This window comes from Microbispora sp. NPDC004025, assembly GCF_053604425.1.
Genome location: NZ_JBSGHN010000009.1, coordinates 1 through 230015 on the forward strand (window position 1 = coordinate 1; position 230015 = coordinate 230015).

190 protein-coding genes, 3 pseudogenes and 1 riboswitch (1 of these 194 running past the window's edge) are annotated in these 230015 nt (G+C 72.8%); of the genes and pseudogenes, 101 read left to right on the forward strand and 92 right to left on the reverse strand.

Annotation, left to right across the window (positions count from 1 at the left end):
* A partial coding sequence (locus ACWEQG_RS22220) for a beta-ketoacyl synthase N-terminal-like domain-containing protein (protein WP_452287294.1) occupies positions 1-4790 on the reverse strand: 4790 nt, incomplete at its 3' end.
* Positions 4791-5257: 467 nt separating this feature from the next.
* On the opposite strand from ACWEQG_RS22220, the gene ACWEQG_RS22225 reads away from it, so the two are divergent.
* The 3 genes and pseudogenes from ACWEQG_RS22225 to ACWEQG_RS22235 all read left to right on the forward strand — a co-directional run.
* A complete protein-coding gene (locus ACWEQG_RS22225; protein ID WP_452287296.1) occupies positions 5258-6685 on the forward strand; it encodes an acyl-CoA carboxylase subunit beta in 1428 nt (475 codons plus the stop codon).
* Positions 6686-7056: 371 nt separating this feature from the next.
* Positions 7057-9732, forward strand: coding sequence for a glycoside hydrolase family 3 N-terminal domain-containing protein (locus tag ACWEQG_RS22230; RefSeq protein ID WP_452287298.1), 2676 nt, complete (start codon positions 7057-7059; stop codon positions 9730-9732).
* 103 nt (positions 9733-9835) lie between these two features.
* Positions 9836-11074 (forward strand): annotated as a pseudogene (locus ACWEQG_RS22235) (acyltransferase family protein); the annotation flags it as partial.
* 129 nt (positions 11075-11203) lie between these two features.
* Here the strand turns inward: ACWEQG_RS22235 and ACWEQG_RS22240 are convergent.
* On the reverse strand, positions 11204-12388 hold the full coding sequence (locus ACWEQG_RS22240) for an MFS transporter (protein WP_452287300.1): 1185 nt from the start codon (positions 12386-12388) through the stop codon (positions 11204-11206).
* Positions 12389-12408: 20 nt separating this feature from the next.
* Positions 12409-13599 (reverse strand): monooxygenase, encoded by a 1191-nt coding sequence (locus tag ACWEQG_RS22245; RefSeq protein WP_452287302.1) that lies wholly within the window; start codon positions 13597-13599, stop codon positions 12409-12411.
* A gap of 245 nt (positions 13600-13844) precedes the next feature.
* Between ACWEQG_RS22245 and ACWEQG_RS22250 the strand changes: the two genes are divergently transcribed.
* Positions 13845-15560: a DEAD/DEAH box helicase gene (locus tag ACWEQG_RS22250; protein WP_452287303.1), complete on the forward strand. Its 1716-nt coding sequence runs from the start codon at positions 13845-13847 to the stop codon at positions 15558-15560.
* A 42-nt stretch (positions 15561-15602) separates the two neighbouring features.
* Here the strand turns inward: ACWEQG_RS22250 and ACWEQG_RS22255 are convergent, their stop codons facing one another.
* Entirely contained in the window at positions 15603-17246 is a 1644-nt protein-coding gene (locus ACWEQG_RS22255) for a GH39 family glycosyl hydrolase (protein ID WP_452287305.1), read from the reverse strand.
* Between the two features lie 212 nt (positions 17247-17458).
* On the opposite strand from ACWEQG_RS22255, the gene ACWEQG_RS22260 reads away from it, so the two are divergent.
* Complete coding sequence (locus tag ACWEQG_RS22260) at positions 17459-18469, forward strand: LacI family DNA-binding transcriptional regulator (protein WP_452287307.1); 1011 nt, start codon at positions 17459-17461, stop codon at positions 18467-18469.
* Here ACWEQG_RS22260 and ACWEQG_RS22265 read toward each other — a convergent pair.
* Complete coding sequence (locus ACWEQG_RS22265) at positions 18429-20330, reverse strand: cytochrome c oxidase assembly protein (RefSeq protein ID WP_452287309.1); 1902 nt, start codon at positions 20328-20330, stop codon at positions 18429-18431. The genes ACWEQG_RS22260 and ACWEQG_RS22265 overlap by 41 nt on opposite strands.
* 994 nt (positions 20331-21324) lie before the next feature.
* Here ACWEQG_RS22265 and ACWEQG_RS22270 point away from each other — a divergent pair.
* The 5 genes from ACWEQG_RS22270 to ACWEQG_RS22290 all read left to right on the forward strand — a co-directional run bounded on the left by ACWEQG_RS22270 (position 21325) and on the right by ACWEQG_RS22290 (position 27608).
* On the forward strand, positions 21325-23088 hold the full coding sequence (locus ACWEQG_RS22270) for a glycoside hydrolase family 27 protein (RefSeq protein ID WP_452287310.1): 1764 nt from the start codon (positions 21325-21327) through the stop codon (positions 23086-23088).
* 67 nt (positions 23089-23155) lie between these two features.
* Positions 23156-23302 carry a hypothetical protein gene (locus ACWEQG_RS22275; RefSeq protein ID WP_452287312.1) on the forward strand — a complete coding sequence of 49 codons (147 nt, stop codon included), beginning with the start codon at positions 23156-23158 and terminating at the stop codon, positions 23300-23302.
* 15 nt (positions 23303-23317) lie between these two features.
* On the forward strand, positions 23318-23911 hold the full coding sequence (locus ACWEQG_RS22280) for an MFS transporter (protein ID WP_452287314.1): 594 nt from the start codon (positions 23318-23320) through the stop codon (positions 23909-23911).
* 102 nt (positions 23912-24013) lie between these two features.
* Positions 24014-24742 (forward strand): YcnI family copper-binding membrane protein, encoded by a 729-nt coding sequence (locus ACWEQG_RS22285; RefSeq protein ID WP_452287316.1) that lies wholly within the window; start codon positions 24014-24016, stop codon positions 24740-24742.
* A gap of 463 nt (positions 24743-25205) precedes the next feature.
* A complete protein-coding gene (locus ACWEQG_RS22290) occupies positions 25206-27608 on the forward strand; it encodes a DUF222 domain-containing protein (RefSeq protein ID WP_452287318.1) in 2403 nt (800 codons plus the stop codon).
* A gap of 63 nt (positions 27609-27671) precedes the next feature.
* On the opposite strand, the gene ACWEQG_RS22295 is transcribed toward ACWEQG_RS22290, so the two are convergent.
* The 4 genes from ACWEQG_RS22295 to ACWEQG_RS22310 all read right to left on the reverse strand — a co-directional run bounded on the left by ACWEQG_RS22295 (position 27672) and on the right by ACWEQG_RS22310 (position 31251).
* On the reverse strand, positions 27672-28871 hold the full coding sequence (locus tag ACWEQG_RS22295) for a Dyp-type peroxidase (protein ID WP_452287320.1): 1200 nt from the start codon (positions 28869-28871) through the stop codon (positions 27672-27674).
* Entirely contained in the window at positions 28864-29400 is a 537-nt protein-coding gene (locus ACWEQG_RS22300) for a copper chaperone PCu(A)C (RefSeq protein WP_452287322.1), read from the reverse strand. The genes ACWEQG_RS22295 and ACWEQG_RS22300 overlap by 8 nt, the downstream gene beginning before the upstream one ends.
* Before the next feature lie 176 nt (positions 29401-29576).
* Positions 29577-30155 carry an MFS transporter gene (locus ACWEQG_RS22305; protein WP_452287324.1) on the reverse strand — a complete coding sequence of 193 codons (579 nt, stop codon included), beginning with the start codon at positions 30153-30155 and terminating at the stop codon, positions 29577-29579.
* A 139-nt stretch (positions 30156-30294) separates the two neighbouring features.
* Positions 30295-31251, reverse strand: a complete 957-nt coding sequence (locus ACWEQG_RS22310) for an AraC family transcriptional regulator (protein ID WP_452287326.1) — start codon at positions 31249-31251, stop codon at positions 30295-30297.
* A 98-nt stretch (positions 31252-31349) separates the two neighbouring features.
* On the opposite strand from ACWEQG_RS22310, the gene ACWEQG_RS22315 reads away from it, so the two are divergent.
* The 10 genes from ACWEQG_RS22315 to ACWEQG_RS22360 all read left to right on the forward strand — a co-directional run bounded on the left by ACWEQG_RS22315 (position 31350) and on the right by ACWEQG_RS22360 (position 42348).
* Positions 31350-32300, forward strand: coding sequence for an SDR family NAD(P)-dependent oxidoreductase (locus ACWEQG_RS22315; protein ID WP_452287328.1), 951 nt, complete (start codon positions 31350-31352; stop codon positions 32298-32300).
* A 221-nt stretch (positions 32301-32521) separates the two neighbouring features.
* Positions 32522-32746 (forward strand): hypothetical protein, encoded by a 225-nt coding sequence (locus ACWEQG_RS22320; protein ID WP_363463088.1) that lies wholly within the window; start codon positions 32522-32524, stop codon positions 32744-32746.
* An 85-nt stretch (positions 32747-32831) separates the two neighbouring features.
* Positions 32832-33836 (forward strand): N-acetylglucosamine kinase, encoded by a 1005-nt coding sequence (locus tag ACWEQG_RS22325; protein ID WP_452287330.1) that lies wholly within the window; start codon positions 32832-32834, stop codon positions 33834-33836.
* A 166-nt stretch (positions 33837-34002) separates the two neighbouring features.
* Positions 34003-35472 carry a glycoside hydrolase family 3 protein gene (locus ACWEQG_RS22330; protein ID WP_452287332.1) on the forward strand — a complete coding sequence of 490 codons (1470 nt, stop codon included), beginning with the start codon at positions 34003-34005 and terminating at the stop codon, positions 35470-35472.
* A gap of 161 nt (positions 35473-35633) precedes the next feature.
* A complete protein-coding gene (locus tag ACWEQG_RS22335; RefSeq protein WP_363463091.1) occupies positions 35634-37454 on the forward strand; it encodes an ABC transporter substrate-binding protein in 1821 nt (606 codons plus the stop codon).
* A complete protein-coding gene (locus tag ACWEQG_RS22340; RefSeq protein WP_169988355.1) occupies positions 37451-38485 on the forward strand; it encodes an ABC transporter permease in 1035 nt (344 codons plus the stop codon). Before ACWEQG_RS22335 ends, ACWEQG_RS22340 begins: the two co-directional genes overlap by 4 nt.
* Complete coding sequence (locus ACWEQG_RS22345; RefSeq protein WP_363463092.1) at positions 38482-39414, forward strand: ABC transporter permease; 933 nt, start codon at positions 38482-38484, stop codon at positions 39412-39414. Before ACWEQG_RS22340 ends, ACWEQG_RS22345 begins: the two co-directional genes overlap by 4 nt.
* Before the next feature lie 5 nt (positions 39415-39419).
* Entirely contained in the window at positions 39420-40448 is a 1029-nt protein-coding gene (locus ACWEQG_RS22350; protein ID WP_452287334.1) for an ABC transporter ATP-binding protein, read from the forward strand.
* Entirely contained in the window at positions 40445-41464 is a 1020-nt protein-coding gene (locus ACWEQG_RS22355; protein WP_363463094.1) for an ABC transporter ATP-binding protein, read from the forward strand. The genes ACWEQG_RS22350 and ACWEQG_RS22355 overlap by 4 nt, the downstream gene beginning before the upstream one ends.
* Positions 41461-42348: a GNAT family N-acetyltransferase gene (locus ACWEQG_RS22360; RefSeq protein WP_452287336.1), complete on the forward strand. Its 888-nt coding sequence runs from the start codon at positions 41461-41463 to the stop codon at positions 42346-42348. The genes ACWEQG_RS22355 and ACWEQG_RS22360 overlap by 4 nt, the downstream gene beginning before the upstream one ends.
* Before the next feature lie 2 nt (positions 42349-42350).
* Here ACWEQG_RS22360 and ACWEQG_RS22365 read toward each other — a convergent pair whose 3' ends face one another.
* Positions 42351-43457, reverse strand: a complete 1107-nt coding sequence (locus ACWEQG_RS22365; protein WP_452287338.1) for an exo-beta-N-acetylmuramidase NamZ family protein — start codon at positions 43455-43457, stop codon at positions 42351-42353.
* A 29-nt stretch (positions 43458-43486) separates the two neighbouring features.
* Between ACWEQG_RS22365 and murQ the strand changes: the two genes are divergently transcribed.
* From murQ to ACWEQG_RS22380, 3 genes are all read left to right on the forward strand, one after another.
* Positions 43487-44389: an N-acetylmuramic acid 6-phosphate etherase gene (gene murQ / locus ACWEQG_RS22370; RefSeq protein WP_452287340.1), complete on the forward strand. Its 903-nt coding sequence runs from the start codon at positions 43487-43489 to the stop codon at positions 44387-44389.
* 29 nt (positions 44390-44418) lie between these two features.
* A complete protein-coding gene (locus tag ACWEQG_RS22375) occupies positions 44419-45438 on the forward strand; it encodes a serine hydrolase domain-containing protein (RefSeq protein WP_452287342.1) in 1020 nt (339 codons plus the stop codon).
* Between the two features lie 78 nt (positions 45439-45516).
* Complete coding sequence (locus ACWEQG_RS22380; protein ID WP_452287344.1) at positions 45517-46329, forward strand: DUF1206 domain-containing protein; 813 nt, start codon at positions 45517-45519, stop codon at positions 46327-46329.
* Between the two features lie 22 nt (positions 46330-46351).
* On the opposite strand, the gene ACWEQG_RS22385 is transcribed toward ACWEQG_RS22380, so the two are convergent.
* Positions 46352-46939 carry a TetR/AcrR family transcriptional regulator gene (locus ACWEQG_RS22385; protein WP_452287346.1) on the reverse strand — a complete coding sequence of 196 codons (588 nt, stop codon included), beginning with the start codon at positions 46937-46939 and terminating at the stop codon, positions 46352-46354.
* 156 nt (positions 46940-47095) lie between these two features.
* Here ACWEQG_RS22385 and ACWEQG_RS22390 point away from each other — a divergent pair, with 156 nt between their 5' ends.
* The 4 genes from ACWEQG_RS22390 (at position 47096) to ACWEQG_RS22405 (ending at position 51856) form a co-directional block, all read left to right on the forward strand.
* Positions 47096-48040, forward strand: a complete 945-nt coding sequence (locus tag ACWEQG_RS22390) for an SDR family NAD(P)-dependent oxidoreductase (protein ID WP_452287348.1) — start codon at positions 47096-47098, stop codon at positions 48038-48040.
* 130 nt (positions 48041-48170) lie between these two features.
* Positions 48171-48719, forward strand: a complete 549-nt coding sequence (locus ACWEQG_RS22395) for a TetR/AcrR family transcriptional regulator (protein ID WP_452287350.1) — start codon at positions 48171-48173, stop codon at positions 48717-48719.
* A 23-nt stretch (positions 48720-48742) separates the two neighbouring features.
* Positions 48743-50905: an MMPL family transporter gene (locus ACWEQG_RS22400; protein ID WP_452287352.1), complete on the forward strand. Its 2163-nt coding sequence runs from the start codon at positions 48743-48745 to the stop codon at positions 50903-50905.
* 96 nt (positions 50906-51001) lie between these two features.
* Entirely contained in the window at positions 51002-51856 is an 855-nt protein-coding gene (locus ACWEQG_RS22405) for a universal stress protein (protein ID WP_452287354.1), read from the forward strand.
* Positions 51857-51929: 73 nt separating this feature from the next.
* On the opposite strand, the gene ACWEQG_RS22410 is transcribed toward ACWEQG_RS22405, so the two are convergent.
* The 5 genes from ACWEQG_RS22410 to ACWEQG_RS22430 form a co-directional block, all read right to left on the reverse strand.
* A complete protein-coding gene (locus ACWEQG_RS22410) occupies positions 51930-52274 on the reverse strand; it encodes an RNA polymerase-binding protein RbpA (protein WP_030509898.1) in 345 nt (114 codons plus the stop codon).
* 125 nt (positions 52275-52399) lie between these two features.
* Positions 52400-53749, reverse strand: coding sequence for an MFS transporter (locus ACWEQG_RS22415; RefSeq protein ID WP_452287355.1), 1350 nt, complete (start codon positions 53747-53749; stop codon positions 52400-52402).
* A 129-nt stretch (positions 53750-53878) separates the two neighbouring features.
* The gene (locus tag ACWEQG_RS22420) at positions 53879-54676 is read right to left on the reverse strand and encodes a glycerophosphodiester phosphodiesterase (RefSeq protein WP_452287357.1); all 798 of its coding nucleotides are present in this window, start codon (positions 54674-54676) and stop codon (positions 53879-53881) included.
* A 114-nt stretch (positions 54677-54790) separates the two neighbouring features.
* Positions 54791-55051 carry an acyl carrier protein gene (locus tag ACWEQG_RS22425; RefSeq protein ID WP_452287359.1) on the reverse strand — a complete coding sequence of 87 codons (261 nt, stop codon included), beginning with the start codon at positions 55049-55051 and terminating at the stop codon, positions 54791-54793.
* A complete protein-coding gene (locus ACWEQG_RS22430; protein ID WP_452287361.1) occupies positions 55048-55239 on the reverse strand; it encodes a hypothetical protein in 192 nt (63 codons plus the stop codon). The genes ACWEQG_RS22425 and ACWEQG_RS22430 overlap by 4 nt, the downstream gene beginning before the upstream one ends.
* A 179-nt stretch (positions 55240-55418) precedes the next feature.
* Between ACWEQG_RS22430 and ACWEQG_RS22435 the strand changes: the two genes are divergently transcribed.
* Positions 55419-55583, forward strand: a complete 165-nt coding sequence (locus ACWEQG_RS22435; protein WP_452287363.1) for a hypothetical protein — start codon at positions 55419-55421, stop codon at positions 55581-55583.
* A 13-nt stretch (positions 55584-55596) separates the two neighbouring features.
* Here ACWEQG_RS22435 and ACWEQG_RS22440 read toward each other — a convergent pair whose 3' ends face one another.
* Both ACWEQG_RS22440 and ACWEQG_RS22445 read right to left on the reverse strand, forming a co-directional pair.
* Positions 55597-56148: a TrmH family RNA methyltransferase gene (locus ACWEQG_RS22440; protein WP_452287365.1), complete on the reverse strand. Its 552-nt coding sequence runs from the start codon at positions 56146-56148 to the stop codon at positions 55597-55599.
* Positions 56149-56168: 20 nt separating this feature from the next.
* On the reverse strand, positions 56169-56813 hold the full coding sequence (locus ACWEQG_RS22445; protein ID WP_452287367.1) for a class I SAM-dependent methyltransferase: 645 nt from the start codon (positions 56811-56813) through the stop codon (positions 56169-56171).
* Positions 56814-56939: 126 nt separating this feature from the next.
* On the opposite strand from ACWEQG_RS22445, the gene ACWEQG_RS22450 reads away from it, so the two are divergent.
* From ACWEQG_RS22450 to ACWEQG_RS22465, 4 genes are all read left to right on the forward strand, one after another.
* Positions 56940-57500 carry an RNA polymerase sigma factor gene (locus ACWEQG_RS22450; RefSeq protein ID WP_452287369.1) on the forward strand — a complete coding sequence of 187 codons (561 nt, stop codon included), beginning with the start codon at positions 56940-56942 and terminating at the stop codon, positions 57498-57500.
* Positions 57500-58372 (forward strand): hypothetical protein, encoded by an 873-nt coding sequence (locus tag ACWEQG_RS22455; protein ID WP_452287371.1) that lies wholly within the window; start codon positions 57500-57502, stop codon positions 58370-58372. The genes ACWEQG_RS22450 and ACWEQG_RS22455 overlap by 1 nt, the downstream gene beginning before the upstream one ends.
* A gap of 326 nt (positions 58373-58698) precedes the next feature.
* Positions 58699-60210, forward strand: coding sequence for a hypothetical protein (locus ACWEQG_RS22460; RefSeq protein ID WP_452287373.1), 1512 nt, complete (start codon positions 58699-58701; stop codon positions 60208-60210).
* Between the two features lie 326 nt (positions 60211-60536).
* Positions 60537-62033 (forward strand): M28 family peptidase, encoded by a 1497-nt coding sequence (locus ACWEQG_RS22465; RefSeq protein WP_452287375.1) that lies wholly within the window; start codon positions 60537-60539, stop codon positions 62031-62033.
* A 57-nt stretch (positions 62034-62090) separates the two neighbouring features.
* On the opposite strand, the gene ACWEQG_RS22470 is transcribed toward ACWEQG_RS22465, so the two are convergent.
* The 3 genes from ACWEQG_RS22470 to ACWEQG_RS22480 are packed head-to-tail and all read right to left on the reverse strand — an operon-like array spanning position 62091 to position 64995.
* Positions 62091-63038 (reverse strand): VWA domain-containing protein, encoded by a 948-nt coding sequence (locus ACWEQG_RS22470; protein ID WP_452287377.1) that lies wholly within the window; start codon positions 63036-63038, stop codon positions 62091-62093.
* Entirely contained in the window at positions 63035-63955 is a 921-nt protein-coding gene (locus ACWEQG_RS22475; protein ID WP_452287379.1) for a DUF58 domain-containing protein, read from the reverse strand. The genes ACWEQG_RS22470 and ACWEQG_RS22475 overlap by 4 nt, the downstream gene beginning before the upstream one ends.
* A complete protein-coding gene (locus tag ACWEQG_RS22480; protein ID WP_452287381.1) occupies positions 63952-64995 on the reverse strand; it encodes an AAA family ATPase in 1044 nt (347 codons plus the stop codon). Before ACWEQG_RS22480 ends, ACWEQG_RS22475 begins: the two co-directional genes overlap by 4 nt.
* 106 nt (positions 64996-65101) lie before the next feature.
* Between ACWEQG_RS22480 and ACWEQG_RS22485 the strand changes: the two genes are divergently transcribed.
* Positions 65102-65902 (forward strand): hypothetical protein, encoded by an 801-nt coding sequence (locus ACWEQG_RS22485; RefSeq protein ID WP_452287383.1) that lies wholly within the window; start codon positions 65102-65104, stop codon positions 65900-65902.
* A gap of 33 nt (positions 65903-65935) precedes the next feature.
* Here ACWEQG_RS22485 and ACWEQG_RS22490 read toward each other — a convergent pair whose 3' ends face one another.
* The 3 genes from ACWEQG_RS22490 to ACWEQG_RS22500 all read right to left on the reverse strand — a co-directional run bounded on the left by ACWEQG_RS22490 (position 65936) and on the right by ACWEQG_RS22500 (position 69712).
* Positions 65936-67159 (reverse strand): beta-ketoacyl-[acyl-carrier-protein] synthase family protein, encoded by a 1224-nt coding sequence (locus ACWEQG_RS22490; RefSeq protein WP_452287773.1) that lies wholly within the window; start codon positions 67157-67159, stop codon positions 65936-65938.
* 885 nt (positions 67160-68044) lie between these two features.
* Complete coding sequence (locus tag ACWEQG_RS22495) at positions 68045-68686, reverse strand: response regulator (RefSeq protein WP_452287385.1); 642 nt, start codon at positions 68684-68686, stop codon at positions 68045-68047.
* A 363-nt stretch (positions 68687-69049) separates the two neighbouring features.
* Positions 69050-69712: a hypothetical protein gene (locus tag ACWEQG_RS22500; protein ID WP_452287387.1), complete on the reverse strand. Its 663-nt coding sequence runs from the start codon at positions 69710-69712 to the stop codon at positions 69050-69052.
* 185 nt (positions 69713-69897) lie between these two features.
* Between ACWEQG_RS22500 and ACWEQG_RS22505 the strand changes: the two genes are divergently transcribed.
* Complete coding sequence (locus tag ACWEQG_RS22505) at positions 69898-72000, forward strand: sensor histidine kinase (RefSeq protein ID WP_452287389.1); 2103 nt, start codon at positions 69898-69900, stop codon at positions 71998-72000.
* Positions 71990-72646 (forward strand): response regulator, encoded by a 657-nt coding sequence (locus ACWEQG_RS22510; RefSeq protein WP_452287391.1) that lies wholly within the window; start codon positions 71990-71992, stop codon positions 72644-72646. Before ACWEQG_RS22505 ends, ACWEQG_RS22510 begins: the two co-directional genes overlap by 11 nt.
* Positions 72647-72668: 22 nt before the next feature.
* Here ACWEQG_RS22510 and ACWEQG_RS22515 read toward each other — a convergent pair whose 3' ends face one another.
* Genes ACWEQG_RS22515 through ACWEQG_RS22525 form a run of 3 tightly spaced genes read right to left on the reverse strand, consistent with a single transcriptional unit; the run spans position 72669 to position 76515 of the window.
* Positions 72669-74072 (reverse strand): sensor histidine kinase, encoded by a 1404-nt coding sequence (locus tag ACWEQG_RS22515; protein WP_452287393.1) that lies wholly within the window; start codon positions 74070-74072, stop codon positions 72669-72671.
* Between the two features lie 43 nt (positions 74073-74115).
* The gene (locus ACWEQG_RS22520) at positions 74116-75465 is read right to left on the reverse strand and encodes an alpha-amylase family protein (protein ID WP_452287395.1); all 1350 of its coding nucleotides are present in this window, start codon (positions 75463-75465) and stop codon (positions 74116-74118) included.
* Between the two features lie 27 nt (positions 75466-75492).
* Positions 75493-76515 (reverse strand): hypothetical protein, encoded by a 1023-nt coding sequence (locus tag ACWEQG_RS22525; protein WP_452287397.1) that lies wholly within the window; start codon positions 76513-76515, stop codon positions 75493-75495.
* Positions 76516-76632: 117 nt separating this feature from the next.
* Here ACWEQG_RS22525 and ACWEQG_RS22530 point away from each other — a divergent pair, with 117 nt between their 5' ends.
* Both ACWEQG_RS22530 and ACWEQG_RS22535 read left to right on the forward strand, forming a co-directional pair.
* Positions 76633-77517, forward strand: coding sequence for a DUF2268 domain-containing protein (locus ACWEQG_RS22530; protein WP_452287399.1), 885 nt, complete (start codon positions 76633-76635; stop codon positions 77515-77517).
* A 49-nt stretch (positions 77518-77566) separates the two neighbouring features.
* Positions 77567-78334 (forward strand): TSUP family transporter, encoded by a 768-nt coding sequence (locus tag ACWEQG_RS22535; RefSeq protein ID WP_452287401.1) that lies wholly within the window; start codon positions 77567-77569, stop codon positions 78332-78334.
* A 1-nt stretch (position 78335) separates the two neighbouring features.
* Here ACWEQG_RS22535 and ACWEQG_RS22540 read toward each other — a convergent pair whose 3' ends face one another.
* From ACWEQG_RS22540 to ACWEQG_RS22560, 5 genes are all read right to left on the reverse strand, one after another.
* Positions 78336-79967 (reverse strand): hypothetical protein, encoded by a 1632-nt coding sequence (locus tag ACWEQG_RS22540; RefSeq protein WP_452287403.1) that lies wholly within the window; start codon positions 79965-79967, stop codon positions 78336-78338.
* 228 nt (positions 79968-80195) lie between these two features.
* Positions 80196-81230: a zinc-dependent alcohol dehydrogenase gene (locus tag ACWEQG_RS22545; RefSeq protein WP_452287405.1), complete on the reverse strand. Its 1035-nt coding sequence runs from the start codon at positions 81228-81230 to the stop codon at positions 80196-80198.
* A 125-nt stretch (positions 81231-81355) separates the two neighbouring features.
* A complete protein-coding gene (locus ACWEQG_RS22550) occupies positions 81356-82072 on the reverse strand; it encodes a DUF3618 domain-containing protein (protein WP_452287407.1) in 717 nt (238 codons plus the stop codon).
* Positions 82048-82446: a phage holin family protein gene (locus ACWEQG_RS22555; RefSeq protein ID WP_363469481.1), complete on the reverse strand. Its 399-nt coding sequence runs from the start codon at positions 82444-82446 to the stop codon at positions 82048-82050. The genes ACWEQG_RS22550 and ACWEQG_RS22555 overlap by 25 nt, the downstream gene beginning before the upstream one ends.
* The gene (locus tag ACWEQG_RS22560) at positions 82443-83489 is read right to left on the reverse strand and encodes a hypothetical protein (RefSeq protein ID WP_452287409.1); all 1047 of its coding nucleotides are present in this window, start codon (positions 83487-83489) and stop codon (positions 82443-82445) included. Before ACWEQG_RS22560 ends, ACWEQG_RS22555 begins: the two co-directional genes overlap by 4 nt.
* 583 nt (positions 83490-84072) lie before the next feature.
* Between ACWEQG_RS22560 and ACWEQG_RS22565 the strand changes: the two genes are divergently transcribed.
* From ACWEQG_RS22565 to ACWEQG_RS22580, 4 genes are all read left to right on the forward strand, one after another.
* Positions 84073-85392 (forward strand): ABC transporter substrate-binding protein, encoded by a 1320-nt coding sequence (locus ACWEQG_RS22565; RefSeq protein ID WP_452287411.1) that lies wholly within the window; start codon positions 84073-84075, stop codon positions 85390-85392.
* A gap of 194 nt (positions 85393-85586) precedes the next feature.
* A complete protein-coding gene (locus tag ACWEQG_RS22570; RefSeq protein WP_452287413.1) occupies positions 85587-86594 on the forward strand; it encodes a carbohydrate ABC transporter permease in 1008 nt (335 codons plus the stop codon).
* Positions 86587-87426, forward strand: coding sequence for a carbohydrate ABC transporter permease (locus ACWEQG_RS22575; protein WP_363473264.1), 840 nt, complete (start codon positions 86587-86589; stop codon positions 87424-87426). Before ACWEQG_RS22570 ends, ACWEQG_RS22575 begins: the two co-directional genes overlap by 8 nt.
* 41 nt (positions 87427-87467) lie before the next feature.
* Positions 87468-88838 (forward strand): GH1 family beta-glucosidase, encoded by a 1371-nt coding sequence (locus ACWEQG_RS22580; RefSeq protein ID WP_452287415.1) that lies wholly within the window; start codon positions 87468-87470, stop codon positions 88836-88838.
* 22 nt (positions 88839-88860) lie between these two features.
* Here the strand turns inward: ACWEQG_RS22580 and ACWEQG_RS22585 are convergent, their stop codons facing one another.
* Complete coding sequence (locus ACWEQG_RS22585; RefSeq protein ID WP_363473260.1) at positions 88861-89910, reverse strand: LacI family DNA-binding transcriptional regulator; 1050 nt, start codon at positions 89908-89910, stop codon at positions 88861-88863.
* Between the two features lie 90 nt (positions 89911-90000).
* Between ACWEQG_RS22585 and ACWEQG_RS22590 the strand changes: the two genes are divergently transcribed.
* Entirely contained in the window at positions 90001-90531 is a 531-nt protein-coding gene (locus tag ACWEQG_RS22590; RefSeq protein WP_452287417.1) for a GNAT family N-acetyltransferase, read from the forward strand.
* Positions 90532-90562: 31 nt separating this feature from the next.
* Here ACWEQG_RS22590 and ACWEQG_RS22595 read toward each other — a convergent pair whose 3' ends face one another.
* Positions 90563-91345 (reverse strand): type 1 glutamine amidotransferase, encoded by a 783-nt coding sequence (locus ACWEQG_RS22595; RefSeq protein ID WP_452287419.1) that lies wholly within the window; start codon positions 91343-91345, stop codon positions 90563-90565.
* A gap of 113 nt (positions 91346-91458) precedes the next feature.
* On the opposite strand from ACWEQG_RS22595, the gene ACWEQG_RS22600 reads away from it, so the two are divergent.
* Positions 91459-91902 carry a protein-tyrosine phosphatase family protein gene (locus ACWEQG_RS22600; protein ID WP_452287421.1) on the forward strand — a complete coding sequence of 148 codons (444 nt, stop codon included), beginning with the start codon at positions 91459-91461 and terminating at the stop codon, positions 91900-91902.
* A gap of 201 nt (positions 91903-92103) precedes the next feature.
* A complete protein-coding gene (locus ACWEQG_RS22605; RefSeq protein WP_452287423.1) occupies positions 92104-92853 on the forward strand; it encodes a sulfite exporter TauE/SafE family protein in 750 nt (249 codons plus the stop codon).
* Positions 92854-92859: 6 nt separating this feature from the next.
* On the opposite strand, the gene ACWEQG_RS22610 is transcribed toward ACWEQG_RS22605, so the two are convergent.
* A complete protein-coding gene (locus ACWEQG_RS22610; RefSeq protein ID WP_452287779.1) occupies positions 92860-93042 on the reverse strand; it encodes a hypothetical protein in 183 nt (60 codons plus the stop codon).
* A 17-nt stretch (positions 93043-93059) separates the two neighbouring features.
* On the opposite strand from ACWEQG_RS22610, the gene ACWEQG_RS22615 reads away from it, so the two are divergent.
* Positions 93060-93743, forward strand: a complete 684-nt coding sequence (locus tag ACWEQG_RS22615; RefSeq protein ID WP_452287425.1) for a hypothetical protein — start codon at positions 93060-93062, stop codon at positions 93741-93743.
* 166 nt (positions 93744-93909) lie between these two features.
* Entirely contained in the window at positions 93910-94119 is a 210-nt protein-coding gene (locus tag ACWEQG_RS22620; protein ID WP_169988874.1) for a hypothetical protein, read from the forward strand.
* Between the two features lie 4 nt (positions 94120-94123).
* Here the strand turns inward: ACWEQG_RS22620 and ACWEQG_RS22625 are convergent, their stop codons facing one another.
* From ACWEQG_RS22625 to ACWEQG_RS22635, 3 genes are read right to left on the reverse strand one after another with little or no spacing between them, the layout of a single operon-like run.
* The gene (locus tag ACWEQG_RS22625; RefSeq protein WP_452287427.1) at positions 94124-96070 is read right to left on the reverse strand and encodes a prolyl oligopeptidase family serine peptidase; all 1947 of its coding nucleotides are present in this window, start codon (positions 96068-96070) and stop codon (positions 94124-94126) included.
* A complete protein-coding gene (locus ACWEQG_RS22630; RefSeq protein WP_452287429.1) occupies positions 96070-97851 on the reverse strand; it encodes an N-acetylglutaminylglutamine amidotransferase in 1782 nt (593 codons plus the stop codon). The genes ACWEQG_RS22625 and ACWEQG_RS22630 overlap by 1 nt, the downstream gene beginning before the upstream one ends.
* A 6-nt stretch (positions 97852-97857) precedes the next feature.
* Positions 97858-98997 carry a carboxylate-amine ligase gene (locus ACWEQG_RS22635; RefSeq protein WP_452287431.1) on the reverse strand — a complete coding sequence of 380 codons (1140 nt, stop codon included), beginning with the start codon at positions 98995-98997 and terminating at the stop codon, positions 97858-97860.
* A gap of 224 nt (positions 98998-99221) precedes the next feature.
* On the opposite strand from ACWEQG_RS22635, the gene ACWEQG_RS22640 reads away from it, so the two are divergent.
* The 4 genes from ACWEQG_RS22640 (at position 99222) to ACWEQG_RS22655 (ending at position 102625) form a co-directional block, all read left to right on the forward strand.
* Positions 99222-100610 (forward strand): cellulose binding domain-containing protein, encoded by a 1389-nt coding sequence (locus tag ACWEQG_RS22640; protein WP_452287433.1) that lies wholly within the window; start codon positions 99222-99224, stop codon positions 100608-100610.
* Positions 100611-100789: 179 nt separating this feature from the next.
* Entirely contained in the window at positions 100790-101647 is an 858-nt protein-coding gene (locus ACWEQG_RS22645) for a universal stress protein (RefSeq protein WP_452287435.1), read from the forward strand.
* Between the two features lie 133 nt (positions 101648-101780).
* Positions 101781-102266 (forward strand): DUF6194 family protein, encoded by a 486-nt coding sequence (locus tag ACWEQG_RS22650; RefSeq protein WP_452287437.1) that lies wholly within the window; start codon positions 101781-101783, stop codon positions 102264-102266.
* Positions 102267-102316: 50 nt separating this feature from the next.
* A complete protein-coding gene (locus ACWEQG_RS22655; protein ID WP_452287439.1) occupies positions 102317-102625 on the forward strand; it encodes a thiamine-binding protein in 309 nt (102 codons plus the stop codon).
* A 42-nt stretch (positions 102626-102667) separates the two neighbouring features.
* Here the strand turns inward: ACWEQG_RS22655 and ACWEQG_RS22660 are convergent, their stop codons facing one another.
* The 5 genes from ACWEQG_RS22660 to ACWEQG_RS22680 all read right to left on the reverse strand — a co-directional run bounded on the left by ACWEQG_RS22660 (position 102668) and on the right by ACWEQG_RS22680 (position 109353).
* Complete coding sequence (locus ACWEQG_RS22660; RefSeq protein ID WP_452287441.1) at positions 102668-103351, reverse strand: endonuclease V; 684 nt, start codon at positions 103349-103351, stop codon at positions 102668-102670.
* A gap of 184 nt (positions 103352-103535) precedes the next feature.
* Positions 103536-105677, reverse strand: a complete 2142-nt coding sequence (locus ACWEQG_RS22665; RefSeq protein WP_452287442.1) for an MFS transporter — start codon at positions 105675-105677, stop codon at positions 103536-103538.
* Positions 105678-105838: 161 nt separating this feature from the next.
* The gene (locus tag ACWEQG_RS22670; protein ID WP_452287444.1) at positions 105839-106744 is read right to left on the reverse strand and encodes a D-isomer specific 2-hydroxyacid dehydrogenase family protein; all 906 of its coding nucleotides are present in this window, start codon (positions 106742-106744) and stop codon (positions 105839-105841) included.
* A 118-nt stretch (positions 106745-106862) separates the two neighbouring features.
* Positions 106863-108014, reverse strand: coding sequence for a glutathione-independent formaldehyde dehydrogenase (locus ACWEQG_RS22675; protein ID WP_452287446.1), 1152 nt, complete (start codon positions 108012-108014; stop codon positions 106863-106865).
* A 211-nt stretch (positions 108015-108225) separates the two neighbouring features.
* The gene (locus ACWEQG_RS22680; protein ID WP_452287448.1) at positions 108226-109353 is read right to left on the reverse strand and encodes a sensor histidine kinase; all 1128 of its coding nucleotides are present in this window, start codon (positions 109351-109353) and stop codon (positions 108226-108228) included.
* Positions 109354-109468: 115 nt separating this feature from the next.
* Here ACWEQG_RS22680 and ACWEQG_RS22685 point away from each other — a divergent pair, with 115 nt between their 5' ends.
* From ACWEQG_RS22685 to ACWEQG_RS22695, 3 genes are read left to right on the forward strand one after another with little or no spacing between them, the layout of a single operon-like run.
* Complete coding sequence (locus ACWEQG_RS22685) at positions 109469-110089, forward strand: helix-turn-helix domain-containing protein (protein ID WP_363474235.1); 621 nt, start codon at positions 109469-109471, stop codon at positions 110087-110089.
* Positions 110086-110286: a ferredoxin gene (locus ACWEQG_RS22690; protein ID WP_363474237.1), complete on the forward strand. Its 201-nt coding sequence runs from the start codon at positions 110086-110088 to the stop codon at positions 110284-110286. The genes ACWEQG_RS22685 and ACWEQG_RS22690 overlap by 4 nt, the downstream gene beginning before the upstream one ends.
* Before the next feature lies 1 nt (position 110287).
* Positions 110288-111550 (forward strand): cytochrome P450, encoded by a 1263-nt coding sequence (locus tag ACWEQG_RS22695; RefSeq protein ID WP_452287450.1) that lies wholly within the window; start codon positions 110288-110290, stop codon positions 111548-111550.
* A 16-nt stretch (positions 111551-111566) separates the two neighbouring features.
* Here ACWEQG_RS22695 and ACWEQG_RS22700 read toward each other — a convergent pair whose 3' ends face one another.
* Entirely contained in the window at positions 111567-112856 is a 1290-nt protein-coding gene (locus ACWEQG_RS22700) for a glycosyltransferase family 4 protein (protein WP_452287452.1), read from the reverse strand.
* A 101-nt stretch (positions 112857-112957) separates the two neighbouring features.
* Between ACWEQG_RS22700 and ACWEQG_RS22705 the strand changes: the two genes are divergently transcribed.
* The gene (locus ACWEQG_RS22705; RefSeq protein WP_452287454.1) at positions 112958-113815 is read left to right on the forward strand and encodes an AraC family transcriptional regulator; all 858 of its coding nucleotides are present in this window, start codon (positions 112958-112960) and stop codon (positions 113813-113815) included.
* Here the strand turns inward: ACWEQG_RS22705 and ACWEQG_RS22710 are convergent.
* Both ACWEQG_RS22710 and ACWEQG_RS22715 read right to left on the reverse strand, forming a co-directional pair.
* Positions 113808-114689, reverse strand: a complete 882-nt coding sequence (locus ACWEQG_RS22710; RefSeq protein ID WP_452287456.1) for an aldo/keto reductase — start codon at positions 114687-114689, stop codon at positions 113808-113810. The two genes, ACWEQG_RS22705 and ACWEQG_RS22710, sit on opposite strands and share 8 nt — an antisense overlap.
* A gap of 214 nt (positions 114690-114903) precedes the next feature.
* Entirely contained in the window at positions 114904-115911 is a 1008-nt protein-coding gene (locus ACWEQG_RS22715; RefSeq protein ID WP_452287458.1) for a hypothetical protein, read from the reverse strand.
* A gap of 78 nt (positions 115912-115989) precedes the next feature.
* On the opposite strand from ACWEQG_RS22715, the gene ACWEQG_RS22720 reads away from it, so the two are divergent.
* A complete protein-coding gene (locus tag ACWEQG_RS22720; protein WP_452287460.1) occupies positions 115990-116580 on the forward strand; it encodes a TetR/AcrR family transcriptional regulator in 591 nt (196 codons plus the stop codon).
* A gap of 147 nt (positions 116581-116727) precedes the next feature.
* Here the strand turns inward: ACWEQG_RS22720 and ACWEQG_RS22725 are convergent, their stop codons facing one another.
* The gene (locus tag ACWEQG_RS22725; protein ID WP_452287462.1) at positions 116728-117483 is read right to left on the reverse strand and encodes an SDR family NAD(P)-dependent oxidoreductase; all 756 of its coding nucleotides are present in this window, start codon (positions 117481-117483) and stop codon (positions 116728-116730) included.
* Positions 117480-118385, reverse strand: coding sequence for an NAD(P)-dependent oxidoreductase (locus ACWEQG_RS22730; RefSeq protein ID WP_452287464.1), 906 nt, complete (start codon positions 118383-118385; stop codon positions 117480-117482). Before ACWEQG_RS22730 ends, ACWEQG_RS22725 begins: the two co-directional genes overlap by 4 nt.
* Positions 118386-118589: 204 nt before the next feature.
* Between ACWEQG_RS22730 and ACWEQG_RS22735 the strand changes: the two genes are divergently transcribed.
* On the forward strand, positions 118590-120182 hold the full coding sequence (locus ACWEQG_RS22735) for an alkaline phosphatase D family protein (RefSeq protein WP_452287466.1): 1593 nt from the start codon (positions 118590-118592) through the stop codon (positions 120180-120182).
* A 71-nt stretch (positions 120183-120253) separates the two neighbouring features.
* Here ACWEQG_RS22735 and ACWEQG_RS22740 read toward each other — a convergent pair whose 3' ends face one another.
* The 5 genes from ACWEQG_RS22740 to ACWEQG_RS22760 all read right to left on the reverse strand — a co-directional run bounded on the left by ACWEQG_RS22740 (position 120254) and on the right by ACWEQG_RS22760 (position 125677).
* Positions 120254-122020 (reverse strand): thiamine pyrophosphate-dependent enzyme, encoded by a 1767-nt coding sequence (locus ACWEQG_RS22740; protein ID WP_452287468.1) that lies wholly within the window; start codon positions 122018-122020, stop codon positions 120254-120256.
* Positions 122021-122073: 53 nt separating this feature from the next.
* Complete coding sequence (locus tag ACWEQG_RS22745) at positions 122074-122298, reverse strand: hypothetical protein (protein WP_452287470.1); 225 nt, start codon at positions 122296-122298, stop codon at positions 122074-122076.
* A 104-nt stretch (positions 122299-122402) separates the two neighbouring features.
* On the reverse strand, positions 122403-123443 hold the full coding sequence (locus ACWEQG_RS22750; RefSeq protein ID WP_452287472.1) for a PP2C family protein-serine/threonine phosphatase: 1041 nt from the start codon (positions 123441-123443) through the stop codon (positions 122403-122405).
* A gap of 229 nt (positions 123444-123672) precedes the next feature.
* The gene (locus ACWEQG_RS22755) at positions 123673-124326 is read right to left on the reverse strand and encodes a potassium channel family protein (RefSeq protein ID WP_363469223.1); all 654 of its coding nucleotides are present in this window, start codon (positions 124324-124326) and stop codon (positions 123673-123675) included.
* A gap of 1 nt (position 124327) precedes the next feature.
* Positions 124328-125677, reverse strand: coding sequence for a TrkH family potassium uptake protein (locus ACWEQG_RS22760; RefSeq protein WP_452287474.1), 1350 nt, complete (start codon positions 125675-125677; stop codon positions 124328-124330).
* A gap of 251 nt (positions 125678-125928) precedes the next feature.
* Between ACWEQG_RS22760 and ACWEQG_RS22765 the strand changes: the two genes are divergently transcribed.
* Together ACWEQG_RS22765 and ACWEQG_RS22770 are read left to right on the forward strand one after the other, a co-directional pair.
* A complete protein-coding gene (locus tag ACWEQG_RS22765) occupies positions 125929-126270 on the forward strand; it encodes a PadR family transcriptional regulator (RefSeq protein WP_310742108.1) in 342 nt (113 codons plus the stop codon).
* Between the two features lie 149 nt (positions 126271-126419).
* Positions 126420-127511: a hypothetical protein gene (locus ACWEQG_RS22770; RefSeq protein WP_452287476.1), complete on the forward strand. Its 1092-nt coding sequence runs from the start codon at positions 126420-126422 to the stop codon at positions 127509-127511.
* A gap of 126 nt (positions 127512-127637) precedes the next feature.
* Here the strand turns inward: ACWEQG_RS22770 and ACWEQG_RS22775 are convergent, their stop codons facing one another.
* The 8 genes from ACWEQG_RS22775 to ACWEQG_RS22810 all read right to left on the reverse strand — a co-directional run bounded on the left by ACWEQG_RS22775 (position 127638) and on the right by ACWEQG_RS22810 (position 145764).
* Positions 127638-128084, reverse strand: coding sequence for a DUF1801 domain-containing protein (locus ACWEQG_RS22775; RefSeq protein ID WP_452287478.1), 447 nt, complete (start codon positions 128082-128084; stop codon positions 127638-127640).
* A 93-nt stretch (positions 128085-128177) separates the two neighbouring features.
* Positions 128178-130481, reverse strand: coding sequence for an N-acetylmuramoyl-L-alanine amidase (locus tag ACWEQG_RS22780; protein WP_452287480.1), 2304 nt, complete (start codon positions 130479-130481; stop codon positions 128178-128180).
* Between the two features lie 164 nt (positions 130482-130645).
* Positions 130646-131059 carry a hypothetical protein gene (locus ACWEQG_RS22785; protein ID WP_452287482.1) on the reverse strand — a complete coding sequence of 138 codons (414 nt, stop codon included), beginning with the start codon at positions 131057-131059 and terminating at the stop codon, positions 130646-130648.
* Positions 131060-131181: 122 nt separating this feature from the next.
* Positions 131182-136545: an amino acid adenylation domain-containing protein gene (locus ACWEQG_RS22790; protein WP_452287484.1), complete on the reverse strand. Its 5364-nt coding sequence runs from the start codon at positions 136543-136545 to the stop codon at positions 131182-131184.
* Positions 136542-141479 carry an amino acid adenylation domain-containing protein gene (locus tag ACWEQG_RS22795; RefSeq protein WP_452287486.1) on the reverse strand — a complete coding sequence of 1646 codons (4938 nt, stop codon included), beginning with the start codon at positions 141477-141479 and terminating at the stop codon, positions 136542-136544. The genes ACWEQG_RS22790 and ACWEQG_RS22795 overlap by 4 nt, the downstream gene beginning before the upstream one ends.
* 222 nt (positions 141480-141701) lie before the next feature.
* Positions 141702-143261 carry an alpha-L-arabinofuranosidase B gene (locus ACWEQG_RS22800; RefSeq protein WP_452287488.1) on the reverse strand — a complete coding sequence of 520 codons (1560 nt, stop codon included), beginning with the start codon at positions 143259-143261 and terminating at the stop codon, positions 141702-141704.
* Positions 143262-143515: 254 nt separating this feature from the next.
* Complete coding sequence (locus tag ACWEQG_RS22805) at positions 143516-144958, reverse strand: family 43 glycosylhydrolase (protein ID WP_452287490.1); 1443 nt, start codon at positions 144956-144958, stop codon at positions 143516-143518.
* Between the two features lie 284 nt (positions 144959-145242).
* Positions 145243-145764: a P-loop NTPase family protein gene (locus ACWEQG_RS22810; protein ID WP_363473182.1), complete on the reverse strand. Its 522-nt coding sequence runs from the start codon at positions 145762-145764 to the stop codon at positions 145243-145245.
* A gap of 385 nt (positions 145765-146149) precedes the next feature.
* Here ACWEQG_RS22810 and ACWEQG_RS22815 point away from each other — a divergent pair, with 385 nt between their 5' ends.
* Positions 146150-147157, forward strand: a complete 1008-nt coding sequence (locus ACWEQG_RS22815; RefSeq protein WP_452287491.1) for a glycoside hydrolase family 11 protein — start codon at positions 146150-146152, stop codon at positions 147155-147157.
* A 273-nt stretch (positions 147158-147430) separates the two neighbouring features.
* A complete protein-coding gene (locus ACWEQG_RS22820; RefSeq protein WP_452287493.1) occupies positions 147431-147829 on the forward strand; it encodes an ACT domain-containing protein in 399 nt (132 codons plus the stop codon).
* 234 nt (positions 147830-148063) lie between these two features.
* On the opposite strand, the gene ACWEQG_RS22825 is transcribed toward ACWEQG_RS22820, so the two are convergent.
* The gene (locus tag ACWEQG_RS22825) at positions 148064-150229 is read right to left on the reverse strand and encodes a choice-of-anchor P family protein (protein ID WP_452287495.1); all 2166 of its coding nucleotides are present in this window, start codon (positions 150227-150229) and stop codon (positions 148064-148066) included.
* Between the two features lie 802 nt (positions 150230-151031).
* On the opposite strand from ACWEQG_RS22825, the gene ACWEQG_RS22830 reads away from it, so the two are divergent.
* The 4 genes and pseudogenes from ACWEQG_RS22830 to ACWEQG_RS22845 all read left to right on the forward strand — a co-directional run bounded on the left by ACWEQG_RS22830 (position 151032) and on the right by ACWEQG_RS22845 (position 152957).
* Complete coding sequence (locus ACWEQG_RS22830; protein ID WP_452287497.1) at positions 151032-151634, forward strand: hypothetical protein; 603 nt, start codon at positions 151032-151034, stop codon at positions 151632-151634.
* Between the two features lie 230 nt (positions 151635-151864).
* A pseudogene (locus ACWEQG_RS22835) lies at positions 151865-152053 on the forward strand (IS701 family transposase); the annotation flags it as partial.
* Positions 152054-152446: 393 nt separating this feature from the next.
* Positions 152447-152650, forward strand: coding sequence for a cold-shock protein (locus tag ACWEQG_RS22840; protein WP_182907409.1), 204 nt, complete (start codon positions 152447-152449; stop codon positions 152648-152650).
* Positions 152651-152726: 76 nt separating this feature from the next.
* On the forward strand, positions 152727-152957 hold the full coding sequence (locus ACWEQG_RS22845; RefSeq protein ID WP_452287499.1) for a hypothetical protein: 231 nt from the start codon (positions 152727-152729) through the stop codon (positions 152955-152957).
* 349 nt (positions 152958-153306) lie between these two features.
* Here ACWEQG_RS22845 and ACWEQG_RS22850 read toward each other — a convergent pair whose 3' ends face one another.
* On the reverse strand, positions 153307-153813 hold the full coding sequence (locus tag ACWEQG_RS22850; RefSeq protein WP_452287501.1) for a hypothetical protein: 507 nt from the start codon (positions 153811-153813) through the stop codon (positions 153307-153309).
* 237 nt (positions 153814-154050) lie between these two features.
* Between ACWEQG_RS22850 and ACWEQG_RS22855 the strand changes: the two genes are divergently transcribed.
* Positions 154051-154809 (forward strand): neutral zinc metallopeptidase, encoded by a 759-nt coding sequence (locus tag ACWEQG_RS22855; RefSeq protein ID WP_452287503.1) that lies wholly within the window; start codon positions 154051-154053, stop codon positions 154807-154809.
* 90 nt (positions 154810-154899) lie between these two features.
* Here ACWEQG_RS22855 and ACWEQG_RS22860 read toward each other — a convergent pair whose 3' ends face one another.
* From ACWEQG_RS22860 to ACWEQG_RS22870, 3 genes are all read right to left on the reverse strand, one after another.
* Positions 154900-155361, reverse strand: a complete 462-nt coding sequence (locus ACWEQG_RS22860) for a MerR family transcriptional regulator (protein WP_452287505.1) — start codon at positions 155359-155361, stop codon at positions 154900-154902.
* The gene (locus tag ACWEQG_RS22865; protein ID WP_452287507.1) at positions 155358-155717 is read right to left on the reverse strand and encodes a hypothetical protein; all 360 of its coding nucleotides are present in this window, start codon (positions 155715-155717) and stop codon (positions 155358-155360) included. Before ACWEQG_RS22865 ends, ACWEQG_RS22860 begins: the two co-directional genes overlap by 4 nt.
* Positions 155718-155778: 61 nt before the next feature.
* Positions 155779-156795 (reverse strand): LacI family DNA-binding transcriptional regulator, encoded by a 1017-nt coding sequence (locus ACWEQG_RS22870; protein ID WP_452287509.1) that lies wholly within the window; start codon positions 156793-156795, stop codon positions 155779-155781.
* Positions 156796-157014: 219 nt separating this feature from the next.
* Here ACWEQG_RS22870 and ACWEQG_RS22875 point away from each other — a divergent pair, with 219 nt between their 5' ends.
* From ACWEQG_RS22875 to ACWEQG_RS22945, 15 genes are all read left to right on the forward strand, one after another.
* Positions 157015-158964: a glycoside hydrolase family 127 protein gene (locus ACWEQG_RS22875; protein ID WP_452287511.1), complete on the forward strand. Its 1950-nt coding sequence runs from the start codon at positions 157015-157017 to the stop codon at positions 158962-158964.
* Between the two features lie 145 nt (positions 158965-159109).
* The gene (locus ACWEQG_RS22880; protein ID WP_452287513.1) at positions 159110-160816 is read left to right on the forward strand and encodes a CBM35 domain-containing protein; all 1707 of its coding nucleotides are present in this window, start codon (positions 159110-159112) and stop codon (positions 160814-160816) included.
* Positions 160817-160846: 30 nt separating this feature from the next.
* Positions 160847-162124, forward strand: coding sequence for a sugar ABC transporter substrate-binding protein (locus tag ACWEQG_RS22885; protein ID WP_452287515.1), 1278 nt, complete (start codon positions 160847-160849; stop codon positions 162122-162124).
* A gap of 99 nt (positions 162125-162223) precedes the next feature.
* Entirely contained in the window at positions 162224-163213 is a 990-nt protein-coding gene (locus tag ACWEQG_RS22890) for a carbohydrate ABC transporter permease (RefSeq protein WP_452287517.1), read from the forward strand.
* Entirely contained in the window at positions 163210-164031 is an 822-nt protein-coding gene (locus ACWEQG_RS22895) for a carbohydrate ABC transporter permease (RefSeq protein ID WP_363471989.1), read from the forward strand. The genes ACWEQG_RS22890 and ACWEQG_RS22895 overlap by 4 nt, the downstream gene beginning before the upstream one ends.
* Positions 164032-164141: 110 nt before the next feature.
* The gene (locus ACWEQG_RS22900) at positions 164142-164957 is read left to right on the forward strand and encodes an NAD(P)H-binding protein (RefSeq protein WP_452287519.1); all 816 of its coding nucleotides are present in this window, start codon (positions 164142-164144) and stop codon (positions 164955-164957) included.
* Positions 164958-165015: 58 nt separating this feature from the next.
* Positions 165016-165873: a haloalkane dehalogenase gene (locus ACWEQG_RS22905; protein ID WP_452287521.1), complete on the forward strand. Its 858-nt coding sequence runs from the start codon at positions 165016-165018 to the stop codon at positions 165871-165873.
* A gap of 229 nt (positions 165874-166102) precedes the next feature.
* Positions 166103-167647 carry a TIGR02677 family protein gene (locus ACWEQG_RS22910; protein ID WP_363473770.1) on the forward strand — a complete coding sequence of 515 codons (1545 nt, stop codon included), beginning with the start codon at positions 166103-166105 and terminating at the stop codon, positions 167645-167647.
* Positions 167644-169080 (forward strand): DUF2398 family protein, encoded by a 1437-nt coding sequence (locus ACWEQG_RS22915; protein ID WP_452287523.1) that lies wholly within the window; start codon positions 167644-167646, stop codon positions 169078-169080. The genes ACWEQG_RS22910 and ACWEQG_RS22915 overlap by 4 nt, the downstream gene beginning before the upstream one ends.
* On the forward strand, positions 169077-173453 hold the full coding sequence (locus ACWEQG_RS22920; protein ID WP_452287525.1) for a TIGR02680 family protein: 4377 nt from the start codon (positions 169077-169079) through the stop codon (positions 173451-173453). The genes ACWEQG_RS22915 and ACWEQG_RS22920 overlap by 4 nt, the downstream gene beginning before the upstream one ends.
* A 145-nt stretch (positions 173454-173598) precedes the next feature.
* Positions 173599-174342, forward strand: a complete 744-nt coding sequence (locus ACWEQG_RS22925) for a hypothetical protein (protein WP_452287527.1) — start codon at positions 173599-173601, stop codon at positions 174340-174342.
* A gap of 221 nt (positions 174343-174563) precedes the next feature.
* Positions 174564-175025, forward strand: a complete 462-nt coding sequence (locus ACWEQG_RS22930; RefSeq protein ID WP_452287529.1) for a hypothetical protein — start codon at positions 174564-174566, stop codon at positions 175023-175025.
* Between the two features lie 211 nt (positions 175026-175236).
* A complete protein-coding gene (locus ACWEQG_RS22935; RefSeq protein WP_452287775.1) occupies positions 175237-175632 on the forward strand; it encodes a DUF7662 domain-containing protein in 396 nt (131 codons plus the stop codon).
* A gap of 42 nt (positions 175633-175674) precedes the next feature.
* On the forward strand, positions 175675-177369 hold the full coding sequence (locus tag ACWEQG_RS22940) for an AMP-binding protein (RefSeq protein WP_452287531.1): 1695 nt from the start codon (positions 175675-175677) through the stop codon (positions 177367-177369).
* A gap of 85 nt (positions 177370-177454) precedes the next feature.
* Complete coding sequence (locus ACWEQG_RS22945) at positions 177455-178990, forward strand: serine/threonine-protein kinase (protein ID WP_452287533.1); 1536 nt, start codon at positions 177455-177457, stop codon at positions 178988-178990.
* On the opposite strand, the gene ACWEQG_RS22950 is transcribed toward ACWEQG_RS22945, so the two are convergent.
* Positions 178965-179444, reverse strand: coding sequence for an Lrp/AsnC family transcriptional regulator (locus tag ACWEQG_RS22950; protein WP_363467471.1), 480 nt, complete (start codon positions 179442-179444; stop codon positions 178965-178967). The two genes, ACWEQG_RS22945 and ACWEQG_RS22950, sit on opposite strands and share 26 nt — an antisense overlap.
* Positions 179445-179606: 162 nt before the next feature.
* Between ACWEQG_RS22950 and ACWEQG_RS22955 the strand changes: the two genes are divergently transcribed.
* The 3 genes from ACWEQG_RS22955 to ACWEQG_RS22965 all read left to right on the forward strand — a co-directional run bounded on the left by ACWEQG_RS22955 (position 179607) and on the right by ACWEQG_RS22965 (position 185798).
* Entirely contained in the window at positions 179607-183071 is a 3465-nt protein-coding gene (locus ACWEQG_RS22955) for an indolepyruvate ferredoxin oxidoreductase family protein (protein ID WP_452287535.1), read from the forward strand.
* Entirely contained in the window at positions 183068-184207 is a 1140-nt protein-coding gene (locus ACWEQG_RS22960) for an acyl-CoA dehydrogenase family protein (protein ID WP_452287537.1), read from the forward strand. The genes ACWEQG_RS22955 and ACWEQG_RS22960 overlap by 4 nt, the downstream gene beginning before the upstream one ends.
* A 307-nt stretch (positions 184208-184514) precedes the next feature.
* Positions 184515-185798: an MFS transporter gene (locus ACWEQG_RS22965; protein WP_452287540.1), complete on the forward strand. Its 1284-nt coding sequence runs from the start codon at positions 184515-184517 to the stop codon at positions 185796-185798.
* Positions 185799-186182: 384 nt separating this feature from the next.
* Here the strand turns inward: ACWEQG_RS22965 and ACWEQG_RS22970 are convergent, their stop codons facing one another.
* Both ACWEQG_RS22970 and ACWEQG_RS22975 read right to left on the reverse strand, forming a co-directional pair.
* Positions 186183-187010 carry an SCO6745 family protein gene (locus ACWEQG_RS22970; RefSeq protein ID WP_452287542.1) on the reverse strand — a complete coding sequence of 276 codons (828 nt, stop codon included), beginning with the start codon at positions 187008-187010 and terminating at the stop codon, positions 186183-186185.
* 69 nt (positions 187011-187079) lie between these two features.
* The gene (locus tag ACWEQG_RS22975; protein WP_452287544.1) at positions 187080-187244 is read right to left on the reverse strand and encodes a hypothetical protein; all 165 of its coding nucleotides are present in this window, start codon (positions 187242-187244) and stop codon (positions 187080-187082) included.
* Positions 187245-187557: 313 nt separating this feature from the next.
* Here ACWEQG_RS22975 and ACWEQG_RS22980 point away from each other — a divergent pair, with 313 nt between their 5' ends.
* Both ACWEQG_RS22980 and ACWEQG_RS22985 read left to right on the forward strand, forming a co-directional pair.
* Entirely contained in the window at positions 187558-187683 is a 126-nt protein-coding gene (locus tag ACWEQG_RS22980) for a hypothetical protein (protein ID WP_452287546.1), read from the forward strand.
* 257 nt (positions 187684-187940) lie between these two features.
* Complete coding sequence (locus ACWEQG_RS22985) at positions 187941-188516, forward strand: NADPH-dependent FMN reductase (protein ID WP_452287548.1); 576 nt, start codon at positions 187941-187943, stop codon at positions 188514-188516.
* Between the two features lie 3 nt (positions 188517-188519).
* Here ACWEQG_RS22985 and ACWEQG_RS22990 read toward each other — a convergent pair whose 3' ends face one another.
* The 12 genes from ACWEQG_RS22990 to ACWEQG_RS23045 all read right to left on the reverse strand — a co-directional run bounded on the left by ACWEQG_RS22990 (position 188520) and on the right by ACWEQG_RS23045 (position 199700).
* Entirely contained in the window at positions 188520-189245 is a 726-nt protein-coding gene (locus ACWEQG_RS22990; protein ID WP_452287550.1) for a VOC family protein, read from the reverse strand.
* Positions 189245-189871, reverse strand: a complete 627-nt coding sequence (locus ACWEQG_RS22995; RefSeq protein WP_452287552.1) for an HAD-IA family hydrolase — start codon at positions 189869-189871, stop codon at positions 189245-189247. The genes ACWEQG_RS22990 and ACWEQG_RS22995 overlap by 1 nt, the downstream gene beginning before the upstream one ends.
* Before the next feature lie 9 nt (positions 189872-189880).
* Positions 189881-190963, reverse strand: a complete 1083-nt coding sequence (locus ACWEQG_RS23000) for an MSMEG_0565 family glycosyltransferase (RefSeq protein WP_452287554.1) — start codon at positions 190961-190963, stop codon at positions 189881-189883.
* Entirely contained in the window at positions 190960-191796 is an 837-nt protein-coding gene (locus ACWEQG_RS23005; RefSeq protein WP_363467452.1) for a carbon-nitrogen hydrolase family protein, read from the reverse strand. Before ACWEQG_RS23005 ends, ACWEQG_RS23000 begins: the two co-directional genes overlap by 4 nt.
* Positions 191793-192632, reverse strand: coding sequence for a carbon-nitrogen hydrolase family protein (locus ACWEQG_RS23010; RefSeq protein WP_452287556.1), 840 nt, complete (start codon positions 192630-192632; stop codon positions 191793-191795). The genes ACWEQG_RS23005 and ACWEQG_RS23010 overlap by 4 nt, the downstream gene beginning before the upstream one ends.
* Positions 192629-194080 carry an MSMEG_0567/sll0787 family protein gene (locus ACWEQG_RS23015; protein WP_452287558.1) on the reverse strand — a complete coding sequence of 484 codons (1452 nt, stop codon included), beginning with the start codon at positions 194078-194080 and terminating at the stop codon, positions 192629-192631. Before ACWEQG_RS23015 ends, ACWEQG_RS23010 begins: the two co-directional genes overlap by 4 nt.
* Positions 194081-194087: 7 nt before the next feature.
* Positions 194088-195152 (reverse strand): MSMEG_0568 family radical SAM protein, encoded by a 1065-nt coding sequence (locus ACWEQG_RS23020; protein ID WP_452287560.1) that lies wholly within the window; start codon positions 195150-195152, stop codon positions 194088-194090.
* A gap of 4 nt (positions 195153-195156) precedes the next feature.
* A complete protein-coding gene (locus ACWEQG_RS23025) occupies positions 195157-195672 on the reverse strand; it encodes an MSMEG_0572/Sll0783 family nitrogen starvation response protein (protein WP_346229950.1) in 516 nt (171 codons plus the stop codon).
* Between the two features lie 26 nt (positions 195673-195698).
* Complete coding sequence (locus ACWEQG_RS23030) at positions 195699-196526, reverse strand: amidohydrolase family protein (protein WP_452287562.1); 828 nt, start codon at positions 196524-196526, stop codon at positions 195699-195701.
* Between the two features lie 5 nt (positions 196527-196531).
* The gene (locus ACWEQG_RS23035) at positions 196532-197863 is read right to left on the reverse strand and encodes an MSMEG_0569 family flavin-dependent oxidoreductase (RefSeq protein ID WP_452287564.1); all 1332 of its coding nucleotides are present in this window, start codon (positions 197861-197863) and stop codon (positions 196532-196534) included.
* A 95-nt stretch (positions 197864-197958) separates the two neighbouring features.
* On the reverse strand, positions 197959-199110 hold the full coding sequence (locus tag ACWEQG_RS23040; RefSeq protein ID WP_452287566.1) for an FAD-dependent monooxygenase: 1152 nt from the start codon (positions 199108-199110) through the stop codon (positions 197959-197961).
* Positions 199107-199700 (reverse strand): TetR/AcrR family transcriptional regulator, encoded by a 594-nt coding sequence (locus ACWEQG_RS23045; protein ID WP_452287568.1) that lies wholly within the window; start codon positions 199698-199700, stop codon positions 199107-199109. Before ACWEQG_RS23045 ends, ACWEQG_RS23040 begins: the two co-directional genes overlap by 4 nt.
* 93 nt (positions 199701-199793) lie before the next feature.
* Here ACWEQG_RS23045 and ACWEQG_RS23050 point away from each other — a divergent pair, with 93 nt between their 5' ends.
* Positions 199794-200768 (forward strand): DMT family transporter, encoded by a 975-nt coding sequence (locus ACWEQG_RS23050; protein WP_452287570.1) that lies wholly within the window; start codon positions 199794-199796, stop codon positions 200766-200768.
* 189 nt (positions 200769-200957) lie between these two features.
* Positions 200958-201629 carry a lytic polysaccharide monooxygenase auxiliary activity family 9 protein gene (locus ACWEQG_RS23055; RefSeq protein WP_452287571.1) on the forward strand — a complete coding sequence of 224 codons (672 nt, stop codon included), beginning with the start codon at positions 200958-200960 and terminating at the stop codon, positions 201627-201629.
* Positions 201630-201701: 72 nt separating this feature from the next.
* Here the strand turns inward: ACWEQG_RS23055 and ACWEQG_RS23060 are convergent, their stop codons facing one another.
* On the reverse strand, positions 201702-203270 hold the full coding sequence (locus tag ACWEQG_RS23060; RefSeq protein ID WP_452287573.1) for a M28 family metallopeptidase: 1569 nt from the start codon (positions 203268-203270) through the stop codon (positions 201702-201704).
* 174 nt (positions 203271-203444) lie between these two features.
* Positions 203445-204308: a D-alanyl-D-alanine carboxypeptidase family protein gene (locus ACWEQG_RS23065; RefSeq protein ID WP_452287575.1), complete on the reverse strand. Its 864-nt coding sequence runs from the start codon at positions 204306-204308 to the stop codon at positions 203445-203447.
* A gap of 250 nt (positions 204309-204558) precedes the next feature.
* Here ACWEQG_RS23065 and ACWEQG_RS23070 point away from each other — a divergent pair, with 250 nt between their 5' ends.
* Complete coding sequence (locus ACWEQG_RS23070; protein WP_452287577.1) at positions 204559-205701, forward strand: steroid 3-ketoacyl-CoA thiolase; 1143 nt, start codon at positions 204559-204561, stop codon at positions 205699-205701.
* Positions 205702-205722: 21 nt separating this feature from the next.
* Here the strand turns inward: ACWEQG_RS23070 and ACWEQG_RS23075 are convergent, their stop codons facing one another.
* A complete protein-coding gene (locus tag ACWEQG_RS23075; protein ID WP_452287579.1) occupies positions 205723-206034 on the reverse strand; it encodes a hypothetical protein in 312 nt (103 codons plus the stop codon).
* A gap of 133 nt (positions 206035-206167) precedes the next feature.
* On the opposite strand from ACWEQG_RS23075, the pseudogene ACWEQG_RS23080 reads away from it, so the two are divergent.
* Positions 206168-206614 (forward strand): annotated as a pseudogene (locus ACWEQG_RS23080) (RDD family protein); the annotation flags it as partial.
* 27 nt (positions 206615-206641) lie between these two features.
* On the opposite strand, the gene ACWEQG_RS23085 reads toward ACWEQG_RS23080, so the two are convergent.
* Positions 206642-207715 carry an acyl-CoA dehydrogenase family protein gene (locus ACWEQG_RS23085; protein ID WP_452287580.1) on the reverse strand — a complete coding sequence of 358 codons (1074 nt, stop codon included), beginning with the start codon at positions 207713-207715 and terminating at the stop codon, positions 206642-206644.
* A 38-nt stretch (positions 207716-207753) separates the two neighbouring features.
* Between ACWEQG_RS23085 and ACWEQG_RS23090 the strand changes: the two genes are divergently transcribed.
* The 3 genes from ACWEQG_RS23090 to ACWEQG_RS23100 all read left to right on the forward strand — a co-directional run bounded on the left by ACWEQG_RS23090 (position 207754) and on the right by ACWEQG_RS23100 (position 210905).
* The gene (locus tag ACWEQG_RS23090; RefSeq protein WP_452287582.1) at positions 207754-208911 is read left to right on the forward strand and encodes an acyl-CoA dehydrogenase family protein; all 1158 of its coding nucleotides are present in this window, start codon (positions 207754-207756) and stop codon (positions 208909-208911) included.
* An 80-nt stretch (positions 208912-208991) separates the two neighbouring features.
* A complete protein-coding gene (locus ACWEQG_RS23095) occupies positions 208992-210287 on the forward strand; it encodes a C39 family peptidase (protein WP_452287584.1) in 1296 nt (431 codons plus the stop codon).
* A 27-nt stretch (positions 210288-210314) separates the two neighbouring features.
* Positions 210315-210905 (forward strand): TetR/AcrR family transcriptional regulator, encoded by a 591-nt coding sequence (locus ACWEQG_RS23100; protein ID WP_452287586.1) that lies wholly within the window; start codon positions 210315-210317, stop codon positions 210903-210905.
* Here ACWEQG_RS23100 and ACWEQG_RS23105 read toward each other — a convergent pair.
* On the reverse strand, positions 210891-212588 hold the full coding sequence (locus ACWEQG_RS23105; protein ID WP_452287588.1) for an alpha/beta hydrolase: 1698 nt from the start codon (positions 212586-212588) through the stop codon (positions 210891-210893). The two genes, ACWEQG_RS23100 and ACWEQG_RS23105, sit on opposite strands and share 15 nt — an antisense overlap.
* 133 nt (positions 212589-212721) lie before the next feature.
* On the reverse strand, positions 212722-213648 hold the full coding sequence (locus ACWEQG_RS23110) for an aminoglycoside phosphotransferase family protein (RefSeq protein WP_452287590.1): 927 nt from the start codon (positions 213646-213648) through the stop codon (positions 212722-212724).
* Between the two features lie 381 nt (positions 213649-214029).
* Here ACWEQG_RS23110 and ACWEQG_RS23115 point away from each other — a divergent pair, with 381 nt between their 5' ends.
* On the forward strand, positions 214030-214917 hold the full coding sequence (locus ACWEQG_RS23115) for an IclR family transcriptional regulator (protein WP_452287592.1): 888 nt from the start codon (positions 214030-214032) through the stop codon (positions 214915-214917).
* A 20-nt stretch (positions 214918-214937) separates the two neighbouring features.
* Here the strand turns inward: ACWEQG_RS23115 and ACWEQG_RS23120 are convergent, their stop codons facing one another.
* Both ACWEQG_RS23120 and ACWEQG_RS23125 read right to left on the reverse strand, forming a co-directional pair.
* Positions 214938-217025 (reverse strand): DUF222 domain-containing protein, encoded by a 2088-nt coding sequence (locus ACWEQG_RS23120; RefSeq protein WP_452287594.1) that lies wholly within the window; start codon positions 217023-217025, stop codon positions 214938-214940.
* A 306-nt stretch (positions 217026-217331) separates the two neighbouring features.
* The gene (locus ACWEQG_RS23125; protein ID WP_452287596.1) at positions 217332-217907 is read right to left on the reverse strand and encodes a flavin reductase family protein; all 576 of its coding nucleotides are present in this window, start codon (positions 217905-217907) and stop codon (positions 217332-217334) included.
* 228 nt (positions 217908-218135) lie between these two features.
* Between ACWEQG_RS23125 and ACWEQG_RS23130 the strand changes: the two genes are divergently transcribed.
* The 7 genes from ACWEQG_RS23130 (at position 218136) to ACWEQG_RS23160 (ending at position 225789) form a co-directional block, all read left to right on the forward strand.
* On the forward strand, positions 218136-219002 hold the full coding sequence (locus ACWEQG_RS23130) for an alpha/beta fold hydrolase (protein ID WP_452287598.1): 867 nt from the start codon (positions 218136-218138) through the stop codon (positions 219000-219002).
* Entirely contained in the window at positions 218999-220693 is a 1695-nt protein-coding gene (locus tag ACWEQG_RS23135) for an FAD-binding protein (RefSeq protein ID WP_452287600.1), read from the forward strand. Before ACWEQG_RS23130 ends, ACWEQG_RS23135 begins: the two co-directional genes overlap by 4 nt.
* 13 nt (positions 220694-220706) lie before the next feature.
* Entirely contained in the window at positions 220707-221741 is a 1035-nt protein-coding gene (locus ACWEQG_RS23140) for a 2Fe-2S iron-sulfur cluster-binding protein (RefSeq protein WP_452287602.1), read from the forward strand.
* A 103-nt stretch (positions 221742-221844) separates the two neighbouring features.
* Complete coding sequence (locus ACWEQG_RS23145; RefSeq protein WP_452287604.1) at positions 221845-222633, forward strand: 2-keto-4-pentenoate hydratase; 789 nt, start codon at positions 221845-221847, stop codon at positions 222631-222633.
* A gap of 19 nt (positions 222634-222652) precedes the next feature.
* Entirely contained in the window at positions 222653-223561 is a 909-nt protein-coding gene (locus ACWEQG_RS23150; protein ID WP_452287606.1) for an acetaldehyde dehydrogenase (acetylating), read from the forward strand.
* Positions 223562-223573: 12 nt separating this feature from the next.
* Positions 223574-224596 (forward strand): 4-hydroxy-2-oxovalerate aldolase, encoded by a 1023-nt coding sequence (gene dmpG / locus ACWEQG_RS23155; protein ID WP_452287608.1) that lies wholly within the window; start codon positions 223574-223576, stop codon positions 224594-224596.
* An 8-nt stretch (positions 224597-224604) separates the two neighbouring features.
* Positions 224605-225789, forward strand: coding sequence for an acyl-CoA dehydrogenase family protein (locus ACWEQG_RS23160; protein ID WP_452287610.1), 1185 nt, complete (start codon positions 224605-224607; stop codon positions 225787-225789).
* 46 nt (positions 225790-225835) lie between these two features.
* Here ACWEQG_RS23160 and ACWEQG_RS23165 read toward each other — a convergent pair whose 3' ends face one another.
* Positions 225836-227281 carry an oxygenase MpaB family protein gene (locus ACWEQG_RS23165; RefSeq protein ID WP_452287612.1) on the reverse strand — a complete coding sequence of 482 codons (1446 nt, stop codon included), beginning with the start codon at positions 227279-227281 and terminating at the stop codon, positions 225836-225838.
* Positions 227278-227994, reverse strand: coding sequence for a polyprenyl diphosphate synthase (gene uppS / locus ACWEQG_RS23170; RefSeq protein ID WP_452287614.1), 717 nt, complete (start codon positions 227992-227994; stop codon positions 227278-227280). The genes ACWEQG_RS23165 and uppS overlap by 4 nt, the downstream gene beginning before the upstream one ends.
* 318 nt (positions 227995-228312) lie before the next feature.
* Positions 228313-228456, forward strand: a riboswitch (cyclic di-AMP (ydaO/yuaA leader).
* A 12-nt stretch (positions 228457-228468) separates the two neighbouring features.
* Here uppS and ACWEQG_RS23175 point away from each other — a divergent pair.
* The gene (locus tag ACWEQG_RS23175; protein ID WP_452287616.1) at positions 228469-229191 is read left to right on the forward strand and encodes a glycoside hydrolase family 25 protein; all 723 of its coding nucleotides are present in this window, start codon (positions 228469-228471) and stop codon (positions 229189-229191) included.
* 74 nt (positions 229192-229265) lie between these two features.
* Here the strand turns inward: ACWEQG_RS23175 and secD are convergent, their stop codons facing one another.
* A protein-coding gene (gene secD / locus ACWEQG_RS23180; RefSeq protein WP_452287618.1) for a protein translocase subunit SecD crosses the window boundary here: on the reverse strand, positions 229266-230015 show its final stretch. It continues 1497 nt past the right edge of the window; 750 of the gene's 2247 nt are visible here — the last part of the coding sequence; the start codon falls outside the window, past its right edge; its stop codon occupies positions 229266-229268.

The following is a 230015-nucleotide window of genomic DNA, read 5'->3' on the forward strand; positions in this document are numbered from 1 at the left end:
CGGTGGTCGAAGCGGGCGCGGGTGGTGGCCAGGGAGTAGCCGACGTCGGCCGCCTCCAGGCCGGGATGACGGTCCAGGTGGTCGGCCAGCCGGGCGGCCTGGGCGTGCAGCGCCTCCCGCGACCGGGCCGAGACGACCCACGCCGTCACCGGCGGCGAACCCACTCCGCCCTCCACGGCAGACCCCGCCTCGACGGGCGATGCCTCGCGCGAACCGACCGGCGCCCTCTCCGCAGCCGAAGGCTCTGGTGAACCGGCCGGCACCAGCTCCGCTGCCGGGTCCTGTCGCGACTCTCCCGTCGTGCCCGGGTCCTGTCGCGATCCCTCCGCCCTACCGGGCTTCTGCCGGATCTCCTGCTCGGCAACCTCCGGCGCCTGTTCGATGATGACATGGGCGTTGGTGCCGCTGATCCCGAAGGACGACACCCCTGCCCGTCTCGGGCGTCCGGTCTCCGGCCAGGGCACGGGCTCGGTCAGCAGTGACAGGCCCGCTGACCAGTCGACGTATGGCGACGCCTCGTCCGCGTGCAGGGTCTTCGGCAGCACACCGTGCCGCGTCGCCAGCACCATCTTCATGACCCCGGCGACACCCGCCGCCGCCTGCGCGTGCCCGATGTTGGACTTGAGGGAACCCACCCACAGGGGGCGGCCGGGCGCCCGGCCCTGGCCGTACGTGGCCAGCAGCGCCTGCGCCTCGATGGGGTCGCCGAGCGTCGTGCCGGTGCCGTGCGCCTCGACCGCGTCCACATCCGCAGGACCGAGTCCGGCGTCCTCCAGGGCCTGCCGGATCACCCGCTGCTGCGACAGCCCGTTGGGCGCGGTGAGGCCGTTGGAGGCGCCGTCCTGGTTGACGGCGGTGCCGCGGATGACGGCCAGCACCGGGTGGCCGCGGCGGCGGGCGTCCGACAGGCGCTCGACCAGGAGCAGGCCGGCACCTTCGGCCCAGCCGGTGCCGTCCGCCGACGACGAGAACGCCTTGCACCGCCCGTCCGGGGCGAGCCCGCCCTGCCGGGAGAACTCCGTGAACATGCCGGGCGACGACATCACCGTCACTCCGCCCGCCAGGGCCAGGTCCGACTCGCCCGACCGCAGCGACCGTACGGCCAGGTGCAGCGCGACCAGCGACGACGAGCAGGCCGTGTCCACCGTCACGGCGGGCCCTTCGAGCCCGAAGGTGTAGGCGACGCGCCCGGAGGCGACGCTGGCCGCCGTGCCGGTGAGGGCGTACCCCTCCGATCCCTCGGCCGTCTCGTGCAGCCGGGGGCCGTAGTCCTGGGGCATCATGCCCACGAACACGCCGGTCCGCGTCCCGGCCAGCGACCGCGGCACGATGCCGGCCCGTTCGAAGGTCTCCCACGCCACTTCCAGCAGGAGACGCTGCTGGGGGTCCATGGCCGCCGCCTCGCGGGGGCTGATGCCGAAGAACTCCGCGTCGAAGCGGTCGGCGTCGTGCAGGAAGCCGCCCTCACCGGTGACGGACGTGCCGGGCCGCGCCGCGGCGGGGTCGTACAGGGCCTCCACGTCCCAGCCCCGGTTGGCGGGGAAGGCGGTGACGGCGTCGGCGCCGTCCCGCACGAGCTCCCAGAGTTTCTCCGGGCTGTCGGCTCCTCCCGGCCAGCGCCCGGCCATCGCGACCACGGCGACCGGTTCGTCCGCCTCCGCCGTCCGTTCCGCCGTCCGTTCCGGCGAGTCGGGCGTCGGCTCGGTCGTGGCGCCTCCCGACAGGGCGTGCAGGTGCCGGGCCAGGGCGAGGGGCGAGGGGTGGTCGTACGTGACGGTCGCGGAGATCGTCAGGTCCGTCGCGTCGGCCAGCGCGTCCCGCAACTCCACCGCGCCCAGCGAGTCGAGCCCCAGCTCCTTGAACGTGAGCTCGGCCGCGACGCCGCCCGCGTCCGCGTGCCCCAGGACGGCCGCCGTGGCGGACCGCACGAGTTCGAGCAGCGCGGGCTCGCCGTGTGCCGCCCGCTCGTTCTGCCCGGTCCGCTCGCCGTACGCAGCCTGGTCCGCGCCGGCCGCCGGGGGCGGATCGTCCGCGGACGTGACCGCGGGAGCGACCGGCGAGGCGGCCGCCTCCTCCTCGGCGGGCGGCGTGTCGATCCAGTACCGCCGGCGCTGGAAGGGGTAGGTGGGCAGCGGGACGCGCCGCGCGCCGGACCGTACGGCACGGCGCCAGTCGACGCTGCCGCCGTTGACATGGAGCACGCCGAGGGCCCGGAGGAACTCGCCCAGGTCCCCTCTGTCGCGGCGCAGCGTGCCCGTGACCACGCCGTCGCCGCCGACGGCGTCGAGGATCTCCCTGATGCCCGGCGTCAGGATCGGGTGCGGGCTGGCCTCCACGAACACGGTGTGGCCGTCGCGCAGCGCGGCCCCGACGGCCTGGTCGAACCGCACGGTGTGGCGCAGGTTGCGGTACCAGTAGTCCGCGTCCAGCTCGGCGGTGTCGAGCCGCCCGCCGGTCAGGCCCGAGTAGAAGGCCACCTCGCTGCGCCGGGCCGCGTGCGCCGGGAGGGAGGCCAGCAGGCGGTCCCGTACGGCCTCCGCGTGCGCCGAGTGCGACGCGTAGTCGATCAGCACCCGGCGTACGGGCACACCCTCGGCGTCGTACCGGGCGATCAGTTCGGTCAGCGCGTCCGCGTCTCCGGAGACGACGGTGGAGGAGGGGCCGTTGACCGCGCCGACCTCCAGCCGCCCGGCCCAGCCGGACAGCCGGGCCTCGACCACGGCACGCGGCAGGGGGACCGAGGCCATCCCGCCGCGGCCCGAGATCGCGGCGAGCGCCTGGCTGCGCAGGACCACGATCGCGGCGGCGTCCTCCAGCGACAGGGCGCCCGCGACATGCGCCGCGGCGATCTCTCCCTGGGAGTGCCCGACGACGGCGCCGGGGCGGACCCCGAAGTGCTCCCAGAGCCGGGCCAGCGCCACCATCACGGCGAACAACGCGGGCTGCACGACATCCACCCGGTCGAACGGCGCCGCGCCCGGCAGATGCCACAGCACGTCGCGGGGCGACCAGTCCACGTGGGGGCGCAGGGCCTCGGCGGCCTCGGCCAGGTGCCGGGCGAAGACGGGCGAGGCGTCGGCCAGGGCCCGGCCCATGCCCGCCCACTGACTGCCCTGGCCGGGAAAGACCAGCACGGTGCCGCCCTGGTCGCGCGCCCTGCCCTGGACCACTCCAGCCGTCAGGTCGCCCGCGCCGAACGCGCGCAGTCGTTCCCGCAGGTCCTGGTGGTCCGTGCCCACGACGACCGCCCGCTGTTCGAACGCGGTGCGCCCGGTGGCCAGCGAGAGCGCAACGTCGGACGGATCGGCGTCCAGGGCGGCCGAGCCGCTCAGCCGGGCGGCCTGTTCCCGCAGCGCGGCCGGGTCGCGGGCGGACAGGACGAGAGGGACGGCCGCCGGGCCGCTCCCGCCGGATCCGGCGGCCTCGCCGTCCCCGCCCGCCCCGGCATCGGCCGCGACATCCTCGCGATCCGCCCGCGGTGCTCCCGCCGCCGACGGGGCCGCCTGCTCCCGCGGCGGCTCGGCGAGGACGACGTGGCAGTTCACGCCGCCCACGCCGAACGAGCTGACCCCGGCGACGAGCGGCGCGCCGGGCCGCGGCCAGGGGGAGCGCTCGGTGGCGACGCGCAGGTTGAGGGCGGCGAGGTCGATGCCGGGGTTCGGCGTCTCGTGGTTGAGGCTGGCCGGAACCTCCCGGTGGTGGATGCTGAGCACCGCCTTGAGCAGCCCGGCGATGCCGGCCGCCCCTTCGAGGTGACCGATGTTCGTCTTGACCGACCCCACCAGGAGCGGCCGGGTCGCGGGCCGGGCCGCGCCGAGCGCCGCGCCGAGGGCCGCCGCCTCGATCGGGTCGCCGACCCTGGTGCCGGTGCCGTGCAGTTCGACGACCTGTACGTCCCCGGGGCCGACCCCGGCCCTGTCCACGGCCAGCCGGACGACCTGCTCCTGGGCGGCCGCGTCGGGAACGGTGAGACCGGGGGTCGCGCCGTCGTTGTTGACCGCGCTGCCGAGGATGACCGCGTAGACGTGGTCCCCGTCGGCCAGCGCCTGCCGCAGCGGCTTGAGCACGACGATCCCGCCGCCCTCCCCGCGTACGTAGCCGTTGGCGCGGGCGTCGAAGGTGTAGCACCGTCCGTCGGGGGACAGTCCGCCGAACCGCTCGGCGGTCGCCGTGCTCTCGGGGACCAGGTTGAGGTTCACCCCGCCCGCGAGCGCGACGGCCGCCTCGCCCGAGCGCAGGCTCTCGCACGCCAGATGCACCGCCACCAGGGCGGACGACTGCGCGGTGTCGACGGTGAGGCTCGGTCCCCGCAGGTCCAGCGCGTACGAGACGCGGTTGGCCAGGATGCCGCGGGTGAGCCCGGCGAGCGTGTGGCGGGTGATGGCGGGCTCACCCCGCTGGTACACGAGCGTGGCGTAGTCGGCGGCCATCGCCCCGATGACCACGCCCGCCGGCGTGCCGGCGAGGTCAGCCGGCCGGATGCCGGCGTCCTCCAGCGCCTCCCACGCGAGTTCCAGCGTCAGCCGCTGCTGGGGGTCCATCGCCGCCGCCTCCTTCGGCGAGACGCCGAAGAAGCCCGCGTCGAATCCGTCGACCCGGTCGAGGAATCCGCCCCGCAGGCCGGCGAGCCGCGGCTCGCCGGTCAGGCGGCTGCCCGGAGGCGCGCCGATCGCGTCGCGCCCGGCGCGTAGCAGCGCCCACAGGTCGCGGGGGTGCGGCGCGCCCGGCAGCCGGCAGGCGAGCCCGACCACCGCGATCGCGCCCTCGCCGTAGGTGACCGCTTCGTCCATGCTGAGCATCCGCCCCCTCGTCGTGCCCTGTGCCATTCGCCTGCCGTTTGCCGCCGTTTCGCCCCGGCGGCATTCCTTCGCATACGCGCGCCGCCGGCCGAATTCGCCGCATGAGCGCGGCGTCGGCACGGGCCGGGCCGGTCCACTCCACGGCCGAATCGGAAAAGGAACCGGCCCGGCCCGTCCGTGTGGCGGCCTTTCCGAGAATGCGCCTGATCAGCGGCGGCGCGGTTTCGCCGCGTCCGCGCTTCCCGTGCCGGAGCGGTCGCCCCGGCCGGCCGGCCCAATCGACATTTGCACGAATTTCGTGAAATAGTCAACTGTGATGGCCATCACGGATTTGTGGTCGCTTTCATAAGGATTCCTTTATCGGTTTTCATCGGAAAACGTAATTGGACCCGGCGAAGGTGATCCGCCTACCGTTTCCGGAGAAAAGCCCGTGTATGCACAACAATGGGGGTGGGTCCATGACCGTTGCCGAGGCGGTGGCGGCGGAGGAGCGCCGTGACGTCCGCAAGCCCGTCGCCAGGCTGGGGCGCCTGCTCGACGCGGGCTCGATGACGCCGCTGCACGCCGAGGACGCGAGCGGCGTGCTCGCGGTCGCCGGGCGGATCGACGGCCTGCCGGTGGTCGCCTTCTGCACCGACGCGACGGTCATGGGCGGTGCGCTGGGCCTGGCCGGGGCGCTGCACATCGTCGCCGCCGTGGACGAGGCGCTGCGGCGCGAGGTGCCCGTGATCGGCGTGTGGCATTGCGGAGGAGCCCGGCTCGCGGACGGGGTCGAGTCAATGCACGGGGCGGGCCTGGTCTTCGCCGCCAACATCCGCGCCTCCGGCCGGGTGCCCCAGATCTCCGTCGTCGTGGGCCCGGCGGCGGGCGCGGCGGCCTACGGACCGGCTCTCACCGACCTCATCGTCCTGTCCGGCGAGGGACGCGTCTTCGTCACCGGTCCCGACGTGGTCCGCAGTGTGACCGGTGAGGACATCGACATGGAGCGGCTCGGCGGCGCGGACGCGCACGGCCGGCGTTCCGGGGTGGTGCACGTGACCGCCGACGACGAGGACGACGCCTACCGGCGCACCCGCGCGATCACCGGCCTGCTCGCGGACACCGGCCGGTACGCCCTGGACCGCCTCGCCGACCGCCGTGACCCCGCCGCCCTGCTGCCCGAGTCGGCCCGCCGCGCCTACGACATCAGACCGGTGATCCGCGCGCTGCTCGACGACGGCGAGGACGGCCCCGGGTTCCTGGAGATCCAGGCTCGCTGGGCGCCGAACATCGTGGTCGGGCTCGGCCGCCTCGCCGGGCACACGGTCGGCGTCGTGGCCAACAACCCGCTCCGCAAGGGCGGCTGCCTCGACGCCCTGTCAGCCGAGAAGGCGGCCCGGTTCGTCCGGATGTGCGATGCGCACGGCGTGCCGCTCGTCGTGCTGGCCGACGTCCCCGGCTATCTGCCCGGCGTCGACCAGGAGTGGGGCGGCGTGGTCCGCCGCGGGGCGAAGCTGCTGCACGCCTTCGCCGAGGCGACCGTGCCCCGGGTGACGGTGGTCGTCCGCAAGTCCTACGGCGGCGCCTACATCGCGATGAACTCCCGCTCGCTCGGCGCGACGAAGGTCTTCGCCTGGCCGGGCGCGGAGGTGGCGGTCATGGGGGCCGAGGCGGCGGTCGGGATCCTGCACCGCCGGCGCCTCGCGGCCGCGCCGGAGGAGGATAGGGAGCGGCTGCGCGCCGAGCTCGTGCGGGACCACGAGGAGCGGTCCGGCGGCGTCCGGCGGGCGCTCGATCTCGAGGTGGTGGACGAGGTGATCGACCCGCGGACGACCCGGCGGCGGCTCGCCGAGGCCCTCGCGGCGGCTCCGGCCAAGCGGGGAACGCACAACAACATCCCGCTCTGACGCGCCGATGTCCGGATCCCGCGCCGGCGATCGAGAGCGGCCGCCGGGTCTGTGTACCACGATCCCGAGGACCCGCGGGAAGAGCGGCTTCGCTGGCGGCGGCTCGGCATGTGGTGGTTACGCAACGCTCCGGACGCCGACGAGGAGACCCGTCCTCCTCCGGTCGTCAGGGACCGGGGACGCCGGTTCATGGTCGTACCACTGAGCACCTACGCCCGCACCGTCCTGCTCGCCTGCCTGGCCGGGACGATCTATCTCCTCCGAGGATGGGAGAGCGCTCTCTTGACCGATGGGCCTTACGGGGTGACGATCTGCGCAACACGCCCGTACCACCCGAACCGGTCCTCGTGGCCCATCGAGAACGGACGTCCATGCGCAGAGTCATCACCCGATCGCCCCGGCGCGTCCTCGCGGCCCTGGCCGGCCTCGCCCTGCTGCCGGGCGCCGTGGCGGCGGCGCCCCCCGGCGAGCCGTCCGGGAAGCCGCCCGGAAGCGCACAGGGCAAGCCCCCGGCCCGGCCGGTGGTCGGCACGCCGGACATGGACCACGGCTGCGCCCGGATCGACAGGCGCCTGCCCACGTTGCCCGACTGGCCGGTCGTCAGGAGCGAGATCAAGCGGAACCCGGCCGACGAGAAGCGCATCGCGAAGATCGTCGCGGGGATGACCCTGGCCGAGAAAGTGGGCCAGATGACCCAGCCGGAGATCGCCGCGATCACCCCCGAGGAGGTCGGCCGGTACGGCATCGGCTCGGTGCTCAACGGCGGCGGATCATGGCCGGGCCGGGACAAGCACGCCTCCCCGCAGGACTGGCTGGCCCTCGCCGACGCCTACTGGCAGGCGTCGGTGAACACCCGCACCAAGATCCCGGTGATCTGGGGCATCGACGCCGTGCACGGCAACAACAACGTCTACGGCGCGACGCTCTTCCCGCACAACATCGGCCTCGGCGCCGCGCACGACCCCTGCCTGCTGCGCGACATCGGCGCCGCCACCGCCGCGCAGGTCCGCGCGACCGGGCAGGACTGGGCCTTCGCGCCGACCCTCGCCGTCGTCAGGGACGACCGCTGGGGCCGCACGTACGAGGGCTTCTCCGAGGACCCGCGCATCACCCGCGCGTACGGCTACGAGGTCGTACGCGGCCTGCAGGACGGCGGCTCCCGAGGACTGGGCCGCCGGGGCGTCATCGCCACGGCCAAGCACTTCATCGGCGACGGCGGCACGCTCAAGGGGCAGGACCAGGGGGTCAATCCCTCGTCCGAGGCCGAAATGATCAACATTCACGGCCAGGGCTACTACGGCGCTCTCGCCGCCGGAGCGCAGACCGTCATGGCGTCCTTCAACAGCTGGACCAACGAGGATCTCGGCATCACCGAGGGCAAGGCGCACGGCAGCAGGAAGCTGCTCACCGAGGTGCTCAAGCAGAAGATGGGCTTCGACGGCGTCGTCGTCTCCGACTGGAACGGCATCGGCCAGGTCGCCGGCTGCACCAACTCGAACTGCGCCCGGGCGATCAACGCCGGCATCGACGTCGTCATGGTGCCCAACGACTGGAAGGCGTTCATCTCCACCACGATCGCGCAGGTCGAGGCGGGGGAGATCCCCATGTCCCGCATCGACGACGCCGTGACCCGCATCCTCCGGGTGAAGCTGCGCGCGGGCCTGTTCGAGGCGCCCAAGCCCTCCGCGCGCCCCGGCGCGGGCGCGCAGAAGGCCCTCCAGGCGCGGGCACTGGCGAGGAAGGCCGTGCGGGAGTCGCAGGTCCTGCTGAAGAACAACCGCAAGGTCCTCCCGCTCTCCCCCCGGTCCAAGGTCCTGGTGGTGGGCAAGAGCGCCGACAGCATGCCGAACCAGACCGGCGGCTGGAGCCTCACCTGGCAGGGCACCGGCAACACCAACGCCGACTTCCCGAACGGCACGACCATCCTCGGCGGACTGCGGGAGGTGCTCGGCGCGGCGAACGTGACCTTCAGCGAGACCGCCGACGGCGTCGACCCGAAGGCGTACGACGCCGTGGTCGCGGTCATCGGCGAGACGCCGTACGCCGAGGGCGTGGGCGACCTCGGGCGGCGCTCGCTGGAGGCCGCCAAGCTCTACCCCGGCGACCTCGCGGTGCTCGACAAGGTCTCCGGCAAGGGCACGCCGGTCGTCACCGTCTACGTCACCGGCCGCCCGCTGCACGTGAACAAGGAGCTCAACCGGTCCGACGCGTTCGTGGTCGCCTGGTTGCCCGGCACCGAGGGCGGCGGCGTGGCCGACCTGCTGGTCAGGAGCCGCGACAGCGGCCACGGCTACACCGGCACGTTGTCGTACTCGTGGCCGAGGAGCGCCTGCCAGACGCCGCTGAACCCCGGGCAGGAGGGTTACGACCCGCTCTTCCCCGCCGGGTACGGCCTGCGCTACGGGCAGACCGGGTCGGTCGGCACGCTCGACGAGACCTCACCCGAGTTCGGCTGCGGCGGCACGGGCGGCGGCGGCACCGCGACCGAGGACCTGGAGATCTTCGACCGGCAGGACGTCGCGCCGTACAAGAGCTTCATCGGCTCGGCCGAGAACTGGAGCGGCACGGAGATCGGCGTGGACGGCGAGGCGGCGCACACGGAGATCGCCGTCGTCCCGTCGGACGTGAACGTCCAGGGCGACGGGCTGAAGGCGACCTGGAACGGCGCCGGGGCGGCGCAGTTGTACATGCAGGACCCGGCGGGAGGCGGCGACCTGCGCGGCTACCTGAACGCCGACGCCGCGCTGGTCTTCGACACGATCGTCCACCAGCCGCCCGCGGCCCGCACGGTCGTCAGCGCGCACTGCGTCTACCCGTGCTTCGCCGAGGTCGTGGCGACGTCGCTGTTCCAGCGGCTGCCCGTGGGCGCGAAGGCGACCGTCAAGATCCCGGTGTCCTGCTTCGCGCCCAACCTGGACTTCGAGAACGTCAACACGCCGTTCCTCGTGTACACGGACGGCGCGTTCTCCGCGTCGTTCGCGAACGTCCGGTGGGTGCCGGGCGCGGCCAAGGACGCCGACGCGCGCGCCTGCGCGGACCTGACGTAGCGGCACGACCGGAAGCGCTCATCGGGGGCGGCCCGCCGTCCCTGATGAGCGTTGTTCGGCGGACACCCACGATTCTCCAAGACTGACACACTAGCCTGACCGGATGTCCGTCGATGTTGTGGAAACGCGCCGGAGCGAGGTCAGGCAGGAGGCCACGCCCGGACGGCCGCGGCCGCCGGCCCCGGCGCCGGGGCCGCGGCAGGGATGGCTGGACGCGCTGCGCGGCATGGCCGCGCTCGTCGTGGTGTTCGAGCACTGCCTGGACGCGTTGTTCCCGGAGGTGCGCGCGGGCGTCAGCCCGTGGTTCAACTTCGGCCAGTACGGCGTGCTGGTGTTCTTCCTCGTCAGCGGATACGTGGTGCCGGTCTCGCTGGAACGGCGCGGCAGCGTCGGCGGGTTCTGGATCAACCGGGTCTTCCGCCTGTATCCCCTGTGGTTCGTCGCGGCGGCGGCCGGGACGGTGTTCGGCGCCCAGGGCGTGTACTCCCCGTTGCCGCGTCAGCTGGCGGACGACCCGGGCACCGCGGTCCTGGCGCACCTGACGATGCTGCAGGACCTTCTCCAGGTGCCCGGCGTCGTCAACGTGTTCTGGACGCTGTCGTACGAGATGGTCTTCTACCTGCTCGTGACGGCGATGTTCGTGGCCGGTGTGCATCGTGCGGGCACGGCCGGTCTTCATCGTGCGAGCGCGACCGGCATGCTCGCCTTCGCCGTGGCGGCCGTCACCGTGGGCGGCCTGCTTCCGGCGGGCGCGCTGTCGCGCGGCGCCGGCACCGCCCAGGTCGTGGTGATCACGGCGGTCGTGCTGCTCGCGGCGGCCGCGTCGCTGGCGTCCCGCGGGCGGTGGCGTGTGTGCGGCACCGCGGCCGCGGCCGTGCTGGCTCTCGTGCTGCTCGGCGCCAACAGCCGGATCGGGGCCTGGCAGAGTCTGGCCATCGTCGCCACGATGTTCGCCGGCACCGTGCTCTACCGGCTCGACCGGGGACAACTGCGCTGGAGGACGAGCGGGTGGGCGCTGGCGTGCGTGCCGGTCGCGTCCGTGGGCGCCGCATGGGCCTTCGGTCCCGGCTGGGGCATGCCCGGTGACCAGGCGCTGGCGTTCACCCGGGGCTGGTCCACCGCGGTCGCCGCGGCGTGGGCGACCTTCCTGGCCGCCCGTCTCCTGCGGCGCCGGCAGATGCCCGGCGCCCTCGTGTGGCTCGGCCTGATCAGCTACTCCGTCTACCTGCTGCATCCGCTCGCCGTGCAGGTGCTCCGGCGCCTGACCATGGACCCGGGCCGGTTCGCCCTCGCCGAACGCCTGGCCATGGCCGTCCTGCTGCTGGCGGTGGTGCTCGCCTGCTCCGCGCTGACCCACCGGTTCGTCGAACGCCCGGCCCAGGTCCTGGGCCGCCGGCTGTCCCGGCGACCACGCTCCACCGCCCCCGCGACGGACCCGGGGCGGTCGGCCGCGCCTGCCGCCGGCACGGCGCTACTGCCCGCGCGGGGCCGGCCGGAGGTCCCGGCGCGCCTGCCCGGCCGAGGGCGCGAGCCTGCCCGCGCCCAGCAGGACCGCCAGCAGCAGGGCGGTGACCAGCGCGAACGAGGCGGGCAGTCCGGTCAGCGAGGCGATCCCGCCGATCGCGCTCGGCGCGACGAAGCCCGACGCGTAGCTGACCGTGGCCGCTCCCGCGACGCCCTCGCTCGGTGAGGCCGTGGCGTTGCCGGCCGCCGCGAACACCAGCGGGATGACCACCGCGATCCCCACACCGATCAGCATGAACCCGGCGGTCGCGGGCGCCGGGGTGCGGGAGACGACGACGAGCAGCCCGCCGAGCGTCGCCAGCGCCGCGCCGCCGCGCACGGTCGCCACCGGCCCCAGCCGCCGCACCACCGCGTCACCGCACAACCGTCCCGCCGCCATCATGCAGGCGAAGGCCGTGTACGCCGCGGCGCCCACCGCCTGGGACGCGCCGGCGACCTGGCGGAGATAGACCGCGCACCAGTCCTGGGCGGCGGCCTCGCCGAACACCGAGCAGAAGCCCACCAGCCCGATGAGCAGCACTCCACGCGGTGGCAGCACGAAGTGGGGCGGGGCGGGCTCGTCCTCGGCCGCCCGCACGTCGAGCAGCGGCGGCCCCACGGCCAGGGCCACGAGGAACAGCACGACCGCCGCCCCGGCGAGATGGAGGCGGGCGTCGACGTCCGCGCTCGCGGCCAGCGTGCCCACCGCGCCGCCCGCCAGCGTGCCGACGCTCCACATCCCGTGTAAGCCGGACATGATCGACCGGCCGAGCCGCTGCTCGACCTCCACCCCCTGGGCGTTCATCGCGACGTCGGCCATGCCGGCCACCGCGCCGTACAGCAGGAGCGCCGCGCACAGCAGGGGGAGATTCGGGGCCAGCGGGGGCAGGACGAGGGCCAGGCACCACAGGGCGATCGACACGCGGGTGACGGCCCGCCCGCCGAAGCGGTGCGTGATGCGGCCCGCGGTCGGCATCGCGAGGACGGAGCCGGCCGCGGGCGCGAGCAGGGCGAGACCGAGGGCGCCGGGCCCGGCCCCGACGTGATCCTGGATCCAGGGGATGCGGGAGGCGAAGCCGCCGGTCACCGCCCCGTGCAGGGCGAAGACGGCCGACACCGCGAACCTGGCGCGTCTCAGCTCCCGAAGATCCACGATCACACGTTATGCCTCGTTCACGCCTTCGGCGACCACACCAGCAGCCCCAGGCACATCTCGTCGCTGGTGCCCTCGCCCCAGACCACGTACCGGGGCGCCTGCCCGCGCAGCGCGGGCAGCATGGCGCGCAGCCCCGCGTCGTGGGTGCAGGTCACCCGGAGCGTGTCGCCCGCCTTGATCTCCAGCGGCCGGGCCAGCGGGCGGATCGCCTGGTCGTCGAAGTTGTACGCGGGGATGTCGAGGAGGGTCTTCTCGTCCGGTTTGCCCGGGTTGAGGGCGACCTTGATGGAGCGGCCCAGCAGGTGCATGTGCCCGGCGGTGGCGTACAGCGTCGTGTCCTTCCTCACGGGCATGTCGCAGTGCTGTGTCGGGCCGGGCCGCGGGGGCTCGCCCTGCCCGCACATCCGGGTCAGGCCGTCGACCATCCGGCGCGCCTGCTCGCCGAACCGGTGGGCCACGTTCTCGACGGCCGCCTCACGATCGCACAACGGCCCCGACTCCTCGGCCGTGCAGGGCAGTTCGATCGGCCCCGCGATCAGTCCCGTCTCCAGAGGGGCCAGGCCGCTCGCGCCGTCGGCGAGCCGGAGCCGGATGCCGGACCTGTCCGCGCCGTCGGCGCCGCCCAGCAGGTTGTAGTGGATCTGCAGCACCATCTGGCTGCCCGCGGGGAGGGGGTAGCCGACCTTCTGCCGCAGCAGCGTCTCGTCGACCCCGGGAGCCCAGGAGCCGACCCACGCGCCGTTCTCGATCCCGGCGTCGCCGAAGCAGGTCCAGCCCTCGCCCGGCGTCGCGGCGTCCGCCTTACGCGCCGTCTCCGCCTCCTTGGGCCCGACCCGGAAGACGATCGCGTGGTGCACGATGTCGGTGTTCTGCGGCAGGAACCGGCTGCCCGTCAGGAACGCGGACTCCGTGAGCCCGGGATCGACCAGGAAGCAGCGGTACTCGTCGGTGCCGCCCGCGGGCGCCGAGGGCCGGTAGGGCTGCGGGAGCGTCAGCGTCACGAACCGCTCGCCCGCCCGCAGCGGCGCCGCCGCGGCGGCCGGCTTGGCCGTGCCGTGACCGGCGTGGCCGCTGTGCGCGGCGGCTGCGGTGGAGGCGCCGGGAGCGCCCCCGGGCGCCGCGTCGCCGCACGACGCGACGAGAAGGGCGGCGGCGAGCGCGACTGCGGCGCCGCCCGCCCACCGTGTGAACCGTGCCTTTCCTTGCATGGATCGCCTCCTGGCTGTCGGGGGACCCTTCCAGGCTTCCTTGCCGGGGCGGTCACGTCGACCGACTTCGGATGTAAACCTCTCCTACGACCTCGGCAGTAGGGACGTACGCCGGAAGGGCCAGAGGGAGGAGCGCGCCGAGTGCCGGAGGCGGCGTTCGGGGTAAGGGCGGAAAGACCGTAAGGTCGTCCAGTGCACAGTCGCCCCGCCAGGAGCGAAACCAGGAGCAGGACCAGGAGCAGGACATGGCCGTGAACGAGATCGACGAGGGACCCGGATTCGCCGATTTGGCACTGATTCCCGAGCTCCTCAAGGCCCTGTCCGGCCTCGGCTACGAGGAGCCGACGCCGATCCAGCGGGAGGCGATCCCGCCCTTGCTGGAGGGCCGCGACCTGCTCGGCCAGGCCGCGACCGGCACGGGCAAGACGGCCGCGTTCGCCCTGCCCATGCTCCAGCGGCTGCACGGCGCCCACCCGCTGGGCATGGAGGACGGTGGCCGGGAGCCCGGCGGGCTCGTGCTCGTGCCGACCCGTGAGCTGGCCGTCCAAGTGTCGGAGGCCATGCACCGCTACGGCCGCGACCTCGGGACGCGGGTGCTGCCCATCTACGGCGGCCAGCCGATCGGGCGGCAGCTGCGGGCGCTGGAGCGCGGCGTGGACGTCGTCGTCGCCACGCCGGGGCGGGCGCTCGACCACATCGGCAGGGGCACCCTGCCGCTGAAGGGCCTGCGGATGATCGTCCTCGACGAGGCCGACGAGATGCTCGACATGGGCTTCGCCGACGACATCGAGGCGATCCTCCAGGAGACCCCGGAGGACCGGCAGACCGTCCTGTTCTCCGCGACCATGCCGCCGCGTATCGACGGGATCGCCCGCCGCCACCTGCGCACTCCGGTGCGGATCAGGATCGAGCGGGAGGCGCCCGCCGCCGGCGAGGCGCCGCTCATCCGGCAGAGCGCCTACATCGTGTCCCGGGCCTACAAGCCGGCGGCGCTGGGCCGGGTGCTCGACGTGGAGGCCCCCACCGCGGCGATCGTCTTCTGCCGCACCCGTGAGGAGGTCGACCAGCTCACCGAGACCATGAACGGCCGGGGTTACCGCGCCGAGGCCCTGCACGGCGGCATGGGGCAGGAGCAGCGCGACCGGGTCATGAGCCGGCTGCGCAGCGGGACCGCCGACCTGCTCGTCGCGACCGACGTGGCCGCCCGCGGCCTCGACATCGAGCAGCTCACCCACGTCATCAACTACGACGTGCCGTCCGCCCCCGAGTCGTACGTGCACCGCATCGGCCGGGTGGGCCGGGCCGGGCGCGAGGGCGTCGCGATCACGCTCGCCGAGCCGCGCGAGCACCGCATGCTCAAGACCATCGAGCGCGTCACCCGCAGCAGGATCGCGGTCGAGAAGGTGCCGACGGTCGCCGACCTGCGCGCCCGGCGCCTGGAGCTGACCCGGGCCGCGCTGCAGGAGAGCCTGATGGAGGACGGCGACCTCGACCGCTTCCGCGTGGTGGTCGAGACGCTCGCCGACGAGTTCGACCTGGTCGCCATCGCGCTCGCGGCGGTCAAGCTCGCGCACGAGTCCACCGGCGCCGCCGCCGACGAGGAGGAGATCCCCGAGGTCACGCCGCGCACCCAGCGGCCCGAGCGCGGGCCGCGCGACGACAGGCACGGCCGCGACGACCGGCGCGGGCGGCGCGCCGGCGGCGCGATGAGCCGCGTCTTCGTCGGCGCGGGCCGCAGCGCGGGCGTGCGCCCCCAGGACATCGTCGGCGCGATCACCGGGGAGACCCGGGTCAGCGGGCGTGAGATCGGGGCGATCGAGATCGCCGACCGCTTCACCCTGGTCGAGATCCCGGACGGCGCCGTGGACGAGGTGGTGTCGGCGCTGCGCCGCACCACGATCAAGGGCAAGAAGCCGATCGTGCGCAGGGATCGCGACGACGCCCCGCGCGGCCGTCGCTGACCTGCTCCGAAGGGCGCCGCCTGACCCGGGCGACGGCCGTCCTCACCGGACGGCCGTCTGCCGCAGCGACATCACCGCCCACGGCGCGAGTTCGACGTCGAGGTCGAGCACGCCGGTGCCGGGCACGGTCAGCGTGAACCTGAGGAGCGAGTCGGCGACCCCGCGCAGGTGCTCGGTCTCGGCCCGGGACGGGTTGAGGGGGGACCCGAGCCGATACCAGGCCTCGGCGGCGTTCCCGTGCTCCCAGTCCACGATCTCGACGAGGAACGTGGCGCCGGGCTTCAGGCCGGCGATCGAGTGGTGGATCCTGCGGCTCGGCCCCACCTCGGCCAGCGCGCGTGCGGCCTCGTACGAGCTCTGCGCCCGGACGCCTCGCAGGGCCATGTCCTCGGGGTAGTTGAAGAACACCGCCGACACGGCCGAGGTCCGGCTGTCACGGGTCACAACGCCGTCGGGCGTCGCGCGGAGCAGCCGGTCGCCGAGTCGCGCGAGCATCGTGAACGCGTGGAAGGCGGGCTTGTGGACGCCCCACTCGTTCACCAGGCCGAACCCGCCGTGAAACGGTCCGATGCCGGCGCCTCCCTCCTCGAACACGTCCGTGAAGGTCCAGTAGGAGATGGAGTCGGCGAGGGTGGCGCACCGCAGGTACGCCCGGGTGATGTAGGTCGCCGCGAACGGCGTGTCGTGGACGAAGTCACGCGATGACGGCGACGTCGACCACTCCGTGATGTGGATCTCCGCGTCGGGGTACGCGCTGTTGCCGACGAGCTCGCGGAGCAGGGTGAGGTCGTCGAACGTCGCGTCGGCGTACCGGGTGATCTGCACCGCCTCGCCGTCGGCGGAGAAGGCGAAGTCGGTGGGGTAGGTGTGGGTCGAGACGAAGTCGACCGGGAGGTCGCGCTTGGCGCACCAGGCGAGGAAGTCCTCGATCCACACCGGGCGCCAGTCGAGCGCGTCCACGTCGGCCGCCGCGGCCGTCGCGTGCGTCGCTGAGCGGTCCTCGACCTCGCCCCTGTAGCGGTCGTCGGGCACGAAGACGCTCGTCGCGGGCCCGCCCACCTTCAACGCGGGGTCGATCCTCTTGATCGCCGTCACGGTCTGCTCGTAAAGCTCGAAGTACTCGGTCTTCGTCCCGGTCCAGAAGTGGGGAACCAGGTTCGGCTCGTTCCACACCTCGAACCGCCACTGGCGCACCTCGTCGAGGCCGTATCGGTCGATCCAGTGCTCGACCGTCCGCGTGACCAGCTCGACCCAGCGCGCCATGTCCTTGGGCGGGCTGCAGTGGGCGCCCCACCAGAACACCGTGTCCGTCACCGTCGCGAGCTCGCGCGGCATGAAGCCCAGCTCGACGAACGGACGGACACCGTGGTCGACGATGAAGTCGAACACCTTGTCCACGTAGCTGAACGTGTACACGGGTGCGGCGAGGGGCGCGTCAGGACCGAAACCGCCGCCGTAGCTCTCCCGGTACACGAACATGTCGTCGTGAAAGACGCCGTGGAAGCGGACGTACCGGAACCCGCACGCGGCGACGACCTCGGCGAACTGCTGCCGCCAGTCCGCCCGCAGCGCCTCGTTCGCCCGTCCGGCGCCGACGCACCTGGCCCAGACGTGCGGGAACGCACTCTCGTCGCACGGTTCTCCGTCGATCCGCAACCGGTGGCCGGACCCGCCGTCGTTCGTCATGGTCTCACTTCCGGGTTCACGCATTGCGAAAGGGTTTCGCAATATATTCGACCTGCTCGGGACATTAGGAGGGTACGTGCACAGTGTCAACGGGTGGGCATGGGCGAATACGGCGAAGCGGCCGGCGAAATTTACCCATGGTAAATTCGAAACAATTTCGAAGCCCGGAAGGAGCCCTGATGGTACGGCGAGGTCGTTCCGAGCGAGCCACCTTGGCGGATGTCGCCCGACTTGCCGGCGTCTCGCCGACGACCGCGTCGAAGGTCCTCAACGGGCGCAGCGACGTCGGGCCGAGCACGCGTGAGCGTGTCCTCGCGGTGATGGCGGAGATCGGCTACAAGCCGACGGCGGCGCGTCACGAGCGGGCACGGGACCGGGCCCTCGTCACCATGCTCGACTTCGTCGAGTCCCGTTACGCCGGCATGGTGCTCCAGGGGATACTCGTGGCCGCGACCTCCGCTCAGGCCGAGCTCCTCCTCCGGCTGCCGCCCGGCGAGCCCATCAGCACGAGCTCCGCGGCGGCCCGTGCCTGGATCGAGGAGCAGAAGGAGTCCGGCGTCGCCGGTCTCATCGCGCTCGCCGTCGCCGTGCCCGACGCGGTGCTCCTCGCCGCGGAGGATCTCGAGGTGCCCGTGGTGACGATCGACCCGATCGACACGACGGAATCACGTGTCGTCAGCATCGGCTCCACCAACTGGGCGGGCGGTCGCTCGGCGACCGAGCACGTGATCAAGCTCGGCCATCGCAGGATCGCCTGGATCGGCGGCCCGCCGGGCTCCGCTCCGTCGGTGGAACGCTTCCACGGGTACCAGGCCGCGCTCGACTCGGCCGGCCTCACGCCGGATCGCGCGCTGATCCGCCACGAGGCGTTCTCCGTCGAGGCGGGCCTGCGGCACGGCCGTGACATCCTCGCGCTCGACGATCGGCCGACCGCGATCGTCGCGGGCAACGACGAGATCGCCGTCGGCGTCCTCGCCGCGGCCAAGGAACTGCACATCACCGTCCCGGGGGAGCTGTCGGTCACCGGGTTCGACGACACCCCGCAGACCGAGTGGACCACGCCCCGGCTCACCTCCGTCCGGCAGCCGCTCGTCGGCATGGGCCGGATGGCCGTCGAGACCGTCATCGGCATGGCGGACGGCGTCCAGCCCGCCTCCCGGCACCTCCAGCTGGCGACGACCCTCAGCGTCCGCGACTCGACGGGTCCTGCCCCTTCGTCCTGATCCGCCCGGGCCCGGACACCGCGTCGTGCCGCGCCGCGCGCCCGCGGACGAGCAGCAGCGCGAGCAGGCCCGCGAGGACGGCGACGGTCGCGCCCGTGCCGAGCAACGCCCCCAGCTGCTGGTCGGCCGCCCGGTCCGGCGCCCACGGCAGTTCCAGCGCCGCGTACCATTCCGGCGCCTGCGGCGGCCCCGCGAGCACCGCCAGCCCCGTCCACGCGCGTACGGCGATCGCCCCCATGAGCATCCAGAGGCGGACCTGCGGCCGGATCGCGCGCGGAAGTGGGTCCACCCCGGCCGCCACCGCGAGGAAGAGCACCGCGGTGACCGTGACCACCGCCTGCGCGGCCAGTCGCAGGGCGAGGCTCGGCTGGGCGTCCTCGAACAGGCCCGCCAGGTACAGCACCGGGTACGGCAGCGCGTACAGGGCCAGGGCCGTCCCCGGATGGGACAGCGCGCGGCCCGCCGGGCCGGAGAAGGGCTCGGATCCCGGGTGGGACCGCCGCCACAGGGTCACCGGGGCTCCGAAGACGAGCAGGACGGGCCCCACGGCACCGAGCAGCGCGTACTGCGCCGCGTGCGCGGAGAAGACCGCGGGCGCGTAGGCCGCCACTCCTCCCGACGTGGCGTAGCCGAGCACCACCAGGCCGGCGACCCAGGACGCGGTGCGTCCGGCCGGCCACCTCTCGCCGTTCCCCGGCGATGCGGCGCGCGACAATCGCCGCACGCAGGACAGGTACGCGGCAAGGGCCGCGGCCAGCAGGAGCAGCGCGATCGGGTCGGGCCGCACCTCGGTGGCGAGCGTGCCCGGGGTGAGGGCGGGCAGGGCGTATCCCAGCGCGTCGTGCTGGTGCGCGGCCGTCTCCACGGGCGGCGGGGGCGTGCGGCCCAGCGCCACGGCCAGGCCCAGAGTGCCGGCCATCACCGCGATCTCGCCGCAGGCGAGACGGAGGAACGGCGCGCGGACTCCGCCGGTCTCCATCGCCCCGATGGTCGCGCGCCGGTGCCGCCACCCGAACCAGCCGAGCACGCCCAGCGCGGCGACCTTGGCCAGCACGAGCAGGCCGTACCTCGACTGCCAGAGCAGGGGCAGCGAGCCGAGCCTGACCCAGGCGTTGAGCGCGCCGGACGCCCCGACGGCGGCGAAGCAGCCCAGCGCGAGCGTGCTGAAGCGGCGCACGGCGACGGTGAGCCCGGGCGCGGCGCGCAGGTGGGCCACGAGGGCGTACAGGCCGCCGATCCACAGCGCGACGGCCCCGACGTGCGCCATCAGGCTGAGGACGGCGAGGTTGTGGTCGGCGGCCGAGGCCGAGTGGCCCACGTACGCCGGGGGCAGCACCGCGAGGACCGCCACCGCGAGCAGCACGGGCCGCAGCAGTGTGGACCAGTGCCGGGGGCCGTGTGGCAGGAGCGACCCGGCGGCGACCGCCAGGGCCGCGACCGTCACCGTCAGGAACGCCTGTCCCTGCGGGACGTGGAAGAGGAAGGCGGACAGCGCGCCGGAGCGCAGCGCGTCGCCCGGGGGCAGCCCGAGGAAGTCCGACAGCGTCAGGACCTCGGTGACCGCCGCGCTCGCCGCCCAGCCGAGCGCCCAGGCCCCGGCCGTCCGTACGACGGCCCTGCCGCTCGCGGGGGCGAGGACGACGGCGGCCAGCAGGACCCCGACCGTAGCGACGGCACAGACGTCGTGCACGAGGCGCACGACCGGCAGACCCCAGGTGGTCAGGGCGCCGGGGGAGGGGAGTCCTTTGATCGCCGGTTGCGGCCTGCCGCCGCCGAACCACAGGGCGAGCGCCAGCACGGCGAACGCCGTCGCGGCGACGGCGGGAACGACCACACCGCGACGGCGCGGGGGAGATTTCATCGTCGGCGTTCCTCGGCTCGGCACCGTTGATCGGTAGCGAGTATGACCCAAAGGCTCTCCGTGCGGGAGGGCCGGGTACCGCTTCGGCGTCCGGGCGACGTCCGGCGGTCCGGGCGGCGGCGGACACCGGTGCGGACGGCACGGGTCGGGGGAGGCCGGGCGTGAGGCGACGCGTTCCGGCGGTCGAGCAGGGGCGCGTCAGCGGTGACGTCTGGGCATGCTCTCGTTCCTCTCGTCGGTGTGAGCCCGTAGGCGAGAAGCCTGGGTGATGTGCGCGGTCTCGCGGGGTCGGACGCGAGACGCTGCGCTGATCGGAAAGGGCCGGTCTTCCTCGTACGTCCGCCGCTGGGTTGTCAGCGGGTTGTTAGCGTTAACAAATCGACTGCAGAGGTGTGCTCCTCTCCCTGAGGCGACCGAAGGCGCTGGTGCAGCGGAGCAAATACGACACGGCGAGCGCCGTCAAGGGGCCACGCCCGGGGGTGCGCGTGCGCTTCCGCCGCGCAGGGCGCTCGACCGCTCCCACCAGGGCGGGATCGCCCGCCTCGTCGCCGGCGGAGCCCGCTGAAAGTTTCATCGGCCGGAGCGCGGGTGAGGGCCCGATTCACCGGGGTCCCTGAGCCGCACGACACGGGGCGTCCGTGCGAATCGATTCGCCAATGGTCTTGACACTGCTCGTGGAGGTTTCCACACTGAGTGCGCGTTCGGCTTCCTCCTGCCGGGGTCGGTGATGAGCGGCAGGGGCCGGCGGCGACGCCGGTCGCGACAGGCGTTCGGCCGCACTGGATCTCCCGGGTGCCTCCGGTCTCCTCCTCGTCGTACAGCCGTGCCGGGCTGCCATGTCGTCCTGTGTCGGCCTGTGTCGGCCTGTGTTGTCCTGTGTCGGCCTGCGTCGCGTTCGGGCTCGGGCGGGTGGTTCTCCGCCGCCTGCTTCCCCGAGGACCGGCCGCGCCGGGCATCCCACCAGAGCGAGCATCCCCACCAGAAGGAGAAACGCATGCGATTACGCGGATCCGCCCGGCGACGGTCCTCCGGGCACACTCCGGATGACCGTCCCCCCCGCGTCCGGCGGCTACGGCGGCTGGTCGTCGCCGTGCACCTCGCGATCGCGACGATGGTGCCGGCGGGGTGGGCGGCCGCGGACGGCGCCGCGGCCACCACGACGGGAACGGCCGCCGGGGCCGCCGCGGCCGTGGCGGCCGTGGCGACGGTGACGACACCGCCGATGGGCTGGGCGTCGTGGAACACCTTCGCGGCCCAGATCAACTACAACGTGATCAAAGCCCAGGTGGACGCCATGGTGTCCTCGGGGATGAAGGACGCCGGCTACGAGTACGTCAACATCGACGAGGGCTGGTGGCAGGGGACCCGCGACGCGTCCGGCAACATCACGGTCGACACGGCGGAATGGCCGGGCGGGATGAAGGCGATCGCCGACTACATCCACAGCAAGGGGCTGAAGGCGGGCATCTACACCGACGCCGGGCGCAACGGCTGCGGCTACTACTACCCGACCGGCCGCCCGGCCGCGCCGAACACCGGCAGCGAGGGCCACTACGACCAGGACTTCCTGCAGTTCTCCCAGTGGGGCTTCGACTTCGTGAAGGTCGACTGGTGCGGCGGACAGGCCGAGGGGCTCAACGCCCGCACCGCCTACCAAGCGATCAGCGCCGCGATCGACCGCGCCACCGCGCAGACGGGACGGCCGATGGTCCTGTCGGTCTGCAACTGGGGCGCCCAGAACCCGTGGGACTGGGCGCCGGGCATCTCCACGATGTGGCGCACCAGCGGCGACATCATCTACTGGGGGCAGGCCGCGTCGATGGACCGGGTGCTGGCCAACTTCGACTCCGCCCAGCACCCGAACGCGCAGAGCCCCGGCCACTACAACGATCCCGACATGCTCATCGTCGGCATGAACGGCTTCTCGGCCGCGCAGAACCGTACGCACATGGGCCTGTGGGCGATCTCGGGGGCGCCGCTGCTGGCAGGCAACAACCTCGCCACGATGAGCGCCGAGACCAGGGCGATCCTGACCAACCGGGAGGTGCTCGCGGTCGACCAGGACCCGCTCGGGCGGCAGGGGGTGAAGGTCGCCGAGGACCAGAGCGGACGCCAGGTCTACAGCAAGGTGCTGTCCGGCACCGGCCGGAGGGCGGTGCTCCTGCTCAACCGGACCACCTCCTCCGCGTCCGTCACCGCCCGCTGGTCCGACCTCGGTCTCAGCGGACCCGCGACCGTACGGAACCTGTGGACCGGGACCGACGCCGGGACGTTCGACGGCGGCTACACCACGACCGTGCCCGCTCGCGAAGCGGTCCTCCTCACCGTCACAGGAAGCGGCGCCACTCCCAGTCCGTCGCCCACTCCCACCGGAACGGGCGCGATCAAGGGGGTGGGGTCGGGCCGGTGCCTCGACGTCGCGGGTGTCTCGCAGGCCAACGGCGCGCAGGCGCAGCTCTGGGACTGCAACGGCCAGGCCAACCAGCGGTGGACGCCGACCGGCTCGGGTGAGCTGCGGGTCTACGGCAACAAGTGCCTGGACGTGTCCAACCGGGGCACCGCGGACGGCAGCAACGTCGTCATCTGGGACTGCAACGGCCAGAGCAACCAGCAGTGGCGGTTCAACGCGGACGGCACCATCACCGCCGTAGGCGCGGGCAAGTGCCTGGACGCCTACAACCAGGGGACGGCCAACGGCACCAAGGTCATCATCTGGACCTGCAACGGCCAGGCCAACCAGCGCTGGACCCGCCCCTGACCTCTCGCCGCACGCCTGCGCCGGGACGGCGTCGTCCGTTCCGGCGCAGGCCGCGCTCCTCACGGGCGTGGTCGTGGTCGTGGTCATGGTCGTGCTCGTGGTCGCGGCGGGCGTGGCCGTCGCGGCGGGCTTCTCGCGGCGGGCTTCTCGCGGTGTGCTTCTCGCGGTGTGCGGAAGATCGCAGATGGGACCGGCCGAGGTCGCCGGTGTGTGAGACAATCCCGGCGACATGCGCGCCTCACTCTCCTTCCGGCTCGCGCGGTCGGCCGCCTTCTCGGCCGTCTGCGTGCTCCTCGCCGTCGGCGCGCACCGGTTCGCCGGCGGAGGCGGGCCGACGCCGGCCGCGCTCCTCACGGGCGTGCTCGTGGTCACGGCGGGCGCGGCCGTCGCCGCGGGCCGGGAACGGTCGCCCCAGGCGATCGTCGGCCTGCTGCTCGGCGCCCAGGCGTTCCTGCACTTCCTCCTCGAGATCACGGCCTCCGCCGCCGAGGCGGGGCATCCCACGTGGCACGGCGGCTTGAGCGCACAGACCGGAATGCTCACCGCGCACCTCACCGCGGCGCTGCTCACCGGATGGTGGCTGGCGCGCGGGGAGGAAGCCCTGTGGTCCGTGTTGAGGGGGATCGGCGCAAAGGCGGCGCGCTGCCTGCGGGCGGTGGCCGCACTGGTGACCGCGCTGTCGGCTCTGCTGGGCACGGATCTCGCGGCCGCCCGGCGTCCTCGCCGGCGCCCGGCGCCCGGTGCCGGCCACCCCCCGCGCATCGCGGGCGTGCTGCGGCACGCGGTCGTCCGCCGCGGGCCCCCGGTTCTTCCCGTCTTCTGAGCTTCACGCGCGGGCGGCGCGTATCTCCCAGGGGATCGGTCTCTCCCCCTCTGGGGCATGCTCGCGCGCCTCCGTACCATCGCAGACGACTGGAGAACCCCCATGACCTCGTACGTCCGTCGCGCGGCCGCAGTCACCGCCGGTGCCCTCGCGCTCACCCTCGGCCTCGCCGTTCCCGCCCTCGCCCACGTCACCGTCAACCCCGGCACCGCCGTTCAGGGCGGCTGGACCAAGATCGCATTCCGCGTTCCCAACGAGCGTGACAACGCCTCGACCACCAAGGTGGAGGTCGAGTTCCCCACCGATCACCCGCTGCCGTTCGTCTCGGTCCGGCCGGTTCCGGGATGGGACGTCAAGCTCACCCGCGGCAAGCTCCCCAAGCCCGTCGTGTCGGACGCCGGTGACACGATCACCGAGTCGGTACTGAAGATCACCTGGTCCGGCGGGAAGATCGAGTCCGGCCAGTTCCAGGAGTTCGAGGCCTCGGTCGGGCCGCTGCCGAAGAACGTGGACGCGCTCACCTTCCCCACGGTGCAGACCTACTCCAATGGTGAGGAGGTCAAGTGGGCGGAGGCGCCGAAGGCCGACGGCTCCGAGCCCGAACACCCCGCGCCGGTGCTCAAGCTGGTCGCCGCCGAGGAGGGGGAGGACGACCATGACGACGCCGCCTCCGCCTCGCCTGCCGCCGCCCCCACAGTCGCGGCCGCCGCGGACGATGACGACGAGGGCGGGGACACCACCCCGGCCCTGGTGCTCGGCGGCATCGGCCTGGTCGCCGGCCTGGTCGGAGCAGGCGCCGGCATTACCGCCCTGCGCCGCTCGCGCGGCTGAGCGGCGGCTCGGGCACCACTGAGCGGCTCAGATGCGACTGAGCGGCTTGGATGAGATTGAGCGGCTCAGATGCGACTGAGCGCCGGGTGCCATGGGAGCCCCTTCCGGGTCACGCGCCCGGGAGGGGTCTCTCTTTCTCCAGGTGGGCGGGGTGAACCCGTCGCGGCGGCAGCCGATGCCGGGGTGAGTCGCACCTTCGACGAATCGGGTGTTCCGCCAGTGGTGCAGCTTTGATGCGTCTCCCCGCGTGGTTGGTTGTGATTCCACGTTTTGGGAGGTGGCGGCTTGGTTCGATAGTGCGTTCGAGATAGGGTGAGGGCAGCCGTTCAAGGTGAGCCTAGTGGGCGGGCCGTCGGTGGCCGTACGCCGTGTGTTGAGCCGAGTCTGCGTGAAGGAAGTCCCGATCCGGGCGGTCGGGAACCGGTCAGTCGCCTTCGTCTCCGCTCCCCGGGGGTCATCCGCCGTGTCCGCGCCGCCGCCGCCGTCGCCGTCCGCTGTCGCGGGGCATGGGGCTGCGTTCCCGCCTGACGCGTGCGGCGCGCCGGCGGCGATCCCCGAGGGGCTGGCGGTGATCCCTCCGGGCGCCGAGCTCGCCCAGATGCTGGCGGGCATCGATGTGGAGCGGGTGTCGGGGTTCGACACCGTGGAGGTGCTCAAGGCCGCCTACCGCCAGTCCTGCCATGAGCGGGCCCGGTTCCTGCGGACGCTGCTGGAGGTCGGGCTGCGCGAGCAGTTGTCCGGCGACAGCGTGGTCCGGTTGGAGGTCCCCGACGAGTTCGCCCCCGACGAGGTGCGGGCAGCGCTGGTGTGGTCGCGCCGCCGGGCGGATTCGGCCTTCGAACTGGCGTGGAACCTGCACCGCCGCCTTCCCGTGCTGGGAGCGGCCATGCTGGCCGGACAGTTGGACGAACCGCGGGCGGTGGCCTTCATCCGCTGGACGAGCGGTTTGACCGACGCGCAGGCGGGCTGGGTCTGTGAGCACCTGATCGGCCGGGCCGCGACCTGGACCGTGGGCGAGCTCATCGAGCAGATCCAGCGTCTGGTGCTGGCCATCGACCCCGATTGGGCGGAGAAACGCTATCGGGAGGCGGTGCGCAGGCGCCGGGTGGTCGGCATGCGCAACGACGACGGCACCGCGACGGTGTCTGGGCTGGATCTGCCGCTGGAGCGGGCGGTGGCCGGATGCGAGCGCATCGACGAACTGGCCCGCGCCTGCAAACGCGCCGGAGACCACCGTCCCGTCGACCACATCCGCGCCGACCTGTTCCTGGGCAGCTTGGACGGCAGTTTCGAGGGCCTGTCCGACGCCGGGATCATCGCCCACGTCCGCACCCGTCCCTTCCTCGACCCCTGCGACCCCACGGCGGGCTCCCCCGACATCCCGCCAACCGACCACACCACCGACCAGCCCGCCGATCACGCCGACCGGCCCGCTGATCACACCGACCGGGCCACCGATGAGGCCACCGGCGCGCCTCATAAAGCCGCTGCGTCGACCGGCGATGCGACCGATGACGAGAACGGCGGCAGGACCGGTCACACCGGAGAGGGGCGCCAGGACCCGTCAATGCAGACGCGGTCGACGCAAGCCACGTCAACGCAGCCCTTCTCAACGCAGGCTCCGGCGGTGCAGGCCTGCTCGGGGCAAGCGTGGTCGGTTCGGGAGATACGGGTGGGGTTGACCACCCTGCTCGGCCTCGACGAGCACCCGGCCCATCTGCCCGGCTGGGGCATGGTCCACGCCGCGCAGGCCCGCCGGATCGTCGCCTCCATGGTCAGCGGGGAGTGGCGGTATGCCATCTGTACCGACGACGGGCATCTGCTGCTGACCGGCATCACCGGCCGGCGCCCCTGCCCGCGCGAGAAACGGCCCCCACGCGATGCGCGACGCGGCGGCATCGTCGAGCTCCAGGTCACCCTCACCCGGCTTCACGAACTCGCCGCCACACCCGACGCCACCGGAGCCTGGGCGCGGCTCATCGCCGACCTGGCCCGCCATGCCTCTGCCCAGCTCATCAAGAACGGCCAGCCGGACAAGGGCCGGTCCGGCACTGATCGAGGCGATGGAGACCGGTTGGACGCTGGCCGCTACAGCTCGGGTCGAGGCGATGGAGAGCGACCGGAATCGGCCACAGACCAGAGCGCCGACACCTCCGTCTTGACCACATCGACAGGGTCGACCACCGCAACCACCTCGACCACTTCGACCACCTCAACCAAGTCGGCCTACCGGCCGGGCCTAGACGACTCAGGCGACTCAGGCGATCTAAGCGACGCGGCGAAACAGGCCGATCGACGGCATGCCGACGCGGCCTTACGCCGCTATGTCCAAGTACGGGGCCGGGTCTGCTCCTGGCCGGGCTGCCGCATGCCCGCCACACGGACCGACCAGGACCACATCCAGGCATGGGCGGACAACGGCACCACCACCGCCGGCAACCTGCACCTGGCCTGCCGCCACGACCACCGCGCCAAGCACCTGGGCGGCTGGCGGGTCACCTCCGCTGGTCCCCACCTCATCGTGTGGACCAGCCCGCTCGGACACTCCTACCTCAGCCCACTCCCGAAGATCATCTATCCGGCTCCCGAACCCTGGCCCCGCGACTGGCCCGACGCCCCGCCCGAACGCCTGCCCAGCGACCTCCCCGGGGCACCCGGCACGATCATGGCTCCCTCATGTCCGAGCCCGGCCACCACCGGGGGAAGCCGCCGTCCGACCAGCGGCCAGGCCAACGGTGACGCGGACGGCGACGCCGGCCGCGGCCGCGGCCGCGCCCGCGGGTCCGGAGGGCAGGTCGATGGGACGTCAGACAACACATCAGACGGCAGCTCCTTCTGGAGCGACCGCGAGGTGCCGCCGTTTTGAACACCCATCTCGGCGACCCGGGACCGGACTCCCCGGGAGGCGAGGCGGGTCAGGACAGCGAGTTCAGGACAGCAGGGTCTCGCCGATCCAGCCGTCCGGGGAGCATCCGGGTGGTACGGCGAAGACGGCCGACCCGATGGGGGTCGTCCACTGGTTCAGCAGATCCATCTCCGCCAGGCGCGCCTGGATCGGGACGAACTGCCGTGCCACGTCGGCCTGGTAGGACGCGAACAGCAGGCCGGTGTCCGGTCGTCCCTCCGGGCTGAGGCCGTCCTCGTAGTTGTAGGCCCGGCGCATGATGCGCATGGCGGGGTCGGCCGTCCGGGCGCGGCGGATGTGCGCGAACTCGGAAATCACCGGCAGGCCCGACGGGCCGAGCGCGGCGAAGTCGGGCTCGTCGGTCTCGGTCCGGCCGGTGAGCGGCGCCCCGTTGTCCAGCCGCCGCCCGACGCTGAACTCCTTGGCCGCCCGGTCCGCGGCGTCCCACTTCTCCAGGTCCATCCGGATGCGCCGCAGCACCAGCGTGGTTCCGCCACGCAGCCACCCGTCGCGCACCCATACGGCCCGCTCGAAGTCCGCGGAGCCCGGCTTGGGGTTGACGGTGCCGTCGAGCTGGCCCATCAGATTGCGCTGGGTGGTGCCAGGTGCCCGGACCTGCGGGCTCTGTCGGAAGCCGTGCTGGGTCCAGCGTACGGTCGCGAAGGAACGGGCGTCCCTGACGAGCACGCGCAGCGCGTGCGCCAGCGTGACGCGGTCGTCCGCGCACACCTGAACCAGCAGGTCGCCGCCGCTCCAACGGGGCTGCAGGGCGTCGACCTTGAAGGCCGGCAGCGGCCGTGGCGCCAGGTGCCCGGCCCCCGCCGCCTCGAACAGCCCGGCGCCGAACCCGAAGGTGACGGTGAGTCGCGCGGGCAGCAGCGCCAGTTCGGCGTCGGTGTCGGCGAGGGCGGGCTCGCCCCGGGTGAGCCGTCGCGCGTCGTCGGTCAGCAGCCGCATCAGGCGCGCCAGCGCCACGCGACCGGTTCCGGGCCGCAGGTCGAGCCCGGCGAACACCGCGAACGTCTGCGGGAAGGTCGCGACGCCCGCCTGGTGCACGCCGTGGAAGGGCTCGACGGCGTCACCGCCGGGAAGGGGCGCGGACCCGGCCGCCGCGCGTCCGGCCACGTCAGGTACGGCGCAGGCCGCTACGGCGGCGACGGCCCCTCCTGCGAGCAGGCCGCGCCGGGTCAGCCGCCGTCCCGCCCGGGACTCGCGCTCACTCATGGGGAGCGTAGGACTCGTTGGCACCGGCGAAGTCCTTGGCCACCGCGGTGAAGGACACGGACCTGCCGTCCTTCAGGGTGAGCGTGAAGGGCACCTCGGCCCCGGGCTCGACCGCCGTGCGGACGTCCATGAGCATGATGTGGTCGCCGCCGGGCCGGAGCACGTGCCGTCCGCCGGCGGGGATCACGAACCCGCCCTGCTTGCGGCGCATGGTTGTGGCGCCGGCGTCCCCGGCGACCTCGTGCAGTTCCACGGACGGGGAGACGGGAGTGCTCGCCCCGACGACGGTGACCGCCTCGCGGGTGGTGTTGACGAGCGTGCCGAAGGCGGCGCTCATGCCGGAGCGGGCCGTCTTCACCCACGGATCGATGACCGACAGCGGGGCGGCGGTCGTGGCGGACGCGGAGGCGGGGGCCTGCGCCGCCGCCGGGGATGCGGTGGTGGTGCCGGCCGGAGTGGCGCAGGCGGCCGCGGCGAGGAGGGCGGCGAGCGCCGCCGGGAGGACGCGGTGAACGGTCGTGCTGGTCATGCGGAAGCCTTCTCTCGGTCGTCCGGCGGGCACGCCGCGGGCATGCGGCGGGTCCCCGTGGGCCGGGCCGCGGCACGGCTGAGGAACGGGGCATGCGCGTGGGCGTGCTCCGCCGGAAAAGATCATGATCACGTCCCGGGCCGTACACGGCCGGAGACGAGGTGAGGAGCGTCGTCTCAGACGGACGGCTGGAGAAGGCGGGGCGGGCCGCGCCGGGTGACGCTGTGACGCGGGGCGACGGAACGGGGGACACGCGGCTCGTCCGGATGCGGCGACGCCAGGGTCGTGAACACGGGTGGCGCCGGATCGGCCGCGATCCGCGTCAGGCGTACGGCGAGCCGCCGTAGCAGCGCCCACAGGGCTGCCTCGCCCCTGGCGAGCCACAGCGACGTCAGCACCACCGCCCAGCCGTGGGCGATGAGCATCCCCACGCCGGGTCCGGCGTGCGCGTGCCCGATCGCGACGTGCCCGGCCAGGACGTGCCCGGTCGCGACGTCTGCGATGGACGGGGACGACAGGGCGAACATCACGTGCAACGCGGCCTGCAGAGCCGCGAGCAAGGGCAGGATCGTGCGCAGCGTCCGCTCCCCGCCGGACAGGGGCAGCGCGGCGGCGAACACCGCCGGCAGCCCCAGTGCGAGCGCGGCGGGGGCCACCTCGCCGCCGCTGAACAGGTGCGCCAGCACGCCCAGACCGAGGCACACCGCGCTGAAGGCGGCGGCTCGGGCGAGACGGAGAGGCGATGTCACCGGCATGGCACTGCCAATATCGCATGCCTGGCGCCCGGTCCCCGTTCCGGGACGCCGTGTCGCTCGCGGGATGCCCTCGCTCGCGGGATGTCCTCGCTCGCGGGTGCCCGGGCCATGGGCCGCCCCGCTCGCGGGTGACGCCGGTTCAGCCGGCCCGCGACGCCCGGCTCGGGGACGGCTGAGGGAGCCGGTCACCCGCACTTCGCCGGCGATACTCGCGCGGCGAGCTGCCGGTGATCCGCTTGAACGCGGTGCTGAGGGCGCTTTCCGAGCCGTAGCCGACGGCGTGGGCGATCGTGGCGAGTGTGTCGCCGCCGTCGCGTAGGCGCCGGGAGGCGAGCTCGATCCGCCACCGGGTGAGGTAGTCCAGGGGGCCGAGACCGACCGTGTCCTTGAACCGCGCGGCGAGGGTGGACCGGGACACCGCTCCGGTCCGGGCCAGCTCCGCGACGGTCCACGGGTGGGCGGGCCGCGCGTGCATGGACCGCAGTGCCGCCGCGACCACGGGGTCGGCGAGACCGGCGAGCCAGCCCGACACCGCGCGGGGCTCCCGGGCCAGGTGCAGACGCAGGACGTGGATGAGCATGACCACGGCGAGGTGCTCGGCCGCGAGCGTCGAGCCGATGGCGCGCCCCCGCAGCTCGGCGTCGATCTGGCCGAGGGCCCACCGCACCGTGCTCGCCTCGCCGGTTGCGGCGGGCACGTGGATGATCGGCGGCAGCCCGTCGAGCAGGAGCGAGCGTGCCCGGTCGCCGAACGAGAAGCCGCCGCCGACGAGGAGCGTGTCCGCGCCGTCGCCGACGTGCGGGAGGCCGTCCCGGGCCGCCGTCCACAACGGCCCGGCGTCGACCGGGACCGCATGGGGGTCGCTGAAGAGCGTGAAGACGAGCGGATGCGTGAGCAGGAAACAGTCGCCCTCCGCCAGGGAGATCGGCGCGTCGAGGCCCTCGACGTCCAGGAAGCACCGGCCGCGCCGGACGGCGTTGAACTTCACGCCGTCCGGCGGCTCGAAACGCACCGCCCAGCTGCCGCCCGCCGACATCCCCGTGGACAGGTGAGCCTTGGTGCCCAGCAGCGCGAGCACGTCTTCGAGCGGATCCATCGGCTTCTCCGGCGAGCGGGATCGGGAGTGGACGATTGATAAAGTATGCCGGATTTTTCGCTATAGATAGTCCGTATCCGACGCTCTAGCGTGGCGGCATGAACAGCGAACAGACTCGTCTCACCACTCCCTTCCACTCCCACGCCACCGCTACCGAGGTCGTCGAAGGAGTGGATCTGTCCGGGCGGCGTGTCGTCGTCACGGGCGGCGCCTCCGGGATCGGCGCGGAGACCGTCCGCGTCCTGGCAAAGGCCGGGGCGGAGGTCGCCATCGCCACCCGCGACCCGGCCACGGCGGCGCCGATCCTCGCGAGCCTCGCTGGCGCGCCGGGAACCGTCCGGTCCGCCGCGCTCGACCTGGCCGATCTGTCGTCGGTCGCGGCGTTCGTACGGGACTGGCGAGGCCCGCTCGATGTGCTGGTCGCCAACGCCGGGGTCATGGCGCTCCCGGCGCGGGAGGTCACCGCTCAGGGGTGGGAGATGCAGCTCGCGACGAACTATCTCGGACATTTCGCCCTCGCCGTGGGCCTGTACGGCAATCTGCGGGCGGCGGGCCGGGCGCGGATCGTCGTCGTCAGCTCCGGCGCCCATGTCGGCGCGCCGTTCGACTTCGACGACCCGCAGTTCGAGCGCCGGCCGTACCACCCCTGGACGGCCTACGGGCAGTCCAAGACGGCGGACGTCCTGCTGGCGGTGGGCGCGCGCCGGTGGGCGGCCGACGGAATCACGGCGAACGCGCTCAACCCCGGCTGGATATTGACGAACCTCCAGCGTCACATGGACGACGCGACCATGCGCGAGATGGGCGCGATCGACGAGAACGGCGAGATCATCCCTCAGCCCTACCTCAAGACGGTCGCCCAGGGCGCGGCGGCATCGGTGCTGCTGGCGGCCTCGCCTCTGGTGGAAGGCGTGACCGGCCGCTATTTCGAGGACAACCAGGAGGCCCCGCCCGCCGCCCCCGGGATCGCCGGAGGAGTGGCGGCCCACGCGCTCGACAGGGACGCGGCGGACCGCCTGTGGGACTACGCAAGCGCCGCGCTCGGCTGAGGAGCCGGGCGGCCCTTAGGGCGATCGGTGTCACAGACGCGGGGCGCGCCCGGTCCTAAGTGCCGAGGGCGACGCCGAACTCGGCCCCACGCGGTTCGCCTGCTGGCTCAAGGAGCACACGGCGGAGTAGGGCCGTCCGGCGGGAGATCCACGAGCGGCATAGGAATTGGGCTGTTTGGGCACTTCAAGAGGTATCGGGGGTGTGTTCGATGGGGGGAACCATGGCTGTATCGGCGGACCTGGCGAAGCTGCTCGACCGTGAGTACGAGGACAAGACCCTGGACGAGCTCCTCAAGGCGCCGGTGGAGGCGCTGGCCGGGGTGAGCGCGGAGGACGCGGAGCTGCTGAAGAAGGCCTTCCACATCAAGACCGTGGGAGACCTCGGCCGCAACAAGTTCTTCCGGGCGGCCACCGCGCTCGTCGATCTCACCGACAGCCGGAAATAATCGGGTCTCCCGCCTTACCGGCGGCCGTTGTAGAAGATTTCCATCGCCTTATAGGTTGATGGAAAGTGCCTACAAGGGAGCGGCCGTGGGGGCTCTGTTCGTCGGCGTGGACGGGGGAGGCACCAGTACGCGCTGCGTGGTAGTCACGGAATCGGGCGAGATCGCCGGGCGTGGACGGGCCGGCGGCGCCAACGCGATCTCGGTCCCCGATCCGGCAGCCAACCTGCGCGCCGCGCTGCTCGGCGCACTGGAGGGCCTGGACCGCGCGCGGGTCGCCGGCGGCGTGTTCGGCCTGGCCGGGGCGGCCCGCGCGGCGGAGCCGGCGGAGCGGGCCTGGCGGGAGGCCGGGCTCGCCGGGCGGCCGGCGGTGGTCGCGGACGTGCTCGTCGCCTTCACCGGCGCCACCGACGAGCCGGACGGCGCCGTCCTGGTGGCCGGCACCGGCGCGATCGGCGCGCGGGTCCGCGACCGCCGAATTGTGCGGCGGGCCGACGGCCTCGGCTGGCTCCTGGGCGACGAGGGTTCGGGCGTGTGGCTGGGCCGCCGTGCCGCCGCCGCGGCGCTGAACGCGATCGACGGCCGGGGCGCGCCCACCGTGCTGGTCGCCCGGGTGGCCGAGGCCGTCCTGGGCGCCGGGGCGGCCGGCGAGGACGACGGGCCCGCGCTCGCCCAGGCCCTGGTCGCGGCCGTGTACGCGCGGGTCGCCGAGCTGGGCCCCGCCTGGCTCGGCACGCTCGCGCCCGTGGTGGACGCCGCGTCCCGCCAGGGCGACGAGGTGGCCCGCGGCGTCGTCGCCGAGGCGGCCCGCAGGCTGTGCCGTACGGCCCGGGTCGTCACCGGGGACGCCGCCCACGACAGAGGAGCACGGGCGGCGGGAGACGGAGGGCCGCTGGTGCTCGCGGGGTCGCTGCTGACCGAGCCGACCGAGCTCGCCCACCTGGTCAGGGCCGAGCTGGGCAGGCGGGCCACGCTGGTGCGCGCCCGGGACGCCGCGGCGGGCGCCGCCGCGCTCGCGGTGCGGGCGGCCCTGCCCGGCGACCCCCGTGCCGCCGAGGCGCACCGCGCGCTGATCCGGCAGGGGGGTGCATGAGCGAGCGAATCAGTGAGCACCGTGCGATTCGGGAGGTGCCGTCCTGCGCGCCGCCGGCACGATCTGATGCCGCGCCTCCGGCACGAGCTGATGCCGCGCCTCCGGCACGATTTGACGCCGCGCCTCCGGCACGAGCTGCCGCCGCGCCGCCGGGCGAGGAGGCGGCATGAGTGAGGGCGAGCTGGACCGGATGGCGCTGGCGGTGCTCCAGCCCGGGTTCGAGGGCACGGAGCCGCCCGCGTGGCTGCGGCGGGCGCTCGCGGAGGGCCTCGGCGGCGTGGTCCTGTTCGCCCGCAACGTCGCCGGCCTGGAGGGGACGGCCGCCCTGGCCGCGGAGCTGCGCCGGGAGCGGCCGGACGTGATCGTCGCCGTGGACGAGGAGGGCGGTTCCGTCACCCGGCTGGAGGCCGCCGGCGGCAGCTCGTGGCCGGGCAACATGGCGCTGGGCGTCGCCGGCGACGAGGAGCTGACCCGCCGGGTGGCGCGCCAGATCGGCCGGATGGTCGCCGCCGCAGGCGCCACCCTCGACTACGCCCCCGTGGTGGACGTCAACGCCGACCCCCGCAACCCCGTCATCGGCGTTCGTTCCTTCGGCTCCGACCCCGAGGAGGTCGGCCGCCACGGCGCCGCCTGGATCGAGGGGCTGCAGAGTGCCGGGGTGGCCGCCTGCGCCAAGCACTTCCCCGGTCACGGCGACACCGTGACCGACTCCCACCTGGCACTGCCCGCCGTACGGGCCTCCCGTGAGGTGATAGAACGGCGCGACCTGCCGCCGTTCCGGGCCGCCATCGCGGCGGGGGTGCGCGCCGTGATGTGCGGGCACCTGCTCGTCCCCGCCGTCGACGCGCTCCCTGCGACGCTGAGCCGGGCGGTGCAGACCGGTCTGCTGCGGGAGGAACTGGGGTTCGAGGGGCTCGTGGTGACCGACGCGATCGAGATGCGTGCGGTCGCCGCTCTCCACCCGCCCGGCGAGATCGCGGTCCGCGCGCTGGCCGCCGGGGCCGACGCGATCTGCGTCGGGGTGTCCTCGGCCAGGGGGGAGAGCGTGTACGCGCTGCGCGACGCGATCACCGGCGCGGTCCGCGAGGGCCGGCTGGCGGAGGAGCGCCTGGCCGAGGCGGCGGGCCGGGTGCGGGACCTGGCCGCTTGGTACGACGGGCAGGCGGAGGCCAGGAAGGCGGTGGCCCGCGACGCCGACGAGGGCCTCGGCCTCGCGGCGGCGACGGCGGCGCTGCGCGCGACCCCCGCGGAGCCTCCGGGCCCGCTCACGCGGGCGCCGCTGGTGGTGCACATGGCGGCGCGCCCCAGTCAGGCCGTCGGCCGCGCGACCCCTCTCACCCTGGGGGAGGCGCTCGGCGAGGTCCTGCCCGGGACGGTGACGACTCAGATATACGACGACGGGCGGCTGCCGGATCTGCGCGACACCGGGCGCCCTCTCGTGGTCGCCGTCCACGACGCCGTACGGCACGCCTGGATGCGGCGGCTCCTGGAGGAGGCGCTGCGGGCCCGCCCGGACGCGATCGTCGTGGAGACCGGGGTGCCGGGCCCGCCCGCCGGTCGGGTGTACCTCACCACCCACGGCGCCTCCACGGCCTCCGCGCGGGCGGCGGCCCGCTGGCTCGCCGGAGCCGTCTGACCCGCCTGCCGACCCCCTGCCGACCCCATCGAAAGGGGAGTATTCCCAGCTAGCAGGCTTGGGTAAAAATTAACTCCACCGAGGCGTCTGTCCGTGGAAAAAATTGACGGCGTCGCGAGAGCGCCCGTATTGTCCAGGCAATCGGGAACCAGGAGCAGCCCATGAAGCGACTCGCAGCGATCATGGCGGTGGCGTCCATCGTCACCGTGACCGCCTGCGGCACTACCGGGACGACGGACACCGCCCAGCAGGGCGGCGGCGTGTACACGACGATCGACGGCAGCAAGCAGATCAACGCCAGCGCGCCGATCAACCCGTTCAACCCCGTCGGATCGGTCTTCTCGGGATACAACGGCATGGCGCTGGCGTGGCCCAAGAACGACCCCACCGATCCCAACCAGTTCTACCCGGCCATCGCCAGGAGCTGGAGCATGTCCCCGGACCGGTCGGAGGTCGTCATCCACCTGCAGCCGGACGCCAGGTGGTCCGACGGCAAGCCGGTGACCAGCGAGGACGTGCGCGTCTCGATCGGTCTCGCCTACACCCAGGGCGGCACGGCGTACGCGCTCGACCCGAAGGCGGCGGGCGCCGCCGCCGACATCCAGGTCGTCGACCCCAAGACGATCCGGGTGACCCAGGGCGCCAACCGCAGCTCGACGTTCCTCGCCAACCTGCTGTCGACCGTGGTCGTGCCCGCGCACGTGTTCGGGAAGCTGCTGCCGGCCGACTTCTGGCAGACGCTCAAGGTCGCCCAGCACGGCCAGGGCGCGGCGGCCGAGAAGGCGAAGAACCAGATCACCGGCCTGGCGGAGAAGGTCATCGCCTTCGACCCCGGCCGCGACGTGTCGGCCGGGCCGTTCGTGCTCGAGCGGGTGAACCCGGGCGCGGCGCTGCTCAAGCGCAACCCCTACTTCTACGCCCGGCAGAACATCGCGCCGGCCAAGGTGAAGATCCTGAACTACACCGGCAACGAGCAGATCTGGAACTACCTGATCGCCGGCCGGCTGGACAACGCTCCCTTCACCTCCGTGCCCACCGCCGTCATGGACCGGATCCGCGACGCGCGGGGCAGCAAGGTGGTCAAGGGCTACTCGCCGGTGGCGGTCTCCCTCGCGTTCAACCAGTCGCACAAGCCGTACGACAACGTGCACGTGCGGCGGGCGATGGCCTACCTCATCGACCGCGCCCAGGTCACGAAGATCGCCTCGCCGGAGGGCGGCACTCCCGCCGCCACCACCTCGGGCATCCACGCCAAGGCGGCCCGCGCCTGGCTCGGCGACGCGTTCGACACCCTGGAGCAGTACCGGGTCGACGCCGCCAAGGCCGACGCCGAGCTCAAGGCGGCGGGCATGACCAAGCGGGCCGGCCGGTGGGCCATGCCGGACGGCAGCCCGTGGAAGGTCCGCATCCACGTGCCCGCGTCGTTCTCCGACTGGGTCGCCGCGGGCAAGTCGATCAGCAGCCAGCTCAGCGACCACGGCATCGACGCGGCCGTTGTCACCGCCGCCGACTACACGCTCTATCTTGGAGAGCTGGCCGAAGGCAAGTACGACCTCGGGTTCTGGCTCATCGGCCTCGGCCCCTCGCCGTACAACATCTTCCAGCGGCTGTTCGGACAGGCGAACGGCTGGCAGATGTTCGGCGGCCGGCTGCGGCACGTCGCGCCGGGCACCGAGGGCAACTGGATGGGCGGGCCGGAGAAGGTCGACGCCGGCGCCGCCGGCACGGTCGACCCGGGCGACCTGACCAGCAGGCTGAACTTCGCGTCCCAGGACGAGCAGAAGCGCATCGTCGGCGTCCTGGCCAAGGTCGCCAACGAGCAGCTCCCCGTCGTCCAGCTGTGGGACTACGTGAACACCCAGTTCGTGAACACCTCCCGGTACACGGCGTATCCGCCCGACGACGACGAGTCCCTGCGGCTGTCGTCCGGCGTGTGGATGCAGCTCGGGATGATCAGGAAAGCGGAGAAGGGGCAGGCATGACGCACGCGGTCCCGGGGCGTCCCCGGGTGGGCGCCATCGCCAGGAAGGTCGGCGGCCATCTGGTCCGCGGCCTGGCGATGATCTGGGTCGTCGCCACGATCAGCTTCGTCATCATCCGGGAGATCCCCGGCAACCCCGTGCTGGGGCAGTACGAGAGCCTGATCCAGAAGGGCATGTCGCCCGAGCAGGCCGAGCGGGCCACCGCCGTCCTGTACGGCTTCCTGCCCACCGGCAACCTGTGGGAGCAGTACGTCGGCTACATGGGGTCGCTGCTCCACCTCGACCTCGGGCGTTCGCTCAGCACGCCCGGCGTGGAGGTGACCACGCTCATCGGCCACGCGGCGCGGTGGACCGTGCTGCCGGTCCTCGCCGGCACGCTGCTGAGCTTCCTGCTCGGCGTCACCATGGGCGTCTACGCCGCGATCAAGCGGTCCGGCAAGCTCGGCGACATGCTCGCGCTGTCCGGCTCGCTGCTGCACGGCGTGCCCGTGTACGTCATCGGCCTGCTGCTCACCGCGATCTTCGCCACGCTGTGGCCGATCATGCCGTCGGGCGGGCCGGTGGACGTCGAGTTCGTCCCCGGCTTCAACGCCGGCTACATCGGCTCGCTGGTCCACCACGCCGTGCTGCCGGTCGTCACGTACACGCTGGCCAGCTACGGCGGGTGGATCCTCGCGATGAAGTCCAACGTGGTCGCCGTGCTCGGCGACGACTTCATCCTCGCGGCCGAACTGCGCGGACTGCGGCGCGGCTTCGTGTTCCGGTACCTCGCGCGCAACGCGATCCTGCCGCTGTTCACGATCCTCGCTCTGTCGATCGGCATGCTGTTCGGCGGCTCGATCTTCATCGAGCAGATCTTCAACTACCCGGGACTCGGCCTGCTGCTCGTCAACAGCATCAGCAGCCGCGACTACGCCCTGATGGGCGGCACGTTCCTGGTGATCACGGTGGGCATCGTCGTCGCCAACATCGCCGCCGACCTGCTGTACACGGTGATCGACCCGCGGGTCAGGAGCGGAGGCGCGGCATGACCGTCATCGTCAGCCCCGAAGGGGCGATGAGTCCCGGAGCCGCGCCCCCCGGGACCACGCGGGCCACGCTGCGGCGCAACTTCTGGCGCGGGGTGTGGCGCGTGCTGCGGCGCAAGCCCAGCCGCATGGCGGGTGTGGTCATCGTCGCCCTGTTCGCGCTCATGGGCGTGGCCGGGCCGCTGCTCTACCCCGCCCAGCTGCCGCGCGACGACGACGCGCTGTACGCGCCGCCCAGCCTGGCCCACCCCTTCGGCACCGACTTCGAGGGCACCGACGTGCTCGCGCTGGTCGTCACCGGCGCGCGCTACGTGCTGCTGACCGGCCTGGCCACGGCCGTCATCACGGTCGCGCTCGGCACGCTCATCGGGCTGGTCGCGGGCTTCCACCGCGGCCGGTGGGACACGCTGCTCATGCGGCTGACCGACATGAATCTCGCGATCCCCGGCCTGCCGCTGCTGCTCGTGCTGTCCACGGTGTGGAAGTTCGAGAGCCCGCTGGAGATGGGCCTGGTGCTAGGGGTGCTCGGCTGGGGCGGCATCGCCCGCGCCGTGCGCTCGCAGACGCTGTCGCTGCGCGAGCGCGGCTTCATCGAGGCGGCCCGCGGCCTCGGCCTGCCGACGCGGCACATCATCGGCCGCGAACTGCTGCCGAGCATGGCGCCGTACATCGCGATGAACATGCTCATCGCCGTCACCGGCGCGGTGTACGCCCAGGTGGGCCTGTTCTTCCTCGGCGTGCTGCCGTTCGAGTCGAACAACTGGGGCGTGATGCTCAACCTCGCGGTCTTCAACGGCGGGGCGCTCACCACCCCGGCCGCGCTGCCGTACCTGATGGCCCCGCTGATCGCGATCCTGCTGCTCACCCTGGGCATCGTGCTGATCGTGGACGCGATGGACGAGATCTTCAACCCCCGGCTGCGGGAGGAATAGCCCCTATGACCGCTCACACGGCCGCCCCTCATACAGCAGCACCGGGGGTCCGGATCCGGGACCTCACGGTCGTCTACAAGACGCCGTCGGGCGAGTTGCCCGCCGTCCGCGGCGTCGACCTCGCCCTCGCCCCCGGCACGATCACCGGCGTCGTCGGCGAGTCGGGCTCGGGCAAGTCCACGCTCGCCCTCTCCCTGCTCAACGCCGTTCAGCCGCCCGGCAGGATCGCGGCGGGCAGCGTCGAGATCGACGGCCTCGGCGACGTGCTGACGCTGCGGGGTGAGGACCTGCGCCGCGCCCGCGGCCGCCAGGTCGGGTACGTCTTCCAGGCCGCGCAGAACTCGCTGAACCCGCTCAAGACCATCGGCAAGCAGCTGCTCGACCTCGGCCGCTCCCACGACGTGGAGGACCTGCGGGCGCTGGTGCGCGACGCCAAGGACCTGCTCGCCCGCATGGGCATGGACGGCGCCCGGGTGCTCGACTCCTACCAGCACGAGCTGTCGGGCGGCATGCGCCAGCGGGTCGGCATCATGCTCGCGCTCGTCCTGAACGCCAAAGTCGTCGTTCTGGACGAGCCGACCACCGCCCTCGACATGATCACGCAGGCCACGATCCTGCGGATCATCCGCGAGGTCCACGAGGAGCGCGCGCTCACCACGCTGGTGATCACCCATGACGTGGGCGCCGTCGCCGAGGTCGCCGACAGCCTCGCCGTCATGTACGGCGGACGCGTGGTCGAGCACGGCCCGGTGACCGAGGTGCTCGGCGACGCCCGGCACCCGTACACGCAGGGGCTGATCAGGGCGATCCCGCGCCTGACGGGCGACCTGTCGCTGGCCCGGGCGCTGCCCGGCCGCCCGCCGACGCTCGGGACGCTGCCCAAGCAGGGCTGCGTGTTCCGCGAGCGCTGCGAGCGGCGCATGGAGGTGTGCGAGACCGACGAGCCGATGTCCGTCAACCGGGACGGCCGCACCGTCGCCTGCCACGCCACCGACCGCCACCTCACGCTGGTCAAGCGGAAGGAGTTCGTGTGATCACGGGAACCGGGATCACCAAGATCTTCAAGCAGCGCGGCGGGGTGCTCGGCGCCCGCGAGGTGCCCGCGCTGCGCGGCGTGGACTTCGCCATCGCCAAGGGCGGCGCCGTTTCGTTCATCGGCGAGTCGGGCAGTGGCAAGACCACGCTCGGCCGGATCATCGCCGGGCTGGAGACCCACGACGCCGGCGAGATCGTCATCGACGGCGTGCCGATGTCGTCGCTGAGCCACCGCGCGCGGCAGCCGTACTTCCGCCGGGTCCAGCTCATCCACCAGGACCCCTACTCGGCGCTCAACCCCACCCGGACGATCCACCAGACGCTGGAGGCGCCGCTGCGGCTGCGTGCCAAGCAGACGGGCCGGCCGGCGTCGTGGGCCGACGGGCGGGCCGAGGAACTGCTGGCGATGGTCGGCATCGACCCCGGCTACGTGCTGCCGCGCTACCCCCACCAGCTGTCGGGCGGCATGCGCCAGCGCGTGGTGATCGCCCGCGCGCTCACCATGGACCCCGAGGTCCTCGTCGCCGACGAGGCCGTTTCCATGATCGACGTGTCGCTGCGCCTGGGCATCCTCGCGCTGCTGAAGGACCTGCGCGAGCGGCTCGGCGTGGGCGTGCTGTTCATCACCCACGACATCGCCACCGCCCGCTACATCGGCGACGACGGCGAGCTGTACGTGCTCTACCGCGGCCAGGTCGTCGAGCGGGGCGCCACCGAGAAGATCATCGCCGACCCGGTCCACCCGTACACGCAGTCGCTGCTGTCGGCGATCCCGGTGCTGCACGGTCTGGAACGGCCGGGCGCCGAGCGGGTCGTGCCGCGGGAGATGCAGCGGGAGGGGCTGTCCGACGGCGGGTGCCTGTTCGCGCGGCGCTGCCCGTTCAGCACCGAACGCTGCGAGAGCGAGATGCCCGTGCTGGGCCGCGACGGCGGACCCGGTACGGAGACCGAGCAGGAGCACGCCTGCTTCCATCCCCGGCGGCGCAGCGTGATCCCGGTGGGGGTGGGCGAGTGACGGACATCGCCCCCGTCGCCGTCGACGGCCGCGTGGCGGACGTCGCGGCCGCCGCTCTCTGGGCGGACGCCGCGGACGCCCCGCTGGTCGTCCGGCGGCTGGCCGCCCCGCCGCCGGGGCGCCGGTGGACCGTCCTGTCCACTCCCGGCCGTGAGGGCGTCGTGTTCGCCTCGCTCGGCGCGGACGGCGCGGGCCACGTCACGGGGCACGTCGACCTGATCGCCGTGGATCCCGCCGCGCAGGGCCGGGGGATCGGGCGGGCGCTGGTCGGCGCGGCCGAGGAGTGGATGCGGGCGCACGGCGCCGCGGAGTCGAGGTTCGCCGGCAACCCGCCCTGCTACGCCTGGCCCGGCATCGACGTGCGCTACACCCCGGCGGCCTGCCTGGCCGAGCGCCTGGGGTACGAGCAGTACCGCGTCGCCTGGAACATGACGGCCGGCCTGCCGGCCCGCTACGACGAGGCCGAGCACGAGGCCGACCTGGTGAAGCTCGCCGCCGCCGGGGTCACGGTCGCGGCCGCCGCCGACCGCGCGAGGATCGTGGCGTTCGTGCGCGAGCAGTGGAACGACAAGTGGGCCTGGGAGGCCGAGCAGGCGAGCGGCCTGCACTATGCCTCGCGCGACGGGGGCGAGCGCGACGGGGAGATCCTCGGCTTCGCCGCCTGGGGCGCCCGGCCGCTGTGGTTCGGGCCGATGGGCACGGCCGAGGCCGCCCGCGGTCTCGGCGTGGGTCGGGTGCTGCTGCGCCGCTGCCTCGCCGAGCAGGCCGCCGCGGGGCAGACGTCCACGCAGATCGGCTGGGTCGGCCCGCTCCGCTTCTACTCCCGGGCGGTCGGCGCCCGCGCCGAGCGGGTCTTCTGGCTCTACCGCCGCCCGCTGGACTGATGTCAGCCGTACAGCAGTTCGCCCCGGGGCGGGTCAGGCGGGGGGCACAGCTCCCGGGGGTCGCGGCCCGCCTCCAGGTGCTCGCGCAGCGACGCGGAGCCCCACAGCAGGTCGAGGAACGGCTCGCAGCCGAACTCGCCCGGATAGAGGGTGCGCAGCGCGTGCAGGACGGACACGCCCGTGAGCACCGGCAGGAAGGCCTGCCGGTCGGTCACGTGCAGCTGCGCGCCGCGCACCACGACGCCCGCGTGCCTGCCGAACGTCGGGGTGAACCACGTGTCGCGGAAGCGCACGCCGGGCAGGCCGAGATCGTTCAGCGCGGCGGCGAACCGGCCGTCCGCGTACGGCGCGCCGACCAGCTCGAACGGCCGGGTCGTGCCGCGGCCCTCGGCGGCGTTCACGCCCTCCAGCAGCCCGGTGCCGGGGTAGACCAGGGCGGTGTCGAGGGTCGGCATGTTGGCCGACGGCATCACCCAGGGCAGCCCGGTGCGGTCGAAATGCCACTCCCTGCGCCAGCCCTCCATCGGCACGACCTCCAGCTCGGCGCCGATCGCGCGGTTGACGGTCGACGCGATCTCGCCCGGCGTGAGACCGTGCCGTACGGGCAGGGCGGCGCGGCCGACGAAGCTCGCGAAGGCCGGGTCGAGCGCCGGGCCCTCGGCCACCGCGCCGCCGATCGGGTTGGGCCGGTCCAGCACGGTGAAGCGCAGCCCGAGCCGGGCCGCCGAGCCCATCAGGTCGTACATCGTCCAGACGTAGGTGTAGAAACGCGAGCCCACGTCGCACACGTCGAAGACCAGCGTCTCCACCCCGGACGACGCGACCAGGGCGTCCAGGTCGCCGTCCGACCGCTGGTAGGTGTCGAGCACGGGCAGGCCGGTGACCGGGTCGACGGTGTCGCCCTCGCCGCCGCCCGCCTGGGCCGTGCCGCGCAGGCCGTGCTCGGGGCTGAACAGCGTGGTCACGCGCACTCCGGCGGCCAGCAGGGCCGGTGCGGCGGCGGTCAGATCGGGCAGGACTCCGGTGGGGTTGGTGACGAGCCCGACCCGTCCCCAGCCGGCCTTCGGCGCGCTCACCAGCAGCTCAAGCCCTGTACGCACGCGATCCATAAGCACTCCGAAGCCGAGGAACCACGACCATGACGCATTCACTCGCCGCTCTCGCCACCGAACAGAGCGATCCCCGCTTCAGCGAAATCGACACGTTGCCGACGGAGGAGATCGCGCGGCTCATGAACGCCGCCGACGCCGCCGTCCCCGCCGCGGTGGGCCGGGCCGTCCCGGCGATCTCCGCGGCCGTCGACGCGATCGCGGCGCGGATGGCCGACGGGGGCAGGCTCCTCTACGTGGGCGCGGGCACCTCCGGGCGGCTCGCGGTGCTCGACGCCTCCGAGTGCCCGCCGACCTTCGGCACGCACCCCGACCTCGTCCAGGGCATCATCGCGGGCGGCGAGGCCGCGCTGGTGCGGTCCGTCGAGGGCGCCGAGGACGACGCCGAGGCGGGCGCCGCCGTGATCCGCGGCAAGCACGTCGGCCCGCTCGACTCCGTCGTGGGCATCTCCGCCAGCGGACGCGCGCCGTACGTCGTCGCGGCGGTCGAGCAGGCCCGGCGGCTCGGCGCGCTGACCGTGGGCCTGGCCTGCAACACCGGCACCCCGCTCGCGCGGGCCGCCGACCACGCCGTCGAGGTCATCGTGGGCCCCGAGGTGGTCACCGGCTCGACGCGGCTGAAGGCCGGCACGGCCCAGAAGCTGGTCCTCAACATGATCTCCACGATCACGATGATCAAGTCGGGCCGGACGTACGGGAACTACATGGTCGACGTCGTGGCCAGCAACTCCAAGCTGGTCGACCGGGCGGCCCGCATCGTCTCCGACATCACCGGCACGCGGGTGCCGGACGCCCGCGAGGTCCTGGAGAACGCCGGGCGGGACGTGAAGACGGCCGTCGTGATGATCGAGCGCGGCGTGGGCGCCGACGACGCCCGGGCGCTGCTCGCGGCGCACGGCAACCGCCTCGGCCCGGCGCTGCGCGATGCGTGACAACGTGGCGCCTGACGGGGCCTGAGCACATGCTGGAGGACGTTCTGCGGGCCGCGGTGCCCGAGGTCGCCTCGGCGGCGGTCGCGATGATCGCCGTCGACGGGCGCACGGTCGCCGGGGCCGCCGTGGGGGAGGCCGTGCGGTACGCCGACGCGTCCGGGGGGCTGCTGCCGGAGCGGCCGCCCGTGGCGATGGACGCGCTGTTCGACATCGCCTCCCTGACCAAGATGTTCACCGCCGCGGTGCTGGTCTCGCTGGCTCAGGAGGGCGCGCTCGACCTCGGCGAGCCGGTGGCCGCCCGGCTGCCCCGGTTCTACGGGCACCGGCCCGGGATCACCGTCCGGCACCTGCTGACGCATTCGGCGGGCCTGCCCGCGAGCCGCCGGGTGGAGAAGGAACCGCAGGAGACCCGCTGGGATCTCGTGCTGTCCACCCCGGTTCAGGGGCCGCCGGGCACGCACCTGTACTCGGACGTCGGCATGATCACGGCCGGGCGGGTGGCGGAGGCCGCGGGCGGGGCGCCGCTGGACGTGCTCGTGCGCGAGCGGATCACCCGGCCGCTCGGGCTCGGCGCCACGACGTACGGGCCGGTCGATCAGGGCCGCGCCGTGGCCACGGAGTTCAAGCGCGGCACGTGCGTCAGGGGAGAGGTGCACGACGAGACCGCCCACGCGCTGGGCGGTGTGGCCGGGCACGCCGGGCTGTTCTCCACCGCCGCCGACCTCGTGCGCTTCGGCGAGGCGCTGCGCACCGGCGGCGGCCCGGTCCTTTCCCCCCGGTGGACCGCCGAGATGCTGCGCGACCAGGGGGTGCCGGGCGCCGCCTTCCGCCAGGGGCTCGGCGTGCGGATCGACGATCCCGCCATCGTGGGGCCGCTCGCGGGCGCGTTCGGCCACTCGGGCTTCACCGGCACGTCGCTGGTCGTCGACCCCGCCCGCCGGCTGACGGTCGTGCTGCTCACCAACAACGTGCACCCCCTCCGGGGGCGGCCCGGCATCCGCGACCTGCGGCACGCCGTCGCGGCGGAGGCGCTGCGCCTGGCCGGCTGATGTTTGATCGTCCTCGTCCGGGTCAGTAGGGAGACGGTTCAGGCAGACCGATCCGTCCCCCCAAGGAGAGGAGCCGTGATGACGACCGCGCATCAGGCGGGCCGGCGGCTGGAAGGCACGGCCCGGAGAGCGGCCGACCATCCTGTCCTGGAGAAGCTCGCCAAGGTCGGGTTCGCCGCTCGAGGCGTCCTGTACGCCATCATCGGCCTGGTCGCCCTCCAGATCGCCTTCGGCGGGGGAGGGGAGGCCGACAAGAGCAGCGCGATCCAGATCGTCCGCGACGCGCCCCTGGGCGACACGCTGCTGTGGATCATGGCCGTCGGCCTGGCCGCGCTGGCGATCTGGCAGGTCTCCGAGGCCGTCTGGGGCCGTCCCGAGGCCAAGGACCGTGTGGAGGCCGTGTCCAGGGCCGTCGTCTACGCCGCCCTCGTGTTCTCGATGGTGGCGCTGCTCACCCGGAACAAGGCCGCCTCTTCGTCCGACAGCCAGTCGCAGGACGCCACCAAGGCGCTGTTCGAGCTGCCGGGCGGCCAGTTCCTGGTCGGCCTGATGGCGCTCGGCGTGATCGCTCTCGGCGTGTACTGGATCTACGAGGGCTGGACCGAGAAGTTCATGAAGGACATGCACGTGACCGAGCCCCGCGCCCGTGGCGTCGTGGTCAAGCTCGGCAAGGCCGGCTACATCGCCCGCGGCGTCATCGCGCTGGCCGCCGGCGCCCTGATCGGCAAGGCCGCACTCACCTACGACCCCGACAAGGCGGCCGGCATCGACGGCGCGCTCAAGGCGCTCGCCGACACCCCGGCCGGTCCGTGGCTGCTCGCCGTGGTCGCGGTCGGCCTGGTGCTGTTCGCCGTCTACTGCTTCGCGGAGGCCCGCTGGCACCGCGTGTGACCGGATCCGCCGGGGCGACGTCTCAGGCCGTCGCCCCGGCTTCCGCGTGTCGTAGACCGTCCATGAGCAGGTCGAGCAGCCGCCCGGCCTGCTCACGCTGTGCGGGCTCCCCGGCGGCGAGGCAGAAGCCGTTCATCCCCACCAGCAGGTCCTCCGCCGTCACGTCCCCGCGGAGGGTCCCGGCCTCGGCCCCCGCGCCGAGCAGCGTGCCGATCGCCCCCAGCAGCAGATCACGACTGTTCTCGTACGGATTCGCACCGGCGGCGATCACCGCGCGCAGCGCGTCGGCCATGCCCCGCTTGGTCGCCAGGTAGTCGACGAAACGGTCCATCCAGGCGCGCAGCGCCACGTCGGGCGGCATCTCCTCCAGCAGCCCGGCCGCCGCGCCGCACAGCTTCACCAGCTCGTTGCGGTAGGCCGCCTCGATGAGCGCCTCCCTCGTGGGGAAGTGGCGGTAGAGCGTCCCGATGCCGACGCCCGCCTCCTTCGCGATGGCGTCGAGCGTGACGTCCGGCCCGTCGTGCGAGAACGCCCGTACGGCGACGTCGAGCAGCCGCTCGCGGTTGCGCCGGGCGTCGGCGCGCAACGGCTTGGGTCCGGGGGTGGACACGGCTCCTCCATACAGTGCGGGTCGCTGACCGGGTTGCTAACCGGAGGATTCTCCGATTAGAGTCGCAGACGTACCGGAGGTTCCTCCGGTTTTCCTCATTGTAGCGGCCGGGATCCTCCTCGGGCCCGCGCCGCAGTGACGGGACGGGGACGGGACATGAGTCAGACCACGCGCATCACCACGCCGTTCGGCGGGCAGTCCGCCGCGGCCGAGGTCCTGGAAGGGGTCGACCTCGGCGGGCGTCGTGCGGTCGTGACCGGCGGGGCGTCGGGGATCGGGGTCGAGACCGCGCGGGCGCTGGCCGCCGCGGGGGCGGAGGTGACGATCGCGGTCCGCGACCTCGACGCGGGCAAGCGGACCGCGCAGGACATCGCCGCCACCACCGCGGGCGTGCCCGTCCTCGTCGCGCCGCTGGACCTCGCCGACCGAGCGTCGGTCGCGTCGTTCGCCGCCGCCTGGGAGGGGCTGCTGGACATCCTGGTCAACAACGCCGGAGTGATGGCGTGCCCGGAGACGCGGACGCCCGAGGGCTGGGAACTGCAGTTCGCCACCAACCACCTCGGTCACTTCGCGCTGACCACGCACCTGCGCCCGGCGCTCGCGGCGGCCGGCGGCGCCCGCGTCGTGTCGGTCAGCTCCAGCGCCCACCTGCGCTCGCCGGTCGTCTTCGACGACATCCACTTCCGGGAGCGCCCCTACGACCCGTGGCTGGCGTACGGGCAGTCGAAGACGGCCAACGTGCTGTTCGCGGTCGAGGCCGCCAGGCTGTGGGCCGGCGACGGCATCGCGGTCAACGCGCTCATGCCCGGCGGCATCCCCACCGGCCTTCAGCGGCACCTGGACCCGGATTACATCGAGCGCCGCCGCGCGCTGGGCGACTCCACCGGCGTGACCTGGAAGAACACCGAGCAGGGTGCGGCCACCTCCGTGCTGCTCGCCGCGTCGCCGCTGGTCGAGGGCGTCAGCGGCCGCTACTTCGAGGACAACCAGGAGGCGGAGGTCGCCCCGCCGGGCGCGGCCCGGGGCGTCGCGGCGTACGCGCTCGACCCGGAGGCGGCCACCCTCCTCTGGCAGGTGTCCGTGGACCTGCTCGACCTGTGATGTCCCCCACGGTCCGCTCGCGGTGAGACCCGGCCTCACCTGGGCGGATCCCTCAGATCTCGGTCTTCCCCCACACGGTCACTGGCCGATCGGTCAGATCCTGTCCGATCGGTCAGCTAGGGTGTCTCCCATGGCGCGTTCCGTACCCACCCTGCGCGCGGACATCCTCGACTCGGCGGTACGGCTGTTCGCCGCCCACGGCTTCCGCGGCACCTCCCTCCAGGAGATCGCCACGGACGCCGGCTGCTCCAAGGCGTCCCTGCTCTACCACTTCACGAACAAGGACGCGATCCTGACCGAGCTGCTGGCGCCCGTCGGGGCGCAGGTCGCCGAACTCGAGGCGCGGCTCGCCGGGCTGGACGGCGAGACGGCCGCCCGTGCCGCCGTCGCCGCGCTCGTCGACCTGTCCCTGCGCTTCCGGCTGCAGGTGAAGATCCTCCTGCAGGACGTCGACGCGCTGATCAACCGGCCGGAACTGCCGGACGTGGACGGCTTCATCGAACGGCTGACGGACGCCCTGTCCGGCCGTTCGGCCGCCCCCCAGGCCCGGGTCTGGGCCTGGATGGCGATGCTGGGGATCATCCTGACCAGCGCCGGCGAGCTCACGATCCCGGAGGAGACGCTGCGCGCGGAACTGACCCGCGGGGCGTTGCGGACGCTCGGTCTGCAGGCCGACTGACCTTCAGAAGAAAGAGATCTGTTTTGGCAACCCTGCTGTACCGGCTGGGCCGGTTCTCCTTCCGCAGGCGCGGGCGCGTGGCCGCCGTGTGGCTGCTGCTGCTCGTGGTCCTGGGCCTGGCCGCGGCCGCCTTCCACGGCCCGACCGGCGACAAGTTCGCCATGCCCGGCACCGAGTCGCAGCGGGCGCTGGACGCCCTGGCCAAGGAGTTTCCGCAGGCCAGCGGGGCCACCGGCACCATCGTCGTGGCCGCCCCGCAGGGCGGCAAGCTCGACCCCGCCGCGGTCGCGCCGGTGGTCCAGGAGGCCGCCGCCGTCCCCGGCGTCGTCGCCGCCCTCGACCCGTTCAAGACCGGCGCCGTCTCCGCCGACGGCCGCCACGCCCTGATCCAGGTGCAGTTCGACCGCGAGGCGCAGGACGTGACCGCCGCGCAGCGCGCGGCGTACCTGAAGGCCGGCTCCTCGGCGCAGGGGCTGCGGGTCGAGCACGGCGGCGAGATCCTGAACGGCGCGCCGGAGGTCGGCGGGTCGGAGGGGATCGGCGTGTTGATCGCCGCGGTGGTCCTGATCATCACCTTCGGCTCGCTGGTGGCCGCCGGCATGACCCTGCTGAACGCGCTGATCGGAGTGGGGGCCGGCATGGGCGGCCTGTTCGCGCTCAGCGGCGTCGTCGAGCTGACCTCCGTAACGCCGGTGCTGGCGCTGATGCTGGGCCTGGCCGTCGGCATCGACTACTCACTGTTCATCACCTCCCGCTACCGCCAGTTCCTGGCCGAGGGCGTGACGCCGGAGGAGGCCGCGGGCCGCGCGGTCGGCACCGCCGGATCGGCGGTCGTGTTCGCCGGGGCCACCGTGGTCATCGCGCTCGCCGGCCTGTCGGTGGTCGGCATCCCGTTCCTGAGCGTGATGGGCCTGGCCGCCGCCGGCACCGTGGCCGTCGCCGTCCTGGTCGCCCTCACGCTGCTGCCCGCCTTCCTGTCGTACGCCGGTGCCCGCGTGCTGCCCCGCAAGCAGCGCACCGGTCAGAACACGGGCGCGGGCGCCGAGGGCTTCGGCTACACGTGGGGACGGGCCGTCACCCGGCTGCGCGTGCCGATCCTGCTGGCCGGCGTGATCGGCCTCGGCGCGCTCACGCTGCCGGCCCAGGACCTGCGCCTGGCCCTGCCCGACGCCGGCACCGCCGCCCCCGGCACCCCGGCCCGCGAGGCCTACGACCTGACCAGCGAGGGCTTCGGCGAGGGCTTCAACGCCCGCCTGATCGCCGTGGTCTCCGCCGCGGACCCGGCGGCCACGACCGCCGCCGCCGGTGAGGCCGCCAAGATGATCCAGCAGACCCCCGGCGTGCTGGCGGTGGCCCCGCCGCAGCCCAACGCCGCGGGCACCACCGCGCTGCTGACCATCATCCCGAAGGCCGGGCCCACCGACGCGGCCACCGAGGACGCCGTCCACGCCATCCGCGCCAAGGTCGCCTCCATCCGCGGCGCCGAGATCGCCGTCACCGGGGCGACGGCCGTGGGCATCGACGTCTCCGACAAGCTCGCCGACGCCATGCCGGTGTACCTGCTGCTGGTGGTCGGCTTGTCGGTGCTGCTGCTCATGCTCGTCTTCCGCTCGATCCTGGTGCCGGTCAAGGCCGCGCTGGGCTTCCTGCTCACCGTCGGCTCGACCTTCGGCATCACGGTGGCGATCTTCCAGGAGGGCCACCTGGCCGGCCTGCTGGGCGTGGACGTGCCGGGCCCGCTGGTCAGCTTCCTGCCGATCCTGCTCATCGGCATCCTGTTCGGCCTGGCCATGGACTACGAGGTGTTCCTGGTCTCGCGGATGCGCGAGGACTACGTGCACGGCGACACCCCCCGCCAGGCCACGATCAACGGCATGGGACACAACGCGCGGGTCGTCACCGCCGCGGCGCTGATCATGACGGCCGTCTTCGGCGGGTTCGTGTTCATGGACGACCCGATCATCAAGTCGATGGGCTTCGCGCTGGCCGTCGGCGTGCTCATCGACGCCTTCGTCGTCCGCATGACGCTCGTCCCCGCCGTGATGTCCATGCTCGGCCGCGCCGCCTGGTGGCTGCCCCGCGCCCTGGACCGGGTGCTGCCCGATCTGGACGTCGAGGGCGAACGCCTGCGCCACCACCTCACCGCCGACGCCGCCACATCCCCGGAGCGGGCCGGCGTGATGTGACCCGGGGGCCGGAGGTCCCGTCCCGGCGGGACCTTCGGCGCTCGCACCCTCCGGCGCCTGCGCGGTTCGATGGAAGGACCGGAGAAGGAGGGCCTCATGATCGTCGTGGGTGTCGACGGTTCGCACGCCGGCATGGCGGCGGTGGCCTGGGCGGCCCGGGAGGCCGGACTGCGCGGCGTCCCCCTGCGGATCGCGAACGCCATCCCCGCATGGGCGTGCTCGACCGCCCGGCAGGGGCGCTACACGAGCGTCGCCGCGTGGATGCGCGACGGCGCCGCCGACGTGCTCGGCGCCGCCACGGGGCGGGCGTACGCGGAGGCGCCCGGGGTGGCGGTCGACACCGCGATCCTGGCCGGCGATCCGCGCCCGGCGCTCATCGAGGCCGCCGAGGACGCCGATCTCCTGGTGCTCGGCAACCACGGGCTCGGCGGCTTCCGCGGCCTGCTGCTCGGCTCGGTCGCGTACGGCGTGGCGGGTCGCGCCCCGTGCGACGTGGTCGTCGTGCGGGAGGTGCCCTCGGCGCCGCGCCCGGAGATCGTGGTGGGCGTCGACGGATCGTCCGCCTGCGCGAAGGTGCTCGACTTCGCCTTCGCCGAGGCGGAACTGCGCGGTGTGGGCCTGCGGGCCATGCACGCCTACAGTCCGCTGGAGGCGGGCGGCGGCTTCGCACCGCTGCCGGACGACTTCGACGACGAGAAGGCCGAGGTGCGGATGGTCAGGGAGGCTCTCGCCGGGCGCCGCGAGCAGTACCCCGGCGTCAAGGTCGTCGAGGAGGTCGTCCGGGGTCATCCCGTGGACGTGCTGCGGCACGCGTCGGTGGGCGCGGACCTGCTCGTCATCGGCTCCCGGGGGCACGGCCAGTTCACCGGCCTGGTCCTCGGCTCGGTCTGCCAGGCCATGCTGCACTACGCGAGGTGCCCCATGGTCGTCGTCCGCGCGCCGGCGGGCTGACCGACCTGATCACACATGCGAAACGCCCCCGGCGGCCCGGTTGGTCCGGGCCGCCGGGGGCGTCGTCGGCGTCCTACGCGCTCTTGCGCCGCTGCTCGCGCAGAATGGCGAGGCGCTCGTTCAGCACCTCTTCGAGGTCCTCGATCGAGCGGCGCTCCAGCAGCATGTCCCAGTGGGTCCGCGGGGGCTTCGCCTTCTTCTGCTGGGGCTGCTCCGCGTCCACCCGCAGCGCGGGGCTGCCGCAGTGACGGCACTCCCACGTCGTGGGAATCTCGGCCTCGACGGCGAGCGGAACGGTGGTGAGATGGCCCTTCGGGCACGTGTAGGACACCTCCTGGCGCGGGGCCAGGTCGGTGTTGCGGTCGTTCTCGTAGCTGGTCGCGCCGAGCCGGGTACCGCGAAGTGCACGCTCGCCCATGTCTTTAAGCCTCCTGAGGTCCCCGCCTTCGAGGGGTTCGTTCGCCACCGCGTACAACGCCTGATACCGTGTGTGGATTCCCAGCCGAGACCTGATCCAATCGCGCTTTTTCCGTCCCAGTGGTCTCAGATGTGCTGGGGCACCTCGTTCCCCGCCTCACGGATGGCCCGGGGCAGGTTGACAAGGGTCAGCAGCACGAATCCGATGACGAAGAACACCACCAGCGAGACGATCGCGGTGCGGTAGCTGTCGGTGAGCTGGAGCGCCAGCGTGAGCACCAGTGAGCCGAGGAACGCCGACCCCTTGTCGCTGATCTGGTAGAGGCTGAAGTACTCCGCCTCCCGGCCGGGCGGGATCACCAGGGAGTACAACGAGCGTGACAGCGCCTGCGTGCCGCCCATGACGATCGCGATGGCGAAGGCGATCGCGTAGAACTGGACCGCCGAGCCCTTCTGCAGGAAGTAGGCCACGCCCACCACGACCGTCCACACGACCAGGCTGGCCAGGACCGTGCGCTTGGTCCCGAATCTCACCGCGAGCCGCGCGAGCCCGAGCGCGCCGCCGACGGCGATGAACTGCACCATGAGGATCGCGCCGATCTGGTGCGTCTGGCTCAGCCCCAGCTCCTGGTCGGCGTAGGTGGCGGAGAAGCCGATCACCGTCTGCACGCCGTCGTTGTAGACCAGGTAGGCCGCGAGGAACAGCAGCGTGCGGGGGTAGCGCCGCAGGTCGGCGATCGTACGGCCGAGCTGGCGGACGCTGCCCGTCACGGCCCGGGCCGCGGTCGACTCGTGGACGGGCACCCGCCGGTTGCGCAGGCGCAGCATCGGGATCAGGGCGAACGCGCCCCACCACAGGCCGGCCGAGGCCAGGCTGATCCGCACCGCGAGGCCTGTCTCGATGTCGGCGAACAGGTAGATCACCAGGTTGAGCGCGAGCAGCAGGCCGCCGCCGAGGTAGCCGAAGCCCCAGCCCCTGCTGGAGATCGCGTCGCGTTCCTCCGCGCCGGCGATCTGTGGCAGGAAGGAGTCGTAGACCACGCGCGCCGCGCCGAAGGTCACGTTGGCGACCAGGAACAGCGCGCCGCCGAGCAAGTAGGCGTCACCGGACACGAAGTAGAAGCCGAGCGTGGCCACCACGCCCAGGTAGGCGAAGACCCCCAGGATCTGCTTCTTGCGGCCGGTGTGGTCGGCCAGGGCGCCGACCACCGGCATGATCACGATCTGCAGCAGCACTGAGATCGTCACCATGGTGGTGAAGTACGCCTTGGGCCGCAGGTCCAGGCCGAGGAAGGCGACGAAGCCGCCCTCGCCGCCCGCCGCGGCCGTGGCGACGGAGGTCAGGTACGGCCCGAGGAAGACGGTCAGGACGGTCGTCTGGAACGCCGAGTCCGCCCAGTCGTACCAGTACCAGCCGCGTTGTTCGCGCCGCCGCGCCTCGGGAAGCTCCTCGTGGACGACCTGGGGGGCGGTCATGTTCTCTCCTCGCCGGGGGTGGGCGGTCGTACGAATCGGTCAGGGGACGGCAGGGGCTGGGCGGCAGGGGGTGGACGGGCAGGGCTTCGGCGTGGCGGGGGTTCGAGGGGCGGAGTCAGCGGGCGGCCGTCACGGCGCGGCCGGGCGGGGGTGCCACTGCCCGCGTGACTTGAGCACGTCGCGCAGGCCGCTGATGTTGTCCGTCATGATCCCGTCGACGCCGAGATCGAGCAGGTGGGCCATCGTCACCGGGTCGTTCACCGTCCACACGTGCACCTGCATGCCGATCGCGTGCGCGGTGCGCACGAGGGCGCGGGTGGTCACCCGCAGGCCGCGGAACCCGATGGGCGCCTGCGCGCACGGCACCCCCGCGCGGGCCAGCCCGGCCAGCAGCCTGCCGTACCCGCCGCCCATCGCGGCCGTGCGCAGGGCGGCCAGGCCGCGCGGGCCGAGCGAGAAGCAGACCTCCCGGTCGATCGCGCGCCGGGCGCGGGCCAGCCGCGCGTCGGAGAACGAGGTCAGGCACACCCGGTCGTAGGCGCGGGTGCGGTGGATGGCCCGGGCGAGCGGCGCGATCGCGGCGCTCTCCTTGACGTCGATGTTGAACCGCACGTCCGGCCAGGTGCCGAGCAGGTCCTCCATCAGCGGGATCTCGTGCCGGCCGCCGATCCTGGCCTCGCGTACCTCACGGTAGGGCAGTCGAGAGATGCGGCCGGTGCGGTCGGTGACGCGGTCGAGGCTGTGGTCGTGGAACGCGAGCAGGACGCCGTCGGCGGTCGCGTGCGCGTCGGTCTCCAGGTAGGTGTACCCGAGCTCGACCGCGCGGGAGAACGCCTCCATGGTGTTCTCGCGGGCTTCCGCCGCCCCGCCTCGGTGCGCGAAGGCGAGCGGGCCGGGGTGGTCGAGGAACGCGAAACGGCGGTGCACGGAAGGAGTATGCCGGGTCCCGGCCGTACAGTCAGCGCACGTAGGTGAACATTTGCGTCACAAGAGTCCCTTGTCATGCCCGGGGATCGATGGGGCGCTTCCGCGTGCCGCGGTTCACTCCAGGCCCTCCGCCGGCTCTCGCCGGGGCGGATCCCGCGACAGGAGGCCGGTCAGGTGTGCGGCGATGTCGTCGATCGTGGGGTGATCCCAGGCCAGGGTCGGCTCGACCAGCAGGCCGACGGCCTCCTCCACGTCGACGCACAGGCTGAGCGCATGGATCGAGTCCAGGCCGTACGTGCGGAGCTTCACCGCCGGGTCGATCTCCGCGAGCCATCGGCGCAGGTCAACGGGGGACATCGGGTCGGAGGCGTTCATGCGATGGTCTCCAGCAGGTCGGTGACCGCGGGTTCGAGTTCGGCGTGCAGCGGGGTGAGGCGTCCGCTGCGGAACAGCTTCCGCATATGCCGGCGGCGTAGCTTGCCGCCGGTGGTCTGCCGCACCGCGCCACGAGGCACCAGCATCGGGCTCAGCGGGATGCCGAACTCCCGCGTCACCTGATCCATGACCCGGTCGGCCGTCTCGCCGAGGGCCCCGACGCTCCCCGGCGCACCTCCTGGACGAGGACGACGTGTTCCCCGCCGTCGTCGCGCCGGACGCCGAAGGCGGCGCTGCGCCCCGCGGCCGGGTGGACCGAGTACCTGCGGATGGCCGCGAGCGCCTTCCGTATGTCGGAGGCTTCCGTATGTCGGAGGCGAACGCCGTCGCCGCGTTCGCGCGTCTCGACCTCGACGGCAACGGCTCACTGAGCCGGCAGGAGTCGCACGTGGCCAACGAGCAGTTCTTCCGCAGCCCGGACGCGGAGTGCCACGGCAACTGGCTGTTCGGCCCGCTTCCCGCGCGGGGCTGAACCGCCGTACGGCCTACCCGGCGGCCGGTGCCCATTCCTGCCGCCGGGTCTCCGCCATCGCGATGGCGGCGGCGACCGCCACGTTGACCGACCCGACCCTGCCGACCTGGGGGATGTAGGCCACCGAGTCGGCCGCCTCCAGGCCGGCGGGGGAGCAGCCGTGGTCCTCGCTGCCGAGCACCAGGCAGACGTCGCCGTCGAGCTTGGCCTCGTGCAGCGGCACGGCGTCGCCGGTCAGCTCGACCGCGACCACCCGGTAGCCCTCCTCCCGCGCGGCGCGCACGGCCTCGGCCACCGGGACGGGCTCGTGCCACTCGACAAGCCGGTCGGTGCCCAGTGCGGTCTTCTGCGCCTTGGGGTTGGTGGGCGGGGTGGCGTTGCCGGCCAGCCAGATCGTCTGCACACCGAAGGCGGCGGCCGTACGGAAGATCGATCCGATGTTGAAGGGGCTGGTCACCGATTCGAGGATCAGCGCGAGACGGCCCTCGGTGTTGCGGCGCCAGGTGCGGTTGAGCCGCTTGACGTCGGTCGGCTTGAGCTGCCTGCGCGGGTTGGGAGTGCTCATCGGGCGCTCATCGCTCCTGCTCATCGTTCCTGCTCATCGTTCCTGCTCATCGTTCCGGGTCTCGATGCGGCGGGACGGGCGTCGACCCGCAGGACGCGGTAGGCCGACCGCGAGGCCAGCCGTGAGGTGGGCCAGCCCCGGTCGCCCAGCCAGCGCTGCAGGGAGTCGGAGCCGAGGTGCTTCTGCACGACCAGGTAGGCGCTGCCGTCGGGGGTGAGCCGGTCGAGCCATCGGGTGAGCATCTCGTGGAGCGCGGCCTTGCCGATCCGGATCGCGGGGTTGGACCAGATGGCCCGGAACCGGACGTCGTCCGGCACCTCGTCGGCATGCACCGACCTTACTTTGTCAAGGCCGGCGCTCTTGGCGTTCCGCTCGCACAACTCCACCGAGCGCCGGTTCACGTCGACGGCCCAGACCGTCGCGCCGGGCGCCCGCGACGCCATCGTCAGCGCGATGGGCCCGTAGCCGCAGCCCAGGTCGAGCAGGTCGCCCTCGGCCGGGGGCGGCGGGACGGTCTCCAGCAGCACCCGGGTCCCCGCGTCGACGCGTTCGGGGGAGAACACCCCCCGGTCGGTCTCCAACCGCAGGTGCAGGTCGGGGAGGACCAGGGTGACCGAGCCCGGCCGGCTCGCCGCCTGGGGGCTCTCCTCGAAGTAATGGGCCACGTGCCCAAACGTACCAACGTCGCGGACCCCTGATCTCCGCGCCCGCAAGGAGCGGGAGGGCTGAAACACTTCCGGCGTTCCGGACACGTACGAGATGGCGGATAAAACGGTGAAGGGGGAGTATCCGTGGCCGGCTCGGACATGAGGCGTCGCTTCGAGGAGATCTACATGGCGCACTACGCGGATCTCCTCGGATACCTGCGGCGCCGCACGGACACTCCCGAGGACGCCGCAGACGCCCTCGCCGAGACCTTCGCCACGGCGTGGCGGCGCATCGGCGACGTGCCGGCCGGGTCGTCCGCCCGATTATGGCTGTACGGCGTGGCCCGGCGGGTGCTGGCCAACGGCCGCAGGGCCGAGACCCGCAGGAGCGCGCTCGTCGAGAGACTCGGCGCGGAGCTCGCCCAACGGGATGAGCATGATCGGCTGCCGGACCACGAGGACCTCGACACCGTACGCGCGGCGTTCCGGCGTCTCGGCCCCGATGACCGCGAGGTGCTGGCGCTGGCGAGCTGGGAGGGGCTGGCGTCGGCGGAGATCGCCATGGTGATGGGCTGCTCGCGCGGAGCCGCCCGCCTGCGGCTGCACCGGGCGCGCAAGCGCCTCGCCAAGGAGTTGAGCTCCGCGGGAGTGGACGTGGCCCGGTTCGGCGCGCGGCTGCCGGCGCTGGCGGGAGGGGAGGCGTGATGACGCACGACCGTGATGACCTGCACCGGCTCATCGCCCGGATCGCCCCGGACCCGGGCCCGGGAATGACGCCGGCCGCCCTGGACCTGCTGGAGGAGATTGTCTCCGGCCCGGCTCCGGCGACCCGCCGCCGATGGGTGACGGAGGCGGTCACCGGGGCCGCCCGGACCGTCCTGCGCAGCCCCCGGCTGGTGCCGGCGATCGTCTCGCTCACCGCCGTCCTGCTCGCCGTGGGCTGGCTCGTGCCCGGGGCGGGCCTCGGTCCCGCACCCGCCTCCGCCGCGCTCGACATCAGGAGGGAGGGCGACCACTACGTCGTCATGGTCCGCGACCTGTTCGCCGCTTCCGGCATGTACCAGCGGGAACTGCGCCAGCGTGGCCTGGATGTGGACGTGCGGATCGTCCCGGTCTCGTCCGCCTCGGTAGGACAAGTGATGTACTTCGACGGCACCCGGGACTACAGCGCGATCACGGCGATCAAGGCACCCGGCGAGTGCACGCGCTTCGGCGGCTGCGCGATCGGCTTCCGCATCCCGGTGGGGTTCCACGGGCGTGCGACCGTGGTCCTCGGCCGTGCCGCACGGCCGGGGGAGCGCTACGGCATCCTGGAGGCCATCGACATGGAGGGCCAGCCTTTCCACTGCGTTGACTACGTCAACAAGACCGTCGCCGAGGTCCTGCCCCTGCTGTGGGAACGCGGTGTGCGGGCGGAGTTCACCTCCTACGCCACCAAGGGCGCCAAGCCGTCCGCCCCGGCCTCCTGGTACGTCTACGAAGGGGTGATGGTCGCCGACGGACAGGCGCTGATGCTGGTCAGCTCCACCCCGAATCCTCAGCCGCGTCCCAAGGACGCCTTCTGCGCGCGTCCCTGAGAGCCCTGCGTCCCTGAGAGCCCTGCGTCCCTAGACCTCCGCGACGCTGAGCACGGCCAGACGGTCCGTGCCCCAGTCTCGGAGCGGTCCGTGCCCCACTCTCGGTGCGGTCCGCACTCCGCTCGCGGTGCGGATCGCGACCTGCTCGCGGCGTGGAGCGCGTAAGGCGCCCCTCCGCACCACGCTGTGGCGACGCGGCGCCCGGATCCTCACCCTGCCCTCGCCGACCGGCCGTTCAGTGCTGACACCGGCATGCCCACGGTCATGCCCGGCTGCCGCGCGCGTGTGCCGCCCCGCCGGGTTCCCCCTCAACGAATGGATTCGTCATGCCCGCATACGCTCGTGCCCTGCTCCGGGTGCTCGCCGGGATGAGGCGCCACCGGCTCTTCGCGATCGCGCTCACCGCCGCGGCCGTGCTCAGGGTGGTCACGATGCTCGGCTACCCGCCCGCCCGGCTCTACTGGTACGACTCGTTCAGCTACCTGCACAACGCCGTACATCTGCGGCCCGAGCAGGGGTTCCACCCGATCGGATACCCCCTGCTGCTGCGCGTCCTGCTGCCCTTCCACAGCGTCGAGCTGGTCGTCGCGCTGCAGCACGCGATGGGATTGGCGACGGGCGTCATCGTCTACGCCGCGCTGCGCGGCAGGGGACTGCCCGCCTGGGGCGCCGCGGCCGCCTCGGTCCCGGTGCTGTTCGACGCGTCGTTCCTCCGGCTCGAGCACGCGGTGCTGTCCGACTCGCTGTTCATCCTGCTGGTCGTCGCCGCCACGGCGGTGCTGGTCCGCCGGCCGGTGCCGTCCGTGCGCGCCGCCGCGACCGCCGGTCTGCTGCTCGCGGGCGCCACCCTCACCCGCACGGTCGCGTTGCCGCTGATCCTGCTGGTCCTGGTGATGCTCGCCGTCCGCCGCGTGCCCTGGCGCCGGACGGCCGCGCTCGCCCTGGCCGGTCTGCTGCCGGTCGCCGCGTACGCGACGTGGTACGGCGGGCTCCACGGCAGGTTGGGCGTCAGCGGCACGGACGGAGTGGCGTTGTGGGCCCGTTCGATGACCTTCGCGGACTGCGCGGTCATCCAGCCTCCGCCGGACCTCGCGCCGCTGTGCCCGAACGGGACCGTCCTCGACGCCGCGGGGGAGTACGTGTGGGCCGAGGAGTCCTCCCTCAACCGGCTCCCCGGCGGACACATCGCGCTGAACGACCGGGCGCGCGCCTTCGCGCTGCGCGCCGTCGCCGCCCAGCCCCTGGACTACCTGCGCGACGTGGTGGCGGACACCGCGCTCGCGTTCGCCTGGACCCCCGTCGCCCATCCGGCCCGCACCGTCCCCGCGTTCGGCTTCGCGCACGGAACCTGGCCGCTCCCCGCCGGTCAGCCGCTCGTCGAGCAGGCCAGACGGGAGTACGACCCCGATCTCACCGGCATGCGGTCCGTCCGGCCGTACGCCGACCTGCTCATCGTCTACCAGCACCCGGCCTACCTGCGCGGGCCGTCGCTGGCCGTCATCCTGATGCTGGGCGCCGCCGGCACTGTGGGCAGGGTAGGCAGGGTAGGCAGGGTAGGCAGGGCGGGCAGGGGCAGGGCGGGCACTGTGCGGCGGCCGACGGCCGCGCTGCCGTGGGCGGTCGCCGTGACGCTGCTGGTCGCGCCGGTGGCGGTGCTCGACTTCGATCACCGCTACGTGCTTCCCGTCGTGCCCGTGGCGTGCCTGGCGGCAGGGCTGGCATTCGCCCGGCCCTCGCGCGGAACGGCGGGCATCGGCCGTGACGGCGGGCACTCGCACGGCGGGCACTCGGGCAGCCGGCGCGAGGCGTCGCACCGCGAGGCGACCGCGGACGCGTGACCCCGGAGACGTGATCCCGCAGACGTGGTCATGGGAAGCGGGGCGGCCTGTCTGACACCATCGCGGCCTCCGCGCGAAAATCCGTCAGATCGGGTCTAGGCGAACGAGTCAGAACGGGTTAACTTCCGCAAAGGTAGCGATTCAAGAATTGCTCCCCAATTCCGACGGAGGCGCCACCCGGCACTGGCCTACCCCGCGGCCTCACTGCCGCATCCCTGCCGCACCCACCTTGCCGCACACCCCGTGGACGCCCCGTCCCCGGCCGGTGACGCCACACCCCGGCGGACCCGGCCCGCCCACCCCCCTCTCACCCCCCGAGGACCGGCATGAGACCACGTCTGCTCACGCTGGCCGCCATCCTGGTGGCCGCCCTGCTGCCCGCCGCGCCGGCGCACGCCTCCGGCGCCTCGGCGCTCGCCGCGCCGAACATCTCGCTGGCGAACGTCAAGGCCCATCTGTCCCAGCTGCAGAGCATCGCCACCGCCAACGGCGGCAACCGGGCCCACGGCCGTCCCGGCTACCTGGCCTCGGCCAACTACGTCAAGGGCAGGCTCGACGCGGCGGGCTTCACCACGACCCTCCAGTCGTTCAGCTACAACGGCGCGACGGGCTACAACGTGATCGCCGACTGGCCGGGCGGCGACCCCGACGACGTCCTCATGGTCGGCGCCCACCTCGACAGCGTGACCGCCGGGCCCGGCATCAACGACAACGGCTCCGGCAGCGCCGCGATCCTGGAGACGGCCCTGGAGGTCTCCCGGCAGGGGCTGGCCCCCGCCAAGCACCTGCGGTTCGCCTGGTGGGGCGCGGAGGAGCTCGGCCTGCGCGGCTCGTCGTACTACGTGACGAACCTGTCCACCACCGACCGGTCGAAGATCAAGGGATACCTGAACTTCGACATGGTCGGCTCGCCGAACCCCGGCTACTTCGTCTACGACGGCGACAACTCCGACGGCGTCGGCTCGGGCCCCGGCCCCGCGGGCTCGGCCCAGCTGGAGCGGGTCCTCCAGGACTACTTCACCTCGATCGGCGTGCAGACCCGCGGCACCGACTTCGACGGACGCTCCGACTACGGGCCGTTCATCTCGCGCGGCATCCCGGCCGGCGGCACCTTCACCGGCGCCGAGGGCGTCAAGACCAGCGCCCAGGCGTCCCTGTGGGGAGGCACGGCGGGCCAGGCGTTCGACTCCTGCTACCACCGGTCCTGCGACACGACGAGCAACGTCAACGACACCGCGCTCGACCGCAACGCCGACGCCATCGCCTACGCCGTGTGGACCCTCGCCACCGCGACCCCGCCCGTCGCGGTCTGGTCGGACGACTTCGAGACCGACAAGGGCTGGACCGTCGTCCCCGGCACCGCGACCGTCGGCACCTGGGAGCGCGGCGACCCCGAGGCCACGTCGTCCAGCGGCGCCAAGCAGCTCGGCACCACCGTCAGCGGCACCAACGACCTGGTCACGGGCAGACTCGCCGGCTCCTCGGCCGGCGACTACGACGTCGATGGCGGGACCACCTCGATCCAGTCGCCGCCGATCACCCTGCCGACCGGCTCGCTGACCCTGTCGCTGTCGTGGTACCTGGCCCACGGCAGCAACGCCGGCAGCGCCGACTTCTTCCGCGTGCGGATCGTCGGCGGCACCACCGCCACCGTGGTCCAGCAGCTCGGCGCCGCGTCCGACCGCGACGGCGCGTGGAGCACGGCCACCGCCGACATCTCCGCCTTCGCCGGGCAGACCGTGCGCGTGGTGATCGAAGCCGGGGACGAGTCGACCGCCAGCCTGGTCGAGGCCGGCGTGGACGACGTACGGATCACTCGCTAGCGACCGGGCGCATCCGGGGTCGTGCCCGTTCCCCTGGGACGGGCACGACCGCGCGGGTCAGGGGATGCGGGCGCCGAGGAGGATCGCGGCGGCCGCCGCCAGCAGTCCCGCGACGATCGCGGCGACGAGGAACCGCTGTGTGATCTCCTGGTGCACGACCTTGTATCCGAGCGAGGTGCCGATCTGCGTGTACACGTCGCGCAGCTCACTGCCCGACTCGGCGGTGTACGCCCGCCCCCCGGTGCCGTCCGACAGCGACTTCAGCGTGGTCTTGTTGACCGGGACCTGCACCGCCCGATTGTCGATCGTCACCGTGCCCTCCGGCGTGCCGTACGCGATCGTGGACACCGGCACCTTCGCGCCGACCGACGCCTCGATGGCCTCGTTGACCGATCGCCCGGAGGTGTTGTCGCCGTCCGACAGCAGCACGATCGCCGACGGGGGCGGGTCGGTGACCGCCCGCTGGTCGAACGACCTGATCGAGTCGAGCGAGTTGAACACGGCCTCGCCGATCGCCGTGCCGGGCCGGGTGGTCAGGCTGGAGATCGCGGTGTTCACGGCCGCGTGGTCGGTGGTGGGGGAGATGACCACGGCGGCCGACCTCGCGAAGGCCACCACCCCGACGTTGAACCGCTCGGGCAGGTCGTTGACGAACTGCTGGGCGGCCTGCTTGGCCGCGACGAGCCGGGTGGGCGCGACGTCCGCCGACTCCATCGACAGCGACACGTCCACGGCGACCATGATGGTGGCGCGGTCGCGGGGCACCTTCACCGCGCCGGCAGGCCGGGCCGCGCCGAGGACCAGCAGGCTCATCATGACGAGGAACAGCACGGCCGGCACGTGCCGCCGCCAGGTCGGCCGCTCGGGTGCCACCAGTGACAGCAGCGCGAGGTTCGTGAAGCGCACCGTGTAGCGGCGGCGCGCGAACTGCGCCCAGATGTACGCCGCGACCATCGCGGCGACCAGGACGAACAGCCACAGCCAGCCGGGGGCGAGGAACGTCATGCGCCCGCCTTCCCGCCGGCGGCCCGGCGCAGCAGATGAGAGGCCCGCCGCTGCCGCAGCACGAACTCGGCGATGTCGAACACCCAGTCGCGGTCGGTGCGCAGCACGAGATGGGCCGCCCCGGCCCGGCGCAGCGCCGCCCGGATCCACCCGCGCTGCTCGGCCGCCGCCTCGGCGTACCGCTCCCTGAGCGCGCGTGACAGCCGGACCCCGCGCGAGTGCCCGGTCTCGGGGTCGGCGAGGGTGACGAACCCGACGTCGGGCAGCTCCAGCTCGCGGGGATCGACGATCTCCACGGCGAGCACCTGGTGCCGCGCGGCCAGGCGGCGCAGCGGCGGCTCCCAGGAGTCCGGCGAGTCGAGGAAGTCGGAGACGACGACCCGCAGCCCGCGCTTGCGGTGCGCCGGCGCCAGCATCTCCAGAGCCTCCCCGAGGTCCACCGCGCCCTGCGCGGGCGGCGCGCTGAGCAGCGAGTGCAGCAGAGCGTACAGCCGGGGGCGGCCGGACTTGGCCGGATAGCGGTGCACGTCGTCGCCGTACAGGATGTAGGCGCCGAACCGGTCGCCGACCCGGCTCGCGAGGATCCCGATCGCCCCGACGGCGCTGATGGCCAGGTCGCGTTTGGACATGCTCGCCGTGCCGAACTCCATGCTGGCCGACAGGTCGGCCACCACCCACGTCTCCAGCTCCCGGTCGGCGATGAGGTCCCGCACGTGCGGGACCGTCGTGCGCGCGGTCACCGCCCAGTCCATGCGGCGCACGTCGTCCTCGCCGGGCACGTAGACGCGGCTGTCGCCGTGCTCGCTGCCGGGTCCGGGGATCAGTCCCTGGTGGCGGCCCTGCAGCAGCCCGTCCAGCCGCCGCACCACCGTCAGCTCCAGCCGCCGCAGCGCCTGGTCGGGGTTGGCCCCGCTCATCGCATGCCCTGGTTCCACACCACGAGCGGCGGCGGCACCGCCTGCAGCACCCGGCGTACGACGTCGTCGGGGTCCACCTCGTCGGCCAGCGCGTCGAAGGTGAGCATCAGCCGGTGCGACATGACGTCGATCGCCACGTCGCGGACGTCGTCGGGCAGCAGGTAGTCGCGGCCGCGCAGCAGGGCCAGGGCCCGTCCGGCGGAGATCAGGCCCAGCGTCGCCCGGGGGCTCACCCCGATCTCGATCGTGTCCCGCAGGTCGGCCAGGCCGTAGTCCTCGGGGGTGCGCGTCGCCATGACGAGCCGTACGACGTAGTCGGCCACGAGCTGGTGGACCGAGACCTCCTCGGCCATGTCCTGCAGCCGCACCAGCGTGGCGGGGTCGAGCACCGGCTTGGGCACGGGCGGGCGCACGCTCATCCGCTGCAGGATCTCCAGCTCCTCGTGCGCGCTCGGGTGGGACACGCGCACCTTGAACAGGAACCGGTCGCGCTGCACCTCCGGCAGCGGGTAGACGCCCTCCGACTCGATCGGGTTCTGCGTGGCCAGCACGACGAACGGCCGGGGCAGCGGGTGGGTGCGCCCCGCGAGCGTCACCTGCCGCTCGGCCATCACCTCCAGCAGGGCCGACTGCACCTTCGCCGGAGCGCGGTTGATCTCGTCGGCCAGCAGGAAGTTGACGAACACCGGCCCGAGCTCGACGTCGAACCGCTCGGAGCTCGGGTGGTAGACGCGGGTGCCGACGATGTCGCTGGGCACCAGGTCGGGGGTGAACTGGATGCGGGCGAACGTCCCGCCCACCACGGTGGCCAGCGTCGAGGCGGCCAGCGTCTTGGCGACCCCCGGGACGCCTTCGAGCAGGCAGTGTCCCCGGGCGAGCAGTGCCACCAGCAGCCGCTCGACCATGTGATCCTGCCCGACGATCACCCGCCGGACCTCGCTCAGCGCCTCCCGCAGGGTGTCCAGCCGGGCCTCGCCCTCCTCCTGCTCCGTCACGCCCTCGCCGGGCTCGGGGTCACTGCGTTCATCGGCAACGGTCATGCTCGTTATTCAATCGTGACTCGGCTGGAGAATCCATTTCTCTCCCATTTGCCCGTCCCGGCGCGCGCCACACCCCCCGCCGCGCCCGTGTGTTTTCATGTGGGGGATGGTGACTCCGCTGCAGTACGGCGACCCGCCCCACGTGGGGCCGTTCGCGCTGCAGGCGCGTCTGCGGACGGCCCCGGCCGGGCTCGTCTACCTGGGGCAGGCGCCGGACGGCCGGGTGGTGTCGGTGGCCGTCCTGTCCAGCGGCGCCGCCCTCGACGCCGCCGCCAGGGACCGCTTCGTCACCGCGATCAGGGACGCACAAAGCAACGCGATCAGAGAAACACAAAGCGACGCGATCAGAGGAACACAGGGAAGGGCGGGCGTGCGCGCGTGGGGCGCCTCGCTGGTGGACCGGGTGCGTGGCAGGGTGGCCCCCGACACGCCTCCCGTCCTGGCGATGCAGGACGGGCCCGCGCCCTGGGTGGCCGTGCCGTACGTGGCGAACGGTCCCGGGGCCGAGCGGTTCCTCGATCCGGTGCCGGTGTCCGGGACGTTGACGGGGCGGCGGCACGGGCCCGACTTCGTGCACTACTGGCTGGGCGACCGCACCCCAGCGTTGCCCGCCCCGCCCGCGCCGCCCCCGCCGCCGGTGGCCACCCGGCGCTCGGTCGTGCTCGCCTCCACGCTGCTGGCCACGCTGGTGCTGGCGCTGCTGCTGGTCGTCTCGATGCTGCTGTTCCGCGGCGAGGACGAGCAGGAGCCGTCCCGGCCGCTGCCGAACACGCAGTTCGTGCCCACCCCGCCGCCCGAGCCCGCCTCGCCCGAGCCGCAGCAGCCCACGCCCGGCCCGTCCGGCAGCGGCGAGGGCGACGAGAGCCGCTGGCCCGACGACGTCTTCGGCGGACGCGGCCCGATCTGACGCGGATCAGGCGGATCGGGTGGATCAGGCGGATCAGGCGGTGGTGAAGACCAGCGAGGCGTTGTGGCCGCCGAAGCCGAAGGAGTTCACCAGGCCGGCCGTCCACCGTCCCCGGCGCGGCGCGCCGGCCACGACGTCCAGCTTGACCTCCGGGTCCGGGTCGTCGAGGTTGCGGACGGCGGGGATCACCCCGTCGCGCAGGCCGAGGACGGTGGCGATGGCGCCCAGCGACCCGGCCGCCCCGCACAGGTGACCGGTCATCGACTTGATCGCGGTGACCGCGGGATGCGTCCCGATCGCCTCGGCGACCGACTCGTTCTCGGTCAGGTCACCCGTGGGGGTCGAGGTGGCGTGGGCGTTCACGTAGCCCACGTCGAGAGCGTCGAGCCCGGCGTCGGCCAGGGCGAGCCGCATCGCCCGCGCCTGCCCGGCCGCGTCGGCCGCGGTGATGTGGTGGGCGTCGGAGGTGGTTCCCGCGCCGGCCAGGGTGGCGTGCACCCGGGCGCCGCGGGCGGCGGCGAACTCCGCGCGTTCCAGCACGACCAGTGCCGCTCCCTCGCCCAGCACGAAACCGTCGCGCCCCGCGTCGAAGGGCCGGGACGCCTCCTGCGGCGCGTCGTTGCGCGTGGAGACCGCCTTGGCCTGGGCGAACCCGGCCAAGGTCAGCGGATGCACGCACGCCTCCGCCCCGCCCGCGATCACCACGTCCGCGCGGCCCAGGCGGATGAGGTCCAGGCCCATAGCGATCGCCTCGGCGCCGGTGGCGCACGCGCTCACCGGCGTGTGCGCGCCCGCCCGCGCGCCGAACTCGATGCTGACCGCCGCCGCGGGCCCGTTCGGCATGAGCATGGGCACGGTGTACGGCGAGACCCTGCGCGGCCCGGACCTTTCGAGGATCTCGTTCTGTGTGAGCGTGGTCAGGACGCCGCCGACCCCCGTGCCGATCACCACGGCGAGGCGCTCGGGTTCGACGCCGGGCGCTCCCGCGTCGGCCCACGCCTCCCGCGCCGCGATCAGCGCGGCCTGCTGGCAGCGGTCGAGCCGCCGCGCCGTCACCCGGCCCAGCACCTCGGCGGGGTCCACGGGGAGCCGGCCGGCGATGCGTACGGGCAGGGTCTCGGCCCAGTCCTCCTCGATCAGGCGGATGCCGGACCGCCCTTCCAGCAGGCCCGCCCAGGTGGTGGCCACGTCGCCGCCCAGCGGTGTGACGGCGCCCAGCCCGGTGACCGGCACGCCCGCCCTGATCCCGTCTCCCATCGACGACCCCCTGATCTGTCCTGGCCGCACCGATCCATCCTTGATGGCGGTGCGCTTTCCGGTCCTCACGCTGCCAAAGCGCCCTTGCTTCGGGCAGGTGTGACGATCAACCAAAAAGCCGCCGCAGATTTGTCGGCGCCGCGCTGCCCGCCGCTCGTCACCGCACCGTGTTTGCCTGCCCCAGAGGGTTGTGCGAACCTCGTGTGCGTCTTTCTGAAAGGGCTGATCATGACGCTCGGAATGGTCCTCGGCGACGCCTGCTCTCGCGCTTCGAGGCGGGAGCGGTAACCCTTCCTGCTCTGTCACTCACGCTCGTGCCGCAGCACGGGCGTGTCCGCCGTGCTCCTCGTCGAAGTGCTCTTCGTGCCCATCCGCACGTCGACCACGAGGAGTACGTCGTGTCCACGATCCACTGGACCGAAGGCCGCACCGCCCGATCCGCCCACTGGCACTCCGAGAGCGCGGCTCCGCCGCCCCGGCGGATCGTCGTCGCGGACGACCACATGAAAGCCGGCACCGCCTACCGGCTCGCCCGCGAGGGGACGGCGCTGCTGTGGCGAGGTGACTACCACAACGGACGTCAGCTCCTGCGGGCGATGAGCCGCCGCATCGACCGGAGACCTCTTCCTCCGGGTGACGACGCCTGTGCGGCCTTCCGCACTCACCGCCGGGCCCACCGGCTGGGCCTCGCCGCTCGCGTCGACGTGACCGGTCCCTGTCTCTTTCCCGGCGGACGAACCGACCTCGTCGTCTGCAACCCGCCCTGGATCCCGGCCCGTCCGGCCTCGGCCCTGGAGCAGGGCGTCTACGGTCCGGGCAGCGGCATGCTCCACGGCTTCCTGGACGGGCTCGCCGCCCACCTGCGCCCGGGCGGAGAAGGCTGGCTCAGCGGGGAGAGACGAAGCCCGACTCGTAGGCGGCGACCACCGCCTGCGTGCGGTCGCGGGCGCCAAGTTTGGCCAGGACGTTGCCCACGTGGGTCTTGACCGTCTCCGTGCTTACGACGAGCTCGGCGGCGATCTCCGCGTTCGACAGGCCGCGGGCCATCAGCCGCAGCACGTCCCCCTCACGCGTGGTGAGCCGTCCGACGCCGGGAACGGCGCGGGCGGCGCCGCGGGCCGCGACGAGCGACCGGATGGCGGCCGGGAACAGCAGTGACTCACCCGCCGCCACCACCCGGATCGCCTGGACGAGCTCGTCCGCCCTCGCCCGCTTGAGCAGGAAGCCGCTCGCGCCGGCGCGCAGCGCCTCGTAGACGTAGTCGTCGTTCTCGAACGTCGTCACCACGATCACCTTGGGCGCGCTTCCCGCAGCGGCGAGGGCCTGCGTCGCCTGGATGCCGTCCGCCGCGGGCATGCGTACGTCCATGAGCACCACGTCGGGCTTCGTCGTGCGGACGACCGACACGGCCTCGGCGCCGTCCGACGCCTCGCCCACGACGCTGAGGCCGGGCTCGGACTCGACGATGATCCGCAGGCCGGTGCGGATCAGGTCCTCGTCGTCGGCGATCACCACGCGCAGCGTCATGGCTCAACCCTAGAGAGCCGCCGGTGGCGCCGCCCGGCCGGTCGCCCCCGGCGGCGTACTCCTGCCCGCCCAGATCGGCGTACGGCTCGCCACGCCACAGCGCGAGGGCCCCGGCCGCCGCCCGCTCCACGACGCGGGGATCGGCGGCGTGCCCGGCCTCGGAGACCAGAGCAAGGGAGCGGGTGGTGTCGATCCGCTCGCGATCGACGGTGCGGCGGTATCCGGCGTGGTCGACAGTGAGCACCCGGCTCGGGGGCGTGGGAGGCGTCCGAGCTCGCGGGTCCGCCGTCGGCGGGCCGTCGTGACCGTCGTGGCCGGCGGCATCAGCTCAGCCATGAGGACCTCCTGTCACCGGGGGGCGGGTCAGCGGCCGTTGTCGTCGTCCGCGACCGCGAGCTCGGGACGCCGGGCGAGCAGCAGCCCGAGCAGCGCGTAGCCGACGACGAGGTGGCAGCCGCCGACCCAGTTCGCCAGGGGGTCGCCGAATACGAGATAGGTGGGGACGGTCGCCACCGCCCAGGTCTCGGCGACGAGCGGCCACCAGCGCAGCACTCCCCGCCACCTCGCGGCGATCGCGAGCTTGACACCGATCACGAACATGCCGAACATCGACAGCGGCCAGAACACGTCCATGAACCCCAGCCAGGCCGGGTCCCGCAGGTCGTCGGGCAGGACCCCGTGCAGCAGCGACCAGACGCTCGCCACGCCGAGCAGCACCGCCTCGACCCGGAGCCCGATCACGCCGCCCCGCGAGACGCCGAGCGCCCGTGTTCGCGTCTGCACCCACAGCAGGCAGAACACGCCGAGCTGAAAGGCCAGGCCGGTGAGGTCGTGGATGCGTCCGCCCATCCCCTGCGCGTCGGTGCCGTAGACGAAGATGCTGGCGGCCCAGGCCAGCGTGCCGATCGTGAGCGCGGCTCCCGCCAGGCGGAAGGAGCCGAGTCGGGAGGCGCCGGGGGAGGGGGCCTCGGGCGGGGTGAGATCCGTGCGTGCCTTGGCGGCTTGCCGGGTGACGTGCGTGTCCATGATTGTCCTTCCGTGCGTGCGGCGCCGGTGCGCCGTGCGGATCCACCATCCGCGCCCGCCGCCCCGGCTCCACAGGGCCGCCGGTCCCGGATCCGGCCCCTGCCGCCGGGCACCCGCCCCGGGACGGCGGTCCCGGGACTCCCGTCCCGGGACAGCGGGACGGCGAGCAGGGGACAATGCCTGTCGTGGTGGATGTGGATGCGTCCGGGCGGCCGGCGACGGACCGGACGGCCGCGTGGACGGCGCCGGTGGCGGCCGCCGTCGCGCTCGCGCTCGTGGCCGCCACGGTGATCGTGGACATGTGCAACAGCGGAGTGGCGGCCTCGCCCGGCGCCGACCTCGCCATCGCCAACTGGCCGTCGGCCATGGCCGGCCTGGCGCAGGCACTGCCCGGCGCCCTGCTGCTGCGCCGGCTGCCGCGGCATCCCGTCGCCTGGGTGTTGATCGTCTCCGGACTGGAATGGGCGCTGAACGGTTTCCTCGGCGCCTGGTCGCTATACGCGATCTACACCTCGCCGGGCGCGCCGGGCGCCTCGGCCGTCTACTGGTTGTTCGCACGTTTCGGGTCGGCGTTGCTGATGGGGCTGCCGCTGCTGATCCTGTTGTTTCCCGACGGACGGCTGCCGGCGGCCGGAGCATGGCGGTGGTTGTCCGTCGCCAGCCTCGTGCTGACCGCCTTGCTGCCGGCGTTGCTGCTGGTCGTGCCGATGGACGTGATGGCGCGGTACAACGCCACCCCGATCCCCGCGGAGATCTCCCGTCTCGCGCTGGATCCCGTGAGCATCCCCCTGCCGTACGACGTGTGGGCACCCGTGCTGGCCGTCGCGTACGCCGCCGTGCCGGTGAGCCTGGTGGTGCCGTTCGCGGTCATGCTGCACCGCTACCGCGTCGCCGGCGCCGATCGGCGTGCCCAGATCCGCTGGCTGACCTGGTCGGCGCTCGTGAGCATGTTCGTGCTGCTGCTCCAGTTCGTGGCGCCCGTCGAGGTCACGGCGATGCTCTTCTGCTTCGCGGTCGCGCTCACCTCCGCCGCCGTGCTGGTCGCGGTCACCAAATACCGGCTGTACGACATCGACCGGCTGCTGCCCGCGACCGTTCTGTACGGCCTGCTCGCCCTGTCGGTGGTCGTCATCGACGTCGCCGTCTTCACCGTCGCGGGAAGCACGCTGGGGGAGCGTGACTCGGCCCTGGCCGCGATCGCGATCGTCGCGGTGGTCTACGCGCCCCTGCGGGGCTGGCTGTGGCGGGCGGTACGCCGGCTGCTGCGCGGAGGGCGCGACGATCCGTACGGCATGGTCTCGACACTCGCCGAGCGGCTCGAACTGGCCACCGATCCGGACGACCAGTTGCTCGCGCTGGCCCGGACGGTGGCCGGCGCCTTCCGTCTCCCCTACGTCAGGGTGGAGATCGAGCGGGCCGGCGGCGCCCGATCGATCGTGGAGCACGGCTCCCCGCACGGGCCGTCGCTGTCGCTGCCGGTGGCCTACCGGGGAGAGGTGGTGGGCCGCCTCATGCTGTGCCGTGCCGACCTGACCGAACGCGACCAGCGGCTCCTCGGCGATCTCGTACGGCAGGCCGCGGCGGCGGCCCGGGCGAGCGAGCTCAGCGCCGACCTGCAGCGCATTCGCGTGCAGCTCGTCGGCACGCGGGAAGAGGAACGCAGGCGGCTGCGGCGCGACCTGCACGACGGGCTCGGTCCGAGCCTCGGCGCCGTGGCGCTGCGCATCGAGACCGCGCGGAACCTGGCCCGCAGCGCTCCCGAGCAGTCCGACCGAATGCTGGAGCAGGCGGCCGCAGACGTCGCCGCCGTCCTGGCGGACGTCCGGCGGCTGGTGCACGACCTGCGCCCGCCGGCTCTCGACGAGCTCGGCCTGCGCCGCGCCGTCGAGCAACAGGCGGAGCGCGTCAGGTCGGGCCGGCTCAAGGTCGCCGTGACCTCCGAGGGAGATCTCGGTTCGCTGCCCGCCGCGGTCGAGGTGGCGGCGTACCGCATCGTGTCGGAGGCGCTGGCGAACGTGGTCCGGCATTCGGGCGCGGCGCACTGCGACATCACCATAGGTGTGCGGGAACGAGCGCTGGAGGTGACGGTGCGGGACGACGGCTCGGGCATCGGGGCCGACGTGACGGCCGGGGTGGGGATGCTCTCGCTGCGGGAGCGCGCGGCCGAGCTCGGCGGCGGCTGCGAGGTCGTCTGCCCGCCCGGCGGCGGGACGCTGGTCCGGGCGCTGTTGCCCCTTCAGGAGGCGACCGGCACGACGGAGAAGACGGAGGTGGCGGGTGTCCGATGATTCGATCCGGGTGCTGCTCGCCGACGACCACCCGGTCTACCGCGAAGGGCTCGCCATGCTGCTGGCCTCGATCCCCGGCATCGAGGTGGTCGGCACGGCCGCGAACGGCCGGGAAGCGGTCGAGCGCGCCGCGGAGCTGCAGCCGGACATCGTGGTGATGGACGTCACGATGCCGGAGCTGGACGGGATCGAGGCGACCAGGCGCGTCGTCGAGGACAGCCCGCACATCGGGGTGGTCGTGCTGACGATGTCGGAGGAGGACAGCACGCTGTTCGCCGCCATGCGGGCCGGAGCCCGCGGCTACCTGCTGAAGGGCGCCAACCAGGCCGAGATCACCCGGGCCATCGTGGCGGTCGCCCACGGGGAGGCGATCTTCGGCCCGGCGGTCGCGCTCCGCGTGGCCGAGTTCTTCGCCGGCCCGTCGCCGGCGTCCGAACTCACCGCGTTCCCGCAGCTCACGCCGCGCGAACGCGACATCCTCTCACTGGTCGCCGCGGGACGGTCGAACGCGCAGATCGCGAGCACGCTGTTCCTGTCGCAGAAGACCGTGCGCAACAACGTCTCGAACATCTTCGCCAAGCTGCACGTCGCCGACCGCGCCGAGGCCATCGTTCGCGCGCGCGACGCCGGACTCGGTCGCACCTGATCCGGCAGGGGCCCGGGGAAGATCACCCGGGCCGGGGACGCGGGTGCCCTGGCCGGTCGGCGGCGTCACCGCCCGGCAGGGGGATGCGGGCGTGGAACCGCCACGTCCGGTCGTCGCCGCCCGCCTCCATCCGGCCCCCGAGCAGCGTCACCCGCTCGCGGATGCCGTCCAGCCCGTGACCGGTGGTCCCGCCGCCGGGGGCGGTGCCGGTCGCGCCGCCCGCCATGTCGCCCGTCATGTCGCCCGCAACGTCGCCCGTCCTGCCGGTGGCCCCGCCGGCCGGGCCTCGCACACCCGCCCCGGGACGGCCACGCCCGCGGAACGCCCCCGTACGGACCGTGTCACCGACCGCGTTGCGGACCGACACCTCCAGCACGCGGCCGGACACCCCGGCGTCGACCTCGATCGGGCCGGTGCCGTACCGGATCGCGTTGGTCAACGCCTCCTGCACGACGCGGTATGCCTCCCGGGAGATCACGGAAGGGATCACCGACAGCTCGCCCAGCCGCCGGGTGACCGGCCTGTCCGCGGGAACCGCGGCGTCGAGCAACGCGGGCAGGTCGTCGAGGGACGGTTCCGGCGAGGCCCGCCCTCCGCCCTCCCGCAGCACGCCGATCACGTGGTCGAGCTCGTCCAGCGCGCTCCGGGCGGAGGTCTCGATCGCCTCCAGCGCGGCCCGGGCGGCGGCGGGATCCCGGTCGAGCACCCGTCCGGCCGCGGCGGCCTGCACGGTCACCACGCTGAGGGCGTGACCCACCGAATCGTGCAACTCCCTGGCGAGCCGGTTGCGCACCGCGAGCCGGCGCGCGGCCTGCCGCGCCGACGCGAGCCGGTCGGCCGCGGACGGCCCAAGGAACACGGGGGCCAGGCGGGCGAGCAGCGCCCCGGCGCCGGCCGCGAGGAAGAGCAGGCAGACGAGGACGGCCAGCCCCGCGGGCGGACCCCACATCGTGACCCAGCCGGTGCGCAGCCCGGGGTCCACCAGCCCGAGGTGATCCCCGGCCAGCGGGAGGACCGCCAGCCAGACCGCGAACGGCACCATGGCCAGGGTCACCCCGCTCACCAGGCCGCCGAGGGCCAGGTGCAGGGTGAACCACGCCGCGGTCCGGCGCCGTTCGGACCAGGTCCGCCGTACGGAGGACGGCGGGGTCTCGACGGCCGCGCCCAGCAACGTGCGGGCGGCGGCGACCTCGAAGGCACGGACCGGCAGGAACAGCCCCGAGGCGGCCACCACCGGGAGCACCCCGATGAAGATCAACGGCTGAACCGACAGCAACGGATCGCCGGCCTGCGGCGCCGGGCGCCACAGCGCCGTCGCGACCTCCCCGGCCATCATGTAGGGCATGAGCAGCGCCCCGCCGACGATCAGGCAGGCCCACCTGCGGTAGGTGACCCTGTCGAGGAGCGGGGCGAGGACCTGGTTCACGGTTCGATGGTCCCGCAATGACGGCGCGTGCCGTGCCGTCCGGTCACGGCCTGGGGACGAGCACCCGCCACCCGTGCGCGGGCACGAGAGCGGGATCTCCATAGACGTCATCCGCTCCGGCGGAGCCCTCCACCCCGGCACAGCTCTCCGCCCCGGCACAGCTCTCCGCGACGGCGAGCCGGGAGACGTCCACGGGGAAGCGGTAGGCGTCCTCGCCGATGTTGAGCAGCGTGACGACCTCTCCCGCCGGTCCCTCACTGCGCAGCGCGAGGGCCGTGTTGGCGACGTGCTCGGCCTTCGTGCGCGCCCGGGCCAGCCAGGGATGGCGGCGGCGCAGCCCGATCAGCCGCCGGTGGAGCCGGTAGACCGGCAGGCCGTGCGGCGCGAGGTCGCCCGGGCCGTCCGGGAAGGCGGGCCGGATCGCGTCGTCGCCCCCGGCGCGGTCCTCCTTGATCCCGGCGAACGCCTGCTCGTCGCCGTAGTAGACGCTCGGCACCCCGCCCACGGTCAGCAGGACGGCCAGCGCGTGCCCCAGGTGCCGCGGATCGGTGAGCCTGCTGGCCAGGCGGGTCACGTCGTGGTTGCCGACGAACGTCATCGGCGCGAACACCTCCAGCAGCCGGTCGTGCCGGTCGAGCGCCCAGGCGAGTTCGAAGAAGTTGCCGTCGTTGAGCGAGCTCCAGACGGCCTTCCACAGCTCGTACTGCGTCACCGAGTCGAGGCCGCCCTCGGTCACGTACGCCGCGTAGTCGCCGTGGATCACCTCGCCGGCGAACCAGGCGTCCGGATGCTCCCGCCGCACCCGTGTGACGGCCTCACGCCAGAAGGGGAGCGGCACGGCGTACGCCGCGTCCAGCCGCCAGCCGGACGCACCCCGGCCGAGCCAGTGGCTCATCACCCGTACGACGTGGTCGAGCACGGCGGGTTCCGCGTGGTTCAGCGCCACCAACCGGTCGTGGCCCTCGAACACGGCGAAGCCACCGGCGCCGTCACCCGGCCGGAACCAGCGCGCGGCGGGGGAGTCCGGCCCCTCCGCGAGCGCCCGGGCGAAGACCGGAAACCCCCTGCCCACGTGGTTGAACACCCCGTCGAGCAGCACCCGGAGCCCGCGCCGCCGCGCCTGCGCCACCAGGCGGTCGAAGTCGTCGTCGTCCCCGAGGCGGGGATCGACCCGGAAATGGTCCACCGTGTCGTACCCGTGCGTCTGCGACGCGAAGATCGGGCCCAGTTGGAGACCCGAACAGCCGAGGTCGACGGCGTAGTCGAGCCAGCTCTCCAGACGCCGCAGGCGGTGCCGGACCGGCGCTCCCTCGGGCGGCGCCGTCAGCGGGGCGCCGGTGAAGCCCAGAGGGTAGACATGCCACCAGATCGCGTGGTCGCTCCATGACGTCACAGCCGCTCCTCATCGTCGCCCGTCCGGTCACAGTGTCGTCGTCCCTGCCCCCTTCCGTGCCGCCGGCCCCCCTGTCCCCTTCCGTGCCGCCGGCACCCCTGCCCCTTTCCGTGCCGCAGGCACCCCGGCGCCGGTGTCCCGCGCGAAGGCGGGACGCCCCCGGCCGCAGGCGCGGCAGACGCCACGCGTGCGGTAGTGGTAGCCGGCGGCCGCCGTGCCCATCGCCAGCCCCCAGGCGAGGAACCAGGGATAGATGACGTCGAACACCCAGGGGGAGACCCCCTCAAGGGACGGCTGCGCGAGGCCGAGGGCGACCGCGACCCTCAGCCCCGTGCCGAGGACGCCGACCGGGACCAGCATCACGCTCCCCACGACGGCGGCGGTCAGCGGCATCCACCGCGGCATGCGCAGCGGCGGCCGCCAGGTCCGGGCGAATCCCAGCCCGAGCGCCATGCCGATCAGCGCCAGCACCCCGGTGTCGCCCAGCCCCGGCGTCCACAGGTGCACGTCCCCGAACGCGCGGGGATCGGTGAGGCCGACCGTGCCCCCGAGGCCCCACTGCACCTTCAGCGCGCCGTATCCCGCCGCGAGCAGCACGGTCAGGTATCCGGCGCGGACGCTCAGCCTCTGCCACGTCTCCCGGCCCCCGCCGGCGGGAGAGGCGTGGCCCGCGTCGTCGCGTCCCTCGTGACCCGCCGTGCCGTGGTCCGCCGTGCCGTGGTCCGCCGTGCCGTGGTCCGGCCGCCGGCCGCAGCGCGCGCAGGCGCCGCGCGCGCGGCGGCGACGCCGTACGGCGGTGACGAGGAGCGTGGTGCCGGCGGCGAGCGCGGCGGCGCGGGCGGCGGCCATCGGCGGGTCGAAGCCCAGGTCGACGACGCCGCTCTCCCCGGTGACCGCCGCGATCCCCGCCATGATCCCGCCCACGATGTCGAAGGCGATCCCGCTCGCCCCGGCGCCGGCCAGCGCGAGACCGGCCACCGCAGCGGCGGCGGTGGTGAGCGCGCCGGTGCGCGCGGGTGGGGACTCCCGGTGAAGATGTGCCGTTTCCATGCCTTCCAGGCTCGTGGCCGCATCCTCGCCGTGCCTCCCCAGACAGCGGGACCGGCATCCCCCGCGCGGGGGAAATCCCTTGAGCCTCACGTAGCGTCAGCTTTTAGCGTCGGCGGTATGGAGATCATCGTTCACGACACGGCCACCGCGATGGCCGGCCTGCTGGCCGCCCCCCTCGCGGAACGGCCCGCCGCGCTCACCGGCATGCTCCGCCCGATGTGGGACGCCGTGCCATGGATGCCCGTCGACGACGTCGTCGGCATGCACCACAAGGGGTTCGGTTTCCGCGTCGACCGCGACGACGAGCGGTACCTGCCCGCCTTGCGGCGGATGCGCGAGGCGGGAGTGTGGGAGCAGGTCCGCGACGCGCTCACCGGCGCGTGGAAGCACCAGCGCGAGGCCGTGCCCGGCATCCGGCATCCCGAGACGCTGCAGGTCTACATCGTCCTTGGGGACCCCGACGCGGAGCACCTGGTGCGGCGCAACCACGGCTACCTCGGCATGAGCGGCAGGGGCCTGGTCTACCTCCTCGTCTGGCCGACGGAGGACAACCTCGGCCGCCTCGGGCACTGCGCCGTCCACGAGCTCAACCACAACATCCGATACTCGAACGTCGTCTGGGACCCCCCGACCGTCACCCTCGGCGAGCAGATCGTCTCCGAAGGGCTCGCCGACGCGTTCGTCCGCGAGCTGTACGGGCCGGAGGGGCTCGGCCCCTGGAGCACCTCCCTGGACGGGCCCGCGCTCGACGCCGCGTACGCCACGATCACCGAGGCCGTGAACCTGACCGGCATGCACAACTTCGCCGCGTACGTGCACGGGGACGCCACGGCTGAGCAGATGGGGCAGCCGCCCGTGGGCCTGCCCGACCACGCGGGCTACCCGGTCGGCCTGCGGATCGTCGACGCGCACCTCGCCGCCTCGGGTCTGACCGCCGCCGAGAGCACGACGCTGTCCCGTCAGGAGATCCTGGCCAACGCCGGGCTGTCCGCCGCCCGCTAGGCTCGCTCGTCGAGCCATGGTCAAACCGGCGCAAAGGGGGACGGAGCCGATGGGTGCGGAACAGGTCGTGCTTCTGCTCCTCGCGGCCCTGGCCGCCGGATGGGTGGACGCCGTCGTCGGCGGGGGAGGGCTGCTGCAGTTGCCGGTGCTGCTCCTGGCCGGTCTCACGCCGGTCCAGGCGCTGGCGACGAACAAGTGCGCCGCCATCTTCGGCACGGGGTCGGCCGCCGTCGCCTACGCGAGGAGGACGAAGCTCGACCGGGCGGTGGCCGTGCCGGCCGCGGCACTGGCGGTCGCCTTCGCCGGACTCGGGGCCGCCTCGGCGGCCCTGCTCGACGCGGATGTGCTGAAGCCGCTGGTGATGGTCGTGCTGCTGGGGGTGGGGGCGTTCGTGACCCTGCGGCCGGGGTTCGGCCGCCTGCCCCAGCCGCACCTGCGTACGCGGGCGCGGGCGATCACGGGAGTCGCGGTGGCGGGCATCGGCATCGCCTATTACGACGGCATCGTCGGGCCCGGCACCGGCACCTTCCTGCTCATCGCGTTCACCTCGATCCTCGGCATGGACTTCGTCCACGCCTCCGCCACGGCGAAGGTCGTCAACACGGGCACCAACCTCGGCGCCCTCGTCGTCTTCGCCGTGCAGGGCCACGTGGTGTGGGCGCTCGGCCTGGCCATGGCGGTCTGCAACATCGCCGGAGCGCAGATCGGCGCGCGGATGGCGCTCAACCGCGGCGCGGGGTTCGTCCGCGTCGTCCTGTTGTGCGTGGTGGCAGCCCTGGTCGCCAAGCTCGGGTACGACCAGTTCCTCAGCCGATGAGTCAGTCGATGAGGTCGCACAGGCCGGGTCCGAGATCGTCGTCCACCATGCGCAGCGCGGTCTCCGCCCTCGACGCGAGCGCGAGCGGGGGCACCCCGGCCACGAGGTGGGAGTGCGCGATGCGGTCGAGGGCGGCGCCGACCAGCGGCGCCGTGACCCGGAGGGCGGCGGGAAGCGCGACGCCGCCGGTGGAACCGCCGTGGAGCACGATGTTGCGGCACCGGTACAACCGCCGCAGCGACACCTCCAGGTAGCCGCGCACCCGCCCCAGCACCTGTCGCCGATCGGCGAGCAGCGCCTTCATCCGGAAGACCGACGCCACGTCGCTGCCGGTCCGCCAGGACCGCACCAGCGGGAGCCCGTCCCGGCTCTCCAGCTCGGCGGCGACGAGTGTGGAACGTTCCCGATTGGACGCGCAGGCCGCCAGCTTGTCCACAAGAGCGTCACCGGGCACCTCACGTATCCGGTAGGAGAGCGCCGTGAGTTCGGCACGCGGCCAGGAACAGGCGACGAGCGCGGCGGCGCGGGAGGCGGCCACCACCTTCTCCCGCTCGTCGGGATCCCTGGCCTCGGTCAGCAGGGACTCCAGCGCCGCCCAGCCTCCCGCGATGGCGGGCGCGAGCGGCCCCTGGTTGAGCCCGGAGGCGATCTCCAGGGCCTCGTCGACCGTGCTCCTGGCCTGCTCGCCGAACCGCTGCACGTCCTGGCCGACCACGTACAACTGCCGCTCGGCGGCCAGCGAGAGCACCTGCGCGCCGCGCGACGGCAGCAGGAGGGGGAGCGGCCGATCCTCGCCCCCGATGTACGCCTCGCCCAGCGGGACGACCGCCCCGGCGGCAGTGAAGCGCGCCCGCGCCTGGAGTCGTTCGACGAGGTCGGAGACGATCTCCACGGCGCGCTCGGCGTCCCTGGCCTCGACCGAGTAGCCGAGCCCGCCCACCACCTCCCGGTGTCGTTCGGCGCTCGCGCCCGCCATCAGGGGCCGCGTCTGCTCGGCCGTCAGCCAGTTGGGCAGCCAGCCGGCCAGCTCCTCGTGCCGGCTCAGCGCGCGGAAGGGGACGACGACCCGCCACTGGCGCGGCGGCCGGGCCAGCAGGGCGGACGCCTCGGCGATCAGGTCCGTCGCCGACAGATTCAGATGGCCGTCACGGAGCCAGCGCTGCACACCCGCCAGGCTGTGCCCGCTGTCGAGCAGGTGCGCGGCGACGGCCCGGGCCACCCGTTCGGCCCGGGGCGGCTCCTGCGCCGCGGCACAGGACGACCAGCGGCCGAGGTAGCCGGGCCGCCCCATGTCGATGAGGTGGCGCAGTTTGCGGCGGCCGTCGCTGGCCAGGGTGAGGGTGGTGCACAGGACCTCGCGCAGCTCACGGCGGTAGGCCGCGGTGCCCAGGGCGGGATCGTCGCCGAGCAGGCGTTCCAGCGCGTGGCGCTGCCAGTCCACCGCCGCCTGCGACAGCACGCGCCGATCGACCCACACCCCGGCCTCGTACAGCTCCTCCAGGGCGAGGAAGGAGCTTACAGTCCACAATCGGCGCGCCCACGGGGTGGCGGCGCTGGTGAAGTCGAGCAGCCGGGTGGTGACGTGCCGGGAGTAGGAGGACCGGGGGTCACGACCGGCGGGAATCGCATGCATGCTGACGCAACCTCGGGGGGTGGGCGGGACATCGGGGGAAATAAAGAGGGCGCGGCCCAGAAAGACCGCGCCCTCGGGGGCGACTGCCCCGGATTAGCCTGTGCTCGCTTGCGCGATGCTCAGAAGATACCCCGTGCCGCGCCCGCCGCACCGGGATTTCGCGAGAACTTTGACGCGTGTCGTGGCGTCCCTGTCGGCACGGCTGTCAATTCGACCGTGTCTGCCCGTTTATGGCGCATCTGGCCCTCGGCGGTGGGGTTCCACCACGACCTTGAGCCCGCGCCGGGACTCGGCGGCGGCGAAGGCGTCCGCCGTGGCCTCGAGCGGGAAGCGCTCGGTGACCAGCGATGCCACGTCCACCGAGCCGTCGGCGACGAGGCGGATCGCCCGGGGATAGGTGAGGTTCATCCGCCGGACGAGCGCGAGCGTGAGGCCCTTGCGCCGGGCAAGCGACGCGGGGAACGAAGTGCGGTCGTCGTCGGGGATACCGGCCAGTACGACCCGGCCACCGGGACGTACGGCGGTCATGGCGACGCGCACCGCGTCGTCGACGCCCGCCACCTCGAAGGCCACCCGTACGCCGAGGCCGTCCAGCCCGTCGATCCCGGCCCACGCCGCCGGTCCCGCCTCCTCGGGGGAGAGGGCGTGGCCGGCGCCGAACCGCAGGGCGGCGGCGCGGCGGTGCGGCAGGGGGTCGACGGCGACGACCACCGAGGCGCCGGCGAGCCGGGCGAGCCGGACCACCAGCAGGCCGATCGGCCCGCAGCCGACGACGGCGACGGGCGACCCGAGGCTCACATGTCCCAGGTCCACGGTGTGGAGCGCCACACCGAGCGGTTCGAGCATGGCCCCGTCGCTGTCGGAGAGCGCGTCGGGCAGCGGGTGCAGCAACTCGTCGGGCCAGGTGAGGAACTCGCGGAGGCCGCCGTCGAGCGTGCCGTGCCCGGCGAAGCGGACGTCCGGGCACAGGTTGCCGTATCCCGTCGCGCAGACCGCGCAGCGGCCACATGGGATGGCGGGGTCCACCGCGACCCGGGTGCCGTGCCGGGGACCGCCCTCGATGACTCCGGCGATCTCGTGTCCCACGACGAGCGGCTCGTCCAGCACCGCGTCGCCGATGCCGCCCTCCGAGTACCAGTGCAGGTCGGAGCCGCACAGGCCGACGGCCGTGACGCGCACCAGGCTCTCTGCCGGTCCCGGGACGGGCCGCGGCTCGTCGGCCAGCCGGACTTCGCCCGCCTTCCGCAGCCGGGCGGCCCTCACGCCACCGTCCCCCGCGTCATCGCCGCCCCCTCGAATCGGTCCTTCACCTTGATCGTATCCCGGCGTACGCCGAGGGCCGGGCCCGCACTGCGAGCCCGGCCCTCGGAACGTTCCCACGGCCTCCGCTACGACCGGGTCTGACCGGTCATCTGCCGTGCCTGGTCACGGGTCTGCTCGGTGACCTGCCGCGCCTGGTCGCGGGCCTCCTCGCCGGTGGTCCTGGTCGCCTCGGCGGCCGTCTCGCGCACCTGCTGGACCGCCTCCTTGGCGTCCTCGCCCACACGCTGGGCGGTCTCCTGGACGGCCTGCTTGACCGGCTCGACCATCTCCTCGGCCCGGTCCTTGACCTGCAGGGCCGCCCGCTCCTCCGCGGAGGTCTTGGGCAGCAGGCTCGCGGCCAGCAGCCCCGCGCCGAAGGCGATCAGCCCCGCGGCGAGCGGGTTGCCCTGCGTGCTCCGCATCGCCTGGCGCGGCGCCTCGCGCACGGTCTGGGCGGCCTGCTGCGCGCCGTGCCTGACCATCTCGCCGGCCTCCGCCGCGGTCCCGCGCACCGTCTCGCCCGCCTGCGCCGCGGCGTCGCGGACCGTCTCGCCGGCGTGCGCCGCTGCGTCGCGCATCGTCCCCGCGGCGTCACCGGCCTGGTCGCGTACCGTGTGGGTGGCGTGTGCCGGCACTCCCATCACCTTCTCCTTCACCGAGTGCGCCATCTCGCGCATGCTGTCCGTACGGCGCCGCACGATGCGCGCCGGGCTCGTCCGGTCGGCGAGCCGGTCCACGTCGGCGGCGAGTTCCGCCCGCGTGACCTCGATCTCGGCCCTTATCTCCTCTGGGCTCGCGCCCATTGCACGTCCTCCTTCAGCGTCTCGATGGTCTGCTCGGGCGTGGGGTTCACCTCGCGCATGCGCTCCCTGCCGCGCGCGAACAGGACCCCGCCGATCACCGCCCACACGACCGCGACGATGAGCGCGGCCCAGGCCAGGTCCATGACATTGCCGAGTCCGAACATCACGGCCAGCGTGACGAGAAGCGCCACCATGTATCCGGCGAAACCGGCCCCGCCGAGCATCCCGGCCGCCTTGCCGGCCTTCGCGGCCTCCTGCCGGATCTCGGCCTTCGCGAGCTCCACCTCCTGGCGGAACAGCTTGGACAGGTCCTCACCGATCTCCCCGACCAGCTTGCCCAGTGAGGGCTCGGCGGGCGGGACGGGGTAGCTCATCGCGGCTCACCTCCGGCGCCCGGCGCGCCGGGGAACCCGTCCGAGTCGCCCCGCCCGTCGGCGCGGCTGTCCCGGATCTCCTCCGACGGGTAGCGGGCGCCGGTGGTGTAGCCGGTCCCGGTGCCGTTCCGCGTCCCGTCGCCGGTACGGTATCCGTCGCCGGTCCCGTTGCCGTCACCGGTGCCGTACGACGGGGAGGCGGTCACGCCGGTCCCCGGGCCGTCGGTGCCGGTGCTTTCGCTGACCGGGGTGTGCCGGGTGCCCGTGCCGTACGTGGTGACCGGGCGGGTGCCGTACGGAGCGGACGAGGGCGACCCGGAACCGTACGCGGCGCCGCTCCCGTCGCCGGAGGCGGAGTCGTATCCAGAGCGGTATCCGGAGTCGTAGGCGGCGCCGGAGCCGGACCACCTGGCGTCATCGTCCAGGGTGCCGTTCGCCGGGCCGTTCGCCGGGCCGCTCGCGTGCGGATCCTCGGCCGAGGCGACGGCCTTGACGGCCCGCCCGACGAGGAATCCCGCGACCACGGCGCCGGCGAGGAACAGCCCCGGACGGCGCCGCGCGAAGTCCTGCACGTCGCGCACCGCGCCCTGAACGCCCTCGGTCTCCAGGTAGTCGGCGGCGCGGTGACCCCGCTCCGCGACCTGCTGGACCACTCCCCGCATCGGGGAGTCGGGCTTGGCGTTGTCGCCGATGGCCTCCAGTTCGCCGGTCCACTGCCGGATCGTGTCGGCGGCGCGCCTGCTCTGGTGCCGGGCCTGCTCGTCGGTGTGCCTGCGCAGCTGGTGGAGAACGTGCCGCGTCTGCTCCCTGGCCTCGTGGGCCACCGTCCGCGCCTGGTCCTTGGCGGTCAGCGCCACCTCGCCGGCGGCCGACTTGGCCTCGTGGGCCGTCTCCTGCGCGGCCTGCCGCACCTGCTGCGCGGTACCCGGCTGCGTGGTGCCCGCCTGTGTGGTGCCCTGCTGTCCGGCCTGCTGACGGCCGGCGTCCTGCGGCAGCTCGCTTCCCCCGGCGTATGTTCGCGTCTCGGTATGGAAGTCGCTCACTGAAGCCTCCTTGGGTCGAAATCGTCCCTGGAGCGGCGAGCTACCCCCGAAGTTCGAACGGACGCACAAATCGCCAAAAAAAGTAAAGAGCGCGTATTGACACGGTAAACGCGGCCGGGGCGGGGGCGACGCGGGACCGGCCTGTGAGGGCGTCCGGGACGTGCCCGGCATATGGCTGGGAAGTGACGACCTCTCTCGTGCCGAGGGGAACAGTGGGTGGGAGAGCGCTTTCCCAGAGCGTGGTCTCCGTCGGCCGTCCTGTCAAGGCGGGACCGCGTCATCGCCGAAACGCCCAGTTCATGCCGGTGAGACCGGCGATCGGCGGCCGGGCGGGGCAGGCAGCCGAAGGGCCGCCTCTTGACACGTCCGGCCTTCCGCGACAGTCTCCTGCTTGGAGAGCGCTCTCCAAGCCGTGGCGGCGAGGAGAGCCCGTGCGCGCGAGGCACGCCCCGGAACAAGGGGCGGCTTTCGCGCAGGCGGGGGCCGTCCGCGCCCCGCTGTCGCAGGACATGGACTGTTCACCCCCCAGGCCCCCGCCCTCGCGGGCGGGCGGTCGCACCCCGCAAGAGTGAGGACAACACCCGTGCGCAGACGCAAGCCATATCTCCTCGCCGTCGCCGGAGCCCTCGTGCTCGCCGCGACGGCCTGCGGCGCCGGCGACTCGCCGTCCACGGCCGGATCGGCCGGCGGGAGCGCGCCCCAGACGATCACCTACTGGGCGTCCAACCAGGGCACGAGCCTGGAGAACGACAAGGAGGTGCTGAGGCCCGAACTGGACAGGTTCACCAAGGAGACCGGGATCACGGTGAACCTGGAGGTCGTCCCCTGGGCCGACCTGCTCAACCGGATCCTCGCCGCGACCACGTCGGGCAAGGGCCCTGACGTGGTCAACATCGGCAACACCTGGTCGGCCTCGCTGCAGGCGACCGGGGCGTTCGTGCCGTGGGACGACGCGCTGCTCAAGACGCTCGGCGGCAAGGAGCGCTTCCTCGGCCCCAGCCTCGCCGCGACCGGCGCCCCCGGCCAGCCGCCCACCGCCGTGCCGATCTACGGCATGACGTACGGCCTCTTCTACAACAAGAAGATGTTCAAGGAGGCCGGCATCGACAAGCCGCCGGCCACGTGGGACGAGCTGATCGCGGACGGCAAGAAGCTGACCAAGGACGGCAAATGGGGGCTCGCCGTCGAGGGCGCGAGCGTCAGCGAGAACGCCCACCACGCCTTCATCTTCGGCCGGCAGCACGGCGCCGAGCTGTTCGACGCCTCCGGCAAGCCGCACTTCGACTCCGACCAGGAGACCAGGGCCATCAAGCAGTACCTCGACCTGATGGCCGTCCACAAGATCGTCAATCCGAGCAACGCGGAGTACGCCAACGGCACCGAGGCGGTGCAGGACTTCGTCTCCGGCAAGGCGGGCATGCTCATGTGGCAGTCGATCGCCACGCAGCTCAAGCAGGCCGGCTGGTCCGAGGACGACTACGGCCTGGCCCCGATCCCGCTGCCCGACCCGTCGCAGGGCGGCGAGCAGGTCAACGCCATGGTCGCCGGCATCAACCTCGCCGTGTTCAAGACGGCCGCCAACAAGGACGGGGCGCTGAAGTTCGCCCAGTTCATGACGGCCAAGCAGACCCAGCAGAACCTCAACAAGGCGTACGGCTCGCTGCCTACCGTCACGGACGCCTACGACGACCCGGCGTTCGAGAGCGAGACGATCAAGACGTTCCAGCAGATCCTCTCCACCACGGCCGCGCCGCTGCCGCAGGTGGCCCAGGAGAGCCAGTTCGAGACGCTCGTGGGCAACGCCATGAACCAGTTGTTCGCGGACGTCGCGAGCGGCAAGCCGGTCACCGAGGAGGCCGTCAAGGCCAAGCTGACCGAGGCCAACCAGCAGATGGGCGGCTGAGCGGCCCACCCACCCCCGGCGCCGGGCGGCGGCCCCGCCCGGCGCCCGCGTGCCTCCCGCCGCATGGGAAGTGCCCGGAACCCGTCGCCCTCCGGGCGCTTCCCGCCCGTTCCCGCCCCCAGCCGGGGGCTCCGTGTGCCTTTCGACGCCCCTCCGGGGGCCGCCTGCCTGATACCGAGAGGAAGTCCATGGTCGTGTCCACCACGTCCCGGCCCGGCGCGGGACGGAGACCCGCGTCTCCAGGTGGCCCTCCGCCTCCGGGCGGCCTGCGGCGCGGGATCGCCGACCGCGTCCCGGCGCGGCTGCGCCGCGTCGCCCTGCCGTACCTGCTGATCCTTCCGGCCGTGCTGCTCGAACTGCTCGTCCACCTGGTGCCCATGGTGATCGGCATCGGCATGAGCTTCCTCAAGCTCACCCAGTTCTTCCTGCGCAACTGGTCGGCCGCGCCCTTCGCGGGGCTGGACAACTACCGCGTCGCCGTCGACTTCGACGGCGCGGTCGGCCGCTCGCTGCTGCACTCGTTCCTCGTCACCGTCGCGTTCACCGTGCTCACCGTCGGGCTGTCGTGGCTGCTCGGCATCTGCGGCGCGGTGCTCATGCAGGGCTCGTTCCGGGGCCGGGCCGTGCTGCGCGCGCTGTTCCTCGTGCCGTACGCCCTGCCGGTCTACGCCGGGGTGATCACCTGGAGCTTCCTGCTCCAGCGCGACTCGGGGCTGGTCAACCACGTGCTGGTGGACCAGCTGCACCTGTTCGGCGAACGGCCGTTCTGGCTGATCGGCTCCAACAGCTTCGTGTCCCTCATCGTGGTCTGCGTGTGGCGGTCGTGGCCGTTCGCCTTCCTCGTGCTGATGGCCGGGCTGCAGAACATCTCCGGCGACCTGTACGAGGCGGCGGCGATCGACGGCGCGGGCTGGGGCCGGCGGCTGCGCGCGGTCACGCTGCCCATGCTGCGCCCCGTCAACCAGGTGCTCGTCCTGGTGCTGTTCCTGTGGACGTTCAACGACTTCAACACGCCGTACGTGCTGTTCGGCAAGTCGGCGCCGCACGAGGCGGACCTGATCTCGATCCACATCTACCAGAGCTCGTTCGTCACCTGGAACTTCGGCTCGGGCTCGGCCATGTCGGTGCTGCTCCTGCTGTTCCTGCTGCTGGTGACGGCCGTGTACCTGATCGCGACGTCCCGGAGGAGGAGCGATGCGTGAGCCCCGCTGGCTGCCGTGGGCGCGGTGGATCGGCCTCGGCCTGCTCGGCCTGTTCACCCTGACCCCGCTGTACGTGATGCTGACCTCGGCGATCAAGCCGCTGCGGGACGTGCAGGGGGACTTCCAGTGGATCCCCACGACGATCACCCTGCGCCCGTTCGCCGACATGTGGCGGACGGTCCCGCTGGCCCGCTACTTCGCCAACAGCATCGTCGTGGCGTCGGTGGCCGCGCTGGTCTCGGTGCTCATCGCGATCTTCGCGGCGTACGCGATCAGCCGCTTCCGCTTCCCCGGACGCCGGATCTTCTCGGTCACCGTGCTGTCGACGCAGATGTTCCCCGGCATCCTCTTCCTGCTCCCGCTGTTCATGATCTACGTGAACCTCGGGACCGCGCTCGGGGTCGAGCTGTACGCCAGCCGCACCGGGCTGATCATCACGTACCTGACCTTCTCGCTGCCGTTCTCGATCTGGATGCTGGCCGGCTACTTCGACTCGATCCCGACGGCCCTGGACGAGGCCGCCCAGGTCGACGGCAGCGGCCCCGTCGGGGCGCTGCTGCGCGTCGTGCTCCCCGCCGCCACCCCCGGTATCGTGGCCGTCGCGATCTACGCGTTCATGACCGCGTGGGGGGAGGTGCTGTTCGCCTCGGTCATGACCGACGAGACGAGCCGCACCCTCGCCGTCGGCCTGCAGGGGTACGCCACCGAGAACGACGTCTACTGGAACCAGATCATGGCGGCCTCCCTGGTCGTCAGCGTCCCCGTGGTGGCGGGGTTCCTGCTGCTGCAGCGCTATCTCGTGCAGGGCCTCACCGCGGGCGCCGTGAAGTGAACGCCCACCATCACCACCATCGAACCAAGGAGAACCAGCGAATGGAGCCGCAGCGCGGCCACGCCCCCGATGTAACCGCTTTCGACGACTTCGTCTGGGGCGTCGCCACCTCGGCCTACCAGATCGAGGGCGCGGCCCTCGAGGACGGCAGGCTGCCCTCGATCTGGGACACCTTCTGCAAGGTGCCCGGCGCGATCGACGGCGGCGACACCGGAGACGTGGCCTGCGACCACTACCATCGGTGGCGCGAGGACGTCGGCCTGCTCCAGCGACTCGGCGTGGACGCCTACCGCTTCTCGGTGGCCTGGCCCCGTGTGGTGCCCGACGGCACCGGGCCGGTGAACCCGCGCGGGCTGGCCTTCTACGACCGCCTCGTGGACGCCCTGCTCGACGCCGGCATCCGGCCGTTCGTGACCCTCTACCACTGGGACCTGCCGCAGGCGCTGCAGGACCGCGGCGGCTGGCCCGAGCGCGACACCGCGCAGCGCTTCGCCGAGTACGCCGCCGTCGTGGCCGAACGGCTCGGCGACCGCGTCGCCGACTGGACGACGATCAACGAGCCGCTGTGCTGCTCCTGGCACGGGCACCTGGAGGGCTCCATGGCCCCCGGGGTGCGGAACCTGGAGGCGGCCGTGCGCACCTCCTACCACCTCCACCTCGGGCACGGCCTCGCCGTGCAGGCCGTACGGGCCGCCGCGCGGCTGACGCCGTCGATCGGGATCGTCAACAACCTCAGCCCGATCGACCCCGCGACCGACAGCGAGGAGGACCACGCCGCCGCGCGGCGCCTCGACGGGCACGTCAACCGGTGGTGGCTCGACCCGGTGACCGGCCGCGGCTACCCGGAGGACATGCTCGCGGTGTACGGCGTCGACCTGCCGATCCGGCCGGGCGACCTGGAGACGATCGCGACGCCGCTCGACTACCTGGGCGTGAACTACTACTTCCGGCAGGTCGTGACGGCCGACCCCGGGGGGCCCGTGCCGTACGCGCGGCAGCTGGAGGTGCCGGGGGCGACGACCACGGCCATGGGCTGGGAGGTCGACGCGACCGGCCTGGAGCGCCTGCTGGTCCGCCTCACCCGGGAGTACGCCGCGCCCCGCCTGTACGTCACCGAGAACGGGTCGGCCTGGCCCGACACCGTCGGCGCGGACGGCGCGGTCGACGACCCGGAGCGCCTGGCCTACCTGGAGGACCACATCGCGGCCTGCGGCCGGGCGATCGAGCAGGGGGCGCCGGTGGCGGGCTACTTCGCGTGGTCGCTGCTGGACAACTTCGAGTGGGCCTACGGCTACGACAAGCGGTTCGGCCTGGTGCACGTCGACTACGAGACCCAGGCGCGGACCGTCAAGGCGAGCGGCCGCCGCTACGCCGAGATCATCGCGGCGGGCAAGCGGCTGCGGGTGGCCTGACCGACGCGGCGCCGGTGGTCCGTCAGGCCGACTCGCGGACCACCAGCGCCGGCTGCACGATGACCGAGGTGACCCGGAAGTCCGGGTCCGCGACGTGCGCGAGCAGCAGGCGGGCCATCTCGGCGGCCATGTCCTCCATCGGCTGGCGCACGGTCGTCAGCGGCGGGCGGCAGGCGGCCGCGGCGCTGTCGTCGAAGCCGACCACCGCGACGTCCTCGGGCACCCGGCGCCCGAGGTCGCGCAGGGCGAGCAGCGCGCCCTGCGCCATCAGGTCGTTGGCGACGAAGACGCCGTCGATGTCCGGGTGCTCCTTCATGAGCCGGTGCATGCCGGCCTCCCCGCTCGCGGGCATGAAGTCGCCCTCCACGGCCGGCACGTACGGGTGGCCGTGACCGGCCATGGCCTCCTGGAATCCCGACAGCCGGTCCTGCGCCGCGGGGACGTCGAAGGGGCCGCTGATCGTGGCGACCCGCCGGCAGCCGCGCGCCACCAGGTGGTCGGCCGCCAGCGCCGCGCCGGCCCGGTGGGCGAGGTCGACGTAGCTGATCGGAATCGGCCGGGCGGGCCGCGCCCACAGCACGGCGGGCACCCCGGCGTCCACCAGCAGCTTCGGCAGCGGGTCCTCGCCGTGCGTCGAGACGACCAGGGCGCCGTCGGCGCTGCCCTGCCGGAGGAAGGACACGACGTCCTCGCGGGTCTGCGCCGAGTCCGCCAGCATCAGCACCGGATGGATGCCCCGCGGCCGCAGATATCCCACCACCCCGCTGGCCACCCGCCCGAAGAACGCGTCGGCGAAGACGCGGGACTCGAACGGCTCGCCGCCCTTCGCGTCGCCCGCGCCGGAGACGACCAGCGCCACCGCTCCCGTACGGCGGGTGACGAGGGACCGGGCGGCCCGGTTCGGCACGTACCCGGTCGTCGCTATGGCCCGGTGCACGGCCTCCTGGATCTCGGGCGCCACATTGCGGATACCGTTGATCACGCGCGAGACGGTCGCCCGGGACACCCCCGCCACGCGGGCCACGTCCTCGAGTGTGGGAGTTCCCGAGAGCGGCGGAAGTTCGCTGGTCATGCAGCCATTTATAGCACGGAGGGGGAGAGCGCTCTCCGGTGCCGACCGGCCGTCCCGCACCCGCCCGACATGTGAGGAGGAGCGACGCGAATGCCCGGCCTACTGGTCCTTCGACCCGTCACGGAAGCCGATCTGGACGCCTTCGACGCGGCCTTCCAGAGCGAGAGCGGGGCGACGCCGTACCAATGGTTCGGCTTCACCCCGACCGCGGGGCTGCGCGAGGCCCTGCGCACCCGCGGGCTGCTGGCGGGAGCCGACAACATGCTCGCCGTGACGGTGGACGGCGAGCTCGCCGGGCGGGTGGAGTGGCTGGAGCGGCGCTGGGGCCGTCGCGACACGTCGCTGTGCTGGGAGATCGCCGTCGGCCTGCTGCCGGACTGGCGCGGCCGGGGCGTCGGGACCCGAGCCCAGTGGGAGCTCGTCCGCTATCTCTTCACGCACACCCGGGTGGAACGCGTCCAGGCGACCACCGATCCGGAGAACAGGGCCGAGATCAGATGCTTGGAGAAGATCGGATTCCGCCTGGAGGGCGTCGTACGGCGTGCGCAGTGGCGCGGCGGGCGCTGGCACGACCAGCTCCTCTACTCCGTCCTCAGGGACGAGTTCGAGCCGGTGGGCTGACCCTGGCGGTGCCGGCTCACCATGGGGGCGGTCACCGCGCCGGAAGGACTCTCCGGTCCTCATGCCCCTCGGCTCGGCTTCCCGGTCCGGTGGAGGTCCGCGCGCGTCCTTCCTTGACCACGGTGGCGAAACGGGAGGCCACCTCACCCCAGGAGGCCCGCGAGAGCGGGTCGTCGGCCACGGCGGCGGCGTACAGCTCGTCGAGGTCGAGACCGCGCCGGCGGGTGTACTCGACGTCCCACTGCCGGATGCGTCCGGGCCGCACCTCCGGGTGGAACTGCACGCCCCAGGCGCGGTCGCCCAGCCGGAAGGCCTGGTAGGGGCAGCGCTCCGTCTCGGCCAGCCAGACCGCGCCCGGCGGCAGGACCGTGATGGCGTCGATGTGGTTCTCGATCGCCGGGACGACGGCGGGCAGCCCGCCGAAGACCGGGTCGTCCGCCGCCTCGGCGCGCATGGTGATCGACGTGCTGCCGTGCTCGGGCGCCCCGGCGTCGCCCTGGACCGTCCCGCCGCCGATCGAGGCCAGCATCTGGCCGCCGAGGCAGATGCCGAAGAACGGCACCGGCCCGGCGAGGGCCTGCTCGACGAGGGCGCGGGTGGCCGGCAGCCAGGGCGCCCTGTCGTCGTCGTCCGGGAGGTAACCGCCGCCGAGCACGAGCAGGCCGTCGTGCTCCAGCCGCGGCGGGAGGGCGGACCCGTCGAAGGCGGTGACCACGTCGACGGCGACCCCGGCGGCGGCCAGCCACTCTCCGAACCGCCCGGGACCCCCGTTCGGTCCGTTCTGTACGGCGAGCACACGCGGCGTCTCCGGCATGAGGCCCGACTCTACCGCCCCCGTCCGCGCGCCCATTTCGCTTCTCCCACGGCGCAACCACGGCTTCCCCGTATTCAGGTGATCTTGCCGCCATGGCGGAGGCACAATGGGGCATGCCCACGACTCGTCTCACCGGCGCGATCCGCCTTCCCGACGGCACCTGGGTCCGCGGACGCGGGCTGTGGCGCCCCGCCCCGGCGGGCGAGCCGCCCGAGTACGGCCTCTACCTCGGCGGCCCGCGGCTCAGGCGCAAGCACGATCAGGCCCTCCTGTGGACGCACGAGTGGATCGACTGGCCCGACTTCCTGCTGCCCCGCGACCGGGAGCAGGCGATCGGCCGCATCCGCGAGCTGCACGAGCACGCCCGGGCGGGCCGCCGGGCGGAGGTCGCCTGCGGCGGGGGAGTGGGACGCACCGGCACCGTCATCGCGTGCCTGGCCGTCCTGTCGGGCCTGCCCGCCGACCAGGCCGTCGCCTGGGCGCGGGCCGAGTATCACCCGAAGGCCGTCGAGACGCCCTGGCAGCGCCGCTGGGTGCTGCGGTTCCCCGGCTCCTGACGAAGACGGCGCCGCCCGCGAGGCGGACAGCGCCCGGAGCGCCGTGAGGGTCACCACGGCGCCGCGCGCGAAGAGCACGGACGTGAAGGGGAGCGGGCGAGGCGTGGCCGGGCCCGGTCCCCCGAGCGCGATGCGGGTGTGTTGCGCGCCGACCGGGAGGCCGGTTTCGGCTGTCCGAAATCCGTATGGTTGGGTTCCCTTGTGCTTGTCGACGTGCTCGGGTTGGCCGGGATCGGCCTGGTCGCCGGGATCGTCAGCACGGTCGTGAGCCTGGCTTCGATCGTGTCGTACCCCGCGCTGCTGGCCTTCGGCCTGCCGCCGCTCACCGCGAACGTCACCAACACGGTCGCGCTGATGTTCACCGGAGTGGGGGCGGCGGCCGGGTCGCGGCCGGAACTGGCGGGGCAGGGGCGTCTTCTCGCCCGGCTCGGCCTCGCCACCGCGCTGGGCGGGGCGACGGGCGCGGCGCTGCTGCTGGTCACGCCGTCGCGGACGTTCGAGGCGGTCGCCCCATGGTTGATCGCGGGCGCCTCGCTGCTGCTGTTGCTGCGCCCGCCCCGCGCGGGACGGGTGCACCTCGGCGGGGAGAAGGGCCTGGCCCTGCGCGTGGGCGCCTTCTGCGTCGCCGTCTACACCGGCTACTTCGGCGCGGCCGGCGGCATCATGATGTTCGCCGTGCTCGCCGCGGCGCTCGACCGCCCCGCGGCCGGGGTCAACGCGGTCAAGAACGTCGTGGGAGCGTTCGCGAACGCCGTCGCGGCCGTCTGGTTCGCCCTGTTCGGTCCGGTCGACTGGGCGGCGGTCGGACCCCTGGCGGCGGGGTTCCTCGTGGGCGGGTGGCTGGGCCCGGCGGTCGCCCGCCGCCTGCCCGGCGACACGCTGCGCCTCACCGCGGCCCTGTGCGGTCTCGCGGTCGCGGTCAAGCTCGGCGTCGACGTGTACGGCGGCTGAGCGGGTTCACCGAGAGGGCGTGCCGGGGGACGCGTCCGCCGCGACGGCCTCGGCGTGCCGGGCGCGCAGGCGATCCCGGATCTCCTCCGGCGTGTACGCGCGCCTGCGGCGCTCGGCCCGGGCGATCACCACACCGGTCGCCGCGACACCCGTGAAGGCCGCCAGACCGAGTATCTTCCACCACCGCATGTGCCTAGGCTACTGCCGTGGCTCATACGCGCATAAGCCTCGACAAGGCACTCGAACTGGCCCGTACCGGTGACGTCTGGGTGTTCCGAGGACGCAGCGTCCCGGACCGCGCCATCCAGGTCACCACCAACAGCCCGGTCAACCACGTGGGCATGGCGGTGGTCATCGAGGATCTGCCGCCGCTCATGTGGCACGCCGAACTCGGCCGGTCGCTGCCCGACATGTGGTCGGGCACCCACCAGCGCGGCGTCCAGCTGCACGACATGCGCGACGCGGTCTGCGTCTGGGCCGCGAGGTACGGCCAGCGTGCCTGGCTGCGCCAGCTGGAGCCGGGCGCGAGCAGGGAGATGGAGGACGCCGTCCTGCGGACGATCGCGCGGCTGGACGGCACGCCGTTCCCGTCCACGGCCCGCCTGGCGGGACGCTGGCTCCGCGGGCGGCTCCCCGCGCTCCGGCCCGCGGCGTGGCGCGGGCTCCGGAACGCGGAGCGGCGGACCGCCCGCGACAGGGCACTGGAGACCGCCTACTGCGCGGAGGTCGTCGCCGTGACCTACGAGGCGATGGGCCTGCTGCCCGAGGGCCGCCGCCCGAACTGGTACGACCCCGGCAGGTTCTGGAGCGGCGACAACCTCGTTCTCGGCGAGGGGCACCGGCTGGGCGGCGAGATCGCGGTCGACGTTCCCGGCGGCGAGGCGCCCTGACCGCCCGGCGCGGTGTCCCCGGCGGTGCGGGCGCCCGCACCGTGCGTCTCGATAACGCCCCGGCGAAGATTTTGCCGGGGCCGTCAACCTCCGGTGCCGCAGGCGCGTCAGGTGTAGGCACCGTTCGTCCAGACCCGGAGGGCAGAGCCCCATGCCTACTCCTGAGATGAGACGCGAGGATCTCGCCGGGACCACCGACCGAGAGCGGCGGGCGCGTCTCGCGCTCGACGCGATACGCCGCCAGGGCCCAGAGGCGGTGCAGGAGGAGACGCTGCGCCTGAAGTCCGAGCTGTTCCGGCAGTACGGGTGGGAGGGGTACCAGCGGGTCATCGCCAAGATGGAGAGCGACCTGGCGCGGCTGCACGAGTCGCGCTGACCGTTCAGGCGGCCGACGGGCAGGTGAGGTGGCGTCCGAGCCACTCGGTGACCCGCCGCACGAACGTGACGCGGTTGACCCGCCGCCGGATCTCGTGCCCCTCGTCCTCGAACAGCAGCAGCTCGCAGGGCACCCCGCGGGCCCGGGCCGCGCCGACGACCTGTTCGGCCTCGTACACCGGGACGTTGGTGTCCCGCGCGCCGTGCACCACCAGCAGGGGAGCGGCCAGGCGGTCGAAGGCGTGCAAGGGCGACAGCGCGTGCAGCAGATCGCGGTCGGCCTCCGGATGGCCGTACTCGCTCACGGCGGCCGCGGCGATCCACGGCTCGGTGCGCTCGTAGAAGGTGGCGAAGTCGGCCATGCCGCACACGTCCACCCCGGCCCGGAAGAGCCCGGGGTAGGTGACGAGCGCGGCCAGCGTGAGATAGCCGCCGTACGACCAGCCCATGCAGGCCATCCGGACGGGGTCGGCGAGGCCGGTCCGCACCAGGAACGCGGCGCAGTCGGCCACGTCGTCGATGGCGCGGAACCGCAGCGCGTGGTTGTCGGCCTCGCGGAAGGCCCGGCCGAACCCGGCCGAGCCGCGCACGTTCGGCGCGAAGACGCCGATCCCGGCGGCCACCAGGCACTGGTACAGCGGGGTGAACGCGGGCCGCTCCTGGTCCTCCGGCCCGCCGTGCAGGAAGAGCGCGTACGGCGCCGGGCCTCGCGCGCCGGGCGGGCGGTAGAGCCACCCGCAGATCTCCAGCCCGTCGCGGGCCGGAACGCGCACGAGCTCGGCGTCAACGGCCCCGGCGACGCGTCCCGCCCCGGCGAGCGTCCGATACCGGCCCGTGTCGAGGTCGCACGACACCACCTGTGCGGGCTGGGCCGGCCCTTCCACCGCCAGCACGGCGATCCGGTCGTCCAGCGACACCCTGATCGAGGTCACCAGCTCACCCGGCGGAGGGGGCAGCGGGCGCCGCATCGGGCTGCCGGCGGCGTCGGCGGCGGCCCCGCCGGTGACGAGGGCGGTGTCGGCGACGCCCCCGGCGTGCCCCCAGCCGTGACCGCCGTCGCCCGGCTCCAGCACCTCCAGCTCCGAGCGGCCCGCGACGTTCCACACCAGCACCAGACGGCGGCCGTCCGCGCCGAGCGCGAAGCGGTCCAGCTCGGCGTCCGGGCGCTCGGCCAGCACCACCGGGCCGCCGCCCCGGCTCACCGCCACCAGCGCGGCGCGGTCCCGGCCCGCGTCGGACAGCAGGTAGGCGGTCTCGCCGTCGGGGGACAGGACGCCGTAGTCGGTCGAGCCGGGCAGGTCCGCCAGCAGCGGCTGCTCCGTGCCGCCCAGGGTCAGGTCCCTGAGGTACATGCGCCGCATTCCCCTCGGGCCGCGGCGCAGCAGCACCCGCGCGTGGTCGCGGCTCACCGACTCCGGATGCACGAGCGGCCCGGCCGCGACGGTCTCCCGGCTCCCGGTGCCCGCGTCGACCAGCAGGGCCTCGGCCGGCCCGGCCGCCGAGACCTCGGCCGCCAGCAGCAGGTCGCCCCGGCCGGTCCACCGGACGAACCAGGCGGACCCGCCCTCGGGCGCGGCCAGCGGCCGCAGGTCGCCGCCGTCCGGCCGGACCGTCCAGACCTGGGTGTGCTCACCGCCGCCGGGCACCACGAGCACGGCCAGCCGCTCGCCGGTCGGCGACCAGCTCACCTCGGCCACCGGCTCGGGCCCGGTGTCGACGGCCCGCGCCCCCGCGCCGGGCCGCGTCGGCTGGACCCAGACCCGCGGCGTGCCGTCCCGGTCGCTGACGTACGCGACGGCGCCGCGGTCCGGGGCCAGGGCCGGCGTCCGGCAGTCCCACGCCCTCAGGAAGGCGGCTCCCGGGAACACGGCCTCCGGGAACGCGGCCTCCGGGAACGCGGTGTCGTGGGACACGGCGTCGGGGAGTTCGGTGCCGAGGAGGTAGTCCGCCATCAGATTCCCTGCGACTGCAGCCACATCTCCAGCAGCCCGAGCTGCCACAGCGTGTTGACCCCCGTCGTGGCGCGGTCGGCCCCCGGGTCGTCCAGCAGTCTCGCGACGTACGCCGGATCGAACAGGCCCCGGGAGCGGGCGGCGGGCGCGGTGAGCGCGTCGCGCACCAGGTCGAGGAAGGGCCCGTCGATGTGCCGGATCGCGGGCACCGGGAAGTAGCCCTTCGGCCGGTCGACGATCTCGCGCGGCAGCAGCGCCCGCGAGGCCTCCTTGAGGATGCCCTTGCCACCTCCGGCGAGCTTCAGCTCGGGCGGGCACGCCGCCGCCAGTTCGACCAGCTCGTGGTCGAGGAACGGCGTGCGGGCCTCCAGACCGTGGGCCATCGTCATGTTGTCCACCCGCTTGACCGGGTCGTCGGCGAGCATCAGCCGGGTCTCCAGCCGCAGGACGGCGTCGATCGCGGTCCCGGCGCCCGGCCGGTCGAGGTGGTCGCGGACGACGCGGGCGCTCTCGTCCTCCCCGGCCAGGTGGGCGGGCGCGACGATGCCGGCCAGGTCCTCGTGCGGCCGGTCGAAGAACGCCCTGGCGTACGCGGCGAAGGCGCCCTCGCGGGGCACGGCGGCCACGGGAGGGAACCAGCGGTACCCGGCGAACACCTCGTCGGCGCCCTGCCCGGACTGCGCCACCTTGACGTGCCCGGCCACCTCCCCGGACAGCAGGTGGAAGGCGACGCAGTCGTGGCTGACCATCGGCTCGCTCATCGCCCGCACCGCCTCCGGCAGGCCGGACAGCAGCCGGGAGTCCTCGATGAGGATGCGGTGGTGGGCGGTGCCGAAGCGCTCGGCGACCAGGTCGGAGTAGCGGAACTCGTCGCCCGCGTCGCCGCCGGCCGCGTGGAACCCGATGCTGAACGTCGACAGGTCCCGCTGACCCTCCTCGGCCAGCAGCGCCACGATGACGCTGGAGTCCAGGCCGCCCGACAGCAGCACGCCCACGGGCACGTCCGCGACCATCCGCCTGCGGACGGCGGCGCGCAGCCGGTCGAGCACGGCCTCACGCCAGTCGTGCGCGTCCATCCCCTCGTACTGCCGCAGCCGGGTGAAGGGCGGGTCCCAGTAGACCGTGTCGCGGGACGTCCCGTCGGCCTCGACCGTGCGCACGGTCGCCGGCGGCAGCTTGCGCACGCCGGTGAGGATCGTGCGCTCGCCGGGCACCAGCGAGTGGAAGGTCATGTAGTGGTGCAGCGCGACCGGGTCGATGTCGGTGCTCACCTCGCCCGCGGCGAGCAGCGCGGGCAGGGTGGAGGCGAAGCGCAGCCGCCGCCCGTCCCCGGACACGTACAACGGCTTGATGCCGAGGCGGTCGCGGGCGAGCGTCAGCCGGCCCGTGGCCGGTTCGAAGACGGCGAAGGCGAACATCCCCGCGAAGCGGCGCACGCAGTCGGGTCCCCAGTGGTGGAACGCCTTGACCAGGACCTCGGTGTCGGAGCCGGAGAAGAAGTGGTATCCCTCGTCCCGCAGTTCCTCGCGCAGCTCCCGGTAGTTGTAGAGGCAGCCGTTGAAGACCGCGGCCAGGCCGAGGGAGGGGTCGGCCATCGGCTGGGCCGCCTTGTCCGACAGGTCGATGATTTTCAGGCGCCGGTGGCCGAGGGCGACCGGGCCCTCCGACCACAGGCCCGAGCCGTCCGGGCCGCGATCGTGCATCGCGTCGGTCATCCTGCCCACCGCGCCGATGTCGGCGCGCCGCCCGTCGAACCGGATCTCGCCGCTCAGTCCGCACATGTCGTCCTACCTCCCGGCCCCAGCGAGCCGGCGGTCTCCGGACCTCGTCTCGGCGAGGAGGAGGTCCACGACGTCGGTCAGGCGGCCGCCGCGCCGGAACGCCTCACGCTGCCGCGCGGCCGAGCCGCCGTCCGCCAGGGCCCGCTCCGCGAGGGACGAGACCAGCGCCCAGTCGCCGGACTCCTCGAGTTGTGGCCGCAGCCCTGTCAGCATCCGGCCGATCACCTCGCGGGCCGGCCCCGGCACGCCCTCGACCGGGTCGACCAGCTCGCCGTCCAGTCCCGAACGCGCGGCCCGCCAGGAGGCGGCCCGCACCAGTTCCGTACGCACGGACTCCTCGGCCGCGGCGGGCGAACCGCCGGCGGCGAGGGCGTCCAGCTCCCGCGCGACCAGCGCGCGGAACAGCCCGGCGATCAGCACGATGTCGTCCACCCGGGGGCAGGCGTCGCACACCCGCAGCTCGACCGTGGGCACGTGCGCCGACGGCCGGACGTCGAAGTAGAGCATGCCGGGATCGCTGATCACCCCCGACCGCACCAGTTCGTCCACCATCGCGTCGTACTCCTCGGCCGACTCGAACCGCGCCGCCGGCCCGGCGGTGGGCCACCGCTGCCACACCATCGACCGGAAGCTCGCGTATCCGGTGTCGGCGCCCATCCAGTACGGCGAGCTGCAGCTCAGGGCCAGCAGCGGCGGCAGCCAGGGAGCCAGCCGGTGCGTCACGGCCACCGCCAGGTCGCGGTCGCGCACCTCCGCGTGCACCTGCGTGCCGCAGATGAGCTGCTCGCGGGCGAGCGCCTGGTAGTCGGCCAGCATCTGCTCGTAACGCGGATCGGGGGAGATCTTCATCGTCTCGGGGTCGACCAGCGGGACCGTCCCCGCGGCGACGATGCCCAGGCCCAGGCCGTCCGCCGCCGCGACCACGTCGGCCCGCAGCCCGGTCAGCTCCCGCGACAGGTCCTCCAGCCTGGTGACCGGGCGCGTGTTGGCCTCCACGACCGAGCGTTGCAGCTCCTGGGTGAACCGGTCGGGGGGCAACTGCTGGAGGAGCAGACCGGCGCGCGGGACGGGCTGTCGTGTTGCCAGGTCCACGACGTGGAACTCCTCTTCGACGCCGACCGCCATGTCCCGCGCGAAATCCGTCATATGACCGCTCCCCAGGCTGATGAGTGCTTTCGTGTCCTCTGCCCCGAAAGTCGGCTTACGCACTTCTCTGGTTTGGCATGGTGATGAAAGTTACAGGTCCTCACCGGAGGGTCGCCCAGCTCACCGCGCCCACCGATGGGGCCGCCCGGCCGAGACCTTGACGCGAAGGGGCCACCCGGCCACGATCGCCGCGTTCCGAGCCGACCGCGAGCGCAGGGAGCCCGATGAACGGCCGCGCATCTTCCTTCCGACGCCGCGTCTGGGCGGCCGCCGTCGCCGCGGTGCTGCTGACCGCCTGGCCCGCCGCCACGCCGGCCGGGGCGGTCGACGACCCACCCGCGCCGGTGACCGGCAACGCGACCTATTTCGACGCCCTCGGCTCGCCGTACGGCGGCTGCGGCATCCCGCAGTCGGAGCTGGACTCGCAGGACTTCGTCGCGCTCAACGTGTACGACACCCCCGGGGACTACGCCTTCTACCCCCGGCCTCTGACCGGGGCGAACGCGTCCAAGGCCGGGCTGTGGAACAACGGCCTCAACTGCGGCCGGTACGTCAAGGTGACGATCTCCGACTACTGCACGGGCGTCAACGACGGCGGAGCCGGCCAGCCGTTCTGCCGCAACGGCTCGTGGGTCTCCGACGCCTACAACGGCGCCACGCTGACTATGATCGTCGCCGACAGCTGCGGCGACCCCAACGGCTGGTGCCGCGACGACCGCTACCACCTCGACCTGTCCAAGCCCTCGCTCAACAGGTTCGCCAAGAACGGGACGCCCGTCGGGGACATGTACCCCAACCACTGGAACAACCGCCACGTGACCTGGTCGTTCGTCCCGGCGCCCGGCTACAGCGGCGACATCCGCATCGGGTTCATGAAGGGCGCGCAGGCGTGGTGGCCCGCCATCGCGGTCTCCCACCTGCCCAACGGCATCCACGGGGTGGAGTACTACGCCGACGGCGCCTGGAAGCAGGCCCAGATGAACTCCGACATGGGCCAGTCGTACATCATCGGCGGGGTCACGCAGGGCGCCACCCGCTTCCAGATCCGGGTGCGCGACGCGTCGGACGCGCTGGTGAACGGCGGCCGGGTCTACACCTTCGCCCTGCCCGCGTCCTGCGGATCGCAGTGCGGCACCGACTACACGGAGGCGAGCTACACCACGACGACGCCCAGCGGGTCGCCCTCGCCCTCGCCGTCCGCCTCACCGTCGGCCTCCCCGTCGGCCTCCCCGTCCGTTTCGCCCTCTGCTTCGCCGTCGGCGTCCCCGTCGGCGTCCCCGTCCGCCTCGCCCAGCGCGTCTCCCTCGGCCAAGCCCGGGAACTGCCAGGTGACCTACCAGGTGGCCAGCTCCTGGCAGGGCGGGTTCACGGCGAACGTCACGGTCAAGAACACCGGCGCCGCGGCCTGGACGGACTGGGCGGTCGCCTGGGACATGCCGTCCGGGGTGAGCCTCGTCAACGCCTGGAGCGCGACCGTGACGACCGGCGGCGCCCGCTGGACGGCGAAGGCGCCCTCGTGGGCGAGGAGCCTCGCGCCCGGCGCGTCGGCGAGCTTCGGCTTCCAGGCGTCCGGCCCCTCCACGCCCGGGGCGAGCGGCATCACCTGCTCCTGACCTCCGGCCGGCTCGCCGCCCCCGGACGGCGGTGAGGGGGCCGGCCTCGCTCCGGCTTCCACCCCTGTCCCGGGCGCCGCACCCGCGGGAGGAGAAAGGTCCCGCGGCGGCGGGACCAGCGGCCCTGCCCCTGACGGGGCGCAGGGGGTCGGATGGGGGCAGGAGCAGAAGGAGGAGCCATGACCCAACCCGTCATCGTGGGCACCGACGGATCGCGCGCCGCGACCGCCGCGGTGGAGTGGGCCGCGGGCGACGCGGCGCGCAAGGGCCTGCCGCTGCGGATCGTCCACGCGGTGGACCGCCTGCCGTACGAGATCGCGCGCTATCCCATCCCGGTGGAGGACCAGCTCGACCGGGCGGGCCGGCGGATCCTGGAGGAGGCCGAGCAGGCCGTTCGGGAGACCCATCCGGCCGTCCGCGTCACCACCGCCCTGATCGAGGGCGACCCGTCCCGGGTGCTGCGTCAGGAGGCCGGGAACGCGGCGCAGATCGTGGTCGGCAGCAGGGGACACGGCGGGTTCGCCGGCATGCTGCTCGGATCGGTCAGCATGCACGTCGCGGGCCAGGTCGACGCCCCGGTCGTCGTGGTGCGTCCCGGGGTGTCGGCGCCCCACGGGCTGGTCGTCGCCGGTGTCGACGGCTCCGACGAGGCCGGCACGGCGCTGACCTACGCCTTCGAGGAGGCCCGGCTGCGCGACTGCCGTCTGCTCGCCCTGTACGCCTGGCAGCTTCCGGTGCACGCCTTCGCGCCCGAGATCACCTACGACGTCGACGAGGTGCGCAAGGCCCAGGAGGACTACGTGGCGGACATGCTGCGGGCCCACCGGGACCGCTACCCCGACGTCCGCGCCGAGATGCGGGCCGTGTGCGCGCACCCGGTCGCCGCGCTGGCGGAGGCGGGGGAGAAGGCCGACCTGCTCGTCGTGGGGTCGCGGGGACGGGGAGCCGTCGGCGCGGCGGTGCTCGGCTCGGTGAGCCGGGCGGTCCTGCACCACGCGCACTGCGCCGTCGCGGTGGTGCGGCCTCCCCGGAGCTGAGACCGGTGCGCGAGAGGCCTCATCGGCGAGTTGAGAGTCGGTGACGGCCGAGCAGCGGCTTCCCCGAAAAAGTCTCACAAAGGACTTGAATGGGACACTTGAAGGAGGAAATCCAGCGAGAAAAGGACCTCGTGTGACCGAGAACGACGTCATCGAATTCACGACCGGCCTCCCGGGCGTCGTCGCCTTCACCGCGGGCGAGGACAACGGCGCCCCGCGGGCCGCGTGGGGAGACACCTTCTTCTACTACGACCCCGACGACGTGCCGGCCAACCGGCAGATGCCCTTCGCCACGATCGTCGTCACGGATTACGAGGGGTTCGACACCGCCTCCGACCTGAACCGGCCGGGCGTCTTCCGGGTCAACATCGGCGTCGGCCGCGCCGTGTTCGAGGAGCTGCTCGGTTATCCGCCGGCCGCGCACCCCGCCCACCATGAAACGGTGGACTACCGCGCACCGGACCGGATCCTGCCTCACCCGGTCTACGCCGCCCAGTCCTGGATCTGCGTGCTCAACCCCGGCGACGCCACGGCCGAGCGGGTGCGTACCCTCCTGACCGGCGCGCACGCCCGCGCGGCCGCCCGCCACAGGACCGGTGAGCAGGCCACCCGCGCGTGACCCGGCGGGTGTTACCGTGACCCCGCAGATGCGATCTTCGAGGAGGTCTCGTGTCGGTTCTCGTCGCGTTCAGCGTCACGCCGATCGGCGCCGGTGAGGATGTCGGAGAAGCGGTGGCGGAGGCGGTGCGCGTGGTCCGCGCGTCCGGGCTGCCCAACCGCACCGACGCCATGTTCACCACGGTCGAGGGGGAGACGTGGGACGAGGTGCTCGGCGTAGTCAAGGACGCCGTCGCCGCCGTCGAGGCCCGCTGCTCCCGCGTCAGCCTGGTGCTCAAGGCCGACGCCCGAGCGGGTCAGGGCAGGCTCGACGCCAAGGTCGCCACGGTGGAGCGCCACCTCGCCGAGCGCCAGTCCTGATCACGGCCGCGGACGCGCCGCACCGCCGCGTACGGCGGGTCGTCAGGGGGAGGCCGCCATGGCGGTCTTCAGCGCCGCGCGCGACAGGCGGTCGGCGGCGCGCGTCGTCTCGGGGAGCCGGTGACGCGGGGTCAGGGCGAGCACGTGCCGGCAGGCGGTCTCCAGGTCGACCCGATGGCCGACGGAGACGAAGACCGGCTTGACGCCGTCCCGGGTGCGCAGCACCCGGCCCGTCACCTGGCCGTCCAGCAGCAGGTCGCTCCACGCGCCGCGCTCCCGGCCGGGCTGCCCGAAGGAGCCGACGAAGGCCGTCTTGCCGACGCCGATCGTGGGCAGCCCGGTGAGCACGCCGAGGTGGCACGCGAGACCGAACCGCCGGGGATGCGCCAGGCCGTACCCGTCGCAGACGATCAGATCGGGCGTGACGGTGAGCCGCTCCAGCGCCTCGACGAGGCTGGGCAGCTCGCGGAAGGCGAGCAGGCCCGGCACGTAGTCGAAGGCGGCCCGTCCCGGCACCGTCACCTGCTCGACCACGTCCAGGGTCGCCGCGTCGAGCACGACGACCGCGGCGGCCAGCAGGTCCTCGGCGTAGGCCACGTCCACCCCCGCGACCAGGGCGGGGTCACGGGGACCGGGGCCGGTCAGGTCGAGCCGGGACCGCAGGGCGTCCTGGATCGCCTCCGCCTCCTCGACGGTGGCCGGGGCGGTGACGGCACAGACCTCCATGCGGCGACCATAACGCCCCGGCGGCCCGGTCGAGTCACCTCAGACCGGCACGCTCGCGCCCTCCAGCACGCGCATGAAGGCGCGCGGCCATTCGGGCAGGCTGGCCACGGCAGGAGACCATCACGCCGTCCACCATGTCCGGGCCGTCCGCGAAGGTCGCCCTGATCGAAACCGCGCCCCCGGCTCATCGTGAGCGGCGGTGCTCGACCACGCGGTCGCTCCGGCCGGGGAACACCATGATCAGAAGGTGCTGAGGCGTCCCCGCCTCCCAGTCCGGCTGCCGGTAGTGGACGCGGATCCGGTAACGGCCCTTGCCGCGGAACGCCAGATTCGGCAGGGGCTCTCCCCCCATCGGGTCCCTGAGCTCGATGTGGCCGGTGGGGCTCCGGTAGCCGATCTCCACCACCCGGTGCCAGCCCTTCACTTCTACCGGGGGCCTCGTGCGGTAGGTCTCCGTGGTCACACAAATGTCGTAGTCGGAGTGGCTGAGGATCATCAGGTGCCCCGGAACGGCGGCGACAAGATCGTCGTTCTGCGCCGTGTCCAGCAGGCCGTCGTCGAACGGGTCCGACGGCATGCTCTCGTCGTACTCGAAGGACTCCAGGACGCCGTAGTCGGTCCACGTCCGCTCGCGGGCGACGCGTACGGGTCTGATCAGCGGCCGGTGGCGGGAGCGGTCGCACACCTTTTGGTCGGCGGCCTCCCGCGCCCGATACTCGGCCTCCTCGGCGTCGATCGCCGCCTGGATCTTCGTGGCGGCCGGGGGACAGATGGGGGCGATCAACCCCTCGTCGGCGTGCGGGCCCGGGTAGACCTCGCACATCGCCCGCCCGTACGCCAGCAGGTCCCGGTCGGAAACCGTCGTGAAACGGCCACTGCGGCGCACCCCGCAGATGAACGCCCGTTCGCCGGTCGGCACCCTCGCCGCGTCGCCGTACCGGGGCGCGCACTGGGCGGCCGTGGTGACGCGGCCGTACGCGAGGTCGGCGGCCGGCAGCGTGGCCAGCAGCGCGAGCACCGCGAGCGGCGGCCCGGCTCGCCGGACGGCGCCGGCGATCGCCGAGGGCGGCCACTCGGTGGCCTGGCCGTCGGCAGGGCCGGATTCCTCGGCCGGTTCGGCATCGAGGTCGGCCGCGGACCGCCTGGCCCGCAGCAGCGGGACGGCGGCGGCGAGCGCGGCGGCGGTGGCGATCGCCGGCGGCGTGACGCCGCCCAGCTCGGCCAGCCGCTCCGCGGGCCACTCCAGGAACTTCCCCGCCTCGTCGGCGACAGTGGTGAGCAGGAGCAGCAGGCCGCCCGCCCGGCCGAGCAGCCGGTTGGGCGTGACGGCCTGCCGGTGGCTGAGCAGGGCGACGGCGGCGATCACCCTCCCGGTCGCCGGGACGGTGGCGCCGAGGACGTACCAGATCGACCCCGGCCCGGGTGCGGACAGAGCGAGCAGCAGGGTGAACGGCCCGCTCACGAGCAGGGCCCACAAGGCCAGCCGGAAGGCCCCGAGCCTCCGGTGCAGCAGCACCGCCAGCAGCGCCCCGAGGACGACAGGGCCGTAGGCCGACGCGATCGCCAGTCGCACGGGGTACTCGATCGGTGTCGCGCTCAGGCCGTAGAACGCCGTCGCCCGCGCCTCGTCGGTCACCTCGTCGCCGAGTTCGGACAGCAAGGACGACAGCAGCAGATAGAGGGCGATGGCCCGCAGCGCCGGATGCCGGGCCGTGAAACGGATCCCCTCCGCCGCCTCCCGCCACAGCCCCGCCCTCGGCGGCGGTGGCCTCTCGGCGGCGGAGACGCCGCGGAACAGCGCCGCCGCCACGGCCAGCCCCAGGCCGACGGCGAACGCGAACGTGAGGCCCGGCCAGTCGAGCACCGTCAGCATGACCGGCACGACGACGATCTGCGGCAGCGCGGTCAGCAGGGCGTTCGCCGGTAGCAGGCGCCCACGCCGGACGACGGACGGCAGGTACGCGTCCTGGCCGACCGCCGCCACCGACGCGAGGACGCCCGTCGCCATGGTCACCGTGAGGAGATGCGGCCAGGCGGCCGACCCGAGAGTTCCGGCCGTCGCGACGGACGTCACCGCCACCGCTCCCAGCAGGGCCGACAGCACCATGACCGCCCGCCGCCGCGCCCGGTCGATCAGCACTCCCAGCGGCAGCGCCAGCAGGACGATCCCGGCCTGCTCCACGATCCCGCCGAGGGTGATGACCACCGGTGGCGAGGTCCTCCAGGTGGCGGTCACCAGAGCCGTGTCGGCGAGCGAGAAGGAGGCGCACAGGGCGGTCGCGGCGAGCGCGAAGAGCGGGAACCGCGGGAGGCTGGGGGAGGCCATCCGATGATCTTCGCCGCGACCGCCCGGTCCACGCAAACCGCCTCCGGCCCGCGTCCATCCGTGTCGGATTCGCGAGAGGCCGGAGGCCGTGCATCCGGCTCCCGCGGCCTCGGCCCGTGCCGCGGCGGGGTGTCTCCCGCCCCGATCGAGGTCCGGCCGTCTCAGTAGCCCCGCGCGGGGTCGATCAGGCCCAGCAGCGGCTCCCCCCGCAGGTAGCGGGCGACGTTCTCGCGCACCCGCTCGGCGAGGCTCTCGGTGAGGCGGGTCTGCGGGTTGGCGCTGTGCGAGGTGATCAGCACGTTCGGCTCGGACCACAGGCCGTGCCCGTCCGGCAGCGGCTCGGGGTCGGTGACGTCGAGGGCCGCGCCGCCGATCTCGCCGGCGCGCAGCGCGGTGAGCAGGGCGTCGGTGTCGACGAGCTCACCCCGCGCCACGTTGACCAGCCACCCGTGCGGGCCCAGGGCGCGCAGCTCGTCCCGTCCGACCATCCGGTACGTCTGCGGGGTGGCGGGCGCGGCCAGGATGACGTGGTCGGCCCGTGGCCAGACGGCGGCCAGGCCCCCGAAGGGCACGGTCTCGGCCGCGCCCTCGACCGGCCTGCCCGAGCGGTTGACCGCGAGGACGCCCGCGCCGAGCGCGCGCAGCCCGGGGACGACGGCCCTGCCGATCCCGCCCGCGCCGACGACGGCCACCGTGCTGCCCCGCAGCGTTCCCGGCTGGTCGCGCCGCCACGTACGGCTCCGGGCGGCGGCAGGCAGCCGGTGCACCCCGGCCAGCAGCAGGGCGAGGGCGTGCTCGGCGACCTGCGGAGCGTAGGCTCCGGCCGCCGAGCACCACACGCGCGTGGAGTCGACGAGCCCCTCCCGGGTCCAGCGTTCGACGCCCGCGGAGGGCAGCTGGACCCAGCGCACGGTCGGCGTCAGGTACTCCCGGACGCCCTCGGGCCGCGAGTCGGTCCAGACCAGCGCCTCCGCGCGGCGCGGATCCGCGACGACCTCACCGCCGGCGGCGCGGACCGACTCGACGATCAGCGGCGGGTCCGCCGGGGCCACGCAGACGGTGAGCACGCGCCCGTCCTCTCCTGGTCACGCCGGGCGCCCGCGCGTCCGCGGCTTTCCCCCCACATTACGGTCCGCCCGCGCCCGCCGATCACCGGCCCGGCTCGCCGCCATGGAGGCCGCGCCGTCAGTCGATCTTGTTCGGGTGCAGGACCACCTTGGTCCAGCCCTCTTCCCGCGCGTCGAAGTGCTCGTACGCCTCGGGCGCGTCGTCGAGGTCGAGCTCCTGGGAGACGATCCAGGACGGCCGGGCGCCACTCTCGTGGATGAGGGAGCACAGCTGGCGGTTGTAGTTCTTGACGTTGCACTGGCCGGTGCTCATCGTCTGGCCCTTCGACCAGAAGGTGCCGTAGTCGATGGCCACCTCTCCCCGCTGGTAGAGCTTGTCGCCGCCGCCGGGGTCGCGGGGGACGAACAGGCCGACCACGGCGATGTTCCCGGTGAACTTCACCGACCTGACCAGGTCGTTGAGCGTCATGTTGGGACGCTCGGCGCCCTTCGGATCGTGTGCCTGGAAGCCCACGCACTCGCAGCCGCGGTCGGCGCCCAGGCCCTGGGTGAGCTCCAGGACCTGCTCGACGGGAGAGGACCGGGAGTCGTCGATCGCGATCGCGCCGATCTCCTCCGCCTTTCTCAGCCGGTCCGGATGGTGGTCGATGACCATCACGCCGCTCGCGTTCCTGAGCAGGGCCGAGTAGGCGGCCATCAGGCCGACCGGGCCCGCGCCGTAGACCACGACGGTGTCGCCCGGCTGGACACAGGCGAGCATGGTCGCGTGCCAGCCCGTGGGCCACACGTCGGCCAGCATGACGTAGTCGGTCTGCCGCTCGTACGCGTCCTCCGGCAGGACGAGGCAGTTGAAGTCCCCGTACGGCACGCGCAGCAGCTCGGCCTGGCCGCCGTTGTACGGGCCCATGTCGGCGTAGCCGTACGCGGCGCCGGCCAGGCCCGACGCGGGATTGGTGGTCAGGCAGAAGGCCGTCAGGCCCTGCTCGCAGTTGGCGCAGAAGCCGCACGAGATGTTGAACGGCAGGCACACCATGTCGCCGACCTTGACCCGGTCGACGGCGTCCCCGATCTCGACGACCTCGCCGAGGTTCTCGTGGCCGAGGACCCGGCCCGGCTCGAAGCTGGTCCTGCCCTCGTACATGTGCAGGTCGGAGCCGCAGATGTTGGACGCGGTAACGCGGACGAGGACGTCGGTGTGCCGCTCGATCCGGGCATCCGGCACGGTGGTGACGCTGACCTGCCGGGGGCCTTCGTAGACCACGGCTTTCATGGCTACCCTCAAAGGCGATCGTTTCGGAAGACGCGTGCGAACAGACGCGGCGCGGCGCCTCCGCGACGGCGGCCCGGGCCGATGTGCGCTGTATCGGTGTGAGAGGCCGTACCCCGCCGGGCGGGGCGGAAACCGGCGCGCCCGCGTGGCGGCTGGGCGACCGGCCGCGCCCGGTCACGTGGGAGGGGCCGTGCGGCCCGTGATCGGTGGGTCAGCCGCCCGGGCCCCGGAGAGGGATGCGGGCGGCGAGCGCGAAGCCGCCCTCGGGGGTCGGCCCGGAGAAGAACCGTCCCTGGGCGAGGCAGACGCGCTCCCGGATTCCGGCCAGGCCGTATCCCCCGCCGAGGGAGGGCGCGGCCCTGACCTTCTTCCCGCCTGGCCGGGCGTGCTCCGGCGTGTCGACCACGGAGACCGCCACCTGGTCGCCGGTGACCTCGCAGCTGACCCGCACGCGGGAGTCCGGCGCGTGTTTGCGCACGTTGCTCAGTCCCTCCTGCACCAGGCGGTAGCACGCGTGCGAGACCGGTCTCGGCAGCGTCCCCGGGGGAGCGTCGAGGTGCAGGTCGACCTGGAGCCCGCTCGCCCGCGCCTCGCCGACCAGCCGGGTGATCGCCTCGATGCCCTCGGCGAGGTCTCCGTTCTCGCGGCGGAGCACGGTGAGCAACTGCCGCAGCTCGTCGAGCGCCTGCACGCCCTTGTCCTCGATGACCGCGGTCAGCTCGCCGATCTCGCCGGGATCGGTGGCCTCGCGGGCCATGCCGGCGTTGAGCACCATGGTGGTGACCGCGTGGGTGACGGTGTCGTGCATCTCCCTGGCGATCTTGCGGCGCTCCTCGGAGGCGGCGATCTCCTCGCGTTCGCGTACGCCGAGACGCAGCTCCCGGATGAGCCTCCGATAGTCGTACACCCATGTGCCGACCACCGCGGGCAGGTAGATGAGAGTCAGCGCGCGCACGGCGTTGAGGTAGACCGAATGGTCGGTGTGGGGGTTGCGGAAGTCGACGGCGAAGTAGACCACGGTCAGGACCAGCGCGACGTACTGCCACCGGCGCATCCGGTGCTCGGCCGTCATCGAATAGGCGGCGAGGATCATCGGCACGACCTGCCCGGTGACGCAGGCGCACGCGGCCGAGGCGATGACCGCGGGCCAGGGGGTGCGGCGCCGTACCAGCATGGTCGCCGCGGTGACGATCCCAGCGACGATCTCGGCCGCGTCCGGGGCGCCGCCCCAGAGGGAGAAGCTGTAGCCGATGAGCGTGGTGGGGATGGTGAAGGCGAGAACGGCCGCCGCCAGCGCTACGTCGACGAAGCGATCATTTATACCCCATTTACTCCACATTCTGTCAGTTTGCGTCTTTTATCCGGCAGTCGTCACGCCGGGCACCTCGACGGGGTTTCGGCAGCAGGAATGCGCGGTCTTGACGCAATCAAATGAACAATCATTTAATTCTGCTATGGGGCGGATCGCGGGTGTCACCGCCGCCGAGACACGGGAGAGGCTGCTGCGCGCGGCCGCCGACGTGTTCGCCCGGCGCGGGTACGAGGGCACGCGTGTGGCCGACATCGCCGCCGCCGCCGGCGTGAGCAACGGCGCACTCTACGCGCACTTCGGCTCGAAGGCCGAGCTGCTGGTCGCCGCGCTGCGCACCCACGGGCCGCGGCTGCTGGCCGACCTGCTGGCCGCCGACCCGGACCGGCCCGTCGCGGACCTGCTGATCGCCGTCGGGCGCAGGCTGCAGCGCCGCCGGGACGCGGGCGGTCACCTCATCGTCGAGGCCATGGTCGCGGCCCGTCGCGACGAGGACGTCGCCCGGCCGATGCGCGGCTACGTCGGCGACCGGGCCGACCGGCTCGCCGGGCTCGTGCGCGCCGCCCAGGACGGCGGCGAACTGGACCCCGCGCTGTCGCCCGCCGCGATCGCCCATTTCTGTCTCCTGCTCGCACTGGGCAGCGCGCTCGTCCCGCCGGACGAGCACGCGGTCGACGAGGAGGACTGGAGCGCGCTGCTCACCCGTCTGGTGGCCGCGCTCGCCCCCATCCGGCCGGACTCCTCCACGAAGGGGAACACGCGGTGAAAGTGACCATCGATCCGCAGCGGTGCCAGGGACACGGCCGCTGCTACGACCTCGCCCCGGAGTTGTTCGGCGAGGACGACGAGGGCTACGGGCGGGTCCTCGGCGACGGCATCGTGCCGCCGGACGGTGAGCGGGCGGCACGCGTCGCGGCCGCCAACTGCCCCGAACGGGCGGTCGTCCTCGCCGAGGAGGCCTGACATGACCGTCGACGACCGCTTCACCCGCGACTTCCGGCAGGAGCCGCCCGTCGGCACGCGCAACGAGGTCATCGCCGGTCCGGTGTCGGACTGGGCGACCGACTTCTCCCACATGGAGCCCGAGTGGGCCGCCGATCCGTACCCGATCCAGGACGACCTGCGGGCGCGCTGCCCGATCGCGCACACCGGCAGGTTCGGCGGCGGGTGGCTGCCGACCCGGTACGAGGACGTCGCGGCGATCGCGTACGACACCGAGCGCTTCTCCTCGCGGTCGATCATCATGAGCAACTACCGGCCGCCGGCGGAGATCGCGCCCGTGGGGGCCGTGCCGCCGATCTCCTCCGACCCGCCGTTCCACCACGACGCGCGCAAGCTGCTGCTCCCGGCGTTCACCAAGAAGGAGGTGGCGCGGCGGGAGGAGGCGACACGCGCGTTCTGCCACTCGCTGATCGACTCGTTCGAGGGTGCCGAGGTCGTCGACGCCGCCCGTGACTACGCGCAGCACATCCCCATGCGGGTCATCGCCGACATGCTGGGGTTCCCGCCCGAGGACGGCCCGCGGTTCCGCAGGTTCGTGGAGAGCGCTCTGGAGGGCGTCAACCTGCCGCCGGAGGAGCGGCTGGCGCGCATGGACGAGCTGTTCGACTACCTGTACGCCCAGATCCGCGACCACGTCGCCGACCCGCGCGACGACCTCACGAGCTACCTGATCGACGTGGAGCTGTACGGCCGCAAGCTCGAACCCTCGCACGTCGCCGGCACGATCGCCCTGCTGCTCATCGCCGGAATCGACACGACGTGGAGCGCGATCGGCGCCTCGCTGTGGCATCTGGCCAAGACCCCGGCCGACCGGGAGCGCCTGGTGGCCGAGCCCGGGCTGCTGCCGACCGCGATGGAGGAGTTCCTCCGGGCGTACGCGCCGGTCACGATGGCGCGGCTGGTCAAGGAGGACATGAACTGGCGCGGCGCCGACATGAAGGCCGACGACTGGGTCCTGCTGTCGTTCCCCGCCGCCAACCGCGACCCCGCGCAGTTCGACCGGGCCGACGAGGTGATCATCGATCGTGAGATCAACCGGCACGCGGCGTTCGGGCTCGGCATCCACCGCTGCGTGGGCTCCCACCTGGCCCGCATGGAGCTCCGGGTCGCCCTGGAGGTCTGGCTGGAGCGGGTTCCCGTGTTCGGCCTCGCCGACCCCTCGGCGGTGACCTGGGCCCCCGGTCAGGTGCGGGGCCCGCGCACGCTCCCGGTCCGCATCGGCTGACCGGGCCGCCGCGAGGTCAGCGCGCGCTTGGCCGGCGTGGCCGCGCCGCCTCGGCGTAGGCCGCCAGAGTGCGCGCGGCGGTGCGCGCCCAGCTGTAGCGCTCCCGCACGTACGCGGCGCCCCGCAGGGCGAGCCGGTCCGCCTCCCCGGCGTCGCCGAGGAGACGCAGCAGAGCGCCGGCCAGCTCGGCGGGGTCGTCGCGCGCGCAGCGCAGCGCCCCGTCGCCGACGACCTCCGGCGAGTAGCCGGGCCCGACCACCACCGGCCGGGCGAGCGCCATCGCCTCGACGGCGACCAGACCGAACGGCTCGTAGACGGACGGGAAGACGCAGACGTCGGCGGCCAGGAAGTGCGCGAACACCTCGTCGGGCGGGAGGAAACGGTTGCCTGCGACGACGTGCGCGGTCGTCCCCGTCCGCCCGACCAGCCGCGCCACCGCCGCGGCGTCGTCGGTCTGCGGCGCCGCGGCGCCGACGAGCACGAACCGCGTGTCGTCGTGCTCGGCGACGACCCGTGGCACCGCCCGGATCAGCGTGTGCACCCCCTTGTGCGGCGACGGCCGCCCGGCGAACACGACGAGCCGGCCCCGCCCGCCGGGCAGGTGGCGGCGCCGCACCTCCGCCCGGATCCGGTCGCGCTCGTGGCCCGGCAGCCCCGCCAGCCGCAGCAGGCCGGGGTCCTCGTAGCCGTGCGGCACGACGAGCAGCCGCCCGGCAGGCCAGCCGCGGGCCGCGAGGTCGTCGCGCATCCGGGCGCTCGGCACCACGATCAGGCGTGCCGTCCGGGCCTGCGCCGTCTCCAGCAGGTCGAGGAGGACGGCGTACGCCGATCGGCGCCGCTCGCCGGGCGCGTTCAGCTCGCGGGTGTGAACGTGGAACACGACCGGCAGCCGGCCCAGCACCCCGCACAGGAGCCCGGCGAGGCAGCCCATCCAGTCGTGCACGCCGACGACCGCCCCCGTCCGCCCCGCCTCCGCTCGCAGGATCCGGACGGCCGCCCGCACGTTGAACGCGAGGAGCCCGGCGACCCTGGCCAGGCGGCGAACCGGCGCGGGAACGCGGGAGCCGCCCCCGAGGCCGTACCCGGGGGTGGGCAGCCGGTGCAGCGTGACGTCGCCCCGGCGCTCCACCCGGTGCGCCGAGCCCCGGCGGGCGGCCCCGAAGACCACGACCGGGGTGCCGCGGTCACGCAGGGCGTCCATGATCCGCTCGGCGTACCGGCCGAGCCCGCCGACCACGTCGGGCGGAACCTCCGAGCAGACGGCGTACACCCGGAGGCCGGGGGAGGGGTGATCGTCGGTGGGCACGGCGCGAACCTAGTCCCTCACGCCCCGCGCGGCCAACACGCCCCCCACGCGGCGCCCGGCAGGCCCGGGACGGCCGCCTCGGACGCCTGTAGTCTCGGCGCGTGCGGCACGAATCACCGGACGCCGGCGCGGGCCTGCGCCGGCATCTGCCGGCCGGCGGGACCCTGCCCGGCCACCGGCTGCGGTTCGGCTCCGGCGCGGAGGGCATCGAGCGGCTGGAGGCGTCGCTGGTGGGTGAGGGGTTCGCCACCCACCGGCATGACACGTACGCGATCGGGGTGACGCTGCGGGGCGTGCAGACGTTCCGCTACCGCGGCGAGCCGCGGCACTGCCTGCCGGGGGAGTGGCACGTCCTGCATCCCGACGAACCGCACGACGGCGTGGCGGGCACCGACGAGGGGTTCGGCTACCGGATCATCTACCTCGACCCCCGCCTCGTACGGGAGGCGCTGGGCGGTGGACCGCTGCCGTTCGTCGCCGACCCCGTGATCGGGCGGCGGGAGGCCGACCCCGCGCTCGCCGCGTGCCTGCGGGACATCGACGAGCCCCTGGACGACGTCGAGCGGCTGACGCTCACGCTGCGGGTCGTCCGCACGCTCGTGCGCCACTCTTCCACGCGGCCGGGCGGGCGGCCCGCTCTGGCGCTTGAGGCGCTGACCCGCGTGCGCGACCTGATCGCCGACGACCCGGCGGTCAGGCACACGCTCGCCGAGTTCGAGCGGGTATCGGGCCTGGACAGGTGGACGGTCGCGCGCCAGTTCCGCGTCGCGTTCGGCACCAGCCCGACCCGCTTCCGCACGATGCGGCAACTCGACCGGGCCCGCCGGCTGCTGCGCGACGGCGTGCCCCTGGCCGAGGCGGCCCAGCTCGCCGGCTTCGCCGATCAGGCGCACATGTCGCGCATGTTCAAGCGGGCCTACGGCCTCACGCCGGCCCGATGGACGGCCGCGCTCAGGTGACCCGCGGGTCGCGTCCGCCCAGCTCGGCGAGGTCGTCGTCGCTCAGGCGGAGACCGGCCGCGCCGGCGTTCTCGGTCAGGTGGCCGAGGGACCCGGTTCCGGGGATGGGCAGTGTCACCGGTGACGTGGCCAGCAGCCAGGCCAGGGCGACCTGCGCGGTGGTCGCCCGATGACGGGTGGCGACGCCCGTGAGACGAGCGTGGTCGATCCGCTGCCCGCCTCCGCCGAGCGGAAAGTACGGGACGTAGGCGATGCCCTCCCGCTCGCACGTCGCCAGGACGCCGGAATCGCTCGCGCTATGGATGTGGAAGTGGTTCTGCACCGCGGCGACCGGAGCGATGGATCGTGCCTCGGCGAGCTGGGCGGTGTCGACATTGCTGACGCCGATGTGCCGGATCAGCCCTTCGCGGCGGAGCTCCGCGAGCGCGGCGAAGCGTTCGCCGATCGACTCGCCGCCGGCCGGGCCCATACCGCCCACTCTCAGGTAGACCAGATCGAGGCGGTCCCGGCCGAGGCGGCGCAGGTCGTCCTCCACCAGAGCGCGCAGCCGTTCGGGGCCGGCCTGGCCCGCGGGTGCCAGGCCGCCCGCGAAGAGCGGACCCACCTTGGTGGCGATCACCAGGTCGTCCGGGTAGGGCGACAGCGCCTCCCGGATCAGTTCATGCGCGTGGAGGTCGCCGAACCCGTAGAAGCCCGCGGTGTCGATGTGGTTCACGCCGAGTTCCACGGCGCGGCGCAGCACCGCGACGCCTGCCTCGGGGGTGGGCGCGGAGCCGCCGAGGGCGAGCCTCATCGCGCCGAAGCCGAGGCGGTCGACCCGGAGGTCGCCGCCCAGGAGGAAGTCGCCGCCGGCGGCGGCCGCAGTGGTGCCCATGTGTCGCTCCTTGTCGTGAGACGCGCGGCCGAGGACCACGTGATGCCGTCACCGCCGATGGCAGGCCGGCCTGCTCCGCGCGGCGCTCGCCCCCGCCCTCGACGCGGCCGAACGCCGGGCGGTCTCCGCCCGGCACGACCAGAGCCTGTACGCCGATTGACGCACCGTTCACCGCGTTGCGCTCCTTCCCGCCCGCGACTCTCGATCGGCGGAGTCAGTGACCGCCGTGCGCGCCGGTGAAGGTGGCGCCGATCTCCGCCAACCGCTCGGCCGCGTAGCCGGGGTCGATCAACGCCTCGGGGGTGTGGAGACCGGGCTGCACGGGGGCGCCGCGCAGGCCGAGCAGCCGCTCGACGCCGAGGGCGACGCCGAGCGCCGTCAGAGGGGTCTGCCCCTCCGGGTGGAGGAGGTAGCGGCTCGTCCTGAGGGGTGCGCCAACGCGATCCACGCCTTCAAGGTCGATCCTGACCTCCGCGGACGCGGGCCCGCCGCGCCGCCTGCCTGCCGATTCACCGATCGCGAACGCGACGCGGACGTTGGCCGCGCCTGTCGCGACGGCCAGGCTCGGCACGTCGAGGATGGGGACGATCTGGCCGGGCAGCACGGCGCCGTCGACGCTGGTGACCTCCACCTGCGCGTCGGGGCCGCTGACCCAGTCGAAGACGCCGTCGCGGCGGACGGGCCCCGCCGAAGTGGCGGCCAGCAGGCGTGCCACGTCCGCCACGGCCGCGGGCCCGCCGCCGTCCTGTTCGTCCAGCACGCCGCTGACCTCGATGGTGTCGAGCCGGTCGAACTCCCCGGCGAGGTTGAGCACCGCGAGGACGACGATTCCCGCGTACCAGTGGCTGGCCAGCAGGATCGGCGCCGCACCGGCTCGCAGGCCGGCGGCGACGACCTCGGGTCCGATGTCGACCAGGCCGTTGGAGATGCCGACGTACGGCAGGCCGCGGTCTTGTGCGTAACGCAGTCCGTTCAGGTGGCTGTCCCACACCGCTGCCACGACCGCCGAGTAGCCGTCGGTCCGCTGGAGGCCGAGGCCGTCCCGCCGCACGTCGATGGTCACGGCGGTCGCGCCGCCGAGCTCGTCGGCGACCCGCCTGGCGCGGCCGAGATCGCGGGCCGCGATCGTCAACGGCAGCTCCGGGTACCACCGGCGCAGGAGGGCAGCGGTCTCCGCGCCCACCTGGCCGGACCCGCCCATGATCAGTACGGAGCGCTCCACAGTGATGTCCTCTCGCTAACCTACATTCTGTAAGTTACATTTTGTAGCTTATGCTGGGAGGTGAAGCAAGGGAGAACGATGACCACGGGATCGACTCGCCTGTCCAGGCCGGCCAGACGGGAGCAACTGCTCGACACCGCCATGGCGATCGTGCGCGCTCACGGCACCGACAGCCTCACGCTGCTCAGCCTGGCGGAGGCCGCCGGAGTGAGCAGGCCGATCGTCTACGACCACTTCGGCACCCGCCCCGGCCTGCTGATCGCGCTCTACCGGCGGCTCGACGAGCGGCACCAGGCCGCCCTGGAGGAGGCCCTGCGCGACGCCCCGGCCGTCCCCCGCGAGATCGCTCGCGTCCTGAGCGCCGCCTACTTCGCCTGCGCCACCGACATGCCGGAGTGGACCGCCATCTCGGCCGCGCTGAAGGGCAACCAGGAGATGGAGGCGGTCGAGCGCGAGTTGCTCGACGGCTACACGGACCTGATGGCCACCGCCCTGCGGCCGTACTCCGGGCTCACCCAGGAAGCCCTCCGGCTGCGCTGCGTCGGCGCGCTGGGCGCAGCTGAGGCGATCGCCGCGGAGCTGAACCGGGGGCGGGTCATCGTCGCCGAGGCCGTCGCGGCGCTGACCGACCTGATCCTCGGCGGCATCGACGCCGGAGCCCGGGACTGACACACCGGGTCTCCGCAAGGAACGCAACGCGGTGGAACGGTGCGTCAACCGGGTCGAGGAGTGGCGTGGTCTTCCGGTTCGACAAGACCCCCGACATCTCCGGGGAGCGGTCTTGTGGCTCCGCAGCCTCCGACCGGTCTGAAGTACCTAGAGCCCGCCGGCGACGTTCAGCACGGCCCCGGTGACGTAGGACGCTCGATCGGACAACAGCCACGCGACCGCCTCGGCGATCTCCTCCGGCCTGCCGGGGCGTCCCATCGGGATCCGCGCCGCGACCCGCTGCGCCCGTCCCGGCTCACCCGCCCGGGCGTGGATCGTGGTGTCGATCGTCCCCGGGGAGACGGCGTTCACCCGGATGCCCGCGGGGGCGAGCTCCCGGGCCAGGCCCACGGTCAGCGTCTCGACCGCGGCCTTGGTCGCGGCGTAGGCGACGTACTCGTGCGGGGAACCGGTGCGCGCCGCGACGGAGGAGACGTTGACGATCACCGGGCCGCTCTCCGACGTGGGCGTCCGGCCGGTCCAGCGCCGCGCCGCCTCCCGGCACAGCCGCACCGGCGCCATGAGGTTCACCTCGACGACCCGCCGCAGGTCGGCGTCGGTCAGCTCGGCGAACGGCCCGAGTCTGCCGGTCACCCCCGCGTTGTTGACCAGCCCCGCGACGTCGCCGGCGGACTCGGCCAGCTCGAACAGCCGCTCCGGCGCGTCCTCCTCGGTCACGTCGAGCCGTACGCCGCGGACGAGGGCGCCGCGACGGCCGAGGTCGTCCTCCAGCGCCTTGGCGTCGGCGTCGGAGTTCGAGTGCGTGAAGACGACGCCGAACCCGTCCGCGCACAGCCGCTCGACCGTGGACCGGCCGATGCCGCGCGTCCCTCCGGTGACGACGACGATCGGTCGAGAGGTCATGCGCTTGTCCTTTCTCCGTGTGTCCTGGCCTCGATGTGAGTCCTGGCCTCGATCGCGTGGACGACGGCGGCCATGTCCAGGCCGGCGTGGCCCAGCGCGACGGTCTCGCCGAACAGGGCGTGGCAGACGTCCAGCAGCGGCGAGGCGATGCCGGCCTCCCGCGCGGCCTCGGCGATGAGCCGGTTGTTCTTCAGCACGTCGGCGATGGCGGCCTGGGCGGCGAAGTCGCGCCCCGCCAGCTTGACCGCCTTCACCCGCGAGACGTCGCTGGCCATCTGTCCCGAGTTGAGCACGTCCACGAGCAGCCCGAGGTCGAGCCCGTGGCGCTCGCCGAAGTGCAGCGACTCCGCCAGGCCGGTGACCGTCGTGATCAGGAAGATGTTGACCGCGAGCTTGGTCAGCAGCGCCCTGGGCGCCGGCCCGCACACCACCGTCTTGGCGCACATCGGCGTCAGCAGCGGGCGGACCTCCTCGACGGCTCCGGGACGGCCGGCCAGCATCGCCACCAGCCGCCCCTGCTCGGCGGGCACCCGGGAGCCGGAGATCGGCGCCTCGGTGTAGCGGCCGCCGGCCGCGAGCACGTCGGCCTCCAGCCCGGCCGAGTAGCCGGGGGAGGTGGTGCCCATGTGGACCACGACCCGGTCCGCGACGTTGCGGGCGAAGCCGGCTGTGCCGCGCTCCAGCACCGCGTCGACCGCGGCCTCGTCGGCCAGCATGAGGAGCACCACCCGCGCCCGCCGGAACACCTCGGACGCGCTTCCCGCCACCTCCGCGCCCGCGGCGCGCAGTGGCTCGCTCCTGGCGGGCGTGCGGTTCCACACCACGAGAGGGGTTCCCGCGCGGGCCAGGTTGAGGGCCATGGGCTGCCCCATGATCCCGAGACCGACGAAACCCACGTCCATCCGCTCGCCTCCCCGCACACGTCCCCGTGCCGCCCTGGCGGCACTCGCCGGGGACCGTTGTAGCCGATGGCGCGGCGACGGTCTTGAACGATTGTGCCCGTCCCGGCGCCCGGCCTGGAATCGCCGTCCGGCGGGGGAGCATTTCGACCATCCGTAATGTGCCGTTGGTCGGGCGGCTGTCCGAGCCCGTTACAGATATGCGGCATGACCTCCCTTGAGAGAAGAACACTCCTTCGAGCGGGCATCGCGCTCGGTGGCGGCCTCGCCGTGTCGCCTGTGCTGGGGGCCGTGCCGGCGCGCGCCACCGCGTCCGCGCCCGCGTACGTCGTCTCCGGCCGGCCCGAGCTGAGCCACGGCGTGCAGAGCGGCGACGCGACGGTGGACTCGGCGGTCGTCTGGGGCCGCGCGGATCGGCCGGGGCGGCTCGTCGTCGAGTACGGCACCCGACCGGACCTGCGGAACGCGGAGACCGTCCGGGGGCCCTGGCTCACTCCGGACACCGATCTGACCGGACGGGTGCGCCTGCGTGGACTGCCCGCCGGACGGCGGATCCACTACCGCGTGCGAGTCGAGAACGAGCGCGGCGCGGCCGGCGAGGCCGTGAGCGGGTCGCTGGTCACCGCGCCGAGGGAGAACCAGCGCGCCGATGTGCGGTTCGTCTGGTCCGGAGACATCGTCGGGCAGGGCTGGGGGATCAACCCGGACATCGGCGGCATGACCATCTTCGAGGAGATGCGCCGCCTTGGCCCGGACTTCTTTCTGTGCAGCGGCGACACCGTCTACTCCGACGGGCCGCTCACCGCGACCGTGGCGCTGCCGGACGGCCGGGTCTGGCGCAACGTCACGACCGCGGAGAAGTCCAAGGTCGCCGAGACGCTCGCCGAGTATCGCGGGCAGTTCGCGTACAACCTGCTGGACGCCAACTATCGTGCGTTCGCCGCCGAGGTGGCGCAGATCAACCAGTGGGACGACCACGAGGTCCGCAACAACTGGTACCCCGGCCAGATCCTCGACGACGCCCGTTACACCGAGAAGAACGTCGACGTGCTCGCCGCCCGTGCCCGGCAGGCGTTCCACGAGTGGGTGCCGATCGGCGACGACCGGGTCTACCGCACGCTGTCCTACGGCCGCCACCTGGACGTCTTCGTCCTGGACATGCGGACCTACAAGGACCCCAACGACGACAACCGCTACGCCGACCCGCGCCGCGGCCTGCTCGGCGACCGGCAGCGGCGCTGGCTGATCGACGGCCTGAGCAGGAGCCGCGCGACCTGGAAGGTCATCGCGGCCGACCTGCCGCTCGGCCTCGTGGTCCCCGACGGGGCCACGGCGCAGGAGGGAGTGGCCCAGGGCGACGCGGGCGCGCCGCTCGGGCGTGAACTGGAGTTCGCCGAGGTGCTCCGTACGGCCCAGCGGCGCGCCGTGCGCGGGATCGTGTTCGTCACCGCCGACGTCCATTACACCGCCGCGCACCACTACGACCCCGCCCGCGCGGCGTTCAAGGACTTCGACCCGTTCTGGGAATTCGTCTCCGGTCCCCTCAACGCCGGCGCGTTCGGGCCCAACGTGCTCGACGGCACGTTCGGGCCCCGCGCCGAGTTCGTGCACGCGCCGCCGCAGCCGAACGCATCCCCGATGGAGGGCTTCCAGCACTTCGGCGAGATCGAGATCGACGGCCCGAGCGGCGACCTGACGGTACGCCTGCGCGACGCCCGATCCGCGGTGCTGTGGAGCACGACGCTACGCCCCGAGCACGGACCGAAGCAGAGCCTCGGCGCCGGCTCGCCGCGCCGCTGACCGTCGCGCACGCCCCGGAAATCGTGCGCGAGGGCCGCTCCGCGGCATCGGCCGGAGCGGCCCTCGCACCCTCAGGAAAGCAGTTGATTGATCTTGTCGCGGGCCACCGTGGCGAGGACGCCGGCCTTGTGCGGCTGTCCGCGCAGGAACGCCTCGGTGAAGTGCTTGGCCTGCTCGTACGTGACCTTGCCCGGCATGGGCGGCTCGTTGGGATTGACGTCGCAGTCCACCAGCGCCGGGCCGTCGTGCGCCAGCGCCTCGCGTATCGCGCCCGGCAGGTCCGCCGGGTCCTTGATCTTCGCGCCGTACGCCCCGCAGGCGCGGGCCCAGGCGGAGAAGTCGGCCTCCGGCTGCCGGTGCCGCACGGCGTACTCGGGATAGCCGAGGATGATCTGCTCCCACAGGATCTGCCCGTAGCTGTTGTTGTTGTTCACCACGACCTTGATGGGCAGCTCGTGCCGTACGGCGGTGAGGAAGTCGGCCATGAGCATGGCGAAGCCCCCGTCGCCCACGAAGGCGATCACCTGCCGGCCGGGGAAGGCGTGCTGCATCCCGACGGCGTACGGCAGGCCCGGGGCCATCGTCGCGAGATTGCCCGACAGGTAGAACTCCCGTCCGCCGCGGATCGTCCAGTGCCGCGCGGCCCACGTCGCGATGGTCCCGGAGTCGCAGGCCAGGATGGCGTCGTCGGCGGCGGCGTCGTCGAGGCAGCCCATGAGGTACTGCGGCGCGATGGGGTCGCGTGAAGAGTCCTCCAGCGCCTCCATGTCCGTCCGCCAGGCGTCCATCTTGCGCTGGTACTTCTCCAGGAACGTCCGGTCCTTCGCCGGTTCGAGCAGGGGCAGCAGCGCCTGGAGGGCGAGCCTGGCGTCGGCGGTGACCGGCGCCTGGGTCGGGCGGCGGATGCCGAGCAGGGTGGGGTCGGCGTCGATTTGCACCACCCGGGCCTGCCCGTCGGGCGGCAGGTACTTCCCGTAGGGAAAGGACGTGCCGACCATGAGCAGCGTGTCGCACTCCTCCATGAGCTCCTCGCTCGGCGCGGTGCCGAGCAGCCCGAGCCCGCCCGTGGTGAGCGGGTGGTCGTCGGGCACCACGAACTTGCCGGGCAGGCTCTTGACGATCGGGCTCGCCAGCCTGTCCGCGACCGCCAGCACCTCCTCGCGGGCGTGCCGGGCCCCGACGCCGACGAGCATGGCGATCCGCTCGCCCTGCCGCAGCACCTCGGCCGCCCTGGTCAGGTCCTCCTCCACCGGCCGCAGGGGCAGGCTGGAGCAGGTCGGCAGGCTCGCGGGCGGATTGCCCGGCCCGACGTGACGGTACGGGTCCTCGCTCGCGGGCGCCACCTGGATGTCGTTGGGGAAGGTCAGGTGCGACACCGTCCGCCTGGTCAGCGCGGTGCGCACCGCGAGGTCCACCACGCCGGGCATCTGCTGCGGATTGGTGACCATCAGGTTGTAGGCGGCCAGGTCCTGGTAGAGGCGGTCGAGGTGGACCTCCTGCTGGTAGTGGGTGCCCAGCACCGAGGTCTCCTGCATGCCGGTGAGGGCCAGCACGGGCACGTGGTCGAGCTTGGCGTCGTACAACCCGTTGAGCAGGTGGATCGCGCCCGGCCCGGAGGTCGCGGCGCACACGCCGAGACGGCCGGTCGCCTTCGCGTAGCCGGTCGCCATGAACGCGGCCGCCTCCTCGTGGTGCACCAGGATGAACCGCAGCCTGTCACGGTGCCGGCGGAAGCCCTCCATCAGGCCGTTGATCCCGTCTCCCGGGAGCCCGAAGATCGTGTCGACCCCCCACTCCACCAGTCGCCGGGCCAGGCTCTCACCTACGATCTCGGTCATGTCCGCCTCCGGATGGCAAATGAGCCGTACGGGAACCGCGGCGCCCGCGGCCTTCAGCGTGTCGCGGCCCGATGGCCGTGCCGCCATCCGAGGGCGTAGGCGGCGGCGAGGCCGGCGGCGACGGCGAGCGGCTTCGGAGACGACACGGCCGACTTCACCTGCTTCAGGGCGCCCTTCGGGTCGGCCACCGCGCCCGCGACGCTGCCGACCGCCGACGCCACGGTGTCCCCCGCGTTCCTCAGCGCGTTGCCCTGCACGTTCATGATCGACTCCGGCATCGGACGGCTCGCCCGGGGTGCCCTTCCCGACCCCCGTACGCGTAAACGAAAGGGCAGGTCATGGCCGCTTTGTCCGCGGCAGACCCCCGCGCTTCGCGGCGGGTTCAGCCCGGGTGGCGGTGCAGCAGGAGCATGGCGGCGTCGTCGGGGACCGGGCCGCCGACGTGACGCAGCAGGTCGGCGCGCAGTCCGTCGAGGGCCGCCTGGGGATCGGTGCCGCGCAGCAGATGCGCCCGCTCCCTCAGCGGGTAGAAGCGGCCCTCCCGGCTCCGGGCCTCGACCACGCCGTCGGTGTAGAACAAGATCTGGTCGCCGTCCCCGAAGGGCACCCGGTGGGGCTTCGGGCGCGGCGAGCCGAGCATGCCGAGCCCGAGCGGGAGGGCCTCCTCCTGCGGCTCCGCGAAGTGGACACCGCCGTCGTGCCGCAGCACGAGAGGGGCGGGGTGGCCGCAGTTGAGCAGCGAGATCTCCCCGTCGTGGACCTGCGCGACGATGGCGGTGACGAACTTCTCGCCGCTCAGATGCCGGGCCAGGCTGGTCTCGACGCGCTCGACCACGCCCGCGAGCTCAGACTGGTCGTAGGCCGCCTCGCGGAAGGCGCCGAGCACCCACGCCGCGGTCTCCACCGCCTCCAGGCCCTTGCCCTGCACGTCGCCGATCAGGATGCGTACGCCGTCGGGGGTGGTGACGACCTCGTAGAGGTCCCCGCCGATCTGGGCCTCGGCCGCCGCGGAGGTGTAGGAGAGCGCCACCCGGAGGTCGCCGGCGCGGCGGGGGACGGGGCGCAGCAGCACGCGCTGGGCCGCCTCGGCGACCAGGCGGACGTCGGCCAGTTCGCGCTCCCGCCGGTTCCTGAGCCTGCTGGCGAGCATGCTCGCGGCGGTGACGCCGATGATGGCCGCGATGGTGAGGTTGTTCTGCGGCCTGCCGAGGAGACCGTCGTAGACGGCGAGGGGGAGGCAGATGCCCAGGGCCAGCACTCCCACCAGGGCGGTACGCCGCACGCCGCCCGCGACCGAGGCGAATGCCGGCCCGAGGGTGAGGAGCGGCAGGAAGCCCACACCGGGCCCTGTGATCAGGTCGACGACGACGACCAGGAGAATCGCGATGAACGGCAACGCGCGCAGGATGCTCTGGGAACTCATCGCGACTCCATTGCCGGCCCCCACGTCAGCACATGATTCCTTTCCTGATGGCTTTACTCCTTCCCGTCTTGCGAGCGGGACACTCCCCGTCGTCCGCGACGGATGGCACGATTTGGGGCCGGTCGGTCAAGTCGCGGCGGCCCCATCTGATCACTATGAGTAGTGACGTTACTCGATTTCGTGACGTGATGACCGGTGAAGCCGGATATTCGGCCTTCCCGCCACCCCGTCACGGCAGTTCGGCGAAGCGTTCGACCTGGTCCGTGCGTCCGGACACGATGATGACGTCGCCGTAGCCGAGTTCGGTCTCCGCGGTGGCGTAGGTGAACTCCTCGCCCGGCCGCTTGACCGCCACCACCGTCACGCCGTACTTGCGGCGCAGGCTCGACTCGCCGAGGGGGACCCCGACGTACTCCTTGGGCGGGAGGGTCTTGACCAGGGCGAAGTTCTCGTCGACCTCCATGTAGTCGAGCATGCGGCCGCTCACCAGGTGGGCCACACGCTCGCCCATGTCGTACTCGGGGAAGACCACGTGCTGGACGCCGATCCGGCTGAGGATGCGGCCGTGCTGCTGACTGACGGCCTTGGCCCAGATGTCGTCGATCTCCATCTCCACCAGCAGTGACGAGGTGAGGATGCTCGCCTCCAGGTCGCTGCCGATGGCGCACACCGCCCGGTAGAAGTCCGGCAGGCCGAGCTGACGCAGCGCCTCGGGATCGGTGGCGTCGGCGGTGGCGATGTGGGTGATCTGGCCCGCGAGGCTCTGCACCACCTTCGGACGATGGTCGATGGCCAGCACCTCGGTGCCGCGCCGCACCAGCTCCAGGGCGAGCGCGGTGCCGAAGCGGCCGAGACCGATCACCGCGACGGGGTCGTTTCTCATGTCAGCCAACGATGACGTCCTCCTCAGGTAATTCATAGCGGCGGCCGCGCTCCTTGAGCGCCAGTGCGGAGCCCAGCGTGAGCGGGCCGATCCGGCCGACGAACATCAGCAGGGTGAGCAGCACCTGCGCGGCGGAAGAGGCTTCGGGGGCGACGCTGACGGACAGTCCGGTCGTGCTGAAGGCGGAGACGACCTCGAACAGCACCCGGTCCAGGGAGTGCGGGGTCAGCACCAGCAGGACGTAGGTGAAGAGCGCGACCAGGCTCACGCTCAGCACGGTGAGCGAGACCGCCTGCCGCTGCGCGGCCTCGGTGAGGCGGCGGTGGCCGATGTTGACCCGGCTCTCGCCGCGCAGCTCCGCCCACACGATGAACGCGAGCAGGCCCAGGGTGGTGACCTTGATGCCGCCGGCGGTGCCCGCGCTGCCGCCGCCGACGAACATCAGCAGCTCGGTGACCAGCCAGCTGGAGGGGTGCATCTGCGTGATGTCGATGGTGTTGAACCCGGCGCTGCGCGGCATGACGGCGGTGAAGAAGGAGGCGAGCAGCTTGCCGTTGCCGTCCATGGGACCGAGCGTGTGGGGGTTGGTCCATTCCGTGACCAGGAAGATCAGCGTGCCGCCGGCCAGCAGGACGGTGGTGACCGCGAGCGTGATGCGGGTGAGCAGCGACCAGCGTTTGGGGCGGCGCCAGGACCGGCGCAGCTCGAACACCACCGGGTAGCCGAGCCCGCCGACGATCACCGCCGTCGCGACGGTCAGGCAGATCCACGGATCGGCGGCGAACCTGACCAGGCTGTCGGGCCACAGCGCGAAACCGGCGTTGTTGAACGACGAGACCGCGTGGAACACGCCCAGGTACAGGCCGCGGCCGACGGGCTCGCCGTACCCGAGCACGAACCTGAGTGTGAGGACGGTCCCCACGACGGCCTCGCAGAGCAGGTTGAACACGACGACCTTGCCCACCACCCGCCGCAGGTCGGCGGCGTTGAGCACCTTGGCCTCGGCCTGCGCCGACAGCCGGGCGCGCAGGCCCAGCCTGCGGGAGACGAGCAGGGTGAAGACGGTCGCGAGGGTCATGATGCCGAGACCGCCCACCTGGATCAGGACGGCGATGACCACCTCGCCGAACGCCGACCAGTGCGTGGCCGTGTCGACGACCGTCAGCCCGTTGACGCACACCGCCGAGGTCGCGGTGAACAGGGCGGTGATCAAGCCCGCGGGTTCGCCCGAGGCCGTGGCCATCGGGCTGGACAGCAGGGTGGTGCCCAGGATGATCGTCACCCCGAACACCGTCGTGATGACCTGCGCCGGATGGTGGAAGCGCCCCAGTATGGCCCAGAACAGTCTCATGGCCGTCGCTCCGCGCCTCCGCGGCCCTCCGCGCGGCCCCGGACGCGTTCATCGCCGGCACGGTGCCGGACTGCTGTCCTGAGAATCACCGGAGACCTCCGTACGGGCGATGCGACGACGTCGCCGACCCGACTTCCCGGCACACCGCGGCCTACCGTAACAGCACATCAAGGGTCAGGCACATCGGGGTTCGCGGCCCCTACTATGTCCGGCGCGCGCGCATATCATGTCTCCCGATATATAGTGGCAACGTGACAGCAGCACGGACGATGACGGAGCCCGCCTTTCTCGTTCTCACCGCACTGGTCGACGAGCCGCGCCACGGCTACGGCATCGCGCAGGAGGTCGAGCGGCTCTCCGGGGGCCGCGTCCAGCTCAAGATCGGCACTCTGTACGGCGTGCTGGACCGGCTCGCGGCCGACGGATTCGTGGAGGCGGACCGCGAGGAGGTGCGGCAGGGACGGCTGCGCCGCTACTACCGCCTCACCGACGAGGGGGCGCGGGCGCTGGAGGAGGAGGCCGTCCGGCTGGCCGACAACGCGCGCCGCGCCGTCGAACGGCTGCGGCTCAGGCAGGCGGGAGGTCTGGCATGAGCGAGCGAGCGGACGGGCACGGTGGGTTGCGACCAGACGCCCCCGAGCCGTCAGGCGAAGGGGGTGGCATGAGCGAGCGAAGCGAGCGAATCAGTAAGCACGGTGCGATTCGCTCATGCGACCCCGAGCCGTCAGGCGAAGGGGGTGGCATGAGCGTGAGCGTTCTGGAGGATCGCTATCGGCGGTGGCTGCGGCTGCTGCCCGCGTCCTACCGGGCCGAGCGCGAGGAGGAGATGGTCTGGGCCTTCCTCGAAGGCGCCCAGTCCGGGCGGGCGGCACACGACGACCAGCGCCCGCGCTTCCCGGAGATCGCCAGCGTGGTCGCGCTCGCGCTGCGGGTGCGGCTGGGCGGCCCGGGGGCACCGCCCCGGTCCTGCCTGTGGGGTGAGGCGGTCCGCCGGGCCGCCCTCTTCGGCCTCGTCTACTGGACGATGATCGGCTGCGTCTATGCCGGGCAGGCCGTGCTCACGTACGGCTTCCCCCCGGAGTCGCTTCCCGGCGCGGTCATGGGGATCGGCGATCCCGGGTCGCCCGAGCGTATGCGGCTGGTGCTGGCCGAATTGGCGCCGCTGCTGTGGGCGGTCGCCCTCGGCGCGCTGGTGCGCGGCCGCCCCCGCACGGCCAAGGCGGCGGCCACGGCGGCCCTGGTCGTGCCGTACGCGCTGGCGCCGCCGCTGTTCCTCAACGCGGAGAGCGCGGTGCGCTGGGCCTGCTCGGTCCTCCCGGCCGTGGTCACGGTGCTGGCCCTGGTGATCGGGTTCCACCGTGACGCGCCGCCGCCCCGTCTGCCCGCGCGGCGGGCCCTGCTCCTGCTCGCGGTCCCGGTCGCCGCCGGCCTCCTGCTCGCCCTGGCCGTCGGCGTTCTCGCGGCGGCGACGAGGGCCGGGACGGTCCCGTCGCCGATCCTCGTGCAGGCCTGGATGTGGGTCGACACCCCCGGCCTCGCCTCCCTGGCGCTGCTCGCGCTGACGGTGTGGTGCGCGGCCATGGGCAGGGCGCTGACATGGCCCGGACCGGCCGCGCTGGCGGGCACGATCCTGGCCGTGCCCGCCGTGCTCGCCCGGGCGGGCACGTTGTCTCCCGGCGGGGCCGACCCCGCCCTCGGCATGACCGGCCTCGCCGGTGGCGTGCAGCTGGCCGTGCTCCTGGCGAGCGGGATCACCCTCGCCGTCGTCGGCGTACGCGCGCTGCGGGCGACGGACGACGCTACGGCGCTGTCCGGGCGACCGCCGGGCGGGTGACCGCGGTGACACCCGGCCGTCCGGCGCTCCGGCGGCGCGCCTCCGGAGCTCCGGACGGGGGAGCGGCTCCGGCGCGGGCGACGACGGACGACGCGTAGGGCGCGGACGCCTGCCCGGGTCCGCGCCTCATCCGTCGCCGGTCGCCGCGTGGTCGGCCTCCTTGTGCGCCCGAGCCGTATGGTCGAGCAGCTCGCGGAGCACGCTCTCGTCGACGTCGCCGAGCCGCTTCAGGTAGAGACAGCCCTTGCCCGCCCGGTACGGACCGAGCCGGGCGAGCACCGTGGCGCAGCTCTCCTCGAACCCGCCTGTCAGGTAGACGACGAGATGCCGCTTGCGCGGGGAGAAGCCCACCAGGGGCGCCTCGCCCGTGTGCCCGCTCTCGTAGCGGTAGCGGTAACGGCCGAAGCCGACGATGCTCGGCCCCCACATCACGGGCGGCTCGCCGGTCACCTCGCGGAGTATCCCGCAGAGGCGTTCCGCGTCGGCCCGCCGGCCTTCGTCGGGGACCGCGGCGAGGAAAGCGTTGACGCTCACGCGGGTCGGGGCCGTCACCGGCTGTCTCGATCTCGTCATGACCTCATGACTACACAGCGGGTGCGACAGAAATCGACGCCGACCCGCTGTGGACGTCCGGGCCCACCCGCGGCCGGGCAGGCACGGCACTGTCTAACGGCGCGACCAGTCGATCTGCCGGGGCTCGGAGCGCCACGGGGACGCCGTGGGATGAGTGGGTCGCGCGGGCCGCCCGTGCCTGGCGGGCTGGACGGGTGGGGTGGCGGCCGACGTGGCGACGCCCGACTCGTAGCCGCGGGCCGACGCGGTCACCCGTACGGACAGCCGGGCGTCGCGGTCGCGGCCCTTGACGTGGTAGGTCCGCCCGGTCGCGCCCCTGATCTCGGCGCCGTCGCGCAGCCACTGGTAGCGGATCCGCTTCGGCGACGGCGTCCAGGCTCCGGGCGACGCGGTCAGCGTGCGGCCGACCTTCGCCACGCCGCGCACGACCGGGGGAGTGGTGCTGACCACCGCGACGGGCCGCGCGTCGTGCAGGTCCACCTCGGCCGCGCGGACGAACACCTGCCGGTGGGCGTACCAGAGCTGGTAGTAGCGGTCCTGTCCCCTGAGGTCGGTGCGGTCGCCCGGCGCCGATCCGTCGAACGTCGTCGCCCGGTAGTAGTCGGTGACCACGTCGTCGTCGCTCACGGCGTACGCCTGCCCGGCCGGGACGGTGTACTCCAGCGGCGAGATGGCCTGCACGGGGATGCCGGTGCCGTCGTACGCCGGCGCTTCGGGGTAGGCCCGGCCGTACACGGCGGCGGGGGCGGCCGCCCCCGCCTTCACGGTGACCGTCTTGGCCGAGGCCGGGATCACGACGGGCCGGTCGGCGGGGTTGCGCAGCCAGGCCAGCGCGCCCGCCCACCACACGCCCAGCCAGTCGCCCTGCACCTGGGCGACGACGAGCTTGTGGCCGGAGACGACGCGGGCGCTGATGTCGCTGACGTACGTCGTGCCCGCCTCGCCGGTGGGCTTCCAGCCGGGGTCGGCGGCGAGCGGCGCGGTCTCGGACGGCGACTGGCGGAGCGGGACGAAGTTGGTGCCGGCCCCGGCGACGCACTCCGGCGAGGGCGGCGACGCGGCGGCGCAGCCGGTCAGCGGCTGCGGGTTGTCGTGGTAGCCGGTCCGCACCTCCACCACGTCGCCCGGCGCGACCCGGGTCGTGGCCGCCCGGCCGCCGCCGATCGGCGCGCCGAGCAGCTCGAAGTAGTGGTCCCAGTCCCAGTACGGCCCCGGGTCCCAGTGCATGCTCTTGGTGGCGCCGAGGATCGTCCCCGGCACCTGGTCGTGGCCGATGACGTGCGCCCGGTCGAGCGGGATGCCGTACTTCGCGGCCAGGTGCTTCACCAGCGCGGCCGAGGTCTGGTACATCGACTCGGTGTACCACCCCGCCCCGCCCGCGAAGCCCTCGTGCTCGATGCCGATGGCGTGCATGTTCACATACCAGTTGCCGGCGTGCCAGCCCACGTCCTTGGCGTCGAGGTGCTGGGCGACGTGGCCGTCGGCGGAGCGGATGGTGTAGTTCCAGGCGAGGTACGTCGGGTCCTGGACGAGCCGCACCGAGGGGTCGTAGTAGCCCTCGGTGTCGTGGATGACGATGTAGTCGAGCTTCGGCCCGCCCGCCCCGGTCCGGTCGGCGACGTCGTGGTTGCCGTAGCGCGTCGTGTTGTCCGGGTCGGCCGGGACGTGCTTGGCGTACGGCGCGGGGATCAGCTCGCAGTCGAGGCCGGGCGGGCAGTCGGTGCCCGGCGCGGCCGCCTTGGCCTGCGGCGGGACGGCGACCGACTCGTCGGCGGCGAGCGTGACCGTCTGGCCGTCGGCGGTGACCCGGCTCTCGCCGGCGCGCAGGGTCTGGTAGACCTGCCGGACGAACTCGTGCTTGGCGCCGAACCGCGCGACCGCGTCCCGCCAGGAGCCCAGGTCGTCGCCGCCGTCGTGGTAGGAGGCCAGCAGGGCCGCGCCGCCGCAGATGTTGGCGTTCGGCTGCGCGCGCAGCGCGTCGGCGGGCAGCCCGGTCAGCTCGGCCGCCGCCGCGATCTGGCTCCGCGTCCCGGCCGCCCGGCCCTTGCCGGCCCCGTCTCCCGTCACCGGCGTGTCGTCGCTCAGGTCGAACACGCCGTAGCCGCCGTCGGAGCTCGGCCTGCCCTGGTGGTCGTCCCAGCGGGACAGCATGTACGCCACGGCCTTCAGCAGCGGCTCGGGCGCGCCCGTCGCCCGTGCCGCCTCGCCGAAGGCCGCCTCCCGTGTCGGCGCCGACAGCGTCGCGGCGCAGGACACGCGAGGCGCGGCGCCGTCCGCGGCCTGCGCCGCCGGTACGGCCGGCAGCAGCAGCATCGCCGCGGCGGCGCACGCGGCGGCGCCCGTGACGGCGCCCGTGACGGCGCCCGTGACGGCGGTGGTGCGCAGTGCGAGTCTCACCTTGTGCGACCCCTTCTCCGATGCCTGTGGGGGACCAGACCGGGGCAATCACACCGCCGGGCGGAGCCGGGCGCCAGTGAATCGGGCGAATCTCATCGAGATCGTTAACTGGAACCCGACAGAACCGGTCAAGCGGACATCGGCCTCCGCATACCACCCGAGCTTCAGCCGGCTTGAGGGGGGTCCTTGGCGAAACCGAGGTAGGGCTCGAGCCCGGGGAAGTCCCGGGTGGCCGTGCCGAAATCCTGGAAGAGGGTCCACTCGTTCTTGCCGCCGAAGATCGAGGTCGTCGTGATGGTGCCCGTGTGGGAACCCATCGCCCGCACCATGCTGGAGCCGCCGGTCAACTCGAAGACGGGCCCACCGCTGTCGCCGCCGGCCGTGCTGCCGAGCGGCCGCTCGGCGGAGATCAGGTCGTCGTGGCACTCGTTGTTCCCGTAGACGTCCTCGCCGCAGACCTCGGTGACGGCCTTCCCGGCCCCGGCCAATCGCGGCCCGGACCCGCCCGGGCACCTTGTCCTTCCACCAGACGACCACCCGGCCGCCGCCGCCAGGACGGCGCCCGTGACCTTCGACATCAACGACATGCTGTTCGTCCCCTCGGACGCCGGAGCCGTCGGTCTCCACCGACTTCCACCGGCCGAAGGTAGGCAGGCGCACTTGTGATCGACTTGTCACTGAACAGGACCGGATGCCGCGGTCACGCCGGCCACGTGCGCGCGGTGTCCTCCCGCAGCCTGGCGTCCGCCTCGACCTGGACGGCGTCGAGGTCGTCGGGGATCTCGGCGCCCGCGACCGCGTCGGGCAGCGCGTCCTCCATGAGCCGCAGCGGCCGGAACCACAGCCCCAGCGCGCCCCAGAGCACCAGCAGCGCACCGCAGACGGCCAGCAGCAGCGCGACGCCGCGCCCCGGCCCCACTCCGACGATGTCGCCGACGAGCGTGTCCGCGAGCGCGCCGCCGGGAGCGAGCAGCGGGCCGAAGACGTCGTCGGCCAGCACCGGCGCCGTGAGGAACGCCAGCGGCGTCATGGACACGGCGAGCATCTGGTTGGTGGCCAGCACCCGCCCCTGCAGTTCCAGGCCGACCTTGAGCTGGATGATGGCGAGCCAGTGCGCGTTCAGCACGCTGAGGAACGCCCACGCCATCAGCCCGCCGAACGCGGCCAGCGGGAGCGAGGGCCGCAGGCCGACGAGCAGCACCCCGGCCCCGAACCCGATCACGAAGCCGACCATGCCGACCGCGCGCCGCTCGGTGCCGCCCCAGAACACCATGGCCAGGGAGCCGAGCACCGCGCCCAGGCCCTGCATGGCGGTCACCACGCCCACGCCCGCGACGTCGCCGAACGACAGCACCGCGGGCACGGTCACCGCCTGGGCCAGCATGCCAAGGTAGTTCTCCACGACGAAGAACCCGATCATGATCATGAGCGGGCGCCGCCGTACGAGGAAGCGCCACCCGCCGGCGATGGCCTGCCAGAACGACTCCTCAAGGCGGCGGAACAGCCTGTCGGGGAAACGCACCAGCAGCAGCGTGCCGAGCCCGGCGAGGAACGTGACGACGTCCACCGCCACCACGCCGTGCAGCCCGACGGTCGCGACGAGAGCGGCGCCGCCCAGCGGGCCGGCGAGCATGCCGAGGCCGGTGCCGAGGTTGGCCAGCGCGTTGGCCTGCATGAGATACGGCTTGGGCACGAGCTGCGCGACGGCCGCCAGATAGGCGGGCCGGTGGAAGGCCGTCACCAGGGACAGCACCCCCGCGATGGCCCCGACCTGCCAGACCTCCAGCCGTCCGAGCCAGAGCAGGATCACCAGGGCCGCGGTGGCCGCGGCGGAGACGCCGTCGCAGATCAGCATGACCAGCCGCCGGTCCACCCGGTCGGCGACCGCGCCGCCCAGTGGCGCCGCGAGCAGCGACGGCAGCAGGGCGAGCATGGTGACGAGGGCGTAGTCGAGCACCCGGCCGTTCTCCTGGTAGGCCCACACGCCCAGGGCGAAGGAGGTCAGCGCGGCGCCGAGCAGCGACACGGTCTGCCCGGCCGCGACCGTGTAGAAGCGGCGCAGCTCCCGCCGGGCGCTCTGCCCGGCCACCTCGACCCACCCCACCGGATCGGGCAGTTCGCCGCCGGCCCAGCGGCCGAGCCGCTCGTCGATCAGCCGCGCCAGGGTCTCGGCCTGGTGTTTCAGGAAGTAGTGCCCGGCCCGGGGGATCGTGGCGAGCTCGACCCGTTCGGCGAACGCCCCCCACTCGCGGTAGCGCTCCCGGTAGAGCTCGGTCGACCGGTCACGCTCGCCGATCACGCACAGCAGCGGCGCCGCGAGCCTGTGCTCCTCATGCCGGGGGGAGTCCTCGGGGGAGTCGCCGGCTGAGTCGAGATGCCGGCTGAACCACGCCTGCGCCTCCTCGACGTCGTGCCGCAGGGCGCGCAGCATGATCCCGGTGTCGCCGAAGTCGTCGTCCACGGCGCCCAGCGTGCGCAGGAAGTCGCGCTGGGCCCGGTCGGAGGACCAGCGGTGGGCGGGGAACCTCCGGCTCCACCAGGCCGACAGCCGTCCGGGCAGCCGCGCGTCGGGGAAGCTGCCGCCGACGACGACACCGGCGAGCGGCGTCCCCGCGGCCTCCAGCCGCAGCGCCAGCTCCATCGTCGCGGCCGACCCGACGCAGTGCCCGTACAGGGCGATCGGGCCGCGCACCCCGGCCAGTTCGGCCGTGAGGCGCCCGGCCAGCTCCGCTATCGGCAGCGCATCCTCCTCGGGGCGCGCCGAGTCGTGCCCGGGCAGCTCGACGGCGACCACCGCCGTCCCGGGCGAGAGGCGGGCCAGCTCGGCGGCGAGCGGCCGGAAGGCGGCGGCGGACCCGCCCCCGTACGGCACGCAGACGAGGGTGCGGCTCGCCGTACGCGGACCCGCCAGGTGGTGCAGCAGACCGGCGGGGGCCTGCGCGCCGCCGTCGAGGTGAGCGGCCAGCTCGCGCACCGTGGGCCGGGTGAACAGATCGATCACCCGCAGCGTGGGGTCGATCTCCCGGACCGCCCGCACCGCGCGGAAGGAGTCGCCGCCGAGCGCGAAGAAGTCGTCGTCGACGCCGAAGTCCGTCACACCCAGGACGTCGGCCCACACGGCGGCGATCCGCAGCTCGGCCGGGGTGCTCGGCGCCACCCGGCCGGCGGCGGGCGCCGCCTCGGGGACCGGCAGGCGGGCCCGGTCGATCTTGCCGAGCGGGGTGAGCGGCAGCTCGTCGAGGACGGCGATCGCGGACGGGACCATGTAGTCGGGCAACCGCTCACGCAGCCCGGCCCTGACCACGGCGAGGTCCACGGTGGCGGGCGCGACCCAGGCGGCCAGCCGCCGGGAGTGTCCCTTGCCGACCGGCAGCACCGCGGCCTCCCGGACGCCGGGCTGCTCCTGCAGGGCGGCCTTCACCTCGCCCAGCTCCACCCGGAAGCCCCTGATCTTGACCTGGTCGTCGACCCGGCCGAGGAACTCCACGAGCCCTTGGGCGTTGAGCCGGACCCGGTCGCCGGTGCGGTAGCAGCGCCGGGTTCCGGTCACCGGGTCGGGGACGAACCGCTGCGCCGTCAGATCGGGCCGGTTCAGATAGCCGCGGGCGACGCTCGGGCTCGCCACCCACAGCTCGCCCGGCACCCCGGCGGGCAGCGGGCGGCCGGCGGGGTCGACGATGTAGCAGTCCACTCCGGGCAGCGGACGGCCGAGCGGCACCGATCCCGCCCCCGTGGGCGTGCCGGGCGCCCGGCCGCCAAGGACCGAGACCGTCGTCTCGGTCGGGCCGCAGTGGATCTGCAGCTCCAGGTCGGGCCGGGCCGCGCGGATGCGCTCGGCCAGCTCCCACGACGTGGCCTCCCCGGCGAGGATCAGCAGCCGGCGCGGCAGCATCCTGCCCAGGTCGCCGTGGGCGGCCAGCAGCTCCAGATGACTCGGCACCATCTTGATCACGTCGACCGGGTGCGCGGCGAGATAGGCGGCGTACGCCTCGGGGTCGGTGGCGGTCTCCTGGTCCACGAGGTGGACCGCGGCGCCCCGGAACAGCGCGCCGTACAGGCAGGTCAGCCCCAGGTCGGCGGCGGTGGTGGAGACCACCCCGTACGACTCGTACACGTCGGGCACCAGCTCGGCCAGGCCGTGCAGGTAGTGCAGGGCCGACCGGTGCTCGATCCCGGCGCCCTTGGGCCGCCCGGTGGAGCCGGACGTGAAGATCACATGGACCAGCCGGTCCGGGGCGACCTCGACGTCCGGCGGATCCTCGGGCCCGGCGGCCGGCAGCTCGGGCAGGACCAGCGTGCCGGGGAGCCGGCCCGCGTGCTCGGGATCGGCGAGCACGACCCGCGCGCCGGCCGTCTCCAGCATGTGGCCGAGACGGTCGTCGGGATAGAGAGGATCCATCGGCAGGTACGCACCGCCCGCGCGCAGCACGCCGAGGAGCGCGGGAACCAGCCCGCGGTGCCGGCCGGCGAGGACGCCGACCGGCTCGTCCGGCCGCACCCCTGCCGCGACCAGACGGTGGGCGACGAGGTTGGCCAGCCGGTCCACCTCGCCGTACGTGAGGGAGCCGGAGGCGTCGGTCACCGCCGTCGCCCCGGGCGTGCGCCGCGCGTGGTCGCCGACGAACGCGTGCAGCGGCCGGGTCAGGTCCATCTGCATCCGCGTGCCGGAGACGACGGGCCCGGTCACCGGCTCCAGCGGCACGGACGCCGCGGGCGCGTCGAGGTCGGCGAGCATGCCCTCCAGCAGGGTGAGATACCAGCCGGTGACGCGCCGGGCGGTCGCCTCGTCGAACAGATCGACGCGGTAGGCGAGCTCGCCCTCGTACGTCTCGCCCAGGTTGTCCAGGGCGAGGTTGAGGTCGTACTTGGTGGTGCGCAGGGGGAACTGCACCTGCTCGGCGGACAGGCCGGGGAAGTCCGGCATCCGGGAGCCGTCCTCCAGCACGTTGAGCAGCACCTGGAAGATCGGCGTGGTGGCGAGGTTGCGCTCGGGGTGCAGGTGCTCCACGATCCGGTCGAACGGCACGTCGCGGTGGGTGAGCGCGTCGAGCATGGCGGCCTTCGTCCGGGCCAGGAGCTCGCGGCCGGTCGGCTCGCCGGACCTGTCCCCCCGCAGGACGAGCGTGTTGACGAAGCAGCCGAGCATGTCCGCGGTGCCGGGGTGGAGCCGTCCCGCCTCGGGCACGCCCACCGGCACGTCGTCGGTGCCGCAGACCCGGCCGAGCAGCTCCTGCCAGGCGGCCAGCAGCACCATGAACGGCGTGCAGCCGGTCTCGGCGGCGGCCTCGCGCACCCGGGCGGTCAGCGCCGGCGCGAGCCGCACCGGGACGGTGGCGCCCGTCCAGTCGGCGACCGAGGGGCGCGGCCGGTCCACCGGCAGGTCCAGGACCGGTTCGAGCCCGGCCAGCCGCCCGGTCCACCAGGACAGGTCGCCCTCCGGCCGCCCGGCGAGCCAGGCCGCGTAGTCGGCGTACTGCACCCGCGGCGGCGGGGGCGGGCCGGCGAGCCCGAGCCGTGCCGTGTACAGGGCGGCGAGCTCGGTCAGCGCGAGGTTCCGCGACCAGGCGTCGAAGGCGATGTGATGCACCGTCAGCGACAGCACGTGCTCCCCGGCCGCGGGTAGCCGCAGCAGCAGGGCGCGGGCGGGCGGCTGCGCGTCCAGCGCGAACGGGCGGGCGAGCTCCTCCTGGAGCCGCGCGCCCAGCAGGGCGTCGTCGTCGAGGTCCTCGACCGTGATCGGGACCCGTCCGGCGTCGACGGGGACCGCGCCCTCGTCGGTGAACAGGCTGCGCAGCACCTCGTGCCGGTCGGCCAGGTCCCGCACGGCGCCCAGCAGCGCCGCGACGTCCAGCGGCCCGCGCAGCCGTACGACGGTCGGCACGTTGTAGGCGGCCACGTCGTCGAGCTGCGCGAGGAACCACAGCCGGGCCTGCGCGGGCGACAGGGGAGCGGGGCCGCCGTCCCCCTCCCTGACGGGAATCGCCGGGACGGCACGGGCATGGGCGCGGCGGGCCGCCGCCAGCCGGCCGGCGAGAGCGCTCCTGCGCTCGTCGCTGACGGTCACGGCGTCTCCTCCAGGTCGGCCAGCAGCAGGGACTCCAGCCCGGCGGCGTAGTCGGCCAGGGTCCGCCGCTCGAACAGCAGGCGCACCGGCACGGTCAGGTCCAGGGCGTCGCTCAGCCGGGCCGCCACGAGGGCGGCGGTGGCGGAGTGGCCGCCGAGGGCGAAGAAGTCGTCGTGCGCGCCCGGCTCCGGGCCGTCCAGCACGGCGCTCCACACCTCCGACACCAGCAGCTCGGCCTCGGTGCTCGGCGGCACCCGCGGCACCCGGTCGCCGGGTTCCGGCAGGGCCGTGCGGTCCACCTTGCCCGAGGCGGTGAGGGGCAGGGCGTCCAGGAGCACCCAGCGGCGGGGAACCATGTAGTCGGGCAGCCGCGTGCTCAGCCGGCGCTCCAGCTCGTGGGTGTCGGCCCCCTGCGGCGCGGCGAGGTATCCGACGAGGTGGTCGCCGTCGCGCACGGCGACGACCGCGTCGGCGACGCTCTCGCGGAGCGCGGACTCGATTTCGCCGAGCTCGATCCGGTGGCCGCGGACCTTCACCTGCCCGTCGCGCCGCCCGAGGAATTCGAGCGTGCCGTCGTGCCGCCAGCGGGCCAGGTCGCCGGTGCGGTAGCGGCGCCCGCCCTGCGGGTCGCCGATGAAGGCTGCCGCGGTCAGCTCCGGCCGGCCGCGATAACCGGCGGCCACGCCGGCGCCGCCGATCCACAGCTCGCCCGTCACCCCGGCGGGCAGCATGCGCCCCGCCCGGTCGAGCACGTACGCCCGCTCCCCGGCCAGCGGCCGGCCGATGGACACCTGGTCGCCGACCGGCGCGGTCACCCGGACGATCGTGGAGTAGATCGTGGTCTCGGTGGGCCCGTAGGCGTTCCACAGATCGACCCCGCGATCCAGCAGCCCGGCGGCGAGGGCCGGGTCGAGCACCTCGCCGATGCTGATCACCCGCACGTCACCGCCGCGCTCCTGGGGATCGCTCCGCCAGCCGGAGGCGACGAGCATGCGCAGCGTGGTCGGCGTCGCGGTCATCAGCGTGACCCCCGACTCCGCGACGCGCCGCGCCACCGCCCGCCCGTCGAGCGCCTCGTCGCGGCCGAGCAGCTCCAGCCGCAGCCCCCGGCACAGGCTCACCCACACGTCGAAGCCGAACACGTCGAACGAGAACGGCGTCAGGCCGAGCATCACATCGTCCGGCCGGACCCCCGGCGTGACCGTCATCGAGGCGACGAACGCCGCGAGGTTGGCGTGGGTGATCTCCACGCCCTTCGGCCTGCCGGTGGAGCCCGAGGTGTAGAGGACGTAGGCGAGGTCGCCGGGGTCCGCCTCGGCGCCGTCCCGCACCGCCTCCGACGAAGGCAGCCGAGCAAGGTCGACGACGACGCCGCCCAGATCCCGGGCCACGGCCAGCCCCTCGCCCGCCGCGACGATCACCTTGGCGCCGCAGTCGTCCACCTGGTCGCGCAGCCGCCGGAGCGGGTGACCGGGATCGAGCGGAACGTAGGCGGCGCCGGCGAGCAGCACGCCCAGCAGCGCGGCGGGCAGCCGGCGGTCGCGCGGCAGGCACACCCCCACGCAGGAGCCGGCGGCCTCCGGTCCCAGGGCCGCGGCCACCCGTCGCGCCCAGCCGGCCAGTTCGCCGTAGGTGAGGACGCCCTCCCCGTCGGCGACCGCCGGGGCGTGCGGGCGGCGCGCCGCCTGCCCGAGCACCGCCTCCACGACCGTCCGCGGCGCGTCCGCGGGCAGCGGCGCACCGGTTCCCGCGGCCAGCAGCGCTTCCCGTTCCTCCGCGCCGATCACCTCGAACGCCGACAGCGGCCGGTCCGGGTGCGCCAGGGCGTCGTCCAGCAGGCCGGCCAGACGACCGGTCAGGGTCTCTGCCGCGGCCCGGTCCAGGTGCTCCAGGTCGTACTCGACCTGCAGCTCGGGCCCGGCCGCCGTGGCGTTGACGTAGACGATCAGCGGGACCTGCACGCTGCCCGCGTCCAGCTCGCCGATCAGGTCCACGCCGACGCCCCCGAGATCCAGCGAGAGGGGCACCTCGGGCGGCTGCATCGAGAGCGTGACGGGGGTCGGCACCCAGCCGGGCGGGCGCTCGACGTCCGCCGCCTCGGTCAGCTCCTGCTCGCTCAGCCCTCTGTGGTCCATCGCGCGGGCGGTCGCCGCCCCCGCCTGCCGTACGGCCGCGCGCAGCGACAGCCCGTCGTCCAGGCGCAGCCGCACCGGGAGGACGTCGACGAGCACGCCGACCACGCCCTCCAGGCCAGGGGCGGCGCGGTCGGCCACGGCGGCGCCGAGGACCACGTCACGCCGGTCGGTCAGCCCCGCCACCAGCATGCCGAGCACGGTCAGGTAGACCGCGAACGGCGTGGCGCCGCTGCCGGCCGCGAGCTCGCCGACCCGCGCGACCGTCGCCGGACTCAGGCGGCGCACCAGGCGCTCACCGCGCAGGCGGCTCGGCCGGTCGTCCCGGCGGGGCAGCAGCTCGTACGGCGGGACCGCCCCGGCGAGCTCCCGGGCCCAGAAGGCCCGCAGCGCCTCGGTGTCCCGTGTGGTTTCCTGCTCGCGCACAGCGACGTCGCCGATCTGCAGCGGCGGCTCCGGCAGGAGGACCTCGCCGCCGCCGGCGAGCCCGTCGAGGAGTTCCCGCATGACGATCCCCAGCGACGCGCCGTCGAACACGGTGTGGTCGGTGAGCAGCACCAGCTCCGCGCTGTCCGGCCCGGACCACAGCAGGGTGGCCCGCAGCAGCGGCGTGTCGCGGGACAGGTCGAAATCGTGCGCGACCGCGGCCCGCCGCAGCTCGTCGGCCTCCCGCGGGCCGGCCGGCCGGTGCTCCTCGAGCGGCACCGGCGACGGGGGTACGACCTCGACGGCGACGCCGTCCACGACGACGGAGCGGAGGGCCTCGTGCCGCCGGACGATCGCGTCCAGGGCGGCCCGCAGCGGCTCCGCCGAGGTGAGGCCGCGCAGCCCCAGCCGGAAGGCGATCGCGGTGGCGTGCGGATTCTGGCTCACCTCGCGCAGCAGCAGCTTGCCGCGCTGCCCGGCCGACAGCGGATAGCGGGTCCGGCCGGTGTGGCGGACCAGCGGCGGCACGGTGCTCGTCCCGGCGCTTGTCCCGGCGCCTGCCTCGGTGTCTGTCCCGGCGCCCGGCGCGGCGGACGGTGCGGCCTCGCGGACGTACTCGGCCAGCTCGGCGACGGTGGGCCGGGCCAGGAAGGTCGTCAGCGCGACGCGGACGCCCAGCGCCTGCTCGATCCGGGCGCAGATCCTCGCGGCGGCCAGAGAGTGCCCGCCCAGGTCGAGGAAGTGATCGTGGACGCCGACCCGCTCGACGCCGAGCGTCTCGGCGGTGATGGCGGCGATCCGCCGCTCGATGTCGTCTCGCTGCCGCGCAGTGTCATTCCGCTGCCGCTCGGCGTCGTTACGCTGCCGCTCGATGTCGTTCCGCTGCCGCTCGGTGTCCTCGCGTGGCCCGGAGAAGGAGACCTCGGGCAGGCGGGAGCGGTCCACCTTGCCCGTGGGACCGATCGGAACGGCGTCGAGGAACACGATCCTGGCGGGAACCATGTAGTCGGGCAGCCACTCGCGCAGCCAGGCCCGCAGCCGGCCCTCGTCGAGGCCGGGCCCGGCCGGCTCCACGTAGGCGACGAGCCTGCGCGTGCCCTGCTCGTCGGCCGGGGCGAGCACGACGGCCTGGCCGACCAGCGGGTGGCGTTCCAGCCTGCCCCGCACCTCGCCGAGCTCGACGCGGAAGCCCGCGACCTTCACCTGGTCGTCGATCCGCCCCTCGTAGTGGTAGACGCCGCCCTCCCGGCGGACCAGGTCGCCGGTGCGGTAGTGGCGCACGCCCCCGGCGTCGGTCACGAACCGCTCCGCGGTCAGCTCGGGCCGGTTCAGGTAACCCCGGCCGACCAGCGGCCCGGCCACCCACAGCTCGCCGAGCTCGCCGTCGCCCAGCGCCTCGCCGCCGGCGCCCCGCACCGACAGCTCCGACCACGCGTACGGCGTGCCGATCGGCGGCTCGCCGGGCTCGTCCCTGGCGATCTCGTGTGCGCAGCAGTGCACGGTGCACTCGGTCGGGCCGTACAGGTTGACCATGCGCCGCACGCCGGGGTTGGCGAAGACGCGGTCGGCCAGGGCCCGGCTCACCGGCTCGCCGCTGGACAGCACCGTACGCACGTTCGGCGGCAGCGGCTCCCGCAGCAGCGCGGTCAGCGCGGAGGCCGCGGCGCTGATCATCGTGACCTCGTCCCTGGCGGGCAGGGTGTGCAGCGCGAGGGGGTTGTCCGCCATGATCACCGTGCCGCCCAGCAGCAGCGGCAGGTAGAGCTGCGGGACGGACGGGTCGAAGCAGACCGACGTCGAGGCGAGGAACCCGGCCAGTTCCTCGGCGGTGAAGTAATCGGCGTCCCAGCGCAGCAGCGTCATCACGTTGCGGTGCTCGATCGCGACGCCCTTGGGACGCCCGGTCGAGCCGGAGGTGTAGATGACGTAGGCCAGATCGGCCGGGTCGCCCGGCAGGTCCGGATCCGAGCCGGGGCGGTCGCCGGCGTCGCCGAGCAGGACGAGTTCGCGTCGTGGCAGGCGCGCGGCGAGCTCGCCGGAGGTGACCGTGTGCGAGACCCCGGCGTCCTCGATCATGAACTCCAGCCGCTCGGGCGGGTAGGCCGGGTCGAGCGGCACGTAGGCGGCGCCCGTCTTCCACACGCCCAGCAGCGCCGCGATCAGGTTCTCGTCACGGTGCAGGCACACGCCGACCGCCGAGCCTCGCCGCACTCCGCGGGAGATCAGCTCGTGGGCGATGCGGTTGGCCTGCGCGTTGAGAGCGGCGTAGGTCGTGCGGGTGGTGCCGGAGACGACCGCCGTGTGGTCCGGGGTGCGTCGCGCCTGCCGTTCGAAGGCCTTATGGGCCGGTTCGAACGATGCGAGGGTGTCGGCCACCTGTGATCCCCTCTGTGGTTAAGGAAAGGTGGTGATATGCCTCGCACATCGTCACAAACGGCGCATAGAACGAGTTAGACCGAAGATCCTTCTGTTATTTCAGTGATGTCGGACTGAGTTCTACATGTAACCAACCGAAATCCTGACGATATGGGTAACTTCCCGCGAAAACGGGAAGCCGCCCCCGGCGGACCGGGGACGGCTTCGGGTGATCGCGGGAAGCTACGCCCAGGGCTGGGAGACGATCCAGCTGACGTCGGCGTTCCACGCGGTGGCGTTGTCGAAGGTGTTCGAGCCGCCGTTGCTCGCGATGTAGACGGTGTTGTTGTAGTGGCGGATGAACCGGGTCGGGAAGTTGTAGGAGGCGAACGACGTGCCCTGCCCGCTCTTGCCGGCCTGCGGGCAGAAGGTGGCGTCCGCGGCGAACAGCGCGCTGCCGTCGTCGCGCTGGCGGTAGAGCTGGTAGTTCTGGTGGCGCAGGTAGTCGCCGGGGTAGTTCCGCGATTCGAACGACACGCACGAGCCGCTGGCCAGGCCGCTGCGCACGATCCAGGTGGCGTCGCTCTTGTCCAGCGACGCGCTGGAGGAGGTGATCACCGAGGTGAGGACCTGGTCGTTCTGGTGCCGGATGTAGCGGTCGGTGTAGCCGGACGTGGTCGCGCGCAACGAGATCGCTGAGCCGGGGGTGAGCGTGCCGTTGCTGGGGCCGCCGGTGGAGGTGGAGTATCCGGCGGCCACGATGTTGGCCTGCACCGCGTTCTCGGTGGCGTCGGAGGGGTAGCCGGAGGTCATGACGCCCTCGTAGAAGGTGCCGCGGGCGCCGACGCTGTTGTCGCCGCCGATGCCGAGGATGATGGCGCCTTCCTTCTTCATCGGGTTGTAGCCCGGCACGTTGGGCCGCACGCCGTTGTAGAAGGTCGACAACCCGCCGGACTGGGCGTTGCCGCCGCGGATGGCCCAGTGGTTCGGCTCACCCTTGACGATCGCGGTCAGGAACCGGTGGCTGATGCTCGGATTGCCGGCGTTGTACTTCTGGTTCACGCCGGAGAACAGGCCGTTTTCGAGGTCGGCCATGATCCAGGGGCCGTTGCCGGCGCCGTAGCCCCAGACCTTGTTGTTGCCGAAGTAGATGGCCTCCATCGTGCCGTTGCCGTTGTCGCGGCTGTTGGTCTCGGCGTTGCCGTAGTCGAAGCAGCAGCCGCCGTTGTAGTGGGTGCCGTCGAAGATGGCGTACATGCCCTCCGGCTGGTCGCCCTTGGCCACCCCGTTGGTGGCGTTGTTGCGGTAGCCCGTGCCGGGGGCCACGTACACGCCGTAGGCCTTGTGCCCGCCGACCGTGACCGGCGCGGCGGTGGCGACCGCGAGGTTGTCATAACCGCCCGCTGCCGGGCCGGAGAACCCGCCGGGAGGCGCCTGGGTGAGCCGGTTGTTGCGGCCCGACTGGTCGTAGATGACGGAGATCAAGCAGGTCGTGCCGGAGCAGAACGCGTCCTGCGCGGCGGCGTCGGCGACCCCGCCCGCGCTCAGCACGCCGATGTCGCGGGTGGCGTTGTCGGAGGAACGGCGCACCTGGTAGAGCGGGCCGTTGTAGGCGCCGTACAGCGCGCGGGTCGTGCTGTGCGCGGCCACGCACGGCGTGCCGCCCGCGGCGTAGATGTCACACGGGCCCTGCCCGGCGGCCTGCGACGGCGTGGCGACGCCGGCCAGTAGACCGGCGGAGAGCGCGACCGCCGCGCCCGCGGACAACAGTGCCTTCCTCAGGCGCCGTAAGTCGGAGATCATGCTGGTCCTCCGTGCCTTTCTGGGGGGTGGTGGTGGAAATCCGGGGGCCGTCCCGGCCGGCGAGGCGGAAGGCGGCGTCCTGCCTGCCCGAGGCGCTCGCACCGGGGAGACGGGGTTGACGCGCGGCACGTGGCCGGCGTGCCGCTGATGGCGGTCCGGGCTCGCCGGCCGGAACGACACGCCCGACGAGCCGACAGGCCAGGGACGGCCTTCCACCGCGCGCCGGTGCCGGAGCCGGGACCGCCTGAGGCGGGTCAGTAGACGTAGGGCCAGCCGGCGCCGTCCCAGCCGAGCTTGTTGATGCCGAGGCGCGAGGACCCGTCGTCGGCGTACCAGTGGTAGAAGAGGACGTCTCCATCGCTGTCGGCGAGCACGGCCTGGTGGCCGGGGCCGTGGATGCTCCCGTGGCCGGCCAGGATCTGCGTGCCGCCGCCGGACGTCATCGCCGTCCCGTTCCGGTCGACGTACGGGCCGGTGACCGAGGCGGAGCGGCCCACCATGATGCGGTAGGTGCTGGACGCGCCCCTGCAGCACAGGTCGAAGGAGACGAACTGGTAGTAGTAGCCGCCGTGCCGGTAGATGAACGGCGCCTCGATCGCGCCGCCGTTACGGCCGGCGATGCTGAGGATCGTGCTGTTCGACCGCTTGCCGGTGGCCGGGTCGAGCTGGATCATCTTGATCCCCGACCAGAACGAGCCGAAGTCGAGCCACCATCGGCCCTGGTCGTCGACCACCAGGTTGGGGTCGATGGCGTTCCAGTTGTCGGAGGTGTTCGACTCGATGACCAGGCCCTGGTTGGTCCACGACCCCGACGCCCCGGTCGCGCTGGTGGCCAGGAAGATGCCCGAGTGGTTGGAGCCGAAGGTCGAGGCCGAGTAGTACATGTAGTACTTGCCGTTGACGTAGGTGATGTCCGGCGCCCACAGCTCGTTGCTCCCGTTGGTGTACCCGTGCGCCCAGGAGGCCCCGCCGGGGAACGCGGCGCCCGCGTTGCGCCAGGTGGTGCGGTCGGTCGAGGTCTTGAGCTGGATGCCGTTGCCGGTGTAGGCGAGCAGGTAGGTCCCGTCCGGCCTCTTGGCCACCTCCGGGTCGTGCGTGGTCACGTCGCCGTTCACCGCGCCGGGGTTGGGGTAGGAGGGCGGCGGTGTGCTCGTCCCCCCACCGAGCTTGACGAGCTGCCACTGCTGGTTGGCGCCACCGAGGTCGGTGTATTGGGAGACGCGGCCGCCGTCTGCGGTGGACCACTCCCACACCTCGAGGGCCTTGCCGCTGTTGCGGTTGATCAGCTTGATGAACCCGTTGGTCGTGTCGACGACGCGGAACTGCTGGTTGGTGGCGTTCTTGTCGGTGTACTGGATGACGTCGGCGCCGTCGGCGGTGGAGCGGCCGGAGATGTCGACGACCTTGCCGCTGTGGCGGGACTTGAGGCGGTAGTAGCCGTCGCCGGAGTCGATGAACTGCCACTGCTGCCAGGCGCCGTCGTTGCGGGCCCACTGGACCAGGGGGGCGCCGTCGTTGGTGGCCATGTTGTAGACGTCCAGGGCCTTGCCGCTGTTGCGGTTGACCAGCACGTACGACGCGCTCGTGTCGATCGTCGCCGCGTGGGCCGGGCCCGGGGCGACGATGCCGAGGCCCAGAGCCAGCAGCAGCGCGACCATCGCCGCCATGGCGGGGCGTACGGGTGAAAGGAGGTTCATGGGGGGTGCCTCCTGCGATTGTGAGCGTTAACATTTCTCGCGGTACGGAAATGCCGAAATCTCACAGCCGGGATTGGGTGGTGGTGCGCTCAGTGTTGGCCCTTGACCGGGGTCCGTCAAGAGCGATGCGTCCGGGTGCGGAAGTGCGGCGAATACGGGCCGCGTGGCGGTGAAACTTTCACTGCGGCCCGCCTCGTGCGCCGGCGTGCGGCTTTCGCCCGGCTCGGGCATCGGTTCATGCGGGATCTCGAGTGGAGATTCAGGCCGGAGGCTCGGGTGGAGGTTCAGGCGGACGCTTCGACATCGGCGAGCCAGCGGCGGGCGTCGCCGGCGGTACGCAGCCGGACAACGGTGAGATGCGGATGCCGGGCGACACGCTCCTGCGTGGTCGTCCGCTTGTGCCCGTGCTGGGACCACGCCCAGCGCATGGGGTGCCCGGGGTCGATCCAGTCCCGCACGCGCTCCCGGTTGCCGTTCCACAACTCCTTCCTCGACAGGACGTAGGCGAGCGAGCGGCGTACGACCCGGTGCATCACCGTGCGGCGCGGAAGGTCGAGCCAGACGACGGTGTCGGCCCGTTCCCACAGCAGGTCGTGCAGGAACGCGTGGTATTGGTCCTCGGTCACCCAGCGAGGCCGCGACGAGAAGCGCTCGACGTCCGACTCGAACTCCGGCCGCTTCGTCCAGCCCGGCCCGTGGTGCAGCGCGTCGAGTTCCTGTCGGGGGAGCCCGAGCCGGCGTTCCAGTTCCCTGGCCATCGTCGTCTTCCCGGCCCCGGAGATCCCCGCGATCAGCACTCTGTTCATGTGCACATTTCACCAGCGATGCGCTTCGCGGGGGTGGGGCCCCGTGGAGATTGGCCCGAAGTGCGTGGAGATTGGCCCGAAGCCGACTTGATTTGAAACTTTCACCGACACCGGCTCGGCTCCCCATGTGTCATCCCGGCCTGCGCCATTCCGGTAGGGCCGTTTGACCAGCTGCGACGGGTATCTCGTTCAGCATAAGGTTTCCGTGGCATTACGGGAATCGTTGACAGTCGGACAAGTCTGGTCCGATACTTTCGCCGTTGTTCCGATAGTTTTCGGCTGCGTGTGACGGTGAGGTTCGATTGGCCGCTACCCCGCCCGCTGACGGCACCGCCGCCGCACGCTGCCTGACCCCCCATCAGCCTCACGAGGAGGAAGCGCGCACATGATCGATGCCCCCATGCACTGGAGAGGCCGCAGACGCGGCCGCACCAGGCTGCTCATCGTTCGCGCCTGCGCCGTCGTGCTGGCCGCGGCCGTGGCGATGCTCCCCGGCATCGCCAACGCGGCCGTGACCACGAACCAGACGGGCAACAACAACGGGTACTTCTACTCGTTCTGGACCGACAGCCAGGGGACCGTCTCCATGGAGCTGGGGTCCGGCGGCAACTACAGCACCTCGTGGCGCAACACCGGCAACTTCGTCGCCGGTAAGGGCTGGAGCACCGGCGGACGCAGGACCGTGACCTACTCGGGCAGCTTCAACCCGTCAGGCAACGCGTACCTGACCCTCTACGGGTGGACGAGGAACCCGCTCGTGGAGTACTACATCGTCGACAACTGGGGCACCTACCGGCCGACGGGCACGTACAAGGGCACCGTCACCACCGACGGCGGCACCTACGACATCTACCAGACGACGCGGTACAACGCCCCCTCCATCGAGGGCAACAAGACGTTCAACCAGTACTGGAGCGTCCGGCAGCAGAAGAGGACCGGCGGCACCATCACCTCCGGCAACCACTTCGACGCCTGGGCCCGGTACGGCATGAACCTGGGCAGCCACGACTACATGATCCTCGCGACCGAGGGTTACCAGAGCAGCGGTAGCTCCAACGTCACGATCGGCGGCTCCTCCACCGGCGGCGGCGGCGGCGGTGGCGGCGGTGGTGGCGGTGGCGGTGGCGGTGGCTGCACCGCGACGCTGTCCGCCGGCCAGTCGTGGAGCGACCGCTACAACCTCAACGTCTCGGTCAGCGGCTCCAGCAACTGGACCGTGACGATGAACATCCCGTCCCCGGCGAAGGTCCTGTCCACCTGGAACATCAGCGCCAGCTACCCCAGCGCTCAGCAACTGGTCGCCCGGCCCAACGGCAGCGGCAACAACTTCGGTGTGACCATCCAGCACAACGGCAACTACACCTGGCCGTCCGTCTCCTGCAGCGCGGGCTGATCCTCGCCGCTGCGGAACCGCAAGAGCGCAACACCGCGACACCCACCCCGTGGCGCGGCGGTCGACGACCGCCGCGCCACTTCGCTGCCGGTGTCACCGCCACGAGGACGGTCGGGACCACGGCCGGATGCGGATCGGCGGGGGGCGCTGCCGGCGACGACATCCGCCGGCGATCGCACAGCGCTCGCGGCCCCTCGGCTTCACCGTCCGGCGCGACCGCGACCTCCATCGGGCCTCTCCCGGGTGTCGGCGGACGCTTGTAGGGTGCGGTGCGTGACCGGTGAGAGCGATCTGCACACGCTGCTGACCACGATGCGTCCGCGGCTCAACCCCGGCCGCTACGTGTTCACCACAGTCGGCGGTGATGTCCCGCCGGGTGTCAGTCCCGTCGTCACGGTCGCCGAGGAGGAGGGCCTCACGCTGGTCCTGCCGCAGCGGGACGCCGACGCGGCAGGCCTGACGTACGACTATGTGGCGGGCTGGATCACGCTGCGCGTCCACTCGGCGCTCGAAGCCGTCGGCCTGACCGCCGCCTTCGCGCAGGCACTCGCGGCCGCGGGCCTGAGCTGCAACGTCGTCGCCGGATTCCACCACGACCACCTCTTCGTGCCGTACGAGCGCGCCGGCGAGGCGGTCGAGGTGCTGGAGGACCTCGCCCGGCGGTCCGCCTGACGGCTCACCGGCGGGACCGCTGCCCGCCCCGCGGGCGGTGGCATGGACGGCGATCTCTGGAATGGCCCGGCGTCTCACTCGCGGGCACGTCGCCACACGTCGGCACGCACGGAGGCCATCGGTCGACCTGAGCAAGCGAACCCCGTGCGGGCGAGAACCTGAAGCGCGGCCGAGGCCGGGCGGAGCTACGGTGATCCGCCCGGCCTCGGTGTTGATCGGTTCAGGTGGGTTGGGTTACGGACAGTTGCCGATGTCGCTTTCGGCGGAGGCCAGGACGACGTCGGTCTTGGCCAGGCCGAGAGCGTTGACGGTGACGTGGACGGCGTTGACGGTCAGGCCCTTGTCGGGGGTGGTGAATGAGGTCTGCTCGTTGAGGACGAGCTTCACGACGCCGACGTTGACCGTGGTGTTGGGCTGGACATTGGTGGGCTCTGAGATGACCACCGTGTTGCCGACCTTGAGAGAGGCGATCGTGGTGGTTCCGCTGGATCCGCCGCAGGTGGTGGTGGAGGTGGACTTGACGGCCCCGACGGTGATCACCGGGATGCCGGTGATCCCGATGGTGGTGTCGTCGATGGAGGCGGTCGCCACGGACTTGCCGGGGAATTCGGTGGTGGCGACCTTGGCGCACAGGGCGTGCGCGCTGATCAGTCCGCTGAGGCTGGCGGTGCAGGGCACCGAGGTGGTGCCGGTCGACGTGGTGGAGATGGGGCCGGTGTCGGGGGTGCGTGCGATGTTGACCAGTTGGATGCCGGCCAGGGCGGCGCTGGCGGTCAGGCCGTAGGCCCGTCCGGTCAGCTTCTGCGGTGTGACGGTGACCTGTTCGTCGCTGCACGGTGAGGTGACGGAGTTGTTGTTGGCGTCGCCGCTGTAGGTGGCGGTCCACCGGTAGGTGCCGGCCGCGCCGATGGTCACGTTGCCGGACGCGGCGGTGCCGCTGCCGGACAGGTCCTCGGTACGGGTGGCGATCGGCGTCGTGCAATCGGTGTCGCCGGGGGCGTACAGCTGGAATTTGACGGTGCCGGTGGGGTGGTACCCGCCGGAGACGGTGGCGGTGTCGGACACGGCGCCACCGGCCGGCACGGATCCCGACGGGGTGGTGGCGATGCCCGGGGTGGCCTTGACGACCTCGACCTCTTCGTCGCCGCACTTGGAGGTGACCGGGTTGTTGGCGTCGTCGCCGCTGTAGGAGGCCACCCACCGGTAGGTGCCCACACCGCCCGCGGCGATGTTCCCGGACGTTGCGGTGCCGCTGCCCGACACCGTCCCGGTACGAGTCTCGATGGGCGTCGTGCAGTCGGTGTCACCGGGTCCGAACAGCTGGAATTCGACGGTGCCCGTCGGGTGGTACCCGCCGGTCAGGGTCGCCGTGTCCGAGACGTTCCCGCCCGCGGGCACCTGGCCCGACGGCGTCGTGGAGATCGACGGAGTCACCTTCGGCACGTGTTCGGTGATCGTCTCGGTGAAGCCCGGTGACAGGACGCCGTTGAGCAGGAAGTCCACCTTGCAGGACAGGGTGCTTCCCGGTGCGGCTCCGGCGCCGACGGTGACGACCTCGGTGAAGGTGGCGTCATCGCCGCTGGTCACCGTCCGGCTGTTCGGGGTCAGGGACACCGACAGGTTCGGATCGCAGTCGCGCAGCTGGTGGGTGACCGTCACCGGCAGGTTGTGCAGGGCCGCCAGGATGGTGTCGCTGACCTCCGAGGCGTTGAGGCCGGAGAACAGCTGTCCATCCGTGGCGTCGGTGATCGCGGTCGCCTGCCCGGTCGAGTTCAACCCGGACAGGTCGAACGCGAGCACGGTGATGTCGGCTGCCTGCAGGGCGCTGATCGCATTGGCCAGCGTATGGCCGTTGCTGGGGTCATGGCTGGGGGCGTCCCCGATCAGCAACACGATCCGAGTGCTGTTCGGCCGGAAGTCGACCGCCCCGGACGCGACCTGGAAGAGGCCGTTGATGCCGTCCTCGGGGAAGTCGCCGCCGCCTGAGGCGACCAGCGAGTTGAGACCGTTGGCGACGTCGGTCTGGTTGGCGGTGAGGTTCTGCGCCACCCGGAACGGCGTCCCGTCTCCCATGTCCTTGTACTCGGCGACCGCGAACTGCGCGTCCGGCTGCGCCGAAGCGACGGTGGACAAGATGGTGTTCGCATTGGTCCGCACGTTCGAGATGACCCCGCCCATGCTCCCTGTTGTGTCGATCAGGAACGTGATATCCGGCTTGGGGGGAACAGCCGGCGTGGACACGGTCTTGGTGATCGTCGTCGATCCACCCGGAGCCAGTTCCAGCGTCACGTTCGCCGGTGTGACCCCGGGCGCGGCGTTCGCCGTCCCCACCCCGGCCACCAGCATCGCACCGGCCGCCACCACGCACACGGCGGCCCGTAATCTTCGCGTCGTTCTCACGGTGTCATTCCTTCTGGTGTGGCGTTATGCCACAACGAATTCGGGATCGCTGGCCGTGCAGAATTTCTATGATTGCGCCACGCGAGACGTCCTCTCCTCGCGTATTGGGGCAATCAAATGCCGAATTGCATTTGTTGACGACCTCGGTGACCTTTCGGCGCAGCCGTTGATCAACGAGGGGGTGTGGCCACGGTCATATGGTGACTGGTCATTGAATAGATGTAAATAGGCCACTTACAGCAAGTTCCCGACTGGCCACAGTCGGCCACCCCCTGCCGGTAGGAGGCGCCTGCGAGTAGTGAATCTTTTTCAGATACGCCCGATGAAATGCGTGATCGGTGGTTTGCTGCTGAGAAAGAGCAGTCGTTTCCCGTCCTCTGGACCGTCTGAATCGCGGTTATGGGCATCGCCACAAGGTTGATCGGCCGGCCCCTGGCCGATGCGGCATCGGTCGCATCCGACGGATACGGCGGCTTCCGGTCATGACTCCGGCCCCCATCGAGGCACACCCGCAGCGCCCAAGTCGTGGGTCTGAAAACAGGAACCACGGTGCCGGCTGCTGAGACCTGACAGCGGTAGAAGGCCGGTCGGCTGGTGCGCCGGGTCCGGCGGATCGGTGACCAATGCCGGCCTGGCCGTTCGCAGTCGATTTCGACGACGGCCCAGTCGTAGTAGCGGTGCCCCTTGGCGTGGCCGTCGTGGGATCAAGCCGTGAACAAGTCGATACCAAGCTGATCGTTAGTGCTGGCTGCGAGCGTGTCCCACCTCGGCGGTGAACGTCATGTCGTAAGAAAGGGTGAAGATGAACGGCAACAAGAGATCGCTGGTTATTGGCGCACTGATAGGAATGGTCGCCGGGGGGTCGGGGATCGCGGTCGCGGGAGCGGTGGCCGACAGCGAGACGATCACGGCGTGTGTGAGCACGAACGGGACGCTGCGGATTCCGCAGGACTCCTCTCCCTCAGGCTCTTCCGACCAGGCCGCGCGGGGCTCTCTTCCCGTTTCCAGCAGTACGACGGCGCCCGGCGGGTGCCTGGACGGTGAGCGGACGATCTCCTGGAACCAGACGGGTCCGGTCGGCCCGCAGGGCGCACAGGGTGAGACCGGCCCGGCCGGGCCGCAGGGGGAACCAGGCATTTCCGGCATGGCGCTTGTCGCGCGCCGCGTCTTGATCGCTGCCCACAACAGCGGTGAAGTCGAGATCCCCTGCCCGGACGGCAAGAGGCCCATCACCGCGGGCTACTACGCCAGGCATAACGGCCCCGGACTGGCAGCCGTCGACCAGGTGCAGGTGGGCCGTTGGGGACCCGACATCAATGCGCGCTCCTGGTTCTACCGGGGCACCAACCCCCTCGATATTCCCGTCTACGTTACGGTGTCCGTCACGTGCGCGATCCTGTCCTGAACCACCGGACAGGTCATGGGGGAGCCCCCGGAGCGGGTTTCCGCCCCGGTACGCGGCCGAGAGCCGACGGGAGCGTCATGGGGTGTCCGGACCGCTCGCCGCCCCTTGCCGTAGGTTCGGACTTATTTGAGACGGCCCTCCACGGTAGAACGGCCAGCACCGACCGGTCGTGACGACTGTCATGCGGAAATCAAAGCGGCAGCGCTTCGAGCCGTCGCGCGGCGGGGTAGATCGACTGCGAACGGCCAGGCCGGCATTGGCCACTGATCCGCCGGAACCGGCGCACCAGCGGGCCGGCCCTCTACCGCTGCTACGCCCCCGTCCCAGTCCCGCCGGCGGTCCTGGTCATGGTCGTCGGCCGTCGCTGGACCATCGAGGAGTCCTTCCAGACCGGCAAGGGGTTGACCGGTCTGGACGAGGCGCGCTTCGGGCTCGGCCTGCGGCTGCGGAACGCGGTGGAGGCACTGACCAGCGACCTGGACGTGCAGTGGGGCATCTGGCTGCGCGGCGGCCGGTTCGACACCTGCGCCTCGTCTGCTGCTCCCCGAACCGCGACGCGGTCTACCGCCGCCCGGCATCCTGAGCCGTCCGCCCGGCGGAAGGACTCAGACTTCTGCACGCGTCACTCCGCGGCGTGTGGTAGCGTTCAGAACGTTGCAGTTGTGGTACCCATGAAACTTGTGTGCGCCTGACGGTATGTGACCTTCAGGCGCATTTCTGTTTTTCCGGCCATCTCCGGAGGGGGCCTCATCCGGCGACACGGAATCCGCGCGGTGCGGATTTCGCTTCGGTCCCTGATAAAGGAGATTCACATGGCTATCGGAACCGTGAAGTGGTTCAACGCGGAAAAGGGCTTCGGCTTCATCGAGCAGGAGGGTGGCGGCCCCGACGTCTTCGCCCACTACTCGAACATCGCCGCCCGCGGATACCGTGAGCTGCAGGAGGGCCAGAAGGTGTCGTTCGACATCACCCAGGGCCAGAAGGGCCCTCAGGCCGAGAACATCGTGCCCGCCTGACGCAGGCCGGCATCTGATTCGGGGTCCGCGCTCGACGAGCGCGGGCCCCGACTCATGTCCGGGCAGACGCTCCCTCGTGCCGCTCATCGTCGATCCTGCAAGCGCCGCTGCCCATTCTGGGCAGGTGCGCTTCTCGCGCGGGCGGCTGGAGATTCAGATCCTGGCCGCGAGGGAGGGCGCCGGCGCGTGGACGCCCGCCGGCATGTCGCCGGCGGAGCCGTACTCGCGCGACGCGCTTCCCTACGGCACAGCTCTCTCAGAGCTTGTGCAGCTTTTTGTACGGGGTCGTGATTCGTTCCTGCTGTGATCGGAAATCCACGATCACAGCGACCCCTTCCTCGACGTCCACGACCACACCCAGACCGTACCGATCATGGGTGACCTGGTCGTTCACACTGAACTGCTCGACGGGAGGGGCAGGAGGCGGGGGCTTGAAGGGACTTGTGGGCAGGTGACGGCGGGACGCGCCGCTGGCTGGCTTCATTCCATCCAGTATGTGCTGCTCGCTGAGATGGTCACAACCAACCCCTGGTCTCGGGGTGATGTCGTCAACGTCGCGATACGCCTTCGGGGTGCGGAAGGTGGCGCGAGGACTTTGGCCGGCACGCGCTCGCCGCTCACGCCTCGCCCGGGCGACGCGGAACTCCGCCGGTACGTCACGGCCGCCATTTGTCCTGGTAGTCGGTGTGCCAGTTGTACGCCGACGCCTCCAGCTTCAGCAGGTGCTCCGCCTGGGCGTGTTCCTCGAGTGCCAGATAGAGCTCGCCGACGAGCACGGACTCCAGGAAGTCCACACGGTTTCGCTTCGCGGTCAGGTCCCGCTCCACTTTGTGCGAGTCGGGCTCCCCGGCGTCCGCGGACGTGTCCACCTGGTTCAGATCCTCGGCGATGCGGGCTCGCAGGAACGCGATCAACCCCTCGAACACGGCTTCCGCCTGGTGCGCACGGGCCCGGCGCGCGTCGGCCACGATCTCGCGGTAGCGGGCGGCCAGGGCGGGCTCGTCCGTGCCGGTGAGTTCCGGCCGGGGGAGTCGCCGCAGGAGGGTCCCCCCGCCGGCCGTCTCCTCGTCGCCGGCGGCCAGGGCGTCCCCCAGGAGCTCCGCCGCGAGCAGGGGGCGGTTGCGGACCAGCTCCAGGAGCGTCCCCCGATTGATCGTTGTCATGGCCAGGAGATTACATGGAGTAATCGCATGGGAGCCAACGGTGCCGGACGCGACCTGATGTGCTTTCTTTCCCTCCGGTGGAATGTCTCTTCAACCGGGTGGTTCTCGATGGCGCGCCTCGTTCGACAACCCGTGGCGTCGTCGCAGCGGCGGTAGACCTCACCCCGTTTCGGCGGTTATGGAAATGTCGTGAATTGGTCTGCTTTCGGCTTTGCGTGACCTGTAGTCTCGTCGCCCGTGAAACAGACCATGATCGCGCTCGCCTCCGCCGTGGCCGTGGTGCTCGTCCCGGCCGCTTCCGCCGAGGCCCGCCCTGTGAAGAGCAAGACGCTGACGCAGAACGCGCTGTACAAGGCAGGAGCCCTGCCCGTCACCGCCTGTCCGGAAAAGCCCATCAGGAAACTCGACCCGAAATCGGCGAGAAGTTACCTCAACGGGGTCCTCACCTGCCTCAATCGCACCTGGGCCGGCGAATTGAAGAAGGCGGGGCTGAAGTGGTCCAAGCCCAAGGTGACGTACGTCACCAAGCCACCGGTGGAATTCTGCGGAGTGAAGTGGGACGACTGGGGCGTCGACTACTGCGATGCCTCCCGCACGATGGAGATCGTCCTGCACAAGGACCTCCTGGCGGAGCCCGACGACCTGTTCCTGTTCTTCCTGATGTCCTCGCTCTACGGCGAGCACGTGCAGAACCTGGCCGGTCTCACCCGCACCGTGGACCGGCTTCCGTACGCCAGCAAGGCGGAGTTCGCCGAGCAGAACCGGCGACACCTTCTGCAGAACAAGTGCCTCGCGAGCGCCTTCGTCGCGAGTGTCTGGCAGTCCCTGCACCGTGGCCGGGAGGACTGGGACGACATGCTCTCCTATATGCGTGAGTGGGCGGGCAAGAACACCGGGAGCAGGAAGTCGATCACCTACTGGGCCGGTCGGGGCTTCGCGACCGGCGACCCCGGCGCCTGCAACACGTGGACCGCGCCGTCCGCCAAGGTGGCCTGACGGCTCCATCCCCACGGCGTCCGGAGCGCTGCAGGATGCCGCCCCCGGGCGGCGGCCTGGCCGGCGGTGTTCGTCGTGAGCGCGCACAGGTCAGCTCTCCTCGGGGGTGCGGCCGTCGGCCAGGCCGGCGAAGGGCAGCGGGCAGTCGGGGCAGGTGCAGTGGGTGAGGCTGTCGCATCCGGCGGTGACCACCTGGGTCAGCGCGTGGCGGATCGTGGTCAGATCGGCGATCTTCGCGTCCACCTCGGCGATCTTCGCCTGGGCGCGGGCCCGCAGATCCGGGGTGGGGTGCCCGCGCCTGCCGGTGTCGAGCAGCTCGGCCACCTCCTCCAACGTGAAGCCGAGCCGCTGCGCGGCTTTGATCACCGTCAGCAGGGTGACGGTCTCGGGCGGGTAGGCGCGGTGGCCGCCGGGGCTGCGTGCCGGTTCGGCGATCAGGCCTCTCCGTTCGTAGTAGCGCAGGGTCTGGACGTTGACCCCGGCCTGCTCGGCCACCTGGCCACTGCGCAGGTACGAATCGCCCGGGCCCTGCAGCACGAGGTCCTGTCTCACGCGGGCCGCCTCGCCCCGGCGCGGGAACCCGCGCGGGCCTGCAGTGCGTCCAGCACCGCGACGTGCTCGGGCGGGACCGCCACGTCCAATGTCAGGCCGCCGCCGCCGACGGTCAGGACGAAGGTGAAGAAGGAGCAGCAGCCGTTCTCCCGCGCGGTCAGCTCCGCCGCCCGCGCGGCGTGCTCCGGGGTGAGGACGAGGTCCAGCCGCAGCCGCTCACGCTCTTCGCGCCGGACCGCCTGGACCGCCTCGGCGAACAACGCGTCGAACTCGGCCAGCCGCAGCGGCTGCTCGGCGGTGGGCAGCGTGCACGCGGACGGCACCCATCCCTGGTCGATGACGATGTCTCGGGTCATGCGTCGACGGTAAGCCTGTACCTGGGTACAGGATGCAACCCCCGATTTCAGGCCGCTCGGCTCACGGAAGCGGGACCGTGCTCGACTCGCGGACGACGAGGTGGCAGGGCAGGGGGTGGCGGCCGGGGGAGGGGGAGCCGTTGATGGCGGCCAGGAGCATCTCGGCCGCCGCCCGGCCCAGCCCCTCGAGGTTCATGTCCACGCTCGTCAGCGGCGGCTGGCAGCCCTCGGTCATGACGTCCCAGTTGTCGAAACCGACGAGGGCGACGTCCTGCGGCACCCGGCGGCCCGCGGCGCGCAGCGCGTCGCACACGCCACGGGCGATCTGGTCGCTGCCGCAGAAGACCGCGTCGAACTCCGTCCGCCCCGCCAGCAGGATGCCGACGGCCTGGCGTCCCCACGCCTCGCTCCAGCCGCCGAACAGCGGCGGCGCGGCCGCTTCGAGCCCGTCCTCCGCCAGCCGCTCCAGCGCCGCCGCCGCGCGGACCCGGGCGGAGTTGTGATGCTCCGGCCCGGTGACGTGCGCGATCCGGGTGCGGCCGACGGCCAGCAGGTGCTCGACGGCCTTGCGGGCGCCGCCCGCCTCGTCCGGGACCACCGAGCAGTCGCCGGGGTCGGCCGAACTGATGAACGCGTACACCACGGGCACGGGCAGGTCCGCGGCGATCGGCGCGCGTGCCTCGGTCCGCCGGCCGGTCACGATGATCCCGTCGACTCGGCGGCTGAGGAGCGTCCTGACGTAGTACTGCTCGCGGATCGGGTCGTCCCGCCCGTCACAGAGGAAGACCGACATCTCCCCGGCGCCCAGCGCGTCCTCCGCGCCGATCAGGACGGGGATGCTGAACCGGCCGATCGTGTCCGTCGTGATCATTCCGACGGTGTAGGTGCGCCCGGAGTGCAGGCTGCGGGCACCGGCGTTCGCCTCGAAACTGAGCTGCCGTGCGGCCTCCCGGACGCGCATGCGGGTCTCCTCCCGCAGTGACCCGCGGCCGTTGAGCGCTTTGGAGGCCGTGCCCACCGACACCCCGGCCAGTGCCGCGACGTCGGCGATCGTGGCGTGACGCTCCAGTTTTCCCACGTTTCCTCCACTTTCCGATGGCGTTGCCTGGGACCACTGTATCGCCGGACCGTTCCGATGTCGGTGCCCCTCGTGACACGGGAAACATCGCTATTGACGGCCCGGAAGGGCGTTGGTAGCTTTCCGGCAACCGTTTTCCTTAGTTTCCTAGGTTTCCTTCCGTCCGGTCGTCCCCGGCGGAGTCTCGCACGTCCCGCGTCACGACACGAGAGATCAGGAATGACCCAGCAGAAGCTGTCAGACACCGTCCCGGCCGCGCCCGGCATCGAGGCCGCCGGGCCCGTGACCCCGACTCCGGGCGCCCTTTCCGCGTTGCGGCCGCTCGGCCTCGGCCAGGCCCGGCTGGGGGCGGGCGGTCTGCTCGGGCGATGGCGGCGGCGCAACGCCGAGGACACGCTGCCGCACTGCGTGGACAACCTCCACGGCAGCGGCAACATCGGCAACCTCCGCGCCGCCGCGGGCGAGTCCGAGGACGAGTTCGCCGGCATGTGGTTCGCCGACTCCGACGTCCACAAGACGCTGGAGGCGGCTGCCTGGCAGCTCGCGACCTCGCCCGAGGACGCCGGCCTGCGGTCGTTCGTCGACGGCACGACCGCGCTGCTCGCCCGCGCCCAGCGGGCGGACGGCTACCTCAACTCCTACTTCACCCTCGTCGCGCCGCAGGAGCGGTGGGCCAGGCCCGACTGGAGCCACGAGCTGTACTGCGCGGGCCACCTCTTCCAGGCGGCGGTGGCCGCGGCCCGCACCGGGGTGAGCCCCGATCTGCTGGTCGTCGCCCGGCGCTTCGCCGACCTGCTGGTCGAGCGGTTCGGCCCGGACGGAGTGGAGGAGGTCTGCGGGCACCCCGAGGTCGAGACCGCCCTCGCCGAGCTGTACCGGGTGACCGGCCACCGGCCGTACCTGGACCTGGCGCGGCGCTTCCTCGACCTGCGCGGGCGCGGCCTGCTCGGCCACGGCCGGTTCGGCCCCCGCTACTACCAGGACCACCAGCCGGTGCGCGAGGTGCGCGAGGTCACCGGGCACGCCGTACGGCAGTTGTACCTGCTGGCCGGGATGGTCGACGTCGCCGTGGAGACCGGCGACCTGGCGCTGCTGGACGCGGCGGAGCGGCTGTGGGCCGACGCCTTCCGCTCGCGGACCTACGTCACCGGCGCACATGGCTCACGCCACCGTGAGGAGGCGTACGGCGACCCGTACGAACTGCCGCCCGACCGGGCCTACGGCGAGACCTGCGCGGCGATCGCGAGCTTCCAGTGGAACTGGCGGCTGCTGCTCGCGACCGGCCGGGCCCGCTACGCCGACGAGATGGAGCGGGTGCTGTACAACGCGGTCGCCGCCGCCGTCTCGTCCGACGGCAGGCACTTCTTCTACTCCAACCCCCTGCACCTGCGCACCGGGCACGCGAGCACGGGCGAGGAGGCGGCGGCGCGCCGCCTGCCCTGGTACTCGTGCGCCTGCTGCCCGCCGAACATCGCCCGCCTCATGGCCTCGCTGCCCGGCTACCTGGCGACCGCCGACGACGGCGGCCTGCAGATCCACCTGTACGGCGACGCCACCCTGACCACCGCCGAGGGGCGCCGCGTGGAGATGCGCACGGCCTACCCCTGGCAGGGACGCGTCGAGCTGACCGTGACCGCCGAGGCCGACGCGCCCTGGACGCTCGCGCTGCGCGTGCCCGCCTGGTGCGCCGCGTACACGGTGAGCGTCGACGGCGAACCGGTCCGGGCGCCCGTACGGGACGGGTACGTGCGGCTCACCCGCGCCTGGACGCCGGGCGCGACCGTCGTCCTCGACCTGGACATGCCCGTCCGGCAGGTGTCGGCCCACCCACGGGTCGACGCGGTGCGCGGGTGCGTCGCCCTGGCGCGCGGCCCGCTCGTGTACTGCCTTGAGCAGGCCGATCTGCCACCCGGCACGGTGCTGGAGGACGTGCGGCTCGACCCCGCCGCTCCGATCACAGCGGGTCACCGGGAGGACCTGCCGGACGTCCCGGTCGTGCTCACCGCCCGCGGACTGGTCGCCGACGCCGGCGATTCGCTGTACACCGCCGCACCGGGGCGGGAGCGGATGGGCACGGCGCTCACGCTCACGGCGGTGCCGTACTTCCTGTGGGGCAACCGGAGCGAGGGCCCGATGCGGGTCTGGATCCCGGTCGCCGCCGCCGGATGACCGCGGCGGGCCGGCCCCGGCAGAGTTCCGGCCCGGCCCGCCCGCATGGGGACCGTCCACGGCGTCCGCCGGTTCGGGGAGGGACGGTCCCGCTTCACCTCCTGCTCTACCCCCCACCTGAGCTACAGAAAGAGCGAGGTCGTCCATGCGCAGACCCCGAAGCGCGGTCCTGCTGTCCGCGCTGGCCGTGTCACTGACCACGGCGCTCGTCCCACTGACACCCGCCGACGCGGCGGGGGCCACCCTCACGGTGAACGTCGCCCAGCCCTTCCGGCCCGTCACCCATGTCGCCGCCGGCGGCCTGTACGGCCTGGCGGAGAACGGCCGACCGGCGGACTCCACGCTGCTGCCGCTGAAACTCAACTCGCTGACCCAGCCCGCCCCCGGCGTGGGACAGCGGCCCAACGGCCAGCCGCCCGGAGGCGACTCGCTGCTCGTGGCCCCGCAGGCCACCCGCGTCGGCGCCGGGGAGTTCATCCGGATGCCGGACATCTACCCGAACTTCCCGTACGGGTGGGTGAGCTGGAACGACTGGCTGGCCAAGGTCGACACCATGGTCCGCGCTCGCCTCAACGCGACCACGGTGACCAACGTCATCGGGTGGGAGCTGTGGAACGAGCCCGACTGGACGTGGAACACCTCCGCCGCCGGGTCCTTCAACGACGGCTGGACGCGCACCTACCGGGCCGTACGGGCGCTGGACACCACGACCCCGATCGTCGGCCCGAGCACCTCCTACTACAACCGCTCCTGGTTGTCGTCCTTCCTCAGCAGCGCCAAGGCCGCGGGCACGCTGCCCGACGTCATCTGCTGGCACGAGCTGGGCGACCCCACCGCCATCGCCGCGCACATCGCCGACTACCGCGCGCTGGAGAGCTCGCTCGGCATCAGCCCCCGGCGCATCTCCATCAACGAGTACGCCGCGACGAGCGAGGTGGACGTCCCCGGCCGGATCGCCAGCTACGTGGCCAAGCTGGAGCGCGGCGGCGTCGAGTCCGCGCACCGGGCGTTCTGGTACGAGTACGGCACGATGAACGGGCTGGTGGTCAACAACAGCCAGCCCACCGGCACCTGGTGGCTGTACAAGTGGTACGGCGACATGGCCGGCCGCATGGTGACCACCACCCCCGCCACCCAGACCGGGCTGGACGGCTTCGCCTCCTACGACTCCACCCGGAAGATCGTGAACGTGGTCTTCGGCAACGAGTCCGGCACCAACACGGTCCGCGTCACCGGCATCGGGGCGCTGGGCTCCTCGGTCCGGGTCACCCTGCAGTCGACCCCCGCGAGCGGCCGGTTCACCGCTGTGACCGCGCCCACGACCGTCTCGACGAGCACGTACACCGTGAGCAACGGGCAGATCAGCGTCTCGGTGCCGAACATGTCGGCGACCAGCGCCTACAACCTGGTGATCCAGCCGGTGAGCGGGGTGCCGTCCTACCAGCAGCGGTACGAGGCGGAGAACGCCGCCGTCTTCCGCGCCCAGCGGCTGACGAGCTCCAGCGCGTCCGAGGGCGGCTACGTCGGCCGCATCGACAACAACACGAGCACGCACAGCACCGACAGCTACGTCGACTTCGTGGTGAACGTGCCCACGGCCCGCTCGTACACCATGACCATCGGCTACGCCAACGCCACCGGGGCGACCGCGACGCAGGGCCTGGCCTACAACGGCGGCGCCTGGACGACGGTCAGCTACCCGCCCACCGCGGCCTGGGGCCAGTTCGGCGCCACCGTCAGCACCACGGTCGACCTGCGGGCGGGCTACAACGTGATCCGCCTGGCCAAGGGGTCCCCCAACTTCGCCGGCGGCACCGGCTACGCCGAGCTGGACTACATCCAGCTGACCTGAGCCGCGCCGGACATCGAAAGGAACAACGACATGGAAAGCCTCGACAGGGGCCGGCGCGCCGCCGGCCTGGGCCTGGTGGCCCTCGCCGTCGCGGGCGGGCTCACCGCGTGCTCCGGGTCGTCCGGCGGTGACGGCGGCGCCCCGGCGGGCGCGAGCCAGGCCGCGGGCGGAGGGACCTACACGATCTGGGACCCCTACCCGCAGTTCGACGACTCCTCCGACTGGGTGAAGCTGCTCACGCAGTGCGGCACGCAGGCGGGAGTGACCGTCAAGCGGACCGCCTACGACACCACGGACCTGACCAACAAGGCGCTGCTCGCGGCCCAGCAGGGCAACTCGCCGGACGTGCTGATCGTGGACAACCCGGTCGTCTCGACGCTGGCCGAGGCGGGCGTGCTGACCTCGACCGACGAGACGAAGATCGACACCACGGCCGTCTCGCCGAACCTGCTGGCCGCGGGCCAGATCGGCGGCAAGACGTACGGCGTCCCGATCGGGGCGAACACCCTCGCCCTCTACTACAACAAGGAGGTGCTGAAGAAGGCCGGGGTGGACGCGGCCGCGGTGAAGGACTGGGCGTCGCTGACGGCGGCGCTGGAGAAGGTGAAGGCGGCGGGCAAGAAGGGCATAACGTTCTCCGCCATCGGCACCGAGGAGGGCAGCTTCCAGTTCCTGCCGTGGTTCTGGGGCGCGGGCGCGAATCTCACCAAGCTGGACTCGCCGGAGGGCGTGGCGGCGCTGTCGCTGTGGACCGACTGGGTGAAGAAGGGATACGCCCCTTCCTCCGTGATCAACAACACCCAGACCACGAGCTGGCAGGAGTTCGCGACCGGCGACTTCGCGTTCGGCGAGAACGGCACCTGGCAGCTGGCCAACGCCAAGAAGACCGGTTTCGAGTACGGCATCATCCCGATCCCCGCCAAGGGCGGCGGCACCGCCCCGGCGCCGACCGGAGGCGAGTTCGTCAGCGTGCCCGTGCAGAAGGACATCGCCCGGTACGTCGCCTCGCAGAAGCTGGTGACGTGCCTGGCCAGCACCGGCAACTCGCTGACCACCACGACGACGCTGTCGTACATCGCGCCGACCGAGGAGGTGCAGGCCACGCAGGTCGAGCGGAACGCCGAGCTGAAGGTGTGGGTGGAGGCGGTCAAGGCGGCCAAGGGCCGCACCAGCGATGATCTCGGCACGAAGTACCCGAAGATCTCCGAGCCCATGTGGAAGGCGATGCAGGCCGCGCTGAGCGGGTCGCAGCCGCCGCAGGAGGCGCTGACGGCCGCCCAGGCCACGGCGGCGAGCGCGATTCAGTAGGCACCGCTCAGTAGGTGCCGTTCAGTGGGTGCCGTTCAGTAGGCGCGGCGTGCGGGCCCGGCGTGTCCGGGCCCGCCCTCTCGTCAGACGAAGGAAAGCATGAAACACGCAACACAGACGCCGGCTCCGCGCGCGGGGGACAACCGGCGGGAGCGGGTCGCGGCGCCACGTTCCCAAGGGGCCGGCAGCGCCCACCGCGCGCCCGCGCGGCGATCGACCCAGTGGGCGGCATGGGCGTTCCTCGCGCCGATGGTGGCCTACCTGCTCGCGTTCTACGCCTATCCGCTGTACCGCAACGTCGACCTGAGCCTGCGTGACTACACGGTGCGGTCGTTCGTGCAGGGGGACGCGCCGTTCACCGGGCTCGCCAACTACGCGAAGGTCGTGCGCGACGCCACGTTCGGGCCGGCGCTGTGGCACACGGTGGTGTTCACCGTGGTGTCGCTGGCCTTCCAGTTCACCATCGGCCTCGCCCTGGCCGTGTTCTTCACCCGGAGCTTCCGGCTGTCGGCGACGTTGCGCGCGCTGTTCCTGGTGCCGTGGCTGCTGCCGCTGATCGTGTCGTCCTCGACGTGGTCGTGGATGCTCAACAGCGAGTCGGGCGTGGTCAACGCGGTGCTCGCGGCGGTGGGGATCGACCCGGTCAACTGGCTGACGTCGCCGGACTGGTCGCTGTGGTCGGTGACCATCGCCAACATCTGGATCGGGATCCCGTTCAACCTCGTCGTGCTGTACAGCGGCCTGCAGGCGATCCCGTCCCACATCCACGAGGCGGCCGAGCTGGACGGCGCGACCGGCTGGCAGCGGTTCTGGAAGGTGACCTTCCCGCTGCTGCGGCCGGTCTCGGCGATCACGCTGCTGCTCGGGCTGGTCTACACGCTGAAGGTGTTCGACATCATCTGGATCATGACGAAGGGCGGGCCCAGCGACGCGTCCACGACGCTGGCCACCTGGTCCTACCGGCTGGGCTTCGGCAACCTGCTGCCCTCTTTCGGGCCGGGCGCGGCGGTCGGCAACCTGCTGATCGTGATCGCGCTGGTCTTCGGCCTCGTCTACATCCGCGCGCAGCGACGGCAGGGGGCGGCATGAGGGCGACCGGGCGTGGCTGGTGGCGGACCGGCCTGGGCGTGGTGTTCACCGCGCTCATGCTGTTCCCCGTCTACTGGATGATCAACGTGTCGTTCACCCGGGACCAGGACATGCGCAAGTCGCCGCCGTACTGGTTCCCGGTGCACGGGACGTTCGAGGGATACCGCGCGGTCCTGGAGCAGCAGCTGCCGTACCTCGGGGTGAGCCTGGTCGTCGGGCTGGGCACCGTGGCCCTGACGCTGGTGATCGCGGTGCCCGCGGCGTACTCGCTGGCCAAGCTGCGGCCGCGCGGCCGCGGCGTGCTGGGCTTCGTGCTGCTGATCGCGCAGATGATCCCCGGTGTGATCATGGCGATGGGGTTCTACGCCATTTTCCTCGCCACCGGTGTGCTCAACACCGTGCCGGGGCTGATCGTGGCGGACTCCACCCTGGCGGTGCCGTTCGCGGTGCTGATCCTCACCGCGTTCATGTCCGGCATCCCCGAGGAGTTGCTGCAGGCGGCCCGGGTGGACGGCGCGGGCGTGCTGCGCACGTTCTGGTCGATCGTGCTGCCGGTCAGCCGCAACTCGGTCATCACGGTGTCGCTGTTCGCGTTCCTGTGGGCGTGGTCGGACTTCGTCTTCGCCTCCACCCTCGACCAGGGCGGCGCCCACCAGCCCATCACGCTCGGCATCTACCACTACATCGGCAACAACAACCAGCAGTGGAACGCCATCATGGCCACCGCGGTCGTCGCCTCGATCCCGGCCACGGTCCTCCTCGTGATCGCGCAGCGCTACGTCGCCGCGGGCGTCACCGCCGGAGCGGTCAAGGACTGAGCGCGATCGGAAAGTGAGTTAGTCAGGCGACTGACTGGGAGTCGACAAGCGGGCCTGTGGCCGCTACGGTTGCTCCAAGTAAGTCAGCCAACTAACTTATTGGAGCGATCATGATCGTCGTGACGGGCGCCACCGGAAACGTCGGGGGCCGGTTGGCCGCGCTGCTCGCCGCCGCGGGCGAGCGGGTGACCGCCGTCTCCCGGCGGGCCGCCGAACTGCCCGAGGGCGTACGGCACGTGCGGGGCGACCTGGAGGACCCCGCCGGGCTGAAGGACGCCTTCGACGGAGCGGACGCGCTGTTCCTGCTGGTAGCAGGGCAGGACCCACGGGCGATCCTCGACGCCGCCCGGGCCGGCGGGGTGCGCCGGGTCGTCCTGCTGTCCTCCCAGGGGGCGGGGACCAGGCCGGAGTTCTACCGCCACCCCGCCGCCTTCGAGGACGCGGTGCGCCGGTCCGGTCTGGAGTGGACCATCCTGCGTCCCGGCGGCTTCCACTCCAACGCCTACGCCTGGGCCGAGTCCGTCCGCGCGGGCCGTACCGTCGCCGCTCCGTTCGGCGACGTCGGCCTGCCGACCGTCGACCCGGGAGACATCGCCGAGGTCGCCGCGGCCGTCCTGCGCGAGGACGGGCACGCGGGCCGCGTCTACGAACTGACCGGCCCCGCGCCGACCACGCCGCGGGAACGCGCGGCGGCGATCGGGGACGCGCTGGGCGAGCCGGTGCGCTTCACCGAGCAGACCAGGCAGGAGGCCCGCGCGCAGATGCTCGGGTTCATGCCGGAGCAGGTGGTCGAAGGGACGCTCGCCATCCTGGGGGAGCCGCTGGAGGCCGAGCGGCGGGTCGGTCCGGACGTCGAACGCGTCCTCGGCCGCGCTCCCCGGTCCTTCGCCGACTGGGCCGTACGCAACGTGGCCGCCTTCCGGTGAGCCCGGCCGGGGAGTTCGCGGCGCGATCACGCAGTTCGACATCCGAGAGGAATCCGTCATGCCCGTTCAGCACGTGCTCGGCTCGGCCATCCACTACCGCGAGACCGGCTCCGGGGCGCCGATGGTCTTCCTGCACGGCAACCCCACGTCGTCCCATCTGTGGCGGCACGTCATGCCCGCTGTCGGTGAAGGCCGCCTGCTGGCGCCCGACCTGATCGGCATGGGTGAGTCCGGCAAGCCCGGCATCGCCTACACCTTCGCGGACCACGCCCGCTATCTGGACGCCTGGTTCGACGCCCTCGACCTTCGCGACGTGGTCCTCGTCGGCCACGACTGGGGCGGCGCCCTGGCCTTCGACTGGGCCTCCCGCCACCCGGATCGCGTGCGGGGGATCGCCTTCACCGAGACCATCGTCAAGCCGATGACCTGGGAGGAGTTCCCCGATGGCGGCCGGGAGCTGTTCGCGGCGATCAAGACGGAGGGCGTCGGCGAGAAGATGATCCTGGACGACGACGCCTTCATCGAGGGACTGCCGGGCACCGTCGCCGGCCCCATGGACCAGAGCGACCTTGCCGTCTACCGCGAGCCGTACCCGACGAGGGAGAGTCGCCTGCCGCTGCTGCGGTGGGCCCGTTCGATGCCGCTCGGCGGCGAGCCGGCCGACGTGGTGGCACGCGTGGAGGCGTACGACGCGTGGCTGGCCGCCAGCCCGGAGGTGCCGAAGCTCCTGCTCGCCTTCGCGCCCGGGCCCGGCACGATGATGCACCAGGGCATGATCGACTGGTGCGCGGCCACCATCGCCGGCCTCGAGATCCGGCGGTACGACGAGGTCGCGGGGCACCACACCCCCGAGGATCACCCGGAGCTGATCGGCAGGGCCGTCGCGGACTGGGCGAAGGCGCACGGGCTCCGCTGACGCCCCGCGTCCACGGACGACAAGCCGTCCCCGGGTTCCGCGCCCGCTGCCGGGAGTCGGAGGCGACATCGGGCGTGGACGCCGGGGCAGGTCGCAACTGTCGGTGCCCTCCAATACGGTCGTCTCGGCACGCGGAGCCCCGCCCGCGATCTGGCGGGCGGGACTCCGCGATCGGGCGGGTGCGACACGGATCCGAGGCATGGATCCGTGACACGGATTGGGGGGCCGGATGGCGGAACGCAGGGCGCTTGACCTCGACTCGCCGGCGATCAGCGATCGGTTCAGGCTGTTCAACTTCACCAGGCGTGACGACCATGTGGCCTACCTGTGGGTGCTGCGGGCCATGGACCGGCTGCGGGAGGTGCACCAGGTCCAGGTGGACGCGGGTGAGGTGCAGGCGGCCCTCACCGAGCTCGCCCGGCTCCACGACGAGGTGCCCACCTTCGACGGCAACCTGCGCGACCGGCTGGACGCCCTGTACGAGGACGGCGTGGTGCACCGGTTCGACGACGCCTCGCGGGCCGGCAACCTCGTCCGCTACCGCAACAGGCAGTCGGTCTATCAGTTCAGCGAGCTCGGCTACTGGGCGTACACCTCGGTGGAGGGCCTGCTCGCGGCCCGCATCCAGGACGCGAACCTGTCGCGCCTGGTCTTCTCCGACATCCTGGAGGACCTCAAGGCGCTGGCGGCGGCCAACCGCGCGGGGCAGGGCGAGCAGGTCTACCGCCGGCTGTCCCGGCTGGACTCGGTGATGGAGGACATGGGACGCCGCTCCGCGCACTTCCATGTGACGCTCGGCGAGATCATCCGCTCCACCGACGCCTCTCCGGAGACGTTCCTGCGCTACAAGAACGCGCTGCTGACGCACATGTCCGAGTTCATGGCGGAGCTCGACCGCTATCTGCCCCGCCTGGCCGCGGCCGTACGGGACGTCGAGACGAGCGGCCTGACCTCCCTGCTCGACCGCGCGGCGGCGGCGGACGAGCGGCCCTTCATGGACCGCCACGAGCGGCTGGAGGACTGGCGCCGCCGCTGGTCCGTGCTGCGGGCGTGGTTCGCGCCCGAGGGGCCGGGGGAGTCCCGGGCGGGGGAGCTGCGCAACGCGACGCGCGTCGCGGTGTCGGGGGTGATCGCGCTGCTGCGGCAGATCTCGGAGGCGCAGCGCGGCGGCGTCAACCGGGCGACCCAGCTGCGGCACCTGGCCGAGTGGGTCTGGAACGCGCCGGACGAGGGCGCCGCCCACGCGCTGATGGGCGCGGCGTTCAACCTGCGCAGCGCCCGGCACCTGGGCGCGGCCCACGAGGACACCGAACAGATCTCGCCCAGGAACACATGGTGGGACGCGCCGGGGGTGGAGGTGTCGGTCACGCTCTTCCGCAGCGGGAAGGCGCCCACGACGGGCGTGCCCACGCCGGTGCGTGGCAACCCCGGCGCGCGGGCCGCGCTGCGCCGCGAGCAGGCCGCGGAGCGCGCGGCCGAGCGCGAGGCCGCCGGCCACCTGGTGGGGATGGGCGCGCACGGCCGGGAGCTCGACGACGCGGAGACCAGGGTTTTGCTGAAGCTGATGACGCGGGCGCTGGAGGGACGCACGGTCGTCGCCGGCCGCTTGAAGAGGGGCTCCGGCGCCGACGACGCCGTGATGATCCGGCTCGTGCCGTCCGACGGCGGGAGCGCGGTGCGCACCGCGCGGGGACTGCTCCACCTGCCCGGGTTCCGGGTCGAGATCGCCGGTCGGACGCCGGTGGCGGGTTCGGGGACGGGGGGTTCCCGGTGACGACTGCCCGCACCCGTGCCGGCGCCCGGGCCGCCGTCGGCGTCTCCACCGCCGACCTCGGCTCCTATCAGCAGGCGGTCCGCCGGGTGCTGACCTGCGACCTGATCACCAAGGAGCGGCCGCGCCCCGGCGTGCTCGACCAGGTGCTGCGGTGGGCCGACGAGATGACGCGCGACTTTCGCGAGCTGTTCGGCTACACGCTGATCGCCACGACCCACCACGTGCGGCTGGTCCGCCACCTCGACGTCCTGGACGAGACGCAGCGTTCGATCTTCTCCCGCAAGGGCAAGCCGTTCGACCGCCGCCGGCTGGCCTACCTGTGCCTGGTGCTCGGGTCGTTCCAGCGCTCCCGCATCGAGATCAGCCTGGCGGACCTGGTGCGGATCTTCACGCCGCTGGCCAACTCCATCGACGGTCTCGGCTTCGATCCCGCGCTCGGCTCGCACAAGGCCGCCGTCGTCGACGTGCTGGGCTGGCTCGTGGACCGCGGCGCGCTCCGGCTGTCCGACGGCAGCCTGGAGTGGTGGGCGCGCGACACCGAGCGCGGCGACGCGCTGTACGACATCGACCACGACATCTGCGCGGTGCTGTTCAAGCCGGCCCGGCCCGTCCAGCACCTCACCAGCGCGGCCGGGCTGGTGCACGAGCCGCCGCACGCGAACCCCGTGCGCAGGGCCAGGCGGCTGCTCGTCGAGTTCCCCGTCGTGTACTACGCGGACGTCGACCCCGAGGTGGCCGACGCGCTGCGGTCCCCGGGCCTCGCCGAGGACCTCGTCCGGTTCACCGGGCTGGCCCTGGAACGGCGCGCGGAGGGCGTCATGCTCGCCGACCCGGGCGGCGTCTTCACCGACCGGCCGTTCCCGGGCCGGGGCAACGCGGTGAGCCGGGCGGCCGGCCTCCTGCTGGCGAAGATCGCCGACCTGCTGGAGGACCCCGAGCACGTCCCGGAGCGCCTGCCCGTCCCCGCGCTCGCCGACGACCAGGCCGGCCTCGTCGCGCGGATGGACGCGGGACTGCCCCGCGACGGGATCGTCGCCGAGCTCGCCTGGTCCGCCGCGGAGGCGGAGGCGCCTTTCCCCGGCGACCGGCCCGCGCCCGCCGAGGCGCCGTTCGTGGAGCGCGGCCGCCTCGAGTCGATGACGACCGAGCTGTACGACGAGTTCGGCGCGGCCTCGTTCACCACCGCCTGGCAGCAGGACCCCCGGGGGCTGCTCGACGCGGTCGTCGGCTTCCTCGCGGACCTGATGCTGCTCAGGCCGGTGCCCGGCGGCGTGCTCGTCCTGCCCGCCGCGCTGCGGTATCGCAACATCCGGGCCGCCCTGCCCACCCGAACCTCGGGCGGCCAGCTGGCGCTGGTGGCGCTGCCCGAGCCGGCCACACAGAAGGACCCGTCGGCGCGGGAGCACGCGCCGGCGCAGGAGGAGGAGCGATGACGCCGCCGAGCGACCGGTTCCAGCCCAGCAGAGCCGGGGTGATCAACGTCTGGGACTACGTCGACGAGGAGTTCGCCTTCGCCGACGGGCGCCTGGTCCTGCGCGGGCACAACGGCTCGGGCAAGACCAAGGCGCTGGAGGTGCTCTTCCCGTTCATCCTCGACGGTGTGGCGGACGCCCGGCGGCTCGACCCGTTCAGCGGCGAGAACCGGACGATGAAGTCCAACCTGCTCTACCGGGGGCAGGAGGCCGAGTACGGCTACGTGTGGATGGAGTTCGCCCGGCGGGAGATCGGGGCGGAGCCCGCCGAGACCGACGAGACCGTCACCCTCGTCATCGGCATCCGCGCGCACCGGCACCGCGACGGGGTGCGGACCTCGTTCTTCGTCACGGACAAGCGCCTCGGCGTCGACTTCGGGCTGCTGGCGCCCGACTCCCGGCCGCTCACCGAGCGGCAGCTCAAGGCCGTGCTCGGGCCGGACGCCCACAGCGAGACCGCCACGCAGTACCGCGACGCGGTGGACGCCCGGCTGTTCGGGCTGGGCAGGGAGCGCTACACCCAGCTCCTCGACCTGCTGCTGGCGCTGCGCCGCCCGCTGCTGGCCAAGGACCTCGACCCCGACAAGGTGTCCGCCACGCTCACCTCGGGTCTCAGCCCTCTCGACGAGGAGCTCGTCGACCAGGCGGCCCGCGACTTCGAGAACCTCGCGGCGGTGCAGAGGCAGTTCGACGACTTCGCCGCCGCGGACGAGGCCGTACGGGCGTTCCTGACCGACTACGTCGCCTATCTGCGCACCCACGCGAAGGCCCGGCTGTCCCGCATCCAGACCGAGATGGACGGCGCGGTGGAGCACGCCCGCACGCTGGTGCGGGCCGAGGAGTCGCGCAGGACGGCCGCGGCCGCACGCGAGGCCGCGACGGCGGCGTCCGCCGCGGCGGAGGCCGAACGGGAGGGCCTGGAGCGCCGCCTCGCCGCGTTGCGCGCGGACGACGCCTACCGCGCGCGGGGCGAGCTGGACCTGCGCCGCCGTCAGGTCGCCAAGACGGGCGAGGAGATCGAGCGGGAGCGGGTCCGGCTGGCGGACGCCGCCGATCACCTGGCCGCCCTCGAAGGGGAGGCGGGCGAACACGCGGAGCGGCTGGAGGGCGCCCGGGCGGCGATCGTCCGCCACGCCACGGACCTGGCCGACGCGGCGGAGCGGGCGGGAGTCTCCCACGACGGGGACGGTCCGGCCGACACGGGGGAGGACCTGCTCACGACGGCGGGGGCCCGGGCCGCCGCCCGCCGGGACGACGTCGCGAAGGTCCGCGACGAGATCGCCAGGGTGACCGCAGCGGAGAGGGACCGGCTGCGGGCCGAGACCGACCGTGACAAGGCCGACAAGGACGTCGAGGAGCGGGAACGGCGGTGCGAGGCCGCCGACGCCGCACTGGCGACGGCGCGCCGCGACGCGCGGGAGGCACTCGACGCCTGGGCCGTCCGCTGGGCCCGCTCCCCGGAGCTTCCGGACAACGAGCCCGCAGAGGACGGACGGCCCGGGGACGAGCACACGGGATACGAGCACACGGGGGACGAGCAGACCGGGCACGACGAGGCCGTGGCCGGGCCGGCCGACGTGGAGGCGCTGGCCGAGGCCCTCGACCACGCCGGTGACGCCGGGGCGCCGTCCCCGGCCGAGGTCTACGGCGTGCGGACCGAGGAACGGCGCACGGAGGCGGTCAGGTCCGTGGAGCGCCTGTCCACCCGGGTGCGCGACCTCGCCGCCGAGCTCGTCCGCCTGCGCCGCGAGCGGGAGGAGATCGCGGCGGAACGCGACGAGGCGCCGCCGCACGACGACCGCCGGACGGCGAACCGCGACGGACGTCCGGGGGCGCCGCTGTGGCGGCTCGTCCGGTTCGCCGACGGCCTCGGCGCGGAGGAGGCGGCCGGTCTCGAAGGAGCCCTGTACGGCGCGGGACTGCTGACCGCCTGGGTGCATCCGCAGGCGCGGCACACCCTCGACGCCGTCGCGGCGCCGGAGCCCGACGGCTACCTGCTCCCGCTTCCCGTGGAGAGCCGCCCGTCCGGCCGCACGCTCGCCGACGTGCTCGTGCCGGAGGAGCAGGACCTCGTTCCGGCGGCGGTCGTCACGGACGTGCTGCGGTCGGTCGCGGTCGCCGACACGATCACATCGGAGGGATCTGCGCCGGTGGTGACCGGCGGGGCCCAGTTCGGCCTCGGTCTCCTCGTCGGCGCCCGGCCCAAGCCTTCGCCCGAATACATCGGCGCCACGAACCGGGCCAACCGCCGCGCCGCCAGGCTCGCCGAGTACGACGAATCGATCGGCGAGACGAGCCGGGCGCACGAGGCCGCCGAGCGGGACCTGGCGCGCGCCGGCCGCCGCCTGGAGGACTTCGCCCGGGCCAGGCGGGAGCTTCCGCCCGCCACGGCGGTCGCCGCGGCCGTCGCCCGCGTGTCGCGCGAGTCCGCGCTGCTGGCCCAGGCGCGGGCGGCGCTGACCGATCGCCGCCGCGACCTCGACGCCGCGGTGGCCCAGGCCGACGCGGCGCGCCGGCGGCTGCGGCAGGTCGCGGCGGAACGGAGCATGCCCGTCGCCGAGCAGGAGGTAGACGCGGTCGCCCGGGCCGTCGACGACTTCCTCGCGACGGCGCAGCGGCTGCACGACGGCCGCGAGCGGGCCGCGTCCGAGGAGCGGGACCTTGCCTCCCGGCAGGCTGCGATCGCGCGGCAGCGCGAGCGGCACGACGCGGACTCCCGCGTTCTGGAGGACAAGGAACGGGAGCACCGTGCCGACGTCGAGGAGCTCAGGGCGGGTGAGGAGGCCCTCGACGCGCCGCTGCGCGAGGTGCTTGCCCAGGTGGACGAGGCCGAGCGCGACCTCGCCGAGGTCCGCCGGCGGTGTGAGGAGCACGCCGCCGCGGCGGCGCGGGAGGACAAGGCGCTGATCGTCGCCGAGAACGACCTCAAGCACGGCCAGTCCTCTGTCGGCCAGGCCCTCGGGCACCTCTTCGAGCACGCCGCGTCGTTCGGGCCGTACGCGCACCTGGAGCTGCGCCCGCTGCTCGGCGTCACCGCCACCGAGCCGTGGCCCGCCCACGTCGGCTGGCCCGAGCCCGCGGAGGCGGCCGCGTCGGTGGCGGCGGAGTTGTCCGCCCAAGCCGACGGGCCGCCGCCCGACCCCGCCGCCCTTGTCGGCCGGGTGCTGCCGGGAGAGGTCGCCGCCCTGCTGGACGCCTTCGGCGCGGAGATGGCGGACATCCGCGTTCCGGGGGAGAGCGCGCTCAAGAGCTCCGCGAGCCGGCTGTCGGCCTCGCTGCGGGCCTTCCAGGACGCGCTCGACGGCTGCGCCGAGGACTACCGCCTGGAGCACGACCCCACCGGCGTCGTGATGGTCTACGTCAGCGACGAGGGAGGCCGCAATCCCGTCGCCGCGTTCGCCCGGCGCGTCGCCGACCGCGTCCGGGAGCAGGGTGTGCTGCTCGAGGAGCGGGAGCGGACGGTGCTGGAGGACGAGCTGCTCACCGCGCTCGCCCAGCAGGTGCACGACCGGGTCCGCACCGCACGCGACCTCGTGCGCGGGATGAACGAGGACACCCGGTCCCGGCCCATGTCGTCCGGCACCAGGATCGGCATCCGCTGGGGCCGCTCCGACCGGCTGAACGACCGGCAGGTCGCGGTCGCGCGGCTCCTCGACCGGGACGCGCACGGGCTCGGCGCGGCCGGGCTGGCCGAGCTGCGCGGCCTGCTGCGCGAGATGATCCGCGGCTACCGTGCCGCGCACCCGCGCGCCACGTACCGGCAGGCCCTGGCCGACGTGCTCGACTACCGCACCTGGTACGGCTTCGAGCTGGTGCTCGCCGTGCCGGGGGAGAAGGAGGTCAAGCTCACCCGGGCCAAGCACGAGGAGATGTCCGGCGGGGAGAAGTCGGCGGCCATCCATCTTCCGCTGTTCGCGGCGGCCAACGCCCTCTACTCGTCCGCCAAACCCACCTGCCCGCGCGTGATCGCGCTGGACGAGGCGTTCGCCGGCATCGACGACCGGTACAAGCCCGAGCTGCTGGGCCTGACCGTGAAGTTCGGCCTCGACCTGTTCATGACCGGCCACGACCTGTGGATCCACTTCGACACCGTGCCGATGGCGGCGCACTACGACATGCACCACGACAAGAGCGCCCACGCGGTCTCGGCGATGCTGATGCTCTGGGACGGCGACCAGACCGTCGACGCCGACGCCGGTTTCGCCGGCAACGAGGAACTGGCCGAGACGCTGCTCGGTTTCCGGCCGAGCCGCCGCGCTCCCGCCCTCACCGAGGGCACCCTCCTCGCCGCCGAGGGCGACGAGGAGCCCGACGACGCGGAGGCGGGTGTGTGAGAACGCGTGGAAACGGCGCATCGCGGAGTTGCCGACTGAGAAGTTCCCAGCGCTCTCCCGGCAGTCGGGATTTCCTTTCCTGCCGGAGTCGGTCTCGGCGGACCGGATCCGAGCTGAACGTCATGCGTCAAGGTTCTCTTGACGTATGGCCGATGTTATCCCTGCTTCCGCGGCACACGACGATCTGCAGGCGCTCAGATCGGCGAACTACTCATGGACGGGGCTCGCCCGTCTGGTCCTGTCGGAACAGGGGCGTGTTCTGGTGGACAAGACCGCCGCGCTGGTGCCGACCAACCGGCCCGGCTCGGACGAGGTCCTGCTCGTCGAGGAGGCCGCCAGGCTGGTCGAGGACGCGCAGCGCCTGCTGACCTTCGCGGTGATCTACGAGCGGCTGAGGAACGTCAGCTGGGAACGCATAGGCGTCGCACTGGGCAGGGCCGGTCGCAGAACGGTCAGCCGGCAGGCCGCGCATGAACGGTACGCCGACGCCGAGCGGGACTTCCGCCGCCGCCTGCTGTACGCCTGGCTGTTGCCGGAACGCGCGGCCGAGGTGCTGGACAGCACCGACCACCTCGCCGAGGTGATCAGGAATCTCAACGTGTGGCTGGGCGACCGGGAAGAGCTCGTCGACGAGTCCCCCCACACCGGCCTGCCGCCCATGAGCGTGAGTGAACGCGCCGACCTGATCGACCGGGCCGAGGCCCTGCTGCAAACGATGGCGGACGGCGTAAGCGAGCAGGAGCACCGCGACCTGCGGGCCGGTCTGTGCCGCCGGCGGATCGAGTTGTACGAGGACCTCGCCGACCGGACGCCCGGTGATCCCCACGTGCTCATAGCGCTGTCCGAGGCCCGCCAGCGTCTGGAGGAACTTCGCGCGACCGGCTCCTAAGCCGCCCGCAACTATGGTGGTCCAGCGGAGCAACTCGCGCAGACAAGGGTCCCCGACCACGGCTGCTCGCTGCATGCTGCTGGATCTCCATACCCACCGAGGCCGGCCGTTGATGGGCGTATGCCGCACCATCTGATGGGATGCCGAAGTTGGCAAGTCCGTTAGACAGGTTTCGGCTATCTGCATAGACACAATGGTGGTGTGTCCCTAGGTTGTGGGGCATGGAGCCGATGAACCACGATTTGATTTTCGACCAGCCCGATCTCATTCCCCCAGGCGACGACGTCGTCGAAGCCGTCACATACTTCGCCACTGTGACGCGCGCCGGAAAGCAGTGGACCGCCACCGCCGAACTCCCCGGCGGGCACACCGTCCGAACTCAGGGCGGTAGCTGGGCAGATGTCAAGAGCAATGTCGCCCAGCTCATCTTCGGCGTACTTCGGGACGAGCATGCAACGATCGGCGTCTACGTCGAGCCCGCCGACCCAAAGGCCAAGGCAGCTCTCGCGGCGGTCATTGAGGCACGGCAGGCGCGAGTCCTCGCCGAGCAGGCCGAGCGCGACGCCGTCCGCCATGCCGCCCGCCTCCTCACTGCTCAAGGGTGGACCACCCGCGATGTGGGCAGCGCGATGCGCCTGTCACACCAGCGCATCTCGCAGATCCTCAACGAGTCGAGCGTGTAGCCGAAGCTGACGCGATGTGCGGCGACGTGCCCGGGACCATCGGGAGCCGCGGGAGTCCACCTGCTCCTGGTAGTCCCCATGACCAACGTAGGCGTGGTCGCTCGGCAGGGGCAGGGGCAGGGGCAGGGGCAGGGGCAGGGGCAGGGGCAAGGGCAAGGGCGGGGTCGAGCCGGTGCCCGATCGGCAGACCATGCCGGTATGGGTGCGCGCGATGTCCACTCGCCGTCCTTTCCCCCACTCCAGCACAGATGCGGATTCACACAACGTGGCCCCGGCCGCTCGTGACCAGCACCGAATTGACCTTCACACTGACGGCGTGGTCACCCGAGAACAGCACGAACGCTGGGGACGCCATCTACGGCAAGACGGACGATGGCACGTCGAGCCGGCTGTCGCTCAGGTCGCACGCATCATCGGCGAAGAGCTACCGACCAGCGCCTACAAACACTCAGCATGGTGGGCTGGCGATTTCAGGCACACGCAGGCCGTACGGCTCGACGCCGACTACACCGTGCGGCTAGCCCTCCCCGGCCCGCAGCACAGAACCAGGACAATCCGGTCTCGCCCCGCGCGTCCCGCCGGTCTTGACAGACGGCGCCGGCCTTGACAGAAAGCCGTGACGGACCGCTTCGACGATGAGGAGTTCCGCGTGAGCGAGACGACCGGCACCCACGCCTTCCGGGAAGTCCGCGACCTGCTGCTCCGCTTACGGGAGGACCCCGAGCGGGCGGCGCGTGAGTTCGCGTGGCCGGTGTTCGGCGACACGTTCAACTGGGCCACGGACTGGTTCGACGTCATCGCCCGGGGCAACGACCGCACGGCCCTGTGGATCGTGGAGGAGGACGGCTCCGAGCGGCGTTACTCCTTCGACGAGATGGCCCGCCGCTCCGACCGGGTGGCGGCCTGGCTGGCCGTCCAGGGGGTCGGCAAGGGCGACCACGTGCTGCTCATGCTCGGCAACCAGGTCGAGCTGTGGGAGTCGATGCTGGCGGTGATGAAGCTCGGCGCGGTGATCATGCCGGCGACCACCGCCCTCGGCACGGCGGACCTCGCCGACCGCGTGCGCCGGGGACGGGTCCGGCACGTCGTCGCCAACGCGGCCGACACGCACAAGTTCGACGGCGTCCCGGGCGAGTACGGCCGCGTCTGCGTGGGCGAGGCGACCGGCTGGCTTCGGTACGGCGACGCGTACGCGACGCCCGATCCGGAGCCGTACGAGGCCCGGACCTCTCCCGGCGACCCGCTGCTGCTGTACTTCACCTCGGGGACGACCAGCAGGCCCAAGCTCGTTCGGCACACACAGGTGTCCTATCCGGTGGGGCACCTGACGACGATGTACTTCGTCGGGGTGCGGCCGGGCGACGTGCACCTCAACATCAGCTCGCCCGGCTGGGCCAAGCACGCCTGGAGCTGCTTCTTCGCGCCGTGGAACGCCGAGGCGACGGTGTTCGTGCACAACTACTCCCGCTTCGACGCCGCCGCCCTGCTCGCGCTGATCCGCCGGGCGGAGGTGACCACGTTCTGCGCGCCGCCGACCGTGTGGCGGATGCTCATCCAGGCCGACCTCGGGGACGGGCCGGGCCGCCTGCGCGAGGCGGCCGCCGCGGGGGAGCCGCTGAACCCCGAGGTCATCGCCCAGGTGGAGCGGGCGTGGGGGCTGACCGTCCGCGACGGGTACGGCCAGACCGAGACGACCGCGCTGATCGCCAACACGCCCGGCACGCCGGTGAAGGCCGGCTCGATGGGCCGCCCCCTTCCCGGCGTGCCGGTCGTGGTCGTCGATCCGGTGACCGGCCGGCCGGCGGACGAGGGCGAGATCTGCCTCGACCTCGCCGCCCGTCCGGTCAACCTGATGACCGGATACCTCGACGGCGACGAGGAGGCCATGGCCGGAGGGCTCTACCACACGGGCGACGTCGCGGTGCGGGACGCCGACGGCTCCATCACCTTCGTGGGACGCACCGACGACGTGTTCAAGGCGTCCGACTACAAGATCTCGCCGTTCGAGCTGGAGAGCGTGCTCATCGAGCATCCCGCCGTGGCGGAGGCGGCGGTCGTCCCCGCCCCCGACCCGATCCGCCTCGCCGTGCCCAAGGCGTACGTGGTGCCCGCCGCGGGCTGGGAACCGAACAGGGAGACCGCCGCGGCCATCCTGCGGCACGCCCGCGAGAGGCTCGCGCCGTACCAGCGGGTGCGCCGGATCGAGTTCGCCGAGCTGCCCAAGACCATCTCGGGGAAGATCCGCCGGGTCGAGCTGCGGGCCAGGGAGAGCGACGCCGCGCGGGAGGGGACCCCGCCGTCGAAGGAGTGGCGGGACGACGAGTTCCCCGAGTTGCGCGCCTGAGCGGCCCGTTCTCGCCCGGCCTGCCCGAGAGGATAGGTTGGCTCCTGATCATCTGGGCGCGAGTCGCTTTGGGGAGGTGCGGGACGTGGTGCCGTCCACGCTCGGCGGTCGTTACGAGCTGGAGGAGCTGATCGGCCAGGGCGGGATGGGCGAGGTCTGGCGGGGCCGGGACCTGCGGGCGCACCGTCCCGTGGCGGTCAAGATCCTCGCGCCGCAGGTCGCCGGGGTCGCCTCGCGTGAGCGCTTCGCCCGCGAGGCACGCGCCGCCGCCCGCGTCGTCCATCCGAACGTGGTGACGGTGCTGGACGTCGGCGAGCAGGACGCGCGGCCCTACCTGGTGATGGAGCTGCTCACCGGCCGCAGCCTGGCCGCGGAGCTGCTCGACCGGGGCCGGTACGGCGTGGCGGAGGCGTGCGACCTCATGAGCCAGGCCGCCGCGGGGCTGGACGCCGCCCACCGGGCCGGGGTCGTGCACCGGGACGTCAAACCCGCGAACCTGCACCGCACCGCGAGCGGCGTGCTCAAGGTGGTCGACTTCGGAGTGGCGCAGGTGGCGACCGAGGCGGCGCGGCTCACGATGGTGGGCACGGTGGTCGGCACCGCCGCGTATCTCGCGCCGGAGCAGATCGACGGCCGGGGCGGCGGGGCCGCCTGCGACCTCTACGCGCTGGGGTGCGTCTGCTACGAGCTGCTGTGCGGGCACCCGCCGTTCACCGGGTCGGCCCCGGAGCTGGTGTATCAGCACATGCACCAGGCTCCGGTGCCGCCCGGCCGGCACCGGCCCGACATCCCCGCCGAGCTGGAACGCCTGATCATGGCGCTGCTGGCGAAGGACCCCGCCGCCCGGCCCGCCGACGCGGAGGTCGTACGCCGGGTCCTGGCGGCCGTCGCCCTCTCCGCGGCGCAGCCGGGGCGGGAAGGCGGACCGGCGGCAGGGGAAGGCGGACCGGCGGCCTGGGAGGCCGGGGCGACCCCGCCGCCGCACGGGCCGTACCCGGGCGGCGCGCGTGCGGGCGACACGGCGCTGCTCGACGCCCCGCCGCCCGCCGTCCCGGCCGGACGTACTCCGGGGTCGCTCGAACGGCGGACGCTGATCCGGCTCGGCGCCGCGGTGGCGGGGCTCGCAGTGGTCACGATCGGGGTGGCGGCGCTGTCCGACGGCGGCGGACGGGCCGAGCCCGCGGTCGCGGGCCAGTCGCCGACGGCCACCCGCGCCGAGACGTCACCCACCCCGGCGAGGAAGGCGAGTCCGTCACCCCGGCTGTCCAGGACGCCGTCCCCCAGGCCGTCGCCGAAGCCGTCTCCCACGCCGTCCGCGACGCGACGCGTCTACCGCGGCTACATGGAGTGGCTGGCCGCCTTCGACCACGCCGTACAGGCGCAGGAGAGCCGGGGCGGCATCGAGCCGAAGCTGGCCCGCGAAGCCCACGACGCCATCAGGAAGACGGCCAGGGACCTGTCCCGGGGGCGAGGCGGGGACAAGGGCGCCAAGGCCGCGCGGCGGGTCCGCGACCTGCTCATCAAGCTGCAGCGGGCGCACTCGACGGGGAGGCTCGCCGACGGCCCGCTGATCGACTTCGTGAACTCCGCCGGCTTCAGCTCCCGGGGGGACGACGACTGAGGTCCTCGACCGGCCCGACGTCGCGGGTCCACGACCCCAGCACGAGCAGGGTCTTGGTGCCGGTCACGTCGCCGGCGCGGCGCAGCCGGTCGATGACCTGCTGGAGATGGCCGAGGTCGCGGACGCGGACGTGGATGAGCGCGTCCGGGTCGCCGGCGATCGTGAACACCTCCTGCACCTCCGGCACGTCCGTGGCGGTACGGACGATCTTTCCGACCGGCGTGGTGCCGGGGTAGCGCAGTTCGGTGAACGCCTCGATGCCCCAGCCGAGCTTGGCGTAGTCGATGCGCACGGTGAAGCCCGTGATGACGCCGATCTCCCGCAGGCGGTCGACCCTCCGCTTCACCGCGGCCACCGACAACCCGATCTCGGCGGCCATCTCCGAGAAGGTCCTGCGCCCGTCCTCGCGCAGCAGGCGCAGCAGCCGGTGGTCGATGTCGTCGATCTCCGCCATGGGCATGTCCCTTTCCAACCGCTATCGGCGCAAAGAACAGTAGCGTCGCAGGCGCGATCCTCCATCTTTTTGCGTTTTCGCAGCGGCTTGCCGCGCGATGCTTGCGCGGAAGCCGTCACCGTTGGTGTGCTGTGGGTCACCCCTCGACCTCAGGAGGTTCGCGTGTCCTCGCCCGTGTCCTCACCGGCCGTCTCGCTCGACGACAAGTACGCGGCCGAGAACGGCACCGTGCTGATCTCGGGCGTCCAGGCCCTCGTCCGGCTCACCCTGGAGCAGCGCCGCCTCGATGTCGAGCGCGGCCTGGACACGCGGGTGTTCGTCTCCGGATATCCCGGCTCGCCGCTGGGCGGCGTCGACCTGGAGATGGCACGGGCCGCGCGGTTCCTGGAGGAGGCGGGGGTGGTGGCCCGGCCCGGCCTCAACGAGGAGCTGGCGGCCACGGCGGTGGCGGGCACGCAGCTGCTCGCGCAGGCGCCGGGCCGCCGGCACGAGGGGGTGGCCGGGTTCTGGTACGGGAAGAACCCGGGCCTCGACCGGGCCGCGGACGCGATCCGGCACGGCAACGTCGCCGGCACCGCACCGCTCGGCGGGGCGGTGGCCTGGATCGGCGACGACCCGGGCAGCAAGTCGTCGACCGTGCCCAGCTCCTGCGAGCCCATGTGCCAGAGCCTGTCGATGCCGCTGCTCGCCCCCGGCTCGGTGGCGGAGGTCGTCGAACTCGGGCTGCACGCGGTGGCGCTGTCGCGGGCCACCGGCCTGTGGGCCGGCCTGAAGATCGTGGCCGACGTCGCCGACGCCTCCGCCACCGTCGACCTCGGGTCGCTGCGCGAGAGCATCCGGTCCGGCGTACCGGTGCCGGACCGCGCCGAGCGGGGGGCGCCGCCGACCCTGGTCGGGCCGGCCTCGCTCGACGCCGAGCACGACATGCTCACCCGCAGGCTCGGCCTGGCCCGCGAGTACGCCCGCGCGCACGGCCTCAACCGGATCACGCGCGACGCACCGGGGGCCACGACGGGCGTGCTCGCGTCCGGCGCCTCCTACGCCGTGGTCCTGCGCGCCCTGGCCGACCTCGGCCTGGACGAGGCCGCGATGGACCACCTCGGCCTGCGGCTGATCCGGCTCGCCATGCCGTTCCCGCTCGCCTACGACGACCTCGCCGCCATGACCGCCGGGCTCGACCGGGTGCTCGTGGTCGAGGACAAGGTGCCGTTCCTGGAGGGGCACCTCAAGCAGGCGTTGTACGAAACCGGGCAGCGCCCCGACGTCATCGGGCGGGAACTGCTCACGGCGCGCGGCACGCTCGGCGGCGAGGACGTGGCCGGGGCGCTCGCCACCTGCTTCGGTCCCGACCGCCTGCCCCGCCAGGCGGCGATCCTGTCGCCCGCCCCCGCGAGGCGTCGCGTCATGCTCCCTCTGGCCGCCGCCCGCACGCCGTACTTCTGCTCGGGCTGCCCGCACAACGCCTCCACGCGCGCCTCCGACGACACGCTGGTGGGCCCGGGCATCGGCTGCCACGCCATGATCGCCCTGGACGGCGACGGACGCGGCAGGCGGATCGGCATGACGCAGATGGGAGGCGAGGGAGCCCAGTGGTTCGGCCTCGCCCCCTTCACCTCCGACCGTCACTTCACCCAGAACCTCGGCGACGGCACCTTCCACCACTCCGGCTCGCTCGCCGTGCGCGCCGCCGTCGCCGCCGGCGTCTCGATGACGTACAAGCTGCTCTACAACGACGCGGTGGCGATGACCGGCGGGCAGCGCGCCGAGGGCCGCCTCGACGTCCCGGCGCTGACGCGATGGCTCGCGGCCGAGGGCGTGCGCCGCGTCGTGGTCACCACGCCGGAGCCGGAGACCTACCGGGGCGTGCGGCTGGCGCCGATCGCGTCCGTGCGGCACCGCGACGACCTCCCGGCGGTGGAGAAGGAGCTCGCCGCGATCGACGGGGTGACCGTGCTCATCCACGACGACCGGTGCGCGGCCGAGGAGCGGCGGCTGCGCAAACGCGGAAAGCTGCCCAAGCCGAAGACCAGGGTCGTGGTCAACGAGCGTGTGTGCGAGGGCTGCGGCGACTGCGGGGACGCCTCCACCTGCCTGTCGGTGCAGCCGGTGGAGACCGAGTTCGGCCGCAAGACCCGCATCCACCAGGCGTCGTGCAACTCCGACCTGAGCTGCCTCAACGGCGACTGCCCGTCGTTCCTGCTCGTCGAGCCCCGCTCCGCGGCCTCGCGTACGGTGCCCGAGCCGCCGGTGGCGCTGACCGAGCCGGCGCCGCGGTTCACCGAGCGCTCGGTGCTGCTGCGGATGCCCGGCATCGGCGGCACCGGAGTGGTCACCGTCTCGCAGATCCTGCAGATGGCCGCCCACCTCGACGGTCTGCACGCCGCCGGGCTGGACCAGACCGGGCTGGCGCAGAAGGGCGGTCCCGTCGTCAGCGACGTGCGCGTGTCCCCGCGCCCGATCGGCGGGTCGGTCCGCGCCGCCCGCGGCACCGCCGACGTCCTCGTCTGCTTCGACGTGCTCACCGCCGCCGCGGACGACACGCTCGCCGTGGCCTCACCCGGCCGTACGGTCGCCGTCGTGAACACCGCGATCGTGCCGACCGCCGCCATGGTCACCGGCCGCGCGGCCCTGTCCGGGCCCGAGGACGCGGTCGCCCGCATCGCGTCGGCCACCCTGCCCGAGGCCGGCCTCCAGGTGGACGCCGGCGCGCTGTCCGAGGCGTTGTTCGGCGACCACATGCCGGCCAACCTCGTGCTCGTCGGCGCGGCCTACCAGCACGGCTGCATCCCGATCTCGGCCGGGGCGATCGAGCGGGCCATCCGTCTCAACAAGGCGGCGGTGGAGCGGAACCTGGCGGCCTTCCGGTGGGGGCGGGCCGCCGTGATCGACCGCGAGGCCGTCTTCCGGGCCGCGATCCCCCCGGCCCCTCCCGCCGTGCCGGTCGACGACGCCGCCCTGCGCGAGGCGGCCGGGACCGGAGCGCTCGAGGAGACGCTCGCGCTGCGGATCGCCGACCTGACCGGCTACCAGAACGCGGCCTACGCCCGTTCGTACGCGCGGGACGTGCGCCGGGTGGCCGCGCTGGCCGCCGAGCGGGCGGGGGAGGAGGCCGGCGCGCGGATCGGGCTCGCGTACGCCCGGGGGCTGCACAAGCTCATGGCGTACAAGGACGAGTACGAGGTCGCCCGGCTGCACCTCGACCCCGTGGAGCGGGCCCGGCGCGAGCGGGAGTTCGGCCCCGGCGCGGCGGTGTCGGTGCTGCTGCATCCGCCGCTGCTGCGGGCGATGGGCCTGCAGCGCAAGATCAGGCTGCGCCGGTCCGCCGATGTCGTGTTCCGCGGGTTGCGGGCCGCCCGCGTGCTGCGCGGCACCGCTCTGGACGTGTTCGGGCACGCCGCCGTCCGCCGCGTGGAGCGTACGCTGGTCGGGGAGTATCGCGAGCTGGTACGGCGCGCGCTCGAGCGGCTCACCCCGGCGACCGCTCGGACCGTCGCGGAGATCGCCGCACTGCCGGACGTGATCCGCGGCTACGAGGGCATCAAGCTCGCCCGTGTCGCGGAGTTCCGCGACCGCGCGGCGGCCCTGCTCGCCCGGCTGGACGACCCCGCACTGGTGGAGGTGCCGTGACTGTCGACCGTCTGCTGCCCGGGCAGGACGCCCGGGACCTCATCGAGCTGACGCGTGAGATCGCCGACAAGGAACTCGCCCGCCGGGTCGACGAGCACGAGCGGGCCGAGACCTACCCCGAGGGGCTGTTCGCCACGCTCGGCGCGGCCGGGCTCCTCGGCCTGCCCTATCCGGAGGAGTACGGCGGCGGCGGCCAGCCGTACGAGGTGTATCTCCAGGTGATCGAGGAGCTGGCCGCGCGGTGGGCCGCCGTCGCGGTCGCCGTGAGCGTGCACACGCTGTCCTGCTTCCCCGTCGCGACGTACGGCACGCCCGAGCAGCGGGAGCGCTGGCTGCCGGACATGCTCGCCGGGCGGCTGATCGGCGGCTACAGCCTGTCCGAGCCCCAGGCCGGATCGGACGCGTCGGCCCTGACCTGCAGGGCCGACAAGACGGAGGACGGCTACCGGATCACCGGCACGAAGGCGTGGATCACCCACGGCGGCCGGGCCGACTTCTACGCGTTGTTCGCCCGGACGGGCGAGGGCAGCCGGGGCGTGTCCTGCTTCCTCGCCCCGGGCGCCGCCGAGGGCCTGACGTTCGGCCGTCCCGAGGAGAAGATGGGCCTGCACGCCATCCCCACCACCACCGCCCACTGGGACGGCGTGCCGATCGAGGCCGGCCGCCTCATCGGCGCGGAGGGCCAGGGCCTGCCCATCGCCTTCGGCGCGCTCGACTCCGGCAGGCTGGGCATCGCCGCCTGCGCCGTCGGCCTCGCCCAGGCCGCGCTCGACGAGGCCGTCGCGTACGCCAAGGAGCGCGAGACGTTCGGCAAGAAGATCATCGATCATCAGGGGCTCGGCTTCCTGCTCGCCGACATGGCCGCGGGCGTGGACTGCGCCCGGGCGACCTACCTCGACGCGGCCCGCCGTCGCGACGCCGGCCTGCCGTACGGCAGACAGGCCAGCGTCGCCAAGCTGGTCGCGACCGACACCGCGATGCGGGTCACCACCGACGCGGTCCAGGTCTTCGGTGGGTACGGCTACACGCGGGAGTTCCGCGTCGAGCGCTACATGCGCGAGGCGAAGATCATGCAGATCTTCGAGGGCACCAACCAGATCCAGCGGCTCGTCATCAGCCGCCACTTGGCCAAATAGCCCATGACATGCTCGAACCCCGCTCCCCTCTGCCGGGAAGCGGGGTTCTTTGTCTCAGGGCGGGCCGCTACCGCCTCTAGAGCTTCGTTCCGCCCAGCGGGCTCCGGCCCCGTCCGCTACGCGGCGACGGCGTGGGGTGTCGTCGTAACCCGATCATGGGGTCATGCATACATTCTGGATCGGTCCAGCACGGCAGCGTTGATGTGATCGAGATCCAGCGGGGAGCAGAAGACGGAGTGATCGTAACTGTACGACGGGGAGGCGCCATGGCATAGTGACCAGCAAACGTGCTTAGGGGGTTACCGCCATGGATGACGTGCTCGACGCGCGGGTGCCGCACCAGGAGCGGGTGCGGGGGACGATACGGGCCGTCACACCTGACCGCAGCACTCGCAACACCGCGGTCCTGGTGGCGTTCACCGCCATCACGAACCTGGCCGACGGTGTCACCAAGGTCGTCCTGCCCCTGGCGGCGATCCCGCTCACCGATTCGCCCGCGCAGGTGGCGGGGGTCGGCCTCACCCTCACCCTCCCGTGGCTGTTGATCGCGCTGCACGTGGGCGTACTGGTGGACCGCTTCGACCGCCGCCGGCTGCTGTGGCTGGCCGACGGCGCCCGGATCCTCGTCGTCGCCGTCCTCCTGGCCCTCGCCCTGCGCGACGCGGTGACCCTCCCCGCCCTCTACGTCGCGGGTCTCGTCCTGGGCGTCGCCGAGGTCGTCGCCCTCACCTCCGCCGCGACGCTCGTCCCCTCCGCGGTCAAACCGGCCGCGCAGGAGCGGGCGAACGCCTGGCTGGCAGGTGCGGAAACCGTGTGCAACGAGTTCTGCGGGCCCTTCGTGGGCGGGCTCCTGGTCACCGCCGGCACCAGTGTGGCGCTGGGCTGGACCGGTGCCGGCTATCTGATCGGCACGCTGATCCTGGTCCTCCTCGTCGGCCGTTTCCGGCCGCGCAAGGACGACGCGCGGCCGACCGGCTCGGTCAACCAGCGCATTGCGGAAGGCGTCTGTTTCCTGTGGCGGCAGCGCGTGCTGCGGCTGATGGCGCTCGCGCTGACCGTTCTGTGTGCGTGCTGGGGGGCATGGCTCGCCCTCATGCCCCTGGTCGCCACCTCGCTCATGCACCTCAGCGCCCGGGAGTACGGCATCCTGGTCAGCGCGCTCGGCGTGGGCGGCCTGGTGGGCGCGCTCACCGTCACCGGCGTCAACCGGCTGCTCGGCCGCCGCTGGTCGATGTTCGCAGACCTCGTCGGCACCGTGGCCATGGTGGCCGCCCCGATCTTCTCCACCAACCTGTGGGTGGTGGCCACCGGTGCCTTCCTCGGCGGCATGGGCGGCATCCTGTGGACGGTGAACGCACGCACCATCAGCCAACGCCTCGTCGACAGCTCCATGCTCGGCCGGTACCACGCCGCGGCCAGGCTCTTCAGCTGGGGCGCCATGCCACTGGGGGCCGGGCTGGTGGGCCTGCTCGCCGAATGGTGCGGCATGCGGACGGCCTTTGCGGTCTTCGCGACGGCCACCCTGCTGACCATCATTCCGTTCCTGCGGACCATGACTCCCGGGGCGTTGGCCGAGGCCGACAGGGCGTGACCGGCATCGCCGGATGCGGCACTCCGGCCCTAGGCACGCCGTGACGATGTCCACCTGTGCCTCTGCCTCCTCGCTGTCGTAGCCACTGACGAGGAGCTTGGTGTGGGGGCTCAGCGGGCCGAAACGCGGCACGTGGTCAGCTCGGCCTGTACAAGCGTGGTCAGCCGCGCGACGCGCCCGGGCCGCAACCGGATCGTCCGGGCACGGCCGGTGCGCAATTCGGCGGCGGCCTGGGCGAACCTGGCGGCCGTGTCGCTGGTCTTCTCGTAGGTGACCCGCCAGGCCGGCCTTCGATCACGCCAGGCGGGTGATCCCGCGCAACGACCTGCTCACCTCGGTGGCCGGGCCGGGGTCGTGGCCGTCCCAGCAGCTTGATGCGCCCGCTCAGTTGTCGAAGGCCCATACCGCGGCGGCGATCGGCTCGAGCCCCGCGGCCAGTTCGTCGAGCTCGTCCGAACTGAGCACGTCGTACGCCGGCGCGGCCAGCTCGTCGGTGAGGGCCTCGATCCGCTGCCTGGTCTCCCGGACGGCGTCGGTGAACCCGCCGGCGGCGTCCACGAGGCCGCGGTCGCGCAGCCCGTCGACCACGGCTGTCAGCCGTGCCTTGGGCAGGTGGTGGATCCGGCCGAACTCCTCCGCCCTCATTCCGAGGGAAACAGCCATGAGGACGTGGGCCTCGGTGCCGCCGATGCCGTGGACGAGAAGGGCGGCGTTGTGGCCGTCCCCGCGGTGCTCCCGCAGCAGCGTCGCCGCGTGCCAGAGCCTGGCCACAGGTTCCTCGGGCACGTCGAGCGCCCGCAGCCCGGCGTACAGTGGTCGGCCCTCGGTCGGCGCGCTGACCGCTGCTCGGGTGGCGAGGTCGGCGGCCCGCACCAGACCGGGCGAGTCGGCGAGCTCTCCGATCATTTGCCGCAGGGCGGCGGTGCTGCCCCGTTCGCGCACGGTGATTGCCTCCTGCGGGGTGACCTTTCCCCACACCCAGGGGATGTGGCGTGCCACCTCGCCGTCGGCGAAGTTGTAGAAGACCGCGTGTACCACCTCGGCCGGTGCCGACCCCAGCGGTGCGGCCCGGCCCGCGAAGTATCCGTCCCAGTAGTTGCGCATGCCCAGGGCCAGGAACGCCTCGTTCACCACCCCGGAGAAGGTGACGGTGGCGATCGGCTCGACGAGCTCGAACATGCGGTGGACCTTGGCCTGTGAGTGCTGCTGCATCGGTCGGCATCTCCCTTGGTCGTGACAGCTGGTCGTGACAGCGCCCTCGTGGGCCACTGTTCACCCTGGCTACGAACGACGCGGCTTAGATACGACAACTCCGGTCGATAATTTCCCGGTCGAGTCCGGCGACCAGGCGGCGGCGACGCCGCGGTCGCGATGTTCCGCGACCAGTACCAGCGAGGCGGTCAGGTAGGCCTGCCTCGCATCCTGGGTCGCGAACTGCTCGGTCATAGGCCCATGAAAGGCTTCCGAGCCGTCGCGCAGACCTGCGCGCGGGAGCCGCCGAGGGTGACGGCCCGGACGCCCGGCGGGGCGGCGAGGGCCCCGCCGCCGACGGTCCGGCCGCCGCGTTCTCGGTGTCCAAGACGGTGATCTCGTTGCTCGTATCGCGGGCTGTCGCGGACGGCACGATCGGGGGCCTCGACCTGCCGATCACCCGGGCGGTTCCCGACGCTCACGCGCCAACCGCTGCAACGGCTGGTGGATCCTCCCCCGCGCGGACGGCGGACGCGACCTCCCCGCGATGGGCGCACACGGTCAGATCATGGTGGTGTCACCGTCCACGCGCACAGTGATCGTCCGCATGGGCGACGACTACCAGACCAACATCCAGATCGCCGCCACTCTCCAGACGCTGGCCGACCGGCTGGCGTCCGGCACCCCCGGCTGATATCCGAGTGCGCAGGCGTACGGGAAGGTGGGCGAGGCGTCAGGACACCGGGAAGAACTGCCGGTCGAGCTCCTACGGCGCGACGGCGAGTTCGAGCCCGGGGCAGCGGCGCAGCAGGGCACCGAAGGCCACCTCGCCCTCCTAACGAGGGCGCGGTCCGGGCTCGCCCGACTACAGGCACGCCGCGTCGGTAGCCTTCTCGATCACGGCGTACTGTTGAGCGGGTTCTGTCCGCTTATTAGCTGTTTGGGGGAATTATGGCTAAGCCAGTTCTGCAGATCGTCATCGCCAGCACGCGTCCCGGGCGTGTCGGGCTGCCGGTGGCGGAGTGGTTCCGCGACCGCGCGGCCGCTCGGGACGCCTTCGAGGTCGAGCTCGTCGACCTGGCGGAGGTGAACCTGCCGTTCCTGGACGAGCCGAACCACCCCCGGCTCCGGCAGTACGTCCACCAGCACACCAAGGAGTGGAGCGCGACCGTCGAACGCGGCGACGCGTTCGTGTTCGTCACGCCGGAGTACAACTACGGCTTCAACGCCGTCCTGAAGAACGCCCTCGACTACCTGCACCACGAGTGGCAGTACAAGCCGGTCGGGTTCGTCAGCTACGGCGGCGTCTCCGCGGGCACGCGGGCCGTGCAGATGCTCAAGCAGGTCGTCACCACGCTGAAGATGGTGCCGGTGTTCGACGCGGTCTCGATCCCCTTCGTCGCCCAGCTCCTCGACGAGGAGGGCCGCCTGCGGCCCAACGACGTCATGAACTCGGCGGCGGACACGATGGTGGCCGAGCTGGAGCGGCTCTCCACCGCGCTGCGGCACCTGCGCCCCGCCGCCTGAGGCTCACCCCGGCAGTGAGCCGGTCACGGGGTCCCGGCGCGTGAGGCAGTAGACGCCGCCCGCCGGGTCGCGCATGACGAGCCAGTGCCGCCCCCGCGACACGAGCACCGCGCCGTGCCGCTCGTGCCGTACGCGAGCGGCGTCGGGGTCGGCGCAGGCCAGGTCGACGTGGGCGGACCGGCCGGGCCCCTCGCCGAGCCGCTGCAGGAGGATCCGCACCGGCATCCCCGGCATCGCCAGCACCGTGAACTCGGGCAGCGAGCCCCGGCGCGGGGGCCACCCGGTCAGCGCCGCCCAGAAGGCCACTTCCTCCTCGTACGCGCCGGGGGCGATGTCGAGGCACACCTGGTCGAGGCGGGTGCCGGCGAAGACGGGCGGCCGCCGCGTCGTCCCCTCTCCCGGGACGAGACAGAACGCCCTGCCCTCCGGGGAGCGCAGCACGGCCCAGTCGCCGTGGTCGTCGGCGACGGCGGCGCCGAGCGCCACGGCCCGGGCCATCGAGGCACGGACGTCGTCCACCTCCAGATCGAGGTGGGCGCCGCCCCCGTCGCCCACGGCCTGGATCTTCACGCAGGCGTCGCCGGTCTCCGGCAGCAGCGTGGCGAACTCCCCGTCGCCGCCCCGCCGCGGCGACAGGCGCGTGCCGGTGACGGCCGTCCAGAACGCGGCGGCCTCCTCGAACCGCTCCACGGGCCTGTCGATGAAGGCCAGCACGCGGCGCACCGCCATCAGGGAGCCTCATCGAACAGCGGAAGCAGCGCCTCGGCCAGGTCCGCCGGGGTGCGGTAGACGACTCCGGTCATGCCGAGCGCCCTCGCCGCGTCGACGTTCTCGGTCCGGTCGTCGACGAACAGGCAACGCGGGGCGGGGACACCGGCGCGGCCGGCGGCGATCTCGAAGATCCGCGGGTCGGGCTTGGCGACCCCCACGTCGTAACTGCTGACGACGTGGTCGAAGGCGTCGTGCAGCTCCAGCTCACGCAGGTGGGCGGCCAGCTCCGAGGTGGCGTTGCTGACGAGCACGACGGGGACGCGGGCACGGGCCCGCGTGAGCAGCGCGAGCACCTCCTCGTCCGCCCACGTGCGGGCCGCCAGCCAGTCGGCGGTCAGCGCGCTCGCCCGTGCGGGCGAGCCCACCAGCTCGGCGAGGACGGGAACGGCCGACGCCAGCCACTCCTCGCGGGTCACCAGCCCGGTCAGGGCCGGGACCACCAGCGCCGACCCGCCGGTCACCCGGGCCACCGTCCCCGGCTCCACCCCGTACGCCCGCTCGGCCTCCGCCTGCTGCTCGGCGTCCTGGAATTTCACGACACCGTCGAAATCGCACAGCACCGCGTCGAAGGGTTTGACCGCCACGCTCCGAGCCTACGACCCGAGCCCCTCGTACAGCGCGATGTGCCGCTCTGCGGCGGCCGGCCAGGTGTGGCGTGCGGCGAGCTCCCGGCCCGCCGCGCGCCTGCCGGGATCGGCATGGTCGAGGGCGTGGGCGAGCTCGGCGGCGAGGGCGCCGGGGGTGGCGGCGAAGCGCGCGGCGGAGCCGAAGACCTCGCGCAGGACGGGCAGGTCGCGCGCCACCACGGGGACGCCCGCCGCCAGGGCCTCCATCGCGGCGAGCCCGAAGCCCTCCTTCACCGAGGGGAAGGCGAAGGCGCCCGCACCCGCCACGAGCGGCGGCAGGTCCGCGTCGGAGACCGGGCCGAGCACCGCCGGCTCGACGCGGAGTTCGGCCGCCCGGGCCTCCCACCGCGCGCGGTAGTCGCGGTAGTCGAAGAGCGTCTCACCGCCGGCGATCACCAGGCGGACGTCGGGACGCGCCTCCCGCAGCAGCGCGTACGCCTCCAGCAGGTCGAGCGAGCCCTTGCGCGGCTCGATGCCGCCCACCGTCAGGACGTACGTCCCGAGCCGCCGGCGCCACATCCGGGTGGCGACCGGATCGGCGGACGCGAAGCGGTCGTACGCGACGCCGTTGGGGATCACCGCCGCCGTGACGCCCCACCCGGCCGCGAGCTCGGCCGCCACCGACTCCGACACGCAGACGTGCGCGTACGGCGTGACGATGGCGCGCTCGTGGCAGGCGGCCAGCTCGGGCGTGGTGAAGTGGTCGACGTGATGGACGGTCCGGACGCACCGGCCGGCCGCGTTGGCGCTGATGCAGTCCTGGGCGTGCACGACGTCGTAGGACGCCGCCTCCGGTGCGAACGCCCTGCGCAGCACCGCGATCGACCGCAGCACGCGCGGGCCGACGCCCTCCCCGGGGATGCCGGGGAACGGCACGACGCGCAGCCGCACGGCCGGGTCGACCGGGCGGAAGAACCCCGAGTCGCCGCCCCGGCCGAGCGTCCACACCGTCACGCGCTGTCCCGCCGCCGCGAGCGCCTCGGCGAGGGCGAGGGTGTGCACGACCCCGCCGCGGGGCTTGGTCGAGTAGCTGAGCAGCGCGATTCTCACCCTCGTGCCTCCCGGTAGACGCCGGCCCTGCGCTCGCGGAGGTGGTGGAGGATCCGCCGGGCGCGCTCGATCTCGGCCGCGACGTCGAGCTCGGCCACGGCCAGCCCGGCCTTCGACCAGGTGCGGGCGAGCACGTCGCCGCCGGGGCCGACGACCTTGGCCTGGCCCAGGAACCGCATGCCGCCCATGACGCCGGTCTGGTTGGAGGAGGCGAGCACGACCTGGTTCTCGGCGGCCCGCGCCTGGTCGTACAGGTCGAAGAGCCGCGACTGCCGGTCCTGGGCCATCCGGGGCGCGCGGTCGGTGACGCTGGCGGGCCACGCCGACAGGCACGCCAGGATCTGCGCGCCGTCGAGCGCGAGGCTGCGGGCCGACTCCGGGAAGGTCTTGTCGTAGTCGATCAGCATGCCGATCCGCCCGGCCGGGGTGTCGAAGGCGTCGAACCGGTCGCCCGGGCCGTAGGCCGCGGTCTCGCCGGCGGGCAGGTGCACCTTGCGGTGCAGGCCGAGCACGCCGTCGCCGCTGACGCACGCGGCCGCGTTGTAGCGGACGTCCCCGCCGTCCTCGCAGAAGCCGACGCACACCACCATCTCGGCGGCCAGCGCCGCCACCCGCGCGATGACCGGGTCGTCCGGCTTCAGCGCGGGCGGCAGCGCGTCGGGGTCCGGCCGGCGCAGGTCGGCGAGGTAGCCGCCGAGCGCGGCGTCGGGCAGCACGAGCAGCCGCGCGCCCGCGGCGCGGGCGTCGCCGATCAGTTTGGCGATGCGGGCCAGGTCGAAGGCGAGGTCGCGGCCGAAGTGGGCGGCCGCCGCGGCGATCCGCAGGAGGCTCATGTCCCGGACGCCGCCCCGTACGTCTCCGGGCGGCGGTCACGCAGGTGGCCCATCGACCGGCGCGCGGTCTCCAGCGCCCGCGGCACGTCGATCTCGGCGACCGCAGTGCCGGGCCCGACGCCCGTCGCCGAGACGATCTCGCCACCGGGGTCCACGACCTTCGCGCTGCCGACGAAGCGCAGCGACCCGAACGTGCCCGCCTGGTTGGCCGACAGCCACACGATCTGGTTCTCCAGCGCCCGGGCCCGGTCGAACAGGTCGAAGCGCCGCTTCCAGCGGTCACGCTCCAGGTCCCGCGCCGCGTTCGTGCGCGAGCCGGGCCAGGCCGACACGCACACCCCGATCTGCGCGCCGTCGAGGGCCAGCGCGCGGGCGGCCTCCGGGAACGCCTTGTCGTAGCAGATCATCATGCCGATCCTGCCGACCGGCGTGTCGAAGGCGCGGAAGCCGTCGCCCGAGGCGTAGCTGGCGTTCTCGCCGAGCGGCTGGTGGACCTTGCGGTGGTTGCCCAGCACGCCGTCGCCGCTGACGCACACCACGCTGTTGTAGCGGGCGCCGCCGCCGTCCTCGCAGTAGCCCGCGACCACGACCATGTCGCCGGCCAGGGCGGCCAGCCGCCGGATCTCGGGACCGTCCACGGCGAGCGCGGGCGGCCCGGCGTCCGCCGCGTCGCCGTCGAGGCTGAGCAGGTAGCCGCCGAGGCACGCCTCGGGCAGCGCGAGGAGCCGCACGTCCTCGTTGCGGGCCTCCTTGACGAGGCGTTCGGCGATCGCGAAGTCCTCCTCGAGGTCGCGGCCGAACCCGGCGGACACCGCCGCCATGCGCAGGACGCTCACGCGATCCCCAATCCGGTCACCGGGCCGCCTACGGCCTCCGTGACCTGTCCGTCGGGCCAGCGCAACGAGACGCCCCGGCCCGTGGTCAGCTCCCCGCACACCGCCGAGGCGGCCGGTCCCGCCGGAAGCGCCGGCGCGCCTGGCTCGTCCGCCGTGAGCATCGCGAAGCCGGGGAAGCAGGTGAGCCAGTCGCCCATGGAGGCGGCGGCCGGGCGCGGCACCGCGGCCACGTCCAGCACGGCCGCGCAGCCGCTCGCCTCGGCCAGCATGCCGAGCGTGCCGGCGATCCCGGCCATCGACACGTCCTTGGCGGCGGCGGGTGCGCCGGCCGCGACCGCGCCGAGCATCGCGCGCAGCTCGCCGGTACGCCGGGAGGTGGTGGAGTCCCATTGGCGGCCCCGGTATCCGGCCCGCCAGCCGCCGCCGAGGTCCGCGGTGAGGCGCACGGCATGACCCGGGCGCCCGCCGCCCCCCGGCACGGGACGCGCGGCGCGGCCGAGCGCCGTCACCGACAGCGCGGCCGGCACCCCGAGCTGCGTGTGCCCGCCGAGCACCGGCACCCCGTACGCGCGGGCGGCCCGCGCGAGGCCGTCCAGCACCCGGGCGGCGTGCGCGGCGTCGGGGGCGGCGAGCGCGTCGAGCAGCCCCGCCGGAGCGGCGCCCATCGCGGCCAGGTCGTTCAGGTTGACCAGGACGGAGCACCACCCGGCCCACTCCGGGTCGCGTTCGACCATGGACGGCACGATCGCGTCGCAGGCGGCGATAACGTCACTGCCGGGCACCGGCGCTCCGTCGTCGCCGGTGAAGCCCGGGCCGCCGAGGGCGTGCGTGGCCTGCCCGGCGAGGGCCGCGAGCAGCGGGCCGAGCGCCGACTTCGCCGCCGCGGCCTGGGCCGCGATCCGGCCGATCGGGTGGCGCATCAGCACGTGCGGCGCGCCGGCGACCGTCACCGGCCGCTCCCGCGTCCAGCCCAGGCGGCGGAAGAACGCCTCGGCCCCGGCCCGCACGGTCGCCTCGAACCGCAGCACGCCCTCCGCCTCGGCGCGGGCGCACGCGGCCCGCACCAGCGCCGCCCCGGCGCCGCCGACGCCGCGCGCGGCGGGCGCCACGACCAGGCGCCCGCCCGTCCACCAGCCGATGTCGGGGCCGTCGCAGGCGGGCCCGAGGCGCACGCCGCCGACGACCGTGCCCGCCGGGTCCCTGGCGACCAGCGTGACCGTGCGGGGGTCGTCGTCCCTGTCGTCGAGGTCGTGCCCGTCGAACAGCCCCTGCTCCCGGACGAACACCTCGTGCCGCAGCCGCCGGTAGGCGCGCAGCGCCGTGGTGTCCGCGGCCTGCTCGATCCGCAGGCCGGGCCGGCGGGCCAGCGTGCTGTGGTCGCCGAGCAGCGCGAGGATGTCGGGTGGATCGGCCGGTGCCGGGGCCCGCGTGTTCCCGTCGAGGTACATCGGCGCCTCACCCGCCCGCCGCGCTCAGCACGCCGCACGCCCCGCAGGCCGCGCAGCCCGCCCCCTGGTCGGCGCCGCGCATGCCGGCCGCGCGCAGCAGCGCCGCCACGCCCTCGGTGACGTACGTCAGCAGGGCGGCGCCGGGCGCCTCGATGCCGTCGCGGGCGGCGAGCGTGCCCCGCATCGGGCGGAACGGGACCACGAAGGGGTAGACGCCGCGCCGGATGAGCCGGCCCGCGCCCGCGATCAGCTCGTCGGGGTCCTCGCCCAGCCCCACCAGCAGGTACGTCGAGACGCGGTTGTGCCCGAAGACCCGCACCGCCTCGTCCCAGGCGGCCTCGTACTCGGCGAGCGGCACCGACGACTTGCCCGGCATCCAGCGCCGCCGGACCTCCTCGTCCAGCGACTCCACGTGGATGCCGATCGCGGTGGCCCCGGCCTCGCGCAGCGCGCCGATCCAGGCCAGGTCGCCCGGCGGTTCGCACTGCACCTGGATCGGCAGGTGCGGGACGGCGTCCAGCACGGCGCGCACGCACCGCACCAGAGTGCGCGCCCCACGATCGGGGCCGGTGGTCGTGCCGGTGGTCATCACCATCTGCCGTACGCCGTCGAGCCGCACCGCCGCCTCCGCCACCTCGGCGAGCTGGGCGGGCGTCTTGGCGGCGACCGTGGCGCCCGACCGCAGCGACTCCTCGATGGTGCAGAAACGGCAGCGGTCGGCCTCGCCGTACCGGACGCACGTCTGCACGACGGTCGTGGCGAGCACGTCCGCGCCGTGCAGCCGGGCTATCTTCTCGTAGGGCACGCCGTCGGCGGTGGTCAGGTCGTAGAACCTCGGCCGTCGCACGGGCACCAGGGAGACCCCGGTGTCCTGCTCGCCGACCCAGACCGTGCCGTCGCGCACCGTGTAAGGGCTGCCGGGATCGACGGGCAGCGCCGCGCCGGCGCCGTCGACGAGGACGTGGCCGTCGCCGCTGGGTCCCGCGCCGTCCGGCCGCCGTACGGGCGTGTCGAAGGCCACGCCGCGCAGGGCCAGCTCGGCGCGGGTCATGATCCGCAGATCGACGGTCACGGCACTACAGCTGGTAGGTGGAGTTGATGACGGCGCCCTTGCGGGCGTAGTGGATCAGCGCGTCCTGCACGTCCAGCGGATGTGTCGGGATCACGCCCTCGATGAGGTCCTCCTCGCGGGCGCCGTGCAGGGACAGGCCGAACCGGCAGCAGTAGACCTTCCCGCCTTCGGCGATGAACGTCTTGAGCTGGTTGTTGATGTTGTGCTCGCCCGGGAACGCCGAGTTGCCGGTCGTCGGGAAGCCGCGGGTGGCCAGGCAGTTCAGCGAGCCCGGGCCGTAGAAGTAGATGGCGGTCTCGAAGCCCTTGCGCAGCGCCCGGGTGGCCTGCAGCACGGCGACGAAGCTGACCGACGACTCGTGCGCGATGCCGTGGACGAGCGTGAAGTACGACTCGCCGTTCTCGGCCTTGTAGTCGGGGAACACCTTGGTGCTGCCGTAGATGCTGGAGCCCTCGGGCAGGGACGGGTGGGGGATCTCCTCGATGCTCTTCTTCTCGAGGTCGGTCATGTCGACGGACATCTGCTGCTCCTTCGGGTAGAGGTGGGTCAGTCGTAGAGGGAGGCGAAGGTGTCGTGGAAGACGAGCGCGCCCAGCTCGCCGTCCCCGGCCGCGGCGCGCATCCGGGCGTGCTCTCCCGCGAAGTCGCCCCACGGCTGGTCGCTGGCGAACAGCACGCGATCGTGCCCGAAGCCGCGCCGCTCGATCTCCCGGGCCAGCCAGTAGGGCGCGAAGCCGATGGCCCAGGACAGGTCGGTGTAGACGCGCTTTCCGGCCGCGATCCAGTCGAAGAACCGGGAGCCGGTCAGTTTGATGTGACCGCTCATCCCGCCGCCGAAGTGCACGAGGTGCACCGGCACCCGGTCGGCGTACCACTCGACCAGGTGCCCGACCTCGTCGACGTCCGAGGCGGCGCCGGGGGAGGTGTGGACGTGGACGACCAGGCCGTGGCGTTCCGCCGCGGCGAAGATCCGGTCGAGTCCCGGACGGCAGGCGGGGTCGGCGGGGCGCCCGCCGAGCAGGAAGCTCAGCTTCAGCGCCCGAACGCCCCGCTCGCCCGCCAGGCCGAGGGCGCGAGCGGTGCGTTCCTCGTCGCGGGGCAGCGGCGAGACCCACAGCCCGGCCCGGATCCGGTCGTCGGCCTGCGCGGCCTCCAGGACGAGGTCGTTGAGCGCGAAGGCGACCGCCGGGTCCGGCACGCCGTAGTTGGGCAGCACCAGCGCACGCTCCGTGCCCTCCGCGTCGAGGTCGGCGATCAGCTGCCTGACCGTGGCACGCGCGGTGACGTCGGGGTTCACCGCGGGGCCGCCGTAGAAGGGATGTGCGGGCAGCACGCCGATGTGGCGATGCGCGTCGAAGACCGTGCCGCGGACCATGGGGCTCACCCGACCGGAAGTGCGGGGGCGAGATCGAGGGGCGCGCCGGTCAGCGTGCCGCACACGTCGGCGAGCCGCCGGGACGCCTCGATGTGGCCGGCCAGGAACTCGGCGTCCCGGCCCACCGCCTCGAACCGGCCGGAGCCCCAGGTGTGCTGCCAGGGCAACCCGAGGAAGTAGAGCCCGGGACAGTTCGTGACGCCGCGCCAGTGCATCGGATAGCCCCGGCCGTCGAAGGCGGGGATCTCGATCCAGCGGTGGTCGCGGGTGAACCCGGTCGCCCAGACGACCGAGGTGATCCCGGCCGCCGCCACGTCGAGGGCGCGTACCGGCTCGCCCGGTTCCCAGACCGGCACGTAGCGGGGCTCGGCGGGAGCGTCGAGGCCGCGCGCCGCGATGTACGCGTCGATGGCGTCCTTGATCCCCTCGGCCACGGCGTCGGCGCGGTCGAGGTTGTCCCTCAGATCGCCGGCGAACTCCAGCGTCGTGCCGGTCACGCCGGTCAGCCGGCCGTACAGGCGCATCCCGTCGCGGGCGAAGGCCCGCAGGTCGATGTCGCGCCCGCCGTCGCGCCCGGTGACGTAGTGGTTGGCCCGCAGGCGTACGGCGTCCGCGTCGTCGTACTCGTCGATGCTCCTGGCGTAGTGGCCCATGTCGTGCAGCCACGCCACGCAGTCCCTGCCCCGGTAGAAACGGGCGACCCGGGGCGCGGTCCCGACGGCGAGGTGGACCCGGCGCCCGGCCAGATGCAGGTCCTCGGCGATCTGACAGCCCGACTGACCGGTGCCGATCACGAGGACCGCGCCTCCGGGAAGCTGCGCGGGACGGCGGTACCGCGAGGAGTGGATCTGTGCGATCCCCGCGGGCAGTCGTTCGGCCAGCCGGGGGACGGCGGCCGCGTGGTAGGGGCCGGTGGCCACCACGACCTGGTCGGCGGTGAGGTCCCCGGCGCTGGTCGCGAGCTCGAACGTCCCGCTCGCGGCCCTGCGTAAGCGGGTGACGCGCACGCCCTCGGCGAGCGGGGGACCGAAGGAGGCGGCGTACTCCTCCAGATAGCGGACGATCTCCTCGCGGACCATGAAACCGTCGGGGTCGGGGCCGCGGTAGGGGAAGCCCGGCAGGTCGCACTGCCAGTTGGGGGTCACCAGGCAGAAGGAGTCCCAGCGGCGTTCGCGCCACTCGTGGCCGACCCGCCGCGCCTCGATGACGACGTGTTCGATGCCGCGCCGGCCCAGGCAGTGGCTGACCGACAGCCCGGCCTGGCCGCCGCCGACGACCGCGACGGGGTAGTGCGCCCCGGCGATCCGCGGTGTGCTGGTTTCCGCCACCGATTCCATGACGGACACTTCAGTGCGGCGGGGTTTCCGGACCGCGGCATCCGGAATAAAAACCCGTTACCGCTGCGTCACCGTCCGTGATCTCCTTGAGTGAGTCAGGTGATGAGGCGGTGGCCGCCGGGGCTCACGGCGTTCAGCAACAGCCGGTCGGCTCCGGGGAGGGAGGCCAGTCGCAGCAGCCAGTCGCGGGCCATGATGCGCAGGCGGCTGGACGGCGCCATCCAAGGGAGGAACCGCCGGCCGAACGACTGGACGTCGGCGACGACCGGCCGCATACGTGCGGCGTATCGGTCGAGGGCGGGAGCCAGGTCGCCCGCGGGGGCCGTGCGGAGCTCACCGGCGAGCACCCACGCCGCCGCGATCGCGAGGGACGCGCCGTGCCCGGCGAACAGGGAGACCGCCCCACAGGCGTCGCCGAGCAGGACCACCCGGCCGCTGCTCCACCGTGGGGCCTCGACCTGCGTCACCTGGTCGTAGTAGAGCTCGGGCGGCCGCGGGCACCTGCCCAGCACCTCGGGCAGGATCCAGCCGAGGCCGCCGAAGTGGCGGCGCAGCGAGGCGGCCGGGTCGGCGGGAACGGCGGGATCGGGCTCGCGGCGCAGGAACAGCAGGGCGAGCCGGTCCCCGCCCACGGCGTAGGCTCCGGCCATGAGACCGGGCACGGTCAGCATCCGGTAGCGCGCGCCGACCCGCCGGCTGAGGTCCTCGTCCTCGACCACGTACGCGGCCACGTGATGGCCGAGATAGCGGATGAAGCGGTCCTCGGGACCGAAGACCAGCTCCCTGACCCGTGAGTGCACGCCGTCCGCTCCGACCAGCAGGTCCACCTCGTGGCGGCTGCCGTCGGTGAGCTCGACGCGGACGCCTCCGTCCCCCTGGCTGACGGCCGCGACCGTCGTGCCGTACCGGACCGGCGCGCGCACCCGCTCGGCGAGCACACGGGCGAGGTCGCCCCGCAGCAGGCTGACCACATCGGCGTACCCCGCCTCGACGGCGAGACGGCTGGTCCGACGTCCGGCGCCGTCGACGTAGCCGATCTCGTGGACGGGGTGGCGGACCTCCTCCAGCCGGGGGCGCAGGCCCATCCGCCCGGCCGCCTCGAGCCCGGGGCCGTAGAAGTCGATCATGTATCCGCCCTCGCGGAACGCCGGCGCGCGCTCGGCCAGTTCGACGTCCCAGCCCGCGCGTTCCAGGTGCCACGCCAGGGCGGTCCCGGCTATCCCGGCGCCGCAGACGATCGCTTTCATGTGCCTCGTCCCTTCTCGTGTCCGCTGGTACGCACCATCGCCCGCAGCGGCCCGGCCAGGGCGGTGAGGTCGAGAGCGGGGTCGAGACCGCGGTGGAGCACCAGGCCGTCCACCGCCGCGACGAGGACCGCGGCGGCCGCCTCGGCGTCGCCGGCGTGCCCGCTGTCACGCAGCCAGGCGGCGACGCGGGCGCGGGAGTCGGCGACGATCTCCTGCAACCGCTCACGGAGATCCGGCAGCCGGGCGGCCGCGAGGTACATCTCCACGATCAGCAGCGAGGCGGGATCGGTCCCCGTGTACCGGGACAGCTCGCCCAGCAGCCACTCGACACCGGTCTCGGGGCCGGGCTGCTCCGTCAGCCGCCCGGTCAGCTCCTCCAGCATCCCGCGCGCGGCGCCGGTCGAGGCCGCGATCAGCAGGTCGGTCAGCGACGCGAAGTGATAGTGCACGACCCCGGGGGCGACCCCGGCGCGCTCGGCCACCATCCGCGTGCTGACGCCACCCCAGCCGACCTCGGCGATCAGGGCCGCCGCCGCGCCGAGCAGCCGCTGCCGCGTGGTCCTGCCCCGGTCCGCGGACGCCTCCGCCATCTCCCACATGCTCCCCTCGGTCGCGTACGACCGCCTTGGTCCGACGTCTTGGGCGAACGCCTTGGACGATTGCCCAAAAAGCATATCCGGGACATGAGGTCCTCGTCACTGGGGATGGCCGGATACGTACGGCAGACCAGGGCGCCGAGGGGAGTGACCGATCATGATGCCGAGGGCTCCGGCGCCGTGATCGTCACGGTCGTTCTCGGCCTCGCGGCGGCGGCGCTCCTCGGGCTGGGCTGGGTCGCGCAGCAGCACGTCGCCTACACCGAGCCGCTGGGCGAGATGCTGCACGTCCGGCTGCTGTTCGACCTGGCGCGCAAGCCGATCTGGCTGGCCGGGATCGCCTCGATGGTCGGCGGGCAGGTTCTCGGAGGGCTGGCCCTGCGGAACGCCGACGTGGCCTCGGTGGAGCCGCTCCTGGCGACCAACCTCATTTTCGCCCTCGTCTCGGCGGCCCTGATCTACCAGGAGCGCCTGGGCGCCGCGGAGTGGGTGGGGGCGGTGCTGGTCAGCGGCGGCGTCGCCGTCTTCCTCCTGGCCGGGCGACCCCACGGCGGCGGGATGCCGGCGTCGGACACCATGCTCTGGGCCGCGGTGCTCGTCGTGGCGGGAGTGGCCGCGGGCATGGTCGCGGTGGCGCTGCGGATGCCCCTGCAGGTCAAGGCGATGCTGCTCGCCGGGGCGGCGGGGGCGTTGTACGGCCTCCAGGACGCGCTGACCCGCGGGTCCCTGCTGACCCTGGCGCGGGGACCGGCCGTGCTGTTCACCTCCTGGCAGCCCTACCTGCTGCCCGTGATCGCCGCGACCGGCATCCTGCTGAACCAGAGCGCCTTCGACGCCGCGCCGCTGCGGGTCTCGCTGCCCGCCACCACCGCGACCGAGCCGATCATCGGCATCGTCCTGGGAGTGGCGATCTTCGGCGAGCGGCTGCACGTCGATCCGCCGGCCCTCGCGGGCGCGGTCGGCGGTCTGGTGGCGCTCGTGGCGGGCATCGTCATCCTCGGCCGCTCGCCGTTCCTGGCGAAGTCGGAGCAGGGGCAGAACGCCCCTCCCGCCAGGAGGTGACCGGCACGCCTGGATGAAACGTGCACGATGCTCCCCCTGGCCGTCGCGGTGAAACGCGAGGTCGGGAGCGTGCACGTCTTGACCGTAGTTGGTCGAGTAGTCAAACAAATGGCGGTGAACTAGCATCGCGCGTCAGGGAGCGCTCCCCATCTCGCCCGGAACCCCCCACCGGAAGATGGAGACCCAACAGTGCACGCGCATTCACATTCCCGGGTCCGCCGCTGGGCCCTGCGCCTCACGGCCCTGCTCACCGCCTCGATCACCTGCCTGGTCACCTGGGCGGGCGCGGCCTCCGCCCACGGCTCGATCGTGGACCCGGCCTCCCGCAACTACGGCTGCTGGCAGCGCTGGGGCAGCGACTTCCAGAACCCGTCCATGGCCCAGCAGGACCCGATGTGCTGGCAGGCGTGGCAGGCCGACACCACCGCCATGTGGAACTGGAACGGGCTCTACCGCATGAACCTCGGCGGCAACTTCCAGTCCGCGATCCCGAACGGCCAGCTGTGCAGCGGCGGCCACGCGGAGAACGGCCGGTACAACGCCATGGACGTCCCCGGCGCGTGGAAGGCGACCGGCGTCCGCGACAACTTCACGATCAAACTGTGGGACCAGGCCGGGCACGGGGCCGACTACCTGCTCGTCTACGTCACCAAGCAGGGCTTCGACCCGACCCGGCAGGCGGTCGGCTGGAACGACCTGCAGTTGCTCACCAAGACCGGCAGGTACGCCCCCGGGCAGTACTACTCGGTCAACCTCAGCACCTCGGGCCGCAGCGGCCGTGCCGTGGTCTACACGATCTGGCAGGCCTCGCACATGGACCAGACGTTCTTCTTCTGCAGCGACGTGAACTTCACGGGCTGACCACCACATGACGGGGCCCCGCCGGACGATCGGCGTCCGGCGGGGCCCGCGCGTTCGGCTACCGCGTACGGATCACTGGGCGGGCACGCCGTGCGCCGCGCCGGCGTGGGCCGCGGGGGCGGCGGCGGCGGCGGTGCGTGCGGCCGCCGCGGTGGTGCGGTTGTCCGGACCGGGCAGGTCCCGGCTGAAGGCGTAGACCACGGCGGCGGTGGCGATCGCGCCGGTGTTCAGAGCGAGCGCCTTGTCGTTGATGTTGGCGATCGTGTCGCACGCCTGGTGGTAGCAGGAGTCGTACGCCTCGCCGGCGGTGCCGCCGAACAACGCCTGCTCCTCCGGCGTCTTGACGCCCTCGGCGCCGGTGAACAGGCCGCCGGACGGGATGCCCGCCGCGATGAAGGCGCCGTAGTCCGACCGTCCGTCGAAGTCGGTGCCCACGTGGCCCTGGCGGAGCGTGTCGAAGTACTTCTCGAAGAGCTTCTCGATCTCGTCGGAGCCCGCGGGGCCGGGGCCGGAGCCGGTGGCGTCGGAGTCGTCGCCGTCGTAGATCTTCAGCGCGTAGTTCGGGGAGCCGACCATGTCGAAGTTCAGGTACAGCTTGATCCTGGCCTGCTCCTCGGCGGACAGGTTCGCGACGTAGTGCTCGGAGCCGAGCGTGCCGAACTCCTCGGCGCTCCAGAAGGAGAAGCGCAGCTTGTTCCTGGTCGGGATCTTGCCGAGCGCGGAGGCGACCTCCAGGATCGCGGCGCTGCCGGAGCCGTTGTCGTTGATGCCCGGTCCCGGGACCACGCTGTCCAGGTGCGCCCCGAGCTGCACCACCTTGTTTGGGTCGCCCCAGCGGGAGTCGGCGATGATGTTGTGCGTGGGCCGCATCTCGCTGGCCGTGTCGGTCTTCACCCGCACGGACGTCCCGGTGGCGGCCAGTTCCTGGCCGACCGCGAAGCTCACGCCCACGACGGGGACGTGCACGGTGGGCTCGCCCAAAGTGCCCTGCAGGGTGGCCGTGCGCCCGGGCTGGCCCTCGTTCATGATGATCACGGCGGCGGCGCCGGCGGCCTGCGCGTTCTCGGCCTTCACCTGGAAGGTGCAGGTGCCGCGCTGGACCAGCGCGACCGCGCCGGCCGGGAAGCCGGCGAAGTCGGCGGCCTCGCAGCCGGAGGTCGACGTGTTGGCCACCGGTCCCGGAGGCAGCACGAGATCGACGCCCCGGACGGCCGCCGTGACGTCGCCCGACCCTGAGTAGGTCATCGTGGCGAATTCGCCGACGGTGCTGCCGTCGGGCGGGGTGGGAGTGTACGTCTTGGGAGAGGGCGCGGTGCGCTGCAGGACGGCGGTGGAGTTCTCGCTGAAGAACGGGAAGTCGAACTGCTGCAGGGTCACCTTGTAGCCGGCCTTCTTCAGCACCCCGGCGACGTAGTCGCGGGAGGCCGCGAAGCCGGGAGTGCCGGCGGCGCGGGTGCCGCCGTTGGCGTTCGCGATGTCCTGCAGCGTGCGCAGGTGCTTCTTCACCGCGGACGCGACCACGGTCTGCGCGATCCGCGCCGGATCGGGGTCGGCGTTGGCCGGCGCGGCCGGCAGGAGGGGAAGCACGAGGGCGGACGCCGCGGTGGCGACGACGGCCCGCATGCCGAGCGAGGCGCGCATTGGGCTCTCCTTCGGGTCCAATGACGGTCCGGACGGTTCCGGTTCTCAGGCCCCCCGATGGACACTGATCGGGAACCTAACCGGGATTGACCGATCGTGGAAGGCCCTGTTTTCTGGCCCGCCGGGGTATTGCGCGGGCCCGCTCCCTCGTCGTACGCCGAGCCGTACGCCGGCTCAGCGGTCGGACTCGGATGCCCTGGACTCGGATGCCCAGTCGAGCAGCCTCTCGGCGGTGTCCCAGCGGCGGCTTGCGACGTCCTCGCCGAGGATGATCCCGATCAGGCGGCGGCCTTCCCGGTCGGCCGCGAAGGCCAGGCAGAACCCGGCGGCGTTCGTGGACCCGGTCTTCACGCCGATGGCGCCCGGCAGGCCGAGCATGTGGTTGGTGTTGTACCAGTCGTACCGGCCGTCCTCGGTCGCGTGGTGGCGCGTCGAGGTGATCTCGGTGAACACGGGGTTCCGGAGCGCGATCTCCGCGAGCCTGGCCTGGTCGCGGGCGGTGGAGTAGCCGTCGCCGCGGGAGGTCGGGAGTCCGTCGGCGTTGACGTAGAGGGTGTCGTGCAGGCCGAGTTCGCGTGCGGTGGCGTTCATCTTGTCCACGAAGCCGGGCACCCCGGGGCCGTACGCGCGGGCCAGGGCGTGCGCGGCGTCCGCGCCGGAGGGGAGCATCAACGCGTACAGCAGGTCGCCGACCGGCAGGGTGTCGCCGGGTTCGAGGTCGGCCGTCGTGCCGTCGTTGTTCCAGGCGTACTCGAGGTCCTCGCGCTTGACCTTGACCTCGTCGTCGAGGTTCGCCTCCCGCAGCACGATGTACGCGGTCATGATCTTGGTCAGGCTCGCGACCGGCATGCGCTTGCCGGCGTTCTTGTCCAGCAGGTCCTGCCCGGCCGTGGCGTCCCAGAGATAGACGGCCCGCCCGTGCACGCGCGGCGGCGCGTACGCGTGGCCGGAAACGTGCTGCGCCACGCCGGGAGAGGCCAGGGCGGGAGGGGCGAGAACCGGTGACGCCACCCCCGTGACCAGGGCAAAGGCGGTCATGGAGACACCAAGAGAAAGCTTTCGGGCGAACATGCGAATCAGCGTGCCATGACTATTCGGGCTTATCGGGCGAAAATTCGCAAAATGTCAGCAAAGCGCACGAACGTATGTGATATGGGAGGTTTAGTGAGGCGCTGCGGGCGATCGGGCGTGACCTGCCCGGTTCCGCTGACCGGGATCACGCTCCGCCCGCCGTGGGACGGGGGGACACGATGACGCCGACATCCCCGACACGAGGACGAGAGAGCGCATGGGAACTCCGGTCATCGTCGACGCCGCGCGGACGCCGTTCGGGCGCCGGGGCGGGTGGCTCTCGGGGCTGCACGCGGCCGAGCTGCTCGGCATCGCGCAGCGCGGGGCGCTGGAGCGCCTCGGCGTCGAGCCCGAACTGGTCGAGCAGGTGATAGGCGGCTGCGTCACCCAGGCGGGCGAGCAGTCCGGCAGCGTCACCCGCACCGCCTGGCTGCACGCGGGCCTGCCGGAGCGGACCGGCGTGACCACGATCGACTGCCAGTGCGGCTCGGCCCAGCAGGCCGTGCACCTGATCGCCGCGCAGATCGCGGCCGGAGTGATCGACGTCGGCATGGCGTGCGGCGTCGAGGTGATGTCCCGGGTGCCGCTGATGGCCAATGTCGGCGAGGGCGTCGGCAGGCCCCGGCCGGACTCGTGGGACCGCGACATGCCCGCGCAGTACGTCGCCGCCGACCGGATCGCCCGCCGCCGCGGCTTCACCCGCGAGCAGCTCGACGCCTTCGGGCTCCGCTCCCAGGAGCGGGCCGCGCGGGCGTGGGCCGAGGGCAGGTTCGACGGGCAGATCATCCCCGTGATCGTGCCGGGCGAGGACGGGCTCGCGGCAGTCACCAGGGACCAAGGGCTGCGGGAGACGAGCACGGAGGCGCTGGCGGGGCTCAAGCCGATCCTGGACGGCGGCCTGCACACCGCCGGGACCGCGTCGCAGATCTCCGACGGCGCGAGCGCGGCCGTGCTCGTGGACGAGGACCGGGCCCGCGAGCTGGGGTTGCGCCCGCGCGCCCGCATCGTGGCCCAGTGCCTGGTCGGCGCGGAGACCGGGTTCCTGCTCGACGGCCCGGTCAAGGCCGGCGAGAAGCTGCTCGCCCGCACCGGCATGAAGATCGGAGACATCGACCTGTTCGAGGTCAACGAGGCGTTCGCCTCGGTGCCCATGTCGTTCGCGCGGGTCCACGGCGTCGACCAGGACCGGCTCAACGTCAACGGCGGCGCGATCGCGATCGGCCACCCCGTGGGGGCGACCGGCATCCGCCTGATCGCCGCCGTGATCGGCGAGCTGGAGCGGCGCGACCAGGAGACCGCCATGGTCGCCATCTGCGCCGGCGGCGCGCTGGCCACCGGCGCGATCATCAAGCGGGTCTGACCGGGCGCCCCGCCGGGCCGCTCAGATCTCGTCCTCCTGGCGGGTGGGCAGTCCCTCGCGTACGGCGATGGGGTTCCAGATGACGAGGAAGCGTCTCTTCGCGGCCGTCGCCTTCACCGAGGCGGCGTTCCCCGCGTCGTAGGCCGGGTCGCCGACCGTCCTGCCCCTGCAGTGCGCGGCCTTGTAACGCCTGGCCCACGTCAGATAGGCGCTGTCGGCACGGTGGGAGGCGGACAGCGCCGCGACGAGGGTCTCTCGCAGCCCCTGGCCGTTCACGAGGTCGTCGACGTCGAGCGACTTCGCCCGCGCGGCCTCATGGCGTCCGCCGGACAACTGGAGCGGTCCCGGAGAGGACTGGCCGGCGCCGCCGGCGTACTGGACCTGGTGGGTCCGGGACGCGGGCGGCGAGGACGCTCCCGCGCCTGCCGGCCTCGCTCCGGCCCCGCAGAGCCCTTATGCCCACTGGGGTCAGAGGCTCGGCGGCGCGATCATCGACGGGCTGCTCGTGTACATCCTGCCCTGGGTGGTGTCGGCGATCGTCACCGCGCTGCCGACCCAGGTCTCACAGGCGTCCGGCGACGTCTGGTTCAGTTACGGGATCCTCGACGTCCTGTCCTTCAAGCTGCCCGCACTGGCCCTCATGCTGGGCTCTCCCGGCCTCGTCTTCCTGTTCCTGGCACAGCTCGTCCTGGAGGGCAGGACGGGGCAGTCGGTCGGCAAGAGGCTGGCCGGCATCCGTGTCGTGGACATGCGGACGGGACGGCCCGTGGGGTTCGGCATGGCGTTCGCCCGGCGCGCCTACAGATTCGTGAACGTGCTTCCGCTGGGTGCCGGGTTCCTGTGGCCTCTGTGGGACGACCGGCGTCAGACCCTCGCGGACAAGCTGGTGGACACGGTTGTCGTCAGGGCCTGACCCGCACGGGGCCGGACGGAGGCGCGGTCAGGCGCCGAGGACGGCGGGGGCGAGGCGGGCCCGGTGCCAGGCGGCGTCGCCGAAGAGCTTCGCCGCCGAGTGGGCCCGCTTGAAGTACAGGTGCGCCTCGTGCTCCCAGGTGAAGCCGATGCCGCCGTGCAGCTGGACGGTCTCGGCCGCCACCGTGGAGAACGCCTCGGCGCAGTACGCCTGCGCCGCGGCGGCCCGCACCGCCAGGTCGGCGGCGTCCCCGGCGAGCGCGCGGGCCGCGTCGTAGCTCATCGACCTGGCCGACTCGACCAGCACGTAGAGGTCTGCCAGGCGGTGCTTGACCGCCTGGAACGAGCCGATCGGCCGGCCGAACTGCTCCCTGGTCTTCACGTACTCCAGCGTGATCTCCAGGCAGCGCGACGCCCCGCCGAGCTGTTCGGCGCTCAGCGCGGTCGCGGCCACGGCGAGCAGGCGATCCAGCACGCGGTGCCCGTCGGCGCTCAGGAGCCGCGCCGGGGCGTCGTCGAACGTCACACGCGCCTGCGGCCGGGTCCGGTCCAGTGTGACCAGCGGCTCGGCCCGCACCCCCGGAGCGGCGGACTCCACCGCGTAGACGCCGACACGGCCCTCGGGGGTGCGGGCGGGCACGACGAACAGAGCGGCGCGCGCGCCGTCGAGCACGTGCTCCTTGACACCCGTGAGCAGGCCGTCCGCCACGCGGGCGCGAATCGCCGACGGATCCCACGTGCCGCCCTCGGCCCAGGCCAGCGCGCCGACGAGGCCGCCGCCGGCGATCCCGGGAAGGTCGCCGGTCGCGCCGCAGGCCAGCAGCGCCTCGGCGGTGAGCACGGCCGAGCCCAGGTAGGGCACCGTGGCGAGGGCGCGGCCCAGCTCCTCGCACACCACGTGCGTCTCGGCGTAGGAGAAGCCCGCTCCGCCGTGCTCCTCGGGAACGGCCAGGCCGAAGGCCCCCACCTGGCCGGCGAGCAGCCGCCAGACGGTCTCGTCGTACTCCGGCGTCTCTTCGGGCGCCGGGCGGGCCGCGGGGTTGCGCTCGAGCAGGGCGCGTACGGTGCGCCGCAGCTCCTCCTGCTCGGCGGTGGTGAACATGGCGATTATTCTAACAACTGTTTGGTAGAGTGTCAGCTGTGACCGAGACGTTCAGGGCAGAGGTACGGGCCTGGCTGGAGGACAACCTGTCGGGCGCGTTCGCCGGCGCCCGCGGGCTGGGCGGGCCCGGCCGCGAGCACGAGGCGTTCGACGTACGGCTGGCCTGGGAGCGCCACATGGCCGAGGCCGGCTGGACCTGCCTGGGCTGGCCCGAGCGGTATGGCGGGCGGGGCGCGAGCGTCGAGGAGCAGGTCGTCTTCCACGAGGAGTACGCGCTGGCCGGCGCGCCCGCACGGGTCGGTCACATCGGCGAGAACCTGCTCGGCCCGACGATCATCGCGTTCGGCACCGGCGAGCAGCGCGCCCGCTTCCTGCCGCCGATCGTGGCCGCCCGGGAGCTGTGGTGCCAGGGCTACTCCGAGCCGAACGCCGGGTCCGACCTGGCCGGGGTGCAGACCCGCGCCGAGCCGGACGGCGACCGCTGGCGGGTCACCGGCCAGAAGGTGTGGACCTCCCTGGCCATGGAGGCGGACTGGTGCTTCGTGGTCTGCCGCACCGAGCCGGGGTCGGCGCGTCATCACGGCCTGTCCTACCTGCTCGTGCCCATGCGGCAGGAGGGCGTGGAGATCCGTCCCATCGTGCAGATGACGGGGACCAGCGAGTTCAACGAGGTGTTCTTCGACGGCGCGGTGACGGGCGCGGCGAACATCGTGGGCGCGCCCGGCGACGGCTGGAAGATCGCCATGGCGACGCTCGGCTTCGAGCGCGGCGTGGCCACGCTCGGCCGGCAGGTGGGCTTCCGCCGCGAGCTGGAGGCGATCATCGCGCTGGCCCGCAGGACGGGCGCGGTCGACGACCCCTTGCTGCGCGACCGGCTCGTCCGCTCCTGGATCGGGCTGGAGGTCATGCGCCTCAACGCCGTCCGCACGATGGCGGGCATCGCGGCGGGCGCGCCCGGCCCGGAGTCGTCCATCTCCAAGCTCGTGTGGGGCGTGTGGCACCGCGAGCTCGGCGAGCTGGCCATGGACGTGCTCGGCGCGGCCGGCATGGTCGCCGACGGCCCGCCGTACGACCTGAGCGACGAGCAGCGGCTCTACCTGTTCTCCCGGTCCGACACCATCTACGCCGGTTCCAACGAGATCCAGCGCAACATCATCAGCGAGCGCGTGCTGGGGTTGCCCCGCGAACGCCGGTAGCGGATACGTATTCCTGCCGATGCGCGGGAGGGCGGCAGGTATCTAGCGTCGGGGACGCCGACGACACCCCGAGGTGAGCCATGCGCGTGCCGAGCGTGTTCCTGCCCGTGTTCCTGTCCGTATTCCTGTCCGGCCTCCTGACGACCTCCGCCCTCACCGTCCCGGCCACGGCCGCCGAGGCCACCGCCGAATCCCCGGCCAGACCCCCGGCGTCCGCCGTCGACGTCGTCTACCAGCGGGCGCATTTCGGCCCCGGCCTCCGCGAGGGCGTGAAGGCGGGGAACACCCTGTCCTTCGCCGCCCCCGTGGGCACGATCTCCTACACCGACGCGCTCGGCACGAAGACCTGGGAGTACGCCCGGTGGACCGGCGCCGAGCGGCCCGTCGGGTTCGCCGCCACCGAGCTGGTGGCCTCCTGGAACGCCGACGTCCCGGCCGGCAGCTGGCTGCAGGTCGAGATGCGCGGCCGCCACGCCGCCGGGCAGACGAAGTGGTACGTGCTCGGCCGCTGGGCGTCCGGCGACGAGGACATCCGCCGTACGTCGCTGTCCGGGCAGCGGGACGCCGACGGCACCGTCTCGGTCGACACGTTCGTCGCCGCGGCGGGTAAGGCGATCACCTCCTACCAGCTGCGCGTCACCCTCTACCGCGCGCCGGGCTCGGCCGCGAAGCCGGTCGTGCGCGCGCTCGGCGCGATGGCGTCGGCCGTGCCCGACCGGGCGACCGTCCCGGTGAGCCCCGGCGGCATCGCCTGGGGCGTGGAGCTGCCCGTGCCCCGCCGCTCGCAGAACGTCCACGAAGGCCACTACCCCGAGTGGGACGGCGGGGGAGAGGCGTGGTGCAGTCCGACCTCGACCACCATGGTCCTCGGCTACTGGGGCAAGTGGCCCAGCAAGCAGGACACCTCCTGGGTCGACCCCTCCGACCCCGACCCCGAGGTCGACTACGCCGCCCGTCACACCTACGACTACGCCTACGAGGGCGCGGGCAACTGGCCGTTCAACACCGCGTACGCGGGACGGTACGGGCTGGAGGGCTTCGTGACCCGGCTCCGCTCGCTGACCGAGATGGAGCGGCTGATCCGGGCCGGCATCCCCGTGGTCACCTCCCAGTCGTTCAAGGCGGAGGAGCTGCCCGGCGCGGGATACAGCACCAACGGTCACCTCATGGTCATCATCGGCTTCACCGCGACGGGTGACGTGATCGCCAACGACCCCGCCTCGCCCGACAACGAGGCGGTGCGCCACGTCTACCCGCGGGCCAACTTCGAGAACGTCTGGCTCCGCAGCACCGGCAGCGGCGGGATCGTGTACGTCATCCACCCGAAGAACCGCCCCCTGCCCCCCACGACGCCGGGACTGCCGGCCAACTGGTGACGCGGAGCACGTCCTATAGTCAGTCAGGTGACTGACTCGACGAGTGCCCGGGTGCGGGCCGCGAGCGCCAAGCGGCGGCGGCTGATGGCCGCCGCCGCCGAGGTCGTGCACCGGCAGGGCGCCGAGCGCACGACCATCGCCGACATCGCCCGCGCCGCCGGCGTCCCCGTGGGCAACGTCTACTACTACTTCAAGACCAAGGACGAGCTCGTCGCCGCCGCCCTGGACGAGCACGCTCGGCACCTCGGGGAGCTCACCGAGCGGCTGGAGCGGCTGCCGGACCCGCGCGAGCGGCTCAAGGGGCTCGTGGAGGCGTGGGTCGGCCAGCGCGACGTCGCGGCACGGTGGGGCTGCCCGACCGGCACGCTCGCCGCCGAGCTGGACAAACGCGACGAGGGCGGCCTGGACGCGGAGGCGGGCCGGGTGATCCGGCTGCTGCTCGACTGGGTGGAGGGCCAGTTCCGCGAGCTCGGCCTGCCCGGGCCCGACGGCCTCGCGCTGACCCTGGTGGGCGCCTACCAGGGCATGTCGCTGCTGGCCAACGCCCTGCGCGACCCCGGGATCATGACGCGTGAGGGGGCCCGGCTGCTCGCCTGGATCGACTCACTGGAGGTCTGAACCGGTGTGGCGGTGCGCGATCAGCGCGGTCAGCGCCGCCGTCCGCGCGTCGTCCCACCCGGCCGGCGGCGCGATCCGCGCCCACGCGGCGATCACCTCGCCGTCGTAGTCGTGGCCGTGCCCCGGCGGCGCGTCGAGGGAGAACACCAGGTCGGCGGTGATCTGCCAGAACGTCACGAACGGATACCACCGGATCCACGGCAGCACGTCGTCGCCGCGGCGCTCCTCCAGCCAGTCGGGCCGGGTGAGGACGAGCCGGGGCGTCCACCACACGATCGGGTCGGAGGGGTGCTGCAGGTAGACGACCCGCGGCGGGTTCCACGGCGACGCCGGGACGTCCAGGTCCGAGGGCCGGTTGGCGAAGCGTACGGTCTCGCCGTCCCGGTAGACGGGCAGCGCCTCGCGGCTGCCGGGGTCGCGGCCGTCGACGAGCCGCCGCCACAGCGCGCTGCTGTCCGGCGGCCCGACGAACAGCGCGCCGTCGGTGCGCTCACGCAGGTCCCGGTCGCCGCCGAACGCCGACTCCGCGCCGAACGCTCCCAGGCTCTCCCCGAAGACCAGCAGCTTGGGCCGGTGCCCCGCGGGCAGCGTCGACCAGCGGGCGTACACCTGGTCGAACAGCTCCCGCCCGGCCGCCTTGGCCCGGTCGCGGTCGACCAGGAACGACAGCCAGCTCGGCAGGTAGGAGTACTGCATCGAGACCAGCGCGGTGTCGCCGCCGTACATGAACTCCAGGGCGGCGGCCGCCTGCGGGTCCACCCAGCCGGTGCCGGTCGTCGTGATCACGCAGATCACCGCGCGGCCGAACGCGCCGGTCCGATCCAGTTCCCGTACGGCCAGGGCGGCCCGTTCGCGCGTGGTCGCGGCGGAGTCGAGCCCGGCGTAGACGCGGATCGGGGCGACGGCGGGCCGCCCGCCGAACCGGCTCAGCTCGCCGGTCGTGGGCGCGTCCGCGACGAAGGCGCGGCCCTCCAGGCCGAGGGACGCCCACGGGACCAGCGAGGAGGGGCTGCCCGACAGCGTGGCGGCACGCGGCCGGGTGGCACCCGGCGCCGTCTCGCTGTTGATCGCGGCGAAACTGCGGTCGGCTCCCCTGAGCAGGGCCTCGGTGAGGATCCCGTCGGTCAGGAAGACGGCGAGCACGCCCACTCCGAGCCCCGCGGCGAACCGCGCGGCCGTCGCGGGGATCCACCGCCCGAGGAGACGGCCCAGCGCCCGCGCCGCGATCCGCAGCGTCCTGGCGGCGGCCAGCAGGGCCAGGAACAGGGCCGCCGCGACGAGCGGGACGCCGAGGTAGCCGAGCCGCTCCGGCGGTTCCAGCCCCATCAGCAGGTAGATGTCCCGCTGCGCGCGCACGCCCAGGACCAGCGAGGCGGCGCCGAGACCGCAGCCGAACGTCGCCACCACGCGCCGGACCCGCCGCCGTCCCGTGCGGTTCCACCCCTCGCGCCATCGCACCATGATCCGCACCGTGATCCGGGCCGCGGCCGGGCGTACGAGCGCGCCGGCGATCACTCCCACCAGGTATCCGGTGGCGGACAGCACGCCCGCGATGATCCCCTGCAGCGACCAGGGGCGGGGCAGCAGCGACGGCGTGAGCGACAGGCAGAAGAAGGCCGTGGCGAGGACGATCCCGGCCGTGTCGAGCGGCGCACCGAGCCGTACCCGTCGCCCTTCCCCCATCGGGCCCCCGATCCCCGTGCCTTTCGGAGCAGGCAGGCTATCAAGGTCACGAATCGGTCACGGAGCGGGTGGGGGAGCGCCCCGGCGTGAGCGGCGTGAGCGGAGCGATGAGGATGACGGACCCGAAGCCCGGCTATCGTCGCCGGGTCAGCAGGGTCGTGGCGATCGCGACCTGCACGGGGTCCAGTGCCGTCTTGCCGTCTTCGACGTCCCACAGCGCGTTCTGCAGCACTCGGCCGAGAGTCCAGCCGGCCGCCCGCTGCCGATCGAGTCCGACGACCTCGGTCAGCAGGTCGAAGCGGCGGAGCACCGCGCGGGCGACGTCGCCGGTGGCCGCCACCTCGTCCCACCGGTTGTCCATGGCGGGCAGGAGCTCGAATCCGGGGTCGCCGGCCAGCGGTTCCGGGTCGATGGCGAGCCAGGGTTCCCGCTCCCCGGCGAGGACGTTGTCGTAGTGCAGGTCCCAATGCAGCAGGCGGTCGCCGGATTCGCCGATCAGCTCGGCCACGGCCGACGCGCAGGCGCGCACCAGCCGCCGCTCGCCAGGGTCGCGCAATGCGCGTACGGCCCGAGGGACCTGGCCGAGCATGGCGGCGGCGACCTCGCTCAGCCTCCGCACGCCCTCCGGGGCGCGCACCGCGGTCAGGCGGGCCAGCAGCCCGGCCAGGATCCGCAGGGCCGTGACGTCGTCGGCCATCGAGGACAGGGGCCGGGCCGCGTCGAGCCGTTCCAGCAGCTGCGTGCCGCTCCGCTCGTCATAGTTCAGCAGGCGCACGACACCGTCGCCGTTCCACGCCCGCAGGCCGATGGCCGCGCCGGCGGTCTCCTCCCGGAGCCGCTGCAGTTTGAGCACGGCGGGTGTCCCGTCGGCCCGGAGCACGGGCAGGACCAGCGACGCCATGCCATGGGCCGCAGGGCCGTCGGGCCGCAGTCCCCAGCGTTCCAGGAACTCGCCGCCCAGGCGGGGCAGCCCGGCGATCCAGGCGCGTTCCTCGGCGCCGTGCTCGCCGTAGGAGGCGGCGAACGCCCGGGGAACCTCGATGCGGGATGAGGTGGTCATCGATTCTCCTTCGAGTCAGCCGTGGATGAGCGAAGGAGAACCGCGGTGGGGCCCGGCCAGCGGGCAGGGGTCAAAGCATGCCTCCACCCTACCGAGCGACACCGTGGCTCAGCCGGGTGGAGAACAACACCCGGGACGTGAGCATCGAGTCCGATCCGCACGGGCGCACCTCCACAACACATCAGGAACAGCGGCCTCACGTCGGGAAACACGCTTGGCAGAAATCTTTCTAGTGGAGGGACATGCCCCTGCCGCCGCTCGCCTCGTTGACCGGAACCGGACAGGGGCCGACATGAGGGGGTGTCTCTTGGCCCCTTCCCAGGGGCGCTTAGCGTTGCTACATTCCGAAGCAAGAATTCATTTCAGTTTTTGGGAGGTGTGATGACCGCTCTCCGGGCCGAGGATGCGACGACGCCCGCGCGGCGAGAGCTGCCGCCGTCGATGGTCGAACGGATGACGCTGATAATGGACGCGTTCACCGGTCGCTCCGCTCGCCTCACCCTCGAGGACGTGGCTCGCCGCACCCACCTCCCGCGCTCAACGGCTCATCGCATCCTCGACCAGCTCGTACGGCTGAACTGGCTGGACCACACGTCGTTCGGCTACAGCCTGGGCAAGCGGGCACTCGGGCTCGGCGGCCGGGACGGCAGCCACGGCGAGATCCGCGAAGCGGCCGCGCCGCTGCTGCACAACCTGCAGATCAGGACCGGGATGGTCGTCCACCTCGCCGTGCTCGACGGCGCCGAGGTCTTCTACCTCGACAAGGTCGGCGGGCGGTTCGCCCTGTCGGTGCCGTCCCGCGTCGGAGGCCGGGCCCCCGCCCACTGCACCGCCCTCGGCAAGGCGATCCTCGCCTGGCTGGAACCCGAGCAGGTCGAGGCACTCATCGACGGTCACATCAGCCGCCTGACCAACCGGACGATCGGCGACATCGGCACCCTGCACCAGGAGCTCAACCGCATCCGGCAACGCCGGGGCCTCGCCTTCGAGAGGGGGGAGTGCTTCCCCGACATCTCCTGCGTCGCCGCCGCCGTACGCGGCCACGAGGGGCCGGTGGCCAGCATCTCCCTGGTCGGCGACGTCCGCACTCCGCTGGAGAAGGTGGCCCCGCTCGTGGTCGACGCCGCGCGTCAGGTCTCGCTCGCCCTGTTCCCCGACCTCAAGTCCCAGCGCAGGTCCCGGGTCGTCCACCGCGTGCCCGATCGGACCTGGTCCCCCGAGACCATGAACCGCCTGCTCGCCGTCGGCCAGAACGGCGACTGGCTCTGATCCATGTCCTCCGCTACACGTCAAATTCGCAGCTTTCTGGTCCGGTCGGGGTGGTAGGTGAAGGCCCAGCGGTCTTCGCCGGCCCTTCGGCGGGTGTAGCGGTCGGGGTGTTGGTAGCGGTCGCGGTTGTGGAACTGGCAGGCCGGGCCGAGGAGTTTGAGGTCGGTCAGGCCGCCGGTGCTCCAGTTGTCGGCGTGGTCGATCTGGCATCTGGTGGCGGGCAGGGGACAGCCGTCGATCCAGCAGGTGGCGTAGCGGGCGTAGATCGCCCGCCGCTGGGCCGGGGTGGCCAGGCGGACCTTGCGGCCCATGTCGAGCACCTGCCCCTCGGCGTCCATGACCAGGCGCACGAGGGTGGAGGTGCGGGCCAGCCGGTGCACGCCGGAGACGGGCAGCACCTGCCCGGTCGCCAGCAACAACCCCGGCGCCGTCCCCAACAGCGGACCCAACACCGCCCCCAGCAACATCCCCCACGCCGCGCCCGGTCCCGCCCCCGGCAGCCCTCCGGCCGACGCCCCCGGCTCTGGTCCCGGCGGCGCCTCCGGCTTTGCTCCCAGCGCACCGGCCCGCGACGCCGGTGCTTCTCGCGGCGCTGTCTGCGCTGACGTCCCCGGCTCTGGCCCGGACATGCCGGACGGCCTCTCCGCGTTTCCCGGCCCATGCCGGTCCTCCCTCGCAGGCCGAGGCCCGACGTGGGTGTGAGGGGCACAGGTGTCGCCAGGATGATCAGGCGAGTGCCACTCGCCCCACCGAGACTCCCATGAGTGCGATTCCTGCCGCTGTGGCGTGCTCTGCTGCGACGAGCCTCGCTGCGACTCCCTCTGCTTCGGCAAGCTGCTCTGCTGCGGCCTGCTCTGCTGTAGCTCCCTCCGCTGCCTGCTCTTCGCCTGCGCGTTGCCTTTCACATCAGCGCAGGACTGCTCGTCACGGGGGCCGGTCGCAAGGTCGTCGCCGTTCACGGCGCTCCCGGCGGCGCTGCTGCCGGTGCTCTCGACGGCGGCCTCTGCGGCTACATCGGCACCGGTGTCTACCGCGGAATCGGTCTCCTCAGCGTCACCGGTCTCGTCAAGGTCGACAGGGCCGGCGGTGTCGGCCGCACTGGCGGGGTCGGTGCCGCCGACGTCAGCCGGGTCGGGGGTGGGGGTGGGGTCGGTGGGGAGGGATTCGGCGTTGACCAGGACCAGAAGCTCGGCGGCGATCTTCTCCTCCAGCAACGCCATGAACGCATCCGCCTGACGCACCCGCAGCGGCCGGTCATCACCCTCCGCCTTGGGCCTGGCATAGGCGTCCAGCAACGCCTGCAACCGCGCGGCATGCTCACGCGGCAGATAGAACTCCCCCTCCAGACCGCCGCCCCTGCCCGGACGCACCCTCAGGAACCGCCGCCCGTAATCGGCCCGCTCATCGCGATCCTCACCATCGGGGTCCAGCACCGCCCGCAGATAACGGCCCGCCTTGGCCACCTCCGCCGCCCCCGCCCTGCCCGCCAGCTCCACCAGGATCGGCTCAGCCAAGCCGGCCTGCTCATCCGACAGACCCGCAACCGCGGCACAGATGGCCTCGGCCACCCCCGCCGCCAAGTCGCCGGCGGCGAACATCTCCCGCACCCGGGGCAGACGCGCCAACTCGACGCCCAGGGTCAGCAGCCGGCCCGCACCCGCGACCGTCATCCCTCCTGTGCTGCGCAGCCAGCTGCGGGTGGAGGCATGACCATGCCGCTTGGCCTGCCCCGCCCGATGCACCCGCCCCACCCGATCAGCCAACGCCGAGGTGATGCGATCCCGCGCGAACAACAACTCCTCGGCCTCGGCCAGGCAGATATCCACATCGTCCGGGACCGGCGCCTGCGCCAACGCCTGCGCCGACTCACGAACCGAGGCCACCAGCACCCACGACGGGCGACGCTGGGCGCCGTCCGACGCCTGATCACTGGCGTCACCGAGGCCGTCGCAGGAGCCGTCAGATAGGTCGTCGCCGGAGGCGTCCGTGCCCTTGTCCGAGGTAAAGGTCCAGAGGGGAGAGCCGGCGGTCAGCCGGTCGCGCCAGTCCGATTCAGAGGCTTTCGAACTAGGAGGGTGTTCGGCATCAACCGCAGATGGCTTCACCACGTTCCCCTCCGTATAATTCGAAAGCCTGTATGAATTCTCCCGCAGTCACGGATCGTCGAGCAACCGGACGGCACGATTAGCTGGGGTTACAGGTGAGAGGGAAGAGCGAATTTCAGAGCCGGTCGGGGGACGCGGCGCAGCACCACGGCGCTGTCGCCGGCGCACCGGCCACCGCATGTCGAGAGCGGCTGTCCGCTTCGCGCAGGCGCGGACTCCGGCAAGGGACTCCGACAAGGGACTCTGGCAACGGACTCCGGCGCAGACCGTGGCCGTGGGCGTGCGTCGGATTGGCTCTGGGGGAGAGGATCAGCCCCAGTGGTCGCCCCAGCCCCACAGGTTGGGACCGATAGCGGCGGCCGGGTCGTCCTGGTCGACTCCGAACCGGCCGCGGAAGAACAGCATCGGGCGCTGCTCGGTGACGACGGGTTCGAGCTCGTGGACATGGCCGATGACGACGTCGTGGTCGCCGGCGACGTGCACGTCGCGCACCTCGCCGTGGACGCGCAGCAGCACTCCTCGCAGGGACGGGGTGCCCCATCGCGACAGGTCCCAGTCGAGGCCGGCGAACTTGGCTCCCTTGCTGGAGCCGAACCGGCCGCAGAGGTCGATTTGGTCCTCGCCGAGGACGTTCACGCAGAAGCGGCCCGACCTCCTGATCCGCGGCCAGGCGCGGCCCTTGTGGTCGGCGCAGAACAGGACCATCGGCGGTTCGAGGGAGACCGACGCGAACGACTGGCAGGCGAAGCCCACCGGTTCGCCGTCGTCGAGGCCCGTCACCACGGTCACGCCGCTCGCGAACATGCCCAGCGCACGCCGGAACTCGGCGGGCGTGGGCGGCGCCACCTCGGTGCTGAACTCGGGGCCGGCCGGTGCAGCGGTCATGGACTCACCTCGCGTGCGTGTCGGTGCCTCAGGTGACGAACTTACAAACCCCCTTATGGGTGGCTCGCAAGGGGATCCCGGTCAATGGAAGGCGCGTACGAGAGGGGCGTGGTCCGGGCAGGTCACCGGGCCTGCCCGTCCCGGTCTCGCTCATCGGGATGATCGCCCTGTTCGCGTCGTCTGTCCAGTTAGCGTCGCGGGATCCGACACTGCGATTCGGGACGGACGATGACGGAGCTGACCTACGAGTCGACCCTGCGGGAACTCGTGACCGACCAGGGCGTGCTGCGCTACCACGAGGCCGGACAGGGCCCGCCGCTGCTGCTCCTGCACGGTTCGGGGCCCGGGGTGACCGGATGGCGCAACTACCGCGGCAACCTGGCGACGTTCGCCGAGCACTTCCGGTGCCTGGTGCTGGAGTTTCCCGGATTCGGGGTCAGCGACCCGACCGGCCAGCACCCGATGACGGCCGCGAACGGCGCGGTGATCCGATTCCTGGACGGGCTCGGACTCCAGCAGGCCGACGTGATCGGCAACTCGATGGGCGGGATCGTGGGCACCCAGGTGGCGCTCGCCCACCCCGACCGGATCCGCCGCCTCGTGACCATCGGCGGCATCGGCCGCAACATCTTCAGCCCCTCGCCGGGCGAGGGCATCAAGCTCCTGATGGAGTTCACCGAGGAGCCGACCCGCGAGCGGCTCGTCCGGTGGCTGCGCTCCATGGTGTACGACCCGGCCCTCGTCACCGAGGAGCTCGTCGAGGAGCGCTGGGCCCTCGCCACCGAGCCGGAGACGCTGGCCGCCGCGCGGCGGATGTACGGCAGGGCCGCCTTCGCCGCCGGTCAGAAGGCCGCCGCGAAGTCGGACGTCCCGCCGTACTGGGCGATGTTGCACACGCTGAAGGCCAGGACGCTCATCACCTGGGGCCGCGACGACCGGGTCAGCCCCGTCGACATGGCGCTCCTGCCGATGCGTACGGTCCCCGACGTCGAGGTGCACGTCTTCCCCAACTGCGGCCACTGGGTGATGATCGAGCAGAAAGCCGCCTGGGAAAGTGTCGTGCTGGCCTTCCTCACCCGGAAGGACGAGCGGTGACCACGTGGGATGAGGAGTTCGACCTCGTCATCGTCGGCAGCGGCGGCGGAGGCATGGCCGCCGCGCTGACCGCGCACGACAGCGGGCTGTCGTGCGTGGTGGTCGAGAAGGGCGGCAAGTTCGGCGGCAGCACCGGCATCTCCGGCGGCGGGATCTGGATCCCCAACAACCCGACCCTGCGAGCCGAGGGACACGACGACAGCCGTGAGTCGATCCGGCGCTACCTCGACCTGCTGACCGAGGGCCGCGTACCGGCCGCCCGGCTCGACGCGTACGTCGACAACGGCCCGGCCGCGATGGAGCTGCTCGGGAAGAGCAGGTGGATGCGGTTCTCCTGGGTGAAGGGCTACGCCGACTACCACCCCGAGTACGAGGGCGGCCGGCCGCTCGGCCGCTCGATCGAGGCGCTGCCGTTCGACACCCGCAAGCTGGGCGAGGACGAGAAGTACCAGCGGCCGAACAACATGAAGGGCCCGCTCGGCCTGTGGATCACCGCCAAGGACTACCACGACCTGGCCATGGTCAAGCGCACCTGGCGCGGCCGCCGGGCCTCGGTCGTCGCGGCCTGGCGGATGTCGTCCAACGTGATCCGCCGACGGCACATGGCCACCGGCGGGCGCGCGCTCGTCGCCCGGCTGCGCATGGCGCTCAAGGACGCCGGTATCCCGCTCTGGCTGAAGACGCCGATGACCGGTCTCGTCACCGACGCCAGCGGCGCGGTCACCGGCATCGTGGCCCGGCGCGAGGGCGAGGCGATCCGCGTCCGCGGCCGGTACGGCGTGCTGCTGGCGACCGGCGGCTTCGACCACAACACGCAGTTGCGGGAGAGGTACCTGCCCGAGGGCGCCCGGCCCGACTTCGGCATGGGCGCCAGGGAGAACACCGGCGACGGCATCCTCGCCGGCGAGCGCGTCGGCGCCGCCCTCGACCTGATGGACGACGCCTGGTGGATGCCGGCCGTACGGCATCCGGCCGGGGCGACGATCCCGCTGGTGTCCGAGCGGTGCATCCCGCCGTCGGTCATCGTCTCGCGGGACGGCCGGCGGTTCACCAACGAGTCCGCGCCGTACGTGAACTTCGTGCACGACCAGCTGGCCGGCGGCCACGTCCCGGCCTGGTTCGTGATGGACGCCAAGGCCCGGGCGCGCTACCCCTTCGCGCAGATCCCGCCGGGCATGCCGATCCCGCAGGAGTTCTACGACCAGGGCATCGCGGTCCGGGCGGACACCCTCACCGAGCTGGCGGGCGAGATCGGCGTCCCGGCGGGCGCGCTGACCGAGACCGTCGAGCGCTTCAACGGGTTCGCCCGGGTGGGCAAGGACGAGGACTTCGGCCGCGGCGACAGCGCCTACGACCGCTACTACGGCGACCCGACACTGAAGAACCCGAACCTCGACGTGATCGACAGGGCGCCCTACTACGCGTTCCGGCTCGAGGTCGGCGACCTCGGCACCAAGGGCGGCCTGGTGTGCGACGAGCACAGCCGGGTGCTGCGGGCGGACGGCGCACCCATCGAGGGCCTGTACGCGACCGGCAACACCTCGGCGTCGGTGATGGGCAACGAGTACGCCGGGCCGGGGGCCACGATCGGCCCGTCCATCGTCTTCGGCTACATCGCCGCGCGGCACGCCGCCCTGCGGGCACGCGCGACCGGCACGACCGGCACCGCCGGCACCACGAACACGGCGTGACGCGGTGGGGGAGATGACACAGGGGGGAGCGCTCAGGGTCCGGGTGGTCGAAGTGGTCAAGGAGACCGCCGACGCCCACTCGCTGGTCCTCGAGCCCGCGGAGGGGGACCCGTCCAAGTTCTCGTACAAGCCGGGGCAGTTCCTGACGATCCGGGTGCCGACCACCCGGCCGGAGGGCGCCGCCCGCTGCTACTCGCTGAGCAGTTCGCCGCTGTGCGACGACAAGCTCAAGGTGACGGTGAAGCGCACCCGGGGCGGCTACGGCTCGAACTGGATCTGCGACCACGTCACCGAGGGCGACGTGCTGGAGGTGCTGCGGCCGTCGGGGCTGTTCACCCCCGCGTCGCTGGACGAGGACCTGCTGCTGCTGGCGGGCGGCAGCGGCGTCACCCCGGTGATGTCGATCCTCAAGTCGTGCCTGCGCGCCGGGACCGGCTCGGTCGTGCTCGTCTACGCCAACCGCGACGAGAGCTCGGTGATCTTCCGCGACGAGCTGGTCGCGCTGGCCGCCGGGCACGGTGAGCGGCTGACGGTGATCCACTGGCTGGAGTCCGTGCAGGGCCTGCCCACCGCGGCGGGCCTGGCCGCCCTGACCCGGCCGTACGCCGGGCGGGAGGCGTTCGTCTGCGGGCCCGGGCCGTTCATGGACCTCGCCGTGGACGTGCTGACCCGGCACGGCGCGCCGCCCGGGCGTGTCCACGTGGAGAGGTTCGAGTCGCTGGCCGGCGACCCGTTCGCGGTGACCGAGGTGGTGCTCGACGCGGCGGGTCCCGTCAGCACCGTCGAGGTCGAGCTCGACGGCGAGACGAGGACCCTTACCTGGCCGCGCGGCGACAAGCTGCTCGACGTGCTGCTCCAGGCCGGCCTCGACGCGCCGTACTCCTGCCGGGAGGGCTCGTGCAGCGCGTGCGCGTGCGTGCTGCTGGAGGGCGAGGTCGAGCTGGAGCACAACACGGTGCTCGACCGGCAGGACCTCGCGGACGGCCTCATCCTGGGCTGCCAGGCGCTCCCGCTCAGCGACCGGCTCAAGGTCACCTACGACGCCTGACCGCACGGAGAGGCTTCGCTCCCACTCACCGGGAGACGCGCGGGCGCGGCGGCGGCCGTGACGCGACCCTTTGACCATCAGCAGGACACGAGGAGGATCCCCGATGCTGGACGAGGCGCTGCGGGCGGAGGCGGCCGGGCGGCTGCGGGCGGCCGAGCGGGACCGCTCGCCGATCGAGCCGCTGACCGACGCCTACCCGGGCATCGACGTGGTGGACGCCTACGAGATCCAGCTCGCCAACATCCGGCGGCGGCTGGCGGCCGGGGCCCGGGTGTGCGGGCACAAGGTGGGCCTGTCCTCCCCGGTCATGCAGCGGATGATGGGCGTGGACGAGCCCGACTACGGCCACCTGCTCGACGACATGGTGCTGGCGCAGGACGAGCCGATCGAGGCCGCGCGCTACTGCTACCCCCGGGTCGAGGTCGAGATCGGATACGTGCTCGGGGCGAGCCTGCCCGGCGAGGGCTGCACCGAGGAGGACGTGCTCGCCGCGACCGAGTACGTCGTGCCGAGCATCGAGCTGATCGACAGCCGCATCACGGACTGGCGGATCCGCCTGGCCGACACGATCGCGGACAACGCGTCCTCGGCCGGGGTGCTCCTCGGCGACGCGCGGGTGAGCCCCGAGGGGATGGACCTGGCCGGCATCGAGGCAGTGCTCCACGACGGCGACGGCAACGAGATCACCCGGGGCAACACCGGCGCCGTGCTCGGGAACCCCACCACGGCCGTGGCCTGGCTGGCCAGGAAGGTCGCCTCGTTCGGGGTCAAGCTCGAGGCCGGGCACGTCGTCCTTCCTGGCTCCTGCACCAGGGCCGTCGACGTGCGTCCCGGCGACGTCTTCCGCGCCGAGTTCGCCGGGCTCGGCTCCGTCACCGCTCGCTTCGAATGATCCGGATAAGAGGACTTCCATGAGTAAGGCGACCGCCGCGATCGTCGGCTCGGGCAACATCGGGACCGACCTGATGTACAAGCTGCTGCGCTCGGCGCACATCGAGCCACGCTGGATGATCGGCGTGGAGCCCGGCAGCCCGGGCCTCAAGCGGGCCGCCGACCATGGCCTGATCACCTCGGCCGACGGCGTGGACTGGCTGCTCGGCCGGGACGAGCGGCCCGACATCGTCTTCGAGGCGACCTCGGCGTACGTGCACAGGGAGAACGCGCCGAAGTACCGTGAGCTGGGCATCCGGGCCGTCGACCTGACCCCGGCCGCGATCGGCCCGGCGGTGGTGCCCGCGGTCAACCTCGGCGCTCATCTCGACGCCCCCAACGTCAGCCTGATCACCTGCGGCGGCCAGGCGACGATCCCGATCGTGCACGCGGTCTCGCAGGTCACCGAGGTGGCGTACGCGGAGATCGTGGCCAGCGTGGCCTCTCCGTCGGCCGGTCCCGGCACCCGCGCCAACATCGACGAGTTCACCAGGACGACCGCGCGCGGCATCGAGACGATCGGCGGCGCCGGGCGGGGCAAGGCCATCATCATCCTGAACCCGGCCGAGCCGCCGATGCTCATGCGGGACACGATCTTCTGCTCGATCCCCGTCGACGCCGACCGGGACGCGATCGCGGCCTCCATCGAGAAGGTGGCCGTCGGCGTCGCGTCGTACGTGCCCGGCTACCGGCTGCGGACCGAGCCCCAATTCCACGAGTCACAGTTCGACGACCCGACGGCGGTCAGCGGCGGGCTCGCCCGCGTCGCCGTGTTCGTCGAGGTCGAGGGCGCGGGCGACTTCCTGCCGCCGTACTCCGGCAACCTCGACATCATGACGGCCGCCGCCACCAGGGTCGGCGAGGGCTTCGCGCAGCGCATCCACTCGTAAGGAGACCGACCCATGCCCTACAGCGCCGACCTCGACATCAGGGTCACCGACTCGTGCCTGCGGGACGGCTCGCACGCCAAGCAGCACCAGTTCACCGTCGAGCACGTGCGGTCCATCGTCACCGCGCTGGACGACGCGGGCGTGCCGGTCATCGAGGTGACGCACGGCGACGGCCTCGGCGGCTCGTCGTTCAACTACGGGTTCAGCCACACGCCCGAGCAGGAGCTCATCAAGGCCGCGGTCGCCACGGCCAGGCGGGCGAAGATCGCGTTCCTGATGCTGCCCGGCGTCGGTCTCAAGGACGACATCCGCGAGGCCGCCGACAACGGCGCGAGCATCTGCAGGATCGCCACCCACTGCACCGAGGCCGACGTCTCGGTCCAGCACTTCGGGCTGGCCAGGGAGCTCGGCCTGGAGACGGTCGGCTTCCTGATGATGTCGCACAGTCAGCCGCCGGAGGTCCTGGCCGGCCAGGCCAGGATCATGGCCGACGCCGGCTGCCAGTGCGTCTACGTCGTCGACTCGGCCGGGGCGCTGATCATGGAGCGGACGAGCGACCGCGTCGCCGCGCTCGTGGCCGAGCTGGGGGACGACGCCCAGGTCGGCTTCCACGGCCACGAGAACCTCGGGCTCGGGGTGGCCAACTCGATCCTCGCCGTACGGGCCGGGGCCAAGCAGATCGACGGCTCGGTGCGGCGGTTCGGCGCCGGCGCGGGCAACACGCCGCTGGAGGCCTTCGCCGCCGTCACCGACAAGCTCGGTATCCGCACGGGCATCGACACCCTCAAGATCATCGACGCCGCCGAGGACGTGGTCCGCCCGATCATGGACGGCGAGTGCCTGCTCGACCGGCTGACCCTGACCATGGGCTACGCCGGGGTCTACTCCAGCTTCCTCAAGCACGCCGACCGTCAGGCGAGGACGTACGGCGTGTCCGGCGCCGAGATCCTCATGGAGGCCGGGCGCCGCAAGCTGATCGGCGGTCAGGAAGACCAGCTCATCGAAATCGCAGTCGCCCTCGCGGCGAAGAAGTGAGAACAGCCATGGCCAACCCGGTACTCGAAGCGATCACCCAGCGCGCCGAGGAGATCAGCGCCCTCGGCCCCTCCAATGAGACCCTGTGCCGGCTGGACGACCAGGCCGCCAAGGTGCTGCGCGAAGCGGGGGTCATCCGCATGCTCCAGCCGAAGATCCACGGCGGCTTCGAGTTCCACCCCCGCGACTACGCCGAGACGATCATGAAGCTGGCGAGCCTCGACGGCTCGACCGGCTGGGTCGCGGGAGTCGTGGGCGTGCATCCGTGGGAGATGGCCTTCGCCGACCCGCGGGTCCAGCAGGAGGTCTGGGGCGAGAACCAGGACACGTGGATCGCCTCGCCGTACGCGCCGATGGGCATCGCCCGGCCCGTCGACGGCGGCTACGTCTTCAACGGCCGCTGGCAGTTCTCCTCGGGCACCGACCACTGCGACTGGATCTTCCTCGGCGGCATGCTCGGCGACGCCGAGGGCAGGATGGCCCAGCCGCCGGCCTCGCTGCACCTCATCCTGCCGCGGTCGGACTACGAGATCGTCGAGGACTCCTGGAACGTCGTCGGCCTGCGCGGCACCGGCAGCAAGGACATCATCGTCACGGACGCGTTCGTCCCCGGCTACCGGACGATCCCGTACAACAAGGTCGTGGACGGCAGCCAGGCCAAGGAGGCCGGGCTGACCAACCCGCTCTACCACATGCCGTTCTCCGCGGCGTTCCCGCTCGGGATCACCGCCGCGGTCGTCGGCATCGCCGAGGGCGCGCTCGCGCACCACATGGCGTACCAGCGGAGCCGCGTGCAGATCACCGGCACCAGGATCAAGGACGACCCGTACGTCCTGTACGCGATCAGCGAGGCGGCGGCCGAGATCGCGGCGGCGCGCTCGGCGCTGCTCGACAACGCCTCGCGGATGTACGACATCGTGGCCTCCGGCCGCGAGGTGACCTTCGACGAGCGGGCCGTGGGCCGCCGCACCCAGGTCCAGGCGGCCTGGCGCGCGGTACGGGCGATGGACGAGATCGTGGCGCGGTCGGGCGGCAACGCGATGCGGGCGGACAACCCGATCCAGCGCTTCTGGCGGGACGCGCACGTCGGGCTGGCCCACGCGATCCACGTGCCCGGCTCGGTCTTCCACGTCACCGCGCTGACGCAACTCGGCATCGAGCCGCCGCACGGCCCGATGCGCTCGATGATCTGAGGAGTGCCGGATCTGAGAGTGCCGGTTCCCGCCGGAGGCGGCGCCGTCAGGTCTGGGCGAACATCTGGTCGTAGACCCCGGAGTGCCGGCGGCCGGCCATGAAGTCCAGGAACCGGCGGACGAACTCGGCCCGGGTCAGTCGCTCGCCGGCGTCGCCGTCGCCCGGGTCCTGATCGAAGGCGGTCCGGAAGAGAGCGCGGTACTCCTGGGCGTCGATGACCTGGTCGTCGTCCGTGTCCGTCACGTCGAACAGGACCTCGGCGATCCTGATGAGGGCGGAGCCGGCCATGGCGGCCGCCGCCGCGCCGTACTCGTCGCCGGTGATGCGTCCGTCGCCGTCGGTGTCGAGCTCCTTCTGCAGCTCACGCCACCAGTCGGCGAAGGCGGCGAACAGGCGGTCCTCGTCCTGGGTGTCCAGGTCCAGACGGGTGGCGATCTCCCGCGCCATCGCGGCGAGGTCGGGCCAGCGGAGGTGGCCGTCGCCGGTCTGGTCGAGGACCTCGGAGAAGAACCGTGAGGCGGAGCGCACCGCCGAGTCGCCGGCGGCCGACGTCTCCTGACCGGGCGTGAGGAGGCGCAGGAGCGCCCCGGCTTTCGCCACGCCACGGCGTAGCCCCGCCAGCGCCTCGCCGCCCCGCTGCGGCGCGTAGCCCGGGTCGAGCATGGTCATGACCGTGTCGAGCCGGGTCCACGACTCCGGCAGCAGCCGCGTCGCGAGACTCGTGGACAGGCAGGTGGCGTGCATGAGCGTGCGCGTGCCGGGGACCTCGGCGAGCCCCAGCCGTGCGCGGAGCGACTCGGGCAGCGTCGCCACGATGATCGCGCTGGCCGTCGGCCCGGCGATGGCCCTGCCCGCCGCCCACACGGCGGGCCGGTCGCGGAGCAGAGGGGGCGCGGGTACCTGCGCGAACAGGCGGTCGAGGACGACGTGGACCGCTTCGGTGTTCTCCAGCCGCTCCTCGACGACGGTCGAGTAGTAGCGCCAGAACTCCCGCACCGTGGGCGGAAGCTTGCCGCCGTAGGGGTCCATCAGTGCGAGGAACGCCTGGAACTCGGCGTACAGCCGGTCCAGGGCGGGGCCGTCGAGGGACTCGCCGCTCAGCCGGCCAATGGTGACCGCGGATTCGAACAGCGTCGCCACCACCCAGGCGCGTGCCTCGGGATCGGCGGCGTTGAACGGGCGGTTCTCGGCGTCGGTGCCGGTGATGCGCGCGTGCAGGCGGTTGAGCCGGGCCGCCTCCCGCTGGCGCACCCGGATGTCGGGGTCGACCATCCGCTGCGCGCTGAGCACGGTGTTGCGCAGGCGCCGCCACGGGTGCGCGACGAAGGTCGAGTTGGCGATCAGCGCGGCGCCGATCTGCGGGTGCGCGGCCTCCAGGACGATGGCCCGGGTCGCCACCAGCCCCCAGCGTGTCTGGCGGGTCAACCGGTGGAGCATCGATCCCGGGCCGAGCGGATCGGCGTCGGCTCCGGCGGGTGCGGCGTCGCTCATCGACATTCCTTTCCTGTCAGGGCCGGTTCCTGTACCCCGCCGAACCGGCGGTCGCGCCGCCGGTAGGTCTCCAGGCATTCCCAGAAGTGCCCGGCGCGGAAGTCCGGCCACAGCACCCGGGGGAAGACCCATTCGGCGTAGGCCACCTGCCACAGCATGAAGTTGGATATCCGCTGTTCTCCGGAGGTGCGGATGACCAGGTCCACCTCCGGCATGTCGGGGTGGGGCAGACGGCGGGCGAAGCTTTCCTCGGTGACCTGCTCGGGCGGCACCCCGTCGCGGATCAGCGACCGGGCGGCCTCGACGATGTCGCGGCGGCCGCCGTGGTCGAACGCCACCGTCAACGTCATCCGCCGGTTGTCGCGGGTCAGCGCCGTCAGATCGGCGATGTCACGGGCCAGCGCGGGCGGGATCCGCGGATCGGCGACGCCGAGGAACCGGCAGCGGATCCCGCGTGTGTGCAAAGACAAGGCGTGTTTGCGGATGGCGCGGCGAACCAGCCGGAGCAGGTCGTCGACCTCGGCGGCCGGGCGCCGCCAGTTCTCCGTGGAGAAGGCGTACAGGCTCAACCACCCGACGCCGGCGGTGTGGGCCGCCTCGATGACATCGATCACGGCGGCCTCCGCCGCCCGATGCCCCTCGATGCGGGACAGCGACCGCTGCGCGGCCCACCGCCCGTTCCCGTCCATCACGCACGCCACGTGATGAGGCACGCCTCTCACATCGCCCGCCTCGAGAAGGAGTACATGGTCACTTCCGTCGTTCGCCGCCGTCCCCGGCCCTGGTGCGGGGGGGAGGGAGGAGAGTGATCTCTCCGGAGACGGACTCTTTCACAATCCGTGAGGCGATGAATACTAACCGTCAGTATCGGTGATCCTTACCTCGCCTGTCGCCGCAGGTAAAGACGTGTTTTGTCCCGTTTACACCAATCTGATGGTGTGTGTACCTTTAGGGCACACGGTTTGGGGTAGCGACCGCCCTCCGGCGCCGCATCCCTTGCCGTGTCGTTGCCCGGTCCGCGCGGTCCCGTGACCGTGCGGCCGCCGAATCCGCGATCAGCGGAGCCGGGGACCCACTTCTCTTCGGGGTGAATCGGGAGCAGCCCCAGATGCGCCCGTAGGGCACTTCCTGCCCGAACCCGTCAGCTAACCCGGTAGGCGGCATGGAAGCAAGGAGTCAGCCCCGACATGTCCACCCACCGCCTCTCCCTCGATCGCCGGCCCTCCGGCCGGCGCCTGCGCTCCGCCCTCGCGGCGGCGACCCTCGCGGTCTCGGCCGCCACGGCCGGCGTCACGGCGGCCGTCGCCCTGCCCGGCCCGGCCTACGCCAACCCGCACACGTACGGCCAGGACGTCTCCGGCTACGAGGCCGACCACGACTGGATGAACAGCCGCGCGCAGTTCGGCTTCATCAAGGCGACCGAGGGCACGTCCTGGGTCGACTCGTCCTTCCCCCGGCACTGGCGTGAGCTGGACAAGAAGGGCATCGTCCGCGGCGTCTACCACTACGGTCATCCCAAGAACGACCCCATCGCCGAGGCCGACCACTTCCTCGACGTGGTGAGCTCGCAGCCGGGCAAGCCCGGCGACATCCTGGTGCTCGACCTGGAGACCAGCGACGGCCAGTCGGTCGAGCACGTCAACGAGTGGGCCAAGGCCTGGCTGGAGTACGTGACGGCCAAGACCGGGACGAAGCCGATGTTCTACAGCGGCTGGAACTTCGCCGACAAGTACGGCCGCGGCCTCGGCGACTACCCGCTCTGGGTGGCCCACTACAGCAAGGCTCCGGGCGACATCACGCCGCCCGCCGACTGGAAGGCCTGGGCGATCCACCAGTACACCGACTCGCCCATCGACCAGAACGTCTCCGCGCTGACGCCCGCCCAGTTGCGCGCGCTCGGCCGCCAGTAGCCGCACGACCCAGCCGCACGACCCAGCCGCACGGCCCCCGGGGCGGGACGCCCGCCCCCGGGGGCCGTTCCGGCTCAGACCACCGCGCCGGAGCCGTCGCGCCGCGCGGGCTTGACCCGCGGTGCGGCGGGAGCCGGCGGCGGCTGGCTGGAGCGCCGCTCCAGCGCGATCGCCACCGGCCCGGCCACGAACGACGACGACAGCGTGCCCACGACGATGCCGATCAGCAGGGCGACGGCGAAGTCCCGCAGCGAGTCTCCGCCGAACACCGCCAGAGCCGCCAGGATGAACAGCGCCCCGAGCCCGGTGTTCACCGTGCGGGGTGCGGTCTGCAGGATCGCGGCGTTCACCACCCGGCCGAACGGCTCGCCGCGCCGCATCGGCCACAGCTCGCGCACCCGGTCGAACAGCACGACCTTGTCGTTGACCGAGTAACCGATGATCGTCAGCATCGCGGCCAGGAACACCCCGTCGATCGGCTTGCTCAGCCAGGCGAACGTGCCGACGACGACGGCCGCGTCCACGAACAGCGCCGCCACGGCCGCCGTGCCGAACGTCCACCGGAACCGGAACGCCAGGTAGGCGAGCTGCGCGGCGAGCGCGACGGCGAGCGCGATGAGCGCGTTGCGGCGCAGTTCCTCGCCCAGGCTCGGCCCGATGAGCTCGTCACGCTGCTTGGTGACCTCGCCCACGCTCCGGTCCAGCGCCTCCTCCACGCGGACCACGTCGTCCGCGCTGATCTGCCCGGTGCGCACCGAGATCGCGTCGTCCGACCGTTGCACGACGGCCGAGGGGAACCCGGCGTCCGCCACCGCCTGCCTGGC

Excerpts from the sequence above, each read along its gene's own strand:
- ACWEQG_RS22225 (WP_452287296.1), top strand. The coding sequence starts at position 5,258 with ATGACCGTTGCCGAGGCGGTGGCGGCGGAGGAGCGCCGTGACGTCCGC.
- ACWEQG_RS22230 (WP_452287298.1), top strand. The coding sequence starts at position 7,057 with ATGCGCAGAGTCATCACCCGATCGCCCCGGCGCGTCCTCGCGGCCCTG.
- ACWEQG_RS22245 (WP_452287302.1), bottom strand. The coding sequence starts at position 13,599 with ATGCAAGGAAAGGCACGGTTCACACGGTGGGCGGGCGGCGCCGCAGTC.
- ACWEQG_RS22250 (WP_452287303.1), top strand. The coding sequence starts at position 13,845 with ATGGCCGTGAACGAGATCGACGAGGGACCCGGATTCGCCGATTTGGCA.
- ACWEQG_RS22255 (WP_452287305.1), bottom strand. The coding sequence starts at position 17,246 with ATGACGAACGACGGCGGGTCCGGCCACCGGTTGCGGATCGACGGAGAA.
- ACWEQG_RS22265 (WP_452287309.1), bottom strand. The coding sequence starts at position 20,330 with ATGAAATCTCCCCCGCGCCGTCGCGGTGTGGTCGTTCCCGCCGTCGCC.
- ACWEQG_RS22270 (WP_452287310.1), top strand. The coding sequence starts at position 21,325 with ATGCGATTACGCGGATCCGCCCGGCGACGGTCCTCCGGGCACACTCCG.
- ACWEQG_RS22280 (WP_452287314.1), top strand. The coding sequence starts at position 23,318 with ATGCGCGCCTCACTCTCCTTCCGGCTCGCGCGGTCGGCCGCCTTCTCG.
- ACWEQG_RS22285 (WP_452287316.1), top strand. The coding sequence starts at position 24,014 with ATGACCTCGTACGTCCGTCGCGCGGCCGCAGTCACCGCCGGTGCCCTC.
- ACWEQG_RS22295 (WP_452287320.1), bottom strand. The coding sequence starts at position 28,871 with ATGAGTGAGCGCGAGTCCCGGGCGGGACGGCGGCTGACCCGGCGCGGC.
- ACWEQG_RS22300 (WP_452287322.1), bottom strand. The coding sequence starts at position 29,400 with ATGACCAGCACGACCGTTCACCGCGTCCTCCCGGCGGCGCTCGCCGCC.
- ACWEQG_RS22305 (WP_452287324.1), bottom strand. The coding sequence starts at position 30,155 with ATGCCGGTGACATCGCCTCTCCGTCTCGCCCGAGCCGCCGCCTTCAGC.
- ACWEQG_RS22310 (WP_452287326.1), bottom strand. The coding sequence starts at position 31,251 with ATGGATCCGCTCGAAGACGTGCTCGCGCTGCTGGGCACCAAGGCTCAC.
- ACWEQG_RS22315 (WP_452287328.1), top strand. The coding sequence starts at position 31,350 with ATGAACAGCGAACAGACTCGTCTCACCACTCCCTTCCACTCCCACGCC.
- ACWEQG_RS22320 (WP_363463088.1), top strand. The coding sequence starts at position 32,522 with ATGGCTGTATCGGCGGACCTGGCGAAGCTGCTCGACCGTGAGTACGAG.
- ACWEQG_RS22330 (WP_452287332.1), top strand. The coding sequence starts at position 34,003 with ATGAGTGAGGGCGAGCTGGACCGGATGGCGCTGGCGGTGCTCCAGCCC.
- ACWEQG_RS22335 (WP_363463091.1), top strand. The coding sequence starts at position 35,634 with ATGAAGCGACTCGCAGCGATCATGGCGGTGGCGTCCATCGTCACCGTG.
- ACWEQG_RS22340 (WP_169988355.1), top strand. The coding sequence starts at position 37,451 with ATGACGCACGCGGTCCCGGGGCGTCCCCGGGTGGGCGCCATCGCCAGG.
- ACWEQG_RS22345 (WP_363463092.1), top strand. The coding sequence starts at position 38,482 with ATGACCGTCATCGTCAGCCCCGAAGGGGCGATGAGTCCCGGAGCCGCG.
- ACWEQG_RS22350 (WP_452287334.1), top strand. The coding sequence starts at position 39,420 with ATGACCGCTCACACGGCCGCCCCTCATACAGCAGCACCGGGGGTCCGG.
- ACWEQG_RS22365 (WP_452287338.1), bottom strand. The coding sequence starts at position 43,457 with ATGGATCGCGTGCGTACAGGGCTTGAGCTGCTGGTGAGCGCGCCGAAG.
- murQ (WP_452287340.1), top strand. The coding sequence starts at position 43,487 with ATGACGCATTCACTCGCCGCTCTCGCCACCGAACAGAGCGATCCCCGC.
- ACWEQG_RS22375 (WP_452287342.1), top strand. The coding sequence starts at position 44,419 with ATGCTGGAGGACGTTCTGCGGGCCGCGGTGCCCGAGGTCGCCTCGGCG.
- ACWEQG_RS22380 (WP_452287344.1), top strand. The coding sequence starts at position 45,517 with ATGACGACCGCGCATCAGGCGGGCCGGCGGCTGGAAGGCACGGCCCGG.
- ACWEQG_RS22390 (WP_452287348.1), top strand. The coding sequence starts at position 47,096 with ATGAGTCAGACCACGCGCATCACCACGCCGTTCGGCGGGCAGTCCGCC.
- ACWEQG_RS22395 (WP_452287350.1), top strand. The coding sequence starts at position 48,171 with ATGGCGCGTTCCGTACCCACCCTGCGCGCGGACATCCTCGACTCGGCG.
- ACWEQG_RS22405 (WP_452287354.1), top strand. The coding sequence starts at position 51,002 with ATGATCGTCGTGGGTGTCGACGGTTCGCACGCCGGCATGGCGGCGGTG.
- ACWEQG_RS22410 (WP_030509898.1), bottom strand. The coding sequence starts at position 52,274 with ATGGGCGAGCGTGCACTTCGCGGTACCCGGCTCGGCGCGACCAGCTAC.
- ACWEQG_RS22415 (WP_452287355.1), bottom strand. The coding sequence starts at position 53,749 with ATGACCGCCCCCCAGGTCGTCCACGAGGAGCTTCCCGAGGCGCGGCGG.
- ACWEQG_RS22425 (WP_452287359.1), bottom strand. The coding sequence starts at position 55,051 with ATGAACGCCTCCGACCCGATGTCCCCCGTTGACCTGCGCCGATGGCTC.
- ACWEQG_RS22430 (WP_452287361.1), bottom strand. The coding sequence starts at position 55,239 with ATGGATCAGGTGACGCGGGAGTTCGGCATCCCGCTGAGCCCGATGCTG.
- ACWEQG_RS22435 (WP_452287363.1), top strand. The coding sequence starts at position 55,419 with ATGTCGGAGGCGAACGCCGTCGCCGCGTTCGCGCGTCTCGACCTCGAC.
- ACWEQG_RS22440 (WP_452287365.1), bottom strand. The coding sequence starts at position 56,148 with ATGAGCACTCCCAACCCGCGCAGGCAGCTCAAGCCGACCGACGTCAAG.
- ACWEQG_RS22455 (WP_452287371.1), top strand. The coding sequence starts at position 57,500 with ATGACGCACGACCGTGATGACCTGCACCGGCTCATCGCCCGGATCGCC.
- ACWEQG_RS22460 (WP_452287373.1), top strand. The coding sequence starts at position 58,699 with ATGCCCGCATACGCTCGTGCCCTGCTCCGGGTGCTCGCCGGGATGAGG.
- ACWEQG_RS22465 (WP_452287375.1), top strand. The coding sequence starts at position 60,537 with ATGAGACCACGTCTGCTCACGCTGGCCGCCATCCTGGTGGCCGCCCTG.
- ACWEQG_RS22470 (WP_452287377.1), bottom strand. The coding sequence starts at position 63,038 with ATGACGTTCCTCGCCCCCGGCTGGCTGTGGCTGTTCGTCCTGGTCGCC.
- ACWEQG_RS22475 (WP_452287379.1), bottom strand. The coding sequence starts at position 63,955 with ATGAGCGGGGCCAACCCCGACCAGGCGCTGCGGCGGCTGGAGCTGACG.
- ACWEQG_RS22480 (WP_452287381.1), bottom strand. The coding sequence starts at position 64,995 with ATGACCGTTGCCGATGAACGCAGTGACCCCGAGCCCGGCGAGGGCGTG.
- ACWEQG_RS22485 (WP_452287383.1), top strand. The coding sequence starts at position 65,102 with ATGGTGACTCCGCTGCAGTACGGCGACCCGCCCCACGTGGGGCCGTTC.
- ACWEQG_RS22490 (WP_452287773.1), bottom strand. The coding sequence starts at position 67,159 with ATGGGAGACGGGATCAGGGCGGGCGTGCCGGTCACCGGGCTGGGCGCC.
- ACWEQG_RS22495 (WP_452287385.1), bottom strand. The coding sequence starts at position 68,686 with ATGACGCTGCGCGTGGTGATCGCCGACGACGAGGACCTGATCCGCACC.
- ACWEQG_RS22500 (WP_452287387.1), bottom strand. The coding sequence starts at position 69,712 with ATGGACACGCACGTCACCCGGCAAGCCGCCAAGGCACGCACGGATCTC.
- ACWEQG_RS22525 (WP_452287397.1), bottom strand. The coding sequence starts at position 76,515 with ATGGAAACGGCACATCTTCACCGGGAGTCCCCACCCGCGCGCACCGGC.
- ACWEQG_RS22530 (WP_452287399.1), top strand. The coding sequence starts at position 76,633 with ATGGAGATCATCGTTCACGACACGGCCACCGCGATGGCCGGCCTGCTG.
- ACWEQG_RS22535 (WP_452287401.1), top strand. The coding sequence starts at position 77,567 with ATGGGTGCGGAACAGGTCGTGCTTCTGCTCCTCGCGGCCCTGGCCGCC.
- ACWEQG_RS22540 (WP_452287403.1), bottom strand. The coding sequence starts at position 79,967 with ATGCATGCGATTCCCGCCGGTCGTGACCCCCGGTCCTCCTACTCCCGG.
- ACWEQG_RS22550 (WP_452287407.1), bottom strand. The coding sequence starts at position 82,072 with ATGGGCGCGAGCCCAGAGGAGATAAGGGCCGAGATCGAGGTCACGCGG.
- ACWEQG_RS22555 (WP_363469481.1), bottom strand. The coding sequence starts at position 82,446 with ATGAGCTACCCCGTCCCGCCCGCCGAGCCCTCACTGGGCAAGCTGGTC.
- ACWEQG_RS22575 (WP_363473264.1), top strand. The coding sequence starts at position 86,587 with ATGCGTGAGCCCCGCTGGCTGCCGTGGGCGCGGTGGATCGGCCTCGGC.
- ACWEQG_RS22580 (WP_452287415.1), top strand. The coding sequence starts at position 87,468 with ATGGAGCCGCAGCGCGGCCACGCCCCCGATGTAACCGCTTTCGACGAC.
- ACWEQG_RS22585 (WP_363473260.1), bottom strand. The coding sequence starts at position 89,910 with ATGACCAGCGAACTTCCGCCGCTCTCGGGAACTCCCACACTCGAGGAC.
- ACWEQG_RS22590 (WP_452287417.1), top strand. The coding sequence starts at position 90,001 with ATGCCCGGCCTACTGGTCCTTCGACCCGTCACGGAAGCCGATCTGGAC.
- ACWEQG_RS22595 (WP_452287419.1), bottom strand. The coding sequence starts at position 91,345 with ATGCCGGAGACGCCGCGTGTGCTCGCCGTACAGAACGGACCGAACGGG.
- ACWEQG_RS22600 (WP_452287421.1), top strand. The coding sequence starts at position 91,459 with ATGCCCACGACTCGTCTCACCGGCGCGATCCGCCTTCCCGACGGCACC.
- ACWEQG_RS22610 (WP_452287779.1), bottom strand. The coding sequence starts at position 93,042 with ATGCGGTGGTGGAAGATACTCGGTCTGGCGGCCTTCACGGGTGTCGCG.
- ACWEQG_RS22620 (WP_169988874.1), top strand. The coding sequence starts at position 93,910 with ATGAGACGCGAGGATCTCGCCGGGACCACCGACCGAGAGCGGCGGGCG.
- ACWEQG_RS22625 (WP_452287427.1), bottom strand. The coding sequence starts at position 96,070 with ATGGCGGACTACCTCCTCGGCACCGAACTCCCCGACGCCGTGTCCCAC.
- ACWEQG_RS22630 (WP_452287429.1), bottom strand. The coding sequence starts at position 97,851 with ATGTGCGGACTGAGCGGCGAGATCCGGTTCGACGGGCGGCGCGCCGAC.
- ACWEQG_RS22635 (WP_452287431.1), bottom strand. The coding sequence starts at position 98,997 with ATGACGGATTTCGCGCGGGACATGGCGGTCGGCGTCGAAGAGGAGTTC.
- ACWEQG_RS22640 (WP_452287433.1), top strand. The coding sequence starts at position 99,222 with ATGAACGGCCGCGCATCTTCCTTCCGACGCCGCGTCTGGGCGGCCGCC.
- ACWEQG_RS22645 (WP_452287435.1), top strand. The coding sequence starts at position 100,790 with ATGACCCAACCCGTCATCGTGGGCACCGACGGATCGCGCGCCGCGACC.
- ACWEQG_RS22660 (WP_452287441.1), bottom strand. The coding sequence starts at position 103,351 with ATGGAGGTCTGTGCCGTCACCGCCCCGGCCACCGTCGAGGAGGCGGAG.
- ACWEQG_RS22665 (WP_452287442.1), bottom strand. The coding sequence starts at position 105,677 with ATGGCCTCCCCCAGCCTCCCGCGGTTCCCGCTCTTCGCGCTCGCCGCG.
- ACWEQG_RS22675 (WP_452287446.1), bottom strand. The coding sequence starts at position 108,014 with ATGAAAGCCGTGGTCTACGAAGGCCCCCGGCAGGTCAGCGTCACCACC.
- ACWEQG_RS22680 (WP_452287448.1), bottom strand. The coding sequence starts at position 109,353 with ATGTGGAGTAAATGGGGTATAAATGATCGCTTCGTCGACGTAGCGCTG.
- ACWEQG_RS22685 (WP_363474235.1), top strand. The coding sequence starts at position 109,469 with ATGGGGCGGATCGCGGGTGTCACCGCCGCCGAGACACGGGAGAGGCTG.
- ACWEQG_RS22695 (WP_452287450.1), top strand. The coding sequence starts at position 110,288 with ATGACCGTCGACGACCGCTTCACCCGCGACTTCCGGCAGGAGCCGCCC.
- ACWEQG_RS22710 (WP_452287456.1), bottom strand. The coding sequence starts at position 114,689 with ATGGGCACCACTGCGGCCGCCGCCGGCGGCGACTTCCTCCTGGGCGGC.
- ACWEQG_RS22720 (WP_452287460.1), top strand. The coding sequence starts at position 115,990 with ATGACCACGGGATCGACTCGCCTGTCCAGGCCGGCCAGACGGGAGCAA.
- ACWEQG_RS22725 (WP_452287462.1), bottom strand. The coding sequence starts at position 117,483 with ATGACCTCTCGACCGATCGTCGTCGTCACCGGAGGGACGCGCGGCATC.
- ACWEQG_RS22730 (WP_452287464.1), bottom strand. The coding sequence starts at position 118,385 with ATGGACGTGGGTTTCGTCGGTCTCGGGATCATGGGGCAGCCCATGGCC.
- ACWEQG_RS22735 (WP_452287466.1), top strand. The coding sequence starts at position 118,590 with ATGACCTCCCTTGAGAGAAGAACACTCCTTCGAGCGGGCATCGCGCTC.
- ACWEQG_RS22740 (WP_452287468.1), bottom strand. The coding sequence starts at position 122,020 with ATGACCGAGATCGTAGGTGAGAGCCTGGCCCGGCGACTGGTGGAGTGG.
- ACWEQG_RS22745 (WP_452287470.1), bottom strand. The coding sequence starts at position 122,298 with ATGCCGGAGTCGATCATGAACGTGCAGGGCAACGCGCTGAGGAACGCG.
- ACWEQG_RS22750 (WP_452287472.1), bottom strand. The coding sequence starts at position 123,443 with ATGAGTTCCCAGAGCATCCTGCGCGCGTTGCCGTTCATCGCGATTCTC.
- ACWEQG_RS22755 (WP_363469223.1), bottom strand. The coding sequence starts at position 124,326 with ATGAGAAACGACCCCGTCGCGGTGATCGGTCTCGGCCGCTTCGGCACC.
- ACWEQG_RS22760 (WP_452287474.1), bottom strand. The coding sequence starts at position 125,677 with ATGAGACTGTTCTGGGCCATACTGGGGCGCTTCCACCATCCGGCGCAG.
- ACWEQG_RS22770 (WP_452287476.1), top strand. The coding sequence starts at position 126,420 with ATGAGCGTGAGCGTTCTGGAGGATCGCTATCGGCGGTGGCTGCGGCTG.
- ACWEQG_RS22775 (WP_452287478.1), bottom strand. The coding sequence starts at position 128,084 with ATGACGAGATCGAGACAGCCGGTGACGGCCCCGACCCGCGTGAGCGTC.
- ACWEQG_RS22785 (WP_452287482.1), bottom strand. The coding sequence starts at position 131,059 with ATGTCGAAGGTCACGGGCGCCGTCCTGGCGGCGGCGGCCGGGTGGTCG.
- ACWEQG_RS22800 (WP_452287488.1), bottom strand. The coding sequence starts at position 143,261 with ATGATCTCCGACTTACGGCGCCTGAGGAAGGCACTGTTGTCCGCGGGC.
- ACWEQG_RS22805 (WP_452287490.1), bottom strand. The coding sequence starts at position 144,958 with ATGAACCTCCTTTCACCCGTACGCCCCGCCATGGCGGCGATGGTCGCG.
- ACWEQG_RS22810 (WP_363473182.1), bottom strand. The coding sequence starts at position 145,764 with ATGAACAGAGTGCTGATCGCGGGGATCTCCGGGGCCGGGAAGACGACG.
- ACWEQG_RS22815 (WP_452287491.1), top strand. The coding sequence starts at position 146,150 with ATGATCGATGCCCCCATGCACTGGAGAGGCCGCAGACGCGGCCGCACC.
- ACWEQG_RS22830 (WP_452287497.1), top strand. The coding sequence starts at position 151,032 with ATGAACGGCAACAAGAGATCGCTGGTTATTGGCGCACTGATAGGAATG.
- ACWEQG_RS22840 (WP_182907409.1), top strand. The coding sequence starts at position 152,447 with ATGGCTATCGGAACCGTGAAGTGGTTCAACGCGGAAAAGGGCTTCGGC.
- ACWEQG_RS22850 (WP_452287501.1), bottom strand. The coding sequence starts at position 153,813 with ATGACAACGATCAATCGGGGGACGCTCCTGGAGCTGGTCCGCAACCGC.
- ACWEQG_RS22865 (WP_452287507.1), bottom strand. The coding sequence starts at position 155,717 with ATGACCCGAGACATCGTCATCGACCAGGGATGGGTGCCGTCCGCGTGC.
- ACWEQG_RS22875 (WP_452287511.1), top strand. The coding sequence starts at position 157,015 with ATGACCCAGCAGAAGCTGTCAGACACCGTCCCGGCCGCGCCCGGCATC.
- ACWEQG_RS22880 (WP_452287513.1), top strand. The coding sequence starts at position 159,110 with ATGCGCAGACCCCGAAGCGCGGTCCTGCTGTCCGCGCTGGCCGTGTCA.
- ACWEQG_RS22885 (WP_452287515.1), top strand. The coding sequence starts at position 160,847 with ATGGAAAGCCTCGACAGGGGCCGGCGCGCCGCCGGCCTGGGCCTGGTG.
- ACWEQG_RS22890 (WP_452287517.1), top strand. The coding sequence starts at position 162,224 with ATGAAACACGCAACACAGACGCCGGCTCCGCGCGCGGGGGACAACCGG.
- ACWEQG_RS22895 (WP_363471989.1), top strand. The coding sequence starts at position 163,210 with ATGAGGGCGACCGGGCGTGGCTGGTGGCGGACCGGCCTGGGCGTGGTG.
- ACWEQG_RS22900 (WP_452287519.1), top strand. The coding sequence starts at position 164,142 with ATGATCGTCGTGACGGGCGCCACCGGAAACGTCGGGGGCCGGTTGGCC.
- ACWEQG_RS22905 (WP_452287521.1), top strand. The coding sequence starts at position 165,016 with ATGCCCGTTCAGCACGTGCTCGGCTCGGCCATCCACTACCGCGAGACC.
- ACWEQG_RS22910 (WP_363473770.1), top strand. The coding sequence starts at position 166,103 with ATGGCGGAACGCAGGGCGCTTGACCTCGACTCGCCGGCGATCAGCGAT.
- ACWEQG_RS22920 (WP_452287525.1), top strand. The coding sequence starts at position 169,077 with ATGACGCCGCCGAGCGACCGGTTCCAGCCCAGCAGAGCCGGGGTGATC.
- ACWEQG_RS22925 (WP_452287527.1), top strand. The coding sequence starts at position 173,599 with ATGGCCGATGTTATCCCTGCTTCCGCGGCACACGACGATCTGCAGGCG.
- ACWEQG_RS22930 (WP_452287529.1), top strand. The coding sequence starts at position 174,564 with ATGGAGCCGATGAACCACGATTTGATTTTCGACCAGCCCGATCTCATT.
- ACWEQG_RS22935 (WP_452287775.1), top strand. The coding sequence starts at position 175,237 with ATGTCCACTCGCCGTCCTTTCCCCCACTCCAGCACAGATGCGGATTCA.
- ACWEQG_RS22950 (WP_363467471.1), bottom strand. The coding sequence starts at position 179,444 with ATGGCGGAGATCGACGACATCGACCACCGGCTGCTGCGCCTGCTGCGC.
- ACWEQG_RS22965 (WP_452287540.1), top strand. The coding sequence starts at position 184,515 with ATGGATGACGTGCTCGACGCGCGGGTGCCGCACCAGGAGCGGGTGCGG.
- ACWEQG_RS22970 (WP_452287542.1), bottom strand. The coding sequence starts at position 187,010 with ATGCAGCAGCACTCACAGGCCAAGGTCCACCGCATGTTCGAGCTCGTC.
- ACWEQG_RS22975 (WP_452287544.1), bottom strand. The coding sequence starts at position 187,244 with ATGACCGAGCAGTTCGCGACCCAGGATGCGAGGCAGGCCTACCTGACC.
- ACWEQG_RS22980 (WP_452287546.1), top strand. The coding sequence starts at position 187,558 with ATGGTGGTGTCACCGTCCACGCGCACAGTGATCGTCCGCATGGGCGAC.
- ACWEQG_RS22985 (WP_452287548.1), top strand. The coding sequence starts at position 187,941 with ATGGCTAAGCCAGTTCTGCAGATCGTCATCGCCAGCACGCGTCCCGGG.
- ACWEQG_RS22990 (WP_452287550.1), bottom strand. The coding sequence starts at position 189,245 with ATGGCGGTGCGCCGCGTGCTGGCCTTCATCGACAGGCCCGTGGAGCGG.
- ACWEQG_RS23005 (WP_363467452.1), bottom strand. The coding sequence starts at position 191,796 with ATGAGCCTCCTGCGGATCGCCGCGGCGGCCGCCCACTTCGGCCGCGAC.
- ACWEQG_RS23015 (WP_452287558.1), bottom strand. The coding sequence starts at position 194,080 with ATGTACCTCGACGGGAACACGCGGGCCCCGGCACCGGCCGATCCACCC.
- ACWEQG_RS23025 (WP_346229950.1), bottom strand. The coding sequence starts at position 195,672 with ATGTCCGTCGACATGACCGACCTCGAGAAGAAGAGCATCGAGGAGATC.
- ACWEQG_RS23030 (WP_452287562.1), bottom strand. The coding sequence starts at position 196,526 with ATGGTCCGCGGCACGGTCTTCGACGCGCATCGCCACATCGGCGTGCTG.
- ACWEQG_RS23035 (WP_452287564.1), bottom strand. The coding sequence starts at position 197,863 with ATGGAATCGGTGGCGGAAACCAGCACACCGCGGATCGCCGGGGCGCAC.
- ACWEQG_RS23040 (WP_452287566.1), bottom strand. The coding sequence starts at position 199,110 with ATGAAAGCGATCGTCTGCGGCGCCGGGATAGCCGGGACCGCCCTGGCG.
- ACWEQG_RS23045 (WP_452287568.1), bottom strand. The coding sequence starts at position 199,700 with ATGGCGGAGGCGTCCGCGGACCGGGGCAGGACCACGCGGCAGCGGCTG.
- ACWEQG_RS23050 (WP_452287570.1), top strand. The coding sequence starts at position 199,794 with ATGAGGTCCTCGTCACTGGGGATGGCCGGATACGTACGGCAGACCAGG.
- ACWEQG_RS23060 (WP_452287573.1), bottom strand. The coding sequence starts at position 203,270 with ATGCGCGCCTCGCTCGGCATGCGGGCCGTCGTCGCCACCGCGGCGTCC.
- ACWEQG_RS23065 (WP_452287575.1), bottom strand. The coding sequence starts at position 204,308 with ATGACCGCCTTTGCCCTGGTCACGGGGGTGGCGTCACCGGTTCTCGCC.
- ACWEQG_RS23070 (WP_452287577.1), top strand. The coding sequence starts at position 204,559 with ATGGGAACTCCGGTCATCGTCGACGCCGCGCGGACGCCGTTCGGGCGC.
- ACWEQG_RS23085 (WP_452287580.1), bottom strand. The coding sequence starts at position 207,715 with ATGTTCACCACCGCCGAGCAGGAGGAGCTGCGGCGCACCGTACGCGCC.
- ACWEQG_RS23095 (WP_452287584.1), top strand. The coding sequence starts at position 208,992 with ATGCGCGTGCCGAGCGTGTTCCTGCCCGTGTTCCTGTCCGTATTCCTG.
- ACWEQG_RS23105 (WP_452287588.1), bottom strand. The coding sequence starts at position 212,588 with ATGGGGGAAGGGCGACGGGTACGGCTCGGTGCGCCGCTCGACACGGCC.
- ACWEQG_RS23110 (WP_452287590.1), bottom strand. The coding sequence starts at position 213,648 with ATGACCACCTCATCCCGCATCGAGGTTCCCCGGGCGTTCGCCGCCTCC.
- ACWEQG_RS23115 (WP_452287592.1), top strand. The coding sequence starts at position 214,030 with ATGACCGCTCTCCGGGCCGAGGATGCGACGACGCCCGCGCGGCGAGAG.
- ACWEQG_RS23125 (WP_452287596.1), bottom strand. The coding sequence starts at position 217,907 with ATGACCGCTGCACCGGCCGGCCCCGAGTTCAGCACCGAGGTGGCGCCG.
- ACWEQG_RS23130 (WP_452287598.1), top strand. The coding sequence starts at position 218,136 with ATGACGGAGCTGACCTACGAGTCGACCCTGCGGGAACTCGTGACCGAC.
- ACWEQG_RS23140 (WP_452287602.1), top strand. The coding sequence starts at position 220,707 with ATGACACAGGGGGGAGCGCTCAGGGTCCGGGTGGTCGAAGTGGTCAAG.
- ACWEQG_RS23145 (WP_452287604.1), top strand. The coding sequence starts at position 221,845 with ATGCTGGACGAGGCGCTGCGGGCGGAGGCGGCCGGGCGGCTGCGGGCG.
- ACWEQG_RS23150 (WP_452287606.1), top strand. The coding sequence starts at position 222,653 with ATGAGTAAGGCGACCGCCGCGATCGTCGGCTCGGGCAACATCGGGACC.
- dmpG (WP_452287608.1), top strand. The coding sequence starts at position 223,574 with ATGCCCTACAGCGCCGACCTCGACATCAGGGTCACCGACTCGTGCCTG.
- ACWEQG_RS23160 (WP_452287610.1), top strand. The coding sequence starts at position 224,605 with ATGGCCAACCCGGTACTCGAAGCGATCACCCAGCGCGCCGAGGAGATC.
- ACWEQG_RS23165 (WP_452287612.1), bottom strand. The coding sequence starts at position 227,281 with ATGAGCGACGCCGCACCCGCCGGAGCCGACGCCGATCCGCTCGGCCCG.
- ACWEQG_RS23175 (WP_452287616.1), top strand. The coding sequence starts at position 228,469 with ATGTCCACCCACCGCCTCTCCCTCGATCGCCGGCCCTCCGGCCGGCGC.